Here is a 230686-nt window from a genome sequence, read left to right on the forward strand (position 1 = left end):
CCATTGTTTAAAAGCAACACCTTTATTTTTGAAATTCTCATCAATAAATTTTAAGGCTTTTTCATCCATTTCATAAAAACATTCTGAATAGAAATCCAACCCAAAACCAGCCTGGAGATAAGCCATTGCAGTAAAAAAATCTGTCAAAGTTTCGGTTTCCAGATTCCATTCCTTTTCATCAAAACTCATATATACCGGCGGATTGTCTTTTGATAAATCGTCTTTATGAATTCCCCAGACACAAGCATGCTGGTTTTCTGTATAAAAAATAAAATATTCATCAGTAGCATAATTTATTAAACGATCAACAACAACTAATGAATCTTGAGTATTATTTAATTTTTGAATTTTACCCAATTCGGTATAATAATCAACAAAAACTGCTGGAAGATCTCCAAAAATATCTTTTACAACCTGAATTTCATCATTTGTAAAACCAATTGATTCTGTGATATGAAATAGTTTTTTTATTGTTGAAAAATCTGTCATAGTGATTTAATATTTTGGAACTCCAGCATCCCACATTTCTTGCACCGTTTTTAAAGGATAATTATCTTCTCCCAACAAACGTAATTCTTTTAATGGATCAATCCATCGTTCATTTTCTATTGATAAAATCAATCTACGCACAAATTCATATCCCGTATTATATCCTGTAATTTCATAAGAACTTGAATTGTATTCTTTTTTATCAATATTGTATTTCACAATTTCATTTCCCATGATACCTTGATCTCCTGTAATAGGATCAATTCTAACTAAATTGTAAATAAGTTCGTGATCTGCGTATTGTGAACTTTTACCCCATTGTTCTCTATCTTTACTAATAAACAATTCTGGAGTAGGAATATTTAAATTTGGCTTAAAGTTTTTAATTTTTCCGAAAGAGCATTTTTTTAAAAACTCTTTCAAAACCATACAAACACCAAAAGACTCAAATACATTTAAGTCAATTTGTTCATTGTCAAAATCAGGATTAGAACTTTTCAAATTAAAAACAGCAATGTAAGGTGCTTTTAAAACCTGAACAACTATAAAAAGATCATTCTTCAATTGTATTGAATGAATCTCATTTTCTTTCCAAGTGAATCTCTTTAGCATTTTTAAGCAATTAAAAAGAAGCTAAATTACTACAAAAAAATTAATTCTTTCTTCTTTCCAGAAAAAAACGTTTCATCAAATCTGCAGCTTCATTAGCCATAACGCCAGAAACGACAGTCGTTTTAGGATGCAATTTTGTTCCCATATTGATAAAACCGCGTTGTTCATCTCTTGCGCCAAAAACAATTTTAGAAATCTGGCTCCAATACAAAGCGCCAGCACACATTTGGCAAGGTTCAAGAGTAACATAAAGCGTACAGTCTTTTAAGTATTTTCCGCCTAGGAAGTTTGCTGCTGCTGTGATAGATTGCATTTCAGCATGAGCGGTAACATCATTTAATAATTCGGTTAAGTTATGACTGCTTGCAATTACTTTATCTGCAACGACAATTACAGCGCCAACAGGAATTTCGCCTCTTTCAAAAGCTATTTCTGCTTCCTGCAAAGCTTTTTTCATAAAATATTCGTCTGTAAAAGGATTTATCATAATTGCAAAAATAGGATTTTAGAACTTATTTTTATTACATTTAATCCTTGATATCTGAATATGGAAAGAAATTACAAAATCAGCATTCCTGAACCATGCTCTGAAGACTGGAACAAAATGACGCCAAATGAAAATGGCCGTTTCTGCATGAGCTGTTCAAAAACTGTTGTTGATTTTACCTTGATGTCTCCAGAAGAAATTCAACAATACATTATTAAAAATCAAGGCCATAAAATGTGTGGCAGATTTAAAAAATCTCAACTTGATTCGATAACAATCCAAATTCCGATTAAGGTTCTTTATACGCAAACGCATTTTCATAAAATGTTTTTACTGGCTTTATTTATTGCCATGGGAACTACTTTGTTTAGCTGTCAGAATAAAGAAGGAAACAAACAAAAAATCGAGAAAATTGAAATAATTGAAAATTCTTCTTCTCCAAAAACTGAATCCAACGAAAAGCAGGAAGTATCTACTACTAAACCAACACCCGTTAGCAAAACAAAATCCAAAAAGGTTTCTACTCTAAAAAGCAAAAAATACCTTTCTTTAGTAAAAACAGAATGCGCAGAAACGCTGCCCAATGAGGATATTTATGAAGACAATACCGTCTATGGAAGTGTAGCAATTGATGTTATACCTGATTATCCTGGAGGGAAAGATGTATTTTACGAAGCTTTTAAATCTGAATTTAAAATACCCAAAGAGTTAAAAAAATCTACCGGAGTAATCAAAATGTCTTTTGTTATTGAAAAAGACGGAAGTTTAAATGAAATAAAAACTATTGAAGATCTTGGTTTTGGAACTGGAGAAGAAGCTATCAGAGTTTTACAAAAATCTATAAAATGGACTCCAGGCGAAATCCAAGGAAGGAAAGTTAGAACTTTTTACAATCTACCCATCACATTGGAACTCGACACTTTAAATCCGAAAAAAAGGAAGAGAAAGTTTTCAAAAATTACGACCATGCAAATTGTTAAAACTGGTGACCGTCAGGAACAAACCGAATTAAGTTTACAACCATAAAAGACTAACTTTAAGAGATTTTTCTATAAAAAAATTGCTTGTGCTTATTATTTATTACATTTAATTCTCTGAATTTAGAAATGGAAAGAAAAGGAAAAATAACAATACCAGAACCATGTCATGAAAACTGGGACAAAATGACGCCAAATGAAAATGGCCGTTTCTGCATGAGCTGTTCAAAAACTGTTGTTGATTTTACTTCTATGCTTCCAGAAGAAATTCAGCAATATTTCATTCAAAATCAAAACAAAAAAATTTGTGGAAGATTTAAGCAATCACAGTTAGATACCATTACGATTCAAATTCCTAATCGCGTTTTATATTCTCAGACCAACTATCATAAAATGTTTCTCCTCGCCTTGTTTATTGCCATGGGAACCACTTTGTTTAGCTGTGCAGATAAAGAAGGGAACAAGAAAAAAATTGATCAAATTGAAATTGTTGACAATAGCACACAAAATCAAGATGAAGATGTTTCCTCCTGCTATGGCCATGAGATTGAATCTAAAAAAGAAAAAACAAAAAAGCCAAGAGAAAGAATCACAATGGGAGCTGTACTTCCTCCCATAGCTAGTGAAAATAACAGATTAAATTTTAAATATAGTATTATATATAATGCCGTTGATTTAGATATTCTACCCGCTCCAAAAAACGGAATTAAAAAATTCTATTCTTATTTTGCAAAAAATTATACTGCTTCAAAAGAAGGAGAAATGTCCGTTTTATTTGTTGTAGAAAGAGATGGCAATTTAAGCAATTTTAGAGTAACTCAAAACAAGTCGTCAGAAAATGAAGCAAAAGTTATTAAAGTATTAGAATCTGGCCCAAAATGGATTCCCGGAAAAACAAACAATCAGTTTGTTCGATCAACTTTCATTTTGCCAATTACATTTAAATAATGAAAATAAAACATAAAATAACTACTTATATAAATCGCAAATCGTTTTTGCCAACGTTGTATGTAGTTATGGCTGTAGTTTTTTTCGGTTGTCAAAACAAAGAAGCCAAACAGCAAGAAATTAAGAATATTGAAGTTATTGAAGATACTCTGACAGCAAAACCAGAAGCTTTGGATGCAACTGCAATTAGTACAAAAAAATTAGATCAAGCGCCTTCAGATGTATCAAAAATTGAGCAACTTAAAATAAAACAAACGACAACAATAGCCTCTAGAGAAGTGGATGATAACAAATCTTCGAAATCTGATAAAGCAAAAAAAGACGATGCTTCTTCTTCAACTCTAAAACCTCTTTCAAATACAAACGCCGAATTTCCTGGTGGTATTGATCAATTTCATACTTTCTTCATGAAAGAATATAAAAAACCAGAAAATGTAAATTACTGGAAACTCAATTTTACACTTGCCTTTGCGATAGAAAAAAACGGAAGTGTTTCATTTCTTGAATGTTCGCCGCCTGTTGAAGAGCCTTTAGAAAAAGAAATTATAAGGGTTTTAATCTTATGTCCTAAATGGCAACCAGGCGAATCAAACGGAAAAAAAGTCAGAATGCAATATTCTGTGCCTATTCTTCTAAAATAATACGCACAGAGAAATTAAATTTAAAACCGTAAATTTGCTTTTTACCATACAATGAAAAGCGATTTACTTTCAAACATATACAATCCTGCCGATTTACGTCTTTTAAAAGAAGAACAGCTTACTCAGGTTGCTCAAGAACTACGTCAATTTATTATTGATATCGTTTCTGTAAAAGAAGGGCATTTGGGAGCAAGTTTGGGCGTTGTAGAGCTTACAATTGCTTTGCATTACGTTTTTAATACTCCAGATGATTTATTGGTTTGGGATGTTGGACATCAAGCTTATGGACACAAAATATTGACCGAAAGAAGAGAAAACTTTCATACCAACAGACAAATCGACGGTATTTCTGGTTTCCCTAAAAGAAACGAAAGCGTTTACGATACTTTTGGTGTTGGGCATTCTTCTACTTCGATCTCTGCTGCTTTAGGAATGGCGATTGCATCTAAACTCAAAGGTGATTTTGACAAAGAACATATTGCTGTAATTGGCGATGCTTCTATTGCAAGCGGAATGGCATTTGAAGGACTTAATCATGCTGGAGTTACCGATGCAAATATTTTGGTTATTCTAAATGACAATGCGATCGGAATTGACCCCAGTGTTGGCGCTTTAAAACAATATCTGACCTCTGTCAAAAACGGAAAAAATCCAAGACAAAATAATATCATAAAGTCTTTAAATTTTGATTATTCTGGTCCAATAGATGGTCATGATCTTCCGAAATTAATAAAAGAATTAAATCGTTTAAAAAAGATTAAAGGCCCAAAATTCCTTCATATCGTAACTACAAAAGGGAAAGGCTTGCTTCAGGCCGAAGAGAATCAGGTAAAATATCACGCTCCTGGAAAGTTTGATGCTTCGACTGGCGAAATTCATTCAAAATCGGAAGAAAATCTTCCTCCAAAATATCAAGATGTTTTTGGCTTAACCATTTTAGACTTAGCTAAAAAGAATGAAAAAATAATCGGAATTACTCCTGCAATGCCATCTGGAAGTTCATTAAAATTTATGATGGACGAATTGCCAGATCGCGCCTTTGACGTTGGGATTGCCGAACAGCATGCCGTTACATTAGCGGCTGGCATGGCAACTCAGGGAATGATTGTTTACTGCAATATTTATTCGACTTTTTTACAGCGCGCCTATGATCAAGTAATTCATGATGTGGCGCTGCAAAACCTTTCTGTTATTTTTTGTTTGGACAGAGCAGGTTTAGTTGGAGAAGATGGAGCAACGCATCATGGTGTTTTTGACATTGCTTATCTGCGTTCAATTCCGAATATGATTATCTATGCGCCTTTAAACGAAATTGAACTTCAAAACATTTTATATACTGCACAATTAGGATTAGATCATCCCATTGCAATTCGATATCCAAGAGGTCGAGGTGTACTGCCAAATTGGGAAGTAGAAAATTTCGGACATTACAAAAAAATTAATTTAGGCGAAGCAAAATGTTTAAAAGACGGTACAAAAGTTGCTGTACTGTCGACCGGAACAATTGGAAATAATGTCATAGAAGCCCTCAAAGAATCTACCCATTCTGATGAGATTGCCCATTACAACTTTAGTTTTATTAAACCATTAGACATCAATACATTAAAAACTATATTTAAAACTTTCGAAAGCATTATTACAATCGAAGATGGAGTGAAAAATGGTGGTTTTGGAAGTGCTGTTTTAGAGTTTGCGGCATCAAATAATTTTAAAAATTCAATTGAAATTTTGGGTGTTCCAGACCAATTTATTGAGCATGGAACAGTAAATCAATTACAACAATTGTGTAAAATTGACGTTAAAAATTTAATAAATCTTTTTTCTAACGGTTCAAAATAATTATTTTGCGATACCAAAACAAAAATTACCTATAATGAAATTATTGCGTTCTACCCTTTTGCTATTATTGCTTTTGTGTACTTCTAATAACTTTGCCCAGATTATACAAACAACTCTAAGCCCCAATCAAGCACCTAAACCGCCTTCAAACTGGACAGAAAAAAACCAACTTGGTTTTGACCTTTCACAAATAGCTTTTGTAAACTGGAGCGCGGGGGGAACAAGTTCTATTTCTGGATTATTTAAAGGAGAATTCTCTAGAACTTATTTGAAAGGAAATCATAAATGGTTCAACGAACTTATTATGAAATATGGTCTAAACAAACAAGAAGATATTGAAACGAGAAAAACAGATGATGCGATTCAATTGAACTCTACTTACGGTTTTAGAAAAGATACCGCTTCAAATTGGTACTACTCAGCAAAGTTTAACTTCAATACGCAGTTTACCAACGGTTACAATTATCCTAATCGAGACGTTCCTATTTCTAGACCTTTTGCACCAGCATATGTCTTTTTAGGAGCCGGAGCAGAGAATTCAAATAAAGAGAAAAACAGAACATTTTATTTCTCACCAATAACTTTAAAGACCACCTTGGTATTAGATCAAGATTTGGCAAATCAAGGTTCTTTTGGTGTTAAAAAAGCCGTTTATGCACCAGATCCTTTAGATCCAACCCAGCAAATTTTGATTGAAGAAGGGCAAAAGGTAAAAGCCGAATTTGGTATCCTTTTTACTGCCTACATGAAAAACGAAATCTATAAAAATGTTTTTTACGAAAACAGACTTTCCTTATATACTGACTATTTAAATCGATTCGGAAATGTCGACATTGATTATGATACACGTCTAGATTTGGTTGTAAATGCTTATGTCAAAGCAAACATTGGTTTTCATTTAATTTACGATGATGACATTAAAAACAAAAAAGACGTTATTGATCCTGCCACAGGAACAAAAAGTCAAGTTACTGAAGGTCCAAAAATGCAGTTAAAACAAGTCCTTGGTGTTGGTTTGGTTTATGCCTTCAAATAAAGAAATCAATAAAAATAAAAAAAGCTTCTTTTAGAATATTCTAAAAGAAGCTTTTTTTATTTAACGCTTTTTTTGTCCTTGAATCATTTCATAGAGTTCAAGCGCATTTCCGTCTGTTAAGAGCGAAACATAATGGCAGATATGCAATAGACGCTCATATAAATTTGTTTTCTCTAAATGATGTTTTTCTGGAAGCATTTTCAAAATCAACTTATCGTAGTTTGAGGCAGTTCCATCATATTTATTATTAAATGCTGTAATAAATTTATCCAACAGCGTTTGAATAATCTGGTAACCTACAATTTCTTTTTCAATTACTTCTCTGCTCTGGTATATTTTTTCAACACTCAGTTTGATAATATCATTCATCTGCGCTTTGTATTTGCTTTTATCTGTTAAAGCATGAGGGAAATTTCCCGCCAGAATTGCTTCTTCATTTTCAACAAAAACATTTACAGCATCATTAATTAAAGTTCCAATTGCCAAAGCTCTCAAATAACTGATACGATCTTCTTTTGTCGTTAACGATTTGTATTTAGAAACCCCAATATTATCTTTTACAAGATTAATCAGATATTCTAAAGCAAAATCTTCAGAAACCAAACCTAAATTAATTCCGTCTTCAAAATCAATAATCGTATAGCAAATATCATCTGCAGCTTCCACTAAATACGCTAAAGGATGTCTTTCAAAACCAATATCGCCTCCAGATTTATTGGCAATCATTCCCATATCTTTGGCTACTTCTTCAAAGAATAATTTATCTGTTTGAAAGAAACCGTATTTCTTATCGGCAATATTATTGGTTGGCTTTTTCGGAAGGCTCTCTTTCGGATATTTCATAAAAGCTCCCAAAGTAGCATACGAAATACGAAGTCCGCCTTCAATTCCAGGCCGGCTTGCGGTTAGAACTGAAAATCCGTTTGCATTTCCTTCAAAATCAATTAAATCCTGCCATTGCTTATCTGTTAGCTGATTTCTATATTTCTGCCCATTTCCGATAGCAAAATATTCGCCAATTGCTTTTTCTCCAGAATGCCCAAAAGGTGGGTTCCCGATATCGTGCGCTAAAGAGGCCGCAGCCACAATTGCACCAAAATCGTTCATATGATACCCATGAACTTCTTTTAAATAAGGGTACTTTTCAATGATTTTTTTCCCAACCAAACGTCCAAGCGAACGCCCTACAACAGAAACTTCCAAACTATGCGTTAAGCGCGTGTGCACGAAATCGGTTTTAGAAAGCGGAATAACTTGTGTCTTATCTTGCAAACTTCTAAAAGCGGCAGAGAATATAATTCGGTCGTAATCGACTTCAAATCCTAAACGAGTATCATCTTGTTCTACACGTAATCTTTTGCTTGTATCCCCCTGACGTTTTAATGATAAAAGTTGTTCCCAGTTCATTTTAATTTTTGATTGTAGATTAACGATTTTAGATTTTTAATCTAAATTGCTGATTTTAGATTTCAAAAATACGTTTTATTTTAGGATTTTCTTCTGCTTTAAAATTCTAAAGCGGTGCTGTGTTTGATTTCTCCCATTACAAAAATACTGTTCGTTTTTCCAATGTTTTCAATCGTTGACAGCTTATTCATTACAAAATCCTGATAACTAGCCATATCTTGCACTAAGATCTTGAGCATAAAATCGTAATCGCCAGCAATATTGTAACATTCTATAATTTGACTTAATACCTTTAAATAGTTTTTGTTTTTTATGTCAACAAATGAGGCCGAATGTTAGTTATGATTTGGTTCGGCTTCATTTTGTTGGTGTTTTTTTAGGAGCAGAAGCATTTAGTTTTCAAAACAACTTCTGTCCCGCTATCCACTATATCTTTTCCTGTCTAAAGAAGCCAGAAAAAGGATACCGTTCCTATCTGGGCTAAAAAACAACTATTACTTTTCAGAAGAACTTTAATAAACAAAAAAAGCGCTCCAATTGGAACGCTTTTTTTGTTTTATTAAAAATTTAAAACTAGAAGTTTTTAGAAATTCCTATGTTTACGGTTTTTCCAAAATTGACGAAAAATTTACTATAATCAACATCATTTCCACTTATATCATAGTTTAATGTTTCGTATCCTAATCCACCAATACTAAAGTTTAAACCGAAACCTTTTTTCATATTAATAAAAAGAGCTGGAGTGATGCCTGTATAAAATCCATCAGCTTTATTTTCTGACACAAGCGATCCATTTTCGTAATTTTTGATTTTTTGATTTTGAAACCCCGCCCCCAAATCGGCAAAAACTGAAAAAGTTTCGTTCAATGGCATTGTATAACGTACAAAGGCTCCTGTTTTAAAAGTATTCGCTTTACCTTCACCCTCTCCAAGATTACTTTTTGAAGATTGTACCGAAAATTCGACTCCAGCTGTCCAGTTATCATGAAATTGATATCCGATTTTTGGAGAAAACTCAAAAAAATTGTTTTTTGCTGATACAATTTCTCTATCCGTTTTTTCAGAAGTATAACCAATATTTCCTCCAACTAAAATTGTTCCCTTTTGGGCATTTGCAAAGCCAAAAACTGACAATGCAAGAATAAGTAGCATTTTTTTCATAATGGTTTATATTTTAAAATTTGTAGGTATTAACCAACAACAATGCCACCAGACAATCAATAATAATCGAAAAACCAAACATTTACAGTTACTTAATGCATTCTAAACACATTGGAAACAATTGCGTTTTTTATTACAAATTCTTAAACAATAAATTTACATTAGAACATAAAAAAAGCGCTCCAAATGGAGCGCTTTCTGAAATTGAATATAAAAACTAAGATTAGAAGTTTTTAGAGATTCCAATGTTAAATGTTTGACCAAAGTTGAAGTAGAATTTACTGTAATCTGCTCCATTATTGTCATAGCTTAAAGTTTCGTATCCTAAACCACCAATGCTGAAGTTAAGACCAAAACCTTTTTTCATGTTAATGAAAAGAGCTGGAGTTACTCCAACATACATACCGTCTCCTTTGTATTTTGAGAAAGCATTTCCTGGACCGTATACTTTGTCTTTTTGAGTTTGGAAACCTGCACCCATATCAGCAAAAACTGCGAAAGTTTGGCTTAATGGCACAGAGTAACGAACGAATGCTCCTAATTTGAAGTTGTTGTTTTTTTCTTCGATACCAACTGTAGTTTCGTTGTTAGATGAACTTACTGCAAATTCTCCTCCTACTGTCCAGTTATCGTTAAATTGGTAACCTACTTTTGGAGAAAAAGTAAATGTACTTGTTTTGTCTTCGCTAAATCTGTATTCTGATTTTTCAGAAGTGTAACCGATGTTTCCACCAACTAAGATTGTACCTTTTTGTGCGTTTGCAAAACTGCAGATAGCTAAAGCAGCCATCACTAGAATTTTTTTCATGATTTGGGTTTTATTTTAATTTTAGCATTCCTTTAACAATAACGATGCCGTGAATACTGGGCTGCTCAATTTTTTTATAATTACTTTAAGAGATAAAATTGTAGCAATCGAAACTATTTCTCGCTACTTTTGTAACAAATAAAAAGTCATGTCGATAGAAGTAAACAGTATATCAAAAAGTTACGGAGAGCAAAAAGCTCTAAATGAAATTTCTTTTAAAATCGAGAAAGGAGAAATCGTAGGATTTCTTGGTCCAAACGGAGCTGGAAAATCTACTTTGATGAAAATTTTGACCACTTATTTACTTGCCGATAGTGGCTCAGCCCTTGTAAATGGTCACGATGTCATGACAAACGCAAAAGAAGTACAACGCTCGATTGGTTACTTACCAGAGCACAATCCGTTATATTTGGATTTGTATGTTCGTGAGTATTTGGCATTTAATGCTGATGTTTACAACGTGCCAAAATCAAGAATTGAAGAAGTAATTCAACTGACAGGACTGACACCAGAAAGTCATAAAAAGATTGGACAGCTTTCTAAAGGATATCGCCAACGCGTTGGATTGGCAAATGCCCTGCTTCATGATCCAGAAGTTTTAATTTTGGATGAACCAACTACCGGACTGGATCCTAACCAGTTAATGGAAATTCGAAATGTGATTAAAAATGCAGGGAAAAATAAAACTGTTTTTTTATCGACACACATCATGCAAGAGGTTGAAGCAATTTGCGATCGTGTCATAATTATTGACAAAGGACAAATCGTTGCAGACAATAAATTGGATCATTTGGTTACTACCAATAAAGAGCAAGTAATTGAAGTAGAGTTTGATTACAAAGTTGAAGAACAGCTTTTGGCTAGACTAGAAAATATTTCTTCTTATATAAATACGCATGACATGACATGGGAGCTAACTTTTATTACAGAGAAAGATATGCGTCCCGCTATTTTTGACTTTGCCAACGAAAATGGATTAAAAACTTTACAACTCAATCAGAAAAATAAAAATCTGGAAGCTGTTTTTAGAGAAATTACTAAGTAGGTTTTCAATCGTAGTTACGGTTTTCAGTTAGAAAAGCGGTTTGTTTTATTTAAAAACAAACCGCTTTTCTTATTCTCTTTTTTCTGTAAATCAGTAAAATAAGGAGTTTCCAAAAAAATAATTACTATTTTTATTTAGACTTGTTATAAATAATATTATATTTGGCAAATCAAATTTTAAATGCCACGGTATGTTACCTATTCTCCTTACTCTTAAAAAACTCATTTCTGTTGTTCCAAATCAAGTAATACATCTTCGAAAAAGATTATCAGACAAATTAGAACAAATTGTACTGCGCTAAACTCTGATTTTAAAATTACAAAAGATTATTATGTTCTAAATCTCGGTTTAGGATAGGCAAAATTCAAACAACATGAAAAAAATTATAACCTCTCTTATGCTTGCTTTTTCGGTATATGATGGATATTCTCAAACAGAAAAAGAAACCGATAGTATTATTGAAACCACTATAAATGCTTTAGATGAAATTGTGATTAGTAAAAAGAAAGTACTTTACACTCAAAAATCGGATCGTCTTGTTTTTAATGTAGAAAACAGCATCGTTTCTGAAGGCGGGACCGCGCTTGACGTCTTATCACGTGCGCCAGGCGTTGTTGTGTCTCAAGATGGCGATTTGTCCATTCGAGGACAACAAGGCGTTGCCGTAATGATTAACGGTAAACTAACACAGCTGTCTCAAAAAGAATTGGCCAATTATCTAAAAGCTACAACTTCATCCAACATCAAACAAATTGAAGTAATTACAAATCCTTCTTCTAAATACGATGCGGCTGGAAAAGCTGGAATTATTAACATCATACTTAAAAAACCAAACTCAGCTGGTTTAAAAGGCACCGCTTTTGCGAGTTATGGAAGAGGACGAAAAAACAGAACCAATTCGGGTTTCAATTTAAATTACAATAAAGATAAATGGGGCGTTTTCGGAAACTACAGCTATACTTTCCGTGGCGAAGAAGAGCATAAACAATTCAATCAGACTCAATATACAAGTCTTACACACCAAGAAATTACTTCTACCAATCACCAAACTTCTATAACAGACGAACCTTTGACTTCTAATAATTTTAAGGTTGGAACTCAATATGAGGTTTCGCCTAAAACCAATTTAGAGTTCTATGTTGATGCCAAAATCGGGCGCTATGAAAATATGGCGGACGGAACAAATAAAGTCTTCAACACTTCAAATCAGCCCATTTTTGATGCTTTGACTTACAATGATAGTAAAGAAAAATGGAACGATTACACGTATGCTTTTTCTGGCACGCATAAATTCAACGACGAAGGAAAAAACATGATTTTTGATTTTGAATATGAAACTTCGAAGTTCAGATCTAATCAATTTCAGAGTGCAGATAATACGGCAAATGCTACTGTTGTAAACGATCGTCGCGGTTATATTCCTTCTCAATTAAAAGTCTTTACAGGAAAAGTCGATTTTGTAAATCCGTTCAAGGAAAAACAATCTATTGAATGGGGTTTTAAAGCCAGTATTAAAAACAATGATAATCCGTCTGTTTACGAATATTATGAAAACAACGAATGGCTTATTGATTTTAACTCGACCAATCATTTTGAGTATAATGAACAGATTTACGCCACTTACGCCAACTACAAATATCAGTTGGAAAAATTAAATATTCAGGCCGGTTTAAGAAGCGAATACACTGCAATCAATATTGATCAGAAAACATTGAATGAAGAACACAAAGATGACTATTTAAAATGGTTCCCGAGTCTTTCTTTAAAATATGAATTCACGAGTAATCATTCTGCACATGCATCGTATAGCAAAAGAATCAATAGACCAAGTCAGTTTGATTTGAATCCGTTTCGTTTTTACGATGATTCATTTAATTATTCGCAGGGAAATCCGAACTTGATTCCAGAGATTACACACGCTATGGAAATTGGTTATGCGTGGAAAAGCAATTTTATGGCTTCTCTATATTTTAATAGTACCAAAGATGTTTTTACGGAAGTGTACAACTACAATCCAGACACGAATACAACCGTTACCACTGAAATAAACGTGGATAAATCATACAATTACGGAGTTAACATTACCAATACTTCTGAGTTAAGCAAGTGGTGGTCTGTAAACACTTTATTCAATGTTTTTGAAAATAAATTTATGGGACAAATTTTAAATAGCAATACAATTGATCCCATTATGACAATCAATCTGAGTGTTCAAAACTCTTTTACGATAACCGAAACCTTGAAAGCAGAAGGAAACGCACAATATCAGTCAAAATCTAATCTTGGAATTTACCAAAGAGATGGTTTCTTTGATTTTAGCATTGGGATTTCTAAACAAATTTTAGCTAAAAAAGGGAATATTAAACTCAATTTCACCGATGTTTTTAATACCAATAATTTCTACATTAAATCTGCTGTTGCGCAAACTACTATTGATAAAAGATATGATCTTGACAATCGTATAGCGACAATTGCATTTACATACCGTATATAAAGTTTCGTTCTTTAAATACCTTGTTTTTTGTTTTTTTTTGTGTTAGTCAAGAGCCTGTTCCTTCAAACAGGCTCTTCTATTTTTGGATTGTATAAGATTGCAGATTATAGATTATAGATTATAGATTATAGATTGTAGATTGTAGATTATAGATTATAGATTGTAGATTATAGATTGTAGATTTTGGATTTTGGATTTTGGAATTTGGATTTTGGATTTTGGAATTTGGAATTTGGAATTTGGAATTTGGAATTTGGGATATAAAAAAGTCTTTTTAAAGCTATTCGCTTCAAAAAGACTTTTACTATTTTGTTGAAAACACTCTTAGTTCTTCTTTGTTTTTTTCTTTCTTCCCCACCAAATATAAAAACCTGTAATTGGCAAGCTAGCGCAGATTAGACTTGCTGTAAAATAGAGGATTTTAGTTGTTATTCCGCCAATTGCACCAACGTGAAGACTATAATTGGAGCGGCTCATCCAATCGTGGAATTTCTCGTCGCCTATATATTTTCTAGATTTTGGAAGCAATTCTAATGTTTTCTGATCAAAATATAAATCTCTCCAATTTCCGTTATGCATATCGGTACAGGCATAAAAATCATCTTTGGGTTCATCTGGAAAATGAATAATTACAGCTTCATTATTATGCTTAGCAATCTCGTTTCTAACTTTATCAAATATAATATCAGCAGAAGTAAGCATATCATATTTAGGTTTTAAGAGCGTATCCGTTTTTATTTCGACTACCACTTCTTTCTTTGCTTTTTCATTGCTAAAACCTCCTGTAATCCAGTAAGTGCTTTCTCGTACCCAATGAAAACTCATTATTAAACCCGTTAACGCGATTAAAAATGCCAAAAGAAGCGAATAAAACCCTAAAACATTGTGAAGATCATAATTCAGCCTTTTAAACTTAGCGCTCCATTTAATTTTAAAACTATTGTTGATTCCTGTTTTATTCCACTTTTTAGGAAACCATAAAATGATGCCACTTATTAATAAAAAGAAGAAAATAAGAGTTGCCCAAGAGGTTACTGCAGTTCCTACTTCTCTGCCCAGCCAAACATAGCGATGCCCTTCATCAATTTCATGGAAAAAATCTTCATGATCGACCATTCCGGTTATTTTTCCGTTATAAGGATTTACATAAATCAAAGAATCAGATTCTATATCTACTTTTATTGTTTTATCTAAACCATTATACCATACTCCATGAATATCCTTTTCTGGCAAGGCTTTTTTTACTGCAGCATAAATTTTAGAAGGAGGCAAAACTTTATCTGGAGTTTGTGCTTCTACATTTAACCACGGAGAAGTCAATTCTTTTATTTCATGTTCAAAAACCAAAATACAGCCAGTAATTCCCATTATAAAAACTACTATTCCAGAAGCAAGTCCAAGCCATAGATGCAACCAGGCATTAATTTTACTGAATCGAGATTTCTCTTTTGATTTTGGTTTTGGTGATTTAATAACACTCATTTTGTTCCTAGTTTAATGACGCAATAAAACCATACAATCAATGCTTTAAAGCAATAATTGTATGGTCTTAATTATGTAAAAATTAAATTGTGTAACTGCTTATTTCTTTTTTGTCAATCTTGTAATTGCTGGCAAATCAACTCCGCCTGTAATTAAAGCTCCTGCTTTTGCCACACCAGTTGCAATATCAATTTGATAAACACGTCCTTCTGTATTAGTTACAAAACTTTTGTAAATTTTACCGCTTTCAATTAAAGCACTTCCGAAACCAAAATAATTGTCTCCAGCGTGATCAGGCAATCCTGTAACTGGCGTAATTGCCTTTGTAGTAAGATCGATGATAGCAGATTTTAAATTGAAAGATTTATAGTTTAAGAATCCCCAGTTTGGTTGTGCAGCGTCAATATCTGCAGGAATATAGTTAACTAATACTTTTTCTCCACCTGCTGGATAAGCAGATAAAACTTTTCCTTTTAGAGAACTTGTTTCAAAGTCGAAGAAGTAAGTTGAATCAAATTCTGACTGTCCTTTTTTAATTCTAAGAATTCCTGAGTGAGACGCAGTTGGCGTGTAACCGCATAAAACTGAATTAGAAGAGAAAGTATAAATATCTCCAGATTCTGTTTGTACCATACCTGTATTAGTATAATATTGACCAATTGCTGTAGTACGAGAATCTTCTAGAGTTTTTAAGTATTTTAAAGATGGATATTCGTAAACTTTTACAACCGCTTTTTCTTGGTAAAGTTTCCAGTCTTTATCACGCTCAAATGTCGAAACAAATAATTTATCTCCTGATACATTTACACTAGTTGGCCATAAAAAGTGTCCGTTAGAAATAGCAAAATCATCATAAACACGCTTTGAAATTGTAACTGTAGCTGGATCGTAAATTAAAATTTCATTTTGAGTAGAACTAGCATCCCATGGAGAATTAATCATAACCAATTTGTTATCATCAGTAGTTCCGTAAGCATAACTATCTCCTGTAAATAAGTTTGCAGTTGTTCCTAATTTACCTTCAGCGTTAAGGTAATATCCAACAGATCCTTCAGCATTTCCTGTTAAAGCAAAAAATGTATTGGCAACCGGAACTAAAGCTCCTGCTTGCTCGATACCTTTACCAACCATGTTGATTGATCCAGTCATCAATTCATCTACAGATTCAAACTGCCAAACATAAACATCCCAATCAGTTGTTTGATATGAAAGCACATACGTTTCATCAGCTGGATTTCTTACCTCTGAATTATCATTATCACTGCTGCATGAAAAAAACAGAGCAGGCAATACTGCTAAAGCCAAAAGATTTTTAATTCTTTTATTCATTGTGTTCAATTTAAAATTATATAATTAGTTTAAAAAATATCTCAGTTTAACTGCAAAAGATCTTCCTGGTTTTTGCACTTTAAAATAGTCATAGACTTTTGTGTCTGCGACGTTATTACATTCTATTCCGATATTGTATTTTCCATTTTGAAAAGCATAAGAAGCGGCAATATTCTGTGTAAGTTGCTCCGGAATTGTTTTTCTACTGTCAGGAGTTCCATTTTTTGTTGATACTAAGTAGTATTCATCAATGTAATTTGTAAATAAATTAATTGATAAATTGTCATCTGAAGTCCTTAGTTTTCTGAAGTTTAAACCAACACTTGCATTAGCATAAAAAATAGGAACATTTGCCAGCTGAGAACCATTGTTATAATTGATAATATTAGATCCAGGAGGGTCAAATTTATTGGTGTCAATAGTTTTCTGATGAGTAGCATTTACTTCAACTGTCAGCCAATTTTTATATCCATAATGCAAAGAAGCATCAAAACCAGTAACTCTTACACTGTATTCATTTTGATAAATAGACTGAAATCCTTGAGTCTGGATACGGATAAAATCTTTTGCATCTCTATAAATGAAATTTCCTTGCACTCCAAAAGAATGATCTTCTAAAGCTTTCTTGTACGCAAGTCCTGCATTAAAGTTATCACTTGCCTCTGGTTTCAAAGTCGGTGCTGGCCTAAGATTTAAACCATCTCCCAACATTTCATCTCCTGTTGGCAAACGATATGCATGCTCGTAAGACGTTTTCAATTGTAGTTCACTTGTAACAAAATAAGCTAATGCAGCTCCATATCCTATGTCATCAAAAGAGCTTTTAAGTGGCGTATAGACATTTTTACCATTAATGTATTCTAAAACATTCATACTGGTATTCAGGAAATATTTCTTTCCAAATGCGATTACAGATAATTTTCTGTCAAATGCAGCAAGATTATAAGAAAGTCCTAAAATATTTTTGTTTACTACTGGAGAACCTGGTTTAGTAATTTCACGAACTTCATCATCTTCTTTTCTTTTTAAAGTATTAACAGAATAATTAAAAGCAAAATACTGTCTGTCATTCAAATCATATTTGAAGTTTGTATTAGCTTGAAAAGAGTTATCATCGTAAACATAAATCGTTTTTTCATCATTTAACTCTCCTCCACTATTGCTTACTACACTTGGCGTACTACTACCATCCCATTGATACCTATAAGATGAAGTATCTACAGAACGGCTTTGAACGACATTGTACGAAGCAATGAAGTTTACAGATAAATTTTTAGTGAATAAACTGTCTTTTTTAAATTTTAGGGAAGGCACAAAAGCTTTACTATCATTAAAAGCCTGTCCAACTACTCTTTGCATAGTAGATCCCGTTTGTATTTCTTTCTTATTTGCTGAAGCCATCATGCCAATCAACAAATAATCTGCATACTTCTTTCCTTTTACTCCAACCTCAGCCATAATAGCCCCTGATTTGTAACCGTCATGAAAGTGTTTGTATTCTCGTTCTGGGTTAAATGTCCCATCTGGATTAGAAGTAGTCGCAGTAATTTTATAGCTGTTATCGGTATAATTACCAAATGCGTTAACATTAGCCACTAAACCATTTTTACCCGTAAATCTAGTATTTACAGCAACTCTGTGTGTATTAAAAGATCCAAAACTGTAAGATGCATCAATATATCTTTTTACAGATTGGTTGGTAATAATGTTTACCGCTCCACCTAAGGCATCGCTACCTAACTCAACAGGCACCACTCCTTTGTAAACTTCGATACGCTCTGCCATGTTTACTGGAATGTTATTCAGGGTAAATGAAGATCCGTAACTGTCGATTGGAATTCCGTCCATAAAAAATTTTACCTGATTCCCTGAAAATCCATTCAATGAAAATTTAAAATCAGAGCCCATTCCTCCTGTTTCTCTAATACGAACTCCAGTAGTTGTTCCTAATACTTGATTTAAATCTGCTGAAGAATTGTATGTTTTCTTTAAATCAATTGCTGCAATATTAAAAGGCTGTTCTTTAACTCGCTCAATTTTAGACTTTCCAGTTACCTGAACTTCATCTAAAGCCGCCATATCTTCTTCGATAGTAATTTTAGGCGCAGTTTGATTGGATTGTAAATTGATTTTAGTCTGTTTGGATTTGTAGCCAACATAATTAACTACTAAAATATAATTACCTGGTTCTGCAGTAATTTCATATTCACCATTTGCATTTGTAAGGGCTGCATAATTGGTTCCTTTTAGAGCTACAGAAACTCCTTCTGCCGGCTGACCATTGTCTGCCATAATCACTCCACTTAAAACTACTTTGCCGTTTTGCGAGAAACCCTGAACCGAAGAAAGCATCAGTAATAACAGGATTACAATTCTTTTAATCTGCATTATTTAAAATTAGTTTAAATTAAATTTGGCGCAAAATTAACATCAACAATTAGGTTTAACAAATTATTTTTAATTATTCTAAATAAAAGTTTTTATTAACGTAAAAAATGATTTTTTTCTAAAAAAAAGATGCTTTCTTAAGATTTAATTAATTTTAGATTAAAATCACATTAAAAAAAATCAAAATAAAATCAGAAATTTAAAATCGCTTTTATAAAAAAACTTACAAAAAATAAAAAAACCTGCTTAGTAAGCAGGTTTCTAAAATGGGTTAATTATGTTTCAGATTAAATAATTTCTAATAGATCTTTCATCTCTTTAATTACTATTCTAATATCTTCTTCATTCGTCCTCCAATTCACAAATGAAGCTCTAATTCCTTTTTTGTTCTGATAAACTGTTGGCGTCATAAATACTTTCCCAGTATCATTCAAAGCAGATAAAAAGGGAGTTACTTTTTCCTGATTGTGTTCTCCTTTTAATGTAAAGCAAACATTATTTAAACGAATTGGCGCTAAGAGCTCAAAATCATTTTCTATTAGAGCATTTGCAAAATGTAAAGCCAATGCTGAACTATCTTCAACAAGGTCTCTAAAACCTTCTTTTCCGTAGGCTTTAAGCGAAAACCATACCGGCAGCGCACGCAAACGGCGTGAATTTTCAGGAAGCACATTCAGATAATTAAAATTTTCTAACGGATTCCCTAAATAAGGCGCATTAGAATTTTGGAATGTTTCAATCTGCAGATTAACATGTTCTTTTTTAACCAAATAAAAAGCACTTTCGTATGGAACATTCAGCCATTTATGACAATCAATCGTAATACTGTCTGCTCCTTCCCAACCTTTTACATAATGTCTGTATTTTTCTGAAACTGCCGCAAAACCGCCAAAAGCACCGTCAATATGCCACCAGAAATTGTATTTTTCTCTTAGTTTGGCAATGGTTTCAAAATCATCAAAATCGGCGGTGTTTACCGTTCCAGCACTTGAAATCAGGATAAAAGGTTTTCCGTTTAAAGCTTTGATTTTTTCTTCTAAATCGGCAATATCCAAAGCTTCACGATTACCTTCAATTGTTTTTATAACTGTATAATTCTGGCTTCCAACTCCTAACATCGATAATGATTTTATGGAAGAAGAATGTGGAGTAGCCGTTAAAATATTGATGGTTTCAGAAATTCCATTTTTAGCAAAATCTTTTCCATACTGTTTTCCAAACCATTGTCTCGCAACTGCTAAACTGGTGAAATTGGACATTGTTGCCCCTGTTACAAATCCGCCTAAAAACGAATCTGGAAGTTCTAATAATTGCAATAATAAATTAATAGTTTCAAACTCTATTAAAGCTGAATTACCGCCCTGTGAAGTCACCGATTGTGTATTTTGATCATAAACCGATGCCAACCAATCTCCAACAATAGAAGCGGGAGTTGATCCCCCTGTCACAAATCCCCAATATCTTGGACCAGACGAGGAAACCATCAATGGAGCCAATCTTTCATTAAATTCCTTTAAAGCTTCAATAGATCCTAAACCTAACTCATTTAGCTCCGTTTTAGGATTTATTGAATAAGTATTGGAGGTTGGAATGTTATCGATATTACTCAAAAAATCAATTCCCTGCTGTTTTGTTTTTTCTAAGATATTCTCAAAATTGTCGAGATCGTGCTGTAATTTTGAATTCATATTATATAGTGATTTACATCACGCATTGTCAGGCTGAGCGAAGTCGAAGCCATTTCACGCGAGATAAGTTATTTTTAGTATTTATTTTAAGAATTGGAAATTTATAGTGAAGCTACCACTTTGTCTTTTCGGAGAACCTCGAAACCATCATCGAACAAATTACGTCACCGTTTGCGTTTAATAAAGTAGCAATTGGATCAACCAGAGTTCCTAAAATCATGGCAACTGGCAAAGCTTGTTCCATTGGAAAACCATAAACTGTTATGGCTAAAATTTCTCCAATATAACCTCCGTTTGGAATTCCGCCTTCGACAATTGAAACTATAACTGTAATTCCAAGTGCTAAAAGAATCGTCATCGGATCTGTAAAATCTTTGCCAAACATGGCAAACAAAAACGTTATTTTTAAGATGGATGACATACTCGAACCGTCTTTGTGCAGAGGCGCGCCAAGCGGAATTACCAGATTTCGTACATGTGCCGGAATTCCCATTTTTTCTGCTGCTGCTAAATTGGCTGGAATAGTCGCAATACTGCTGCAAGTTCCAACTGCTGTTAGAGAAGGCATTATGTTATTGCTCCAAAAAACTTTAAAAGCTCTTTTTCCGCCAGCGACAAGGGCATATAAACTAAAGAAAACAAAGAAATAGAAAATACAGGCAGCGTAATAAACTGCCATTGGTTTTGCATAAACGCCTAGCAATTGTGGGCCGAAAACTCCAACTTGATAAGCAAAATACGCTCCTAAACCAATTGGCGCAAATTTCATGATGATGTTTAAAAGCTGCTTCATTACCTCGTTTCCTGAATCCAGAAAACTCTTGAAAGCATTTCCTTTTTCTCCAGATTGTAATGTGGCGAAACCTACTAAAAAAGAAAAAATAATCAACGCGAGCATACTTTTTCGAGACAATAATTCGAAGAAATCATTGGCTGTAAGCAGTTTGGTAATTTGATCTCCCGCTGATCCTGAAGCTACTTCTTCAAACGGAACTTTCGCAATTGCGATATCTTCATGAATCGGAAAAAGATAAACAGCACAAATCATTACAATGGCAGAAATTAAAATTGTAGCGAGAAAAACCAATACCATTATGACAAACAGTTTTCCTAGCTTTTCTGTTCGTTCCAGATTTGCAACCGAAGAACCGATTGTGAAAAATATAAGCGGAATAATGGCTGTAAAAAGTAAATTCAGGAATATATCGCCGAGTGGTTTTATAATCAAAACATCTTCTCCAAACACCAATCCGAAAATACTTCCGATTATAATACCTCCAAGAAGCCATAAAATACTGCTGTAACTCTGCAAAAAATTGATTTTCTTAACTTCCATAAGTTGTAGAGAATTATAATTCGGAAAAGATTAATAATAAAATGAAAGTACTCAAAAAAGGATTGCAAAAATTGATTGGTTATTTTTTTGACACAGATTACAGCGATTAAAATGATTTTGTAATCTGGGCTAATCTTTATAATCTGTGGCTAAAAATTACTTTTCCAGAACAATAGTCGTAAAAGCTCTGTCGACTAATTCTCCTGTTTTGCTTTTTACTTTTTCGGTTTGTGTTTCTGTATAGACAATTTTAAAATCCGATTTTTTGATTAATTCCTGTGCTTTTTCTGTACTGTACAATTCAAATTCGAATTGTGTAAAAGGCAGTTTTTTCATGAAATCTTCTTCGGCAAATGTCAAACAGAAAGTACCATTTGGTTTTAAAACCCTGTAGATTTCTGATAGTAATTCCTCAGGTTTCTGCCAAAAATAAATGGTGTTTACTGTAAATATTTTAGCAAATAATTCCGCTTCAAAAGGAATCGTATTTCCATCATAAAGGGAAAAGAAAGCCTGTTTTTGAGAAACGAAATTTCGGTTGATTTGTCTTGCTTCCTGAAACATCAGTTCCGACATTTCTAGTCCGTAATATTTTAGCTTTTCGGCTTGTTCAAACAAAAATTCAACGTGACCCGCGTTTCCGTGGCCTAGTTCTAGAATTCTGTTTTCGTTTGCTATATTTAAATTCTGAATCGAATGTTTGGTCATGTTGATGTTTGTTTCGTTCATCATATTTCCCATTTCGATTCCTTTGTCTCCCGATGGATGTTTTAATTGAGAAGCTATGGCTTGTAGTTCTTCTTGTTTCATAATCTTTTAAATTAAATTCCAATTTAAAAATACCAAATTCCAAGCTTTCTTGTCATTTCGGGAATTTTCACCATTAAGACATTAAGAAAATTAAGCTAAACTTTATGAGCTTAATCTCTTAATGGTAAAAAAAACTAAAAAACCTGACTTGCAATCTGGCGGATATTCTCAGATTTACCCATTGAATAATAGTGCAAAAATGGAACTCCAGCGGCTTTCAATTCTAATGACTGTTGAATCGCCCATTCGATTCCGACTTGTTTGATTTCAGCGTTGTTTTTGCATTTATCTACAGCATCGATTAAATCTTCTGGCAAATCGATTCTGAAAATCTGTGGTAAAACCTGTAAATGTCTCTGAACCGCAATAGGTTTTATTCCAGGAATAATCGGAATTGTGATTCCCATTTCTCTTGCTTTTTCTACAAAGGCAAAATATTTTGAGTTGTCAAAAAACATTTGTGTTACCACATAATCTGCTCCTGCATCTACTTTTTCTTTTAATCTTTTTAAATCTGATTGTAAAGATGGTGATTCTAAATGTTTTTCCGGATAACCCGCAACACCAATACAAAAGTCAGCTTTATTATCAATATCCATCACTTCGTGCAGATATTTTCCACAATTTAAATCTTTGATTTGACGAACCAAATCAACTGCGTAATGATTTCCTCCTGCTTTCGGTACAAAAGATTGTTCGTCTTTCATTGCATCGCCTCTAAGTGCCATTACGTTGTTGATTCCTAAATACTGGCAATCAACCAGCATGTATTCGGTTTCCTCTTGTGTAAATCCACCGCAAAGCAAATGCGGCACCGTATCTACATTGTATTTATGTTTTATAGAAGCGCAAATTCCAAGCGTTCCTGGACGCATACGAGTTAATTTCTTATCCAAAAGTCCATTACCTTTATCAATATAAATATATTCTTCACGAGAAGTCGTTACATCAATAAACGGCGGTTTAAACTCCATTAACGGATCAATATTATCGTATAATTCCTGAATGCTTTTCCCCTTTTGAGGTGGAATAATTTCAAATGAGAATAATGTTTTTCCTTTGGCGTTTTCTATATGCTCTGTTACTTTCATTTTTTATTTTTTGTTTCAAGTTTTAGGTTTCAAGTTTCAAGTTGCTGTAGAGAACTTGAAACCTGAAACCTGAAACCAAAATAACTTTTATTAATCTGCTATATTAGGGTTTAACCATTTCATGGCGTAATCTGTTGAGACATTACGTCGTTTGGCGTAATCTACAACCTGATCTTCTTTTATTTTTCCTAATCCGAAATATCTACTTTTTGGGTTTCCGAAATAATATCCTGAAACTGAAGAAGCCGGCCACATCGCCATACTTTCTGTTAAGGTTACTCCAATTTCTTCGGCTACATTTAAAAGCTTCCAAATCGTTGGTTTTTCCAAGTGATCAGGGCAAGCTGGATAACCCGGAGCCGGACGAATTCCTTTATAACTTTCTTTAATCAATTCTTCGTTGGTTAAAGATTCTTCGCTGTCATAACCCCAAAAATCTTTACGAACTCTCTCGTGAAGATATTCGGCGAAAGCCTCAGCAAAACGATCAGCAAGTGCTTTCACCATAATCGAATTATAATCGTCTAAATTCTTTTCATATTCCGCAGCCCATTCATCTACACCAAAACCTGTGGTTACGCAAAACGCTCCCATATAATCTTCAATTCCGCTTTCTTTTGGCAGAATAAAATCGGCTAAAGCAATGTTTGGAGCGCCTTTTGTTTTTTGCGACTGCTGACGAAGCGTTAAGAATTTCTCCAGAACTTTTCCGTTTTCATCACGCAATTCGATATCGTCATCATCCACCTGATTCGCAGGGAAAATTCCGTAAATACCTTTTGCTTTAAGTTTTTTCTCTTCTAAAATCACTTTAAGCATCGCCTGAGCATCTTTAAAAACAGATGTTGCTTGTTCGCCCACAACCTCATCGGTTAAAATTGCAGGATATTTTCCGTACAATTCCCAAGTCTGAAAAAATGGCGTCCAGTCGATATATGGAATCAAAACATCTAGTTCTATTTCAATCGTTTGTGCACCAATTACTTTTGGTTTAGTTGGCGTATATTCAGACCAATCCAATGGCAATTTGTTTTTGCGGGCATCTTCAATCGTAAGGAAGTTTTTATCTCTCGAACGATTTAAGAATGTTTCTCTAAAAGAATCGTATTCTGCACGAATATCTGCCGCATATATTTTTCGGTTATGATCTAGCAGATTTCCTGCAACGGTAACGGCTCTCGAAGCATCGTTTACGTGAATTACAGTTTCTCTATATTGAGGCGCAATTTTCACCGCGGTGTGCGCACGCGAAGTCGTCGCCCCGCCAATCATAATCGGGATTTTAATATTTTGTTTGTCTAATTCTTTTGCCAAATACACCATTTCGTCAAGCGAAGGCGTGATCAATCCGCTTAATCCAATAATATCTACTTGATGTTCAATCGCCGCCGCAATGATTTTTTCCGGAGGCACCATAACACCAAGATCTACAATCTCGTAATTGTTACAAGCTAAAACCACCGAAACGATATTTTTACCAATATCGTGAACGTCTCCTTTTACAGTTGCCATTAGGATTTTTCCATTTCCTTGTTTATCTCCTGCTTGTTTGCTTGCTTCAATAAAAGGCAATAAATAAGCCACTGCTTTTTTCATTACACGAGCCGATTTTACCACCTGAGGCAGGAACATTTTTCCGCTTCCGAATAAATCTCCAACCACATTCATTCCCGTCATTAAATTGATTTCGATAACTTCTATTGGTTTCGTTGCTGCCAAACGAGCTTCTTCTACATCTTCTTCAATAAAAGCATCGATTCCTTTTACCAACGAATGTGTAATACGATCCTGAACAGATCCTAAACGCCATTCCTGAATCGCTTTTTCATCGCTTTTTACTTCCCCTTTTACATTTTCTGCAAAATCCAGAAGTCTTTCAGTAGCATCGTCACGTCTATCTAAAATTACGTCTTCAACGTGTTCTAATAAGTCTTTCGGAATATCATCGTAAATCGTAAGCATCTCTGGATTCACGATTCCCATCGTCATTCCTTCTTTAATTGCGTGATACAAAAACACCGAGTGCATCGCTTCACGAACAACATCATTTCCTCTAAACGAGAACGAAACGTTACTCACTCCACCGCTGATATGTGCATGTGGCAAATTCTCACGAACCCATTTTGTTCCTCTAAAAAAGTCCAGAGCATTCAGGCGGTGTTCTTCCATTCCTGTTGCAACCGGGAAAATATTCAAATCGAAAATAATATCCTGCGGAGGGAATCCTACTTTGTTTACCAAAATATCATACGAACGTTGGCAGATTTCCACTCTACGATCGTAATTATCCGCCTGACCAACTTCGTCAAAAGCCATAACAATAGCAGCTGCTCCGTAACGTTTGATTAATTTGGCGTGGTGAATAAAGGCTTCTTCTCCTTCTTTTAACGAAATCGAGTTTACAACGCTTTTTCCTTGTACTACTTTTAGACCTGCTTCGATGATTTCCCATTTCGAGCTGTCGATCATAATTGGCACTCTTGAAATGTCTGGTTCTGCCGCAATTAAATTCAAAAATTTAGTCATTGCAGTAACACCATCAAGCATTCCTTCATCCATATTAATATCGATGATTTGTGCTCCTCCTTCTACTTGTTGTCTCGCAATATCAAGTGCCTCGTCATATTTCTCTTCCTTGATTAATCTTAGGAATTTTCTTGAACCTGTTACGTTTGTACGCTCACCAACATTCACGAAAACACTTTCGGGCGTAATAATCAACGGTTCTAATCCTGATAATACAAGGTCTCTTCTTTTTTCTGTCATTTCTTTTTTAAGTTACTGAGATTCTAAGATGCTTAGATTCTGAGTTTTTTTATTCTATTTCTTTCCTGCAAGGTTTTTAAAACCTTGTAGGTATTCATGTTTATTATTTTGGGCGTGCCCCTCCGGGTCGGGCTATCCGTTGCAAGTCCTCAACCAATTCCGTTTCACTACATTGGTCTGCGGGCTTTTCACTTCTATCCCTCACGCAGATCCGGTTTCAAAACACGTTTTGTGTTTCCTGTTCATTTCCATTTTGATTTTTCTAAATATCCATGAGTTACATCATCATATTCATAATATTTAGTTTTAGTAAAACCCGCTTTAACGAGTGATAAAGAATCATGTTTTACTTCCTCTTCTAAGAAAATTTCATTCTCTTCAGGTTTATTCAAATCGTATTTTACTTTATAAAACTTATTTATCTCTTTATATAAATTACTATGACGTGATCTATTTCCAATTTTTCCTAAAATTTTTCGATCTGTATAAAAATAATATCTTAAAACTTTGTCTTCTCTTGAACCTTCATTTATAGTTACTAATGCAATTGTTTCACCTTTGAAAGATTTTCTATAATCATCTTGCTGAACATTCTTATATACTTCATATATTAGTAAGCCAGCTATCATAAATAAAAAAATAGTCTTCCAATTATTCATTTCGCTTTACAATTATTTTTTGCTTTCCAAGAACAAAATTTTCTTCATTTTTAAACTTCGTGAAAATTATTCAATAACAGGCGCCACTCTCGGCTTATAATCCTTCGCAACTTCAGCCATTAATCTAATATGATCTGGAGTTGTACCACAACAACCGCCAATAATATTGATTAAATTATCATCTAAATATTCTTTAATGAAAGCCTGAGTTTGTTCTGGCGTTTCATCATATTGTCCGAATGCATTTGGCAATCCTGCGTTTGGATGCGCCGAAACATTAAAACTTGTGTTATGCGCTAATGTTTTTAAGTATGGTTTCAACAAATCGGCTCCAAGGGCGCAATTGAATCCTACGCTTAATAACGGAATATGTGAAATTGAAATCAAAAACGCTTCAACTGTTTGCCCCGAAAGTGTTCTTCCAGACGCATCTGTAATTGTTCCCGAAACCATGATTGGAATATCGATGTTGCGTTCTTCTTTTACTTCTTCAATTGCAAAAAGTGCTGCTTTTGCATTTAGTGTATCAAAAATCGTTTCTACTAAAAGTAAATCGCATCCACCATCCATTAAAGCTTCTGCTTGTTGTTTGTAAGCAATTCGTAAATCGTCAAACGTTACGGCTCTGTAACCTGGATCATTTACGTCTGGTGACATACTTGCCGTACGGTTTGTCGGTCCAATTGAACCGGCTACGAAACGAGGTTTTTCCGGATTTTTTGCGGTAAACTCATCGGCAACCTCGCGTGCGAGTTTTGCCGATTCGTAGTTTAACTCGTAAACCAAATCTTCCATATGATAATCGGCCATACCGATTGTCGTTCCCGAGAAAGTATTGGTTTCTACAATGTCAGCACCAGCTTCATAATAAGCGGCATGAACATCGCGGATCGCTTGTGGTTGTGTTAGGGATAGTAAATCGTTGTTTCCTTTTAACGGATGTGGAAAATCTTTGAAACGCTCTCCTCTGAAATCTTCTTCTGAGAAATTATAGCGCTGCAGCATTGTTCCCATTGCTCCATCAAGGATTAGGATATTTTTTTTTATTGCTTCTTGAATTGTAATTGCCATATTTTTTTGTTTTAGCTGCTAAGACGCTAAGGTTCTAAGATGCTAAGTTTTTTTTATTATGATTGTGAAGTTTAAACCTAACAGGTTTTTAAAACCTGTTAGGTTTGCTTCGGATATTTTTTTCACTTTAATTCCAAAAGTGCACTATTGCTGGCTCATTAGCCCCGATTACTTCACTTAATTTCTATTTTCATAGGAGTTCAGTGAACTCCGTTTGAAGTGGAAATCCTTTTGATTTTTTTCTTTAAAAAAGCAAAAGATTGCAACGAAAAGCGGGAACTATTGACTGCAAAAATGCGCCAATGATTCGCTCCTGATACAGAATCTGTTTCAGTAAATATTATATGTTATCGAGAAAAGTTTTGAGAAATACGAGTATGTATTTGTGTTATCTATCTTTAATACTGGAAAATGTCGTATAAAGTAGAATTTAGCACCTTCTTTATGATAAAGGGTTGCTAAGGTTTCATCGGGTCTATCCCTCCGCCTTTCGTGATAACTGACAATAATTTTAAGAACAGTGCAAAGGTATGAAATAGGGTTTCTATTTGCAAATGTTTTTTTCTAAGGTTCTGAGGTACTTAGGTGCTAAGGTTTTATCTTTTACGTGATTTAGCCTCCAGAGGAGCATAATATTTATAGAAAAAAGACAAGCACAACACAAGAGCTCCAGCGGAGCGAAATATATTTCGCTCCGCTGGAGCTCTTGCCCAAACGAATAATTTCTTTTCTATAAATATGTCATCCCTCTGGGATTAATAAAAAAGCTAAAACTGTTTTTCTAATATAGCCCGTGGTTTCAACCACGGGAAACGTATTGTGATAATCCGTTTTGTTTTTGTTATCATGTAAATTGATTGTGCGTTGTGTCTATATGTTGTGTTCCAGTGGTTGAAACCACTGGCTATGTTTGAATATGTTTTATATAAAAAAAGCTCAAACTAAAAGTTTGAGCTTTCTATATAAAAATCTTAGCACCTTAGTCCCTTAGAACCTCAGCACCTTCGATTAAACAATCGCCTTCACAACCGCTTTTGGAGCTTCTTTACGAGTTCCGTCGAAACCGTCTACACCAGAAACTGTTGTATATTTCAATACATATTTTTTACCTGGATTGATGATTCCGTATGCAGCTTGGCACATTAAAGTTGCTTCGTGGAAACCACAAAGGATTAACTTTAATTTTCCTGGGTATGTATTTACGTCTCCAATAGCGAAGATTCCCGGAATGTTAGTTTGGTAATCTAATGCATTGTTTACTTTAATTGCATTTTTCTCGATTTCTAATCCCCAGTCTCCAATTGGACCTAATTTTGGTGTTAATCCGAAAAGCGGGATGAAATAATCGCATTCGATTTTACGGTGTGCGCCGTTTTCTTCGATATCTAGTGACTCAACGTGCTCAGCACCATTGATTCCGATAACTTCTGCTGGTGTAATTAGTTTAATTTTTCCAGCTGATTTTAATTCCTGTACTTTTTCTACAGAATCTAAAGCTCCTCTGAATTCGTTTCTTCTGTGGATTAAAGTTACTTCTGAAGCTACATTTGCCAAGAAGATACTCCAATCTAATGCTGAATCTCCTCCTCCTGCAATAACAACTCTTTTATCTCTGAATTTCTCAGGATTTTTGATGAAGTATTTTACTCCTTTATCTTCATAAAACTCGATATCTTCGATAAGTGGTTTACGAGGCTCAAAACTTCCTAAACCTCCAGCGATTGCGATAACTGGTGCGTGGAATTTAGTTCCTTTGTTTGATGTTACGATGAAAGATCCGTCTTCTTGCTTTTCAACTGTTTCAGCACGTTCTCCTAAAGTAAAACCTGGTTCAAATTGTTTGATTTGCTCCATTAATCCGTCAACTAAATCTCCGGCTAATACTTCTGGAAATCCAGGAATATCATAAATTGGCTTTTTTGGATATAACTCTGATAGCTGTCCTCCTGGTTGTGGAAGAGCATCTAAAATGTGGCATTTTAATTTTAACAATCCTGCCTCGAATACGGCAAATAAACCTGTTGGGCCTGCTCCAATTATAAGTATATCTGTTTTAATCATTATGTTGTTGTTTATAATCATTCTTAATAACGCAAAGAAACGAATAAATCCTTGTACTTTCAATGATTTTTATCATTAATTTCTTTCCGAAACTTTTTTACTCTTTATTTTTTAATGAATCGGTTATCTCATTCATTCGTTTAACCTTTTCTTCAAAATTGCCTTTTAAGGTTTTTCGATATTCGTTCAGATTCTCAACCATTTGGTTGATATCCTCAGGAATTACTTCTTCAAAAAACTCCCGAAGCCTTTTGGCTGTTGTTGGTGATTTTCCGTTGGTTGAAATAGCAATTTTTACATTTCCTTTTGTTACGATTCCGCCCAAATAATAATCACATAAATCTGGTGTATCGGCTATATTGCAAATCAAATAACGTTTTCTCGCCAAATCGTAAACCTTTTTATTTACTTTCAAATCGTCTGTACAGGCAATTACCATGTGACGTTTTTTAAGCATTTTCTTTTTGAACTTTTTTTCCGTCAATTTAATCGAAGGATATTTTTCGGCCAGAACTTTTATTTCTAAATGAAATTCTTTTGCCACTACCTCAACATTTGCATTCGGACTTGATTTTAGCAAGAAAGAAAGCTTTTCCAGACCTACATTTCCTCCGCCTACAATCAAAACATTTAAATTGTGAAGCTTTAGAAATATCGGATATAATTCGTTTTGTTCCATTTTAATTTAATTTCATCTAAACAAAATTAGATGATTTACCAACGAATTGTTCCTAACGGAACATATAATTATTTTAATGAATGGTTTCTTTTGATAGAAATTCTTCGTAAAATCCTTTTAGTTTATTGCTTTCGCGGACAACCTCGCCTAAAACAATAATGGCTGGTGAACCTAATCCTTTTTCTTTTACAACTTCTAAAATTGAATCAACTGTTCCTACACCCACTTTTTCTTCTGTTGTTGTTCCGTTTTGGATGATCGCAACGGGTAAATTTCCTTTATCTTCTTTTTGAAACAAATTGATTATTTGTGGCAATTTGTGCATTCCCATCAAAATCACAACAGTTGCAGAAGATTGTGCAGCCAAAGCTACATCTGACGATAATTTTCTATCAGAAGTTGTTCCGGTAATAGCCCAAAAGCTTTCTGAAATGCCTCGTTTTGTAATCGAAATTCCCTGACTTGCGGGAACGGCAACTACCGATGAAATTCCTGGAACAACAATGGTTTCAATTCCGAAACTTTCAGCAAAATCAATTTCTTCTCCGCCTCTTCCGAAAATAAATGGATCTCCACCTTTTAATCGAACTACGTTTCCGTAAGTCAAAGCATTATCTACAATCAATTGATTGATTTGATCCTGCGTGTAAGCATGATTTCCGATTCTTTTACCAACAAAAATTCGGATGGCATTTTTTGGTGCGTAATCCAGAATTTCTTCATTGGCCAATGCGTCGTATAAAACCACATTTGCTTCAGCCAATGCTTTTACAGCTTTTAGCGTCAGTAAATCGGGATCGCCCGGACCTGCACCGACTAAAGTTATTTTGGATTTTATATTATGCATTTGCTAATTCCTGTGCTCTGAAAGTTTCGATTTTGTCAAAGAAAACTGTTGCTTGTGCAATGTAACCTTTAGCGAAAGCTTCAGATGGTTCATTTTTATTGATTTGGTAAACCAAGTCTTTAAAAGTTGAGTTTAATTCGATTTTACTAGTGTCGATGAAAACAGTATCAAATAAATCTACAATTCCTGCGTGGTGGTTTGTTTTTTGGTTTTCAGCCAATAATAATGCTTTTGCTCCATTTACAAATCCTGCATAAGCATGATAGATTGCATCTGACCATTTTTTCTCGTCGAAAGATTCTTGAGCCAAAATCAATTTCTCTTTCGCTTCAAACAATAATGTCGCCACTAAATCGATCACAACTCCGGCACATTCTCCAACTCCAACTGCTTTTACGTAATTGTCTGCATTACCCCAATCTACAAAATCAGCTTCTGTTAAATTGGTTACGTCTGCGAAAGGTTTTAAGATTTCATAGAAATATTTCTCTCCTTTTGTATCATAATAATCTAGGAATTTTTGTCCGCTTCCGTTAGCATCAAAATCATTTAAGATGGTACGCAATGCATCTGGACCTCTACGGCTAGGCACTTTGATTACTTTATCAGCAAAACGCCCTGCTCCATTTCCTAATCTTCCTCCTCCTAATAAAACCTGCAAAGCCGGAGCAACGAGTTTACCTGAGTTGATAGACATTCCTTGGAATCCAATTGCAGACATATTATGTTGTCCGCAAGCATTCATGCAGCCTGAAATTTTAATTTCGATTTCGCGGTTGTTTAAATACTGAGGATATTCTGCCGTTAAAACTCTTTCTAATTCTTCTGCAATACCGGTACTACTTGCAATCCCCAAATTACAAGTATCAGTACCCGGACATGCCGTAATATCTCCAACTGAATTATATCCTAATTGAACAAAATCCAACTTGGCTAATTCTTGGTAAAAGAATGGTAAATTCTCTTCTTTTACGTGACGTATTACAATATTTTGACGCAATGAAAAACGTAATTCATTTGCTGCGTAATTTTTAATTAAAGCGGCTAATAATCTGGCTTTATCAGTATAAAAATCACCTAATAAAACTTTGATTCCAATAGCATAATAACCGTCTTGTTTCTGCTTGATTACATTCGATTTTTTCCAAGCTTCATAAGCTTCTGTATCTTCGATTGTAACTTGCGGAACTTCTAATAATGGTTCTGGAATTGGACTATCAAAAGCTGTTGTATCAATTTCGTATGTTTCAAACGCGATGGCTTTTTTCTCTTGTTCAACCAAATCAAGAAAAGCATCTTTCCCCATTTCTTTGATTAAGAATTTCATACGCGCTTTCATTCTTTTTGCACGTTCTCCGTATCTATCGAAAATACGGATGATTCCTTCTGCTGTTGGGATGATTTCGTTTACGGGAACAAACTCTGAAAGCAACTCAGCATGTGCTGGCTGAGATCCTAAACCTCCACCAAACATGATTTTGAAACCTTTTTGTCCGTCTTTAATTTTTGGAATAAATCCTAAATCGTGTAAATAACTCAAAGCTGTATCTTCGTCTGAAGAAGAGAACGAAATTTTGAATTTACGTCCCATTTCCTGACAGATTGGGTTTCTTAACAAATATTGAAAAAGTCCGTGTGCATAAGGCGAAACATCAAACGGTTCGTTTACGTCTACACCTGCTAATTCGCTTCCTGTAATATTTCTTACTGTGTTTCCACAAGCTTCACGAAGTGTAATATCGTCTTTAGCCAAATCTGCCCAAAGTTCTGGTGTTCTGTCTAAACTCACGTAGTGAATCTGGATATCCTGACGTGTTGTAATATGCAAACGTCCTGTAGAATATTCATCAGAAACCTGCGTGATACGCACCAATTGCTCGCTGGTTACTTTACCATAAGGCAATTTGATACGAATCATCTGAACGCCTTCCTGACGCTGACCATAAATTCCACGCGCTAAACGAAGACTACGAAAACGCTCATCATCAATTTTTCCTCCACGGAATAAGTGAATCTTTTTTTCTAATTCGATAATCTCCTTCTGAACTACCGGATTTTCTATTTCTGTTCTAAAACTTTCCATTTTCTTTTTCTTGCTTTAGGCTTTAAGCTGTAGGCTATAAGCTTTTTAAACTTTGTGTCTTCAATCTTTTAAGCTTAAGGCTTATTGCTTAAAGCTTATAGCAGGTTTACCTAATAAATCCTACTCCTGCTGTTGTGTTAGTTGCTGTATCAATTAAGATGAAAGCTCCGTTTGATTTGTTTTCGTTGTATGAATCAAAATATAACGGTTTGCTTAATTTGATCGTTACTTCTCCAATTTCGTTTATTGACAATTGTGAAGCTTCTGTCGTTCCCGAGTAATCTGTTGCAATTGTATTTTTGATGCTTTCTACTTTTGCTAAAACTCTATTTGTATTGTGTTGTACCAAATATTTAGTTCCTGGAACCAATTTCTTGCTGTCCATCCAACAAACTGTTGTGGTAATATCTTTTTCAATTTTTGGAAGCTCTGATGATTTTACAATCATATCACCTCTCGTTACATTGATATCATTTTCTAATTCGATTGTGATCGAAGAACCTGCAACGGCTTCGTCAAATGTTTTATCGAAAAAGTAAATTTTAGATACTTTAGATTCTGTTAAAGAAGGAAGAACTGTTACAGCATCTCCAACTTTGATTGAGTTTCCGTATAATTTTCCTGCGTAACCTCTGAAATCGTGGTATTCTTCAGTTTTTGGACGAATCACAGTCTGAACCGGGAAACGTGCTTTTCCTGCTTCAAAAACATCATGAGCATGCAATCCTTCTAAATGTTCCAATACCGTTTGTCCGTCATACCAAGGCATATTTTCAGATTTGTCAACAACATTTCCACCGTTGATTGCACTTAACGGAATGTAACTTACGTTTTGTTCCTTGAAAGTACTTTTTGCATTTAATGCCTGAAAATCTGCTTTGATTTTATTGAAAACTTCTTCAGAATAATCAACTAAATCCATTTTGTTAATCGCAACGATTACTTCTTTTACTCTCAATAAATTATTGATAAAAAAGTGACGGTAAGTCTGCTCGATAACTCCTTTTCTAGCATCAATTAAAATAATAGAAACCTGAGAAGTAGAAGCTCCTGTAACCATGTTTCTTGTATATTCTACGTGACCCGGAGTATCGGCAATAATGTAACTTTTCTTTGCAGTCGAAAAATAAATATGAGCAACATCAATCGTGATTCCTTGTTCTCTTTCCGCCACTAAACCATCAGTTGCCAAAGAAAAATCAAGATAATCGTATCCTTTTTGTTTACTGCTTTTTTCGATTGCTTCTATCTTATCAGTCGTCAATGATTTTGTGTCATACAATAATCTCCCGATCAAAGTACTTTTTCCGTCATCTACACTTCCTGCTGTTGCTATTTTTAAAACGTCCATCTTATATATTGTTTCAGGTTTAAAGTTTCATGTTTCATGTTCTCTCGAAACTTATAAAACTGTATGTTTTTGTTTTCTTGATTTTTACTTTTAAAATTCCGTTCCGAATTGCATTAACAATTAACAATTCATAATTAACAATTATTAAAAGTATCCTTGTTGTTTTCTCTTTTCCATTGCAGCTTCAGAACGTTTATCATCGATTCTGGCTCCTCTTTCAGAAATGGTTGATGATCTGATTTCTCCAACTACTTCTTCGATTGTTGCTGCGTAAGATTCAACAGCTGCTGTACAGCTCATATCTCCAACGGTTCTGAAGCGAACAATTCTTTCTTCGATTTGTTCGTCTTCTTCTTGGTACACAAAAGGAGAATGCGACCAGATTAAACCGTCTCTCAAAAAAACTTTTCTTTTATGTGAGAAGTAGATTGATGGAATCTCGATGTGTTCTTTCTCGATATAGCTCCAAACATCTAATTCTGTCCAGTTTGAAATTGGGAAAACACGAACGTTTTGTCCATTTTCGATTTTTCCATTTAAAATATCAAACAACTCAGGTCTCTGATTTTTTTCGTCCCATTGTCCGAAATCATCACGAACAGAGAAAATACGTTCTTTTGCTCTTGCTTTTTCTTCATCACGACGTGCACCACCAATACAAGCGTCAAACTTAAATTCTTCAATTGCATCCAAAAGCGTTGTAGTCTGCAAGCTGTTACGGCTTGAATATTTTCCAGTTTCTTCAACCACTTTTCCTTCATCAATAGCATCCTGAACATTACGAACGATTAGCTCTAAACCTAATTCTTCTACCAATTTATCTCTGAAAGCAATTGTTTCAGGGAAATTGTGTCCCGTATCAACGTGTAATAGAGGAAACGGAATCTTAGCAGGGAAAAATGCTTTTTGCGCCAAACGCACTAATGTGATAGAATCTTTTCCTCCTGAGAAAAGTAAAACCGGTTTGTCAAACTGTGAAATTACTTCTCTGAAAATGTATATCGCTTCACTCTCTAAAGCGTTTGTTTTTAATACTGAACTCATTGTTTTTTTGTTTGATATTTTGTTTGTGAAAAATTTTGTTTCAGGTTTCATGTTTAAAGTTTCAAGTTGCCTGATCTAAAAATCTCCACTCTTTATTCTATAATCTATATCCTATTCTCTGCGAAAGTCTCGCCTCTTTCTTCTTGCTTCTATCTACTCTTTCTTAGCACTATGAAGTCCGCACTCTTTATGGCTTGATTCCCACCACCATCTTCCGGCTCTTATATCTTCTCCAGGAAAAATTGCTCTCGTACACGGTGCGCATCCAATACTTACGAAACCTTGTTTGTGTAAAGCGTTTTGCGGAACATTGTTTTCGGATAAATACGTTTCAACTTCTTCTAAAGTCCATTTTAGTAACGGATTGAATTTGATAATTTCGAAGTTTCCGTCGTATTCAAACAGATTTAAATCATGTCTGTTTTCTGATTGTTCTGCTCTTAAACCCGTAATCCAAACTGAGTTTCCTGCCAAAGCTTTTCTTAATGGAACCACTTTTCGAATAAAACAGCACTCTTTTCTGTTTTCAACCGAATCGTAAAAGCTATTTGGCCCTTTTGTTTTCAGAAGATTTTCTACTGAAGCAGCTTCTGGGAAAAAAACTTCGATTGGTCTTTTGTATTTTTTTAATGTTTTATGAAAAACATCGTAAGTTTCCTGAAATAATCTTCCAGTGTCTAAAGTAAACACGGTAATATCAGTATTGCTTTTTGCAATAAAATCAGTAATTACCTGATCTTCCTGACCGAAAGATGTCGAAAAAATTACTTTTCCCGGAAATTCTTTTGCTAAAAAAACTAAGGTTTCGTCAAGCGAAAGAGCTGCAGTTTTTTCTAATAATTCTTGTACAATAATCGCACTCATAAATCTCTCCTTTCTAAAATTATCTTTTACAATAATTTAGATAATGTTTTTAAACTCAATATTATAATTAGAACTCCAACCGCAACCATCATTGGTTTTCTTTTGATTCTATTTACCAAATAAGCTGCTATTGGCGCTGAAATAACTCCTCCTAAAATCAATCCGATAATTATCTGCCAGCCGTGAATTCCGCCAAAAAGCATGAAAGTAATTCCGCTTGCAAACGAAATGGCAAACTCAGCCGCATTTACAGACCCAATGGTATATTTCGGGTTTCTTCCTCTTCCTAATAATGTTGAAGTCACAATTGGCCCCCAACCTCCTCCTCCAACAGAATCCATGAAACCTCCAAACACTGCTAATACGCCTAGTTTCTTAGTTTTCTTTTTAACAACACTTTTTCTCAAAGCTTTTCTGATAATTACAACTGCCAGAATAATCATGTAAACCGCAATAAAAGGCTTAATAATATCTCCGTCAATAACATCTGATAATAAATAAGCTCCTGTAATTGATCCTAAAACTCCGGGAATCAATAAATGTTTGACTAGTTTTTTATTGATGTTTCCAAAACGGTGGTGCGAAAGCGCCGATGCTCCGGTTGTAAACATTTCTGAAACGTGAACTGCCGTACTGCTCAAAACTGGCGAAACTCCATAAGCCAATAAAAATGACGTAGAAGTTGCTCCATATCCCATCCCTAAAGCACCATCTACCAATTGAGCAAAAGCACCAATTAAAAAAAACGCTAAAAGATTTTCATCAAATCCCTGAACAAAACCATCCCACGAAAATTCAGCGTGATGATTATAAATTAATGTAACTGCCAAACCTAACAATAAAACAACAGGTATTACAACCCACAATTTTTCCTTTAATAAAGAATCAGACTTTACTATCGTGTTGTTTAACTTAAGTTCATTTTCCATATTTTAAGAATTGTTTTTGTTCTTAAAAATCCATTACCCTATCGGCTTAGTAGATTACTTTGCAAAAGTACTATATATTTCGAAATATCAAAACAATATATTTACTTTTTTACATAAGCTATCCTCTTATAAACCAAGTTAAAAGAGATTTAAAAAAGAATTAGTGATTATTTTAACAAATTAAATGCTGCCTCTTATTATTTTAACAACATGATCCCATTTTGTGATCCACAAAAATACACATTTAATCTCTACAAAATCTATAGGATAATTATAAAATTGTTATTATTTTAGCGGCAAATAATTTTTCATGGATTTTCAGATCGGTCTTGTAATAGCAGGTTTAGCAGTTGGTTTTATTGTTGGGTTAACAGGTGTTGGAGGAGGCTCTTTAATGACTCCTATTTTATTATATTTCGGCATTTCTCCAACAACCGCAGTAGGAACCGATTTACTATACGCTGCTTTTACCAAAGCTGGAGGAATATTTGTACACAATAAAAAAGGGAACATCAACTGGAAAATCACGGGCTGGCTGACTTTAGGAAGCGTTCCCGCTGCTTTAGTAACTTTATGGATTTTACATAGCATTAAAACCGATATAGAAACTATAAATCGAGTTATTAAGTACAGTTTAGGATGGGCTTTACTGTTTACTTCTATAGCGATAATATTCAAAAAGAAACTTTTAGTTTTTTCTCAAAAGCATGCTGGAGATAAATTTCATAGTGAAAGCACTACACAAAACATGCTTACCATTGGAATTGGAGTTTTACTAGGAGCAACCGTAACCTTAACTTCTATTGGCGCTGGAGCATTGGGCACCGTGACTTTATTTTTCCTTTATCCATTATTACCAACTCCTCGTTTAGTCGGAACCGAAATTGCACACGCTGTTCCTTTAACTTTAGTAGCTGGAATTGGCCATGCTTCAATGGGAAATTTAGATATAGGTTTATTGGGTCAATTATTAATGGGATCGCTTCCTGGAATCTATATGGGAAGTATGCTAAGCGGAAAAGTGCCTGACCAGTTTCTTAGAAATGCAATTGCAGTAATGCTTTTCTTAGCGGGATATAAATTGATTTTTTAAAAACATTAGATAAAAACAAAAAAGACCATTTCAAATTTAGAAATGGTCTTTTTTTATATGAACTAACTAATTCTTAAAACGCAATATCTGCTAAAGAATTACTTTCTAATATTTTAAGTGTATTATCACGCACTTCTGTCATTAAACGTCTAGCAGCACAAGTTGATTCATCATCGCAATCATCGCATCTTTCATAAAAATTATGACTCGCGCAAGGCAATAAAGCAATTGGCCCCTCAAGAATACGGTACACTTTGGCCATACTGATATCTTTTGGATCTTTTATCAGATAATAACCTCCGCCTTTTCCTTTTTTAGCACCTAGGAAACCTGAGTTTCTTAACAGCAGTAAAATACTTTCTAAAAATTTTATCGAAATATGTTCGCTTTTCGCAATTTCAGCTATTTGTACCGGTTCATTATTCTCACGTCTGGCTAAATAAGTTAAAGCTTTAATTCCGTATTTTGTTTTCTTTGAAAGCACTAATGTAAAATTTTGACTGCAGAATTTAATTTCAAATCAAACTCTTGCAAATTATTGAATAACAAAAGTATGCTTTTTGTTTGAACTATCACAAAGAATAAAGTTAAATTCTACTAAATCTATCAGATTACTTCCTTTTTACCAATTAAATCTAAAGAATAAAAATTTTCCATATCTTGTTCTAAATCTTTTTTCTCCACAACGTAGGTTTTAGAAAACGAATCATGCCAAAATCTTGCTGATTTACTTAAAAAAGATAATGCCTCAAAAGGAATTAAACGACATAAAGTTCTAATAAAAATAATCTTGAAACTTGGTTTTAGCCCATTTTCATCCACCACAACACTTCCTGTAACAATTTTTCCAATTGTTCTTCCAAAAAGACTTTCCAAAAACAAATAATAAATCGTTGCAAAAGAAAGATATGTTCCTACTACTCCAAGGCTTATCATGATTTCTACCCAAGCGCTATAAATGTCCCATTGAAAAACATTTCCTATAATTACAACGAAAAATGAAAAAACAAATATGAAAACTGAAATAAAAACAAAATCAATAATGCCATTAAAAAAACGATCACGATCAGACGTTAACAATTTCTTTCCCAGCACATATGTAGAATTAGCCATTTTTTGCTTTAATTATTTAATATTCTAGATTCACAAAAATATGTCTTTCGCAGCATTAATTACAAAAAATTACTACAAAAAAGAAAAGCAATCTCTTTTTCCTTATATAAAAGATGATCTCGATTTTCAATAGTTTGATTTGAAATTTTTAAGTCCAAAAACCACTCCTCATTAGGCTTATTCAAATCTTTTTCACCATAATAAAGTTTGACTTTACAATTAGGCATTTCAGTTTCAAAACGCAATCTTGTAGAAGAAACAGCCACGAATTCTGTAATCTTTAAGCCTTTTAGAGAAGCTTTCCACGCAATAGTTCCGCCAATGCTAAAACCTAAAACGGCAACTTTTTCTTTTTCAAAAGCCAACAAATTAACTACTGCTTTTTCAAGTCCTCCATTTAAAAATTGATTATGAATTTTGACTTCAGTATTTATTGAGTTCATCTGAGCTAATTCTAAAACATCATAATATTGAATATCATATTTAACTTCCAATATTTTGATGTAATACTCAACCCATTTAGGATTACCTCCAAACAAATCTGATAACAAAAGCAATCTTGGTTTTTTCATGTTATGGATCTAGTTTTAAAAGCAATTTTCTTTATATGAAAAAGGGCTATTTTAGAAAAAATAGCCCTTCAAAAGTATTATATTTTATTTTAAGCCAATGCTTGCTTCAAATCTGCAATTACATCTTCAACAGTTTCCAAACCAACAGAAACACGAACCAAACCTTGTGTGATTCCAACTGCTAATTGATCTTCTTCAGATAACTTGCTGTGCGTTGTAGAAGCTGGATGCGTAACAATTGTTCTTGTATCTCCAATATTTGCTGATAACGAACAAAGTTGAATTGAGTTCAAGAATTTTCTTCCCGCTTCGATTCCGCCTTTAATTTCAAATGCGATGATGTTTCCACCCGCTTTCATTTGCTTTTTAGCAATTTCGTATTGCGGATGCGATTTCAAGAACGGGTATTTTACGCTGTTTACATTTGGGTGGCTTTCTAAAAATTCAGCTACTTTTAAAGCATTTTCGCAGTGTCTATCCACACGAACTGCTAATGTTTCTAAACTTTTTGAAAGAACCCACGCATTAAACGGTGATAAAGCCGGACCTGTATTTCTTGAAAATAAATAAATCTGTCTGATTAACTCTGCATCTCCAACTGTAACTCCACCTAAAACACGTCCTTGTCCGTCAATTAATTTTGTTGCAGAATGGATAACCAAATGTGCTCCAAATTTAATTGGCTGCTGCAAATATGGTGTTGCAAAACAGTTGTCGATCACTAAAATCAAGTTGTGTTTTTTAGCAATATTTCCTAACAATTCTAAGTCAATTACGTCAACTCCAGGATTTGTCGGAGATTCGGCATATAAAATTTTTGTGTTTGGCTTAATGAAACTTTCGATTGTTTCTGGCTTATTGATTTCGAAATAAGAAGTTTCGATATTCCATTTTGGAAAATAAGTCATAAACAAAGCGTGAGTAGAACCAAAAACACTGCTTGCAGAAACAATATGATCTCCAGAATTTAACAAAGCTGCAAAAGTAGAATATACTGCTGCCATTCCTGTTGCAAAAGCATAACCAGACTCAGCCCCTTCCATTTTACAGATCTTATCTACAAACTCCGAAGTGTTTGGATTACTGAAACGGCTATAGATATTTCTTTCTTTTTCTTCTGTAAAAGAAGCTCTCATATCTTCAGCATCTTCAAAAACGAAGCTTGACGAAAGGTACAAAGGCACCGAATGTTCTAAATATTGTGATCTCTCTAATTGTGTTCTAATGGCTTGTGTTTCAAAACCAAATTCTTCTGTATTCATTGTGTGTTGTTTTGTTTTTTTGTTTCAGGTTTCAAGTTTTAAGTTTCAAGTTTTCCAACGAGGCAAAAGAAATCTAAAAACCTAAACCAAAACGAGTCTATTATTCAACTCAATCCAAGAATTATCTAATTCCCTAATTGACTAATTATCTAATTTATAAAGCTTCGTTGTTCAAGACAACTTTGTATTTAATTGTCGCCGTTGGTTCAACTGTTTTGGCAACTGAACAGTATTTCTCGAAAGAAAGTTGTGCTGCTTTTTTGGCTTTTTCCGGGTTGATTTCTCCTTCTAAATAAAAAACCACATCTATTTCTTTGAAAGGTTTTGCTTCTTCGATTTGAACTCGTGTTCCTTCAACCTCAGCATTAAAAGAAGTGATTTCCTGACGCTGTTTTTTTAAGATAGAAATCATATCAATAGCGCTGCATCCTGCAACTCCCATTAATACCAATTCCATTGGGCTTGCACCTAAATCGCTTCCGCCAAATTCGGCTCTGCTATCAACGTCAACTACGTGTCCGCGTTCATTTTTTACTTTAAAATGAAATGCGTCATTTACTCTGTTTAAACTTACTTTCATTGTGTTGTTATTTTTTTTTTGTTTTTTATTCTATTCAATTTTGTCATTTCGACTGAAAGGAGAAATCGCACTAGAAATTCCGCAAAGAATATCGCCAATCTTTGTCGAGTTCCGAGTGTGATTTCTCGTTCCTCGAAATGACAAACTAGGCTTGCAAATCTTAAATCTAAAATCTTCAATCTAAAATCTAAAATCGTCTTATCCTTTATCAGACAATCTCAAAATATCTCCGAAAACTCCTCTTGCTGTTACTGCAGAACCTGCACCGGCTCCCTGAATAACGATTGGACGATCTCCGTATGATTCTGTATAAATTTCGAAGAAAGAATCAGAACCTTTTAATCCACCTAATGCAGTATCTTTTGGTACTGAAACTAATTTGACTTCTAGATTTCCTTTGTCATTCTGCAAATCTCCAGACAATTCACCAATATATCTTAAAACGTGATTTGGCTGTTGCTCTGCTTTTATTTTAGCGTAAATTGGATCGAATTCTTTCAATTTCGTCAAGAAATCGGCAGCACTTCCTTCACGTAAGTGCTCTGGAATTAAATTCTGAATTGAGATTTCTTCAAATTCATTTTGCAAATCTAATTCTCTAGCTAAAATTAATAATTTTCTACCAACGTCATTTCCGCATAAATCCTCACGCGGATCTGGTTCTGTGTATCCGTTATCAATTGCTTCTTGCAAGATTTCGCTAAAAGGAGCATCTTTCGCAGAGAAATTATTGAATAAATAACTTAATGTTCCAGAGAAAACCCCTTTAATTTTTGTGATATTTTCTCCCGAAAGGTGTAATAATTTAATGGTATCAATTAACGGTAATCCTGCCCCCACATTGGTTTCGTATAAGTAATTCTTTTGGTTTTCTGCCAAAGCTTTTCTCAATTCTTTATAGAAACCATACGTCAAAGTATTAGCTACTTTATTCGAAGAAATCAAATCGAAACTACTTTCTACAAGCGGAATATAATTCTCAACGAAAGTTGCACTTGCTGTATTATCAATTGCAATTAAGTTCTCTAAATGATGTTCGTTTGCGTAAGCAATAATATCTTTAATCGTGTAAGCTTCGCCTTTTGTTTGAATATCGTTTTTCCAGTTATCTGTAACACCGTATTTGTTCAAAAGCAGTTTTTTAGAATTCGCTATAGCGAAAACATTCAACTTAATATCTTTACGTTTTTCGATTGCTGCAGCCGATTCTAAAATTTGATTAATCAAAGTTCCTCCTACTAGTCCATGACCAAAAATGGCAATGTTGATCTTTTTCGAAACTCCAAAAATCTCTCCGTGAATTACGTTTAAAGCTTTATTTAATTCTTCTTTTTTAACAACCAAACTCACGTTTTTACCTGTTACGGTGTTGTTAAACAAAATCGGAACAATTTTATTTTTGATTAAAGCCGTGTACGGTTTATGGAAAGTGCTCAAATCCTGACCAATAATCGAAATTACCGATACATTATCTGTTACCGTAATCTGATTTACGTCTTTAGAATAGAAGTCATTTTCGAATTCTTTTTCCAATTCGACCATTGCAAGAGTAGCTTTTTCTGTTGCCACAACCAATCCGATTCCTCTTTCTGAAGAACCTTGCGAAATGATACTCACACTGATATTGTGATCTCCCATTACTTTAAAAATTCGAGCATCAACTCCTGCTTTTCCAAGTAATCCGCGTCCTTCAAGATTTACAAGAGAGACATTTTCTAAAACAGAAAGCGTTTTAATTCCTTCTTTAGAAGAATCAGATGTAATTAAAGTTCCACGGTTTTCGTGATTGAAAGTATTTAAAATACGAAGCGGAATATTCTTTTCTAACAAAGGAATAATTGTCTTCGCATGAAGAATCGTTGCACCAAAATTTGCCAGCTCATTTGCTTCATTGAAAGATAAATATTCAATCTTCTTAGCATCGGCAACCAAATCTGGATTTGCCGTATAGATTCCGTCTACGTGCGTGAAGTTTTGTAATTCTTCTGCATTTAAATAATTTGCGATTAACGAAGCGGTATAGTTACTGCCATTTCTACCTAAAGTAGTTGTGTCGTTGTTGTTGTTTGAGCCAATGAAGCCTGTAACTATATTAACCGTTTCGCCGTTATGTTCTTTAAAATAATTGACTACGTTTTTCTTTGAAAGCTGTTCTAAAGGCTGTGCATCACCAAATTTAGAATCGGTTTTCAACAATTCTCTTGTATCTACAAAATTGGCTGGAATTCCTTTTTCCAATAAAATAGCCGTTAATAATTTAGCCGAAAGTAATTCTCCTTTTGATAAAATCTGATCTTTGATTTTTTTGCTGTAATCGCCAATTAAACTTACGCCTTCAAAAAGTTTGTCTAAGACACCAAATTCCTCCGATAAATCTACATTCGGATAATCTGATATTTGATATTTTTTAAAATTCTCTAATAATTCCTTGTAACTGCCGTTTTTAGCAGCAATGCTCAAAATAAACTCTAATTCGTCTGTAGCATTTCCGCGTGCAGAAACTACAACGGCAATTTTTTCACCTTGACTTACTTTATCAGAAATGATTGAAACAACTTTGTTAAGTCCTTCTCCGTTTGCTAACGATTTACCTCCAAATTTTAATACTTTCATTTTATTTCTTTATTGTTTCTGCCTTAAAAATGTCGGCAAGTAAATGATCTAATTGTTTGTACTCGATTAAAAAAGCGTCATGTCCGTGAACCGAATCAATTTCGCTATAGAAAACATTATCTTTAAACTTCTTCAATTCTTCGTAGGTTTCTACGTTTTCTTTTGCTGTAAAAAACAAATCCGAATTGATTCCGATAATATGAATTGAAGCTTTTGTTTTAGACAATAAATTTTCAAAACTTTCACTATTTCTAGTAATATCAATTGTTTTAAGCAACTGATTCATTAATTTATAAGAAGACAATTGGAATCTTTTCTGCAATTTTTTTCCGTGATGTGCCAGCCAGCTTTCGATATTAAAAATCAAAAGATCTTGGTTGATCGTGCGCTGAAATTTTTCTTTGAAAGATTCTGGAGAACGGTAACAAAGCATTGCATGTATTCTGGCATCTTCAATTGGTTTTGAAGAATTATTGAGAATTTGCTCTTGTAAAAAGCAATTTGCAATAAGCCAATCAGTCGATTTCCAGTCGCTCGCAATCGGAATAAGGTTTTCTGTTATATTTGGCGCTAAAGCTAAAATTTCCCAAGCAATTCCGCCACCAACAGAACCTCCAATAACCACAAAAAGTTTTTCGATATTTAACGCTTTTACACCTTCGATAAAGATTTTGGCAATGTCTCTAGCCGTAAAATCTAAATAGTTGTCAATTAAAAAAGAATTGCTTCCGTTTCCTGGAATATCGAAAGCTAGAATGGTATAAACAGCAGTATCAATGGTTTTACCTTTACCAATTAAGTCATTCCACCAGCCATTTTCGCCAGTAACTTGCGAATTTCCAGTTAAAGCATGATTAACCAAAACAATAGGCGCGCTGTGCAAAGGTTGCCCTGCCAGCGTAAAACTTAATGGTATAGCATGATAAGTTGCACCACTTTCTGTGATGAAATCTTGAATTATAATGGGATTTGGTATATTTTCCAATTTCAAATCTGTTGTATTATTGATTTGTATATGGAAATATTAGAAAGAAAAACTAGGTTTAACTAGAAAAAATCTTGTTGTTATCTTTCCACGTTTGGCGTGGTAGAATGTAGCACCTTCTTCGCTTTACCGAAGGGTTGCTAAGGCTTCATTGGGTCTAATCCCTCGTCCTTTCTTTATAACATTTCAATACGTGTTTGAACTTAACGAGTGCAAATTAACTACTAATTTCGCTAACAAACAAATTTTATCTAAAAGTGTTTGTTAAATTTCTGTGACATACCTTAGCAAAAACTATTATACGCAAAAATTTACCGAACAAAAATGCCCAGTAAAATTAAGCAGGTTTTCACCTAGTTTATGATGCTTTTCCGTTTAGATAAAAAGCGTTTCATTTTCTTTTGAATACATCAAAAACAATAAAGAGTTTGGTGCTTTTTTCTCAGCACTTTTATCTTCCTCTGTCATTCCGAATCTTGGGTGAGCCAATTCGTTTGTTGGCGGTGGATTACTATTTTTTGTCCTTCTATTTTTCAATTTAGAAATTTTTTCTGCGAAGTAGTTCAATTTGCTCATGATATTAAGTTTTAGTTAAGTTGTGTTTTATAATCTTTATTTCTCGTTTATCTTTTTGTTAATTCGTTTTACCGAATAAAAAAACCCTTTTGGATTTTTAGATACCAAAAGGGTTTAAGTTTTTACACTCAGTATGCTTTTAGTATCAACAGACGTATGCGCAAATAACCGCGACAGTAAACATCTTGTTCATCTGTAAGGATTTATTCATCTGTGATTTATATTGTATTTTAAAATTTTGCATTTCTGTTAAATTAAAAAGCCTCCTAATATTTCTATCGGAGGCTCTTACTATATTGTTATTGTATTCTTACAATTTTTTTAAGCAATAGACACCCCAGCCTCGGTCTTAACCGAAATGGCACAAAACATTTTGTTGACTTTTAAGTTCATTTGATTTCTAGTAGTTTTTGGGTATAACAAATATGCAAATATTTTTTTTATTACACAAATAAAATTCAAGAATTTAATTACAAAATTCGTTGAAAATGTGTTTTTTAACGACAAAAAACATCTTACAAAAACGAAAACGAAATAACAAAGGTAAAAAACTTACAAAAAAGCTAATTTTTTCTTCATGACTCCATTTGACAAATCAATTTATCAAAGAACTTTTTTCTCTTTTTTCTTTTTTTTAACTAAAAAATTAAAGCCAAACAGCTTCTTTGCTCCTAATTCGCTCCGCAATTTTCAGAATATCGGTTATAATTCCTCTAGAAATCGCTTGTTTGCAAGGCGGAGCACTTTGAATTACGATAGGAATGTCGGCATAAGATTTAGTGAAAATTTCAAAAATGGCATCAGAACCTTTCAATTGTCCGATTGGAGAATCTACTGGTTCCGAAATCAACTTAACTTCCAAAATCCCTTTTTCAACATCAAACTCACCCACATATCTCAATACATGATTTTCTGCTTGAGTAATTTTGGTGATTTTAAAAGATTTATCGAGAGCGTCTTTGTTTAGCACTCCGTTTTTCTCCAAATGCTCTTCGGTTATAAATGGCTTGATTTTAATGTCTGAAAGTTCAAAATCTTTTCCTATTTCTCTGGCCAATATCAAAAGTTTTCTTGCTGTATCGTTTCCTGACAAATCTTCTTTAAAGTTTGACTTCATTAATCCTAAAAGACTCGCATCTTTTAAAACAGATGAAAACGAAACTTCTTCTGATGAAAATCGATTAAAAACATAACTTAGATGATCAGAGAAAACACCTCGAATTTTTGTGATTTTTTCGCCCGAATAATACAAATCTCTTAAGGTTTGCAAAACGGGAATCCCAGTTTCGACAGAGGTTTCATATAAAAACTCTTTGCCATGCTTTTTAAGATTCGCTCGTAGTTCTTTATATAAGTCAATCGGGAGCGTATTGGCTTTTTTGTTAACCGCTACAATATTGAATCCGTTTTTGATTAGTGTATTGTAATGCTTTACCAATTCATCACTGGCTGTTGCATCTACAGCTATCAAGTTTTCAAATTCGTTTTCTTGTGCAAATTCGACAATATCTTCTACTTTAAAAGGAACTGCCAATTGTCTAAAATTGGTTTCCCAAGCATAACCAACGCCTTCTTTCTCAAAAAAAGCAACCGTCGAATTGGTTATTATGGGAAAATGAAAATCGACATTTTTGCTTTCAAGAAAAAACTCCTGACTTTCGACAATCTGATTAATCAAAGTACTTCCGATATTTCCAATTCCGAAAAGGATAATGTTTATTTTAAGCTTTGACATAATTTCTATTTTTTAATTTTTGAAACCATATAAGAGATATAAGTTCATTTAATATTCCAACGTTTATCAGGTTAGACGCACTACGGTGCTTCTCTACAAAATGCACTTATATTCCTTTTAGGGTTTAAATTTTATAAAGATGCTTTTCATAAAAAATTACCTTTAGCAAAACCACTCGCTAAAGGCAATTTTTCAAACAAAAAACAAAAAAACCTAATTTTTATTGATGCTGAATTGAGAAAGCGAAACGCTCTCAAAAACAGTTTGCAAATCAGCAATTAAATCTTCAATATCTTCAATTCCCACAGACAGACGAATCAAATCTTTAGAAACGCCTGTTTCTATTTGTTCTTCATCTGTTAATTGCTGGTGCGTAGTACTTGCTGGGTGAATAATCAGCGATTTTGTATCGCCAATATTGGCTAGCAGAGAGAATAATTTAGTATCATCAACCACTTTTTTAGCAGCATCAAAACCTCCTTTTAATCCGAAAGTGATAATACCGCTTTGTCCTTCTGGCAGATATTCTTTGGCCAGATCATTATATTTACTCGATTTTAAACCTGGATAATTCACCCAAACCACCTCATCTTGTTTTTCTAACCATTCGGCTAGAGCCAAAGCATTTTCACTGTGTTTCTTAATTCGAATTGGAAGTGTTTCTAGTCCCTGAATAATCTGAAAAGCATTAAATGGACTTAAAGCAGCACCAAAATCACGCAAACCTTCAATTCGAGCTTTTGCTATAAAAGCTGCATTTCCTAAGGCCTCATGATATACTAATCCGTGGTATCCTGCAGATGGCTCGGTAAATTCAGGAAATTTCCCGTTTGCCCAATCAAAGTTTCCAGCATCAATGATAACGCCTCCTAATGAAGTTCCGTTTCCTGCGATATATTTAGTTAAGGAATGAATTACAATATCGGCACCATATTTAATTGGGTTTAATAAATAAGGTGTCGCAACTGTATTATCTACTATAAATGGCACTTTGAATGCTTTGGCTTCTGCCGAAATTGCTTTTAAGTCTAGCACATCTAATTTTGGATTTCCAAGAGACTCCACAAAGAAAGCTCTTGTATTTTCTTTTGCTGCTTTGGTAAAATTTTCAGGTTTTGAAGGATCTACAAATGTGGTAGTAATTCCTAATCTTGGCAAGGTAACTTTTAATAGATTGTAAGTTCCTCCGTATAAACTATTTGAAGCAACAATATGATCTCCCGCTTTTAAAAGTGTCAATAAAGTTGTTGAAATTGCAGATGCTCCAGAAGCCGTTACTACAGCTCCAATTCCGCCTTCAAGTGCTGCCAAACGCTGTTCTAAAATATCGTTTGTCGGATTGTTTAATCTCGTGTAGATAAATCCAGCTTCGGCAAGACCAAATAAATTGGCTGCATGATCTGCGTTATTAAATACATATGATGATGTCTGGTAAATAGGCACGGCTCTTGTTCCTGAATTTTTAGTAACGTCGTGACCTGCATGTAATGCGTTTGTTGCAAATTTTTGTGTACTCATGATTTCTTAGTTTTTTAGGTATTTTTAATACGTTTATATATATTGTAATTGATATTGCTATTGAATCTGAAATTGATTTAAGCCAAAATATCTTCAGCTTCTTCTTCAAGATCATATAGATGAAACAGTAATGATTTCTGCGTTTTTATCTGCTGTGCAGGATCATATTTTGGAGTTTCAGTTGATACTTCTTCCGAATTATTATTTCTTAATAAGTATTGAAATGCGATTGTATTTATATCTAGTGTATTCATGATTTAAAATTTAAAATGTTGGAAATAAAAAAGCCCTTTCGGATGGCGACCAAAAGGGCTTATAGTTTAACTATAACAAAGATTGTCTCTTTCACTTTTGGCAACAGCAAATTGGGATGCACATTTGCATCATCTCACAACACATCATATTTCTTTTTGCTATTGTTTTCATTTTGATTTAAAATTTGAATTCGACTATTTTTTAAATTCGACTAATTCGATAGAGTAAATGTAATAAGTATTTTTTTAACGACCAAATTAAAATTGAAATTTTATACTATTTTTTTTAGAATCTCTTTCAAGCCTTTTAAATAAAGGCCTGAAAGAGCCTATTTTAATTAAAATTTAAAGCTTAAGCGTGCAAAACCAAATCTTCCGTTTAACCCAAATTGAGAAACTGCTCTTGAATAAGCAAACTGATTCGCATTTGTCAAATCTGTACTTGGCGCAGGCGACAAAGTTGGAGTTGTATTTGTAAAGGCAGGAGTTGCAGGATTATTTCTGTCTGGATAAACATCTCCTATATTATTCACTCCAATTGTAGCTCTCAAATGCTCGTTGATCTGATATCCTAAAGACAAATCGGTAACCAATTTTGCGCTGTATTCTGGATGTTCGTACACAGAAGAAAATCCGTCCAGATTAACATCTGTTGCTCCTGGATCTGTAACTTTTCCGAAATAGCTGTTTCTTAAATAGATATCTAGTTTTTTAATATTGAAAGTAGTCATCAAATTGGCTTTCAATTTCGGAATCGCTTCTTCTAAATATACTCGGCTTGATTCTGGGAAGAAAGAATAAATGTAAGGTTCTCCTCCTGCATTCACTATAGATTGCGGAATATGCAGATCCCCTACTCTTTTGGTTTCATTAAAGCTAAATGCAAAATCGTTTCTAATTGTGAAATCCTGAATTACATCGTATTTCTGAGAAATTACCAAATCAATCCCTTTTGTTTCAGAATCGATTCCGTTTGTCCAGAATGAAGCTCTTTCTACGCCTTTCAAATCAAATGCTTGTTGAAACAAAGTCAATGCCTCTGCTTGTTCTGGCGAAGTTGCAGCACCGATTTGCGCATCTGTTGGTCTAGAATATTGTCCAGACAATACAATTCTGTCGTTGATTCTTGTAAAATAAGCATCAGTTGCAATGGTTATGTTAGCTTCAGGAATTTTGAATGTAAATCCCGTACTGATGCTTTTTGATTTTTCTGGTTTTAAACTTTCAATTCCAATACTTTTTGCCGCTTGTGAATCGTTTGTAAAATAACCCACTTGGTATGGAGATCCATTGATAAACTGAGTAGAACTTGACTCAAAATATCTTTGCTGCAAAGAAGGCGCTCTAAAACCAGTTTGTCCAGAAATTCTCCAATTGATATTATCATTTAATTTTAAAAGAGAAGCCAGTTTGAACGTAACCGTATTTCCAAAATCTGAATAATTTTCATAACGCGCAGCTCCATTTATAAGCCATTTTTCAGTGGCATTCAATTCTAAATCAACATAAGCGGCACCACTTTTTCTGTCTTTTTCTTTAGCATCCGAAGGCTGAAATCCTGAAAATCCTTGCGCTCCTGCTCCACGTTTGTTTCCGAAGAAGTCAGTTACAATCAATGGTGAATTACTTGGCAGAATTCCTGAAACTAAATTTCCGTTTACATCATATAATCCGTAAGAAGCTTCTTCTCCTGCTTTAATTTGGTAGTTTTCATATCTGAATTCACCTCCAAAAGCAACGTTCAGCCCAGAAAGAACATCCAGTTTTTTGCTAAAGTCCAAATTGGTAGTGCTCTGTAAAAACGAAACTTTTCCGGCATCAAAGCTAAAAGGAGAATTGGTTCCTAAAGTCGCGTTGATAGAATTATTCACATCATAATTAAAAGAGTTTGTTCCTAAGTTGGTGCTTAAATCGGTATCAAACCCAAATAATTGTGTATTTACACCAATTGCTGCTGAAGCATCTAAAATTTTTGATTCAATTTCTGGCAAGAATCCGTTTTGATACACTTGCGTGAAAGTACCAGAACCATTTGGCAATCTATTGAACGCATACGATTTACCTCCTCTATAAGAAACCCCTCCAAAAGAATATAAAGAAGTGGTTTCGCTCAAAGGATATTTAGCATTAAAATACAATTGTCCTGCAGCCAATTCTGACTGCCCAACACTCATATTATAATCACTTCTCTGCTGACCTCTGTAAGCCAATTCATTATTAGTTACGTCAAAATTTAAAGCCGTCTGCATTTGCGCAATTGTTGATGCAGATGCAATAGCATTTTGTTGTGCTGTTGTAAAATAACCTACTTGCGGCGCATATTGTTTTAAAGAAGACAAAATCTGAGCCGAGTTTGCAGTTGTATTAATATTGCTAAACAAAGAGTTGATTTCTACTCCATTTTGCGCCGCTCTATTTTCAACGGCATTGTAAGCATTAAAAATTCCATTACTTCTTATTCCTGCTCTACTCGTTGCTTGTCTTGTTACCGCAGTTCCTGTAACATTTAAGAAACTTCCCGGTTTACCTAATGAAGTTCCGTAGTTTAAATCGATTTGGGCAGTTTGACCGTCTGCTCCTCCTTCAAAATTATTTGATCCCGAAGACAAATTGGCTCCATACTGAATTCCTCCTGTCAAATAATTAGCGTTTTTCTTTAGAACAATATTAATGACTCCTGCAATCGCATCAGAACCATATTGTGCGGCAGCTCCATCTCGTAAAACTTCTATTCTTTCTATTGCAAAAGACGGAATTGCATTTAAGTCTGTTCCTACAGACCCTCTTCCTGGCGATCCGTTTATGTTTACTAAAGCACTTGTATGTCTTCTTTTTCCGTTTACTAAAATTAAAACCTGATCTGGTCCTAATCCTCTTAATTGTGCAGGGTCAACGTGGTCTGTTGCATCTGCTGTAGATGTTGGGTTACTCGTAAACGACGGCGCAACATAATTTAAAATTTGAGTTACACTCGTTTGCGGTGCTCCTTTTGTTATTTCTGATACGTTAAAAACATCAACCGGAACCGGCACATCTGTTTTAACTCTGTTTTTACTTCTTGATCCAATAATAGTAACTTCAGACAGTTCGTTGTTTTTTAGACTATCCTGCTCTTTTTTATTGTCCTGAGCATAAAGTCCTGAAAAAGTCACAAGACCTAAAACGATTAGTACATTTTTCTTCATTTCTTTTTTTACTGATTAATTATTGTTTTTGGCTTAAAAAAAATCTTACAGGTTTATTTTTGGCATAAAAAAAACCTCTGCGGTTCGGCAGAGGTTCTATTTATATTTTTATTGAAAAATAATTACAATAGCGTCTCTGCGGATAACTCCGGCATCTTACAAGACATCATATTGCAAACTGTAAATCTCATTTGTTTCTTTTGTTTTAACGGGGCAAAGTTGCAAACTATTTTTTAATCGACCAAACAAAAAACAAATTATTTTCTATTACCCTATCAAAATAGTATGTTATTGTTAAATTTCTGCTAGAAAAAATAAAAAAAGTTGAACTTTAATTTGCAAATCAAAATGGTTTCATACCTTTGCACCCGAAACAGAGGAAAAATTTGAACTGATTGCAACCTCTTCATAATGAAATGATTTCGTTATGAATGCTGAAAGATTCATTTCAGTAGTAAAAAATGCTAAAGCAGGAACTCTCCTTTAGCCCTTTTTAGCAATTACTTTCCCTGCTTAAATTTTTAAAAACTAATATTTTATTATTACATTATTATGGCTTATTTATTTACGTCAGAATCTGTTAGTGAAGGGCATCCAGACAAAGTTGCAGATCAAATTTCGGATGCATTAATCGATAACTTTTTGGCATTTGATGCTGATTCTAAAGTAGCATGTGAAACTTTAGTTACTACAGGTCAGGTTATTTTAGCAGGTGAAGTAAAGTCGAATACTTATCTTGATGTTCAGCAAATCGCTCGCGAAGTAATCCGTAAAATTGGATATACTAAAAGTGAGTATATGTTTGAAGCGAATTCTTGTGGAATTCTTTCAGCTATTCATGAGCAATCTGCAGATATTAACCAAGGTGTTGACAGAGCTAAGCCAGAAGAGCAAGGTGCAGGTGACCAAGGAATGATGTTTGGTTACGCTACAAACGAAACTGAAAACTTCATGCCGTTGGCATTAGATTTATCTCATAAATTATTACAAGAGTTAGCTATTTTAAGACGTGAAAACAAAGAAATCACGTATTTACGTCCAGATGCTAAATCTCAAGTAACTTTAGAATATAGCGACGATAACAAACCAACTCGTATTGATGCGATTGTAATTTCAACTCAACATGATGATTTTGATGAAGAAGCTACAATGTTGGCTAAAATCAAAAAAGATATTATCGAAATCTTGATTCCAAGAATTATCGCTAAAAACCCAGAGCACGCTCACTTATTTAACGATAAAATCAACTACCATATTAACCCAACAGGAAAATTCGTTATTGGAGGACCTCACGGAGATACTGGTTTAACAGGAAGAAAAATCATTGTTGATACTTACGGTGGAAAAGGTGCTCACGGTGGTGGTGCATTCTCTGGAAAAGATCCAAGTAAAGTTGATAGAAGTGCTGCTTATGCAACTCGTCATATCGCTAAAAACTTAGTTGCTGCTGGTGTTGCTGACGAAATCTTAGTTCAGGTTTCTTACGCAATTGGAGTTGCTGAACCAATGGGAATTTTCATTGAAACTTACGGAACTTCTAAAGTAAACTTAACTAACGGTGAAATCGCTAAAAAAGTAGAGGCTATCTTCGATATGCGTCCTTACTTTATCGAACAAAGATTAAAATTAAGAAACCCTATTTATAGCGAAACTGCTGCTTACGGACACATGGGACGTAAACCTGAAACTGTAACTAAAACTTTCTCTGCTCCAGGCGGAAACGAAAAAACGGTTACTGTTGAGTTGTTTACATGGGAAAAACTTGATTTTGTTGACCAAGTAAAAGCTGCATTTGGATTGTAATTCAATCTAAATTTTAAATACTAAAAAAGGCTGTCTAAAATTTTAGACAGCCTTTTTTTTACTTCTATAATTACTAAAACTAGTAAGTTCCGTTGCTCATTTTAGTTAAAACTTCTTTCATTTGATTTGCAGTTTCTTCATCCATATCACTAGTGATAAACTTTACTGCTAAAACTTGCGTTTCAATAGCTTTGTCTTTTTGTCCATCTTTATAATACAATTGCGCTAAAGTGTCTAAATAATACGGATTGTTTTTAGAGATCACCAAACTATATTCAGACCATTTAATAGCATCTTTAATAAAGTTTGAATTTTGTGGTTTTAACACAACTGTCCATGCCGCATTGTTACAGATATCTGAATGGTAAAGTTTGAATGAATTCCATCCATCATAAGAATAGCTTGAACTTGAATCTAATCCAGAAAAAATAGCGTCTAATTTTTCTATCGGACTTGTTCCTGCTAAAGTATTATCAAAATAAGTGTTGAACTCTTTTAAATAAGTTGTGTTTGAACCGTCCTGATCTTCAAGCTGGCCTAAATAATAAAAATAGTTTCTGTAAGAATCGAAATTCCCTTTTCCAGAAGCAATAATCTTTTTATAAATAGAATTGATCTTTTCTTTATTCATCTCTCCAGAAACGCCATCTTGAGCAAGATATAGATTTTGCTGCAATGCATCTGAAACTTCAGAAACCACATTCCCAATGGTATGAAGTTCTCCTTGTTTGCTATTAAAATCTGCACGATTACGGTCAATATCTTCTGAGTGATTTAGCAAATAATCGATTGCTAAGAAATCTGTATCGTTTAGAATTCTATCTGTACTAAAAAGCTGTTTTGTAAATCCTTGGTTTTTGATTTCTTTAATAATCGTTTCTACCAAATACATATTGGCAACTTTATCTTTTTGATGCGTTTCAATCAACTTTTTCCAAGTTTGAGCCACCTCTTTTTGATTTAAAGCTGTTTTTGTAATTACAAATTCAGTCGAATTAGGATCGTTTACTGTATAATCTGAATCATAATCATAAGATGTTTCTAATAAGGCTGCCTTATTAAAAGCTGCAATTAAATCTGAGTCTGAAGCTTTTTTGTTCTTTAAAACTTTATCTATAGAAAGGAATGCATTTGCTCTCTGAAGTTTTCTATAGAAATCTCCATAATAACTAAATTGATATTGTTGCGTAGTTAAGTCTGATTTTGCAACAGCAAGCAGATCACCACTTCCATTTAAAATAATTACACTTTGGTCGCTTGCAATTTTATTGTTTTTAAGCCATTTTTTATCATCGGCTCCAGCCAAATAATAATTGTAGATATCATAAAGAGCATTATAAGAATCGTACATATTATATCCCGTCTGGGTTTCCTGCTCCTTTACAAAAGCATCAAAATTTTCTTTTGCAATCTTATCCTTATGGTCAACTACAACAACCAAAAACTTGTTATTTGCCGTTTTTGTAGATTCTATTGCCTTTTTTAGATTGTTTTCAACTTTTAATTTAAAATCATATTTGGTATACGCTGGCGGAGGAATTGTCGCATCAACTGCGGCAGCATCAACTATTACAGCTGCACTATCCACAGCTACTCCAGAACCAAAATCATCATTTATTAAAACATTTTCTTTTCCTGGATACGTCCAATTTTTTATGGTTTGATTTTCAATGGGAACAACTGTTGGAGCTTTAGCAGGTTTCTCCTCTTTTTCATTTATAAATACCAAAGGATCTTTTCCGTATTGATCAGAAATTTTCAATTCTCTTGTTCTTTTATCAAAAGATCCAATAAGATTTAAATCGCTTAAAACTGCCATATCATAATTGATCGTCACTTCCGAAACATCTTTTGGCAATGCATATTTACTCACATCGCTTTTTCCGTCATAATCTTCGTAAACCAAATAAAGGAAGTTGGTTTTCTCTATTTCAAAATCTAAATCTGTTTTAATATAATCAGGATCTACTTTCGTTTTTATATCAGAAAGTCTCTCGTATTGCACCGATTCTGCACCTTTTTGGGTTCCAATATAAAAAGAATAATAAGATGGATTTAAGAATTTAATCTTAACTTTTTTTGCCTTTTTATCTTTAGCAAAAGTAAGATCAAATCTATTTGTTTTATTTTCAGTGCTTTTTAAAAAAACTAGCGAATCGCCTTTAATCTCGTAACCTCCCGAATAAAAAACCAATTCGTATTTATTATCGTCTAATAAATTTAGCTTAATCTTTCCTCCTTTATTTGTAGATAAATAAGTTCCTTTTTCGATGCCATTTGTTTGAGAGAAAGAGATAGAAATTCCAGCAAACAGGAGCGATACACTCCAGATAAAATTGCGCATGATTACGTTTTTTGTCGTTAATACTATATCGCAAAGATATTTGATTCTTCATTAAACAAATCACAAAAACCACAATATTAGCACCAAAAATACTACAAATTGTATTTCATAGAAAATATGACATAACGCGGCTGAACTGTGTATTGAGAAACTCGAGTCGAGAACTGAGAAAAGCTGTCGTCGTTAAGATAAGTCGTGTTTAACAGGTTGGTTGCCGAAACTTTATATTCCCATTTGCTATTCTTTTTTTGATAAACCAAACTCGCACTTAAGAAATCATATTCATTATCGACCATTTTATCTCCATTATAATAATGATAGAATTCGTATTCTGAAACAAAAGAAAAACTATCCAAGAAATAATAGTCTAATCTTGCAAATGGCTTGTCGGTGTAAAAAGTTGAACCACTGTATTTATTAACCAAAAGATTATAACCAAATTCGATATTAGGAAGATTTTTATAATTTGTTGAAGCTTTAACGGTATAACTTTGACTGAAACTTTCTGTAGTTGATAATTGATTGTTTTGAATATTATTGAATTTCGACCAATTAAAACTAGCATTGACAGAAGCTTTATAATTTTTTAAAAACGAACGCCCGTAATTTCCCATTCCTGTAAAAGTTTCATCGGCCAAATTGGAATTGTAAGGAACAGAAGACTGATTAATTCCGTCAAAATTAGCTTTTGTTTTAATCGCATCTACTTTTCTTGTATAAGTTGCATTGGCAAAAATATTCTCAAAATTGAACATGTTATATTTAAAATATCGAAGCGAATGCACTTGCGAGGTCGCATTTTCTAAGAAACGATTTCCGCGAAAGAGACTGCTGTAATCTGACAGAACATAACCCGAAGCCAATTGATTAATATCGGTAAAATCGTTTGTTAAAGAGAAATTATAGGTAAGCGTTTCCGATTTTTTGATTTGATATAAAGCAAAGAAATCAGGAAGGACCTTTACGAAATTCTGAGAATAATCGGTTCCCAATTGCCCATTTGTCATTTGATACGTATGCACACTAACCCCAGGCGTTAATGTAAATTTCCCTGTTAGAATTTTATAATGAAAACCTAAAAAGGCATCATTAAAACTATAATCAACATCATTATTATTTTCAGGATCATTTAAGTCATTTTTATCTCCATTATCTAGCATTTGAAAAATGTGAGAATTGAAGTTTTGATACGAATAGGTATTTCCTACTGTAATATTGATGTTACTTTTTGGCGTTACCATATAATAGTAATCCAATTTGGCATCCAATTTATTGGTTTTTACAAAACGATCTTGGTTCAAGTCGTTTCGATTTTGTCCCGTAATATATCCTGATAAATCAAAAGGCTGTGTTCTTAAATTGGCATTATAAAATGGATTTTCGTCTTGATACAAATGCTGCATTTCAAAAGCAAAAATATTTTTACTGCTTTGCGTGTAATACAAACTCAGATTTTGATTGATAGAAGTTGGATCTTGTTTCTTTTGAGTTAAAATAGTTTCTACCGCAGAAACATCACTAACAACCGATTCACGAAGCAAATCTGTATCTTCATTCTGTTTTGATAATTTGGTCAGGATATCATAATCAAACTGAAATTTATCATTTGGCTTGTAAGTCGAACTCAGTTTAAAAAGTCCCAAATTATTCTTTTGATGCGTCATTTCATCACGTTTCTGCTGATCTCCAGAATCTAAAATCGTAGTTTGAGATTTGGTTTCTAAATCTGTTTTTGAAGTTGAAAGAATTCCGAAACCACTTATATTCCAAGCTTTATTTACAGAATAAGCGAAGTTTGTTGCCCCAAATTTGGTTTCGATTTCTTTAGCGCGATTATTTCGAAGCAATGAAATCCCTAAATCATTTGAAGAAACATTAAAATTGCTTCCGCCTTTTTTCATCATATTTTTAAATCCGCCCGTGAACTTAAAATAATCTTGTGCAGTAAGTGGTAATTCTCCGATATTATTAAAATTGGTAATTAAATTAATACTGTATTTTGGACTGTAATAAAATAGTTTCGGATTAATAATATAGCGACTATCCAATTCTGCAACTCCAATTCCAGCAGTCACATCTCCAAACCAAAAGTTCTTTTTTCCTTCTTTTAATTTGATATTCATTGCCACATTATCTTGATCGTTTTCTAGACCTTTAAGTGCGCTTACTTCGTTGTAATTTCTTAAAACCTGAACCTTATCAATAGCATCGGCCGGAATATTTTTAACGCCTAATTTGGTATCTCCGTCAAAAAAATCTTTTCCTTCCACCATCAATTTACTGACTTTTTTCCCTTCAACTTCGATTTCACCATCGGCATTTACCTCAACTCCGGGCAATTTCTTCAGAACATCTTCGAGCTTTTTTTCTGTTCCCGATTTAAAAGAATCTGCATTGTAAACAATTGTATCGCCTTTTATAGAAACAGGCATTTCTCGAACAATTTCTACACCTTCCAATTCGATTCCAGCACCATCCATAACAATATTTTGAGTCATGTTCTCAGCCTTTGTAACTACAGCTATTTCCTTAGATTTCATTCCCAAATAACTTAATTTAATAGTGTAAGCTGTATTAGGTTTTAAAGTAAGCTGGAACTTTCCTTTATCATTGGTGATTCCGTATGAATCCATTGCTTTGGTGCCATTGTTAATCGCCATGATATTGGCCATTTCCAACGGATTTTTCTGTTCGTCTTGAATTAAACCATCAAAACGGATACTTTGCGAAAAGGAAATAGATGTAAAAAGTAAGGCAAATAAAAAAAGTGTCTTATTCATGATAAGAATATTGGAAGTTTGGATTTTGGAATTTGGATTTTATAAATTTTATCTTCCCATTGGAGGAGGCCCGCCTGCTCTGCCACGGTTCATCTCCCTAAATTCTTCCATTTTTTTAATTACCGTTTCATCGTATTCTTTCTGAGAAATTACTTTTCCTTTTTTAGAAGGTTTTATTTCCGCTTTCTCTTTAGCATTCAAAACGATCTTTGAACACAAAATTGTCGTAGTTCCATCATTGATTTCTAAAATTAAACCAGGAAGTCCCCAGTAATTTTCCGGCCCTTGATTTATAGGAATTTCAGGTGTATACCAAGCTGTCACAACAATTTCTTTTGGAATTTCGAAGTTATCAGCAAAATTCGTTTTGGTATCTCCCGAAGTCTTTTTAGCCTCCTCTTTTTTATCTTCATCCTTTTTAGGTCTGAAATTTCTAAAATCGGTTTTGCTGGCTTGTTTTACCGCTATGGCTTTGTAACAATTGTAACCACCTATTTGTTTGGTTTCTTGTTCCAGTTTCCAGTCTAATTTTGGCAGCGAATCAACCACAAGAAATTCTTTACCCATAAACTCTTTATCAACCGTATACGTTTTTGTTTTTACATCTTTGTAAAAAGTACCGCCTCCACCTGTAAGCGAACCAAACATCATGCGAAAACCTCCTTGCTGCTGACCTGGCGCTTCTAGTTTTTCTTCTTCTTTGTAAATCGATGCTGCTTTATCGAAATTTAAAATGAATGTTTTCTCTAGCATTTTTTTCATACGCTCTTCCATGTTTTTCTGCATTTCTGGGGTAATATCTCTATTCCCGCGCATGCCTTCAAATTTTGGAGCCTGTGTTTTTGACTCATAAACAGCCATTCCTTGAAAATCTTTTTGCGCTTGAATTTGTGCAGAAACAAGCAGTAAAGTCATATAAAAAAATATCTTTTTCATTTCATTTTCTTTAAGTGAGTAAATCCGATAAAGCTTACATTCAAATGTATTACTTATTTTAAAATTCAAAAAACTAAATATATAAACGGCATTAAGGTATAGATAGAACCGCTTATTTTTTAGACTATTAGATTTTAAAAAGGTTTAAGACTCCAAATTGAATTTTAAGAAGAGTTTTTTGTAATTTGGTGCTCTTGTAAATTAATTTTCTAATGTATAGAAACGTGCAAAAAATTTTATTTTCCGTATTTCTTTTCTGCACTTTTCATGCGCTTTCAGCTCAGGATCTGAGCATAAATCCAACTTTAATTTCGCAGTATAAAAACGCTGCTGATGAATTTTTAGGATACGATTCGTTTGGATATTCCTATCAGATTACGAACAACGTTTTTAGCAAAATTAAAGGAAAAGAAATCTTCGAATACAAGAATGTTTCTTTGGGAAAAATTACAAAAGTCGATCTTCAAAATCCGTTAAAAATTGTTTTGTTTTATGAAGATTTCAACAGTGTCGTTTTATTAGACAATCAATTGAATAAAATGACCGAAATTAACTTTTCGCAAAATGCAGCGCCAATTGTAGTAAGTGCCATCGGAATGTCAACGCAAAACCAGTTATGGATTTACAATACTTTAAATCAGCAAATTGGACTTTTTGATTATTTAAAAAATGAATACAAAACGGTTTCAATTCCGTTGACTGAACCAATTCAATATTATCAAACCGATTTTAATACTTTCTATTGGATTGATAAAAAAAACAACGGGTATTCTTGTGATATTTTTGGAAAAATCACTTCATTAGGCCCAATAGGAGATTTTGATAAAATTGTTATAATTAGCCCTTCACAATATCTTTTCAGTAAGAACCGTTTACTGTACTTTAAAGGTATTAATAAGTCAAATCCAGAGGTAATTTCTGAGATTAAAATTTTAGAAAAAACCTTTGACAATTTTTATTACAAAGACCAAATTTTATCTATTTTTACAGCTACAGATATATCAAATTATAAAATCGTAACACCGTAATGCACATAGCAATAGCAGGAAACATAGGCGCAGGGAAAACCACTCTGACCAAATTATTGGCGAAACACTTCAAATGGGAACCTCATTATGAAGATGTTGTTGATAATCCGTACTTGGATGATTTCTACCATCAAATGGAGCGCTGGTCATTTAATCTTCAGATTTATTTCCTAAATAGCCGTTTCCGTCAAGTGCAGCAAATTCGCGAAAGCGGAAAAAGAATCATTCAAGACAGAACGATTTATGAAGATGCTCATATCTTTGCTCCCAACTTATATGCAATGGGATTAATGACGAGTCGTGATTTTGAAAATTACACGTCGTTGTTTGAATTAATGGAATCTTTGGTTAAAGCTCCAGATTTATTGATTTATTTAAGAAGTTCTATTCCGAATTTAGTGGGACAAATTCATAAACGCGGACGCGAATATGAAAACTCTATTTCGATTGATTATTTAAGCCGTTTGAACGAAAGATATGAAGCTTGGATTCAGACTTACACTAAAGGAAAACTCTTAATTATTGATGTTGATAATATCAATTTTGTTGACAATCCTGAAGATTTGGGTGATATCATTAATAGAATTGATGCTGAGTTGAACGGATTGTTTTAAAACACTAATTACGCAGATTTACACGAAATAAAAAAAGCCTCTAAATATTTTTTTAGAGGCTTTTGTATTTATTTACTTACTTTTGAGTTGATTGATAAAAAGAAGAAATTTAAAAGTCGGTTGAAAATGAATATAAAACTAATTAAAACAGAGTATGATTATGATTTAGCTTTAGAACGAATAAATAGGATTTTTGAAGCTAAACCAAATTCAAATGAAGCCAATGAATTAAACATATTAGTGAATCTTGTAGAACAGTATGAACAAATCCATTATCCAATTCCAGAACCAGAGATTATAGAAAGTATAAAACTCATGCAACCTGAGAAAAAGATTATCTTCTTTCTAGTTCTTTCTCAACAAACCGTATCTAAATTTGATCAAACAAAAAATCAAGAAATTGCTCAAAAAGCCCTAGATGATTGTTGGACTTGGTTACAAGAACAAAAAAATATGGGTTATTACTTATACAATTTATTAGATAACGAAAATGATAACAGCATAACAATATTACAAGAAATATCAAAAAATGAACTCGATGTTTCCGTCTGGAACTGCATTATTGATTCTGTCGCATATACTAGCAGAAAAGCTTATGAAAAAGAAAACACAAAATACTTTCCCGAGCCGATTGCATTAGTTGATGATGAGCTTTTAAACCATTTCGTAAAATGTTTTAAACAATGTGTCCCAAATTCTAAAAAATATATTAGTAATCTAACATCCTATTTACAGCAATATAAAATTGATAGAAATTACACCCTTAAAGAAGAAATATTAAAAAATCTATTCTAGTGATTATTAAACAAAAAAAGCCTCTAAAAAATATTTAGAGGCTTTTGCTTTTAATTATCCTAACAGATTTCCAAAACCTGTTAGGATAGATCGTAAATTATTTCGCAGCTTCAACTTTTGCTAAAACTTCTTCTTCAGTTCCTTCAAAAACTTCTGTGGTTGTTTTACCGTTTTCTGTTTTAGTAACAGTTCCTGTAGTTTTTCCGTTAATATTTTTAACTTCAACACGAACTGATTGGCTTTCGGTATGAGAGTATTTTCCTTTCGCATCAAAATGAGCTAAACATTTAGCTGTTTCTTCTTCAGAACAACCTTTTTCTTTACACATTTTAATACATTCTTCTTTTGTCATTCCAGACATATCGCCACATTTAGACATTCCTGCATGCATTTCTGTTTTAGCACAGCAAGAAGCTTTTGTAGCAATATCTGATGGCGCGTTACCTTCGCCTAAAATTGGAGCGATTACCAATCCAATCAAACAAGTTAATTTAATTAAGATATTCATAGAAGGCCCAGAAGTATCCTTAAACGGATCTCCAACTGTATCTCCTGTTACTGCAGCTTTATGTGCATCAGAACCTTTATAAGTCATTTCTCCGTTGATCATAACTCCTGCTTCAAAAGATTTTTTCGCATTGTCCCAAGCTCCTCCTGCGTTATTTTGGAAAACTGCCCAAAGTACTCCAGAAACTGTAACTCCTGCCATATATCCTCCTAACATTTCAGCAATTAACTGATTGTTGTCTGAGTAAACTAACTTTCCTATAAGAACAATTAAAATTGGGAAACCAATCGTTAAAATCCCTGGAAGCATCATTTCTCGCAAAGCAGCTTTTGTAGAAATCTCAACACATTTTCCGTATTCTGGTTTTCCTGTTCCTTCCATAATTCCAGGAATTTCTTTGAACTGGCGGCGAACTTCGTACACCATATCCATTGCCGCTTTTCCAACAGAATTCATTGCTAAAGCCGAGAAAACTACCGGTATCATTCCGCCGACAAATAACATCGCCAAAACTGGAGCTTTAAAAATATTGATTCCGTCAATTCCTGTAAAAGTTACGTATGCTGCAAATAATGCTAATGAAGTTAAAGCTGCAGAAGCAATAGCAAATCCTTTTCCTGTTGCTGCTGTTGTATTTCCAACTGAGTCTAAAATATCGGTTCTGGTACGAACTTCTTTTGGCAATTCGCTCATTTCGGCAATTCCTCCAGCATTATCAGAGATAGGTCCAAAAGCATCAATTGCTAATTGCATAGCAGTTGTCGCCATCATGGCTGAAGCCGCTAAAGCTACTCCGTAGAATCCTGCTAAAGCATACGAAATCCAAATTGCAACAGCAAACAATAATACCGTTGGAAAAGTCGAAATCATACCTGTTGCTAAACCAGCAATTACGTTTGTACCTGCTCCTGTAGATGATTTTTGAACAATTGCCAAAACTGGTTTTGTCCCTAATCCTGTATAATATTCTGTTACTGATGAAATAGCTCCACCAACAACTAATCCGACCAATGTAGCGTAGAAAACACGCATTGACGAAATCGCTTTTGATCCTTCTCCAAAGAAACTCATCTGCATCGTTTCTGGAAGCATGTGCTGTACCAAGAAGAAACAAGCTACAGCTGTTAAAACAATCGAAACCCAGTTTCCTACATTTAAAGCTTTTTGAACTTGTGCTTCTTTGGCATTATCATCTGAAATTTTCACTAAAAGTGTTCCTATTATGGAAAATATAATCCCAAAACCGGCAATTGCCATTGGAAGCAAAATTGTACCGATTCCGCCGAAAGCATCATTAATACTTCCGCCCATATCTTTTATAACATAATTTCCTAGTACCATTGCTGCTAGAACTGTTGCTACATAAGACCCAAATAAATCGGCTCCCATACCGGCAACGTCTCCTACGTTATCTCCTACGTTATCTGCAATTGTAGCAGGATTACGAGGATCATCTTCTGGAATTCCTGCTTCTACTTTACCAACTAAATCGGCTCCAACATCAGCTGCTTTAGTATAGATTCCACCTCCAACACGGGCAAACAAAGCAATTGATTCTGCTCCTAATGAAAATCCTGCAAGAGTTTCTAGAACAACAGTCATGGTATCCGTATCTTTCCAAACTCCATCAGAAAATAAATGAAAGAAAATGATAAAAAAGGATGTTAAACCCAAAACAGCTAGACCAGCAACGCCAAGCCCCATTACAGTTCCACCGCCAAAAGAAACTTTTAAAGCTTGCGGTAAACTAGTACGTGCCGCTTGGGTGGTTCTAACGTTTGTTTTAGTTGCTATTTTCATTCCGATATTTCCAGCATAAGCTGAAAATAAAGCACCAAAAATAAATGCAATTACGATTAATAAATGTGTTTTTACTCCCGGAATAAAAGTAATTCCTGCCAAAGCTAAACTGGCAATAATTACAAAGATGGTTAATAGTTTATATTCGGCTTTTAGAAAGGCTAAGGCTCCTTCGTAGATGTAATCTGAAATCTCTTTCATCTTACCGTCTCCAGCATCTTGTTTTAAAACCCAAGTCCTTTTTATTCCCATGAAAAGTAATCCTAAAACTGCCATTACAATAGGCAGGTAAATCATAAATGCATTCATAATATTTTAATGGTTTTGGTTAATAGTCAACAATCTAACTAAAACGAATTTAAACAAAAAAGCAATACTCCTGACGGTAGTATTGCTTTTTTTATATTAGAATGCGGTTAAAATTATTTAATACTAAATAATCCTGCCGGTTTATTTTCAATGTCATCAAAACGCTTTGTACACTCTGCGATAATATCGTAAGCTTCTTTAACATCTCCCCATCCTTCAACATCTACTTTTTTGTTTTCAAGATCTTTGTAAACTTGGAAAAAGTGCTCGATTTCTTTTACTAAGTGCGGGTTGATATCAGAAAGATCATTTAATGAATTCCAAATTGGATCTGAAACTGGTACACAAATAATTTTCTCGTCTGGTCCTTTATCATCTGCCATGTGGAATACACCAATTGGCTTAACTTCCATAACACATCCAGGGAAAGTTGGTTCGTTTACCAAAACTAATACATCAAGAGGATCACCATCTAAAGCTAAAGTTTCTGGAATAAATCCGTAATCTGCTGGGTACATCATTGAAGAGAATAACATTCTGTCAAAACGCATTCTTTTGATTTCAAAATCGTACTCATATTTATTTCTGCTTCCTCTTGGTATTTCGATTAATACATCGAAAGTCGTTAATTTGTCTGCGGTCATTTTCGTTTTTTATTATTTCTATAATTTCGGTTGCAAAAATAACTAAAGAATCTAGTTCTACAACAAAAAACAAGGTTAAATTATCCGCATTAGAGTTTAAAATACAAGCATTTAATAGGTAATGTTTCGATTTCTCTTCTTCAGGTAATAATGCCAAAGTAAATAAGTCGCATAAGATCGATATGGACTCCACTGTTCTGCATGAATTTCCATTTCCTGTTTATCGTGAATATTAAGCAATTCTTTGATGGTATTGATTACTGCAATATCGCCAAGCGGAATCAAATCGGGCTCTTCTAGACAAAACATTAAATAAATATCGATTGTCCAATTACCAATTCCTTTTAATTTAATGAGTTCTTCGCGAACTTGTTTTGCAGATTTCAAAGCTAAACTTTCAATATCTAATTCTTTGTTTAAAACTGCTTCCGCTAAGATTTTGATGTATTTTGTTTTCTGACGGCTTACTCCTAGATTTCTAAATTCTTCATCAGACAAAACGGCCATGTTTTCAGGGTTGCAAGTTTTGTAAGCTTTTATTTTTAAAAAAGTAGCTTTCGCCGAATCAATAGAAACCTGCTGTTCGAGTATAAGTAAAACCAAAGTTTCAAAACCTGGCGGGCGTTTTGGAATTGGAGGCAATCCGTATATTTCTATGATTTCAAGAAATATTGGATTTTTAGATGAAAGAAAATCAATAGCTTCTTGCATGGTTTTGGATTTTGAAAGTAAATCAAAAATAAGAAAAATGAAATTAGTTATCGCAAAGACGTAAAGGCGCTAAGTTTTTTTTCACGCAGATTCTGTGGATTTAAGCAAATTCTATTTTTCCAATCTTAAATTATTTAATCTGTGTTTATCTGCTCAAATCCGCAGAATCTGCGTGAAAAAAAATATTAAAACACAAAAAAGCCGCAAAGATTTTAAACCTTTGCGACTCTGTAACTTTGAGCCTTTACCCCTAAATGCAACTAGAAATAAAATCCGAAAGATCCTTTTATTGCAAATTTGTGAGCATCTGGCATATCTAAATAATTTCCTCTCCAAGAAAAATCAATACGAAAAACTTTAAAAATATTTCCAATTCCTGCATGATATTCCCAATACACTTTCTCTGGAGCATTATAAGGCAATCCAGAAGCATTAATCGCGCGGTTAGCATCAGAAATTGTTCCGTGAACCGCTCTTACTCCAACAAACTCTCTCCAATTCAGTTTTCTCATAAAAGGAACTCTTGCAAATAATCTTCCTCCAAAATCATGATTCCACTGCAGAGTCGTATATTGATCCGTAACGAATTCGTAGAAATTCAAGTTACTGAATGTATTCTCTATCGTAAAATAAGTCTGGTTACCCGGAATTACACTCATCAAACCTAACGGAATTGTACCAAATGTTTTTCCTGTCTCAACTGTAATATTACTTCTTCCTAAAGGTCCAATAATGATTGGCTGTCTGTAGAAAACTTGAATTTTTTCGTAAGCAAAATCACTGTCAAAAACTCCTTTTAAACCATAACTAAAATTCACAAAGAAATGACTAAATGGGCTATCAACTAAATCTCTTTCAACACCATAACCAATAGTTTTACGGTTAGGCATATATTCAAATTGAATATTGGCTTCAGATTGTTTTACTGCATTTTCAATAACTCCAGCTGGATTTTCAGGAGTTGGTAAAGTCGAATAATAATCTAAACTAAATGTTTTTGATGCCGATTCTAATGTTCGATAAGAAAAACCAGCCTGAACTATAAAGTTCTTTTTAGCCTCCATTTCAACAGAAACATTACTCAGATTAATATTGGTCAGCTTACCATTACTTCCCGTTGTAAACAATGCAGAAGAAGCAAAACTTCGCCCTAAAACATCATTTGTTGTAGTTAAGCTTGCACCAATTTGTTCAATATCACGCCTATTTCCTCCAGAGATAATAACACGGTTTTTCTTGTCAACCATCCATTTTCCAGAAACTCCGTATTTGAATTTATTATCATCAAATCCGTAAGCTGTATAGGCTTGAATACGCCAAGGATCATTTGGTCCAAAATAGGTTCTTCCTCCTACCCTTAACCTCAATCCTTCGACTTCATTATATCCAAAAGTTGAAAAAATTGGTCCGTAATCGAAGTTTTTAAACTCAACATAACCACTTCCTAAAATGGAGACGAGATTATACAACTGCTTAAATCTCTTGACCGTTTGTAATGTATCGAGCATTTTATAAATTCCCTGCTCGTCTTTATTTAATTTTTCAAAACGATTTTCGTCCCAGAATTCAGGCGGTCGATCATAAACTGCATTATCAATAAAATTGACTTCTTCTTTGTAAAACTTCTCGGGTTTCTGAATATTGAATTTATGATTGCGATATAAAGTGGTTCTTTTACCGTAAACTCCTTTTGATTTTTCTTTTTTATTTAAAGCAAAATCAGACATCATGTAATCACGCGTCAAAAGAAAAATGGAATCGTTTTGCACATCAAATTCCTGTTCGATATAAATATCTTTTACCCAGTTAATATTGGCGCTTTTCGTAACACCCATATTAATTTTCTTGATCGCAAAAGTGGTATCGTTAACCCAAAAATCTCCTTTAAAAGTTAATTCGTTTTTACGTCTAGGATAAAAGACAATATTATAACACCATTTTTTATCTACAAATGCACTGTCTTTTAAGACATAATTGTAAACATCAATTCCTGTTCTTGAAAGTGGGCTTGTAAAACTTTTATCAAAAAATTTAAGATGATTATCGTAAATATTATACTCCGAATAAAGGTCTTTTACAAAAGATAAAATCTGCTGATTTCCATTAAAACCAGACATTTTATTTCCTGTTATATTTTCTTTTACTTTCTTTAATTTATTATCACCGTAAACATCATAAACCGATTCGTTGATAAAAATTGGCAGATACGTTTTCCCTGTAACATCTGAAGTATCAACATGATTGAAGATAAACTCCATTCCTTTAAAAAGCTTATTTTTCATGAATGCACTATCAATAGTGTTCATGTCAAACTCTACTTTTTCATACTTCTGCATTTGATATTGATTAAACTGATAAAGTCCGTTTTTACGTTTTCTTTCCCAGATTTTTCTTAAAATATCCAATGCGGGATTGTTCTTTTTAGAAGTTTTACCCGTATAAATTACAACTTCATTTAGCGCCTCGGCTTCGCCTAATACAATTTTGAAATTATAATTAACAGCTTTTTCTAAAGGAACTTCTTTATCTGAAAATCCTGCCGAAGTAACAATAAGTGCCGTATACGTATTTGGCGATTCTAAATAAAAACGTCCGTCTTCATTAGACACAATTCCGATATTAGAACCTTTAAATACAACATTTGCAAAAGGTATTGGCTGGTTCGATTTGTCCAAAACAACTCCACTCACCTTAGTTTGTGCAGTAGCAACATTCGCAAATGCAAATAAAAAATATAAGAGAAGTAGAGTTAATTTGTTCATTATAAAGTAAAAAAAAACTTCACCAATCCATGTTTGTCTGATGAAGTTTTATGAGTATTTTGTATTTGTATTATTTATATAATACTTTTTTTACTGCTTTTACTACATCACCTGCATTTGGCAACCAGTCTTTAAGCAGTACTGGAGAATACGGTGCAGGAGTATCTGCAGTTGTAATACGTTGAATTGGCGCATCAAGGAAGTCAAACGCTTGTTCTTGTACGATATAAGATATTTCAGAAGAAAGGCTGGCAACTGGCCAAGCTTCCTCCAGAATTACTAAACGGTTTGTTTTTTTAACCGATTTTAAGATTGCATCTTTGTCCATTGGACGAACTGTTCTTAAATCGATAATCTCACAAGAAATTCCTTCTTTAGCTAATTCATCAGCAGCGATAAAAGCTTCTTTGATAATTTTTCCGAAAGAAACAATTGTTACATCTGTTCCTTCACGTTTAACATCAGCAACACCTAGAGGAATTGTGTATTCTCCGTCTGGCACTTCACCTTTGTCACCGTACATTTGCTCAGATTCCATGAAAATAACTGGGTCGTTATCACGGATAGCAGATTTCAAAAGTCCTTTTGCATCGTAAGGAGTTGAAGGAACAACAACTTTAAGACCTGGAGTGTTAGCAAACCAGTTTTCTAAAGCTTGTGAGTGAGTAGCTCCTAATTGACCAGCAGAAGCTGTTGGTCCGCGGAAAACGATAGGCACATTAAATTGTCCTCCTGTCATTTGACGCATTTTAGCAGCGTTATTTATAATTTGATCAATACCAACTAAACAGAAGTTGAATGTCATATATTCTACAATAGGACGGTTTCCATTCATTGCAGAACCTACTGCAATCCCTGAAAATCCAAGCTCAGCGATTGGAGTATCAATTACTCTCTTTTCACCAAACTCAGCAAGCATTCCTTTAGAAGCTTTGTAAGCTCCATTGTATTCTGCAACCTCTTCTCCCATTAAATATATGGATTCATCGCGACGCATTTCTTCACTCATCGCTTCGCAAATGGCCTCTCTAAATTGTATTGTTCTCATATTTTATATTGTATGTTGAATTTTCTGAAGAGCAAAAATAAATATTTTAAATAACTTAAAAGCATAAATTGAATTTAAAATCGCATGAACTTCTATCTGTTCTCTTGTTTTAACTTTTTAATCTTTATTGTGATAATTACGAAATCGATATAATAACGTATAAATCACACTTAATCTCCTCAAAATATTTTTCAGACAAACTTTTATGGATTTGTTTAATTCTTGTCTCTCCAAAATTCATTCATCATAACGCAGAAAACCAAAAAATAGTATTTATCAGACAAATTTAATTCGCTTTCCAGCCCTCTATCATTGCAAAATTCCTAACAATCAGACAAAATGTATATTATTTTATTTTTGGATTACGATGAAAATCATCCAAAATTGCACAATCTTCGAAATCGTAATAGTTTTAAAAAATATTATGCATGCATAGTATAATTATTCCAAATTAAATTCTAAATTTGTAAAAGCATATTATAAATTCAAAATATATACTTATGAAAATACTAGTTTGCATCAGCCATGTGCCTGATACTACTTCAAAAATCAACTTCACCAACGGTGACTCAGAATTTGACACCAATGGCGTACAATATGTAATTAACCCTAATGACGAATTCGGTCTTACACGTGCTATCTGGTTCCAAGAACAACAAGGCGCAAATGTAACGGTTGTAAACGTCGGAGGTCCTGATACTGAACCAACTTTACGTAAAGCTTTGGCAATTGGAGCAAACGAAGCAATTCGTGTTAATGCAAACCCTACTGATGGTTTTTTTGTTGCAAAACAATTGGCAGAAGTTATTAAAAACGGTGGTTACGACTTAGTAATTGCTGGTAAAGAATCTTTAGATTATAATGGAGGGATGGTTCCTGGAATGATCGCTGGTATTTTAGGTTCTAATTTCTTAAACTCTTGCACTTCTTTAACTGTTGACGGAAATAATGTAAAAGCTGTTCGTGAAATCGACGGTGGAAAAGAAACAGTAAGCACGACTCTTCCTTTAATCATTGGAGGTCAAAAAGGTCTTGTTGAAGAAAAAGATTTACGTATCCCGAACATGAGAGGAATTATGACAGCCAGAACTAAGGCTCTTACTATTCTTGAGCCAGTTGATGCTGCTGTAAATACAAAAGCCGTGAAATTTGAAAAACCAGCTCCAAAATCGGCAGTAAAATTAGTTTCTGCAGATAATTTAGATGAGTTAATCAATTTATTACACAACGAGGCAAAGGTGATTTAAGATTGTAGAATTTAGATTTTAGATTGCAGATCGCAATACTAAATCTAAAACTCAACATTTGATTCACTTCAAAATCTAAAATCAATAATCATTTTAGATTTCAATTTTTAAATCTGAAATCTAAAATCTAAAATCTAAAATTGTTATGTCAATATTAATATATGCAGAATCTGCAGAAGGAAAATTTAAAAAAGTTGCTTTCGAATTAGCTTCTTATGCTAAAAAAGTAGCTGAATCATTAGGAACAACTGTTACGGCTTTGACTGTAAACATTAGCGATGTGAGCGAATTAGGCAAATACGGAGTTGATAAAGTTCTAAAAGTAAGCAATGATAAATTAGCTGGTTTTAATGCAAAAGCTTATGCTGATGTTATCAAACAAGCTGCTGAAAAAGAAGGAACAAAAGTAGTTTTACTTTCTTCTACAACAGACAGTATTTACCTTTCTCCTCTAGTTGCGGTAGCTTTAAATGCTGGTTTTGCTTCAAATGTAGTTGGGTTGCCAGTTAGCACTTCTCCATTTCAAGTAAAAAGAAATGCTTTTTCAAACAAAGCCTTCAACATTACACAAATCGATACAGATGTAAAAGTTCTTGGTCTAGCTAAAAATTCTTACGGACTTTTTGAAAGCGCAGGAGCAGCTGCAGCAGAAGATTTTAACCCAACAATTGGAGACAATGATTTTGGTGTAAAAGTAGAATCTGTAGAAAAAGTTTCTGGAAAAGTTTCTATCGCTGACGCTGATATCGTAGTTTCTGGCGGACGTGGATTAAAAGGACCAGAAAACTGGGGATTAGTAGAAGATCTAGCTGCCGTACTTGGTGCTGCAACCGCATGTTCTAAACCAGTTTCAGATTTAGGGTGGAGACCTCATAGCGAGCACGTTGGACAAACAGGAAAACCTGTAGCAACAAACTTATATATTGCAATCGGTATTTCTGGAGCTATTCAGCACATTGCTGGTATTAACTCTTCTAAAGTAAAAGTAGTAATCAACAACGACCCTGAAGCACCTTTCTTTAAAGTGGCAGATTATGGTGTAGTTGGAGATGCTTTTGAAATTGTACCACAATTAACAGAGAAATTAAAAGCTTTTAAAGCTCAGCATTCTTAACACAAAGAATTCTCTTTAAATTTTTTGCTGCCTAAAAACAAGATGTTGTATCTTTGTTTATAGGCAGCTTTTTTGTTCCATATTTTTTGATTAAAATTGCAGCTTTATTTTTCAAACCAAAAAAGCATTAAAATAAGGTGCTAAGTACCTTTTTTACAAACATATATGAGTCTAGTAAAATTATCCATAAAAGGAATTTCATACAGTCAAACTCAAAATGGCGCTTATGCCTTAATTTTGAATGAAGTTGATGGCGAAAGAAAATTACCCATTGTTATTGGCGCTTTTGAAGCCCAGTCAATCGCTATTGCTTTAGAAAAAGAAATAAAACCTCCACGTCCTTTAACTCACGATTTATTCAAAAATTTTGCCGAAAGATTTGATATTGTAGTAAAGCAAGTCATCATTCACAAATTAGTTGATGGTGTTTTCTACTCTAGCTTAATTTGCGAAAGAGACAAAATCGAAGAAATTATCGATGCAAGAACTTCTGATGCTATTGCTTTGGCATTGCGTTTTAATGCCCCTATTTTTACTTATAAAAACATTTTAGATAAAGCTGGTATTTATCTAAAATCAAATACTGCTGAAACAGATTCTGGAGCTCAGGAAATAGATGATGTTCTTTCAAATCCTGAAACTTTCGGACACGAAGAGGAAAGCAACCAATCTGGAGATGTTTACGCAAAACATTCTTTACAGGAATTAAATGAGCTTTTAGATCAAGCCGTTTCTCAAGAAGATTACGAAAAAGCAGCAAAAATTAGAGACGAAATCTCTAGAAGATAAATATATGTTTAATCGTTGATTTGTTTATTCGTTAAATCGATTAAACAGTTAAACGAATAACCGAATACACAAAACATGAAACAATACTTAGATTTAGTAAAACACGTTTTAGAAAACGGCAATCAAAAAGGAGACCGAACTGGAACTGGAACAAAAAGTGTTTTCGGTTACCAAATGCGTTTTGATTTAAGTGAAGGTTTCCCAATGGTTACAACTAAAAAACTGCATTTAAAATCCATCATTTACGAATTGCTTTGGTTTTTAAAAGGCGATACAAACGTAAAATACCTTCAAGAAAACGGAGTCAAAATCTGGGATGAATGGGCAGATTCTAAAGGCGATTTAGGACCTGTTTATGGTCATCAATGGCGTAATTGGAATAGTGAGGAAATAGATCAGATTTCTGAATTAATAAAAGAATTAAAAACAAATCCGAATAGCAGAAGAATGTTGGTTTCTGCTTGGAACCCATCGGTTTTGCCAGATACTAAAAAGTCTTTCGAAGAGAATGTTGCCAATAACAAAGCAGCATTACCTCCATGCCATGCCTTTTTTCAGTTTTATGTAGCAAGCCCAGATCCTGAAAAAGGCGAAACAAAAGGAAAATTATCTTGCCAATTGTATCAGAGAAGTGCCGATATCTTTTTAGGAGTTCCTTTTAACATTGCTTCTTATGCATTGCTAACCATGATGATTGCACAAGTATGCGATTTAGAAGCAGGCGAATTTATTCATACTTTTGGTGACGCACACATTTATAACAATCACTTTGAGCAATTGGAATTACAACTTTCTAGAGAACCAAAACCATTACCAAAAATGATTTTAAATCCAGAGATTAAAAACATTTTTGATTTTGATTATAATGATTTTACACTTGTAGATTACGATCCGCATCCTGCCATAAAAGGAAGTGTTGCTGTATAATTATAAAAAAATCCGCTTAAAAATTTAAGCGGATTTTTTTATACAACTAAAACTCCATTTTCACTTCCGGCATAATCGTTCCATTTGTAAAAATCGGCTTCAGGATCATTAACATAATTTCCGTCGATTACGTACTTAAATTCGTAAATCGCATCTTTCACCAAATCGTAAGTTGCTTTAAACGTTCCGTTTTTTAACTTGCTTAAAGTTCCTTCTGAGGCATTCCAGTTATTAAAATCTCCAACCACCGCTGCCGAATCAGCATCTTTGGCATCTATTGAAAATGTAACTTTAACAACCGGCTTCGTTTTGATAAATTGTTTTTTCAAAGACATAACTATTTCGTTTTTAGATTTATACATCTAAAATTACTTAAATTCAACGAAACACTAACTAACCTCAGAACCGATTTATGATAATGCCAAAAACTGCATATTATTTTCGCTATATCTGTAATTTAAAGTGGTTAAAATTTTGTTTTTCAAATTCTTATAATTTTTAAAAACAAATATTCCTAATCCAAAATATGGACTTTCGAAAATAAATTTTAACTTTATAATCTCATTTTTATCTTATGGAAAAAGAAGTACACGAACAATACGAATACGCTAGACGCCGGTTAAGACAAAAAAAAATCTTATATTTTCATTTTGTTCTTTTCCTTCTAGGAAGTTTATTTCTATTTATTGCGAACAAATTTTTTGGTTTTGGCGAGGGTACAACCCAAAACTGGTGTATTTGGGGAATTACAATCTGGCTTTTCCTTTTTATTCTGCATTTTATAAAAGTGTACATAACTGACCGTTTTATGAATAAAAAATGGGAAAGAGAACAAATTGATCGATTAGTTGCTTTACAGCAAAAACGAATCAGTCAGCTCGAATCTTCTATTAACGAAGAAAATGAAAGTAAAATTTAGTTAGGCATACCATGATTATAATGATAGCGGCTGCAGCCGAAAATAATGCGCTTGGAAAAAATAACGAATTAGTATGGCATTTGCCAAATGACTTTAAAAGGTTTAAATCACTAACTACAGGTCATCATATTATTATGGGAAGAAAAACTTTTGAAAGTTTCCCAAAACCATTACCTGATCGCGTTCATGTTGTAATTTCTCGCCAAGAAAATTACAAACCAGAAGGATGCATCGTAGTAGATAGTATTGAAAAAGCCATTGCAATATGTCCTGAAAATGATGATAGCTATGTTATAGGTGGTGGAGAAATTTACAATTTAGCCCTTCCGTTTACCGACATTATTGAATTAACTAAGGTTCATCATTCTTTTGAAGCAGATGCCTTTTTTCCTAAAATCAATAAAAGTGAGTGGACTTTGGTCGAATCTGAAGAAAATTACAAAGATGAAAAACATCTTTATGATTACACTTATGAAACTTACATTAGAAAATAAATAAAAAACATCCTCTTTTTACGGAGGATGTTTTTAAATAATTGACATGAAGCTTAACTCGCTCAAGAAAAAATTTTTGTTTAAAAAAATCACAAATGTTGAGAAACATTTGTAAAACTGAATAACATTTAATGTTGTTTGAGACCTAAATCTCAAAAAGCCTTTAATAACAAATACCACTAAGATATTAAAGGCAGAAAATTAAAATTTCCAAAAACAAATTTAATCCTAAGAACGTACTTTGCACTTAATATAGTATATCCCCCCAAAGAACAATACTTACAAAACTCTTTCATGAACAAATGAAATTACCAGCGCAAAAAAAGCAACCATTTGTTTAAGTCATAGCGACATTATCAATCATTAACTTTAATCATTTTTACTTTGACAAAGTTGGCCATAATAGGCCTATTAGACAATACCGTGATTTAGGGATTTTGACAAAATACCTAGATTTAGGGATAGCAGAAATACCATTTTATTCTGTTTTAAAATAAACACTCCAAAACATTTATTTGACAAATTAAAAAACTCAATTACAGTTAAACTAGATTGTTTATATTTGCCTAAATAAAAAAAATGTCTGAAAAAGTAACTCCGTATAAAGACTCTACCTTAGGTAAAAAAGAGCAAGTAACCCAAATGTTTGACACCATTTCTGGGAATTACGATAATTTGAATCGTGTAATTTCATTTGGAATTGACGTCAAATGGCGCAAAAAAGTATTAAAAATTGTTTCAGACAAAAAACCAAAAGTTATTCTGGATATCGCAACAGGTACTGGTGACTTAGCCATTTTAATGGCAAAGACTAATGCTGAAAAAATTATTGGCCTAGATATCTCTGCTGGAATGCTGGAAGTTGGTAAAAAGAAAGTTGAAGAAAAAAATCTATCCAATATTATTGAACTAGTTTTAGGCGATTCTGAAAATATGCCTTTTGAGGACAATTACTTTGACGCTATTACGGTTGGCTTCGGTGTGAGAAATTTTGAAAACCTAGAAAAAGGTTTTGCAGAAATCTTAAGAGTCTTAAAACCAAATGGGGTATTTGTAATATTAGAAACTTCTGTTCCAGATAAATTTCCTTATAAACAAGGCTATAATTTTTACAGCAAAAATATACTTCCATTAATTGGTAAATTATTCTCTAAAGATAATGATGCCTATGGCTACTTGTCTGAATCTGCTGCCGCTTTTCCTTATGGCGAAGCCTTAAACAATATTTTGAGAAAAACTGGGTTTATAGATGTTGTGGCAATGCCCCAAACTTTTGGTGTCGCAACAATTTATTCTGCATCTAAAAAATAGTATGAAAAAAGTTGTAATCTTATTTTTATTAGTCTTAACGACAAAAGGACATTCTCAATTTGCTAAAAACATGTTTAGCAAAGACCCTATCATTAATCTTGAAAACTGGCAAAAACAGCGTGTCTATTTTGGCTATTATCTAGGTTTTAATAGTTTTGACTTTAAATTTGACTACAAAACTCCTGTACAGGAAGATATTCAAGTAAAAAAAACTACTGGTTTTAATGTTGGTGTCGTAGCCGATTTAAGACTTCAGGAATACATTAATCTTCGTTTTGAACCAGGTTTGTATTATACTAAACGTGATTTGTTTTTTCCTGGCGTAGGAACTACAGAAAACGACTATTTAAGAGAAGTAAATAGTACTTATATTCACTTTCCTTTATTATTGAAATTTTCTGCCTTGCGCACAGGAAATATACGTCCGTACTTGGTTGGCGGTATGTCTACAACTTTAAATTTATCTAGTAATGCGAAGTCTCAAGATGATAACTTTGAGCAAAAATTTAGAGTAAAACAATGGACAGCTGCTTACGAGTTAGGTTTAGGAATTGACATTTTTACCGAATACTTTATTTTTTCTCCTTCTGTTAGAGGTATGTTCGGAATCACAGATGAACTTATTAGAGATAAAACTCCAGACAGCCCTTGGACTGGAAATATCGATTCGATGAAATCTAGAGCAATTTTAATAAATTTCACTTTTCATTAAAACAAAATATCAACTATTTCGTTTAAATTCACTAAGAATAATTGCTGTTGCAGTAGCTACATTTAAACTTTCGGTTTTTTGAAGCTCTCCAAATCTAGGAATTGTTAGGCGACTGGTTACTATTTTTTCAATTTCTTCTGAAATCCCATTGGCTTCATTACCCATAATAATGATTCCATCCTGAGGTAATTTGGATTGATAAATATTTTCTCCGTCCATAAAAGTTCCAAAAACTGGCAGTTTAGTTTGAGCAAGAAAAAGTTTTAAATCAACATAGCTTACATTTACTCTGGTAATTGACCCCATTGTAGCTTGTACCACTTTCGGATTATAAATATCTACCGTTTCTTTAGAACAAATAATCTGCTTAATACCAAACCAATCGCATAAACGCAAAATAGTTCCTAGATTTCCAGGATCTCTAATGTCGTCTAATGCTAAAATTAAGCCCGAATCGATTGTCTTTTTGGGAGCTGGAATTTTAAAAACTGCCAAACAAGAATTCGGAGTCGACAAAGCACTTATTTTTTTCAGTTCTTGGTCATTAATAAGAGTTCGTTTTGAAGCTTGTACCGTTTCAAAATCATTCAATGTGGTGTATAAATGTTCTAATTCAAAATTGGATTGCAGCAATTCTTGAATTACTTTTACTCCTTCAGCAAAGAATAATTGACTAGCAAGACGCTGCTTTTTTTGATGTAAACTAGAGATAAGCTTTATTTGGTTTTTACTAACCATAAAATAATGTACTTTTGAATTAAATATTAAAAAACACTTGAAAAATAATTCCACAAAAATAATAGCATTTCTTCTAATTGCAATATTAATTTGCGCTTGTAATGCCGTAAAAAGAGTTCCCGATGGAAAAAACCTTCTTGTAAAAAATAATATTTTAGTTAACGGAAAATCTACAAATGACGAAACAGCTTCTAACCAAATGTACCAAAAACCAAATGGTAAATTATTAGGTTACAAACTTCGATTAAATTTATACAATTTAGCCAATTTAAATCCAGATTCTACTTATCAGGCAAAATTTAAAAATAATCCTGGAAAATATGAGCGTATGTCTAAAATACTCTCTGCAAAACAAGTAGACCGCCTTGGACAATCTTTTTATTACAAAGGAATTCATGAGTTTTTAAAAAGCACTGGTGAACCGCCTGTAATAATTGACACTTCAAAAACCAGAAAATCATTATTGCGTTTAAAATACTATTATTTTAACAATGGTTTTTTCAATGTTCATACCGATTATACAATCGACACGATTGGATTAAAAAGAGCCGAAATTAATTATAACATCACTACAGGACCAGCTTATAAATTGGACACTATTAGAACCAAAATAATGACTCCTGCACTAGACTCTTTATACAGAACCAACAATGAACCTTCTTTATTAAAATCTGGAAATCAATATAAAACTACCGATTTTGAAGAAGAGAAAAACCGTATTACAACCTACTTTAGAAATCACGGAGCTTATTATTTTCAGCCTACTTATGTAACTTTTGACATTGATACCATTGGCAAAAAAGCAAAAGCCGATGTGAGTTTAATTATTAACAACAATACTATTCAGGAAAAAGATTCGAGCCGTACAGAGCCTTTTAAACTATACAAAATTAGTGATGTAAATATTTACACTGATTATTCTGCCACTAATGCTAAGAAAAAACCAACAGATAGCGTAACATACAACAATTTTAATCTATACAGTTACAAAGGATTAAAATACAGACCGCGTGCTATTACCGACGCGATTTTCATTACTAAAGGAAGCACTTTTGCCGATTTTAGAACCACCCTTTCTTCTCGCTCTTTAAACAATTTGAGGATTTTTAACTATCCTTCTATTCAATACGAAGTAGATAAGAGAGATTCTACAGCTCAATCTCTCATCGCTAATGTTTATTTGACTCCAAGAAAAAAATACAGTTTTGGAGCTACTCTTGACGTAACGCACTCTAATATTCAGGATTTCGGAATTGGAGCCAGCATTTCTGAAACGATTCGAAATGTATTTAATCGAGCAGAAACTCTTGAAATTTCAGCTCGTTTGAATGTTGGTTCATCTAGAGACATGGCCAATCCGAACAACAACTTCTTTAACGTTTCGGAATATGGTCTAGATATGAAATTGAATTTTCCGAGAATTTTACTGCCCTTTGGAACCGAAAAAATCATTCCGAAAAGCATGATTCCATATACCTCAATATCTTCTGGTTTTTCAAAACAGAGAAATATTGGTCTTGATAAAGAAAACTTCACAGGAGGTATCTCGTATAACTGGAGTCCAAAACGCCATAATACTGCGAAACTGGAATTATTGAATGCACAGTTTGTCCGCAACTTAAATCCAGACAACTATTTTAGAGTTTACACTTCTTCTTATGATGATTTGAATGGAATTGGAAAAGACTACAATGTTAACCCTGGCAACTGGGGAGAAACAACAGAAGAACAAGCAAGAAAAGATCTGACCATACCTAAAGGAACTACAGGATTTACGAATGACGTATTAACAGGCCAAACTACTCTAACACCTTCAGACTCTCAATACCAAGAAGTTGAAAGTATTGAAGAAAGAAGAGTTCGTTTAACTGAAAATGATTTCATTCTGGCAACAAGTTTCTCTTTTACTAAAACAACTAAAAAAGATTTAGCAGATAACAACTTCTATCAATTTAGAACAAAAATAGAATCAGCGGGAACTTTATTGTCTTTAGTCTCTGAAATTGGAAACCTTCAAAAAAATTCAAGAGGTAATTATGAGATTTTCAATCTAGAATACTCAGAATATGTTAAAACTGAATTTGATTACATCAAACACTGGGACTTTGGAAAAGAAAAAGTTTTGGCTGTTAGAAGCTTCTTCGGAATTGCAGTTCCGTTTGGAAATTCAAATTACATTCCGTTTTCACGAAGTTATTATGCAGGAGGTTCAAATGACAACCGTGCTTGGCAACCTTATGCTTTAGGACCGGGAAGTACAAATGCTGTAAATGACTTTAATGAAGCAAATATGAAAATTGCGGCAAGTATCGAATATCGCTTCAAAATTTTTGGAGATGTGAAAGGAGCTCTCTTTGCAGACGCCGGAAATATCTGGAATGTGCTCGATAATGTCGTAGATCCTAAAGCAAAATTTGACAACTTAAACGATTTAGAAGAAATTGCTTTGGGTACAGGATTTGGTTTAAGATACGATTTGAGCTTTTTTGTTATTCGTTTAGATTTAGGGTTTAAGACCTATAATCCCTCGCATGACAAAGGAGATAGATGGTTTAAAGAATACAATTTTGGGCACTCGGTTTTAAATTTTGGTATAAATTATCCGTTCTAATGCTAATTAATTCTTATTTTTGCAACCTAAAAACTAAAAACAACTATAAAAAAAATTACAATGGCACATAACATTAAACCAGGAGTAGCTACAGGAGATCAAGTACAAGAGATCTTTAATTATGCTAAAGAGAAGGGTTTTGCTCTTCCAGCAGTAAACGTTACTGGATCAAGCACAATTAACGGAGTTCTTGAAACTGCAGCAAAACTAAACGCGCCAGTTATCATTCAATTTTCTAACGGAGGAGCACAATTCAACGCTGGAAAAGGATTATCAAATGCAGGTGAAAAAGCAGCAATCGCAGGAGGAATCGCGGGAGCAAAACATATTCATACTTTGGCAGAAGCTTACGGTGCAACTGTAATCTTACACACTGACCACTGTGCAAAAAAACTTTTACCTTGGATTGATGGTTTATTAGATGCTTCTGAAAAACACTTTGCAGAAACAGGAAAACCATTATTCAGTTCTCACATGATCGATTTGTCTGAGGAGCCAATCGAAGAAAACATCGAGATCTGTAAAGAATATTTAGCTAGAATGAGCAAAATGGGTATGACATTAGAAATCGAACTTGGTATTACAGGTGGTGAAGAAGATGGTGTTGATAACTCTGATGTTGACAGCTCAAAACTATATACTCAACCAGAAGAAGTAGCTTACGCTTACGAAGAATTATCTAAAGTAAGCCCTAAATTTACAATTGCCGCTGCTTTCGGAAACGTTCACGGTGTTTACAAACCAGGAAACGTAAAATTAACTCCAAAAATCTTAAAAAATTCTCAAGATTTCGTACAAAACAAATTCAACACAGGACACAATCCAGTTGATTTCGTATTCCACGGAGGTTCAGGTTCTACACTTGAAGAAATCAGAGAAGGAATTAGCTACGGAGTTATCAAAATGAACATCGATACAGATTTACAGTTTGCATACACTGAAGGAATCCGTGATTATATGGTTAAAAACCTTGACTATTTGAAATCACAAATTGGTAACCCAGAAGGTGCTGATGCTCCAAACAAAAAATATTACGATCCAAGAAGATGGGTTCGTGAAAGCGAAGTAACTTTCAACGCAAGATTGGAACAAGCTTTTGCAGATTTAAATAACGTAAACACGCTTTAAATTTTAGATTTCTGATTTTAGATTTCAGACTTCTAAAAGCCTGAAATCTAATTTCTGAATCAGATTAAAAATCTAAAATCTAAAATCTACATTCTAAAATTAAAAAAATGGCTTGGTTTAAAAGACAAGAAAAAGGGATTACGACCGCGACAGAAGATAAGATGGACGTTCCGAAAGGATTGTGGTACAAATCTCCTACTGGAAAAATTATTGATGCTGACGAATTAGCGAGAAATTTATTCGTGAGCCCTGAAGATGATTTTCATGTTCGAATTGGAAGCGCAACCTATTTTGAAATTTTATTCGACAACAACGAATTTGTTGAGTTAGACAAAAACATGACTTCTAAAGATCCTTTGCATTTTGTGGATACAAAAAAATATGCAGAGCGTTTGAAAGATGTAATGGAAAAAACTCACTTAAAAGACGCTGTTCGTACGGGAGTAGGAAAATCTAAAGGAAGAGAACTTGTAATCTGTTGTATGGATTTTGCATTCATCGGTGGATCTATGGGGGCTGTAGTAGGTGAAAAAATCGCAAGAGGTATTGATCACGCTATTAAAAACAAACTTCCTTTTGTAATGATTTCTAAATCTGGTGGAGCTCGTATGATGGAAGCTGCTTATTCTTTAATGCAATTAGCAAAAACTTCTGTAAAACTAGCTCAATTAGCTGAAGCTAAATTACCTTATATTTCTCTTTGTACAGATCCAACAACTGGAGGAACAACAGCATCATACGCTATGTTAGGAGATATCAACATCTCTGAGCCAGGCGCATTGATTGGTTTTGCAGGTCCGCGTGTTGTACGTGACACTACAGGAAAAGATTTACCAGAAGGTTTCCAAACTGCTGAGTTCTTATTAGAGCACGGTTTCTTAGACTTTATCACGCCTAGAAAAGAATTGAAAGATAAGATCAACTTATATATCGATTTGATTCAAAATAATGATATTAGATAGTTTTAAAACTACTAGAACATATAAATCCCATTCGCTTCTGCAGATGGGATTTTTTTTATATTTTATTTCCTAGATAAAACACTTGGATCATCCCGCTTTTTTCAAATCCTTTTTTAATTGTTTTTCAGCAATTACAAACGCTCGCTTTTCGCGCCAAACAGCATAACGTTCTCTAAATATCACTTTTATACCGCTATCTACGGCTCCATGCATAAACAAGCTCCAAACACTGGCTATTTTACGAGAAACAGATTGATCCCATGCGCGAAGTGTTAGAGAAAAAGAACCGTCTATGTAACGCATCCAATGCCACATTCCTGTTGGCATGAATAACGTATCACCATGTTCTAAAAAAACTTCATAACCTTCTACTCCTTTTAGAGCTGGGAATTTTTCAAAATCGGGATTAGCAACATCATAATCTTCTAATGCATAAGTCGTATTTGGAAGACAATACAATCTTTTCTTCCATTTGTTATCAAATAAGATAATATGCTTCCTTCCACCGAAATGAGTGTGAAAAAGATGCGGTAAATCGATATCATAATGTAGAAAAGTAATCGCCTTAGAACCGCCAAAAAACATCGCAGGCATACTTTCTATAAAACCTCCCATTAATTCTTTAGGAACTTTTACATCGTCAATTAATTCTGGTCTATGTTTGAAAAGATTAAAGAAAAAAATACGCAATTGTGTGGGTTCGCGTTTGATCAAATCCAAATATTCTCCAAATTTCATACTCGCAATCGAAGCATTGATTACTTTTTTTGGATCTGCCTTTGAATTATCTACAAGTTTAACCTCTATATCTCCAGCAATCTGCTTGAAATACTCTGTTGACCATTTTTCTCTTGCTGGCCAATCTTTTGTAAGCCCCTTTATGATTAAAGGTTTTCTTTTATCTAGGTAATTCTTTTTAAAATCTTCCCTAGAAATCGACTCAACAGTATCAACAGATTTAAGATTAAAGCTCATTTATCTTGTGTTTTAATTTGTTGCCTATCAAATGTATCTATTTATTCCCACTCAACAAAATTTACAATTAAATAACATAAAAACAATATTTTACATTCCTGTTCGAATGGCTTCTACAGGATCTAAATTTGCCGCCGAAATAGCAGGAAGAATTCCAGAAATCAAACCAATAAGAGCCGCTAAACTAGTTCCTAAAAGAATGTTTCCTAAACTCAAAACAAATTCAAAATCAAGGGCTTTTGTTAAGATTACAGCAATTCCCCAAACCATCAGCAGACCTATAATTCCGCCAATAACAGAAAGAATAACGGCTTCAAACAAAAATTGAAATAAGATAAATTTATTCTTCGCTCCCAATGATTTCTGAATCCCGATTAGATTGGTTCTTTCTTTAACCGAAACAAACATAATATTCGCAATTCCGAACCCGCCAACTAAAAGAGAAAACCCACTAATGATCCACCCCACAAAATTCATCTGACCTAAAATTCCGTCAATGAAATCGGTAAATCCAGAAAGTACATTAATAAAGAAATTATCCATTTCTCCTGCTTTCATCCCACGGATTGCTCGAAGCTTTTGGGCAATTTCTGCTTTATATGCCTCCATATCTACGCCTTTTTCTGGCTTTAAAACTATAACTGGAGTCATCGAATCACTGTCTCCATACATTCTTCTCAAAAAATTAGCTGGAAGATAAACCGAAGTATCATTGCTGTCTCCAAAAAAACCGGCTCCTTGTTTTGCCATTACGCCAATTACAGTAAATCGCTGTCCATATAAGCGAATATTTTTCCCAATTGGATCACTGGAACCAAAAAGTCCTTCGGCTATATCATATCCAAGAACAATAACGGGAGTTCCTGAATTAGATTCAGATTCGTTATAAAATCTTCCTTTGTCAAAACTCAATCCGTCAATATCGACCATTTCGTTTGATGCCGGAATAATATTTACATCGCTGACTGTTTTAGAATCATATTTTAAACTTTCCCTATTTACAAAAAGCTGATATGCTACTTGATCGGTATTATTCATTGAATTTTTTAAACCAATATATTCGTCATATTTTACATTTGGAAACTGTTCTCTCTTCCATTGCGGAATTTCAGACGGCCCAAAGCAGTATTTCATTAAATAAATTGTATTTTTATCTAAGCTACTCAGATCTTTAGAGATTTTTTTATCTAAAGAGTCAACAGCGGCCAAAACGGCAATGATTGAAAAAATACCGATCGTTACACCTAAAAGCGACAATAATGTGCGTAATTTATTATTTCGCAAAGCATTGATGGCAAAGCTTAGACTTTCTTTTAATAATCTTAGATAAACGATCATATTTTTGTATATTTCAATAAAGTAAAATTCAATAATTTAAATTCAAAAACCTAATAAAAGTTAACTTACTCATCAGTAGATTTTTTTAGCATTTTGTTACACTAATTTTCTTTAATATAATATATAAAAAAACTACTTTTGCAGTCTCAAAATCATAACTACACAATGAGCACAACAAAAAAAATACAATCGGCATTAATTTCTGTTTTTTCTAAAGATGGATTAGAACCAATTGTTAGAAAATTACACGAACAAAATGTAACACTTTATTCAACTGGAGGAACTGAAGATTTCATCAAAAACCTTGGTATTCCAGTCGTTCCTGTTGAGGATATCACTTCTTTCCCTGAAATTCTTGGCGGAAGAGTAAAAACTTTACACCCAAAGATTTTTGGCGGAATCTTGAATCGTCAAGATAATGAAAGCGACGTTCAGCAAATGAAGGAATTTGATATTCCTCAAATCGATTTAGTAATTGTTGATTTATATCCTTTTGAAAAAACAGTTGCTTCTGGAGCTAGCGAACAAGATATTATTGAGAAAATTGATATTGGTGGTATTTCATTAATTCGTGCTGGTGCAAAAAATTTCAAAGATACTGTAATTGTTGCTTCTGTTAACGAGTACAGCTTACTTTTGGATTTGATTACGGAGCAAGATGGAGCAACAACTTTGGAAAACAGAAGATTGTTGGCTACTAAAGCATTCCACGTTTCCTCTCACTACGATGGAGCTATTTTTAATTATTTCAATACAGACGAGACTATTTACAAAGAAAGCATTGCAAATGGTCAAGTTTTAAGATACGGTGAAAACCCTCACCAAAAAGGATTCTTCTTTGGAGATTTTGATGCAATGTTCAACAAACTTCACGGAAAAGAATTATCTTACAATAATTTACTTGATGTTGATGCTGCAGTAAATTTAATTGCTGAATTTAAAACTGACGGACCAACGTTCGCCATTTTAAAACATAACAATGCTTGCGGATTGGCTTCAAGAAAAACAATCAGCGAAGCTTATTTAGCCGCTTTAGCTTGTGATCCTACTTCTGCTTTTGGAGGAGTGTTAATTTCTAACACAAAAATTGATTTAGAAACTGCACAAGAAATCAACAAATTATTCTGCGAGGTTGTAATCGCTCCTGCATATGATGATGAGGCAGTTACAGTTTTACAAGAGAAGAAAAACAGAATTATTTTAGTTCAAAATGAAGTGGAATTACCTTCTCGTCAAGTAAGAACTTGTCTTAATGGTTTGTTAATTCAGGACAGAAATAATATTACGGATAATAAAGAGCATTTAAAAACCGTTACAATTACAGAACCTACTGCTCAAGAGATCGAAGATTTGATCTTTGCTTCTAAAATCTGCAAGAATACAAAATCAAACACTATTGTATTTGCTAAGAACGGAACATTGATTTCATCAGGTACAGGTCAGACTTCAAGAGTTGACGCTTTAATTCAAGCTGTTGACAAAGCAAAAGCTTTTGGATTTGATTTAAATGGAGCTTCGATGGCAAGTGATGCATTTTTCCCATTTCCGGATTGTGTAGAATTAGCCAAAAAAGCAGGAATAACTGCTGTAATTCAGCCAGGAGGTTCAATTAAAGACGAATTAAGTATAAATTATTGCAATGAAAATAATCTTGCAATGGTATTTACAGGAACTCGTCATTTTAAACATTAATTTGTTTAACTTTGTTCGATAAATAATTTATAACATTTTAAACCCCTAAAAAACTTATGGGATTTTTTGATTTCATGACCGAGGATATTGCGATAGACCTTGGAACCGCAAACACTTTAATCATTCATAATGATAAAGTTGTCATTGATAGTCCATCTATCGTTGCACGTGATAGAGTATCAGGCAAAATCATTGCTGTTGGTAAGGAAGCCAATATGATGCAAGGTAAAACACATGAAAACATCAAAACTATAAGGCCTTTGAAAGATGGTGTAATCGCTGATTTTGATGCTTCGGAAAAAATGATCAATATGTTCATTAAAAGTATTCCTGCATTGAAAAAAAGAATGTTTACTCCAGCTTTACGTATGGTTGTATGTATTCCTTCTGGTATTACTGAAGTGGAGATGAGAGCGGTGAAGGAATCTTGTGAGAGAGTAAACGGAAAAGAAGTTTACTTGATTCATGAGCCAATGGCAGCGGCAATTGGTATTGGTATAGACATTATGCAGCCAAAAGGTAACATGATTGTAGATATCGGAGGTGGTACAACAGAAATTGCTGTTATCGCTTTAGGTGGAATTGTATGTGACAAATCTGTAAAAATTGCAGGTGACGTTTTCACAAACGACATCGTTTACTACATGCGTACACAGCATAACCTTTTTGTGGGAGAAAGTACTGCAGAAAAAATTAAAATTCAAATCGGAGCGGCTATTGAAGATTTAGATGGTCCGCCAGAAGATATGTCAGTTCAAGGTAGAGATTTGCTTACTGGTAAACCAAAACAAGTAGATGTTTCTTACCGTGAAATTGCAAAAGCATTAGACAAATCTATTCAGCGTATTGAAGATGCGGTAATGGAAACATTATCTCAGACTCCGCCAGAATTAGCAGCAGATATCTACAACACTGGTATCTATTTAGCTGGTGGTGGATCGATGCTAAGAGGTCTTGACAAACGTATTTCTCAAAAAACAGACTTACCGGTTTATATTGCCGAAGATCCTTTAAGAGCAGTTGTACGAGGAACAGGAATGGCTCTTAAAAACATCGCTAAATTTAAAAGTATCTTAATCAAATAAGATTCAAAATAACAATCAATTTACTTTTATAAGGGTCAGATTTTTAATATTTGACCCTTGTAAAAACTGAAACCTTTAAGCATATCCTGAAACAAAATAACCAGACAAGAAATGCAGCAAATATTTAATTTCATTATAAGAAACAGTAATCGATTGCTGTTTTTGCTGCTTTTAGGTATTTCGTTGACGCTCACAATTCAATCGCATTCTTACCACAGAAGCAGAGTAATCAGTTCAGCTAATTTTTTAAGCGGAGGTGTTTATGAAAGAATTAATCGTGTAAACGAATATTTGAATTTAAGAGCCGAAAATGATGAACTTGTATTAGAGAATGCAAGGTTAAAAAGTCTTTTGTTCAATAAAGAAGACACTACCAAAGCACCATTGCCAGATAGCATTAAAGGTGTAAAACCTGCAGATATCGTGGTATCAAAAGTAATTCATAATACATATAACACACACGAAAACTATATCACTTTAAACTCTGGAAGCAAAGAAGGAGTTAAGCCAGATATGGGAGTTATAAACAGTTTAGGTATTATTGGAGTAGTAGACAATACTTCTGCTAACTATTCTACAGTAGTGAGCATTTTGAACATGAAGTCGCATATTAATGCTAAAATCAAAAAATCTAACCACTTTGGTTCTTTAACTTGGGATGGTAAAAGCACAGGATTTGTTCAGCTAGAAGATGTGCCAAGATTAGCATCAATTAGAAAAGGTGACACCATTGTTACCGGAGGACAATCTGTAATTTTCCCTGAAGGAATTAATATCGGAACTGTAGACGTTATATACAAAAAAGAAAACACAAGTTTTTATGTTATAAAAGTTAAACTATTTAACGATATGACAAACTTGGGTCATGTATACGTCATCAAAAGTAAAGACAGAGAAGAACTTATTAACTTAGAAAACAAAAACAAAGAAAAAAATGAATAGCGCTCTGTTAGTCAATATTTTTCGATTTATTATGTTACTGGCAGTTCAGATTGTTATTTTCAACAATATGAATTTCTTAGGATATATAAGTCCTTTCCCGTATATCTTGTATATCATTCTATACCCTGTAAACAGCAATAAAGCAGGATTAATAATTTCTAGTTTTTTACTTGGACTTACAATGGATATGTTCTGCAATTCTGGAGGTATACATGCAACTGCATGCGTTATATTAGCGTATTATAGACCCTATATTTTTAAATTTTCTTTTGGTCTGAGTTATGAATATCAAACTATTAAACTAAACGAATCTTTAACACCAGAACGATTTTCATTTATACTGGTTTCGGTTTTAATGCATCATATTGTATTATTTGTTTTAGAGGCATTTCAATTCAAATTTATCTGGGACATTTTACTCCGAACCTTATTTAGTTCTATCTTTACTATAATCACCTCAATAATAATAATTTATCTTATTAAGCCCAATAAACGATGAGAAAAGTCTTGCTGCCCACTATAATTATTATTGCAGCGTCTTTGCTAGTGATTAGGATTTTTTACCTGCAAATTATTGATGATTCTTTTAAATTGAAATCGGAAAATAATGCGATAAAAAAAGTATACGACTATCCTGAAAGAGGTTATATTTATGATCGTAACGGAAAACTTCTTGTTGCGAATCAGGCTTCTTATGACATCATGGTTATTCCGAGAGACATTAAAAAAGATTTAAATATTGCCGAATTTTGCGCTCTTCTAAATATTACTGAAGAAGAATATCATAAACGCGTTGAAAAGGCAAAAGTATATAGTCCTAGGCTTCCTTCTGTTTTCTTATCTCAGCTAAATAAAAATGAATTTGCTGCTTTTCAGGAAAAAATCAGAAAATATGATGGTTTCTATTTCCAGAAAAGATCACTTCGTGATTATGAAGTAGATTATGGAGCAAATATTTTTGGTTTTATTACACAGGTTAACGAAAAACAGATTGAAAAAAATCCTTACTACAATAGTGGAGATTTAATTGGAAAACAAGGTGTAGAACAAAGTTATGAAGAAATTTTACGCGGAATAAAAGGTGTAAAATATATTCAAAAAGACAAATACAACCGAGAAATTGGTGCTTATAAAGAAGGAAAATATGACACCATCGCCGTAGCTGGAGAAGATATCAATTTAACTATTGATGCTGAACTTCAAAAATATGGTGAAGAATTGATGATTAATAAGCGAGGAGGAATTGTCGCGCTTGAACCTAAATCTGGAGAAATTCTAGCATTGGTTACTGCACCTTCTTATGATCCAGGTATTTTAGTAGGTCGCCAGAGATCTAAAAATTATACGCTTTTATATAACGATTCTATTTCAAAACCATTATACGACAGAGGACTTTTAGCAGAGTATCCTCCAGGCTCTCCATTCAAAATCCTGACTGGTTTAGTTGCACTTCAAGAAGGGGTGGTAAATGAGCAGACTACTTTTATGTGTCATCACGGATTTAGTTATGGTGGAGGCCGATTCATGAAGTGTCACGGTTTTGGTCCACATCAATTGCATAACGGAATTTACAATTCTTGCAACACTTATTTTGGACAAGCCTATATGCTTACCATCAATAAGTACAAAGATCCTGGCCAAGCTGTTGATGTTTGGAGCAGTCACGTAAAAAGTTTCGGTTTAGGACAATTTATGGGATATGATTTACCAATTGGAAAACGAGGTAATATTCCAACTTCTAAAACCTATAAAAGAATTTATCCTAACGGAGGATGGAGAAGCTCAACCATTGTATCCAATGCAATTGGCCAAGGAGAGGTCTTAATGACACCTATTCAATTGGCCAACATGATGGCGACTGTTGCAAATCAGGGTTATTATTATACTCCTCATATCATTAAAAAAATTGAAGGAGAAAAAATCGACGAAAAGTTCACTACAAAACACGTGACTACGGTTGATCAAAAATATTTCCCACCAGTTATCAGCGGACTGTTTGATGTTTACAACAAAGGTACCGCTTACAGCTTAAGAGTAGAAGGAATCGATATTTGCGGAAAAACAGGTACTGCCGAGAACTTTGCCAAAATAAATGGCAAAAGAACGCAGCTTAAAGACCACTCTATATTTGTTGCTTTTGCCCCAAAAGACAATCCAAAAATTGCTATTGCGGTTATGATTGAAAATGGAGGTTTTGGAGCAACAGTTGCGGGTCCGATAGCGAGTTTAATGATTGAAAAATATCTAAGAAAGAAGATTACAAGAACAGACCTAGAAGTAAGAGTATTAAACAAAAGCTTACTTTCGGAATATGCTAAATTAGGAGGAATAAGCGAGGCTCTTAAAATCGAATCTGTTCCAAAAGACTCTGTTTTACAAGCTAAAATTGTAAAACCAAAAGCACCAGTTACAACGGCACCAAAAACTGAAGTTAAAAAAACAGCAGTAGACACAACTAAGAAAAACTAAGAAAGATTATTTCAAATGAAAAATCAAAGTGTAAAAAATAATATTGATTGGATAAGTGTCTTTATCTACATTGCGCTGGTAACTTTAGGTTGGCTTAATATTTACTCGTCTTCCTTATTATCAACAGATGGCACTTATCAAAAACAGCTGATTTTTATTTGCTGTACAATTCCTTTGATATTTGTTGTGCTCTTTGTTGATGGTAAATTCTATGAAAAATATGCTAGTATCATATTTGGAGTTTCTTTATTATCTCTTGCCGGATTGTTTCTCTTTGGAAAAACAATTGCCGGACAGCGATGCTGGTACGCCATCGGAAGTTTTACTTTGCAGCCTTCTGAGTTTGCAAAAGCTGCGACATCATTGGCTTTGGCCAAATATTTAAGCGACACACAGATCAACTTAAAAGAAACCAATAGACAAATTCAGGCTTTAGCCATTATGCTATTACCTGTACTACTTATTTTACCGCAGCCAGATCCTGGAAGTGCTTTAATTTATAGTGCATTTATTCTTGTTCTATATCGAGAAGGCTTACCTTCTTGGTATGTTTGGACAGCATTTATAACAATTATCCTCTTTGTTCTTACTTTGGTTTTAGAACCATACGCTGTTATCGCAATGGCTTTTGTGGTTTTGGCAATCATACATTTTAAAGGCAGGGCGGTAGATCGAAATATTATCTTAAGCGGTATCTTATTAGTTTTAATCTCAGGATTTGTTTTCTCTGTAGATTATGTATTTGATAACGTTTTTAAACAACACCACAGAGACCGTTTCAATATTTTACTTGGTAAAACTGTAGATATGAAAGGTATTGGATACAATACCAATCAGTCTGAAATTGCAATTGGATCTGGCGGATGGATTGGAAAAGGCTTCCTAGAAGGAACTCAAACCAAAGGAGGATTTGTTCCTGAACAACACACCGATTATATTTTTACAACTGTGGGTGAAGAATGGGGATTTGCAGGTTCGTTTGTCGTTATTTTACTTTTCGTTAGTTTATTGCTTAGAGTAATTTATTTGGCAGAAAGACAGAAGACAAAGTTTAGCCGGGTTTATGGCTATTGCGTCGCCGCAATTCTATTTATACACTTCTTTGTAAATATTGCGATGGTAATTGGAATTTTCCCTACAATTGGTGTTCCTCTGCCGTTCTTTTCATACGGAGGCTCTGGACTCTGGGGATTCACCATTTTGCTGTTTATTTTCCTTAAAATGGATGCAAACAAAGTGAATGAGTGGTAAGTGTTTAAAATATTCAATTTTTAAATGCCAAATTCCAAGTAGAATAATTATAATACAAAAGCTGTAATTATGTTTTAAAAAACTAATTACAGCTTTTTTTGATTTTACACTTAAGCTATTAACTTCGATTTTATCTGCTAACTAATTATATCGCATATCATATCATGGAAACGCCGATAATAACTTTACCGACAAGCAAAAAAAATCCGAAGTTTAAGCTTCGGATTTTTTTATTTACTTTAAGATTATATTTGTTCCTTTGGTGTCTTTTTAAATAGTTTAACTAGAACCGGGAACGTTGAGATTATAACTATAATGATAATAATGTATTCAATATGTTTCTTTAAATCTATGCCTTGCTTCAAGAAAATGCCATATAGATAATGTCCTGCAAAAATTAAAATAAACGACCAAAGAAAAGAACTCAAGATATTGTAAAACATAAACTTCTTTCTATCCATCGATACAATACCCGCAACAATTGGAGCAAAGGTTCTGAAAATTGGAAGGAAACGTGCGTAAATAATTGCTTTTCCACCATATTTTTCAAAGAAATCTTTTGACTGCAACAGATATTTCTTCTTGAACCAGAATGTATCTTCTTTTTTGAATAAATAATAACCGCTTTTTGCGCCAAACCAATAACCAGTCATATTACCTAAAACTCCCATTATAGCAACTGAAGTAGCAAGCAGAAAGACATTTATAAAATCATTTGGAATAGAGGCAACATTCTCAACTAGATCACGGCTGTAAATACCTGCCAAAAAAAGCAAACTATCTCCAGGCAGAAAAAAACCTGCAAAAAGTCCTGTTTCGGCAAAAACGATAAACAGAACAATAAACAACCCAATCTGAAAACCTCCAACGCTTAAAGTAATATAAAATTCAGGGTTTAGTAACTGGGTCCATTCAAAATTATTCATAAAAGGGGAATTGGTTATCTTATAAGTTCGTGAAAGTAACAATAATTTAGCTTAACCACAATAAAATACGGTATTTTAAACATAAATTAACTATTAAAAAAAGCCCAAACTAATCGTCTGGGCTTTCCTTTACATTATTCTCTTACATACTTGCAACAGCTATGTAAGTTATCATAATCTGCAGATGTCGCCTTAACTTCCTTAGTATCATGACCTGCCTTTGCAATCGCTTTGTTTAAATCTGAAGGGGAACATTTTTCTTCGTTTAAAATAACCGAAAGCTGATGAGAACTTACATCCCAACTTGCAGTTTTCACACCTGGAACTCCATAAGCCGCTTTTTCAATTCGTTTCTTGCATTGTTCGCAGTTACCATTTACTTCTGTTGTATATTTTAAGTTCTTATTTTTCTTCGTCTGAGCCTGAGCCGAAAAACCTAAAAAAACCATCATTGCGATTAAAACTATCTTATTCATTGTATTTATTTTTATTGTTATTGAAATTGATTTTTGATATTGTTATTGATATTGTTATTTAATTTTAAACCTTAATCCGGCATAATACATCTGTCCAAAAATTGGAGCGTATGCTATCGATGCATCAAAATTAGGTCCAAAAGGATCGTTTGCTCCTAAAATTGCTTTTTGCTGCTTATAATTTCCAATATTCTCCCCTCCTACATACACCTCAAAAACCGATGAAAAAACACGAGTTACCTGAGCATTCATCACGCCATAAGCTGGTGAAAAATCAGGAAATTGATCTTCTGCAGGATTTGTTGCCGTATAAGGCAATTGCTGTTTTCCTGACCAATTATACGTAAAGTCAAACCTCCATTGTTTATCATTATTCATCGTTGTTTCGTATTCTAAATTTCCTAAGAAACGATGTTTAGCCTGAAGCGGACGCTGGAATGTCCCTCTTAAATAGTCAGTTTGGATATCGTAATATTTGTAAGCTGTTCTCAAATTTAAATTATGAATCAATTCATAATTAAACTCTACTTGAAGGCTGTTTGCAAAAGAACTTCCTTTCAAATCATAAAACAAAACTTGTTGCGGGCTTTGCATTACATCTACAACTGCTTGATTTTGGAAATCGGTGCGGTAAAAATCAAAACCTGCATCGGCATTTTTATTGAAAAGACGGAATTTCTGTGAGAAACTCACGCCATAATTCCAAGCAATCTCTGGATTTAAACCGTATACTTTTCCACTAGAATCTAAAATCGAAAATGTTCTTGAACTGGCAAAAAGCTGCTGATTCTCGGCAAAAATATTGGCAGAACGTTTCCCTCTTCCCGCAGAAAAACGAACTACTCCATTTTTCCAAGGATTATATCTCATGTGTAATCTTGGTGTAACAAAAAATCCTAATCGGTTATGATTATCTACTCTTCCTCCTAAAATCAAACTAAAATTGTCTGTATTATCGTAAGTGTACTCAAAGAAAGCTCCAACCGAATTATCAATTCTACCCACATCTGTTAAATTGACAAACTCCTGATATTGATCGTAAGTAAAATTCAGACCAGTAGTAAACTTGTGCATGGTGTTATTAATAATCGAATTGAAAATCAAATTAGAATAAAAACTATTTTGTTTGATATCGTATTGATTTAAACCATAATAAGAATCTTGTTTATGACTATTAAAAGCATTTTGAAAACCAATACTTTGATAAGGCATATCTTTAAACACATATCCGATTTTTGTTGAAACATCAAAACGTTCTGTATTAATTTCAGACCCCCAGTGGTTAGTTGTGCCTCGATCGCGATCTTTATCAAAATCAACTTCTCCTGTTTGTTTTTTATCATTCATATATCTGAAATTGATAAAACTAACCAATCCGCTTTCTGGATCGTAATATTGGTAACGGTTTAAAACATTGATTTGTTTTCCTAACGGATTATCTAAAAAACCATCATTGTTCATGTCGTTTTTGGCTACACGCGCATTTCCATGAACAAACAAACTTGTTGCCCATTTATCTGATAATTTTTTATTGAAATGAGTATTCAATTCAAAACGAGAATCGGTTGAACCATAAGCATTCAAGAAAAACGGAATATCGTTTAAAGGTTTTAAAAGCTCCGTATTGATTTGACCTGAAATACTTTCGTATCCATTTATAACACTTCCCGCTCCTTTGGTAATCTGAACACTTTCGATCCAAGTTCCGGGAGTAAATGACAATCCGTAAGCTTGAGAAGCTCCTCGAACAGAAGGAATATTCTCTTCTGTAATCATTAAGTAAGGACTCGTCAATCCAAGCATTTTAATTTGCTTAGTTCCTGTTAAAGCGTCAGAAAAATTGACATCGATTGATGGATTGGTTTCAAAGCTTTCTGCCAAATTACAACAAGCCGCTTTAAGCAGTTCTTTACTAGTAATTACAGAAGTATTGGCTGTTAACGTATAGGATTTTTTAATTCCTTTTTGCTTTTTAGTGATTTTTACCTCTTCTAAATCTTCTTGCGAAAACACAGATACAGAAAGCAAAAACGCTACAAAAAGCATTATATTTTTTTGCATAAAAAATGATTTTAATGTTGAAATAGAATTACATTATTGCATTCTGCGCAAAGCAAAAGCAATTAAAATGTAAATACGAAGTCTTAATCAAGACTTGTAGTGCATCTTAACATTAAAATCAGGAATAGAAAATATACTGATGGTATAATTTAAATAAGGGGGGCGCATTCGCATCAGCATAATACGAAAGAACTTCTTTCTTTTTAAAATTTGGAATTTCTAAAAAGACAAGAGGCTTATAATCTTGTATAACTGCTGGGAAAGCAAATTGAAAAAAGAAGAATTTGATTGTCGCATCATCTGATTTCTTTTCGAAATGAACAACTTTGTCTTTACAACAAGAGTTCTTTTTCTCTTTAGACCCGCAGCATTTCTTTTCAACAACAGGTTCTGCGGTAGTTTTTAATGAAACAGAAGCAATTTCTCCTCCACAATAGTGCACATCAAAAGCAAACCCAATATTGGAAACCAATAAAAGGAACGCCAAAAACAGACCTGTACACTTTTTCAAATTCATACTGCAAAGCTATTCAAAAACTGTTGATAAAAAACTAAATGAATTGTTATTTTTTAGATTTCTGGAGCTGATAGTAAAATCCAGGAATAAACAATAACACCAAAATTGGCTGAACTATAAATCTTCTCACATAAAAAAGAAGCCAACTGCCATCTGGAAAAAAATTAAGTATTATATAAAATAAACTCAATAGCACAAACAAAAAGGAGGCATAAACAAATGAGCTAAACTTAAAAATATCACGATCTTGAAATAAGACATAAATCAGTAAAAGTGACAAAGCAGAGTTTAGAAAATAACGAAGAAAAAGCGACCCGAAAAGTTTTAAAGTTTCCACTTCAGGATAAGGACTCGAATGGAAATCAGATTCAAAGTATCTCAGAAAAGGATCATAAAACAAATTTCTTTCAAATGTCCTAATCAAAGCAAAACCTATTATCACAACAATTGCTATAAAGATTTTAAATTTATTCTCTTTTAAATTATTTAGCATATTTTGAAAATCTATTAATCCAGAAAACCCATAAAATAAAAACATAACCGTAAATCACCAATGGAAAGAAAGTACCATGTAAAAATCGGGTATAATGAGGAAAGTTATATACGAGGACAATCAAAATCGCAATTCTTAGAACATTTAATATATATAGAGACACAAGTCCAAAAAGTATAAACAATACTGTTTTTTTTAAGCTTCTCGAAAAAGCAGCTACAAACGACACAAAAAGTATCATTACGCTAACAGCATTACATCCCTCTGTTATACGGGCTATGAATTTGCCATTTAAAATAATCTCCTGCCACGGATTTTGTGAACTTTTCTGAATTATGATATCATAATTAAAAAGTTTTAGCAATTGTTCTGCATTTTGCCCGGCCATCATTGTCGCACCATCAAGTTCCTCGGCTTCATAGGTATTTAAATAAAACTTATACAGCAGTGTAAGAACAATATAGGTAAGAAAAAAGACGCTTACAAAAATTAAGAATGGCTTAAACTGGACTAAATATTTTTTCAAGAGATTTTTTTTTCAAATTTATGTATTTTTTGAGTTCAGCTTTAAATACTTTTGTATAAATTTTTACATTATGACATTTCAAGAATTACAACCAAAAATAAGTGCAATTGTTACTGGCACTGAAACAGATAGAGACGGAAAATTATTAGCAATATGCCAACTTTTAAACGAAAACGTCGAGTATTACAACTGGGTAGGATTTTATTTTGCTAATCACGAGGCTAAAACTTTACATTTAGGACCTTATGTTGGTGCAGAAACAGATCATACTGTTATTCCTTTTGGAAAAGGAATTTGTGGCCAAGTTGCTGAAAGTAATGCCAATTTTGTTGTGCCAGATGTTAAAGCACAAGACAATTACATCGCCTGCAGTTTAACAGTAAAATCTGAAATCGTAGTACCCCTTTTTGTTAACGGAGTAAATATTGGTCAAATCGACATTGACAGCCACGTTATCGATCCTTTTACAGAAGCTGACGAAAGATTTTTAGAATTTGTAAATCAAGAAGTTGCTAAATTATTCTAGAAGAACTATTTTTAAGATAAAAAATAGCACAGAATGAAAAGAAACTTCCTTCTCTTTTTGCTTATACTAATTTCAGCTCATCTGTCTGCACAAATTAATATGGTTTCTAAAAAAATCTTTTTAGACTCCTTAAATCGTGAATGCACACTAGAAAACCATGCCTACACAAGAGTAATTACCAATTATTCGCAAAAAAGCGTTCGCTATGTTGTAACTGATTTTTATAAGAATGGAAGAAAGAAAATGACCGGTTCTACTCTGGATCGCGATGTCTTAAAAAAAGACGGCGAATTTATTTACTATTATAAAAACGGAGCAAAAGAAACCGTTGTCAATTATTCTGAGGATCACAAAAACGGAAAAGAAATCAATTGGTACGAAAACCAAAATAAAAAGTGCGAAAAACAGAATCTCTGGTATCCGAAAACAAAAAAGACACAAACTTTAGTGCTTAACTGCTGGGATGAAAACAAAAGTCAGACCGTAGTGGACGGAAATGGAGATTATGAAGAAACAGATTTATTTGTAACACAAAAAGGAACTCTTAAAGATGGATTGAAACAAGGAGTTTGGGAAGGAAATGATACGTCGAGAAAAATTACATTTGTCGATAATTATGATAAAGGGATTTTAATTTCAGGCGTGAGCACTGATACAAACAATGTCAAATTTTCCTATTCTTCTTTAAGCGAAAAACAATCTGGCAAAAAAGCCCAGAAGCTTAAGTAAAAAAAATGATCGTAAATCATTAAAAACAAATTTCTTAACCCTTATTTTAAGATTCTTTTATTTTTGTTTGATTTTTTTGTTTTTTTAATCTAATTTTGCACCCGTCTTACAAAAGTTGTATTGACATACATAAAAATCATTAAAACAATATTGGAATGTATTTAACTAAAGAAAAGAAAGAAGAAATCTTCGCACAACACGGTGATGCAAAAAACACTGGTAAAGCTGAAGGTCAAATCGCGTTGTTCACTTACAGAATCTCTCACTTAACTGAACACTTGAAAAAAAATCGTCACGATTACAACACTGAGCGTTCACTTGTACTATTAGTAGGTAAAAGAAGAGCTTTGTTGGACTACTTGAAAAAGAAAGATATCAACAGATATCGTGAGATTATCAAAGTATTGAATATCAGAAAATAATCAATATAGAAAAGAGGTGCGAAAGTGCCTCTTTTTGTTTTTACATTATAGCTATTTATAATAAGCATATTACAAGAAAAAAAGTTTGGTTTTTCATTGGGTTTTAGATAACAACAACTACACACAACAACACTACAACACAACTAAAACCCATTGTATAATCAATAAGGAAAAAATTTATGATTCCACAATTATTTGTAGAAAAGATCGATTTAGGTGATGGCAGAAGCATCACAATCGAGACAGGACGTTTAGCGAAACAAGCTGACGGTTCTGTAGTAGTAAGAATGGGCGACACTATGATTCTTGCAACAGCAGTTTCAGCTCGCACATCAAACCCAGGCGTTGATTTTTTACCGTTAACGGTAGATTACCGCGAAAAATTTGCAGCAGCAGGTCGTTTCCCAGGAGGTTTCTTTAAAAGAGAAGCACGTCCAAGCGACAGCGAAGTATTGACAATGAGATTAGTTGACCGTGTATTGCGTCCGCTTTTCCCAGACGATTACCATGCTGAAACACAAGTTATGATTCAATTAATGTCTCACGACGAAGAAGTTATGCCAGATGCTTTAGCTGGTTTAGCTGCTTCTGCGGCATTAGCTGTATCAGACATTCCTTTTTATAACTTAATTTCTGAAGTTCGTGTTGCACGTATCGACGGAAAATTAGTAATCAACCCAAGCAGAGAAGAATTAGAAAAATCTGATATCGATATGATGATTGGAGCTTCTATGGATTCTGTAGCAATGGTTGAAGGTGAGATGAAAGAAATCTCAGAAGCTGAAATGATCGAAGCTATTAAGTTTGCTCACGAAGCTATCAAAGTTCAAATTCAAGCTCAATATCGTTTACAAGAAGCTTTTGGTAAAAAAGAAATTCGTACTTACGAAGGAGAGAGAGAAAACGAAGAAATTTACGCAAAAGTAAAAGCTGCAGCATACGATAAAATCTATGCTATTGCAAAAGTTGGCTCAGCTAAACACGAAAGAGGTGCTGCATTTGCTGAAGTAAAAGAAGAAGTTAAAGCTTTATTTACTGAAGAAGAATTAGCAGCTGACGGTGATTTAGTTTCAAAATATTTCTACAAAACAAACAAAGAAGCTGTTCGTAATGTAGTTTTAGAATTAGGTGTACGTTTAGATGGTAGAAAAACTACAGATATCAGACCAATCTGGTGTGAAACTGATTATTTACCAAGAGTTCACGGATCTTCTTTATTTACACGTGGAGAAACTCAAGCTTTGGCTACTGTAACTTTAGGAACTTCTAGAGAAGCAAACCAAATCGATTCTCCATCTGAACAAGGTGAAGAGAAATTCTACTTACACTATAACTTCCCTCCTTTCTCAACTGGTGAAGCAAAACCATTAAGAGGAACTTCAAGAAGAGAAGTTGGTCACGGTAACTTGGCTCAAAGAGCTTTAAAAAATATGATTCCTGCTGATTGTCCTTATACAATTCGTGTTGTTTCTGAGGTTTTAGAATCTAATGGTTCTTCTTCTATGGCAACAGTTTGTGCTGGAACAATGGCTTTGATGGATGCTGGAGTTCAGATGGTAAAACCAGTTTCTGGTATTGCTATGGGATTAATTACTGACGGTGAGAAATTTGCTGTATTGTCTGACATCTTAGGAGACGAAGATCACTTAGGAGATATGGACTTTAAAGTAACTGGAACTGCTGACGGTATTACAGCTTGTCAAATGGACATCAAAATTGATGGTTTACGTTATGATATTATGGAGCAAGCTTTGGCTCAGGCTCGTGATGGACGTTTACACATTTTAGGAAAACTAACTGAAACAATCGCTGCACCAAGAGCTGACGTAAAAGCTCATGCGCCAAAAATCATTACCAGAACTATTCCTGGAAACTTTATTGGAGCTTTAATTGGACCTGGTGGAAAAGTAATTCAAGAATTACAAAAAGCTACTGGAACAACTATCGTTATTAATGAAGTTGACGAACAAGGTGTTATCGAGATTTTAGGTACAGATCCTGCTGGAATTGAAACGGTATTAGCAAAAATTGCTTCTATCACTTTCAAACCAGTATTAGGAGAAGCTTACGAAGTTAAAGTAATTAAAATGCTTGATTTTGGAGCTGTTGTAGAATATACTGCTGCACCAGGAAACGAAGTTTTACTTCACGTTTCTGAACTAGCTTGGGAGCGTACAGAAAATGTTGCTGACGTAGTTAAAATGGGAGATGTTTTCCAAGTAAAATACTTAGGAGTTGACCCTAAAACTAAAAAAGAAAAAGTGTCTAAAAAAGCACTTGTTCCAAGACCTCCACGTGAGGAGAAAAAAGAGTAATCAGATCTTAGTTTACTAAAGGTTTATTCATAGAAAACCCCAATTCTTAATCGAATTGGGGTTTTTCAGTTTTTATTTTGTCTCCACTACAGGATTTCCCATTTTATGCAAATGAACAAAATGTGAAAACATCATTTCAAACAATGTTTTATGATGATAAGGCTGCCTATACTCTTTTGTTGTTTTTTTAATTATTTCATTTATTTCACTATAATTAGTATGACAGATATTAGGAAAAAGATGATGAGCAGCATGACAATTGGAACCCCCACTTAAAAATCTTGCCCAACCTTTATCTGCATCCCAATCGCAACTAGTGTAAAGCTGATGAACCGCCCAAGTGTGTTCTAAAAACTCTCCCTCGGGCTGCGGATAATCTGCGCCATCAAAAAAATGGGTCCCAACAAGCATGATAATAAATACCATTGATGTAAATGCACTGGCGGTAAGATAACTCAAAACCACAAATCTCCATGAAAAATCAGAATACAGTAATGGAAGAACCAGCACCAAAGAAAAATAAAATATTTTATACAATACAAATCTAAAATATAACGCCGCTTTAGGAACACCCCTTTTCATCCAGTTGTAGTCTTCTGAAAATAAATATACCCAATCACTCATAAAAACAGAGTGCAGTAAAGTAAACATATAAACAAATGGCGCGTAATATGCCTGATATTTATGCTTCGGTTTCCAAGGATGCGTTGGGCTTAATCTCAAAAAAGGGTTTTTATCTATATCAATATCACTTCCTTCTACATTTGCATATAAATGGTGTGATCGAATATGTCTTAATCCCCAAAGCATCGGGTCAATTCCTACCGTAAGAAAACTAAAAAAATGCAAAACGGAATTTGCCTTTTTATTTTGGAATGCCGTATTGTGCGAAGCATCATGCCCAAAACTAAATCCTATTAACAATCCTGATAATTGAAAAACAACATATAATACCCAAAAGTTTATTTTAGTGATGGACTCCAAAAAAAGCAACGAATAAGACAAATAACAAACGAATGTCCAAAACAAACCTTTAAACCAAAACTGAGCATCTCCATAAGAAATAGTTTTATCCTGAAGCTTCTCCTGTACTCTTTTCTTTAAAACAGAAAAGAAAAGTTTTTCGTCTTCTGATTTATTAAAATATTTAGCTTTCATAAAATTTTATTTTTTTTTAATTACAGAACAAACGTATTGCATTTATCGCATATCAATTTGTGTAAACTAATAAATCATTTTTATACATTTGCGATTATCGCAAAATATGAAATCGCAAGAATTATTTTTAAAAGCAATTAGACAAAAAATACCTAAATCAGTTTCTTTAATAGAGGAAATTGCAGGCATTTTACAAATTAGCTACGATGCTTCACACCGAAGAGTTTCGGGAAAAAGCAAATTCTCTATAGATGAAACAGTTACACTGGCAGGCTATTTCAACATTTCGTTAGATAACTTATTTTCAAATAAGGAAAAGGTGGTGGTTGAAAAAACAATTGAGATTGAAAACTTAAAGGACATGCTTCAATATTTCAAAACATCATCTGAAAATATAGCAACCTTAATAAAAAACAAGAAAACAACACTTTTTTATTCCGCAAAAGATATTCCTCTGTTTTATTTTATGGATGGTACAATTCTATCTAAATTTAAAGCTTTTGTATGGCTGAATCTATTAAATTCAAATCAGAAAAAAGTTGCTTTTGAAAATTTTGTAGTCGATGAATCGTTTACTGAGTACATGCAGAAATTAAAAGAAATATATGAGAATACTTCTGTCAACGAAGTATGGAATGATACTACCATAAACAGCAGCTTACAGCAAATTTTATATTTTTATGAAGCTGGCCTTTTAAATTTAAAAAGTGCCAATGCCCTTTGTTTAGATTTAAAACGGATTGTAAACCTAATAAAATCAAAGTGCAACGATACTAATAATAAGTTTTCCATTTATTATAATGAACTCATATTATTAAACAACAATATGCTTATAGAAACAGAAGACAAGCTTACGATGTTTGTACCCTATACTCTTTTGGGATATTTTATAACCGACAATAAAGAAAGTTGTAAAAATGTTCATCAATTTTTTAAGCAGCAAATCACGAACTCTATACCTTTGGGTCAATCTGGCATTAAAGAACAAAATCTTTTCTTTAATCGAGCCATTCGAAAAATTGATTATTATATTGAAAAAATTAATTCACAAGTAGATTTATTTTTTTGAAAGAAAATATTAGAAACCCCAATTCTTAATCGAATTGGGGTTTTTCAGTTTTTGAACTATTTGTACCTTTTTGCTATCCTTCTACAAATCAGGCTTATTCTTCATAAAAATCAAAAAACACATCAATACAACATCATTTTTCGAATATTTTTAATAAAAATTCCAAATTTTAATAGTCTAACAATGCCTTTCACTAGCCTGTAGCGTGATTTTATAACAATTTAACAAATTAGCGTTTTATTTGTAACCTTTTTTTTATACTTTTGAAATCTTCCAAAAACAACTAATAAACCATTAAATCCTTTGAAAAATTACCAAAAAAAAATCGTTTTTCTCATTTTATTTGAATTATTATTAAACATTCATACTATCCAGAGTCAAACTAGCAATGACGTAAAAACTTACAATTGGTTTGACACTACAGTTGGCAAAGACAATCTGGATATTAACAATGGGGTACCACACACAAATCCTTACAGAACTTTAAGAAATGACATTCATTTGTATTTAGTAGATAAATACGAATTAGGAAAAGCTATCTACGAAAACCAAGCTTATTATGATGTTAAACTTAAATACGACATCTATCGCGACATATTGGTCTTAAATCCAGCTGGAGGTTCAGAAAATGTCGGTATAAGTTTAATTCAGAATAAAGTCAGTTCGTTTTCGATCCAAGATAAGAACTTTATCAAAAGAGAAAGAGCAACCGAAGACATACCTGAATTTACAACAGGCTACTACGAAGAAAGCAAGGTTGCACCAGAATTAATTTTGTATATCAGACATCACAAAGACATGCAAAAAACAATTTCTGATAACAGCATCTATTATGTATTCAAAGAAAACAATTCTTATTTTATCGATTTAAAAGGCAAAATTTATTTAATAAAAAGCAAAGGCGACCTTGTTAAATTATTCCCAGAACAAAAAAAACAAATCAATGGGTTTTATTTATTGAACAGAGAACTAAGAAAATCCGATTTAGATCAATTCATGAAAAATTTGATGAAATACACTTTTAACTCTCTTTCAATATCAAGCAAATAAAACAAATGAAAAAAATTTTACTCTCCTTACTTATCTTCTTCTCTTTTCAATTGTCTTTTGCGCAAAATTCTAATGAGAAGTTATCGATTACTTTAAAAGATGAAACTTTAGAAAACACTATAAAACGTATTGAATCATCGACATCTTATAAATTTTATTTTGATTCGGCTTGGTTAAATTCTAACAAAACACTTATTTCTGGCACTTTTAATAATGTTAGTATTGATGAATTTATGTCTGCTGTTTTAAATAAAACAGACTTAAATTATGTTGTTATCAAGAATAAAGTGATCTTGACGCTTAACAGCACAATATATAGTACTTTACCATCCAATTATTTCCCAGACGAACCACTTCAAACAAACAGCCAAGGAAATGATCAAAATGACAATCCTGTTTTTTATCAGCAATATGACTCAACTAGTAGCTATAGTGTAAGCAAAAAGAGTTCTATTGTATTTATAGGCAAAGAAAATAAGGACACAACAAAGAAAACATTTACAGTTACTGGAACCGTTAAAAATGAAGAAAACGGAAAACCAGAAGCCAATATTTATATTAAGGTAAAAAATAAAAACATAAGCACATCTAGTGATCTTGACGGAAATTATACTTTACAATTACCAAGAGGAATTAACATAGTCGAAATAAAGTCACTTAGCCACAAAGAGGTTACAAAGACTTTAGTCGTATACGATGATGGCCAATTTGATATAGAACTTAACGAAAAATCGAATCAATTGGACGAAGTAGTCATTAAAAAGAAAGGACAAAGAGCAACAGAAACAGTTGTATCTGGTTTGGTTTCTATTGACATTGAAAACATAAAAAATGTCCCTCTTATTCTTGGAGAAAGAGATATTTTTAAAGTTGCTACTACTTTCCCAGGTATAAAAACTACGGGTGAAGGATCTGCAGGATTTAACGTGCGTGGAGGAAAAGAAGATCAGAACTTAATTCTTTTGGATAATGCAGTTGTGTATAATCCGCAGCACTTTTTAGGTTTTTTCTCTGCTGTTAATCCTTATACAACAAAAAAGGCAGACATCTACAAAGGAAGCATTCCTGCCGATTTTGGAGGAAGATTATCATCTGTATTTGACATCGCAACAAAAAACGGAAATAAAGAGAAAATTTCTGGAGAAGGTGCTATAGGGCCAATTACTTCGAACCTTACATTAAGCGTACCTCTTGAAAAAAATAAATCAAGCATAATTGTTGGAGGTCGTGCAACTTATTCTGATTGGATTTTAAAACAATTGGATGACGAAAGACTTAAAAATAGCGAGGCTGGATTTTATGATGGAATTTTAAAATACCAAAATAACATCAACAGTAAGAATGCAATTGAAGCAATGGCATATTACAGTAATGACCGTTTTAGATTGAGTTCAGATTCATTATACAAATACAGCAACCGATTATTCTCTGCAAAATGGGATCATACTTTTAACGACAAAAACAAAGGAGCTCTTATTTTAACGAATAGCGAATACAAATTCAATATAGATTATCATTCTGACGATATTAATTCTTTTGATTTCGGATATAAAATAAACGAAACTCAACTACAATTAAAGATGAATTATAAGTTGAATGAAAAACACAATTTTTCTTATGGTGTAGCTAGTAAATTATATAATATTTCACCAGGTTACCAGCATCCGACAAACCCTAATGCAACTTTAGTTCCGACTGATATTAACAAAGAAAAAGGATTAGAATCGGCAATTTATCTAGCAGACAACTATAAAGTAAGTGACAAATTATTAATTGATCTTGGTTTAAGATATTCTTTATACGCATCATTAGGACCTGCCGATGTCAATACTTATGAAAGTGGCAAACCGATCAGCGATGCTACAATTATAGACACAAAGCACTACAACAATAATGAAGTTGTAACAACTTATGGAGGTCTAGAACCAAGAATAGCAGCACGTTATTTCTTTACAGAAGATTTTTCTATCAAAGCGGGTTATGACGTAACAAGGCAATACATTCACCTTTTGTCTAGCAACACCACACAATCTCCTACTGACACTTGGAAATTATCTGATGCAAACGTAAAACCACAAAGCGCACAACAAGCCTCTTTAGGATTGTTTAAAAACTTTGGAGATGACGAATACGAAGTTAGTTTGGAAGGTTACTACAAGAAATCTAAAAACATTTTAGACTATAAAGTTGGTGCGCAATTATTGCTAAATGAAAATGTAGAAACAGAACTTTTACAAGGTGAAGGAAAAGCTTATGGTGTAGAGTTTTTAATTAAAAAACAAGTTGGTAAATTAAATGGATGGTTAGGATACTCTTATTCAAGATCATTGATTAAATTAGATGGCGAGTTTAATGAGGAAATTGTGAACAATGGTAAATTCTTCGCTTCTAATTTTGATAAGCCACATGATTTAAGCGCTGTTTTAAATTACAAATTCACAAAACGCTATAGTCTGTCAACAAACTTTATATACCAAACAGGAAGACCAATTACCTACCCTATCGGAACTTATAATCTTGGAGGCGCACAATACACTTTATATAGTGATAGAAATGAATTTAGAATACCAGATTACATTCGTTTAGACATCGGTATCAACATTGAAGGGAATCATAAAATTAAAAAATTAGCGCATAGTTTCTGGAATATTTCTGTTTACAATGTATTAGGAAGAAATAATCCGTACTCGATATTTTTTGTAACAGATCCAAACGGAAAATTAAAGGGATACAAAACATCAATCTTCTCTATTCCGGTTCCAAGTATAACTTATAATTTTAAATTTTAATCTTCCGTAAAGCAGAATTTAAAAAATCATGAAAACATTATTAAAAAATAAAATAGCAGTATTATTACTAATGAGTACTATATTCATTAGCTGTACTGAAACCTATAACCTTAAGACTGATTCTTACGAGGAGGCACTTGTTGTAGAAGCAACTATAACAAATGAATTAAAAAAGCAGGAAATTAAACTAACGAAAACTGCCCGTTTGGAAGAAGAAGGAGTGCAATTAGAAACAGGTGCGAATGTTGTAGTTACCGACAACAAAGGAAACAGCTATCACTTTACTGAAAATTCAGAAAAATATATTTCTGACTCCGAGTTCAAAGCAGAACCTAACACAGAATATTCTTTAGAAATTACAACAAAAGGCGGTAAAAAATACCAATCTTCAAGTGAAGTTTTGACAACTGAAAATCAGATTGAAAACATAGTCCCTAAAGTCGTTTCAACCCAAGAAGGAGAAGGCGTACAAATAAGTGTTGAAAGCTACGATCCTACAAATACTTCAAAATACTACAGATACGAATATGAAGAAACCTATAAAATAATTGCACCAAAATGGGGTGATAAAAAATTAATTGCTACTGGTCCACAAGAGATTGAGCTTATCCAAAGCCCATTAGACATTCAAATTTGTTATGGCTCAAAAAAATCTGTCGATATCATTCAAACATCAACAACAAATCTACAAGAAGACCGCGTTAATTTTCCTGTTCGATTTATAAGCGACCAAGATTACATTATCAGTCACAGATATAGTATTCTAGTTCGCCAATATGTACAAAATCTTGAGGCCTATACTTTTTACAAAACATTAAAAGAAATTTCAAGCAGCTCTAGTGTATTATCGCCTAAACAGCCTGGTTTTGTAAATGGTAATATTAAATGTGTTACCGATACTGAAAGCAAAGTAATAGGCTTTTTTGATGTGTCTTCTGTATCATCAAAAAGAATGTTTTTTAATTATGCTGACTTATATCCGGGAAGACCTTTACCTCCGTATTATGTGCCATGTATTGACGCTGAGTACAGATTCTGTTTCGGATTTGGTGATCCACCTTGCCTTGGACGACAATTAATAACAGAACTTAACAGCTATAGACTTTGGTACAGCTATAATACCAACGATTATTATACTATGGTACCTATAGAATGCGGAGACTGCACAACATTTTCATCTAACGTAAAACCTTCATTTTGGACAGAATAAAGCACCTATTATTATTGTTTGTTTTAATTAGCACACAATTAGGAAACGCACAGCAAAATATTGTTGTAGACGAAACTATTTATCTTCATGCCAATGCATCGACATTTGTATCGGGTGAGACATTATTGTATAAAATATACTGCTTAAAATCGTCTGACAAAACCATAAGCCAAATTAGTAAAATTGCCTATGTAGAATTGGTAGACAGCGATAAAAAGAGCGTTTTTAAAGCCAAAATCAAGTTAGAAAATGCGTTAGGACAAGGAGATTATTTTATCCCGACTACTCTTAAAACAGGAAGCTACAAACTAGTTGCTTACACCAATTGGATGTTAAACAAACCTGCTTCAGAATTTTTTCAAATGGATATTAATATTGTTAATCCTTATAAAACAAACGAAAAAACTCCAAACAGCAATATTTTAACAAGCAGTTCAAATACTGTAGAGAGTTCTGCAAATACAACAGATTTAAACCTTAGATTAAACAAAAAAGTTTTCTCTAGTCGCGAACATGTCGATTTAAAACTAGAATCTTCAAATGATAATATTAAAGAAGGCAGTTACTCTTTATCTGTTAGAAAACTAGACAACATTCCTACTCAAAATTCAATTTCGGCAACAAATTTTGCTGCTAAAGCATCAAATACTGTTGTGCTAGATGGTAATTCAAAAGCAGTGCTTCCAGAATTAAGAGGAGAGATGATATCTGGTAAAGTAGTTTCTAAAAGCGGAACAGATAAGATTCAAGATGTTACGGTTTCTTTTTCTTTACCAGGAAAATCTTTTGTTTTTCAAGTAGTAAAGACAAATTCAGAAGGACGCTTTATTTTTAGTATTGATAAAGACAATTACAATCCAAACATCATTATTCAAGTAATTGATGAACGTGCTGATAATTATTCTATTACATTGGACGAACTTCCTAGTATAAACACAACGCAATTAGCCTTTTCGCCAAATAACAATTTATCATACACCTTTAAGGAAAGCCTTTTGGACAGAGCGGTTTCAAGTCAAATTGAAAATGCTTATATCCATAGAAAAAAGGACAACTTAGAAAAGCAAACTACCCAAGATCCATTCTATGCCACTAAAGCAAAAGAATATGTTTTGGATGATTATACAAGATTTAAAACGTTACGAGAAACAATAACAGAGGTTACAACAGAAGTATATCATAAAGAAAATAACGGAGTCATGCATCTGCATGTAACAGATCCAAGTGTCTTCCCTCAATTGCCAGATCCTGCATTAGTACTAGTTGACGGATTGCAATTGCAAAACCAAATTGATTTATTAAAATACAACATGAAAAATATCTATAGAATCGATCTTATTGTCGGAAGATATTATGTTGGACCAAAATCATTTAACGGATTAGTAAGTTTTATAACTTTTGATAAGGATTTCGCAAGCACACAAAGCGGTTCTTCGATTCTAAAAACTACAATTTTGAGACCACAGCTTAAAAAAATCTACAACAATGTAGATTATACAAACTTAGCTGATAATGCAAGAATTCCTGATTTCAGAAATCAATTGCTTTGGAATCCTGATGTAAAATTAAATAAGGATTCTCAAACTTCATTCTACACTTCTGATGTTGCCGGAAATTATGAAATAAGATTGGAAGGTTTTGCAAAAAACGGAACTCCAGTTTCTATTAAAGAATTAATTGAAGTAAAAGATACAGCGACAAATTAAAAAAATTACAACTACTAAAAGCCCATGTTTCAAAAAGTTAGAAACATGGGCTTTTTATTTTTCCATAGTAACGCAACCTTTTCATTCTTTTTATACTATAGATTATAAAAGGCCAAATACTATGAAAAAAGCAACACTTTTTATTTCGACAATTCTACTTGTTTTTTTATTTTCATGCAATAATGAAGCTGTAGAAACAAAAAATGCAACTCCAATAGATGAGAGCGTATATTATGATCAAGATCCGGATTGCAAAGACATCACATCTGGAACCTGCTGCGATGTAGATGGCAGGATATGGGTAGAAACAGGAACTTCATATAAATACACCTATGACTACAAAGCATTTAATGCACCATCTGACGATTATGAAATTGAATGGACTGTTATAAGTGGTTCAATAATTTTACTGAAAGGACAAGGCACAAAAGAAGCAACTTTTTACTTTAATAAAGATTTTACTAAGGGAGAAATTTCAGCATATAACAAGAAATCTTTAGAATGTCAAAGCACTATATTAATTTCAAAATTATAGTTTTTACAATTTGAATTTAGATCAGCTCATAAAAGATTGCGTTAGGCAAAACAGAAAAGCACAAGAAGAATTATACCAATTGTATAAAAACACTCTTTTTGTGCTTAGTCTGAAATATTGCCCTAATGAAGCAGAAGCGGAAGATAATCTGCATGATTCTTTTATCGAAATCTTTACCAATATAAAAAACTACAAAGGAAACGGAAGTTTTGAAGGCTGGATTAAAAGAATTACGATCAATAAAGCCATAATGCGATATAAGCAATCGTACCTGCTTACTGCAATTAAAGATGATTTCTCTCAAGATGACACCGTAAATGAAAGCGAAATAGATTTTTCTCTTGACACCATTTTATCTTTTGTTCAAGAACTTCCTCATCAATACCGATTGGTTTTTAATTTATACGAACTCGATGATTATACGCATAAAGAAATTGCCACAATGTTATCCATTTCCGAAAGCACGTCAAAATCAAATTTACATCGAGCGAAACAGATTCTGAAATCAAAAATCAAATCAAAAAATACATTTTATTATTCAAAACAAAAAAATGGAGAATAAAACTGAAATAGGAAAAGTAATCAAAAACAAATTGGACAATTTAGACAAAAGTCCGAGTGATTTTGTATGGTCTAAAATTGAAAAAGATTTAAATAATAAAAGACGCAAAAGAATTTTGTTTTGGCTAATTCCTAGCATTCTTACAGTTATAATTTTATCAAGCTTGCTCTATATTAATTCAGATTTTCACAAAGAAAATATAGACCCAAAAACGCCATCACAAAAAAATGCTTCTAATTCGACTAACTCTAAAAATGAAACTTTGCCAGCCAACCTGCAAAAAAAAGGATCAGATGAAATTACCACTGTTAAAAAAACCAAGACCGTAAAACTCGTAAAACAATCCACCAAATTCGTTACATCGACTAATGAATACGAAGAATATGAAGTGGTAAAAAAATATAAAGTCATTATTAAAAAAGAACAAATCACCTCTAAACCTATAAAAACTACTGCAAAAGATCCCAATACAATTAATGCCAAAAAACCAATTGTAGCTTACAAAAAAGGTAATTCTAAAAATGGAATTGCGAAAAAAATAGCAAAATCTAGTTTCACCAAGCCGAAGAAAACTCAAAAAAAGGAAATCAATAAAATTTCAAAAACCACTATTGTGGGAAACAAAACTCCAAAAAATGTAATTTTAGAAAAGACAATTGCAGAAAAAGATACTATAACTTATAATAATTTCAAAAAAGACCTACCAACCTCAATAATAATAGCTGAACCCAAAATGGATAGTGTTGCCAAAAAAGACAGCACAGATTTAAAGAAAAAGACAACTCCAAAACGAGAGTATAAAGAACGTAAGTATACGCCTCAAACAGCAGAGATTGAACCTGAATTTACAATTTCCGTTTTTTACGGCCCTGCGCTTTTTGGTTCTTTAAACAGCAAATCCATGATTAGTCCTAGAATGGATGATTTATCTAAAAGTCATCCTATCACCTCACATTATGGCGTTTATGTAAAAACGATGTTTGACAAAATTGGTTTCAGAGGAGGATTTTCTAAGATAAATCTAAAAACATCAACGCGATTAAATCAGAATTTAATTCCAGATTACACCAATATAAATTTAAAAACAGAAATAAATGTAAAAGAAACATTCGGCGAATCCAACCAAGTAGATTTAGTGCAAAACCTCTCTTATTACGAACTGCCTTTAGAATTTAATTACGCAATAAAAAAAGACGAAAGCAAAATTGGAATAGAAGCTTTTACGGGCTTTAGTTTTTTAATATTGGATAAAAACAAACTGTATTTAAAATCAGAAAATGTGTCTCAACAAAATATAGGAGAAGCAAAAAATCTTTCAGGCGCAAATTTCTCTTATAATTTAGGTCTAGGGTTAAGTTATAAATTGACTGAACGTATTGCATTGGATATAAACCCTTTATTCAAATATTATTTAAGCACTTTCAATAAAAATGAAGAGGCTAAACCATACAGTATTTCGCTTCAATCTGGTGTTAGTTATAAATTTTAAAAATATTTTTAAAATATTGTAACTTTTTTGATACTCCTTACGTATAATCATTTGTACACTTTAAAAATAGGGAGACAACAACATGAGACAACTTAAAATCACCAAGCAGGTAACTAATCGTGAAACTGCATCGTTAGATAAATATCTACAAGAAATTGGAAAAGTTGACCTAATTACCGCTGATGAAGAGGTAGAATTAGCACAAAGAATAAAGGCTGGTGATCAAAGAGCTTTAGAAAAACTAACAAAAGCCAACCTACGTTTCGTAGTATCTGTGGCTAAACAATATCAAAATCAAGGATTAACTCTTCCGGATTTAATTAATGAAGGAAACTTAGGTTTAATTAAAGCGGCTCAACGTTTTGATGAAACTCGTGGTTTCAAATTCATTTCTTACGCTGTATGGTGGATTCGTCAATCGATTCTTCAAGCTCTAGCTGAACAGTCTCGTATTGTACGTTTACCATTAAATAAAATTGGTTCTATCAATAAAATCAACAAAATGTATGCGTTATTAGAGCAATCTAACGAACGTCCGCCTTCTGCTGAAGAAATTGCAAAAGAACTTGATATGACTGTAAATGACGTAAAAGAGTCTATGAAAAACTCTGGACGTCACCTATCTATGGATGCTCCTCTTGTTGAAGGAGAAGATTCTAACCTTTATGACGTATTACGTTCTGGCGAATCTCCAAATCCAGATAGAGAATTAATTCACGAATCTCTTCGTACTGAGATCGAACGTTCTTTAGAAACATTAACTCCAAGAGAGGCAGATGTTGTACGTTTGTATTTCGGACTTGGCGACCAACACCCAATGACTCTTGAAGAAATTGGTGAAACTTTCGATCTAACTCGTGAGCGTGTTCGTCAGATTAAAGAAAAAGCAATCCGTCGATTGAAACACACTTCTAGAAGTAAAATCCTTAAAACTTATTTAGGATAACAATATTAAATTTCAATATTTAAAATCCCAAATTCCAATCTAATTGTGATTTGGAATTTATAACTTGGAATTTTACCCCAAACAACAGTTTGATTGACTGTTCGTTTTTTGATTGATGATTGAAACTCCGGCTGATTACCGGAGTTTTTTATTTTTTATTATTTAGTTGAAATGTTTGTAACGCAGAGTACACAAAGTTTTTACGCAAAGTTCGCTAAGATTTTATTTAAGTATCTGTCGAAAGCCAAAGTTCACAAAGCTTTGTGAACTTTGGCTTCTCAAATAATTTCAAACAGAAACTTTGTGAACTCTGCGTAAAAGCTTTGCGCTCTTTGCGTTTAAATCATTAACTACAGCATAAAAAAACTTAGCGCACCTTGCGTAATTCTTTGCGCTCTTTGCGGTTAAAAAAATTTATCTTTGCAATAAAAACAACACATACTACAAAATGAAAAATACACTTATTGCTCCTTCAGTTCTTGCTGCCGATTTTGGTAATTTACAGCGTGATGCAGAAATGCTTAACAACAGTCAGGCAGATTGGTTTCATATCGATATTATGGACGGCGTTTTTGTTCCGAATATCTCTTTTGGAATGCCAGTCTTAGAAGCAATTTCAAAACATGCAAAAAAATATATTGATGTACATTTAATGATTATTGACCCAGATCGATACATTAAAACTTTTGCCGATTTAGGAGCAAATGGATTAACAGTGCATTATGAGGCTTGCACACACTTGCACAGAACACTTCAAGCCATTAAAGCAGAAGGAATGAAAGCTGGCGTTGCCATGAATCCGCATACCAATGTTGATTTACTAGAAGACATTATTAACGATATTGATGTGGTTTGCATTATGAGCGTAAATCCTGGATTTGGAGGACAATCATTCATCGAAAACACTTACGATAAAGTAAAGAAACTAAAAGCGCTTATTACACGTAAAAATGCTTCAACACTAATCGAAATTGACGGCGGTGTAACAAGCAAAAACGCTAAACAATTAGTAGAAGCTGGTGCAGATGTTTTAGTTGCTGGAAGCTTTGTTTTTAAAGCCGAGAATCCAACGGAAACAATTGCAGAACTAAAAGCTCTTACTGCTTTTTAAACTTTCAAAAAAACAACAAAAAAAAGTCCAAAAATAATTTTGGACTTTTTTTTACTTCAAACTTACTTAGGAGTAATCCAATAAGGGTTTACTTTAAGTTTTTCTACAACATATTGGATCACTTTCTGAGCTTTCAAACTATTTCCAGTTTCATCTAATGGAGGCGAAATAACAGCAATTCCAAATTTACCAGGACACACCGCCAATATTCCTCCTCCAACACCACTCTTTGCTGGAAGTCCGGAATTAAATAGCCATACTCCAGAATTGTCATAAAGCCCTGCAGTTGCCATTACAGGCAAAGTATACATTACAGTTGTCTGACTAACAACCTTATTTTTTGTAACAGGATTAACACCTCCATTTGCCAATGTGGCCGCCATTGTAGCAAGATCCTTTACATTTACATTCAATGCACATTGTTTCGTATAAAGATCTGTTGCTTGTACTGGATCAAAATATATTCTGTTATAAGCCAACAACAAATGTGCAATAGCTTGATTACGCAAATTATCACCCGCCTCACTTCTATAAACAGGAAGATTTATAGAAAGCGGTCTTCCGGCAAAGTCACTCTGAATTTTCTCGATTTCTTTCCACTTTGCTATAGAATCAACACCACGAATAAGACTCGTAGTTGCAATAGCTCCTGGATTTACAAGAGGATTAATTTTATCGCCTTTATGCATTTCTACTGCAACAATAGAATTAAATGGCAATCCAGTCGCATTTACTCCTACTTTATCTTCCAAAAATTGTGGGCCTTCTTGCTCAATTACTTTTGCCATAGTAAATACTTTCGATATACTTTGAATTGAAACCATTGACGTTATATCACCTTTTGTATATATGGCTCCCTCTGCAGTAACAAGTGCAATGCCAAAAATATTGGGATCAACATTGGCCAGTTCTTGAATATAGTCGGCATTTTTTCCTTCTTTTAAATCTTTAAATTTATTAAAGGCTTCATTAAGTGTATTCTCTATATTTTGTTTATTCAGTAGTATTTGGCTATAGCCTTGGTTTATGATAAAAAAAATCATTAAACCAACAAAAATCATTTGCTTGTTCATTCTAAAAATTGCATTCTTATTTGTATTCTGTATTAATTTATGACTAAAAAGTATTGAATTAAAAATCCTTACTGCTTTTAAGGTTTTTAAGATTTGGGAAGAAATCAATTCCAGTCATTTTTTCTAAAGTCTCGATCGGAACAACAAAATCATAAATAGATTTGTCGCTTTTTTCGTTTGGAACCAAGAAAGCAATTGCTTTATGCTCTTTCCCTGTTTTAGCCAAAACGATTTTATAAAAATATTTAGGAACAGCAACCTTTTCTGTACCTATTTTTTTATCCGATTCTTTAGCAATTCCGCCAGTTACGACATAAATATCATTATATTTTCCTGCCCAATAACGCGTCTTCTGCTCTATCCTATTCCAGATTCCAGCATTAAACTCCTTTTTCTGAGGTGAAATATTCGACGTGTAAAAAGTATCGTTATAAGCATCTTTACTAAATTCCATATCCCCAGCAGGGCAAAGATGTCCCTTATCATAACCTGAATTTTTATAATTTCTCCAATCTGCAGAACCTGTCGTTACATTTGGATCTTCAATAAAATAGGGTCTTTTAAAATCATTATTTTTTAAATATTCTTTTTTCAATTCGTACGCCACCCATTCTGCCTGCTCAAACTTTTCATTATACGATAAAGTATAATATTGGTGTTTTACAATCTGCTTTGTCGTCGAAGTTGGCAAATAAGCAACCGTATAAACAGAATCTGTACTAGAAGAATTTCCTTTAAAAGAAGAAACCGCTTCATCATTAGTTACTTTTTCGGTAATTTCTGTATTCTCTTTTTTACAAGAAAATAATGCAAAACCCATTAAAATCAAACTCAGGCCAACTTTCATAATTCTATTTTTAGAGGTTAAACATACAAAAAAACGCTCCATAAATTTAAAATTCATAGAGCGTTTTTAAACAAATTAAATTCTTCTCGAATTTAAGACTTCACTAGCTTGTCCTTTTTCATTTTAGGATTAACTGTAGCTTTTACCAAACTTTTTGATTGTAAATCATCCAATACGTTTAACGCTTCTTCTACATAAACATCTTTAGATAAAGCTTGGTGCCATGCCTCTCTTTTTTCTTTTAAAGAAGCATCAGCTTTCATTTCATCTTCTTCATACGGTAATGATTTAAAAATCAAATCGTTTTTGTAATCGGAAATTGGTTTATATTTTTTTCCTTCGTTTTCAACTTGTTCTTGAGTTTCTTTAAAATTCTTAATATTCAAGCTATATACGTTTTCTTTGTTCTTAACATCGATCCATTTCGCATTGTCATCAATTAACTTAAATTGAGCATTTTGAGCAATTCTGTTTTTACTGTTCATAATTGCTTTGTTGAAATTCTCATTAGAAGTCCAAGTGCTGTAATCGGCTGGATCAATTTTATCCCAAGGCATTGCATTATCAATGTCTCTTTCTCCCATTTTTAAGTAAGCATAACGATCTGGCATTACCACATCACTATGAACACCTTCTAATTGAGTAGAACCACCATTAATTCTATAAAACTTCTGTCCTGTAATTTTCAATGCTCCAAGATCTCCATAGTTTGCATTACGCACAAACTGATTTAAATCTAATACGTTTTGTACAGTTCCTTTACCGTAGGTTTGTTTACTTCCGATAATAACACCACGTTTATAATCCTGAATTGCAGCCGCCAAGATCTCAGAAGCCGAAGCAGAAAAACTGTTTACCATGATAACTAATGGACCATCCCACTCGATTTTTTTATCTTTATCATATAAAACTTCTTTCTTTTTACCAGCAGATTTTACCTGAACGATTGGCCCTTCTTCGATAAATAAACCAGCAATATCAACCACTGTAGAAAGAGATCCTCCACCATCATCACGAACGTCTAAAACAATACCGTTGATGTTTTCTTTTTTTAATCTCTCTACTTCACGAGCAATATCTTTTCCTGCATCACGTCCGTCTTTGTTTTCAAAATCGATATAAAATTTAGGAAGATAGATCACTCCATATTTTAAACCATCTTTCTCCACAATACTAGACTTAGCGTATGTTTCTTCAATTTCAACAACATCACGAATAATAGAAATCACTTTAATAGAACCATCAACTTTCTTAACAGTCAATTTTACTTCAGTTCCTTTGTGACCTTTAATTTTCTTTACAACATCATCCAAACGCATTCCAACAACATCTACAGGCTCTTCGTTACCTTGAGCAACTTTTAAGATTAAATCTCCTGCTTCTAATTGTTTTCCTTTCCAAGCTGGACCTCCAGAAATTAACTCATCAATTTGAGTAAAATCATTTTTCTTAGTCAAACGAGCTCCAATACCTTCCAATTTACCGCTGATGTTTACATCAAAACGATCTTTTTCTTCTGGTGCAAAATAGCTTGTATGCGGATCAAAACGAGCCATGATAGAGTTCAAATAAACAGAAAACCAGTAGTCTCTATTCAAATCTTTAATCACGCTAAAATTATCATCTAGAGATTTTAATGAGCTCTCACGAGTTTCCTTCTCTAAAGTTTCAAAAGATTTTTCTTTGTAAGCTGGATCTTTTTTCTTCTTTTCATCTTCAATTTTTTGTTTTGTAACCAAAGAAGAAAGAGTCGATAATTTAATCTGTTTTCTCCATCTTTCATTAATCTCTGCTAAGTTTTTTGCATACGGAATCTTCTCATAATCCGCATCAAAAGTCTCATCTACATTATAGTTAAATGGCTGAGCTAAAATCGTTTTATAACGTTTTTTACTTTCCTCCATACGCTTCATTAACCTTGTATAGGTAAGGTTGAAAAACGTAATATCTTTATTCAAAAACTGATCGTCCAGCATTAATTCATACTGTTTGAATTCGTCAATATCAGACTGAAGGAAAAATCTTTTTGAAGGGTCTAGAGCATCAATGTAATCCTTGAAAATACCTTTAGAAAATTCATCATTTATTTCTGCTGGGCTATAATGCCCTTTTTCAATAACAAATGCTAATAATTCTAAAAGTGTCTTGTCTTTGTTCGGATCTGGGTCGATTGTCCTATCGGCATTCATCTTAAATGCAAATAATGTAAGCGATAAGCACAATACGGCTATGAGTATCTTATAATTTCTTTTCATAAACTTTATAATAGCATTCATCAATTTTTTTATCTAAGTTACGTTAAAAACTATGCCACGAGAGCTAACGCTTCGATAATTTTTTGTTAAAGATATAAAAATGTTTAATTCGCAAAAAAGTTCTTTACCTTAGTTGACAAATTTTACAGTATTTGTGACTTCTCGCAAATAATTGTGATTAATTTTGTTCTTAAAATCTTACAATTGTTAAAACTACACATAATATTTATTAAATGAAAGCTGAGAAACCACTTATATTAGTAACTAACGATGATGGTATTTTGGCTCCAGGAATTAGAGCCCTTATTAGCGTTATGGAAACAATAGGCGATGTCATTGTTGTGGCACCAGACAAACCACAAAGTGCAATGGGGCACGCAATCACCATCAATAATACTTTATTTATTGATAAAATCTCCAAAGACAATGACACAATTGCAGAGTACAGCTGCTCTGGCACGCCTGTCGATTGTGTAAAATTGGCAGTAAACGAAATCTTAAAACGCAAACCCGATTTGTGCGTTTCGGGAATAAATCACGGATCGAATTCTTCTATTAATGTCATATATTCCGGCACCATGAGCGCCGCGGTTGAAGCTGGAATCGAAGGTATTCAAGCCATAGGTTTTTCTCTTTTAGATTTTGATTGGAATGCTGATTTTGAACCTATAAAATCTTTCGTAAAAAAAATCACTTTAGAAACCCTTGCCAATAAACTTCCGCCAGGAGTAGTTCTAAATGTGAATTTTCCGAAGCTAAAGGAATCTGAAATTAAAGGTGTTAAAGTTTGCCGTCAAGCGAAAGCCTACTACGCGCAAAAATTTGATAAAAGACAAACTCCTTTTGGGAAAGATTATTACTGGCTTGCCGGAAAATTTGTAAACGAAGATAAAGGCGAAGATACAGACGAATGGGCTTTGGCAAACGGATACATTTCGGTAGTTCCGGTACAGTTTGACTTGACCGCTCACCACTCTATTCAACAACTTAATACTTGGAAATTAAATGACTAAAGAAATACTGATCGGTTTTTTAATCGGAATTTTTACAGCTCTTTTAGGAAGTTATCTATTCATCACTTTTTTTACCACATTTGATATTTCACAAGGATTTCAAATGATTCGAGAATACGGATATCTCGGAAAAATAATTACTATAGGAACACTTTTAGATCTTGCCGTTTTTGGTATTCTGTTAAAAAGAAATAAAGAATTTATGGCGCGGGGCGTAATTTTAGCCGTGATTGTACTGGCAATTTCGACATTAGTTATTTAAATCTTATCTTTGCTAAGTTCCCTTTAATGGTTGCAACTTTAGCACATTTACAAAAAAACCAACATGAAGTATTACATAATTGCAGGAGAAGCCTCTGGAGATTTACATGGTTCAAATTTAATGAAGGCCTTATATACCGAAGATCCAGAAGCAGAAATTAGATTTTGGGGTGGAGACTTAATGCAAAAAGCAGGCGGAACTCTGGTAAAACACTATCGCGACCTGGCTTTTATGGGCTTTATCGAAGTGGTTTTCAATTTAAAAACCATTTTAAACAATATTAAAATCTGTAAAAAAGACATCTTGGAGTTCCAACCAGATGTGATCATTTTTATCGATTATCCTGGTTTTAATATGCGAATTGCAAAATGGGCAAAAGAATTAGGCTATAAAACGCATTACTATATTTCTCCTCAAATTTGGGCTTGGAAAGAAAACCGAATCAAAGCCATCAAACAAGACGTTGATAAAATGTATGTTATTTTGCCTTTCGAGAAAAGTTTCTACGAAGACAAACATCATTTTCCTGTAGATTTTGTTGGCCATCCGCTTATTGATGCTATTCAGAATCAGCCCGCTTTTGATGAAGCGTTATTTAGAAAAGAAAATAATTTAGGCGAAAAGCCCATTATTGCCGTTCTACCAGGAAGCCGTAAACAGGAAATTACCAAAATGCTAAGCGTAATGCTGAGTGTTGTAGATGATTTTCAGGATTATGAATTTGTTATTGCAGGCGCTCCAAGTCAGGAATACGAATTTTATCAGCAGTTTCTAAAAAATAAAAACATCGCCTTTGTTTCCAATAAAACGTACGATTTACTTCGTTCTTCTACCGCCGCTCTGGTAACTTCTGGAACAGCAACTCTTGAAACAGCTCTTTTTAAAGTTCCCGAAGTAGTTTGCTATAAAGGAAGTGAAGTATCGTACCAAATTGCAAAACGTATTATTACATTAAAATATATTTCTCTTGTCAATTTAATTATGGATCAAGAAGTTGTAACCGAGTTGATTCAAGGAGATTGTAATAAAAAACGAATCAAAGAAGAACTTCAAAAATTATTAGAGCCTGACCATCGCAATAAAGTGCTGCAAAATTACGATATATTAGAACAAAAATTAGGCGGAGTTGGCGCGAGTAAAAACACAGCAAAACTCATTGTTGCCGATTTAAAACAAAATAATTAATTGATTTGAAACGAATTGTAATTTTTCTGCTTTTAGCAATTGCCGTTACTTCTTGTAAATCGACTTCAACAGCGGTATCAAAAAACAGCACAAAAAGCGAATCAAAAAAAGAAAACAGAGCTTTGGTTAATAATTTAATTGAAAAAGCTACTGATAATATTGGCGTTCGCTATAAAGCAGGTGGAACTACAAAAAGCGGTTTTGATTGTTCTGGATTGGTTTACACCACTTTTGAAAGTGAAAATATCCAACTTCCTAGAAGTTCTTTCGATCAAGCAAAAATTGGAAAAGTTGTCCCGTTAAATGACGCCAAAAAGGGAGATTTAATATTCTTTAAAACCAACAAAAGCAGACAAATCAATCACGTCGGACTAATTACAGAAGTCAATTCTGATGAAATAAAATTTGTTCATTCTTCGACTTCAAAAGGTGTAATTATTTCCTCTACAAAAGAAACCTATTATAAAAACTCCTTTGAGCAGGTAAATAGGATTCTTCCATAAAAAGATATTTTTTTATTATTTTTCTTACAAATATTTAATACTTTTAAGCCATGAAAGTATTAGATTTTCCGTTAATAAAAATTACAATCGCTTTTATAATAGGTGTCATTACAGCTTATTATTTACACTTACCTATTGCGGCAATTCATTATTTACTAATAATTTGTATTTCCCTATTTGTCATTACATTTTTCTGGAATTTAAAAAACAATAAGAAAACAATTCCCTTCGGGATTTCAGTTTACTTGCTCTCTTTTTTCTTGGGTTCTTTTACCCTTATTAGCCATACCGAAAGTCTTCAAAAGAACAATTACACGCATTGCAAAGCAGTATTTGAAACAAAACAATCTCTTACTTTAATCTTGAGAGAAAAATTAAAAAGCAATGATTTCAGTGATCGTTACATTGGGCATATCAAAACCATTTCAGGAAAAGTTTATTCTGGAAAAATAATTGTAAACGTTCAAAAAGATAGTAGCCGCAATCCTCTAATTATAGGAAACAGCATTAAAATTCAAACGCTTTTACAGCGAAACAAACCCAGTAAAAATCCAAATCAATTTGATTACAGCGGGTATTTGGCAGACAAACAAATTTATGCTCAAATATATTGTTCCAAAAAAGAAATTTTGGTGAACAAAAACATTAAAAAAGACATTTGGTATTATTGTGCCAAATTACATTCGCGAATAATTTTTAATCTTGAAAAGTCAAAATTCAACAAATCTGAAATGAATGTTGCTCTGGCGCTCATTTTAGGTCAGCAGCAGGACATCTCACAAGATATTATCCAAGATTATCAATACTCTGGGGCTACACACGTTTTATCTGTTTCTGGGCTTCATGTAGGCTTTATAATGCTTTTTATCACTTTTATACTTAAACCAATTCCAAACACAAAAAAAGGTTCGTTTTTTAAACTGGCTTGCATTCTAATTTCTTTAGCCGGTTTTGCTATTATTTCTGGTTTATCGCCTTCCGTTTTACGATCTGTAGTCATGTTCTCCTTTCTTGCAATTGGAAATCATTTGCGCCGAACTGGCAACATCTATCATACTTTACTAGTTTCAATTTTACTAATATTACTTTTTGAGCCTTATTTCTTGTTTGATGTTGGCTTTCAATTAAGTTACATCGCACTTTTTTTCATCCTTTGGCTACAGCCTATTTTAAAAAATATTTATAAACCGAATAACAAAATAACAATTTACATTTGGGAAGCTTTAACGGTTTCATTCGCTGCTCAAATTGGCACATTGCCTTTATGCCTTTACTATTTTCATCAATTTCCAGGATTATTTTTTGTCACGAACATTATTATACTCCCTATTTTATCCTTTATCATGATTGCTGGAATTGTGGTTATGATTATCGCTATTTTCACTAGTCCGCCTTTATTCATCACCATGATTTTTGAGAAAAGCATTTATCTGCTAAATCTCATGATTCATGCTGTTGCTTCTATAGATTCATTTGTTATCCGAGACATTAGCTTTAATTTGTTTCATTTATGGGCATTTTCTTTATTTATAATCAGCACGATTGTCTGGATTAAAAAACCAAGTTTCAGCAAATTGCTATATGCATTGATTTCGATTATTACGATTCAGATTGCTTTTATTTTAACCAAAATAGAAACTGAAAAAGAAGAAGAATTGATTGTTTACAACGAAAGAAATAATACACTCATTTCTGAACGTTCAGGAAGAAACTTTGTACTTTTTACTAGAGATACTGTTATTGAAAACAACCGAAACTTCAATTCGTATCTCGTAGGAAATTCAATTACTTTATCTAGAGTCAAAGAAATTAAAAATTTGCTGTATTTTAAAAACACCAAAATTCTAATTATTGACAGCACTAAAACTTTACCAGAAAAAATAAATCCAGATATCTTAATTCTAACTCAGACCTCAAAAATAAATCTGGATAGATTGCTAGAAAATATTCGTCCTAGAATTGTTATTGCTGATGGATCGAACTCTAATTCGATTCAGAAAAATTGGAAAAATAGTTGTCTTAAAAAAAATATCCCTTTTCATTCAACAAAAGAAAAGGGATATTATAGATTGTAATTTTATTCTGGATTTAAAATCAAATCCGATTCAGAAATCCATGATTTAACGCCAGAAGCTGTATAGCCAATAAGCCCTAGTTTATTAAAATTGGTCTTTCCTTTTCTACTGGTAACTTCAGAAAAACACACTTGCGGAATCTCTTCGATACCAAAAGCATTTTTCAATCGTAAATTTTGCTCTTTACTTGCATCAGAAATAGACGGATCGGAAAGATCAAGCTTGACCAAAATAACATTTTTACGCGACCATTCTTCAAAATCACGAGTGGCAAAAATTTCATTTTGCAATTGAGGACTCACGTTTTGACTAGTAAAAAAAATGAGTAACGGTTTTCTTTTTTCTGCGCTTGCAGTTACAGCATCATTGATGTCTGTTTTCCATATTATATTTTGAGAATTCATATAAAATGGACTTAAAATAAATAGTAGGATAAGTAATTTTTTCGGCATATAATTTTGGTTTGGGTTATGTTAATAAAACTAAAATAGTATAAAAATATAATCCAATAAAGAATTTAAGAGATTAAAAACCAACTTCTAAGCATTAAAATCAAATTGACAATAAATTGCTTATTTTTTAATAAATGTGAAATAAACACTAATAAAAAACGTTAAATATTGATTGATCTTTTTAATAATAAAAAAATCCCCTTCTGTAAAACACAAAGGGGACTAAAAAAAATTAAAATAAAAGTCGAATGAAATCGTTTACTATTCTGCTGGATGTAAAATTGCATTTGATTCTGCAATCCAAGCTTTCGCTCCTCCAGGTTTATAGGCTATTTTTCCTAAGGCACTAAATGTAGTCTTGTTTTTTCTTACCGACGCCATTGCAAAGCATACTTCTGGAAGATCTTGAACTCCAAATGCATTTTTTAATTTCACATTTTGTTCACGATCGCTATCTGAAGCATTCATATCAGACAAATCTAATTTTACTAAGACCACATTGTCACGTGACCATACAGCAAAATCGGGCGTTTTAAAGATTTCGTTTTGAAGATTTTCTGGTACACCTGAGGCAGTGAATAAAATCAGCATTGGTTTTTTCTGGTCATTACTTATAGCAATAGCATCTGTCATGTTTGTTCTCCATGCTAAGTTTTGTGCTTGCGCCATAAATGAACCTAAAAAAAATAGTAGGATAAGTAATTTTTTAGTCATACAAATTGGTTTTGGTTAGATTAGCAAGACGAAATTAACATTATATTTTAGTTATCCAAATTTTATTAGCACAAAAAATACATTATATGTTTTTTTAAACGTAATAAAATAAATAATACTCAATTCGCATAGATTTTGTAAAGAATTTTTCCTACTAAACAAAAAAAGGTCCCTTACAGTGTAAGAGACCTTTTGATATTTTTTTATTCTAAATTTATAATTTCTTCGGATGCACTATTCCTTCTGCAACATTTAACCAAGCAGATGGACCACCGGCAACATATCCCGTTTTACCAAGACCTTTAAAATTAACTCTTCCGTCTTTTGTTTCTGCACTTGTAAAGAAAACAGTTGGAAACCCTTGAATACCGAAAGCTTGCTGTAATTCATTGTTTTGACTTTTAAGCTCTGGCGTTTGTGCAACAGCTCTAGGATAATCTAATTCTACTAGAACTACATTATCTGTCGCCCACTTTTTAAATTCAGCAGTTTTTAAAACTTCATTTTGCAAACGAATACACCAACCACACCAATCACTGCCAGTAAAAAACATTAGCATAGGCTTTTGTTCTTTGTTACTTATAGTAATGGCTTCTCTAACATCTGTATACCATTTTAATTCTTGTGCCTGAATATTTGCGGCACCAATTAAAAACAAAGCGATGAGTAGTATTTTTTTCATAACGAGGAATTTTATGCAAATTTATGCAAAAAGTTATTATAATATAATTATTTAACTTCCTGCATTAATCTTCTGATTAGCGGGGTAGCCACAATTAAAACAACTCCCGCAATTAAAGAATACAATGCTAATTGATAATATCCGTCTGTATAAGCAATAAGTTTAGACATTAATGTAGTTCCAGTGTTGGCATCAGATATTTCAGCTCCCAATTTCCCGGCAGCAAACTGCCCGAATGCACTAGATAAGAACCATAATCCCATCATCATTCCGAACAATCGTTTAGGAGATAATTTGGTAATTACCGACATTCCGATTGGACCAATACACAACTCCCCAAGCGTATAAACAAGATATCCTAAAGCAAAAACATCAAGAGAACTTAATCCATCTGCATCTACAAAAAATCTAGCAGAGTAAAAGATAAAGAAACCTGCCGCAAGAAGAATAAATGACAAACCAAACTTAATAACAGTATTAGGTTCAATTTTTCGTTTAGCCATTAATATCCATAACAAACCTACCAATGGACTAAAAATAACAACATACAAGGAGTTGATACTATTATTTACCACATTTGGATCAATATGAAAAAACAACAACTTGTTCGATAAATTGTCTTTTGCAAACAAAGACAATGAACCTCCAGATTGTTCCGAGATGGCCATAAACATAAAGTATCCAAAAATGAATACAAATGCAGCTAAAAGTTTTCTCTGCTGTTTTCCATCTTTTAACATTATCAATTCATATGCAAAATATCCTAATGCCACTACTCCCATAGTATACATAAAGTACTCTGTAAAATCAGAATTGATAACCATTATATAAACTAGTGGAATTACAACAAAAGAACCTACATAAACTGCAGTTTCATAAAGATTACGTTTTTTAGGCGCATGGTTTTCTAATGGAGAATTTCCAATTGGCGCAAGATGCTTTTTCGTTAAAAGAAAAGTAATAACTCCAATTATCATCACAATTGCCGCAGAAAGAAAACAAAGACTCCAAGAATAGTTCTTTCCTAAATAAATAGGAATTGCACCACCAAGCATTCCTCCAATATTAATTCCTGCATAAAACAATCCGTAACCAGCATCTCGACGGCCGTCACTTTCGTGATACAACTCTCCTACCATTGAAGATACGTTCGGCTTAAAAAAACCTGTTCCAATAATAGAAAGTGTTATTCCGTAGTAAAAGAAATCATGCGGAGAAGCTGCAATAAGCAAGTTACCCAAAATCATGACAATTCCTCCAAAAAGAAGCGATTTCTTAAAACCTAGTATCTTATCAGCAAAAATTCCACCGATAAAAGTAAATGCATATACAAAAGCCTGAATTGCTCCATATTGCAAATTTGCTTTTCCTTCTACTAGCCCTAATTGGTCTACCATAAAAAAAGCTAAAACCCCTCTCATTCCGTAGAAACAAAAACGCTCCCACATTTCAACCAAAAACAAGTACCACAATTGTTTTGGGTACTTGCCTTTAAAATTTTGAATTTCTTCTAAAGTAATATTGTTTTCCATTTTTTATCTAACACCGTGCATTAATTTTTTCAATAGTGGTGTTAAAGCAAATAATAAAATTGCAGCAATACCAGTTAGGACAACAAATACCATAAAGAATTCATATAAGTTATGGATTTCAAATCCTGCAAAAATTGGGTTTTGCGCACTAATTTGATGATGATCCAACAAAGCCAATTGGTCTGCTGAAAGTGTTATTTTTTTATCTAAAACTGCCTGAAGATCAATTCCTAATTCTTTTGCTTTTGCAAATTTATCACCAGTTGCTGGCAAGATAGAACCTAAAGTTCCTCCTAAAGCGTAACCTGATGCATTAGACAAGAAGAATACCCCGTATAATAATGATGCAAAACGTTTTGGAGATAATTTACCTACCAATGACAAACCAATTGGAGACAAACATAACTCTGCACATGTATTTAAGAAATACAATAAGATTAACCATTTAACTAGCAATAAACCAGAAGTTCCGATATAAGATACCTGAGTAGCAATCATAAAGAAGCTGATCGAAATGATCACTAAACCTGCAGCCAGTTTTACTGGAGAAATCGGCTCTTTCCCTTTAGCTCTCAAAGTATCCCAAAGAATACTGAAAGGAACCGCTAAAAACACTACAAACATTCCGTTAAAAATTTGAACCATCGATGGTGGCATTGCCCAACCAAAGAAATGTCTGTCTGTTTGGTTATCTGCAATAAAAGTTAAAGATGAACCTGCCTGCTCAAATGCCGCCCAGAAGAAAATAATAAAGAACGATACGATATAGATTACAATAATTCTATCTCTTTCAATTTTAGTTAAAGAAGTATCAGATATAATTAATCCTGCCAAAGCCAAACCACTTGAGTAAATCAAAGTATAGATCAAATTCTGACCTACAACATAATGAAAAAAGAATCCTAAAGCAATAAATGCTACTCCTGCCATAGCAAGCGCTTTATTTGAAAAGTTTGCTTTCTGAGCTTCTCCTTCTTCAAAATCTGAAGCATCATTTTTAGAAGGAAGTCCTCCTAATGGTTTTCCTTCTGGAGAAACCACATATTTATTTTTTAAGAAATAGAATAAAATTGTCCCTAACAACATAGCTACAGAAGCTGCCATGAATCCCCATCTAAAAGCGTGGATATCTCTAATTCCACCTGCATCTTTAACATCTCCTAACAAAGGACAGATAGACTGACCTAAGAATGCTCCGATGTTAATTCCCATATAGAAAATAGTAAATGCACTATCTAATTTTGTTTTTTCTTGTTTTGGATACAAACTTCCAACCATACTAGAAATATTTGGTTTAAAGAATCCGTTACCAAAAACAATTACACCCAATGCAGAGTACATAACGATTTTTGCCAAGTCTAAATTAGACTCAAAAATACTTCCGCTGGTGAACAAAAGCATTTGTCCTATTGCCATTAATAACCCTCCTAATAAGATACAATTTCTGTTTCCTAAATAGCGGTCAGCAACAAAACCTCCTAACATTGGAGTCAAATAACAAAGCCCAAGGAAACCTCCGTAAATTAAAGAAGCTTCTTCTTCCTTCATTAATAATGAATTCACAAGGAATAAAGTTAATAAAGCTCGCATTCCATAAAAATTGAATCGCTCCCACATCTCCGTTCCAAACAATACCCAAAGCCCTTTTGGATGCGCGGTTTTTACTTGTGTTTCTCCCATATTATTCATTATTTAATTAGGTTATGATTTAAAATTATAGATTTTCTTTGATGAAATTGGTCATTTTTGTGTAAAGCTGAACTCTAGTGTTACCGCCATAAATACCGTGGTCTTTATCTGGATAAATTTGAGAATCAAACTGTTTATTAGCTTGAATTAAAGCTTCCATCATCTGCATCGAGTTTTGAACATGAACATTGTCATCTCCAGAACCGTGAATCAATAAGAACTTACCTTTCAATTTACTAACATGATTGATTGGAGAGTTTTGATCGTATCCGCTGGCATTCTCTTGTGGAGTCTGCATGTATCTTTCTGTATAAACGCTGTCGTAAAATCTCCAGTTGGTAACTGGCGCAACAGCAATTGCCATTTTAAACACATCGTTTCCTTGGAAAATACAGTTAGAAGCCATAAATCCACCGTAGCTCCATCCGAAGATTCCAATTCTTGAAGCATCAACGTAAGAATAAGCACCAATTACTTTTGCAGCATCTATTTGGTCTTCAACCTCATATTTTCCTAATTCTTTTTGAGTCACTTTTTTGAAATCAGCTCCTTTATAACCTGTACCTCTTCCGTCAACACAAGCTACGATATAACCTTGCTGCGTTAATGAAAGAAACCAGTAATCATTAGAATTATTCCATTGATTCGCTACCTGCTGAGATCCTGGACCAGAATATTGGAACATGAAAACAGGATATTTTTTTGAAGGATCAAAATCTTTTGGCTTTAAAATCCAAGCATTCAATTCATTTCCTTTTGCAGTTTTTAAAACAATAAATTCTTTTGAAGGAAGGCCATACGCTTTCAATTTATCAGCAAGAGCCTGATTGTTTTCGATAACCTGAATTTCTTTTCCAGCTTTTGCATCATTTAAAGTATAAACCGTTGGTTGAGTAGCGCTAGAATACGTATTGATAAAGTATTGGAAATTTGGACTAAATGTAGCTTTATTTGTTCCAGTTTTCGAAGATAAACGCACTTTATTTTTTCCGTCTAAACCAATTCTGTAAAGATCTCTATTGATAGAACCATTTTCTGTAGATTGGTAGAAAATAGTTTTTGTTTTTTCATCGAAACCGTAGTATGAAACCACTTCCCAGTTTCCTTTTGTAACTTGATTTTTAAGTTTTCCGTTTTTATCATATACATAAATATGATTGAAACCGTCTTTTTCGCTTGTCCAGATAAAACTGTTATCTTTTAAGAACGTCAAATTATCATTGATATCTACGTATGCTTTATCTTTTTCATTCAAAACTACTTTTGCAGCCGCTGTGTTTCCATCAACAAACAATAAGTCTAAATTATCTTGGTGACGGTTCAAAACCTGTGCACAAAGTACATTTGCATCATTTGTCCATTGCATTCTTGCAATATAGAAATCATTATATTTTCCTAAATCTACTTTCTTAGTTGCTGCAGCAGCTACATCATAGATATGTAATGAAACTTCTGAATTTTTTTCTCCAGCTTTAGGATATTTAAAAGTCTCAATTTTTGGATATAAATCTTTATGAAAGATTGACATTGAAAACTCAGGAACTTGGCTTTCGTCAAAACGAATATAAGCTACTTTTTTACTGTCTTTACTCCAGTCAAAAGCGCGAACAAATGCAAATTCTTCTTCGTAAACCCAGTCCGTAATACCATTTATAACAGCATTTTTCTTTCCGTCAGTTGTAATAGCCGTAGATTTTTTTGAGGCTACATCGTATACATATAAGTTATTTTCTTTTGCGTAAGCGATTTTTGTTCCGTCAGGTGAGAATGTTGGCTCTTGAATTTGAAAATCAACAAGTTTGATCAGAGATTTTGCTGCGATATCATAAAGATAGTAATCGGCAGTAAAAGAGTGACGGAAGATTTTAGAAGAATGACAAGCAATTAAGATCTTTTTTTCAGAAGCATCAAAAGTATAGCTGTTAATTCCGTCGGCAAGTTCTTTATGGTTCTTAGTATCAATAAGATTGGATACTTTTTTCAGGGTAGCAAAATCGTATAAATCAATCTGCATACTTCTGCTCGCTTGGTCAATATTTAAAACAGTATATTGATTTGTATTTTTCAGCGATTGTAGTTCATCCATTCCTTTAGCCCGGAAAGTACCGCTAAAAACATTTTCGACAGTTATTTTCTGCTGCCCAAAAACAACCGCAGTTAAGAATAAAAGTACTGCAGTAAATTTGCTTGTATTCATTAGAATTATTTTAAATATAAAAAGAGCCCAATTTTAGTAAAAAAAATAAACATAATACACATTTTAAGTGTTAAATGTTAAAAAAAATAACGATTGCGTACTTTCATGTCTGAAATAGATTGCAATCAAAACTCTTAAAATAGTATCTTTGTGCATACAATATTATTTAATACATTGAGAATGAACAACGCTGTTGCCGGATTTTCTAAATTATCCAAAAAAGAAAAAATTAACTGGATTGCAAATGAATATTTTTCAAATCCTGAAGAGGCACAAAATATTATAAGAAATTACTGGAATTCAGACGAAAAGCTTCAGCAGCTTCATGACGAATTTATAGAAAACACCATTACAAACCTTTATATTCCACTTGGAGTTGCTCCTAACTTTTTGATTAACGGAAAATACAAAACAATTCCGATGGCAATTGAAGAAAGTTCTGTAGTGGCAGCAGCTTCTAAAGCTGCAAAATACTGGTCGACAAGAGGCGGATTTAAAGCTACTATTATCAATACTGAAAAAATTGGCCAGGTGCATTTTACTTACAGCGGAGATGCAGAAAAACTAACTCAGTTTTTCGATCAATTAAAGCCAAAATTCTTTTCAGAAACGCAAAGCATTACCAAAAACATGCAGCAGCGTGGCGGAGGAATTTTAGACATTAAACTAAAAGATAAAAGAAGTTTACTTGAAAACTACTATCAGCTTCATGCTACTTTTGAAACCAAAGACAGCATGGGCGCAAATTTTATAAACTCTTGTTTAGAGCAATTTGCTACAACTTTAAAAGAAGAAGCTCAAAATTCTGACTTATGCCAAAATGATGAAAAGCTCGAAGTCATAATGAGTATTCTTTCTAATTACGTGCCTCATTGCCTAGTGAGAGCAGAAGTTTCTTGCCCAATTGAAGAATTGGCAGAAAAACACATCACCAATCCTCAAGAGTTTGCTGAACGTTTTGTGCAAGCTGTTCAAATTGCAGAAGTAGAACCTTTTAGAGCAGTTACCCATAACAAAGGCATCATGAATGGTGTCGATGCTGTAATTCTGGCAACAGGAAACGATTTTAGAGCCGTAGAAGCTGGCGTCCACGCTTATGCATCCCGAAATGGTCAATACGCGAGTTTATCTCACGCCAAAATCGAAGACGGAATCTTTACTTTTTGGCTTGAAATTCCGCTTGCAGTTGGCACTGTTGGTGGCTTAACTTCTTTACATCCATTAGTAAAATTGTGCTTAGAAATTTTAGAAAAACCATCCGCACCAGAATTAATGCAGATTGTTGCAGTTGCAGGTTTAGCACAAAATTTTGCCGCATTGCGCTCGCTAACCACAACTGGAATTCAGGAAGGCCATATGAAAATGCACCTTAACAACATCATCAATCAATTTGAAGCTACCGATGAAGAGCGTCATTTAATTAAAACACACTTCAAAAAAACAGCTGTTTCTCATAGCGCTGTGGTAGAATTTATTGAAAACTTAAGAAAATAACAGAAATTGCAAATTTCAATATTTTAAATTCCAAATTCCAATGTTAGTTCTTGGAATTTGGAGTTTGGGATTTTGAATTTAAGATTTAGAATTTATATAATAAAACAAGTATGTCAACAACCTTTTATAGTAACGGAAAACTTTTTATAGCTGGAGAATATCTGGTTTTAGATGGAGCAGATGCTTTTGCGTTGCCTACAAAATTTGGTCAGGATTTAGTGATTGAAGATTCAGAAGACAAACAAATCGAATGGAAAAGTTATGATTACGACAAACACTTATGGTTTGAAGAGACTATTTCATTTGACGAAGTAATAAAAGGTTTAGACTCTCAAATTGATACGGTAAAATCGACTTTAGTCAACATTCTGCATGAAGCTTATATCTTAAACCCAAAGTTTATTGATAACGCAACAGGCTATAAAGTAAGCACGCATTTGAGTTTTCCAAAAAATTGGGGATTAGGAACTTCTTCTACTCTTATAAATAATATTGCACAGTGGACTGAAATTAATGCTTTCACCCTATTAAATAATAGTTTTGGCGGAAGCGGTTATGATATTGCGTGCGCACAAAACGACACCCCTGTTTTATACAGAATAAAAGATAATTTTGTACAACAAGTTGAATTTAACCCAGACTTTAAGGAGCATATCTATTTTGTTTACTTGAATAAAAAACAAAATAGCAAATCTGCTATTTTCTCATACAACAACCACAAAAATAATCATTTAGCAGACAGAGTTGCAGAAAACAATAAAATCACAAATGCGATTCTTCATGCTCAAACCTTAAAAGATTTTGCTTCTGCAGTTCAGAAACACGAAATTCATTTGAGCAAAATCTTAGAAATGCAAACTATAAAAGAAGCTATTTTTCCTGATTTTAATGGTGTCATTAAAAGTCTAGGAGCTTGGGGCGGCGATTTTGTTATGGTAGTTTCTAAAGAAAATCCGAAAGACTATTTCTTTAATAAAGGATATGAGACGATTTTGACTTATGAAGAAATGATTTTATAAATCAATTTTGAAAAAAGACATTAATTAGCCTTTTTAGTGCTTTTAACGTGCTTGGTCTCCAAACGACGAACAGCTTTACTTTCTTGCTCATTAGACTCTATAAGTCTATTATGCAAGCGCTCAGCCATTTTTTCGATACTGCTTGTAATAGAATCGTAAACCACTTCCATTCGGCGGTGTTTCTCCTCTTTTACTGCTCTTAGAACATCTTCTACAAAAACTTTATCATATTTTTCGGCAACAGAATCATGTGTATTGGTCAATCTGATCACATAATCGTTACTCAAAATAGTAACTTTAAAATGCTGTTCTTCATTACTCAAATAATACTTCCCACCCAATTCATCAACATTGATGTCGGTGCTGCCCACTTTTAAAAGCTCGATAATAATCCCATAAATATGACTCTCTATTTTGGTGTATACTCTCGGCTTCTTTCTAAAAAAATTAAAAGTAAAAAACATTAAATGATCAATTATTAAGGATATTGCTTTTGGTTTTGAATTCTTTCTTTTTTCATTTCCAGCAAAAGCCAAAAATATGTTAAAATGAAAAATCGAGCAAATAAACTGTAATATTTTGAAAATCACAAGTTTTTCAAATTAAATTTCGATAATCCCTATATACTTTAAGAAAATTAACACAAAGTAAAATATTTGCTTCAATAAGGACAGAAAACCTTTACCAATTCCTTGTGCGTGTTTTATCTAATCTTGAAATAAAACTTACTTTTTAAAAATAAATAAACTCTTTATTAGATCTATAAAAATTAAAAAACGCTAATTACGAAACCAAATCTTAGCAAAGTCACTAAAAAAAAGAAAGCCCAAAACATTTAGTTTTGGGCTCTTATATATTAACCTTTTTAACGTAATAAAACTAGTAGTTAAATTGTAATCTGTTATCTTCAATTTTAGCATTGTTTTTCAACGCTGGCAATACTCTACTTGCATCATTAGCACTTTGAGCTTTTACTTTCTCTACATAAGCAGCATGATTAGCAATTGCAGGAGCTTTTACAGTTTTAATGTTTTTAACGACATAAACACCTGTATTTCCTTCAATTGGAGCAGAGATTTTGTTTGCTGTTAAAGCAAATGCATTACCTACTACTCTTGGCTCTTGTCCAACTCCGCCTGGCAATACAGGATTATCTAGAGTTACATCTGTAGCTTGTTGAACTGCAACACCTGCAGCTTTAGCAATAGCTTCAATGCTAGAACCTTGCATTTTAGCTTTTAACAATTCTGCTTTTTTCTTGTTTTTCAAGATTGGCTCAACATAAGGTCTTGCCATATCAACAGAAACTAAACCTGATTTGTTTTCACCTTTATATTGTGCGATAACGTGTCCGATGTTTGCGATTTCAAAACGTTTTACATCTCCTTTGTCAGTTTCTTTATCAAAAGCCCATCTTACAATGTTACGTTGGTTTCCTAATGGTCCAAACGCTTCATCCATAGCTTTTGCATTAACTGGCTGAGCCACTTTTAAACCTAATTCTTTTGCTGCAGCGTTGAAATCTTTATCAGCAGCATCCATTTCGAATTTAGTCGCTAAAGTAAATACTTTATCAGATGTAGCTTCAGAAGGTTCGATTTTTTGAGCGATTGTAGCTAAACGAATTCCGTCTTGTTTATCTGTAATTTTGATAATGTGAAATCCGAAAGGAGTTTCAACTAAACCAACTTTACCAATTCCGTTGCTGAATACAAAATCATTGAAAGGTTTTACCATTTGGTTTGGTCCAAAATATCCTAAATCACCACCTTGTTGTGCAGATGAATCATCAGAACTTGTAAAAGCCAACATCATAAAACTATCTGGATTAGCTTGAACTTGAGCTAAAATTTCTTCCGCTTTAGCTTTAGCTTCTTCTTTAGTTCTTTTCTCTTTTGGATTTGGAGTTTGAGATCCTTCATAACCAATTAAGATATGACTTGCTTTTGCATTAACACCAGCTTTAAATCCTAAAGATTTAGAGATTGCATAGTATCTTCCGTAAACGTATGGTCCGTAGATTGCTCCAGCTGGCAAGCTAAATAATTTATCAGCATCAACTGCTGGCAATGCATTTTTAGGAACATAAGTAGAATCGTAAGGCACATCAGAATTTGCATTTACAAATTCAGCAATGTTTGTTGCGCTTTTAAATCCTGGCAATGTATCGTTTTTACCTGTTTTTGCATTGTAAACAACACTTCCTGATAATAAAGCAGTTAATTTAGCTTTAATTTCAGCCTCATCTTCTTTAGAAGCTTTATCTTCAACTAAAACGTACTGAATTTCGCGAGTTGCATCAGCTTTGAATTTTTTCTCGTTTTTCTTCATGTAAGCTACGATCTCATCATCAGAGATTTTTACTTCACTATCTTTAATAGAAGAATAAGGAGCTGCTGCATAAGCAAAACTCACTTTATTAGCTTCCATTTCATACTTTAATTTTCCTTCACTAGCAGTTGTGTAAAGTCCTGATTTAATTAAAGTATTATAGATTTGAAACTTAGCATTCAATTCAGCATCTTTCTCTTTCTCAGCGATGTATTGTGCAGCTTCTGGATTTGTTTTAAAATAATCCTTAAACTTAACAACATCAAAAATTCCTGCTGCGTTTAAGAACATTGGGTTTTTACCAATATTTGGATCTGATTTCAAAACCTCTAAAATGTGTTTTTCACCAACTCTCAATCCTAATTTATCAAATTGAGATGACAATAAAGCGATTGAAACTTCTTGATCCCAAACTCTGTTTGCAGCTTCAGTGGAAGTTATACCTTGCCCACTTTTTTCAACATTACTAACTTTAACTCTAAAGTCTTCAAATGAAATATCTTTTCCATCGATGCTTCCTACATCTTTTGAACTTTGACCAAATGTTCCTCTTGTAAATAGATCTTGTATTATAAATGCAAATAATGCAAGTGCAATAACTCCTATCAATAAAGCGGAACGCTGTCTAATTTTTGCTAAAACTGCCATTTTATTATCGTTAATTTTATATTCAGTTTGCGAAAATACAATTATCTAGTTAATAACAATACAACTAGCGTTTTATTTTCAATATTTTTTTTCATTAATTTAAAAAATCAGTCTTTAATTGTCATTTTGACTAGTTCTATTTTCTTATTTGAAGCCTCTTCAATAGAAAAATGGAACTTATCTACTACAATTTTATCTCCTTTTTGTGGGATTTCTTTTGTATGATGGACAATAAAACCTCCTAATGTGCCATAAGAATCTTCTTCAGGAATCATTAATTTATAGGTCTCGTTCAAGTACTCAACATCTAATCGTGTTGAAAACAAATACTTACCCTCTCCTATTTGCTCTTCGATCAATTCTTCATCTAAATCGTGCTCGTCTTCAATTTCTCCAAAAAGCTCTTCTACAATATCTTCAATTGTAATAATTCCTGCAGTACCTCCATATTCATCTAAAACTACTGCAACATTTTTTCGTTTTTTGATCAATAAATTCAGAACATCTTTAATTAAAATGGTTTCTGGAACAAATTCAACGGTCATTAGAACCGATTTTATTGTAGCTGGTTTTTTAAACAAATCGAAGGAATGAACATAACCTACAATATCATCTAATGAATTCTGGCTTATGATAATTTTAGAATAACCCGTTTCTATGAATAAGGCTCTAAGATCGTCTACAGTATCAAACAAATCTATGTCGACAATCTCTGTTCGAGGTGTCATAATATCGCGTGCCTTAACGGCTGAAAATTCTAAAGCATTTTGAAAAATCTGAATTTCAGAATCTACCTCTTCATCTTCTTCAACCGTGCTCATTTGCTCTGTGATGTAATTTCCTAGCTCAATTCGACTAAACAAATGAATTTGACTGCCTTCTGTTTTAAAAAATTTACTCAACACAAAATCTGCAATCCAAATAAAGAAAGTCGAGATATAATAAAACAATCGGTAAAATAAATAAGCCGGAAGAGCCAAAATCTTAATTAAAGAATTGGCATAAATTTGGAAAAATACCTTCGGAAAAAATTCTGAAGTCAGTAGCACAACAAATGTAGCCAGAAGTGTCTGGATAAGGATATTCCACCAATCAGAAAAAACTAAACCAAAATAAGCCATCCAATCTAAAATCAGATCGCCCATAAAAAAACCGTAAATCACCAAAGCGACATTGTTGCCAATAAGCATAGCAGCAATAAACTTAGAAGGGTTTTCGGTTAATTTTGTTAAGATTCGAGACAAGAAATCGTCTTGTTTCTTTTCTATTTCGAGATAAATTTTATTGGCGGATGTAAAAGCGATTTCCATCCCAGAAAAAAAGGCGGCTAGTATTAAACAGAGTATTATAATACTAATTTCCATTTTTTATTGTTTTTTGTTTCGGTCATTATGCCTATTAAGAAATCTTCTCCTAAAGAAAAACATAAAAACAGCCATCCCTGCAATTACAAAATAGAAAGGATAACTCTCATCGCCTTCATTTAGCTTCACAATACCATCATAAGTAAAGAAAACCGCAAAAAGGATGTAAACGTATTGTGTATATTTTAAATAACCCATAATATTATATTTCTTCGTCTGATTCAATTTCACCGCTTATTCGCTGCGAATTAATCACTTTAAAATCTTTACTAAAATCTATTCCCTGACCGTAGGAAACCCCTTTTTTATCAGTCAATTTGAACTTTCGTTCTGTATAAAACCACTCATTTTTCTGATCGAAATACAATTGTTCTGTTTCTAAAACCTGTCCTTCTTCAGAGGTAATCTTTACTTTACCAATCAAATCAATAATTCCAGTGTTTTTATACGAAACCGCGTAATTACCTCTAATAAAGGTACGCTTTTGCTTTTTATCATATAAAGTAACATCGATTCCTTTAGGGAATTCTGTAAAAGGAAAATCAAGATTGGAATAATCTAACATTTTTGGACTGATCAAAACCCCTGTAATGCGTCCAGAATCTGTGTATTTAATATTTACAGTATCGGCATCACTGGCAGGAACAAATTCTGAGAAGTTAATTTTCTGAACTTCTTTAAAATTACTTTCGCATCCAAAAAATAGTGTCACAGCAATAACTGTGACAACTAATAGACTATATCTTTTTGGTAAATTCATTTGCCAAATGTAGTAAATTGTAATGAGCTTCTAAAAGATAAAATATTTAGTTTATTGGAATTTGCTCTTCACAAACCATTTGTCGTTGAAAGAGAAACTCACACTAAAATTAACATAATTCTCTTGTACTAAATCTGATGCTGTTGTACCACGTTTACCAAATTCAATTCCGAAATTTAGATTTGAGAAAGATCCTGTAATTGGAATTCCAGCTCCTAAACTCATTCCAACATCTTTAATAGATTCATTATTTACAATAAGACCGATTTTTTCATATTTCAAACCAGCTCTATACGTAATTCTACTCAAATAACTAGTAAAAGAAGTATAATTTGGAAGGTAATATCCACCAAGAGCGTATTTAGAATAGCTCTCATATCTTACATTACTTGCCTCATTGTAATAATTTGCTAGCTGTCCGTCTCCTTGAAAAGTCATGTTAGCTCCTACAAGCCATTTTCTAGATTCACCAATACCAAAACCAATACTCAATTTGTTCGGAAGTTTTAATTTTGTTGTTTCTGTTGGAGAGATATAAGGGTCAGAATCTCCTTGAACCGAAATAGCTCTCTTATTATCTGAATTCAGATTGCTAGCGAAAGTATAGCTTAAACTAGAAAAAATGCTCGTTTTTTTATCGATTTTTTTCTGATACATTGTACCGAAACTAAATGCCATGCCCGAAAGTTCAGAAGTATTCACTTCTGCCGTTCCGCTTTCAACTCCAGTAATACCTTCTATAGTTGTAGTTGTAATTTTTCCGAAATTATATTGTGCATCTGCTCCAATATTCCAGTTTTTCATGATTTTATATGATAAACCAAAATATACTTTATTCACACCACCTTTTCCGTCAAGCTGAGAATTTAATGCACCTTCTGTAGCCGAATTGTCATTACGTATTTTGTATCCTACTGAACTCACCGGAATCAAACCAAATGAAGCACCAAATTTTCCCATCGGAATACCTAATGCTAAATAATCAAAAGTAGTTCTTTGTGCTTTTTCTGATTGAGAAGTAGTCTTTAAATTAGAAGTAGCAAATGTTCCTCCAACTGTAAAAGTTGTCTGAATTAAGCTGGCATAACTTGCCGGGTTTTCTATATTTAAGTGAATCGTATCTTGCTCTACTGCAACTCCTGCCATAGATCTGTTTTCAAGTGTTCCCTTGAATCTCACATCTCCTATTCCGAAAAAAGAATAAGGTGAAGCAGTACCTTGTTGAGCGAATGAAACGAACGATATAAGCAAACAAGCGCTTAGTATTACTTTTTTAATCATTGTCGATTTTATATTGATATGTTTGGCTCAAACTCTCCAGAAGGAAATTTGAATTGGCAAATATGGTATTTTTTAATCGTTTAGCCAAAAAATCTGCATCGCCTCCCGTTAAAATTATGATAAAATTTGAAAACTCTTTCCGATATTCATCGATAAAACCGTCAATCTCATAGACGAAACCGTTGACAACACCAGAATGTATAGCCTGTGCCGTTGAGTTTCCTATATAAGAGTCGGGCTCTTCTAAGGTTAGTAACGGCAGTCTGGCCGTAAAATTATGTAGCGATTCATATCGCAAACGAAGTCCCGGAGAAATGGCTCCTCCTAAATAATTATCATTTTCGTCGATGAAATCGTAGGTTATGCAAGTTCCGGCATCGATAACCAAACGGTTTTGTTTTGGAAATTGAAGTGTTGCTCCTGCAGCCAAAATCATTCGATCTATTCCTAAAGTTTTTGGAGTTGCATACTTATTTTGAAAAGGAAAAACATCTTCGTGGGTAAAAAAGTGAACTTTTAGTCTGTTTTCGAAAGTCAAAAAGGACTGTTTTTCGATATTTCCTACCGAAGCAACAACCAAATCGGAGCATTTTGGATATTTTTCTAAAATTTTTTCAATTTTTTTTTCGATTTCATTTTTATCAAAAACAAAATTTTCTAGAGAAGTATTATCCTCAAATACAGACGCTTTAATTCTGGTATTGCCAACATCTATCGTTAAAATCATATTTCCATTTTTGCTTTTGCGAAGATACGAATAGATTTTTTCTAAAAAATGTTTTGCACAAACCAAAAATGATTATATATTTGCACCCGCAACAAGCACGGTACCTTAGCTCAGATGGTAGAGCAATGGACTGAAAATCCATGTGTCCCTGGTTCGATCCCTGGAGGTACCACAAAACCCGAATAGCAATATTCGGGTTTTTTGTTTTTATACTTTTCTGTTTTTTTTAACCGCAAGGAACGCTAGGGTTTACGCAAAGGTTCACAAAGTTTAATTTTAAAAACTTTGCGAACCTTTGCGTTTTTTCTTTATTTTTAAATCTATATAAAAATTCCGATCCATTATACTAAAAATTTCCTGAATTAAGTAAACATTAATATCTGAGGCCTTTATTTCATAAGGATGATTCTCTGGAGAATAATACTGAGCTTTCATATCATTATTACACCTTACAACCAATATATATAAATTGGCATGGCCATGATCCTTCCTGCAACTCTGATAGTAACTTTTCTTCTCCAAAATTTCACAAGTAAACTTTAGCTTCTTTTTATCTTCTGCTGAAAAATTTACTTCTTGATTTAGGTTTTTTGTTTTCAATACAGCGCTAAAATTTTTATCAAAATCAACTACTAAAAATTGACCATTTTCATATCCTTCCTGCCATTTGTATAGCAACACTCCATTTTTGACTTTAATAAAATTAGCAAATTCACTTTTGTAAGAAGCAGAATCTCCCCTAAGACCAATATACTGCCATTGCAAAATTTCTGAAGCCACAGAATCAATATAACATTTATTTTCGTCAGAAACATTTACTTCCTGACTTTGACAAACTGCAAAGCTCAAAAAAAGAATTACCCAAAAAATCTGCTTCATAATATGGATCATAAAAATATAGTTCAAATATAAGCACCTTGCTTTATTTCTAAGCTTTACTAAAAACGTTAACACGGAATGTCAACAAATAAATAGTTTTTGTTAAAAAAGTATAAAGTGAATAACGAAATATCTTCTATATTCGTAAAACTGTATTTTTAGAATTCATTCATTAACAAGATCTCAAAGCAGTTTTATGAGCAAAACTTCTACTAAGGGCATTTGGAAAGTAATTTCAGCCTCTTCTATGGGCACCATGATCGAATGGTACGATTTTTACATTTTTGGCAGTCTAGCTGTCGTTATTTCAACTAAATTTTTTCCAAACGACAACCCTACCGCAGCATTTTTATCTACTTTGGCCACATTTGCTGCAGGATTTGTAGTTCGACCATTTGGAGCTTTATTCTTTGGAAGACTTGGCGATATTATTGGGCGTAAATACACTTTCATGGCTACCTTATTATTAATGGGTGGTTCTACTTTTCTAATTGGGTGTATTCCGAGTTATGAAACGATTGGTTTTCTCGCTCCCTTATTAGTTCTGATTTTACGTTTACTGCAAGGACTTGCTCTTGGAGGCGAATATGGCGGAGCCGCTACGTATGTTGCCGAACACGCACCTGCTGGAGAAAAAGGATATTGGACTTCTTGGATTCAGACCACTGCGACTGTTGGTTTATTTATTTCGCTAATGGTTATTTTAGCTACTAAAAGCGTGCTTTCTGCCGAAGCCTTTGATTTATGGGGATGGCGCGTTCCGTTTTGGGTTTCGATTGCTATGGTTGGAGTTTCGTATTTAATTCGAAAAAACATGGACGAATCTCCAGTTTTCGCGAAAGCTAAAAAAGAAGGAACCACAAGCACAAATCCGTTAAAGGAGAGTTTTGGAAACCGATACAATTTAAAATTTGTTCTTTTGGCTTTGTTCGGAGCTACAATGGGACAAGGTGTTGTTTGGTATACAGGTCAATTCTATGCGATGAGCTTTATGAAAACGGTAATGAATGTTGATTCTTCTCAAGTTGATGAATTATTAGGAATTGCTCTTTTAATTGGAACTCCATTTTTTATTGTTTTTGGTTGGCTGAGCGACAAAATTGGGCGCAAATACATTATGATGTTCGGAATGCTATTGGCAATTTTATCCTATAGGCCTATTTATAAAGCAATGTACAACACGACAGACATTAGCCAAAAAACAGAAATCGCAGAAAATCCTAGAGAAACAACCGAAAAGAAAGCTGATGGAAGTTCTATTACAACGATTCAAAAAAAATATACAGATGGCACAACCGTAATGGAGAAAAAAACGTACATGGAGAAAAAAGATGTGCAAACAAGTGTCTCAATTCAAATAACTCCTAATGATAAATGGACTTTAATTTTTCTGGTTTTTATTCAAGTACTATTTGTGACCATGGTTTATGGTCCGATTGCGGCGTTTTTAGTGGAGATGTTTCCAACCAAAATTAGATATACTTCTATGTCACTGCCTTATCATGTCGGAAATGGAATTTTTGGAGGTTTGCTCCCTGCTATCTCTACTTACTTTGTATCACACGCCAAAACAGCAGGCAAAGCCGATTTTTATCTGGACGGATTATGGTATCCTATAATTATTGCTGGAATCTGCTTTGTTATTGGAATGATTTATATTGACAACAAAAACAAAATTACTCACCTTTAAAATTTACAAAAAAATGAATGCGATTAAACAAGTTTTAGGGGCGTTATGGATTGCTTTGGCTGCAGCTGCTGCCTATTTTTGCGTTTTTGAATTTGGTTTGCCTAAGCTTCTTTCAGACCAACAAGACGATTTAGTATTTGGTGTTATTATTCTATTTATACTAACGCCACTTATAGTCATGGGATTAGGAACATTTGGATATTATTCTTTAATTGGAGAATATAATGATCCTAAAAGAAAAACAAATAAATAATTATAGGCTAAACCACAAAAAAAACAATGTCTGGTGATTTAATTACCTCAAAAGACATTAAAATATCAAAAATAAAAACATTTGAACTGAAAAACTACTCAACAAAAAAAAGGCTGTCCATTTCTAGACAGCCCTTTTTCATTACTAACCAAACCTAATTTTTAATAAACTTCACAACGCGAACCTTATTATATTCGTCAAACGTTTTTACTAGATACAATCCAGATGCTAAACTGCTTACAGAGAATTGATAATCTGTATTTCCGTTTGTATTAAATGTTTTTACTAATTGTCCTGTAACAGAATAGATCTCTACTTTTGAAGTTTTGAAACCTAAAGTAAAATAATCGGCAACAGGATTTGGATATAAATTAACTTGGCTTCCTTTTTCGAAATCTTCAATTGCCAAATTTGCTGTTTTATTACCATAAATCCTATACTCTCCTGGTGGCAAATTAATTGGAGCATTTACATCGGTAACATTTATTGTCGTGTTATCCATCAAATTATACCAAGTTCCTGCATATGGAAAACCAGTTGAAATATTTTGTGCGGAAGTATCGAAATTAGCCAGAATCAAGACATCTTTTAACTGTGCTGAAGTAAGATTTGAATTCGTAATCTTTACATTTAAAGTTAATGTATTGGCGTCTGGAATTATAGCTGTACCTAAAAACACGGGCTCCGTCTTTTTAAGTGTAATCATTTTTGCCCAATCATTATAAATCTTATTACGATTTGAATTTCCTAGCCAATTGTTTACCCATTGAGGTTGTGGCTTTGTATCTAATTTACAATCTCCTCCTACCGCATCAAAATCTGTATTTACAGAATCATCATTGCAGGAAAAAATAGAATTTTCCCAGCCTAGTTCTCCAAAATGCCAAATCATTTTTGGTCCTGGAATCAACAAAGAAACTGCTCCAATGGCAGACATTCTTGATAAAGCTGTATTTAATGTTTTCACATTATAACTTCCGTTTGAAGCTCCGTATTGTACATTTTTATACATTAAACGTTCTTCGTCATGGCTTTCTGCATACCCCATTAAACGATTGGCCGCAAATCCGCGGTTTGCACTATTCATTCTAAAAATATTACTTTCAGAAGCGTATCCCATTGACAATTGATTGTACTCTTTTGTCATTTTTCCCCACATCATAACTCCTTTACTTGGTGTTTCAGAAATTTTATAATCTGCCCATTGTTTTTCTTCCGCGTCACTTCCTAAATGCTCAAAAATGGTGTAATGAGTTGGATCTAAACTCCAAGAATAATCGGCATATTTTTTTAAAATATCTACTCTGTCTTGCTGATAGCCATCAGTACATGCATTATCTGAAGCCGTACAGGCTTGAGTAAATCCTTTGGTTAAATCCCATCTAAATCCATCAATTTTATACTCTTCAATCCATTGTTTAATAACTCTTTCTACATAATATTGCGTTTTAGCTGACTGATGATTAAAGTCCTCTCCTACACTATAAGTATGTTTTGCCACGGTATTAAAATATGGATTTTCTACTGTTGGCGATCCAAAACCGTCTCCATCAGGATCATTCATCCACATTCTAACCATCGGATTTCTTCCAAAAGCATGATTTAAGGCAACATCCAAAATTACTGCGATCTCATTTTGATGACACAAATCGATAAACTCTTTTAGTTTGTCCGAAGTTCCATAAAACTTATCTAAAGCCATATGAAATGAAGTATTGTAACCCCAGCTTTCATTGCCTTCAAACTCCATTACAGGCATTAGCTGAATAGCATTTATTTTAAGGTTTTTAAAATAATCTATCTTATCTATTAAACTTTGAAAATTACGAGAAGCATCAAAATCACGAACCAAAACTTCGTAAACCACCAGTTTTTCTTTTTCTGGTTTTACAAAGTTTGTAACCTGCCAGTTGTATGGAGTCTGTCCTGTTTTAAGAACGGTAACTTCAAATTGTTGGCCTGCAGGATAAACTGGTAAATTTGGATAGGAAGATGCTGGAATCCAAGGATCATCATAAGGTGATAAAACCAAAGTTGAGTAAGGATCTGCTGTTTTTACTAAAGATGGAGAATTTGCCAGCGGTGAAGCATCTACAACCCAATATTGAAAAGTATTATTTACACCTGAAACCAATCCAGTTAATTCTAACCAAAATTTTCCTGAAACAGGGTCTTTTTTCATGGCATACGCCGATGTAGGCTGCCAGTTATTGAAACTTCCGGCAACGTAAACAAAATCTTTTGATGGTGCATCAAGAACTAATGTTGCTTTTGAAACATCACTAGAATAATTAATTCCATCAACCAATCCTGTTGGCATTGCTTCAGAAACGGTATTTGGATTTACAACAACCGAAAACTTCTTTATAATGGTAACTCCTGCTTGAGTCACACTCAATTCATACATCTGATTGCTTGTAACATTTGTATGAGAATAAGAATAGCTTGCTGTACTTGCATTAGCATTTATAACTACTCCATCTGCTTTTAAAGAATAACTTGCCACTCCATTTGTATTTGTTACAACAATATTAAAATTTGATCCAGATGCTAAAATTACAGCACTATTTTCGACTGGCGAAGTGAGATTTACCTGAAAAGCTCCTACTTCAGCAACGGCATCTTGAGATTGTTTTGATCCAGATCCGTCTTTTGCTTTAACCAAAAAACCTATTCTGCCTATTCCGTTTCTGCCAAAATACACAGAAGGTATAAATGTTTTGGTATACGTGTCGGTTCCTGCGTTGTATGTAAATCTGCTGGATTCGTTTGAAGCAGTCCAAGATCCGTTTGAAGGAGAATCTGCTTGATTTGCATCATTTACATCATAAGACCATGACCAAAGATATAAGGCATTGTCTGTAATTCCCCAAGTGTCTTCATTAACACTTGTTCCTGCAATTGAAATAGTTATAGAAGTGGTATCTTCAAAAGTGGGTGGATTTATTGAAAAACTAACCGTTTGCTGTTGGGCAAAAGCAGTTAGTGCCATCAATAAAAATATTGATAGTAAAGTTTTTTTCATAATCAGTGTGGTTATTTGATTAGTAAGTTTGATTAAAAAAGGGCTATCTCAGATAGCCCTTTTTCAGTTATTAACTGAAGTTTTATTGATTTGGAATCATCAAATAACTTCCGTCTAAATCATTGAAATAAATTACATATTTAGATTTTGCTACTGGTATATTATCCCCAGTTCCTCCACCTGAAAAGGCAGTAGTTCCTCCCCATGAAACATCCCATGCATTATTCGCTCTGAATTTTGCTTCTCCATCATTTAAGCTTGTTGCTCCTAATGACCACGCATGTTTGTCAAAAGTCGATTTATCTAATGCAGTAGAAGCATCCCAGCCACCAGGAGTACTGCTTCCTATAACACCAACAGTATCATATAATTTTGCTATTGATGCAGCATCTGTGTAAGGTGTCAAAGTATACTTTAAAGTTTTGGTATTAAACTGGAAATTATAATATCCATCTGCTGGAATTGTAAATTCACCTGCATTATTTTTAATTTCAATCGAACTGTCATCTGCTTTCCCCAATTGAGAATCCCAGCTTCCTTTTACAGATATTAGTTTAAAGTTACCTGCTTTGAAATAACCAACAAATTTATATTTTGTATCATCTTTACCATCTCTGAACATTGGCTGATGTTTCGTATCAACATTATTATCCCATCCGCCAGCAACAGCCGCTCCTATTAGATACCAATCTGTGAAATCATAAGTAACTCTTCCTAAATACGGAGTAACACTAATTGTAATTAAGTTTTTTCCAACTTGAACAAAACCTCCAGAAACATTGGCAGTAATTTTCACATCATACTGAGCCGCTTCTTCTGGTTTTCCTCCTAAATCAATCGCTGCTTGATTTAATTCTTTACCTAGAACAGAAACCTCAGTAAGACTGTTTGTAGTACTTTGCAATGTTTTTGCAGCAGTAAAATCTCCGCCTTTCTTATCAATAAGCAATGTATACTTTATTGCTACAGTTGAAGAATATTGCGCAGCCGACCAAGTAAATTTAGCCACTTCGTCTGATGCTTTTTCAACATCAAGAACATAATTCTGACCTGTTGTCGGCGCTGTAATTTCTGGAGCTCCAGCAACATTCAGTACTGGTCTTTCGTCTACAGAGTCTGCATTACACGACACCAATAGCACACCAATAAATGCGATTAAAATTTTATATATATTTTTCATTTTACAGTTCTATTAGATATTAGTACCCAGGATTTTGTTTCAATGTAGGGTTCGCCTGAATTGTCTTAGAAGGAATAGGCATTAAGTCTCTATATGAATCTGTTGCCATACCATTCATTACGCCACCTTTCCATTGCCAGATTTTGCTTCCTCCTGTAAATTTTCCAAAACGAATCAAATCTGTTCTTCTGTGGCACTCCCAGAATAACTCTCTACCTCTTTCTGCCAAAAGAAAATCAAGAGTTAAATTTGCACTAGATATTGTAGTTGCTCCTGCTCTTGTTCTAATTTGGTTTACATAATCTACAGCAGTTGCCAAATTACCTGTAGTTGCACCACGTACAACAGCTTCAGCATACATTAAATAAGCATCAGAAACTCTGAATACTGGAAAATCAGTATCTGGAATATCAGTTCTTTGAGCTGGTGAACCATCCGATTTTTTATTAATATATTTAGTTACAGCATAACCATCTGTAAATGTTGAAATATTAGTAATATCTAAAGCTTGTCCATCAGTATGGAATGTTCCTCTTTTATCTCCAGTAGCAGTTGCATCAGGAAAAAGAGCTACGAATTCTTTACGAGTTCTAGTACCGAACCAACCTCCGTCCATTCCTCTTGAAGCAGCATCTATACTTCCTCCAATAGCAGCGTGAATAATAAAACTCATTCCTCCACCAGTTGCTCTAATTGCATTTCCATCACTTACGATTGGGAAAATAAATTCGTTTTGAGCACCATTTGTATTGTTATCCGCAGAGAATAGGTAAGCATAAGGAACGTTTGCAAACGTATACCCTGAATTAATGATTTCAGTACATAAAGTTGCTACGTCATTGTTTCTTTCTGTTCCTGTATATACCTTAGAGTTCAAATAAATTTGAGCTAATAAAAATTTAGCTGCTACTTTATCAACTCTACCGTATTCATTTGATCTAGCATTTGCCAAACTATTATCTAAATCTTTTAATTCAGACTCTACAAAAGCAAAAACTTCTGCTCTTGATTTTTGTACTGGATAAAAGAATCCAACAGGATCTGCTTCTGTTGTAATTGGCACATTACCAAACAAATCCATTAAGTTTACATAAGAATAAGCTCTTAAAAAACGAGCTTCTGCTCTAAAAGTTGCAATTTCAGCTTTTAGATTGGCATCAACACCTCTTGCTTGTAGTTTATCATCTGTAGTTTGTCTTAAAAATTCGTTTGCCAAACTGATATGATAAGATGCTCTAGAATAAGTTCCGTATAAAAACTCATTTACAGGAGACCATGTTTGTGTATTTAATGTTGGTAAAGCACCATCAGCCCAAGCAATAACAGCCTCATCTGTAGGTAATTCTTGCGTTACAAAAAGCAAACGCAAATAACTGCTGAAATCCCCGCTAAGACCAGCAATATCTGCTTGTCCGTCACCATCATTTCCTCCTACATAAAGTCCAGCGTATAATTTTGCTAAAACCTGCTTGTAAGATGCTGGATCTTCAAAAAAAGTTTCCGATAAAAATTCATCATCATCTTTTGGTGTCACGTTTAAATCGTCAGTACACGAAGTAAGCGTCATACTTATTCCTAAAATAAATAGGAAGAAATAAGATATATATTTAAATGATATTTTCATTTTGTATGTTTTAAAATTTTGTTTTTCAATGTACTATTAGAAACTTGCATTTACTCCAAACAAGAATGTTCTTGCTCTTGGATAAACGTTACCATCGATTCCGTTGAATTTCTCCGGATCTAATCCATCATATTTTGTAAGTACAAAAACATTTTGAACACCTGCTGAGAATCTTAAAGAAGCAGCTTTCAATAAAGCTTTATCCAAAGTATAACCAACTGTTACGTTATCTAATTTGATGAAAGAAGCATCTTTTACATAGTAATTAGATAAATAACGCTGAGTTCCATTATCTTCATAAGTAAATCCAGTATTTAAATAATCTGAACTTACGTTTGATAAGTCAGTTTGTCTTCTTAAACCAGCATCTGAATATCCCATGTTAGAATTTACGTTATCAAAAATGTAATTTCCTAAACTTGCTCTCCAGTTCATTGTAAAATCAAACTTTTTGTAGTTTAAAGTTGAGAATAAACCGAAAGTATAATCTGCTGTTGGCTTTTTATATCTGTAACGATCGTTACCATCAATTTTACCATCTCCATTTCTGTCAACATAAGCTCCAGCGATAGGTTTTTTGTTTGCATCATACAATTGCTCGTATACAAAGAATGAATTTGGAGCAGATCCAACTGTATTAATTAAAACTTTATTTCCGTTTCCTCCTTTAATATTATCTCCTACTTCATAACCTTGGAAACCTTCAACAGTCTGACCTAAACTTTCAATTTTTTGGTCTAAATAAGTAGCATTAACCGCTACGTTCCAAGTTAAATCATCTTTTTTGATGATATCTGACTGAAGGCTGAATTCAACCCCTTTAGTTCTTAAATCACCAATATTATTAAATCCTTGGTTTCTCAAGTTAGCACCATCTGGCACCAATACATCAGCTAATAAGTCAGAAGATTTTTTATCAAAATAGTTAATAGATCCCGTAATTCTATCTTTTAAGAATCCAAAATCAACTCCGATATTCATCTCAGCCAATTCTTCCCATTTGATATTTTGGTTATATCCTTCTGGTCTAGCTGTTCTGTAAACAACACCATTAAATATATATTGAGTATTAACAGTACCAAGTGTAACTCTTCTTAAATAGTCATACTGAGCAGAAATATCCTGCTGACCTGTAGTACCGTAACCAACTCTTAATTTCAAACTAGAAAGTGTTTCGTTATCTTTTAAGAAAGACTCTTCAGCAATATTCCATGCAAAAGCACCTCCCATAAAGTTACCCCATCTGTTTTCTTCAGAGAAGCGAGAAGTTCCGTCTCTTCTATAGTTTAAAGTCAATAAATATTTACTGTCCCAACCTAAGTTTACACGCCCAAAATAAGATTGTAAATTAATATCTGGATCAGTAATAACATCTTCATTTCTACTTTCTGCTGGCTGAGTTAGAGCTCCAGATTGGTATTTTTCTTTTTGGAATAACTGATAGTTGTAACCAGCAGTAGCATCCAATTTAAGTTTTCCTAAATTTTTGCTGTAAACAAAATAAGCATTTAAGTTTTTGTTTTGAAGATCATCAGTATACGTATCATAGTTTCCTAAATTCACCCAGTTTCCTGAACTGAATGGATTTGGCTGATAACCTAAAGCACTTTCCGTACTTTGTCTGTTGTATCCACTACTATCGAATCTATCAATACCAGCTTCAGCAACAAATCTTAAGTCTTCAAAGAAGTGGAATTTATAGTCAAGGCTAATATTACCCCATTTTCTTGTAGATTTAGATCTTTTATCTTCTTGATTTAATCTTGCAAGTGGATTTTTAGCAGGTAATAATGCTAAGTTTCCGTTTGGTTCCAACCATTCGAAATATCCTCCGTAGCGAGAACCCGCTTGGTAAGGAGATTGTGTTGGATCGAAGCTAATTGCAGAACCAATAACTGCGTCTTCATCTTGAAATTGATTTTTGCTGAAAGATAAGTTTCCGCTAATATCAATTTTTAAGTGATTATCAAACAATACTGGATTTAACGATATCGATGTCGTTGTTCTTTCAAAAGAAGTGTTTCTTAAGATTCCTGGATTATCAACATTACCAACAGATAAACGCACTGGTAATTTATTGAATAAAGCACCACTTACAGATATATTATTGTTTGTTGTTAAAGCGGTATGGAAAATTTCATCTTGCCAGTTTGTATTTGCAGTACCCATTAATGCTTTTTGAGCATCAGATCCTTTTGTGTTTACAAAATTTCTGAACTGATCTGCATTTAAAACATCAACTGTATTAGCCACTGTATTGATACCAACTTGAGAGCTGAAGTTCACTTTTACACCACCTTTAGTTCCTTTTTTAGTCGTAATTACAATTACACCATTTGCTGCACGTGAACCGTAAATAGCTGCTGCAGAAGCATCTTTAAGAACTGTAAATGACTCAATATCATTTGGGTCAATTGTAGACAATATACTTGTAGCACCACTTGGAACAGCGTTGCTTAAAGGAAGTCCATCTAAAATAATCAATGGGTCGTTTGAAGCACTTAATGAAGATCCTCCACGAATTCTAATATCTGCTTTTGCTCCTGGAGCACCTCCTCCAACAACATTTACACCAGCAATACGCCCACCAATCAAAGATTCTGGAGTAACGTTGATACCTTTATTAAATTCTTTGGCCGAAATTTGAGAAACAGATCCTGTTGCGTCTTTTTTCTTAACAGTTCCGTAACCCACTTGCACTACAACTTCCTGTAATTGATTGGTATCTTCTTCTAAAGATACTGGCAAGTTTTTTTGACCATTAAAGACAATAGTCGTTGTTTTATATCCAATAAATGAAACTAAAATCTTGTCTCCATTTTTTAAATTTGGCAATTGGAATTTACCATCAAAATCTGTAGAGGTACCAACTGCGGAACCTTGTACATTTACATTTACTCCTGGTATAGGCTGACCTGTGGCATGATCAGTTACTACCCCACTTAAAGTACTCTGAGCTAGTACTGTAAACGGAAGCAAAAGGAATAAAAATAACAACTTTTTGTAAATTGTTTTCATACTTTTTGTTTAAATTAGTTTTGAGTTTTTGACTGTTAGTTAAGTTTTTAATTTTACTTCGAATTCCAAAATTATGAATTTATTAACATGCTCAACCAGAGACAATTTTTATTGCTTTACGAAAACGTGGTAGTGTTGAAAACTTTCTATTTTTTGTAATCTTTTAGCGTTAAAATTGCAAATACCAAAAATATTGCACACCTTTATTATTAATTAGATTTTTTTCAATTAACTCGATGAAACGTAAAATAACCCTCAAACAGATTGCAAAGGAGCTTGACGTGTCTATCTCAACTGTCTCAAAATCACTTAGAAACAGTTTAGAAATTGGCGAAGAAACACGACTAAAAGTGCAGGCTTTTGCGAAGTTTTACAACTACAAACCAAACAATATTGCCCTTAGTTTAAAGAACCGAAAAACCAAGAGTATCGGGATTATTATTCCCGAAATTGTACACTACTTTTTCTCTACTGTCATCAATGGAGTAGAACAAGTTGCAAATGAATACGGATACAGCGTAGTAATCTGTGTATCAGACGATTCTTTTGACAAGGAAGTACTAAACATGGAGATGTTAGCCAACGGAAGTATTGATGGTTTTATCATGTCGCTTTCAAAAGAAACACAATTTAAAGGCGACTTTCATCATATTACCGAAGTGATCAATCAAGGAATGCCTGTAGTAATGTTTGATCGCGTTACAAACGATATATTATGCGATAAAGTAATTATTGATGATAAATCTGCAGCCTATGAAGCAGTTCAAAGTTTAATTGACAATGGCCGCAAAAAAATCGCTCTAGTAACTACAGTCGATTATGTAAGTGTTGGAAAACTGAGAACCGACGGCTACGAAAAAGCATTATTAGACAACGGATTGCCTTTTAATGAAGATTTAATCATAAAAATTGAAGATGTAGAAACTTGCGAAATAACCATTAGTCAGCTTTTGCATGAAAGAGCTTTCGATGCCGTTTTTGCTGTAAATGAGCTTTTTGCCGTAACAATTATCAAAACAGCAAATAAAATGGGGTTAAAAGTTCCTGAAGATTTAGCTGTAATTGCATTTACTGACGGAATCATTTCAAAATACTCGACTCCAACAATTACAACCGTTAGTCAAAGCGGAGAAAAAATGGGCAACAAAGCAGCAAAAATGCTTATTGAAAGACTTGAAGCAGAAGAAGATGACGATGAAGAACATACAGAAAATTACACCACAGAAGTTATAGAAACTCATTTAATAAAAAGAGAATCTACTGACTAAAAAACTTAAAATCAACACTTTCTAAAGCCATAAAAAATATTTATGGCTTTTTTATTAGCATTAATAAAAAAATAATTTATAATTTTACGCCCGTCAAGGCTTTTAGTTTTACTTCGAAAAGAACAAAGTTTTGATAAGCAAGGCGCTTATCGTATAATTTTTCAAATTACGATAATGGAAAAGCGTAAATTAAGTTTCTGGGAAATTTGGAACATGAGTTTCGGTTTCTTAGGAATACAATTTGGTTTTGCACTGCAAAACGCAAATACTTCAAGAATTTTTGAAACCCTTGGTGCTAAAATAGATGAAATCCCAATTTTGTGGATTGCTGCGCCTGTTTCAGGTTTAATTATTCAGCCCGTTATTGGTTATTTCAGTGATAGAACTTGGACTCGTTTAGGGAGACGACGCCCCTATTTTTTAATTGGCGCGATTTTATCATCGATGGCTTTGTTCGTAATGCCCAACTCTCCAACTTTATGGATTGCTGCAGGAACTTTATGGATAATGGATGCATCGATCAACGTTTCAATGGAACCTTTCCGTGCTTTCGTAGGCGATAATTTACCCGACCATCAGCGTGCCTTGGGCTTTGTTATGCAGAGTTTCTTTATTGGTACCGGTGCCGTTGTTGGTTCTGTTTTACCCTATCTTTTCACAAATGTTTTTGATGTCAGCAATGTTGCGCCAAAAGGAATTATTCCGGATGCCGTAAAATGGTCATTTTATATTGGCGGAATCGTTTTTCTGCTTTCCGTTTTATGGACCGTTTTTAAATCAACCGAATATACGCCTGAAGAACTTCATGCTTTTGAAGCTAACAGCAAAAAAGACTCAGAAGGCATATCAAATTCTGAAACAGAATCTGGCGTTTCTACAAAAAAACAATTGCTTTTAGGATTACTGTTTGCTGGTATCGGAGCATTAATTTCATTTTTAATTTTCGAAAACAACCTGGCAAAAGAACTTTACATTCTATTTATTGGTCTAATTTTCATGGGCGTTTTATTTGTAATTGCATCGCAACTACGAACAAAAAAAGTTCAGAATGGTTTTACCATAATCATGACCGATTTATTGAATATGCCAAAAACAATGCAAAAATTAGCTTGGGTTCAATTTTTCTCTTGGTTTGCGCTTTTCTCCATGTGGATTTATACGACTCAAGCAGTCACGCAGCATATTTTTGGAACTACAGACACAACTTCGAAAACCTACAATGATGCCGCCGACTGGGTTTCGGTATTGTTTACAGTTTACAACGGAATTGCCGCTGCAGTTGCCTTTTTATTGCCAATTATTGCAAAAAAAGTAGGCGTTAGAGCAACACACTTATTGGCTTTATGTGCTGGAGGTGTTGGTTTAATTTCAATTTATTTTATTGGTGACAAACAAATGCTTATCCTTCCAATGCTGGGAGTTGGTATTGCATGGGCAAGTATTTTATCCATGCCTTATGCGATGTTATCTGGTGCTTTGCCAGCTGCAAAAATGGGTTATTATATGGGAGTTTTTAACTTTTTCGTAGTAATTCCGCAAATCGTAGCCGCTACGATATTAGGATTCGTAATCAAACAATTCTTCCATAATGAACCTATTTACGCTCTAATAATTGGAGGCATATCAATGATTTTCGCAGGATTATTGACTCTTAGAGTAAATAGTAAAACTAAAATTGAAATCCATGAATAATAAAAAAGCATTCATCTTCGATCTTGACGGCGTGATCGTTGATACCGCTAAATACCACTTTTTGGCTTGGCAAAAAATTGCCCAATCATTAAATATAAATTTTACGCATGAAGACAACGAACTTTTAAAAGGCGTAAGCCGAGTTCGTTCGTTGGATATTATACTTGGATTAGGAAATGTTCAGGCTTCACAAGAGGACAAAGACAAATGGCTGATTCAAAAAAACGAAGATTATTTATCTTATTTAGTTGACATGGATGAAAGTGAGGTTCTTCCAGGAGTTTTAAAAATTCTAAAACTATTAAAAGAGAAAAATCAAGGTATTGCATTGGGTTCTGCCAGCAAAAATGCAAGACCAATTTTAGAAAAAACTGGAGTTCTATCTTACTTCGATGTTATTGTTGACGGAAATGACGTTACCAATGCAAAACCAGACCCGGAAGTTTTCTTAAAAGCGGCTCAATTATTACATATTGATCCAAAAAATTCAATCGTATTTGAAGATTCTGTTGCCGGAATTCAGGCAGCAAACATCGCAGAAATGGTAAGTGTTGGAATTGGTGAGGAAACAATTTTACATGAAGCTGATCATATTTTTAAAGATTTTACCCAAATCGAAACAAGCTTTATTAACGATTTAATTAGTCAATGAGAAAATTTGATAATTAGATAATTTCTAAAATGAGAATTATTTAATTATCAATCGACAAATTATTTCACTTAAAAAAAACGTAGAACAACCAAGCAGTTCAAAAGGTAAAAAAAGCGTCAAAAAAATAATTATCAAATTATCAAATTGACACATTTTCTAATTCCTAAAATTGCCACATTATCTAATTAAAAAATGAATCAAGATTATATAAAACCAGACAATTGGTCCATAATAGAAGAAGGATTTGATGTCGAAAGAGTAAAATCGTCTGAAAGTCTTTTTAGTATCGGAAACGGTGCTATGGGGCAGCGTGCGAATTTTGAAGAAGCATATTCTGGCGAAACATTCCAGGGAAGTTATATCGCAGGGATTTATTATCCAGATAAAACAAAAGTGGGCTGGTGGAAAAACGGTTATCCGAAATATTTCGCCAAAGTACTAAATGCACCAAACTGGATTGGAATTGATATTGAAATCAACGAGGAAAACCTTGATTTACACAATTGTACCGAAGTTCAAAATTTCCGCAGAGAATTGAATATGAAAGAAGGATGGTACAATCGTTCTTTTGAAGCTGTTCTTAAAAACGGAACTGAGATTGCGGTAAATATTCGTCGTTTTCTTTCCTTAGATTTAGACGAAGCTGGAGTGATCAAATACGATATTACACCTTTAAATAAAGACGCAAAAATCGTTTACAAACCGTATATCGACGCTGGTGTAACCAATGAAGATGCCAACTGGGAAGAAAAATTCTGGGAACCTTTGGAAGTTAAAAAAGGTACAAATGAAGCTTTTGTAACGGCTCAAACTTTCAAAACGCATTTTAAAGTAACGACCTTTATGCACAATACGATTTTGGCAAATGGAGAAAACATCAATGTTTCGCCGTCAACAATCGATTCGACTGTAGATAAAGTTCAGTACACTTACGGTACTATTATCGCAAAAGGACAAACCTCAACCATTCAAAAAATTGGAGGTTATACCGTTTCTTTAAACCACGAAAACACTTTGGCTGGAGCCGAAAAAGTAATCAAATCTGCGGTTGCCTTAGGATATGATACTTTGCTTCAAAATCAAATTGAGGCTTGGGCAAAAGTTTGGGAAATGTCAGATATTACTATTGAAGGCGATGTAAAAGCGCAACAAGGAATTCGTTTTAATATTTTCCAATTAAACCAAACGTATTCAGGAAAAGATTCTCGTTTAAATATTGGTCCAAAAGGATTTACAGGAGAAAAATACGGCGGATCTACTTATTGGGACACTGAGGCTTATTGTATTCCGTTTTACATGGCGACAAAAGACCAACAAGTTGCGCGTAATTTATTGACATATCGTTACAATCAATTAGACAAAGCGATTGAAAACGCTAAAGATAATTTAGGTTTCAAAAACGGTGCAGCGTTGTATCCAATGGTAACCATGAATGGCGAAGAATGTCACAACGAATGGGAAATCACACACGAAGAAATTCACAGAAATGGAGCGATTGCTTTTGCGATTTACAATTATAACCGTTACACGGGAGATTACTCATATATTCCAGAAAAAGGATTAGAAGTTTTAATTGGTATTGCGCGTTTTTGGCATCAGAGAGCTTCATTTTCTAAAGATAAAAATCAGTACGTAATTCTTGGTGTTACAGGACCAAACGAATACGAAAACAACATCAACAATAATTTCTACACCAACTATATTGCAAAATGGTGTATTGATTTTGCAGCTGAACAAATTGAAAAAGTAGCTTCAGAATATCCTGCAGACCACAAACGTGTTCTCGAAAAAGTAAATCTTTCTGCTGAAGAAATCAAAGAATGGAAGAAAGTGGCAGATGATATGTATTTCCCTATTTCTAAAGAGCTTGGAATCTACTTACAGCAAGACGGTTTCTTAGACAAAGATTTAGTTCCGGTAAAAGATTTAGATAAATCACAGCGCCCAATTAATCAAAAATGGTCTTGGGATCGCGTGTTACGTTCGCCTTACATCAAGCAGGCCGATGTTTTACAAGGTTTTTATTTCTTTGAAGATCATTTCTCTAAAGAAGAATTGAAACGCAATTTCGAATTTTACGAGTCATTTACGGTTCATGAAAGTTCTCTTTCGCCTTGCGTTCACTCGATTCAGGCTGCAGCTTTAGATAAAATGGACATGGCATATACATTTTATTTAAGAACTTCTCGTCTGGATTTAGATGATTATAATAAAGAAGTAGAAGAAGGTTGTCATATCACGTCAATGGCCGGTACATGGATGAGTATCGTGGAAGGCTTTGGAGGAATGCGTGTTAAAAATGACCAGCTTCATTTCTCACCAAAAATTCCAAAAGAATGGAAAGGTTACTCTTTTAAAATTAATTTCAGAAATCAAATTTTAAAAGTAGCTGTAAATCATAACGAAACAACATTTACTGTAGATGGCGATCAAGATTTAACAATTATCGTTAATGGAAAACCTGAAATTGCAAGTAAATTTGTACAAATAAATTAAATTACAATACACCTAAAAATCTAAAAACATGAAAAACTTATTTTTCGCAAGTTTAATTTTGTTTGCGTTTAGCACGGTTGCAAAAGCGCAGCAGTTAAAATCACCCGAAGGCAAGTTCGTAATGGAATTTTCTCTTCAAAACGACGGAACTCCAACGTACAACTTAAAATACAAAAACAAAGAAGTTGTAAAAACTAGTAAATTAGGTCTTGAATTAAAAGATGACAAAAAATCTTTGTTGAATGACTTTACAATTACTGATACAAAAACTTCGACTTTTGACGAAACTTGGAAACCGGTTTGGGGAGAAGTAGATCACATCAGAAATCATTATAATGAATTGGCTGTAACTTTAAACCAAAAAGGAACAGACAGACAAATCGTTATCCGTTTCCGTTTATTCGACGACGGTTTAGGATTTAGATATGAATTTCCAGCGCAAAAGAATCTTACTTATTTTGTAATTAAAGAAGAAAGATCTCAATTTGCAATGACTGGAGATCATACTGCTTTCTGGATTCCAGGAGATTATGATACTCAGGAATACGATTACACAAAATCGAAATTATCTGAAATTCGAGGATTATCTGAAAAAGCGTATACAGCAAACGTTTCACAAAAATCTTTTTCACCAACAGGAGTTCAGACTTCTTTGATGTTAAAAACAAACGACGGAATCTATATCAACTTACATGAAGCGGCTTTGATTGACTATTCTTGTATGCATTTGAATTTAGACGATAAAAACTTAGTATTCGAATCTTGGTTAACGCCAGATGCAAAAGGAGATAAAGGTCACATGCAGGCACCAAATCATTCACCTTGGAGAACGATTATCGTGAGCGATGATGCTAGAGAAATCTTAGCTTCAAAAATGACTTACAACTTAAACGATCCATCAAAAATTGACAATACTTCTTGGATTAAACCAGTAAAATACGTTGGTGTTTGGTGGGAAATGATTACAGGAAAAAGCTCTTGGTCATATACTAATGACTACCCAACAGTTCAATTGGGAGTTACTGATTTCGCGAAAGCAAAACCAAACGGAACGCACGGAGCAAACAATGCTAATGTGAAAAAATACATTGATTTTGCTGCACAACACGCTTTCGACGCTGTTTTGGTTGAAGGCTGGAACGAAGGCTGGGAAGACTGGTTTGGACATTCTAAAGATTATGTTTTTGATTTCTTGACTCCATATCCAGATTTCGATGTAAAAGGTCTACATGAATATGCGAAATCTAAAGGTGTAAAAATCATCATGCACCACGAAACTTCAGGTTCTGTTCGTAACTACGAGCGACACATGGATGCTGCTTACAAATTCATGAATGATAATGGATATGATGCTGTAAAAAGCGGTTACGTAGGTGATATTTTGCCAAGAGGCGAAAACCACTACAGCCAATGGATTGTAAATCACTATCAATATGCAATCGAAAAAGCAGCTGATTATAAAATTATGGTAAACGCTCACGAAGCCGTTCGACCAACAGGAATTGCAAGAACGTATCCTAACTTAATTGGAAACGAAGCTGCAAGAGGAACAGAATACCAAGCTTTTGGAGGTTCTAAACCAAATCACGTAACGGTATTGCCATTTACACGTTTAATTGGTGGTCCAATGGATTACACTCCTGGAATCTTCGAAATGGATATCAGCAAAATGAATCCTGAGAACAAATCGCATGTAAACAGTACAATTGCAAACCAATTGGCATTATACGTTACTATGTACAGCCCGTTGCAAATGGCTGCTGATACTCCAGAAAACTACAACCGTTTTCCAGATGCATTTCAATTCATTAAAGATGTAGCTGTAGACTGGTCTGAAAGTAAATATATTGAAGCTGAGCCAGGAGATTTTATCACAGTTGCTCGTAAAGCAAAAGGAACAAATAACTGGTTCATTGGAAACGTAAACGGAGAAACGCCACGTACTTCAAACATCGATTTCAGTTTCCTTGAAAAAGGTAAAAAATATACTGCAACCATTTATGCTGATGCAAAAGATGCGCATTACAAAACGAATCCGCAAGCTTACACAATCAAGAAAATTGCTGTAACTAATAAATCAAAATTATCTCAGTTTTCTGCTCCTGGAGGAGGATATGCGATAAGCATTATTGAAAACAAATAATTTAAATTAACCATATAAGAAATGTAAGTCCATTTAAATAGAAATCTCCCCCAGTTTTTGTCTTAAATGTTCTTACATTTCTTATATGGTTTAAATTCTACTTCACTATGAAAAACCAAAAAACATCACTTATCTATAAATTAGTCTTATTGGTTTTGCTGTTTTCCGCTTCCGCGAAAGCACAAATCCAAAAAGTAGAACCGCCTTTCTGGTACGCTGGAATGAAAAATTCAGAACTGCAGATTATGTTCTACGGAAAAAATATTGCACAATATGAAGCTTCGGTTTCGAATAATGTTGTGATTAAAAATGTAGAAAAAACAGAAAATCCAAACTATCTTTTCGTAACAATTGATACAAAAGACGTAAAAGCTTCTGAATTGGTTTTCTCTTTCAAAAACAATAATAAAATTGCCTTTAAACAAAAATATGCTCTAAAAGAAAGAAGAGCAAATTCGGCAGACAGAAAAAGTTACGACGCCTCTGATTTGATTTACTTAATCATGCCGGATCGTTTTGCTAATGGAAATCCTAAAAATGACAGCGACGCTTCTTTAACTGAAAAAGGAAATCGTCAAGATCCAAGCGGACGCCACGGCGGTGATATCGAAGGGATTATCAAAAACCTAGATTATATTTCGTCTCTTGGCGCGACAACAATTTGGAGCACACCTTTATGCGAAGACAACGACAAACAGCATTCCTATCATACGTATGGACAATCGGATGTTTACAAAATAGATCCGCGTTACGGAACAAACGATGATTATGCTCGTTTGTCTTCAGAAATGAACAAAAAGAACATGAAACTGGTTATGGATTATGTAACAAATCACTGGGGAATTACGCACTGGATGATGAAAGATATTCCAACTAAAACTTGGTTCAATCAATTCGAAACTTTCACACAAACGCATCACCGTCGTGAAGTAATTACAGATATTCATGCTTCAAAAATAGATCAGGAAGTTTGTGTTGATGGTTGGTTTGTGCCTTCAATGCCAGACTTGAATCTTAGAAATCCTCTTGTTGCAAAATACTTAACTCAAAATGCTATTTGGTGGATTGAATTTGCAAATCTTGACGGATTCCGTGTAGATACTTATAACTATTCAGATAAAACGGCAATGGCCGAATGGGCAAAATCAATCACAAACGAATATCCTAATTTTAATATTGTAGGTGAAATCTGGATGCACAATCAGGCGAATTTAGCTTTTTGGCAAAAAGACAGTAAAATTGGTGCTATTGAAAACTACAATTCGAATCTTCCAAGTGTAATGGATTTTACGCTTCAAAGTCAGATTACTTCTGCTTTTAGTGAAGATGAACCAAATTGGGATAGCGGATTGATTAAATTCTACAACAATTTTGCAATGGATTTTTTATATCCAAATACCAATAATATCTTAGTTTTTGCTGAAAATCATGACACGGATCGTATGAATGAAAAATTCAAATATGATTTACCAAAATACAAACTGGCAATGACTTTATTGGCAACAGTTCGTGGAATTCCGCAAATCTATTACGGTTCAGAAATTGGAATGGGTGGTGATAAGGGAAAAGGCGGAGATGCCGATATTCGTCAGGACTTCCCTGGCGGATGGGCTGGGGACAAAAACAATGCTTTCACCAAAGAAGGAAGAACTCCAGAACAAGCGGCTTACTTTGATTTCAGTGCAAAATTATTCAACTGGAGAAAAACAAACGAAGCGGTTCATTTCGGAAAAATGAAGCATTATATTCCAGAAAACAACACTTATGTATATTTCAGATATACTGATAATAAAACCGTTATGGTAGTTTTCAATAACAATGCAAAAGAGCAGGTTGTAAAAACAAACCGCTTTAAAGAAAGCATCAAAAACTTTAAATCTGGAAAAGATGTTATTTCAGGAAAAACATTCGATTTAGCTTCTGAAATTACTTTAGAACCAAAATCAGCTTTGGTTTTAGAATTGGAATAGACCTAACCGCAAAGTTCGCAAGGACAAGCGCAAAGTTCGCAATATTTTTTGCCACAGTATATATCGTAGAGGCGCACTGCATTGCGTCTACGCAAAGTTTTTCCGCCACGAATTCACGAATTTTTATTCTCACAGATTTTAAAAAATAATTCGTGAATTCGTGGCTATTTTTTTCAACACAATCCATCCTAAAATATTCTAAAATAATGAAAAAATACACTTTCCTTTTTTTATCTTTAGTATACTTAACAATGAGTTGTTCTGGCTCAAAATCAGTTTCAATGAATAAAGACAATACTTCGAAAACACCTTTCGTTTGGGAAGGGGCAAATGTTTATTTTTTACTTACAGATCGTTTTTACAATGGAGATACTTCCAACGACGTCAATTTCAATCGAACTAAAACCCCTGGAAAACTTCGCGGATTTGAAGGCGGAGATATCATAGGAATTACCAAAAAAATAGAATCGGGATATTTTGAAAAATTAGGAATCAATGCCATTTGGCTTACGCCGATTGTCGAGCAGATTCACGATGGCGTTGACGAAGGAACTGGATTGAGTTATGGTTTTCATGGCTATTGGGCAAAAGATTGGACGGCTCTCGATCCGAACTTTGGAACAAAAGAAGATTTAGCCAATCTTGTAAAAAAAGCACACGAAAAAGGAATCAGGATAGTTTTAGACGGCGTAATTAATCATACTGGCCCTGTAACTCCCGAAGATCCCGTTTGGCCTTCAGATTGGGTTAGAACTGGCGTTGTCTGCGATTATAAATCTTTTGAAAATACTACAATGTGTACTTTGGTTGAAAATCTGCCAGATGTTAGAACTGAAAGTGTACAAGAAGTCGAACTCCCTCCTTTTTTAATAGAAAAATGGAAAAAAGAAGGCCGTTACGAAAAAGAAATTGCTTCATTAGATGAATTCTTCAAAAGAACAGGATATCCAAGAACACCAAAATATTACATTATAAAATGGCTAACCGATTATATTCTTGAATTTGGAATTGACGGCTACCGCGCTGATACAGTAAAACACACCGAAGAAGGAGTTTGGGCCGATTTCAAAAAAGAATGCGATTATGCATTTGAGACTTGGAAAAAACACCATCCTTTACAGGTTTTAGATCAGAATCCGTTTTACACAATTGCCGAAGTTTACGGTTATGGAATAAGCGGTGGGCAGGATTATGATTTTGGAGACCGAAAAGTCAATTATTTCCAGAATGGTTTCAACAGCATGATCAACTTTGAATTTAAATGGAATGCAACTCAAAACGATTACGAAGGTTTATTTTCTAAATATTCAAACGCTTTGAACAATGATTTAAAAGGATATTCAGTTCTCAATTATATGTCTTCTCATGACGACGGACAACCTTTTGATGCCAACAGAACAAAAAGCATCGAAACAGCCAACAAACTATTGCTTTCGCCTGGAATGTCTCAGGTTTATTATGGAGATGAATCGGCTAGATCATTGGTAGTTGAAGGAACTCAAGGTGATGCTACATTACGTTCTAATATGAATTGGGAGGATATTCAGAACAATCCTGAAACGCAAAAAACACTTTTACACTGGCAGAAATTAGGTCAGTTTAGACGAAATCATCCTGCGGTTGGAGCTGGTGTTCACCAACTGATTAATCCATATCCTTATACTTTTTCCAGAACATTTACAAAAGGCTCTTTTACAGATAAAGTAGTTATGGGAGTAGATTTACCAAAAGGCAGAAAAGAGCTTCCCGTTGGCGATGTCTTCCCAAACGGAACTAAATTAAAAGATGCTTATTCAAATCAAGAAGTCGAAGTAATTGATGGAAAAGTAATTATAGACAATGATTTTGATATTGTTTTATTAGAAGAGCTTTAAAAGTTTAACCGCAAAGGTCGCAAGGGAAAATCGCAAGGTTCGCAAAGTTTTTTAGCCACAGATTATTAGGATTAAAAGGATTTTTAAAAATCTGAGGTAATCTGTGTAATCTGTGGCTAACTTTTTTTATAATCCTTGTGACCTTTGCGTAAAACTTTGCGACCTTTGCGGTTAAACACACAACAGATGCTCAAGATTGCACATCGAGGCGCCAAGGCCTACGAACCTGAAAATACTTTACAAGCTTTTCAAAAAGCCCTAGACTTAAACTCAGACGGAATTGAACTTGATGTACATGTAAGCTCTGACGGACATATTATCGTAATTCACGACGAAACCATAGACAGAACCGCCAATGGAAAAGGTCTTGTAAATGATTTTACTTTAGCTGAACTGAAATCATTTTTAATTGATGGAAAATATCAAATCCCAACTTTAAATGAAGTTTTTGATTTGGTGGACAAAAAATGTTTCATCAATATCGAATTAAAAGGTTTAGGAACTGCGACTAAAGTTGTTGCTTTAATTGAAGAATATATTTCAGTAAAAAACTGGAATTACAATCATTTCATCATTTCAAGTTTTGAATGGAATATGTTGGAGGAAACATCAAACTTAAATCCAAACATCCCAATTGGTGTTTTAACAGAAGAAGATATTGACATTGCTTTGGCTTTCGCCGAAAAAATAAAAGCAAAAGCTATTCATCCTGATTTTCAGTTATTGAATAAAGAGAACGTACATCAAATGCAAGAAAAAGGATTCTTAGTTTTACCATGGACAGTAAACACAAAAGAAGACATTCAAAAAGTAAAAAGTTACAACGTAAACGGAATTATCTCTGATAATCCAGACAAAATATAAAATTTAAAATAGCCATGAATTCACGAATTTATCATCAAAGATTATCAAAAATAATTCGTGAATTCGTGGCTAACAAAAAAACATGATCAAAAATTTCGACATAATCATCGTTGGCGGAGGCGCTGCAGGTTTTTTTACCGCAATTAATATTGCCGAGAAAAATCCGAAACTAAAAATTGCCATTTTAGAAAGAGGAAAAGAAGTCCTTTCTAAAGTCCGCGTTTCCGGAGGCGGACGCTGCAACGTTACACACGCTTGTTTCGAACCCAACGAATTAGTAAAATTTTATCCCCGAGGCGAAAAAGAACTTCGCGGGCCTTTTCATCAATTTTGTTCGGGAGATACTATTGAATGGTTTGAAAAACACGGTGTAGAATTAAAAATTGAAGAAGACGGAAGAATGTTTCCAGTTTCTAATTCATCCCAAACTATTATTGACTGTTTCCTTAAAGCAACAGAAAAACTAGGCATAAAAGTATTGACAGGACAAAGTGTTCAATCTATTTTCAAAAAAGAAAATCATTGGAAAATAGATACGCAAAGCGACAATTATGCTGCCGAAAAATTAGTTATGGCAACGGGAAGCAACCCTAAAATTTGGGAAATGCTTCAGGAACACGGACACGCTGTTGTTAGTCCAGTTCCTTCCCTATTTACTTTCAATATCAAAGATTCTCGAATTAAGGAATTGCCAGGCGTTGCAGCGCAAGTTACCATTAATGTAAAAGATACCAAACTCGAATCGACAGGACCTTTGTTAATCACACATTGGGGAATGAGCGGACCCGCAATCCTGAAACTTTCGGCTTGGGGCGCTCGTATTTTACATGATAAAAATTATCAATTTACCATTTTCGTTAATTGGCTAAATGATGTTGATTTTGAAGATGCCGAAAAAATCTTGAAAGATTTAAAACAAGAACACGCTAAAAAAGCGGTGTCTAAAAAATCACCTTTTGACTTCCCAAACCGTTTATGGGAAAGTTTGGTTCTCGCTTCGGGAATTGATTCTGAAACGAAATGGGCAGATTTGTCTAAAAATCAATTGCAAAACATAGCTTCACAGTTAACAAAATCTGAATTTAAAGTCAACGGAAAAAGTACTTTTAAAGAAGAATTTGTAACGGCTGGCGGAATCGATTTAAAAGAAATCAACTTTAAAACCATGGAAAGTAAAATTCACGAAAATCTTTATTTTGCTGGCGAAATTGTAAACATCGACGCTATTACAGGCGGATTTAATTTTCAGAATGCCTGGACAAGCGGGTTTATTCTGGCTCAAAACATTTAATACAAAATGAAATTTAAAGGAATTATTTTCGATTTAGACGGCACATTAGTCAATTCGTTAGAAGACATCTCAGATGCGATGAACAAAGTACTTACTGCTTTAAATTATCCTACACATACTTACGACACATATCAATATTTTATTGGGAGCGGTTTACGAAATCTGGTAAGTAAAGCTTTACCTGCTACAAACAATTCTGATGATGAAATCGAAAGTTGTTTTGAATGTATGGTCGATGAATACACTAAAATCTGTACGCTCAAAACAAAACCTTATGAGGGTATTGTAGAATTGCTAGAAAATCTGACTTCGCAAAACATCAAAATGGCTGTTTTCTCCAACAAAGCCGATGAGTTAACCAAGAAAATAGCTTATGAATTATTTCCAAAACAATTTGACACAGCTATTGGTTTAAGCACAGAAGCGCTTAAGAAACCGAATCCGTTTGAAGCGATTGAAATCAGTAAAAAATGGAATTTAAAACCCGAAGAAATTCTTTTTGTCGGAGATTCTGATATTGACATGAAAACGGCTATAAATGCTAATATGTTTCCTGTGGGCGTAACTTGGGGCTACAGAACAGCAGATGAATTGAAATCTAGTGGCGCAAAAACGGTTATTAATAATGCTTCAGAATTAATCGGAATATTGTAAATCGTGAATGCTGAATTACAAAAACAAATACTATCAATCGCTTCGTTTTCTGAAAAAGAAATTGAAAAGATAGATTCTTGTTTTGAATATGAAAAGTTTACAGCTAAAGATTCTCTTTCTTCAATGGGAAAAATCAGCAATAAAATCTTTTTTGTTGTTGAAGGTCTGGCGCGGGTTTATTATTTAAAAGACGGAAAAGAAATTACGACTTATTTAAGTTGTGATGAGGGTTTTATTGCTTCATATTCTAGTTTTATAAATCAATCCGTTTCTTTTGAAAATATTCAGTGTATTGAAGATTGCGAAGTTCTTTCGATTACTTTCGAAAAAATGCAGTTTCTGTATAACGAAATTCCGAATTGGGAACGTGTCGGGAGAATTTTAGCCGAGCAAAATTACCTTTGTATGGCGGATCGTGTTTTAAAACTGCAAATGATTCCGGCAAAAGAAAAGTACCAGACTTTTTTATCTTCGGCTCCAGCCAAAATAATTCAGCGAACGCCTTTAATTTATATCGCTTCTTTTCTCGGAATTACTCCTGAATCGTTGAGCAGAATCCGTCAGGACATTTCTTAACATTTATCAAGTGGATTAAGAATCTGAATTCGAATCTTTGTCAAAATAAAATTTGAAAAAGATGAAGAATATTGCCAAAGACGTTTACCAGATTCCTTTATTTCCGCGCAACGGTATTAATTGTTATGTAATTGAAGATGTTTTAATCGATGCCGGAATTCGAACTTCTGCCAGTAAAATAGTAACAGCAATTAAAGATAAATCTATTACCAAACACGCCTTGACACACGCTCACGCCGATCATCAGGGAAGCAGTAGAATACTCTGCGAAACTTTGAATATCCCCCTTTTATGCAGTGAACCTGAAAAAGCATTTGCTGAAAACGGAAATGTAATTACAGAATACCCAAATCCGAATCATATCATTTCTAAATTTCAGAAAAACTTTTGGGCAGGAAAAGGATATCTCGTTTCTGAAACTTTAAAAGAAGGAGATCAGATTGGCGGATTCACGGTAATTGAAACTCCTGGACATTCCAGCGGACATATCTCTTTTTTCAGAGAAAAAGATGGCGTTTTAATTGTAGGCGATGTGATGACTAATATGAATCTTCTCACTACAAAAGTCGGTTTGCATGAACCTCCCCATTTATTTACCGCTAATAAAGAAACCAATAGAAAATCGATTCTCAAATTGGCATCATTACAACCTAAAATATTGTGTTTTGGTCACGGACCAGTTTTATTTAATAATGGAGAACTGGGAAAATTTGTTCAAAACATGCGATAATTTTATTAACAAGAATTTACACATTCCGTAAGTTTTCATTAAGACAATTCTAATGATTTTACTCTCAACTAATTAATCCTATATGAGAGTAAAATTACTTACTACAATTTCTATTTTCACTTATCAGCTCAGCGTTTCTCAAACGGAAAAAGTATTAAACGGAAAAGTTTTTTCGCAAAACATTCCGCTTAATAAAGTAGAGGTGATTAACAAAACAGCTCGAATTAGTACCAGAACAAATGAGCTAGGCGAGTTTTCAATTTTAGTCCGTCCACAAGACAGCCTTCTTTTTTACTCCAAAGACTATTTCTTTAAAAGATTTAAAATTTCTCAGGAAAACATAGATCAAAATAACCTTGTTGTCAATATGATTTTGAAACCGGAAGAACTCGATGAAGTCTTAATTACAACTATAAAATTTCCTCATGTTGGTCCTACTCAAGAAGTTTCAGATTCGATTGCATTAATGAGAGCCTCGAGCGATTTACGAAAATATACTGGCGTTTATGACGGTACTATTGCAAACGGAATGAATTTTGGCGCTATGGGAGCAGGTCTTTTAAGTTTATTTAAAAAAGAAGATAGTGGCAACAAAAAACCTAAAAAGAAAACTCCTGAATTGGATTTCAAAACATTCGCCGAAGCAACTTGTCCTTTAGATTTTTTTACAAAAGATCTAAAATTAAATCCTGATGAAAAAGCTCTTTTCCTAGACTTTTGTACAGCCGATCCGCAATCTGAAATTATTCTAAAACAGAAAAATTTACTTTATATAATGGATTTTTTATATGTTAAAAATGAAGAGTTTAAGAAGTTGAAATAGCTTAACTTGAAACAGAGAAAAACCTGAAACTTGAAACTAAATTTTACTTATTCAGCCACCAAATACTAGCATTCAAAACTGTAGCAAATCCAACCCAAGCTAAATAAGGAATCAATAAATAACCTGAAGTTTTATTGATTTTGACGAATTTCAAATACGTTTCATAAATCATCAGCCATAAAAGCACGATTTCGACTAAAGCCAACATCGGGTTTTTTAATCCGAAAAATAAATAAGACCAAATAGCATTTAAAATCAATTGAATGATGAAGAAAAGCAGTGCTTTTTTAACTTCCTCAGTATGTTCTTTTATTCGGTCCCAAACCAACGCTGCTGCAATTGCCATAAATATGTAAAGAACTGTCCAAACTGGCATAAAAATCCAATTCGGCGGATTAAAAACGGGTTTTTCCAACGTTACATACCAAGTCTCAATACTTGGCCTTGTTACTAAACTAGCAGAATATCCAACCGTTAAACAAATTACTAAAGCTATAGCGATTTTTACAAACTTATTCATGACATCAAATTTTGAATTCAAAAATAGGCAAAAGAAAATTTTAAACCATATAAGTAATGTAAGTTCATTTTACGAAAGTCTGCTTACATTTTCTTATATTCCTTATATGCTAAAAAAATTTAAAAACTATCTTTGCCAAAATTTTATAATTCATGTTAACAGCAGCCGATTTTATACCAAATTCATATACTTCAGCAATCGAAAACGGAAACTTTGAATGGAGCGCTCCAAGCAACATTGCCTTAGTGAAATACTGGGGAAAAAAAGACAACCAGATTCCAGCAAATCCTTCTGTTAGTTTTACTCTAAATAACTGTAAAACAATTACAAAATTAGGTTTTGAAAAAAGAGACACTTCGAGTTTACTCAACGTGACAAATGGTTTTTCTTTTGATTTACTTTTTGAAGGAAAACCAAAAGAAGATTTCAAACCAAAAATTCAGAAGTTTTTAGAAAGAGTTGAAGTTTATCTGCCGTTTTTGAAAGAATATCATTTTACAATTGACACTCAAAATACTTTCCCTCATAGTTCAGGAATTGCTTCTTCGGCTTCTGGAATGGCGGCTTTGGCAATGAATTTTATGAGTTTGGAGAGAAAATTGAATCCAGAAATGACCGATGAGTATTTCTATCAAAAAGCTTCATTTCTAGCGCGATTAGGTTCTGGAAGCGCTTGCAGAAGTGTGAAAGGGAATGTTGTCGTTTGGGGAAATCAGGAAAATATTGAAGGAAGCACCGATTTGTTTGGAGTAGAATTTCCATATACAATTCACGAAAACTTCAAGAATTATCAAGATACTATTTTATTGGTTGACAAAGGCGAAAAACAGGTTTCGAGTACAGTTGGGCACGATTTAATGCACAACCATCCGTATGCTGAAAGACGTTTTGCTCAGGCACATGAAAATCTGGATAAATTAATTTCCATTTTTGAAAACGGAGATTTAAACGAGTTTATAAAAGTTGTAGAAAGTGAAGCATTGACACTACACGCTATGATGATGACCTCTATGCCGTACTTTATTTTGATGAAACCAAACACACTGCAAATCATAAATGCGATCTGGAAATTTAGAAATGAAACCCAGATTCCAGTATGTTTTACGCTAGATGCTGGAGCAAATGTGCACGTACTTTATCCCGAAAACGTTAGCGAAAAAGTACTTCAATTTATTCAGGACGAATTAGTTGTATTTTGTCAGAATAGTCAATACATTTGCGACAAAATTGGAAGTGGCGCGATTGCATTATAATTTTGCGTATCTTTAGTTAAATTTTTGATTATTGACATTCAATTAGAAAAACGCGAAGCGATGGAGATGTTGAAAAAAACTGATGATCCTTCAATCATTATGGCAGTTGCAAAATTGCTTAGAAAAAACAAAAAAGATTGGTGGGACGATTTGACCGATCAACAAAAAGAGGATATAGCTCAAAGTGAATTAGAATTTGAAAGAGGAGAATTTACGAGCTATGAGGATGTGATGAAAAAATACAGATAGTAGATCTTAAAGTAAGTTTTTCAAAAACAGCGGAGAAAAATTTAGATTCAGTTTTAAAGTTCATTGAAGCAAGATGGTCAGAAAAATCAAAAAAGATTTTTATTGTCAAATTTGAAAAAGCAATTTCAATAATGGTGGTGAATCCAGAAATTTTTCCAAAATCAACTGTGAATAAAAAATATCGAAAATGTGTTATAACAAAGCAATCGAGCCTATTATATAGTTTTAGTGCAAACGAAATCAGGATTCACAACATTTTCGACACTAGACAAAACCCAAATAAAATAAAGAAAGACATAAAATAAATCATGAAAGGACCACTATTTTACTCAAAAATATTACTCTTTGGAGAGTACGGAATTATCCGCGACTCTAAAGGACTTTCTATTCCTTATAATTTTTACAACGGCGCTTTAAAAAAATCTGAAGAGCCTACAGAAGAAGCCATTTCATCAAACAAAAGCTTAAGAAGTTTTGCTTCTTATCTTGAAGTGCTACATACGCAACAGCCAGAATTGGTTACTTTTGATTTAGAAGCTTTAAAAAATGATGTTGAAACTGGAATGTATTTCGATTCTAGTATTCCGCAAGGATATGGCGTTGGAAGCAGCGGTGCGCTTGTTGCAGCTATTTACGATAAATATGCTACTAATAAAATCACTGTGTTGGAAAATCTGACTCGTGAAAAATTATTACACTTAAAAAATATATTTTCTCAAATGGAAAGCTTTTTCCACGGAAAAAGTTCTGGTTTAGATCCTTTAAATAGCTATTTGAGCATTCCAATCCTGATTAATTCGAAAGACAATATTGAAGCAACTGGTATTCCAACTCAAAGTTTTGACGGAAAAGGTGCTGTATTTTTGTTAGACTCAGGAATTGTTGGAGAAACTGCTCCAATGGTAAGTATTTTTATGGAAAACCTAAAAGATAAAGGTTTCCGTGCTATGCTTAAAAATCAGTTTGTGAAATATACAGATGCCTGCGTAGAAAACTTCCTGCATGGCGATATGACATCTTTGTTTACCAATACCAAAAAACTTTCTAAAGTTGTTTTAAATCACTTTAAACCAATGATTCCAGAACAATTTCACGGAATCTGGCAACACGGAATTGACTCTAACGATTATTACCTAAAACTTTGCGGTTCTGGAGGAGGCGGTTATATCCTTGGTTTTACCGAAGATTTAGAAAGAGCCAAAGCATCCTTAAAAGACTATAAATTAGAAGTAGTTTACCAGTTTTAAAGTTAAACCTCTAAAAATATTGTTGTGATGTATTGAATACCCTTTCCTAAAATTTAATCTTAAAAAATTATTGCCTATGAAAAGTATTTTAAAGATTATCAAAACAACTTTTTTAGGAGGAATTCTTTTTTTAGTGCCTTTAGTTATACTATTAATTGTTTTGGAAAAAGGATATGGTATTATACAAAAAACAACACTTCCGCTAGTAAGTGCTTTACCAAAAGTAAGCGTTTTAGGGCTTGCAATTCAAGAACTTGTTGGATTATTAATCATAATTCTAATCTGTCTAGTCGCTGGATTATTGGCAAGAACTGCAGCGGCAGAAAAATTGGTTCAGAAATTAGAAGAAGGAATTTTAAGTTTTGTTCCCGGTTATTCATTTATGAAAAGCATGAATGAAAATATATTAGGATTAGAATCTAAAGACGATTTAAAAGTAATATTAGTTCCTACTGATGCTGGTTTACAATTTGCTTTTTTAATAGAACAAATCAGTGATGAGAAATCTACAGTTTTTATACCAGATGCTCCAAACCCTTGGAGCGGGTCGGTGGTTTTTGTAGATAAAAAAGATATTACAGAAATCGATATTACGCAAAAACAAGCTTTGGCCTGCATTCGAAAATTAGGTTACGGATCTGAAGAATTGTTAAAAAACAAGCTCTAGTTTTCAGAATCAAAAAATATACTTTAACTTCCCTACATCAAATCAACTCCACTATATCATCTATGTTAAGCAGACAACAAAAACTTTTAGTAATGAAAATTGTTAGTCTGTTCTCTGTAGTTCGAGGTTACAATATTCCAATTATCGTTTTAGCCCAGTATTTATCGGCAATTTTTATATTGGCGCCAGAAATTAGAGCGTTGGATATTTTGCTTGATTTTCACTTGTTTTTAATTGTTTTTGCTTCGGCTATTACAATCGCTTCAGGATATATCATCAATAATTTTTACGACAGTCAGAAGGATTTGATTAATCGTCCGAATAAATCCATGCTGGATCGTTTGGTTAGTCAGAAAACTAAATTGAACGTATATTTCAGTTTGAATTTTCTCGCTGTTCTAATGGCTTTTATAGTTTCCTGGAGAGCCTTTTTGTTCTTTTCGGGCTATATTTTTATGATTTGGTTTTATTCTCATAAAATTAAAAAATATCCCATTATTGGAAATTTAATGTCTGCTTTGCTTGCTGTAACACCGTTTTTTGCGATTTTACTTTATTTCTATAATAAGATTTCGTTTGAAGAAATTGAGAATCATATGAGTCATTTTGTGGTGATTTCGGCACATGCGGTTTTCTTGTTTCTGCTTTTATTGATTCGCGAAATGATAAAAGATTTAGAAAACCTGAAAGGCGATTTAGTAAGCGACTATAGAACCATTCCGGTTTTATACGGAGAAAAAATTTCTAAGCAAATTATCACGGGGTTGACTTTGTCTACCATTTTACCTGTTTACGTTTTGGTTAATATTTATGATGTAGGCTATATGGACATTTATTTCTATGTCTGTTTTGGAGTTCTTCTTTTCTTCCTGATTTATTTATGGAAATCGGACTCTAAAGAACAATATCTAAGACTACATAATGTTCTTAAGTTCCTGATTGTATCTGGCGTTTGCTGCATTGTTTTGATTAACCCGAGCGTATTATGGCATGGTCGCGAATTGATTTCTAATTACTAAAGCTTTTTATTTCACAGAGATTCGCAAAGTCTTTTTTGTGTAACTCCGCGAAATTCTTTGCGAATCTCTGCGGAACAACCTATTTTAAAAAGACCAATTATATTGCTCCTAAACCTCTTAAAATAAAGCGCTATTAATCTAAGAACATTGAACTTAAGATTTATTAGCAGGAAAAAACTATCTTTGCACAAATTAATGATTCTATGAACAACAAGGAAGGCAACAATAAAAGAGGCGGATCGAGACCAAATAGCTCACGACCAAACTCTAACAAGCCAAAACCTCCTATGGCTAAGCGCGCGCAAGGGCCTAAAAAAGTAAAACCTGAAGTTAAAGCTGCTCAGGAAGCTGCTGCTGAAAAATTGAGAAAACAAAATCAGCCAGCAAAGAGACAAAAGGCTTCAGATGAAATTCGTCTGAACAAATACATCTCTAATTCTGGTGTTTGTTCTCGTCGTGACGCCGACATTTATATTCAGTCTGGAAACGTTAAAGTTAACGGTACTGTAGTTACAGAAATGGGTTATTTGGTAAAACTAAATGATGTTGTAAACTTTGACGGTGTTACATTAACTCCTGAAAAGAAAGAATATATTTTATTAAATAAACCTAAAAACTTTACGACTGCCTTTGACGAAGGTCAGGAATATCGTAACGTTCTAGAACTTGTTCGTGGCGCTACAAATGCAAAAATTGCTGCTGTAGGAAGAATGGACAAGAATACAACTGGTTTATTATTGTTTACAAACGATACAGATATGATTCGTAAGTTTACATTGCCAAACCAGAAATCGTCTAAAATCTATCAGGTTTCTTTAGACAAAAACTTGAAATTTGAAGATTTAGAGAAAATCAGCAAAGGTTTAGTTCTTGACGGACACCGCGTTTTTGTTGAAGAAGTAAGCTATATTGATAATGAACCAAAAAGCGAAGTTGGTCTTAAACTGCGTACTGCTAACGTAAAAGTGGTGCGTTCAATTTTTGAATCTTTCGAATACAATGTATTGCGTATTGACCGTGTTTCGTTTGCTGGATTAACCAAAAAGAATCTTCCTCGTGGAAATTGGCGCTTTTTGACCGATCAAGAAGTTATCAATTTGAAAAACACATAAGCATTTTTCAAATTTAAGTCATAAATGAATCCTATTTTCTTCTAGAAAATGGGATTTTTTATTTAAAAACTAAAGAAATTATGTCCGAAAAGGGTAAAAATAGATCTTCCGATAGATTGGTTTTTATCTTCTACAGTTTCGTAAGATGAAAAACCTAGGATGATTTTAATTCCGGGAGGAATGCTGTTTAAAATATCTCTTTTTTGGTCTTCTAAAAGGAGCTTTAAACTTTCTATTAATTGAAGATTGTATCTTAAATAAGACATTACAAGTAATGCTGAAAAGTTAAGTATTTCTCTGGCTGTTTCGCTTTTAATGCCAACTTCGTTTGAAACCATTTCTGAAATTCTGCCTTTTTTGTTGGAGAATAATTCTTTCAGTAAAGCATTTCCTTCTATGCGGTAACAATCGTCGACTGATAAAATTCTGCCTGCATTAAAGTCTATTTCTTGGTAAAAAGTAGAATCTTCTTGGATTAATGAAACGATTTCAGAATAAAAATCAGATTCTTCAGCTTTGTTATAGAGTCCCATTAAAATTGTACCGATCGAGACGTCTATTCCCTTTATTAAAAGTGCATCATTCTCAAAATAAAACTTGTTTAACTTGGAGACAACATTAGAAGAAATAAAGCGTCTAAGTTCAATTTGTAGGTTTGGGGTCATACTCATAACTTAAAAAATGATTATTTATACTTATTTAAAATAATCGATAAAATGAGGCTTTTTATCGTTTATCGTGATAAAAATATAAAATATTTTAACATTTCCAAAAATTAAGTTAAAAATTTACCTTCTTAATAACCAGTTCTTAACACTAAAAACGTCTTAACACTAGCAAACTCAACCCTTTCGTTGTCAAACACAAAAGAAAAAAAGTTAAGAAAAGTTTGATGTTTATTTTTGCAAGCAACGCCAAAAAGCTAAAATTGTTATAGAATTAAAATAAAATGTTTCGATATTCCCACACAATATTTAAAAATATGCCCAAATAAACCACTGCAAAAAGAAAATTAACGAAACTCGAAGCGATGAATCCCAATAGCGATCCAGTGGCTGCTTTTATAGCTCGCTTATGATTTTGAGAATCATACATTAATTCGCCTATTAAAGCGCCTAAAAATGGTCCAATAATAATTCCAAAAGGAATTGGAGCAAAGATTCCGACAATTAAACCAATGTTGGTTCCCCAAACTCCATAAGAGCTTCCTCCAAACTTTTTAGTGCCTTTTGACGGAATAATATAATCTAATACAGTGATGATGACCATTAGAACAAAAGTAATCCCTAAAACCCAGTAATTATTTTCGACTGCTTTAGTCAGGTAAAGTAATAATATCCCAACCCAAGAGCTTGATAATCCAGGTAGAACAGGAAGAAAGCTTCCAAAAACGCCCACGATTACACATATAAATCCTAGCAGCACTAAAAGTAAATCCATAATATTTTGTAAGTTTGTACTTATTATTTAAACATTTTACTAGTATGAGAACTCTTGTAAAAATAGTTTTTTTTCTATTCTTTGTATTTTCCATCAGCGAAAAAACAATAGCTCAATCTAAGAAACTTTCTACAAATGACAAAGTAATACAAGACAGTCTTTACTCCTCCAATAAGAAAAAAGTAATAAATTTTTCTATGAGAGACTTTGATAAGCTATTTTTCGATTTTTTTAGTAAAAAAAATGATCCCAATATCCTTCTGAGTAAAATTGAATTTTATACCTATATGGTTCAAATAGCAGCTTTTTCAGATAGACTCATCAAATTATATCCTGATCAAAAGGAAGTTGCAGAAAAAAATAAAGAAAATTGGCTGTCGGAAAACTATGAAGATTATTTAGAATACAAAGCTTCTCAAAAAAAATAATCGTATTTTTGTTATATCATCCAATTTTAAAACTTTGAGGCAGTTTTTCCCTTTTCTTATTTGCATCCTTTTTAATTCTTGTCAATATTTTGAGAAGCAGGTTCCGTCTGAAAAAGAATTACTTCAAAAAGAGTTGAAATCTATTAACTGGAAAGAAGTTGATGAATATCCTTCTTTGCCTGATTGCGATAAAATTGGTGATAAAAAGCTTCGCCAGCAATGTTTTTTTGAAGTGATGTCGAATCTTATTCAAGAAAAACTTAACGTTGATACTTTATCTATTCTATATCCAGAATTGGACACCATTGAAGTCAAAGTAACTGTTTTTCCTAACTCAACTATGAAGTTTGAACCTCAGTTTCCTAAAGATTCTGTAGTTTACGATACTATAAGGATTGACAGCATTCTGCACGCGCGTCTAGTCGATTTTCCCAAAGTAAATCCAGCCATAAAACGCGGTATTCCAGTAAAAACACAGTTTATTTTGCCTGTAATTATAAAAGCAAAAGAAGAAAAGTAGTTATTTTCTAAATTGGCGTCCTTTCCATTTATAAGACCCAAATAAGCTGTAAAAAGCAACAGTCGAACTAAAAAATGGATACCATAAACTACTTAACAAAAGACTTTTAATTCTCGTTTTTGCCAAAAATCGATTAGTGATTGAAAGCAAAATAAAGTCAATTGAAATTTTAGAAAAAGCAAAAATTACAAAAATTGGGTACGAGCAAATCCCTAAAAGAAGAGAGAAAAATCCAATTACAAAACTCAGATTTCCGAAGAAAACAATCAATCCAAGAAACTTTCCGAAAGTGCTATTATACGAACTTGTTTTAGCCGCCCAACGTACTCTTTGATAAAATAAAGATTTCCAGTTTTCGGTTGGTTTTGTTGTTACAATCGCTTCTTCTGCTTTTAAATAATACACTTTTTCAGGAAACTTTTGAATCGCTTTTTGCAGTAAAAAAACATCATCTCCGCTGGCAATTTTATCATTCCCTTCAAAACCATTTAAACTTTCAAAGAATGCTTTTGTGTAAGCAAAATTAGCTCCGTTGCACATAAAACCTTTACTCAAACCAAAACTTCCAATTGTAGCGCCTTGCAGACTCGTTAAATCCAATTGCTGAAAATGATCTAAAAAAGAGTTTTCACATTGATACGTTACAGCTCCAGCAAGCATGGAAACTTTGTTCTGCTGAATATAATTATCAAAAGTCAACAGCCAATTTTTGGGAACAATACAATCGGCATCGGTTGTAATAACCCAGTCGGTTTTTACGTGCTGCATTGCTGTTGTAATGGCATCTTTTTTAGGAGAATTGGAAATTCTGATATTGTCAATTATCGAAATTTGGAATTTGGAATTTAAAAATTGGAATTTCTCGTTAGAGCTATCATCAACTAAAATTACTTCAAATAAATCTGTTGGATAATTTAGCTTTGAAAAACTTTCCAAAAGTAGGGGCAGATTTTCTTTTTCATTCCGAAAAGGAACAATTATCGTAAAACTTGTATTTGGCTTTAAATCACTTTTCTGATATTGTTCCACCTTGAAAAAACCATAAATCAGCAATAAAATGCTAATTACATAAACTGCTAATATGGTGAATAATCCGAAAATCATTCTGGAGTTTTCGTTTTAAAATTCAGCACAAAAAAGCTTCCTAAAACTACGGGAAGAACTACGTTTAAAAACCACATTAAAGTGCTTATAAAAACAACGATCCATTCGTTTACGCCCAGTATTCCGAAGAAATAAATCGCAACACTTCCTTTTACTGCAAAGTCTAAAAACTGAAAAGTTGGCAATGAAGAAGCTAAAAAGTAAACTGATGTTATCGCTGCCATCAAAGTTAAATAAGGCAAATCGACATCAAAACCTAAAAACAAAAAGTAATATTGGTGCGAGAAAACCAAGTAACGGCAGATTCCTAAAAAGATATTTTTCTGATGAACCGATTTCGGAATTTCATTGATTTTATGAATCAGTTTTTCTATCGAATATCCTTTGACTTTTATCTTTTTAATGGAGAATAAAAAAATCAAAATCAGAACAAATCCGCCGAAAAGAATCAAGACTGTTTTGGTTGTAATTACATTAAATTGCGCATTGAAATAGAGTAATCCGAAAATACCAAAAATGATCGTTAAAATCATTTGGATTCCGTTACAGATTAAGTTTAAGAAAACCACTCTTTTGGCTTCAGATTTTGGGTAATACAACGCTTTTCCTGCGTACTCTCCTACTCCATTTGGTGTAAAAATTCCTGCCGTCAAAGCAGCCAAAACCTGTTTTGTCGCTTCATAAACCGATATTTTATGAATAACCTGCGCTAGATTCTGCCATTTCAAAATTTCGAAATAACGGTTCAAAACGCTCAAAAGCAAGATAAACGAAATACCTAAAACCGACTGATTTTTTTGGAACAAAGCAATAAACTTCTGCCAATCTAATTTATCGTTGTTAGCCAACTGATTATAAATAAAATAAAATGCGCCGCCAACAATTAAAAGTTTGGCTAGAAGAACTAGGAATTGCTTAGCTTTGTGAGGAATTGAAATCATGCCGCAAAAGTAAAGCTATTTCACAAAGATTCGCGAAGAAATCACAAAGATACACGGAGAAAATAAAAACTTTGTGAATCTCTGTGGCAACTTGAAAATGAGAAAATGAATTGTTTCATTTTTCAAAAACTTGAAACTTGAAACAAAAAAACTTGAAACAAAAACTCTCTTGACACAAGAACGCATCATATTAGGTATTGACCCCGGAACCACAATTATGGGTTTTGGATTGATTAAAGTAATCAATAAAAAAATGGAATTTCTGCAGTTGAACGAATTGCAACTTTCCAAATACGACAATCATTACCAAAAACTAAGAATCATTTTTGAAAGAACCATTGAACTTATCGAAACTCATTGTCCTGACGAAATTGCTATTGAAGCACCTTTCTTTGGCAAAAACGTACAGTCGATGTTAAAGCTCGGACGAGCGCAAGGGGTTGCAATGGCAGCAGGACTTTCAAGAGGCATTCCGATTACTGAATACGAACCTAAAAAGATAAAAATGGCGATTACCGGAAACGGAAATGCCAGTAAAGAACAAGTTGCCAAAATGCTGCAACAGCTTTTAGGCTTAAAAGAATTACCCAAAAATCTTGATTCCACAGACGGTTTGGCTGCTGCGGTTTGTCATTTCTTTAATTCGGGAAAAGTCGTGGCTGGAAAAAGCTATTCAGGCTGGGATGCTTTTGTGAAACAGAATGAAGATCGAGTTAAGAAATGAGTCAATGTGTCAATTTGCCAATTTGATAATTAGATAATTCTGTAGACAACGAATAAATTATCTAATTGACATATTCTCTAATTATCTAATAAAAAATGTCAGGAATTTACATTCACATACCTTTTTGCAAGCAAGCTTGCCATTATTGCGACTTTCATTTTTCTACTTCGATGAAAAAGAAAGACGAGATGGTTTTAGCATTAGCCAAAGAAATTGCTATGCGCAAAACCGAAAGTGATAGTGAAATTGAAACCATTTATTTTGGCGGAGGAACTCCTTCGGTTTTATCAAATGACGAAATAAACTTTTTAATTTCTGAAGTTTATAAAAATTATAAAGTTGTAGAAAACCCTGAAATTACACTTGAAGCTAATCCGGATGATTTGTCTGCTGAACGAATTCTGGAATTATCTAAAAGCCCAATAAATAGATTAAGCATCGGAATTCAGTCTTTTTATGAAGAAGATTTAAAGATGATGAATCGTGCCCATAATTCGGCGGAAGCCAAAAAATGTTTAGAAGAAGCGACAAAGTATTTCGATAATATTTCATTGGATTTAATTTACGGAATTCCAGGAATGAGTGACGAAATGTGGAGACAGAATATCCAAACGGCTTTAGATTTCGGCATTCCGCATATATCGAGTTATGCTTTGACTGTTGAACCCAAAACGGCTTTAAGCAAATTAATTCAAACCGGAAAAGTTGCTGAACCACAAGATGAAGTGGCTTCCAACCATTTTATGATTTTGGTTGAAATGCTTCAACAGAATGGTTTTATTCATTACGAATTATCCAATTTTGGAAAAGAGAATTATTTCTCTAAAAACAATTCGGCTTACTGGCTGGGCAAAAAATACATCGGAATCGGACCTTCGGCACATAGTTATGACGGCGAAAAAAGAGGCTGGAATATTGCTAATAATTCGTTGTATCTAAAAGCAATTCAAAACAACGAACTTCCAATTGAAACCGAAATCTTAACTGTTTCTGATCGTTACAATGAATATATCATGACGGGTTTACGAACCATTTGGGGCGTTTCTTTAGAAAGAATTGAAAAGGAATTCGGAACAGAGTATTTGAATTATTTACTGGAACAAGCTCAAAAGTTCTTAAATGACGATTTGCTTTCGATCGAAAACAACATTTTAAAACCAACTCTTAAAGGAAAATTTTTAACGGATGGAATTGCTTCAGATTTATTTTATGTTGAAAGTTAAGTTTAACCGCAAGGTTCGCTAAGGTTTACGCAAAGAACGCTATTTGTTTTTTTTGTAGGAATAAATATATGTTTTAAAGGCGCAAGTATTATATTTGGAGCTTTAAATATTTATTTTATGTCAGAGAATGATTTATCTCGAATTGTGTTTCATTCAGCTTTGAAGGTTCATCAAACTTTAGGACCTGGACTTTTAGAAAGTGCTTATGAAGAATGTCTATTTTATGAGTTGAAAAAATTTAACTTGGTAGTTGAAAAACAAAAGCCTCTACCATTAATTTACGAAGAAGTAAAATTAGATGTTGGTTATCGATTAGATATTTTAGTAGAAAATAAACTAATTTTGGAAATAAAGTCTGTAGATTGCTTAAATGAAGTTCATTTTGCCCAACTATTGACTTACTTAAAATTAACAAATTGCAAACTAGGCTTATTAATAAATTTTAATGTTGCATTACTAAAACATGGAGTTAAAAGAATAGCAAACAATCTTTAATAAAATCCTAGCGCCCTTTGCGTAAACCTTAGCGAACCTTGCGGTTAAATTATGATAGCAAAAATCAACAACTTCGAAATCGACTTATCAAAACCCATTGATATTTCTATTCCATTAACCAATACAGATGAAAATCCGATTGCGTGGTACATCGAAAAACCAGTCATTGAACCAGTAGTTTTTGGCGATTGGATTGGAAAAGTTTCTGAAGGAAAATCATCTACGAATTTCAATAATATTTTCTTCAATCCGCATGGGCATGGAACGCATACGGAATGCTTGGGGCATATTACCAATGATTTTTACAGTATTAACCAATCTCTAAAACAATTCTTCTTTTTTGCTAAACTGATTACGGTTGAACCTGAAAAGATTGGAGATGATTTGGTGATTACGAAAGAAAACATTTCGACTTCGCTCAATGTGACATCACTGGATAGCGCTTCGACTTCGCTCAGCGTGACAAATGAGGCTTTAATAATTCGGACTCTTCCAAATCAGCTGGAAAAAAAGTCTCGAAAATATTCCAATACCAATCCTCCGTATTTGTCTGAAGATGCTGCAATTTTCATCCGCGAAAGTGAAATTCAGCATTTATTGATCGATCTCCCAAGTGTGGACAAAGAACATGACGAAGGAAAATTATTAGCACATAAAGCATTTTGGAATGTAAAAGACACAAATAATTTAAATCAAGATGCACGGTTCAATGCGACAATTACAGAAATGATTTATGTTGCAGACGAAATTGAAGACGGAAATTATATACTAAATCTTCAAATCGCTTCGTTTGAAAATGATGCAAGTCCAAGCAAACCAATTTTATATAAAATTTAAAAGGCCGCCACTAGTTGCACTAATTTTCGCGAATTTCTTTTTTTATTTGCCACAGATTAAAAAGATTCACACAGATTTAATCATTTTTAATCCTTTAATCTGTGGCAAAAAATAATTCGTGAAAATTAGTGTAATTAGTGACAAAAAAATTAGACAATATGATTAGTGTTTCAACTGACAAAACCAAACTCGATGTCCCATTTATACAGAACTTTTTAAAAGACATTTATTGGGCTGCAGGACGAACGATTGACGAAGTGCAAAGAACGATTGATGCTTCGGTTTGTTTTGGAATTTATTTAGAGGACAAACAAATTGGCTTTGCACGCGTGATAACCGATTATGTCGTTTTTGCTTATTTAATGGATGTTTTTATTGATGAAGAACATCGCGGAAAAGGTTATTCTTCCATTTTAATTGAAGCGATGATGAAAGAACCTCAACTGCAAGAAGTTAAAATCTGGCGATTGGCAACAACTGATGCTCACTTTTTATACGAGAAATTCGGATTTACAAAACTAAATCATCCTGAAAAGATGATGGAAAAAATAGTCAAATGAAAACAGTTTTAAAGCTTGAGGAAGTTGCTTTATTCCTTCTCGGAATCTTTTTGTTTAACCGCTTAAATTATGAATGGTGGTGGTTTCTTACTTTAATTTTAGCTCCCGATTTATCAATGATGGGTTATGTTTTTGGAAACAAAACTGGAGCATTTCTTTACAACATCTTTCATCACAAAGGAATTGCACTTTTAATTTATGCTATCGGATTTTATTTAAGTATTGAAATGGTGCAATTAGCGGGAATTATTTTATTTTCACATTCGGCAATGGATCGTATTTTTGGTTATGGTCTTAAATATGAAAAAGGCTTTAAATACACGCATTTAGGTGAAATTGGTAAATAAACAGTTATGAATTTAGAAACGTTTTACGAATATTGTCTTTCAAAAAAAGGAGCCAGCGAACATTTTCCGTTTGATGAAGATACTTTGGTCTTTAAGGTGGGCGGAAAAATGTTTGCTTTGTCTTCACTTTCTCAATGGGAAAAAAATGAACAGTCGGCAAATTTAAAATGCGATCCAGAACGCGCACAAGAACTTCGAGCAGAGTATGACGAAATACAGCCTGGATTTCATATGAGCAAAGTACACTGGAATACCGTGGCTTTGAACGGAAATTTACCTGATAAATTCGTGAAGGAACTCATAGACCATTCGTATGAATTGGTTTTCAAAAGTTTGACGAAGAAAATTCAAAATGAAATTATCGAATTAGAAAATTAGGCATTACATTTGCATCGTAAGAAAAAAAATTTAGCAGCTTAGCCGCTTTGAAACTTAGCAACTAATAAACAATGAAAGAACAATTTAAAAAATTTCTAAACGAAGAACAAGATCCAAAAGCGATTGAAAAAATAACTTCGAAACTTACTGATTTATTAATGAAAGGTGAAGAAGTTGGTTATATCGCCGTGCAAAAAAAGCCTGCAATTACTGTTTTTCCTGATAGTATAATCTTAACCAATAAACGTATTATTATTTGCACGCCTAAAAACTTAGGCCTTTCAATGAATTTTACAGATTATACTTGGGATGATATTACAAGCTCATTTGTAAAAGAAAATATTTTAGGTTCTGAATTTTCATTTAGCACTAATACAGACCTGATTATTTCTATAGATTATATTCCGAAAATTCAGGCTAGAAAAATGTATACCTATGCTAAAGAGCAATTAGATTTATTAAAAAATCCTGTTCAGACAGCAGCTCCAGTTCAAGAAATTGTGGCAGAAGCAGAAGTTGAAGACGAAATCGAAGAGGTAGAAACAGAAGAAGTAACAAGCTTTGCAGAAATTTTACCTGCAGCTCCAGCTGTGACAGAAACTTTTGAACCGCTTCCGACGCAACCAACTCAACCTGCTGGAGAACGTAGGTTAAGTGATTTGTCTAAAGAAGAACTTTTTGATAAATTACAGAATTACAAAAAACTTCTTGATAATGGTTTGATCATGCAAGGAGAATACGATGCTTACAAAAAAGAGATTTTAAGTTATATGTAATTTTAAAGTACAAAGTTCTGAGTACAAAGTACAAAGATTATTGACTTTGTCTAAAATAAAAAGCCCGAAATAGAGATTCCTATTTCGGGCTTTGCTTTTATAACTTTGCACTTTGTACTTATAAAGTCGCCTTCTGCTTTTCTACAAATTTATGAGATTGCAGTTCTAGTAACTCTTTTGCATTTTTTCGCTGCAGATCGAATAAACCTTTATCTTCTGCAATATCAGCGTACACTTTATCATGCATTTCTGCACTTGTTTTAACCAATAATTCACGTTGGTATTTATTTTGTGTCAAAGTTGCTTTCATTGCGGTTTCGGCTTCTTCTTGCTTGAAATCGAATTCCCCTTTTGGCGCTAATAATTTAGCGATAATCGGAGAGGTTTCAATAGCAAGAAACAACAACATGATAAAAAATGACGGAAGCCAAGGCAGTTTGTTCAATGCATTGATGCGCGCCATTAATCCGTCGAAACCTTCAATGATTGGCTGTGTCTGCGAAACTTTTTTATCTAAATCGGCCTGAAGCTGTACGCCTGCTTTTTCTTTTTCGGCAATTTTAGCTTCGTTTGCCTTTTTAAGCGCTTCGAATTCTTTTAAAGCCGCATCGTGTTTTTCGCGTTTCTCTTTATAAACTGGACCTTTTCCTAATTTTTTAGTTCCGGTTGTTCCTTCGGCTTCAGTAATATAAACTGAATACAAATCGTTTACTTCTTTCTCTTTCTTTACAATATCTGCTTTAAGCGCAGCAATTTCAGCTTTATTTTTATCTAAATCCGTTTTGAAATACGTTCCAATTTGCTTTTTGTTGGCCAATTCCATTTCGTTTTTCTCTTTCAATAAAACGGTATTGATTTCTTTTTCGAAAATCTTAATCTCCAAAGGCTTCGAAATTACAATTGCAATAATAATAGCCAAAGCAATACGCGGAGTTGCCTGAAGGAATTCGTCTAAGAAACGATCTCTTTTTTTAATCGTAGAAACGATAAATCGGTCTAAATTGAAGATTAGCAAACTCCAAACAAAACCGAAAATTAAAGCTGGGTAAATAGAATCGAAAACAGTAAAAAGCGCATAAGCACTGGCTAGAAAAGCCATAACTGCCGTAAAGAACACGGTGGCGCCAATACCAACATACTTGGTTTGTTCGCCTTCTGAGCAGTCTTTCAAGAGATCACGGTCGGCTCCTGAACATAGGATAAAAAATTGTTTTAACATGATTGATGATTTTTGATTGTGATTGATATGGCAAATTTAACGCCAAATTTTCAAATACAGTCAAAATATCAATTTCTTTTTAGTTGTGAATCAAAGGTTTGAAAGCACAATGTTAGTTAAACATTAATAATCATAAGCAATAACTGACTAATCATAACACTATGTTAATTTTTTTTCAAGGCTTTAGTAATACACGGGTCTTAGTTTCGCAACCGAAATTAAACTAAACACACACAATGAAAAAATTTTATCTATTAACAGCATTCTTTTTATTCGCCTTTACAGGTTTTGCTCAGAAAGCTATTATATCTGGAAAGATATTAGATGCCGATGACAAACTGCCTCTTCCTGGAGCAATGGTTCAAATTGTAGGCGAAAAAAAATACACCGTTTCTGACTACAACGGTCGTTTTGAATTATTAAATATTAATGAAGGAACTTACCAAGTTGAAGTAAAATATATTGGATATACTTCTTTAACTCAAGAAATAAAAGTGGAGCAAGGAAAAAACAACGTAATTGATTTTTCTCTTAAAGCTTCTGAGAATGAACTGAAAGAAGTTATTGTTGGAGATATCTTAAAAGGTCAGGCAAAAGCGCTGAATCAACAAAAAAATAACAAAAACATCGGAAACGTAATCTCTTCAGATCAAATGGGTCGTTTTCCTGATGCTAACGTTGGAGACGCTTTAAAACGTGTTCCAGGTATCACAATGCAGAATGATCAAGGTGAAGCTCGTAACATTATTATTAGAGGTTTAGCTCCATCTTTGAACTCTGTAACTTTAAATGGTGACCGTATTCCATCTGCTGAAGGAGATAACAGAAACGTACAAATGGACTTAATTCCATCTGATATGATTTCTACAATCGAAGTAAACAAAACACTAACATCAGACATGGATGCAGATGCAATTGGAGGTTCTGTAAACTTAATTACAAGAGCAACTCCAAACGGAGAAAGAATTTCTGCAACTCTTGCAGGAGGTTATTTACCAATTCGTGATCACGCTTCTTATACTGCTGGTTTTGTTTATGGTAACCGTTTTGCTAATGATAAATTAGGAGTTGTTTTCAGCGGATCTTATAACAATGTAGATTACGGTTCTGATAACGTCGAAAACGAATGGGTAAAAGATGAGTTTGGAAATGACTATTTACAAGCTTCTGAAATTAGAAAGTATGATGTACAACGTATTCGTCGTAGTGCGTCTGTTGCTTTAGATTATAAATTCAATGACAACAATACCATCTTTGCCAATGCAATCTACAACTGGAGAGATGATAGAGAAAACCGTTTTAGAACTACTTACGATGATATTGAGCCACTTTATAATGGTGAAGAAATTGTTGGTTTTGAAGGCCGTGTAAAACGTCAGACAAAAGGTGGTTTAGACAATAATAGAAACAAAAACAGAAGATTAGAAGATCAAAGAGTTCAAAACTATTCTATTCGTGGAGAACATTTAATCAATTCTACATTAGATTTAGATTGGTCTGCTAACTATGCAAAAGCTAGAGAATACCGTCCAGGTGAGCGTTATATCGAATACCGTCAAAAAGGTCTAGAAATGTTTGAAGATTTATCAGATATCAGATTTCCTCTAATCACTACTGTTGGTGAATCTGTTGACGAATTTAAATTTGACTCTGTTACTGAAAATACAGACGAAACAAGCGAAAGCGAATTTGGTGCTAAAGTAAACATTCGTTTCCCTTTCTCTGTTATTGCAGGAGAAAAAGGAAGATTGAGAACGGGTCTAAGACTTCGTTTAAAGGAAAAAGAAAGAAACAATATGTTCTATTCTTATACGCCACTTAATGACGATATGGAATTATTATCGCAAGTTCCTACATCTTATTATGATGGAAACGGGTTTAATCCAGGAAGCAAATATGTACCGGGAACTTTCGCTTCTGCTAACTATTTAGGAGGTTTAGATTTGAACAATGCTTCTTTATTTGAAAAAGAAACAGATCCAGCAGAATATTTAGCTGTAAATTACAATGCTAAAGAAAGAATTACTGCTGCTTATGTAAGATGGGATCAGGATTTTAACGATAAACTTTCTATGGTTTTAGGTTTCCGTGTGGAGAATACTCATATCGATTATACAGGAAACCGTGTATTAGACGAGGAAGAATTAGAAAGCAAAATCAACAATACCAACTCTTATACTAATTTATTGCCAAGTATTTCATTCCAATACAACGCAACAAAAGATTTAGTTTTGAGAGCTGCTGCTACAACTGCATTGGCTAGACCAAACTATTATGCATTGGCTCCTTATGTAAACAATATCGCTGCCGATAAAGAAATTACAGCTGGAAATCCAGATCTTAAAGCTACCTATTCATACAATTATGATTTCATGGCTGAGAACTATTTCAAATCTGTTGGTTTAATTTCCGGAGGTGTTTTCTACAAAAGATTAAATGATTTCATTTACAATTATAGCGACAATCAATATACAGATGCGAAATTTGCTGCAGATTTTCCTAATCAAGCAAATCCAGTTCCAGCAGGAGAAAACTGGTCTTTCTTACAATCAAGAAATGGAGAAAATGTAGATGTTTACGGGTTTGAAGTTGCATTCCAACGCCAATTGGATTTCTTGCCAGGTAAATTCCTAAAAGGCTTTGCAATCTATTTGAATTATACTTACACGCAATCTAAAGCAAAAGGTATTGCCGATGAGGACGGAAACGAAAGAAATGATATTAGTCTTCCAGGTACAACTCCACACATGTTTAACGGATCTTTATCTTGGGAAAACAAACGTTTCTCTGCAAGAATCTCAACCAACTTTACTTCTGATTATTTAGATGAATTAGGTTCTGAGTCTTACAAAGACAGCTACTATGACAAGCAGTTTTTCTTAGATGCAAATGCTTCTTATAAAATTACTCCAAAATTGCGCTTTTTTGCTGAAGCTAATAACTTAACAAACCAACCGTTACGTTACTACCAAGGAGTTGCGGCTCATACAAAACAAGCTGAATATTACCAGCCTCGTTACAATTTCGGATTGAAATTAGACTTGTAATCTGCACTTTTTTAAAATTCTTAAATTAGACAGAGTTTAGCGCTCTGTCTAATTGCATTAAAATATATAACATAATGAAAAATAAATCTTTAGTTGCTCTTTTACTTTTAGCTGTTTCATTTACAGCTTGTAAAGACGATAAATTAGCTCCAGTTCAGCCAAATGCTGTAAAACCAACAGCCGTTACAGAAGCTTTACCTCACGATACAGACGATCCTTCTATTTGGATAAACCCAACAGATCCTTCAAAAAGTATTATTGTTGGAACAGATAAAGACACAGACGGAGGTTTGTATGCTTTTGATTTGAGTGGAAAAATCCTTAAAAAATCAATTCCGTTAAAACGTCCAAACAACGTTGATATCGCTTACGGATTGATTATTGACGGAAAAAAAGTAGACGTTGCGGTTACAACAGAACGTGAAGAAAACAAAATCAGAATTTTCAGCTTACCTGATTTAGAACCAATTGATAACGGTGGAATTCCTGTTTTTGAAGGAGAAGCGCAACGCGACCCAATGGGAGTTGCTTTGTTCACACGCCCAACTGATGGGAAAATCTTTGCTATTGTAGGAAGAAAAACAGGTCCTTCTGGAAGTTATTTATGGCAATATGAACTTTCTGGAAACGGAAAATTTGCTGCAGCAAAAGTGGTTCGCAAATTCGGAACATACAGCGGTAAAAAAGAAATTGAAGCTATTGCTGTAGACAACGAGTTAGGATTTGTTTACTATTGCGATGAGCAGGCTGGAATTAGAAAATACAAAGCAGATCCAGCTTTAAACGATAATAAAGAATTGGCTTTCTTTGGCCAGAAAGATTTCAAAGCAGACCACGAAGGAATTGCGATTTACAAAAAAACAGATTCTACAGGATATATTTTAGTATCCAATCAGCAGGCCAATTCTTTTATGGTTTATCCAAGAGAAGGCGCAAACGGCAATCCAAACAATCATTCTTTATTGGCAGAAGTTCCGACTTCTACAATTGAATGTGACGGTGCAGATGTTACGAGCGTAAACTTAGGCCCAAAATATAAAAACGGACTTTTTGTAGCGATGAGCAACGGAATGACTTTCCATTATTATGCTTGGGATTTGATTCAAAAACGCATCGACGAAGCTAAGAAATAAAGATTCAGTGTTGATTTGAAATTGCAGTTTTTCGGTACTTTCCTTTAAACTGTACTGAAAACTGCGTTTCAATGTCTTTAAAAAGTACTTCTTGTCAGTCTGAGCAAAGTCGAAGCCCAGTTTCCAATTGAAACACCCTTCGACTCCGCTCAGGGAGACAAACAAGCAGTATCAGACAAACACAAAAAACAAAAAAAGCTGTTCATTTCTGAACAGCTTTTTTATTTTGAATTAAATAATTCCTTTTATTCTGTAATCGGTGCTCCTGCTAAGATTTCAGCATTTGCAAACTCTTCAAATTTGGCAAAATTAGCTTTGAATTTCTGAGCCAATTCTAACGCTTTTTTATCGTATAAATCTTTGTCTTCCCAAGTATTTCTAGGATTTAGAATTTCTTCTGGAACATTCGGGCAAGATTGTGGTTTTGCAATTCCAAACACTTTGTGATCTACATACTCTACGTTGTCTAATTCTCCTTTTAAAGCAGCAGTAATCATTGCACGAGTATATTTCAGTTTCATACGGCTTCCTACTCCATAAGGTCCGCCTGTCCAACCTGTGTTGATCAACCAAACTTTTACTCCCGCATCTTTCATTTTCTTGCTCAACATCTCTGCATAACGCGTTGGGTGTAAAGGCATAAATGGTGCTCCAAAACAAGCAGAGAAATTAGGCTGAGGCTCTGTTACACCAGCTTCTGTACCAGCAACTTTTGCTGTATATCCAGAAATAAAGTGGTAAGCCGCCTGACCTGGATTTAATCTTGAGATTGGAGGCAAAATTCCAAAAGAATCGGCCGTTAAGAAAAATATATTTTTAGGATTATGTCCAACCAAACCTGGCTGTACATTATCGATATGTGTAATTGGGTAGCTTACACGAGTATTTTGAGTAATAGAAACATCGTCAAAATCTACTTCGTTTGTTCCTTCTTTGAAAACCACATTTTCTAAAAGCGCTCCTTTTTTGATTGCTCTAAAAATGTCTGGTTCGTTTTCTTCTGTTAAATTAATCACTTTTGCATAACATCCGCCTTCAAAATTGAAAACAGTGTTTTCGTTTGTCCAGCCGTGCTCGTCATCTCCAATTAATTTACGTTCTGGGTCTGCAGATAAAGTTGTTTTTCCAGTACCAGACAATCCAAAGAAGATTGCTGTATCTCCTGCTTCACCAACATTGGCGCTGCAGTGCATTGGAAGTGTATTTTTGAAAACCGGAAGAATAAAGTTCAATGCAGAGAAAATTCCTTTTTTCATTTCTCCTGTGTAACCTGTTCCTCCAATTAAAGCAATTTTTTTAGTAAAATCTAAAATAGCAAAATTAGACTGACGTGTTCCATCTACAGCAGGATCTGCCATAAAACTTGGAGCACAAACTACAGTCCATTCTGGAGTAAAATTAGCCAGTTCTGAATCTTCTGGACGTAAGAACATATTGTAGCAAAACAAGTTTGACCAAGCAGTTTCTGTTACAACACGAACATTTAATCTATAATTTGGATCTGAACATACATAAGAATCGCGAACAAAAACTTCTTTGTCTGATAAAAATGCTGTTACCTTATTATAAAGCTTTTCAAAAGCTTGGGGCTCAAAAGGGATATTTACATTTCCCCACCAAACTTGATCTTTAGTGATATCATCTTTTACGATAAAACGATCTTGTGGAGAACGACCTGTAAATTCACCTGTATTAATTGCTAACGCTCCTGTAGAATTCTCAACACCTTGTCCTGACTGCAAAGTAATCGCATGTAATTCATCTGCAGATAGTTGATAACGAACTTTTGCATTTTCAATTCCTAACTCTTTTAACGAAATCGATTGCGCGAAAACTGTATTAGTGTCCATAAGTTTTTAAGTTGTGTGTGATTTTTTGTTTTAAGCAAAATTACAGATTTATTTTTATTTCCTTTAAAATACTTAAATTTCACTTTAATTTATATGAAAAAAGAGAAATTTTAATTTAAAAATTATAAAAAGAAAAAAATAACCGCCTCTAATTTGTTTATTTACAACCTTATACGCGAATTTGTTATATTATTTTTGTTTGACAACAGAAAATACAAAAAAGTCACATAAATAAAGTTATATGTTATTTATGTGACAAAATTAAAGATTAATTCTTAGACAGAATTTTTTTTTCGGGATTTTATGATTTTCTCTTCAATATCGTAAAGAATAATAGCGCCCAACCAATAATTAATAGAAAACCACCCACAGGAGTTGCGAATACGATAATTTTAGATTCAAACAAAGTGTAGTCTTTTGTAGCCAATACATAAATTGAACCACTGAAAAGAACAACACCTGCTACTACAAAATTATAGATCGTTTTTAAGGTCTTTTCGGCTATATCTTTTTGAGTAGATAAAAAGAGAAGAAATAAGGCGTGATACATTTGGTAACGAACACCAACTTCAAAAGTATTTAATTGATCAACTGAAAGATATTTTTTCAATAAGTGAGCGCCAAAAGCACCCAAAATAATAGCTAACATACCGATAAAAGCTCCAGTTAAAACGATTCTTCTTTTCATAATATATCTCTTTTGAAATTTCAAACAAAAATACTTCAAACGAACCGAAAAACCGCTTTAGTTTCTGGATTATTTAGAACAAAATCAGGTTATTTTTTATCCGATTTCAAAAAATAAATTGAATTTTATTTAATTTGAATTGTTATATTTATAACATTTAAATATATTTGTGTTAAATATTTGAGACATGAGAAACGTTTTAATAATTGGAGCAGGAAGATCTGCATCGTCTTTGATTCGATATTTATTATCAAAATCTAATGAAGAAAAGCTGCATTTAACCGTAGCCGATCTTTCATTGAATCTCGCAAAAGCAAAGACTCAGAATCATCCGAATGCCACACCGCTTGCCTTAGATATTTTTAATTCCGACGAAAGAAAAAAAGCTATTGTAAATGCGTCAATAGTAATTTCTATGCTTCCTGCACACTTGCATATCGAAATTGCAAAAGATTGTTTAGAATTTAAAAAACATCTTGTTACAGCTTCTTATATAAGTGATGGCATGCAAGCTTTAAACGAGGAAGCCATCAAAAGCAATCTGATTTTCATGAACGAAATTGGTCTCGATCCAGGAATCGACCACATGAGCGCCATGAAAGTTATTGACGAAATAAGATCGAAAGGCGGTAAAATGCTTTTGTTTGAATCTTTCTGTGGCGGACTTGTAGCTCCTGAATCTGACAATAATTTATGGAATTACAAATTTACTTGGGCACCAAGAAACGTGGTCTTAGCAGGACAAGGCGGAGCTGCAAAGTTTATTCAGGAAGGAACTTATAAATATATTCCGTACAGTGCTTTGTTTAGAAGAACTGAATTTCTAGAAGTAGAAGGCTATGGAAAATTTGAAGCCTATTCGAATCGGGATTCTCTTAAATACCGTTCGGTTTATGGCTTGGATGATATTCTGACATTATATAGAGGAACTATTCGAAGAGTGGGATATTCTCGCGCTTGGAATATGTTTGTACAGCTCGGGATGACTGATGATAGCTATATTTTAGAGGGGTCAGAAAATATGAGTTATCGTCAGTTCATCAATTCTTTCCTTCCGTATCATCCAACCGATTCTGTAGAAATTAAAACTCGATTGATTCTAAAAATCGATCAAGACGATATTATGTGGGATAAACTTTTAGAACTGGATTTATTTAACCCAGATAAAAAGGTAAATCTGCCAAATGCTACTCCGGCTCAAATTTTAGAAAAAATTCTGACTGACAGCTGGGCTCTTGAACCAGAGGACAAAGATATGATTGTGATGTATCATAAATTTGGCTATGAACTAAATGGAGAAAAGAAACAAATCGATTCAAAAATGGTTTGTATCGGCGAAGACCAGACTTATACGGCAATGGCAAAAACAGTCGGACTTCCGGTTGCAATTGCTACTTTATTAATCTTAAACGGAAAAATTACAACTCCAGGCGTTCAGCTTCCTATAAAAAAAGAAGTTTATGAGCCGATTTTGAAAGAGTTAGAAGAATATGGGGTCATTTTTAACGAGCAAAATGTGCCTTATTTTGGATACAATCCGGACCTATTTTAGTCTGGATCTGCATGTTTATTTTTAGAATTTTTTTTAATTAGTTTTTAATTTTATCCGCTTCTCCCATCAGAAGCGGATTTTTTTCTTTTACATAGCTGGTGTAAGCGTTATTGGCAATTTATACAATACTCGTACTGGCAAACCATTGTTTGAGCCTGGAATCCATTTAGGAGAAAGTTTTATAACCCTAACAGCTTCTTCACCCGTTCCATATCCTATATCTTCTACTGCTTTAATATCAGATAACGTACCGTCTTTCTCAATAATAAACTGCAGTTTTACCTTTCCTCCATATTTCAGTGCTTTTTCTGGAACTTTAAAGTTTTTGCCCACAAACCTGTAAAACTTGTTTATTCCACCCGGAAAATCAGGCTTTTTCTCAATGCTATCAACCTTCATTTCCAAAGGTCTATCTTCATCTTTCGAAGTATTTTCCTGAGCCATACTTTTAGTACTCATGAAAATCAATATTACTAATACAAAACTCTGAGTAAGTATTCTCTTCATATTTTTAAATTGTTTAATCGCTTAAATATCCTGTCTTACACGTACAAATATAGATTTTTACTTTAATTAAAGTTGTTCTAATTTTAGCACAAGAACAAAAAAATCCGTTCAAAAAGAACGGATTTTTTTGTTTTGATTTAATGTCCTAAAGGTCTCGCTAATTGAACAACCATCGGTAAAATAAATTTAGAACTTACTGGTTCGCCATCCTTAGTTGCTGGAATCCATTTTGGACAAAGTTTCATAACACGAATAGCTTCGGCACCCAAACCATATCCTAAATCTTTAACAATTTTTATATTAGATAAAGATCCGTCTTTTTCAATTGTGAAATGTATATAATACTTTCCATCTACTTTTTTTTCATAAGCAATCTCAGGCATATTATAATTTCGACCATAAAAGATGTAAAAATCGGTTAAACCATTAGGAAATTCTGCCTGAGTTTCTACACTTACAGTATTATCAGATTTAGCAGAAAGATCTATTAGTTCTACTTCTTGTGCCCAACTTTTTGAATTACATGAAAGCAGTAGAAAAAAGGAAAAAGCACCTTTAAATATTAAATTAGAAAACGGTTTCATTTGTAGCATATTTTTTACAAATCTACACTAATTCTTATTTCTTTTAAATTTTTTGCTAATTATTATTTTGAATAGTAATTGGTAAAGTATAAAGGACTCTAACAGGTTTTCCGTGTTCGCTTCCTGGAATCCATTTTGGAGAAAGTTTTAAAACTCGAGTCGCCTCTTCTGCAAGACCATATCCAGAATCTTTTAAAATTGTAATTTCAGACAGGCTTCCGTCTTTTTCAACCATAAACTGCATGGAAATTTTGGTGTTCACACTATTTTTTGAAACTTCTGCTGGAACTTTAAAATGCTGTCCAACAAACATGTAGAACTTCTCTATTCCGCCAGGAAATTGTGGCTGTTTTACATTTGTCTTTTCACTAATTCTATTATCATTGGCGTTTTTTCCGCTAAAACTGGTCTGTGCAACAGCTTGCGAATTAAAAGCAATTAATAATACAACAGAAACGACAGCTACAGAACTCACTTTTAAAATCATAGCAAGTGGCGATTTCTTCTTAGTCATCATAAGCAAACGTTTTTTGGTTATTAAATAATTGATAGTACTTGCCAAAGCAACAGTTTGTTGGTTTGAAGCAAATTCCAGCAATAAGTTCTGATAACTTCTAACTTCACCAAATTGTTTATTTACGGCTTCATCGGCCAAAAATTCATGATTGAGTTTAATTGCTTTTCTAAAAAGAGATAGAAACGGATTAAACCAAAATACCGTTTGCAAGATTGAGACAAAAAGAATATCCAATGTATGTCTTTGCTCTAAATGCGCTTTTTCATGTATTAGTAATTCTGATGGAATTTTTCCCTTCTCAAATTCTGTTTTATTTACAAAAATGGCATTCCAAAAAGAATGAGGCAAAACAGCTTCATCAGTCAAAATTACTTTTACACCATCGACAGAGCGGGTTTCTTTTCGGTTTATTTTTTTGAAAAACGAAAGCACATTTAAAATTAAACGAAACCCCATCACTATTGCAACGATTACATAAACACGTTTCAAAATGGCGAATACGTATTCTAATAGGTAATTTTCATTTATAGGCGCACGACTAGTTCTAATCTCTATTCCTTCCAATTGAATTGCGTTTAATCCGCTCTCAAATAAAGGTTTGAATGTAAATAGTTGCAACGGAATAATAAAACTAAAAATCAAACTTCCGAGAAGATAGGCACGATTGAACCGAAACATTCTTTCGTTTTCTAACAACAACTTATATACTGCATAAAAAACAGCAAGCAGTAAACCCGATTTTAAAAGATATGTTATCATTTTTTCTTTTTTTGAATTTCTGAATCGATTATTTTTTTAAGATCTTCCAGTTCTGAAGCCGACAAATTTGTTTCGGTCGTAAAAAACGAAGCAAACTGCGAAGCCGAATTATTAAAGAAATTGCTAATTAGTCCTTTTACGTGTTTTGCAAAATAGTCTGTCTTTTTTACCAACGGATAATATTCTCGAGAATTTCCAAATTCGTTATACGCCACAAATTTCTTATCAATCATTCGTTTTAAAAGCGTCGCCACGGTTGTTGTTGCCGGTTTTGGTTCCGGATACGCTTCGAGCAAATCTTTCATAAAAGCTTTTTCAAGCTTCCATAAATGTTCCATTAATTGTTCTTCTGCGTTTGATAATTGTATCATGGTTTTGTATTTTCAAGTTTTTCTGTTTCAGCCAATTCCTTTTTATATTCTTCCAAATTCCATTCAATATTCAATTTTGTTGCATAGTCGGCCATAGTTCCAAGTCCGACTTCTGCGCGCCTTTTATCGACATTATCTGGATCTATCATTGGCGCAATACAAATTTTACCAGTCTTTTTATTCTTTGAACTCTGACTGCCATAAATTTGTTTTTTTCCTTCTCTCAAAGCAACTCTATCTTCCAAATACGCCAGATTTCCCGGATTGGCATTTCCATTTTTAACCGCCTCTCTCATCATCGGCAGATATTTTTGTTGGTATTTTAAATCGGCATGCTGAATTACCAGAAACAAAGTCTGATTTCCCTGAGAACCTACAACATTTTTCCCTAGCCATCCTCTTTCGTCCAGTATTTTCATCACCTTAATGAGGTTAATACTGTCTTTTCTTTCCATGATTTTACCAATGCTGTCAATTTTCTTTTTGTCAGGTTTTGAGACTCTATAAACATTCATAAATTCTCCGCGAATTTCCTGATCTTCGGTATAAATTTCTGCAAGCTCTTTTTCCAGCACTTTATCATAATTTGCTCCAATTATATCTAATTTCTTCTGCAGTTTATCAATTGTTTTATTCCATTGTTTTTCTGAGTGCAAAGGCTTTAAATCGTTATCAATTTTAAGATGGGCAATATTCTCGTATCCGTTATCGATAGAAAGATTTAACCATTTAAATGCTTTTTTGTTCTTTTTTGCCATAGAAGCAGAACAGCCTGCGTTGTATAAGTCTCGATCGTCTTTCTGCTCTATTTTAAACGCTTTTTCATAATACGAAACAGACAATTCATAGTTTTTTGCCGTATAGCAAGAATCTGCTTTTCGAACCCATTCTTTATACGTTTGAGCTTGCAGAAAAATACAGTTCATCACTAATAAAGAGAGTGTAATTATTTTTTTCATGGTTTAGAGGTTAGTTGGTTTATTTAATATTTTGTTCCGAAATCAATTCTCCTTTATCGTAATTCTTGATATTTTTTAATTTTCCTTTGTCCGAATAAAACTTCCATTCTCCAAAATAAAACCAATGCGTTTCTACCGAATTCGTTTCTAATTTTGTTTTCCCTTTCGATTCCAGTTTTCCGTTTTCGTAATAACTTTTCACGATACAGATTCCGTTTTTATACTTCTCCGTTTTGTAAATTTTCCCATTAATGTACGATTTCCACTTTTTTACCGGAAGATCATTTTTATAATATTCATACGATTTATAATCTGTTCCGTCTTGTGAATATGTATCAATCCAAACACCTTCCTTTTTCCTGTCAATCTTCTGATTAATCGGCTGGCTTTTACAACCCAAAAGCATTAATCCGAAAAGAAATAATAATAAGATGTTTTTCAATTTCATGATTGCTCTACAATTATAGATTCGTTTCTACAAATGTAGAGTTAATTTTTAAACGACCAAGTTTTTTCTTATTTTTTTATTCTAAAAAATCCTTATTCCTATTTTTCTAATGTTGACTCAATTCACACCTAACAGGTTTTAAAAACCTGTTAGGATAAACAAAAAAAATCCGCTCATTTCTGAACGGATTCTATATCTAAATTCAACTTTGTCAAAGTTTAAAACTTTGACAAAGTATCAAAAAATATTTGCGACTTTGCGACTTTGCGAGCAAAAAAAACTTAGTGCCTTAGCGCCTTCGCGGCAAAAAAACTTATTTACTTAATTCCACAAAATACTTGTAAAACAACGGAATAGTCTCAATACCTTTCAAGTAATTAAAGATCCCGAAATGCTCATTTGGCGAGTGAATAGCATCGCTGTCCAAACCAAATCCCATTAAGATCGTTTTACTTTTTAATTCTTTTTCAAACAAAGCCACAATCGGAATACTTCCTCCAGAACGAACCGGAATTGCAGGAACTCCAAACGTTTCTGTATACGCTTTGTTTGCTGCCTGATATCCAATGCTGTCAATTGGCGTAACATAACCTTGACCACCGTGGTGAGGCGTAACTTTTACCGTAACTCCAGCTGGCGCAATGCTTGTAAAATGTTTGGTAAAAAGTTCTGTAATTTCTTCCCATTCTTGGTTTGGAACCAAACGCATCGAGATTTTAGCAAAAGCTTTGCTCGCAATAACCGTTTTAGCACCTTCGCCAGTATAACCGCCCCAGATTCCGTTTACGTCTAATGTCGGACGAATTGAGTTGCGCTCGTTGGTTACATACCCTTTTTCGCCGTAAACATCGGCAATGTTTAAAGCATTTTTATATTTTTCTAGGCTGAAAGGCGCTTTTGCCATTTCGGCTCTTTCTTCTGCAGATAATTCTTCTACTTTATCGTAGAAACCTGGAATTGTAATATGATTGTTTTCGTCGTGAAGCGAAGCAATCATTTTTGCCAGAATATTAATTGGATTCGCCACTGCTCCACCGTATAAACCTGAATGCAAATCGCGGTTTGGACCTGTAACTTCTACCTCAACATAACTCAAACCTCTTAAACCTGTTGTGATAGACGGCTGTTGGTTGGAGATCATTCCTGTATCTGAAATCAAGATAACGTCGTTTTTCAGTTTTTCCTGATTGCGTTCTACGAACCAAGCCAAACTTGCAGAACCTACTTCTTCCTCTCCTTCGATCATGAATTTTACGTTACAAGGCAACGTATTGCTTTGCACCATTAACTCAAGTGCTTTTACGTGCATGTACATCTGACCTTTGTCGTCACATGCTCCGCGCGCGAAGATAGCTCCTTCTGGGTGAATATCTGTAGTTTTAATAACCGGTTCAAAAGGTGGTGAAGTCCATAATTCTAATGGATCTGGCGGTTGTACGTCGTAGTGTCCGTAAACTAAAACCGTTGGAAGATTTGGATCTATAATTTTCTCTCCGTAGATAATTGGGTAACCTGGAGTGTCGCAAGTTTCGACATAATCGCACCCTGCTTTTGATAAACTTTCTTTTACAGCCTCTGCTGTGTCAATAACATCTTGAGAATATGCAGTGTCGGCAGAAACCGACGGAATCTTTAATAATTCGATCAATTCGTTGATAAACCGATCTTTATGTTGTTGAACGTAGGACTTAATATTTTCCATTTAAATTATTTTTATAGAAAACCAAAAGTACAAAAAAGAGAATTAAAAAAAATTTTCAAAAAATGCTTTGATAATTCAAAAGTATGCCTATCTTTGCACCCACAATTACCGCGGATATGGCGAAATTGGTAGACGTGCCAGACTTAGGATCTGGTGCCGCAAGGCGTGTAGGTTCGAGTCCTATTATCCGCACAAAAAAAAGCTTCTGAAGATTTTTCAGAAGCTTTTTTTTTGGCGCATTTTCTTAATACCTATTTTATTTAAAATCCATTTTTAAGAATTCTTTTATATATTTGATAAATTAGATGTAATTTACATTTCTGCTTTTTTATAGACATATACATTTTATTTTTTTTAATTAAACACGAGAAGAATTAATGAAAGTAATTCAAGTTATCATAAATAGAATTCCGTATTGGTTAACTTTTGAAGCAATTAACGTTGAAACTGAAAAAGGAATTGAAGAAGTCCCTAATAAAATTATTTGTTATTACAGTTCTACACAACCAAATCAGATAAATTATGGCACTACATTAAAAGATGAAAACAATATTTCGCTTACATTTGAAACAATACAAATCGCAAGAGAAACGACCATCGATTATCTCGAAAGAATAGTGTATCCTCCAACATTTATTCACCCTCTTGAATACAAAAAGGAAGATTTACCTGAAATTATGCACAAACCGCTAACGTTTGATATTGGCTCAGTAAATTCAGATATAATTAAAGAATCTTTGAGTGGTATAATGACACAATGTTCTCTAGCCGCAAATTATCCTCATCTTCCTGGAACGGCAACAATTCAAACTACAACTGGGCAAATTAGAAGTTTTAATTTTTTTGAAATTAAAAGAGTAAGGAATTAAACTTCGTCGAAATGAAAGATTGGGAAAAATATGAAGAACAAATATTTGAAAAACTAAGTGATGAATTCCCTGATTCTAATATTTTAAAAAATCAAAAAATAACTGGAAAATATTCAAATAGAAGCAGACAAATAGACATTCTTGTAAAATCAGAATCGATAGGCCGAAACCTTTTAATTGCAGTAGACTGTAAAATGTTTAATAAAAAAATCGACATTAAAACTGTCGAATCATTTATAGGTTTTACAGAAGATATCGGTGCTCATGTAGGGATCTTAATAACAAATAAAGGCTATTCTAAAAGTGCATTAAACAGAGTCAAAAATTACCATAGAGATATTCAATTAGATATAATTGAATTTGAATACATTGATGATTATCATTTTTCTTGGGATGATTGTTATTTATGCAAAGATGAATATGACATTCCAAGAGGTAGAATAATCTGGAACGAACCTTTTGGCTTTATAGATGACGGAGCTCTTACAATAATCGATAATGGCAAATGCTCTTATTGTGGAGAAATACATGCTAAATGTCAAGGCTGTGGAATGACTTTAGAATTTGATTCCAATTCTACAGATGAAATCCACGAATGCTATTGCGAAAATATATTTTCCATAAAATCAGAATATATTGGAAGAGGAATGTACGAAAACCAAATCATAATTCGAAAAAAGATTAATAATGAAGACGATGATAATTTTGAAGTTAATGATCCAAATCAAATAAAATTATTTGAATGAAATCTTAGAAACCGCCCACTTTAATCTATTTGCGTGAAAAATGAGTAAAAATCTCAATTGCCCGTTACCTAGGCAAAAAAAGATTTTCAGCATAACCAACAGGTTGTACACTATGAAAAAAATTGCGGAAATCACTCCGGAATTTTTTGTCGGTTTTGCTTTTGATTTCTCCTTTCGTCGAAATGAAGATATCTTAAAACGTTATTTTCTCTTATTCAACTTCCAGATACGGATGCAAAATTTCGGCTAATTCATTCAGCCAATAAAAACCTTTTTCTAGGTTTTCTCTTTGAGCATAGACATATCCTCTTTCATCATCTCTCATAACAACTAAAGCAATTGCATAATTTAATTGCCGTATTGCTTTTGCCAAATCTTTGGCATCAATAACATTATTAAAAAAATCTAAGAGTTTCTTTTCTGTTTCTTCCGAAAGATCATTTGTAGCCATTGTCTTATTTTTTATTTGGAGCAAATATAATAATTTGTAGGCATGTATGCTATCGAAAGCGAAATAAATCTTTCCACTTTTGAAATATGAACATTTCAGAAGAAAATTATATTATAAATCTTGGCATTCACATTAGACAATTACGTGAAAAGAAAGACTTATCACAGCAAGATTTAGCTGATGATTCTGGTGTTACTAAGTCTCAGATAGCAAGAATAGAAACTGCTAAAATCAATACTTCAATAAAAACCCTCGTGAAAATTGCAAAAGGTTTAGATATTGAACCTAAAGAATTGCTTGATTTTCCTTTGAAATAAAACCTTAAAATTTTCCTTAATCTCCAATGATTAAAACCAAAAAATTTCAACTTACTAAAAAAGAATACTTCTCGTTCATTATTAGGATTTTATTAAAAAAGCGATGGTGGCTTTACGCGCTTATGTGGCTATTCTCTTTTGGCATTCTTTTTAATGACAAAAAAGATTATCTCATCAATTCTATTATGATTGTTGGATTCCTCTATCCTATTTTAACAATCTTAACATATTGGAGATTTGCAAATTCAAAAGAAAACAAGATTTTTTTTAAAGAAAGACAATATGAAATTTTCTCGGATAGAATTATTTCTTACATGGGAGAAATCTCTGAAGGAACAATTGACAACCAGAATTTTATAAAAGTTTTCGAATTAAAAGATCTTTACCTTTTATATATTTCAAAAGGTCAATGTTTTTACTTTCCTAAAAGAATTTTTGAAACTCAAGAAGATGAAAATTGGTTTAGAAATGAAGTATTTTTAAAGATTAACAATAAATAAATTAGGCTAAAACCTTTTCCTTTTTAATCATAAAAAAACCTCCAGCTGAAGCAGGAGGCAATTCATTTCTTTATTAGATTTGTTTATCAATAATTGCACATGAAAGTATCAAAACCCAAAATAATCCAATTATCTCTTTTGGCTTTATCGAGCATAATTATTCTAACTAGTTTTATAAATTTCAAAGGCTTTCATGCAAAATTCTACAACAAAACTGGAGAAGATATTGATTCTTTAGTAATTGCAGGAACTTTCATTGGATCATTAAAAAAAGGCGAATCGACAGAATATATTAGTTTTAAAGAATTTGAATTTGATGATAATTTCCCATACGAAAATATTAGCGGCTTAATTAGAAATAAAAAAATAGTTCAAGATTATTGGAGCGATTGAGGCCAGGGAAGGGAAACAAAATCTAATGGAACTTATTCTTTTGACTTAAAAAAAGATGCAAGACTTATAGATACGACTTGTTTTTATCTTACTGGACATAACGAAAAAATATTCTGGGAGGATTTTTAAAAAACACATTGACAAACCTAAAAGCAAAATATTTCAGAAATTTCTTTAATTATTTTACACTTTAATATTTAAATATTCTTATTTTTAAAACACCAAAAACTTAATTCTCAAAATTTCGCTTGTTTTTAAATCTCAAAAAACAATTAGAACACATGAGAAAATACAGATTACTAGTCATTCTATTAGCAATTATTGCTGTTTTTTACTTTGCGAGAACGATTCGAAGCTTTACCGTTCAGCACGAAACCACAACTCTTAAATCGGAGCATTTTATTGTTTCCTATAACGGAATTTATAAAAGCGAGGCAGAAAAAGTCAGCAAACATCTCGAGGAAAATTATTCTAGAATAAGAGAAAATCTAAAAGACGTAGAACACGACCCGATAAAGGTTTTTGTTTACGGTTCGCAATTCAAGTTTAATGACGCTACGGGTTTAAAAGAAAACACAAAAGGCACAAGTCGCGGCCCAAACGAATTTCATTTTGTGTGGACGAATTGGTTTAATTCCATCTTTCCAGACGATCCGCTCAAAACGGCTTTGCACGAGTTTACACATTGCGTTCAGCTGAACCTATTAATACACAAAGCAAAAGATACCATAATCACCCAAGACCGACTGACTTTTGAAAGAGAATTTGATAAAAGATTCAAAGCCGAATATCCACGCTGGCTTTGGGAATCGATTAGTATGTTTGAAGCAGAAGAAGTAAATATGTTAAGCGTGAAATACGCCAAAAGCAAAAACCTGACTTTAGAAGATCTTAATCACAGCAATCAGATTTATAATATTGGCTACACGATAATCGAATATATGACCCAAAAATGGGGAAAAGACATTCTGCCCAAACTGATTGCTTCTTTCGGCAACATCGAAAAAACATTGAACGTAACGCAAGAGGAATTTGAAAAAGGCTGGATGGCTTTTTTGGAGGAGAAGTATTGATTCTGCTGTAAAAATCCATCTAGTTTGTCATTTCGACGAAGGAGAAATCCTCGCGAGAAGCTCTACAAAGATTGGCTTTTCGTTACGGAGTTACTTACAGAGATTTCTCCTTCGTCGAAATGACAAGATTATGGTTACAATATGAAAAAAAACCTTTGTCAAAGTTTAAAACTTTGACAAAGGCCTCTCGTGCAGATTTGGAATTTGAAATTTATTTATTGGAATTTAATATTTCAATAATCTTATCTACATTGATTTCACTATAATCATTAATATAAAAATCACATGGTGGAAGCTGTTCTTTGGTATGCGTGCTCAAAACACCAACCACTTTCATTCCGGCATTCAATCCTGCCGTAATACCCGAAAAAGAATCTTCGAAAACCACACAATCCGACGGAGAAACTCCAACGCGTTCTGCCGATTTTAGATATACTTCGGGATTTGGTTTATGAAACGTAACGTCTTCTGACGACATCATCGAATCCATTTTTTCGCCGAGTTTCAAAGCGTTTGCAATTAAATCTAGATTCGCACGCGGCGCCGATGTGGCAACTGCAGTTTTAAATCCACGAGATTTTAATTCGTTTAAAAAATCCATATAATGCGGAATTGTTTCGACTTTGTCTTTGTAGATCTCACGGAACATTCCTTCTTTCTCGTCTTCAAGCTTAATCAATTCCTCTCCCTCAATTGGACGTTTGAAGAAATGCGTCATGATATAACTATTGTGTTTTCCGTACATATGTTCTTCAAATTCTTCTTGAGTATACGGAACATTATATTTATCGAAAAACTTTTCAAAAGCGATTACATGATGCGGATTGGTGTGTGAAATCACGCCGTCCATATCAAAAATTACACATTGTTGGCTCATAATTTTGTTTTGTTGTTTTAACGGTTGCAAGATAAGTTTTTCCGCAGAGTTGCGCGGAGGTTTTTCGCAGAGATTCGCTAAGATTTTTTTTGAATCTCGCAAAGTCGCGAAGCCGCAAAGTTTTTTTGTTTCACGCAGATTTTAAAAAGATTTAAGCAGATAAGCGCAGATTATTTATTTTTAAAAATCTCAAAAATTAAATCTGCTAAAATCTGCCGAATCTGCGTGAAACAAAAATCCTTTTAATCTTTACAATCTGTGGCTTTAAAAATAAAACTTTACGCCTTTTGGAATTTGGAATTTAAAAAATTGGGATTTGCTTTCTAGCCGATCCAAATTTTACTTTTAACCAACGTCATAGTTTGTCTCAAATGCTGATTGCATGCAATTAGAATAATTAAAACCACTAAACCATAACCAACAATCGTATAAATTTCCATATCGGCCAATAAAGTCGATTGTTTAGAGATTGTGCTGAAAATCTTTTTCATGGCCAAAACATTTGCATTATCTGCCGAATATCCTTTGGCAATAAAACTTTGAGTTGTGCTTGCAATGGTTTGCTGTGCTTCTGGATTTTCGCCAGTAACAAATTGACTTAATTTGAGAAAGTGTTTTTTATTCAAGAAAACCATTGCATTCTGCATCACGCAAAAGCCAATTGTACTTCCCCAAAAACGTCCTGAAACCCCAACAATTCCTGAAGAAACCGCCATATTTGCCGGAACCGATGATGTGGTAAATAAGATGAGCGGAACAAATAAAAATCCAACACCGATTCCTTGCAAAATATAGGGAATGATTATATCGCTCAATGCAATATCTGGCACAAAAAGAAACGTAAACCAGAAATGGAAAATAGCAATAAGCGTAAAACCAATCATAAAAATAATTTTTGTCGAAACAGATTTCATCAGAAAAAATGCGGCTAAAATAAGTCCGATTACGTTTCCTAATCCGTTTATGTACTGAACGCCCGCAACACGAGAAGGATCCCAATTCCAGATTGAAAACATTGCCGAATGACAAAGACTCAGTGTTGCTCTGCTGATATAGAAAAGGAAAAACAATAAAAATCCTATTCGCAGATTGGCGTATTTTATAACTTCAAAATTAAAACTCGGTCTTTTTACTAAACGTTCTTTAAAAATGAATAATCCGCCTGTAATGAGCGAAATCATCAAGATTAAAACCATTTCTGAAGACTGTAACCAATATTTTTTCTCAGCATAAACAAAAAAGTAGGCACCGCAAAGAATCGAAATTAAAACCAAAAAATAACTCATCCAGTCGATTTGATACAACGGAATCTTCTTTGTAATTCGGTGCCCTCTGAAAGTAACTAAGATTAAAAAGACGTTTAAAACTTGTAGTCCGCCCGAAACATACAACATATATTTCCAGTCGTAATGATCGAGAAACCACACGGCGATATTCATAATAAAAGGCGTAGACAACAACAGCGCGCCGTAGTAAAATGAAAATCCAATAATAATGGCATTTTTAGTATTGAACTGCTCAATAAGCAATTGTCTAATTGTGATTACAGGAAGTGCCATTAGGATCCCTTCGGCAACTCTCATCAATAGAAAAACCGAAAAATTGGTAATATAAGCCGATGAAATAATTGTAATTCCAATTAAGGAATAAACCGCCATCAGGTAATTTTTTGCAGGAAAAAAACTCGAAAATCGGCTTTCTATTAAAATGGTTGCTAGTAGAGTTCCGTACGTAACGCACATTGCAAACTGCAAATCTTCTGGCTCAATGTCCAGAAAACTCGCCGCATACGTTACGTTTGACGTATAAACTCCCAATAAAATCATGGAATGCAGCAAACAAACGAACAAAATAATAATGATCGCCCATCTTGGAACCCATGATTTAAATATACTTTTATCTTCCATTTTATTTGTGTGCAGCAACAACCGTAATGTTCATTCCCGCTCTTAAAAAATCGGTTTGTTTGTCTTGTTCTTTTAACTGAATTCTAACTGGAATTCTCTGTTCAATTTTTACGAAGTTTCCTGTCGCATTATCTGGAGGAAGCAACGAGAATCTCGCACCACTCGCAGGCGATAACGAAGCAATTGTTCCCACAAAAACTTTGTCGCTTATTGCATCTGCTTTGATTTCCACTTCTTGCCCAACCGTTAAATATTGCAGTTGAGTTTCTTTAAAGTTCGCTGTAATCCATTTTTCTTTACTTACAATAGAAAGCAAAGATTGTCCTTCTTTTACCATTTGTCCTGGCTGTAAAGTTCTTTTTCCGATCCATCCATCATAAGGCGCTGTGATTACAGTGTACGAAAGAAATAGTGCCGCATTATCTGCAACAGCTTGTTTTGAAGCAATATTCGTTTGCGTTGTTGGAACGTTCGCTTCAGCAACAGAAGTACTTAAAGTAGCCGAATGAATTCTGTTTTTCATTTCCTGAAAATGTGCTTGCGCCGATTCGTAATCTGCTTTAACTTTTTCTAATTGCTGAGAAGTTGCTGCTTCTTCGCTCACCAAAGCTTTATATCTTTCATATTCTAGTTTGGTTTTCCAAAGATTTGATTTTGCAGCTTCTAATTGCGATTCGTTAATTGCCGTTGCACTTGCTGTATTAATGGCATTTTTTTGAGCCACAACGCTATTTTGTTGCGCATTTTGAACATCGGCAAGAGCCACATTCAATTTCGATTTATATTCTCTATTATCGATCACAACCAAAGTATCTCCTTTATGCACAAATTGATTTTCGTCAAAACGAACTTCCTGCACATATCCTGTAATTCTCGACATAATTGGTGTAACATATTGTTCTACCTGCGCGTCATTGGTTTCTTCATGGTTTCGGTTAAACACATAAAACCAAATTCCTAAAATAACCCCGCTTATTACCAGCGTACACGCAATAATTGTTATTAGTATATGAAACGTTTTATTTCTCTTAGTTTCATTTTTTATCTTAACCATCTTTTTTATCTCTTTATCTTAGTTCTTTCTTTTAAGTCTTCTATCAAGTCTTTTCTCTTGCTTCTAAAATTCTCCGCATTAAGTCTTTCCTCTTGCTTCTTCCCTCTAAGGCTTTAGCCTAATCTTTATCAGCATTTAGCTCTGAGGCATGATCCCAGCCGTATGCATCATTTCATAATGTTTCAAAACAGCATCCAATCGAGTAGAGATTTTGTTGTATTTTGCCTGAAGCAACGCATTATCAGCATCGACCATTTCGGTAATTAAAACCAATTGGTTTAAGTATTTCAGCTTTACAATTCGGTAGTTTTCTTCAGCTAAATCTAAAGCTTTGTCAACCACGACAAATTTTTCTAGGATTTCCTGATACTGTGTATGTTCTTTGTATAACTGATCTTGAATTTCTTCTTTTATAATTTCAGTCTGCATTTTCTGCATATCAATTTTAGTACTCGCTTTTGCCACTTTCGTCTTGTTTTTATACAAAGCCGAAAGATCAAAACGCGCCTCGATTCCCACCTGTCCTAAAGTGTACAAATACGGATTTGGCGGAAAGAATTTGTAGTTTGGATAATAAAAGCCATAATTCCCGAAGAAGTTTACGCTAGGCAGATAATTCCCTTTTACCAATTGCATTTCAGTTTTGCTGATGTCTAATTCCTGACTTGCAATTCGCATTTCTTCATTCTGCATCGCTTTATTCAGATAAAAATCATACGGATCTAAACCATTCATTTCGTCCAGACTTGCAGTCGTGTCGATTGAAATTTCTTCGTTTTCCTGAATCTGAATTAAAGTCTTCAGATCGTGAAGCGCAATTTTAATGTTTTTGGAGTTTGTAAGCGCGTTCAACTCACGATCTGAAAGCTGTAATTCGGCACGTATAACCTCATTTTTAGTTACCGTTCCGTGTTTTTGAAGCGATTGCACTTCTTTTAATCGGCTTTTTTCTTCTTTGATGTTTTCTTCAAAAATCTTTTGAAGTTCCATCATTTTATAAATCGCCAGATAGTTTGCAACAACTTCCAGTTCAATATCATTTTCTGTTTTTTCCGATTTTATTTTTGCAATTTCGTTTTCCTGATTCGCAATTTTTATTGCGTTATTAATCTTGTTTCCAACGTAAATTGGCATTTTAAAAGTTGAATTGACCTCATAGATCTCAGGAATTGCTTTCGTAACTTCTTTTCCGTTTAAGAAACCATCTCCTTTAAATTCTGTAATGTTGGTAATTCTGGAGTACATTCCGTTCAGTTGTACATCCGGTAATCTAAGTTCTTTTCTTTCTTTGATGTTTTGCTCAGCGAGCGTAATCTCCAGTTGAGATTTAAGGATTTTTTTGTTGTTTTCCTTCGCCAGTTTCATCGCTTCTTGTAAAGAAACCGTATGAACTTCCTGAGCTTGTAAACTACTGAATACTAATACCATTAGTAAAATCAATAAGCTTCTGGGAAAACAATCTTCTTTAGAGTTTGTTTTTGTAAGGAACATGAATATTTGAATAATTTATGCTGCAAAGTTCCTTCATTTTTTGCTTGGCGGAAGATTATAAAAAGCCAACAACATATTCATTTCGGACAAATGTTAAAATTCTATTTTCCGAAAACGTTATATTAAATGACTGAAAAACAATTTATTACAAAATAGATTTGGATTGTGATATTTCACGCAGATTTTAATAGATTTAAACAGATATGCGCAGATTTTTATTTTTTACAATCGTAGAATCAAACAATTATCTGCAAAATCTACTCAAATCAGCCAAATCTGCGTGAAACAAAAACTATTTACCTCGTTCTAAAATCTCCTCACCATTTAAATAATCAGAAGGTCTTTGTCCTAAAATCTTAAAAAAAGTATTACTGAAAGTCGGAACACTATTATACCCAACTTCTAGAGCTACCTCTTTTACCGAAAGTTTTCTTTCTAATAAAAGTTCGATCGCTTTGAGGATTCTTCGAATGGTATAATATTGAATAAAAGACATCTTGAGATCTTTTTGAAATAAGCGATACAAAGAGCGTTCGCTAAAGCCAAATTCATGTGCTACATCTGCAAAGAGAATCGTTTCTCCCAAATTATTTTCGATATGTCGAAGAATTTTTCCTAATCGTTTATCTTTAGGCTGAGGAAGTTCTAAAGGCAAATTCGTATGACATATCTGCGGAAGAATCGCTTTTATGGCTTTTGCAATCACAAAACTTGGACTTCCTTTTTTCAAATCGCCGTTCCACTGATTGGTAAACATCATCATTTGAAGCAGTAGATTATTCACTGGATAAATACCTTCGCTTTTATAGAAATCATCCTCATCTTTTTCAACCGGAAAATACAAATTTCGCATCATCACATGTTCCGACTTGGGCTCGATACTATGCTCTACTCCCGCGGGAATCCAAATAAAATGTCTTGCAGGCAAAAAATATGATTTCGTTTCAGTTGTCACAAAAACCACATCACCTTCTGCATACAGCATCTGAGCTTTGTTGTGTTTATGTGTAGGAACCAGTAATTCACCCATTATATCATGATGACAATAAATGCTTTTCTTATCGGCATCTACTCTCTTGATGTAATATTTGTCTACTTTAAAAGGGGATTGTTCCATGTTATAAAGATAATAGAATTTTAACCGCTAAGAGCGCTAAGATTTCTTCTAAGATTACGTTTACAAACGCAAAGTTCGCAAAGCTATATGATATAGCTTTGCGAACTACTATAAATCTCGTTAAAAAAACCTTGGGTACTTTGCGTAAACCTTTGCGCTCTTTGCGGTTAAATTTCATAAACTGTATAAAAACAAAAAAGCTTCTCATTAAGAGAAGCTTTTTACAAACTTAGGCGGTCTGGACGGGACTCGAACCCGCGACCCCATGCGTGACAGGCATGTATTCTAACCAACTGAACTACCAAACCCTGCGTTATTGTGGGTGCAAAAATACAACAGAATTTCGTTTCTGCAAGCGTTTTTTCAAATAAAATTTAGACATTTTTTTAATTGGTTAAAATCCAATATTTTAAAAATTCAAGTTTTAATCAAAAAGCAGGAATTTTCTTTTACTTAACCGCAAAGAGCGCTAAGATTTACGCAAAGTCCCCAATTTTTCATTCACACAACCTGTGGTTTCAAACACTCATTTTTAAACATAGCCCGTGGTTTCAACTACGGGAGACGTATTTATATACATTGTGTTCCCGTGGTTGAAACCACGGGCTATGTTTTTATATAATGAATGGAAAATCTTTATATAATTACTTGCGGAAATTGCTTCGCCTATTCGCTATCGCTCGAGTCTCCTTCGTCGAAATGCAAACTGTTACGTTAAAGTTGAGATTAAGCAAAAAAAAACGCAAAACTTTCTCAATTGTAAGCTTTGCGAACTTTGCATTCTTTAGAAAATATCTTTGCGGACTTTGCGTAAAATCTTAGCGCTCTTTGCGGTAAAATTTTCATCGTATGTAAGCAAAACCAAAAGTGTCTTAAATCAAAAAAGCCATCCACAAAAGTGGAAAGCTTTTCATTGGTCTAACTACTAAACCAGCTACGAGTTACAAAGTCGTAGCAAAACAACACAACTAATCTTAGATACCGTATTTGGGCAAAAAAGCCTTTCTGTTAAGAAAGGCTTCCCCAATATTGCGGTCTGGACGGGACTCGAACCCGCGACCCCATGCGTGACAGGCATGTATTCTAACCAACTGAACTACCAAACCTCTGCGTTATTGCGGTTGCAAAGATAGAACAGAATTTCGTTTCTGCAAGCGTTTTTGTAAAAAAAATGAAATAAATTTTCAAATCTTTATCCAAAGTTTTGTTTTTCAACTAAATATGTAGTCAATATTTTTTCAAAATTATCGCCCACATTTACCGAAACGTACTTAATTTGGTTCTTTGCACAGGTTAAAGCCAAGTTTTTAAAGTAGGCTTCTACCCTTTTTTCATATTCTTCTTTTACATTGTCAGCAAAAATTGAAACCTCTTCTCCTGATTCTAAGTCGATAAACTTTCTTGGCGTGTTATCAAAATCAAATTTCAATTCGGTTTCATTATCAACTACATGAAATAAAACTACTTTGTGCTTATTGTGTTTTAGATGTTGCAGTGCGTTGAATAATTTCTCATCATCTTCGGTCTGAAACATATCGGTAAACAAAATAATCATAGAACGGCGATGCATTTTCTCTGCAATCTGATGCAGATAGGTAATCGTATCGGTCGTTTTTTTGACTTTTGGCTGAACCAATAATTCTTCCAGTTTATTCAAAAGCATTCTATGGTGACGATCGCTTCCTTTTTCCGGTGCGTAATATTCGTATTTGTCCGAGAAAACGCTCAAACCAACGGCATCACGCTGTTTCTTTAAAATATTCATTAAAACAGCCGAAGCCAAAACTGCAAAACCGATTTTCTTTTCGTAAAAAGGCTGATTTGATTTGAGCTCAGGATAATGCATTGATGACGAATTATCTACAATCAAATGACAGCGTAAATTGGTTTCTTCCTCAAAACGTTTCGTGTACAAACGATCCGTTTTAGCAAACAATTTCCAATCGATATGTTTGGTGCTTTCGCCTGCATTGTAGACTTTATGTTCTGCAAATTCAGCCGAAAATCCATGAAACGGACTCTTGTGCATTCCCGATATAAAACCTTCCACAACCTGATTGGCCAGCATTTCAAGATGCTGAAAACTGGAGACTTTCTCTATTTCCGATTCGATTTTCATTCGGTTTCTTTTTTAATATTTTGTGCTTTATAAAGCAAATCTGTCGCCTGAAACAATTTACGTTTCAAGATCGGACTAAAATTAGGGTTTTCTTTTAAGAATCGCTGTACTTCATCAAAAGCAAATTTCGACGAATATTTCCCAACGGTATTATCCAGCCAATCTTTCGGGAAAAAAATATCTCCCGTGCGCTGGATTTCATCAACCAAATCTAGTGAAAATCTAAGATACTTTTGTGCACTTCCTTGACGAAGCGGATGATTTACATTTGCCAAACCTACAGAAACCCAAGATTCTTTTTCACGATTAGAATCCTCTTTTAATGATTCGATAAAGGCATTTCGAACCGATTCATCTTTTGATAAAGATGGAAGCAAAAACTCAAAACGCTTTTGTTTATCCGGATTTGTGAAAGATGTTCTGGTTTTCTCCAAAATTTCATCGGCTTTTGGATGTTCAAAAATCGCGAGATTCATCGCCATATTGGTATAATCGTCTTCATTTAATTTCAAATTCGAAATCGAAATTTCTCTGTTCCAAATTTTATATAAACTGGCTTTAGCCGAATTAGAATAGGCAATTGAGCTAAATAATCCAAATAAAGTCTTTTTGATATTCGCAGATAAATTGGCCTGTAAACGCTCATATAAAACACCTTCAAGCTGTTTCTGAACTTTACTTTCTTGTTTTTCTGTCAATAATCTCCAATAAATCGTATTTAAACTTCCTGCCGCCATTCTCAAAACCAATTCGTTTTGTTCTGTTTGAATTCCTTTTACAAAACATTCAAAAGCTTTTTCTGGCGAAACATTGCCAATCAAAGTATTTTCATAAAGATTACTATAACTAGAAGCTCTTGCCATTTCATCTTTTAAATCAGCAATATAATTTAAATTGTTCCCGTCAAGCGGAAAAACGCCGTACCCGAAACCATTATAATTGTAAACAATGGCGATCGGTTTTTCAAGTCCGATAGCTTCTTTTACGATCGTATTTTTATCATTAATATTACCTGATAAAACTTTTACCTCCTTAGCATAAACTAAACCAATCTGAAAAACCTGAGGCCAGATATTCTCTGATTTATCTTCGGCTTGCTGTATAATTTCAAACTTCTTGATTTTGTTTTGCGTGTCATATTCTATTTGATCCGTAAAAATGGCTCTTCCCGATTTATTTACCCAGACATCGCTCCATTTTTTCATATCCAAAGGCGTTTCGGCATCTAGAAGTTCCACTAAGTTATTCCAATCGGCATTGTCGTTGGCATATTTCTGAATGTATTTTTCGATTCCTTTCTGAAAAGCTTCCTTACCCATCGAAGCTTCTAACTGACGCATCATAATGGGTGCTTTGTTGTAAATAATGGCTCCATATAGCGAACCCGCATCTTTTAAATTCGCCAAATGCTGTTTGATAGGATGTGTTCCTAAAGATCGATCTTCCGCGAAAGCGCTAGGATAATGCGCCGTAAAAAATTGCAGATTATGATTGACTTTCGGAAAAATCGGATTCATGATTTTATCGGCCATAAAGTTGGCAAAAACCTCTTTCATCCAAACGTCGTCAAACCATTTCATCGTAACAAAATCGCCAAACCACATGTGTGAAGTTTCGTGTGCAATTAGCTTTGCACGATTTAGTTTTTCGCTGTCGGTTGCGCTGTTGTCCAAAAACAAAGTCGATTCTCTGTATTGAATCGCGCCGACATGCTCCATTCCACCATATTGAAAAACAGGAATCGAAGCAAAATCTAACTTCTGAAACGGAAATTTATAATTGGTATATTTTTCTAAAAAGTCTAACGATTGCTGATGTAAATTGAAAATAGTATCAGCGCTTACGCGAAATTTCTCCGGACTATTTTCACGATACAACATCGTCATTTCTAAACCTGGCTTTCGTGTCGCGCTTTTGAATTTTCCTGCAACAAAAGAGAATAAATAGGTACTCATTTTGTCCGATTCTCCAAAAGTATAAGACGTAAAACCACCTTTTTCAAGTTTCTCTACGACATTGGCTCCAGCCAAAACCGACCAATCTTTTGGCACAGAAAGCTTTAGTTTATAAATCGCTTTTAAATCGGGCTGATCAAAGCAAGGAAACAATGTACTCGCGCGGTCTGGAACTAATAAAGTATATAAAAAATCGTCATTTCTATTTAATGACAAATTACCTGCTATAAATGAAATTGAAATGCTATTTTTTCCTGAAACTAAGGCCGAAGAATCAATCACAATATGGCCATTTTCGTGTACAATTGAAACCTTTTTTCCATTGGCTTCAATTGCTTGTATGTTTTCCGTTTTCTCTTTAAAATCTAAATAAACATAACGATAAGGATGATTTGGCAAAGTTACTCCTAAAACCAAATTGGCTTTAATTTGTTCTTCTTTTTTATTCGGAATTTCAAATGAAAGTCCGTAAGTGACATCTGAGATTTCCTGTTTTCTATAATTAGCCAATGACTCTGAAACACCTTTATCCAAAAGGTAAACCTGTATTTCTTTTGACTGAGAAAAACTATTGAAAATCAAGATAAAAAAACAAAGAAAGCTGTAGAAAATTTTCATTTTTAAGGAATATAAGATTTGCTAAAATTAACAAAAGCATTGATTTTTTACAAACAATTACTGCAACAACATTGCATTTAAAAATAAGATTTCTATATTTGCAACACTATTGCATTAATTCTGACTATAAAATGGTCAGAAGCAATCTCGACGAATGAAAAAGAAACTTAAAATTATTAATCTCTTTATGCCTTTAATCGTATTGTTCGCAATACTTTTTCCGGCTATCCATTCGTATGAGCATATTTTAGACACTCATAATTGCAAAGAGAAATTAGAGTTTTCTGTTTCCGAAAAACCGCAATTTAAAGCCAAACTACATTCGTTTCATAAATGTTCAATTTGTGATTTTAAATTCAGCGCTGTTGGTACCTTTGAGTTTACTGTTTTTCAGTTTTTCAAAAATAATCCTGTTGTAAAACACCTTAGTTTTTACAGCAAACCACATTTTACATTTTTTAAGGGCTCTTTATTTTCCCTTCGAGCCCCGCCTTTTACACTTTAGTATTTTTTTGTGTTCTCAATTGCCTAGGCAATTCGGCTATTTAGTTGTTTTTATGATTTCAAAATCTTAAAACATTCAAAGGCTATTTTATTCATTTTAAGCATTTAATACAACATATTGATATTGATATTGATATTGATATTGATATTGACATTGAAATAGCGTTTTCTACACAAAAAAAACTTCCAAATTTTTATCGATTAACACATTCTGAACTAAATCCTTATTCAGGTTTCTAGTTCGCGCTGTTGCTTAATCAGAGAAAAGAAATATGTCGCCTCTCTGAGGCTTTTTCTTAGGTCGTAAATCTTTTTTCTATAAATATTTCGTCCCTCCGGGACTTAGCCAAATATCCAATTTTCTACCAGTATTCCGTCACAATGGGACTGGAATATTGAAATCGCTATGCCCTTTTTGTAACCCAAATACCCTTTATAAAATGATCAAAATCAAATCAGAAAAAATGAAAACAACAAAACTCATTTTGGCTTCACTCTTTGCTGCAATTACTTTTTCAAGTTGTAGTAATGACGATTCCGAAAAAGAACAGGCAATTCCCACCATTGATAAAATCGAACTTGGTCTTGGCAACAACGAAACAGCAACTATCGGCGCAGATTTCCATTTTAATGCAGAAGTGACAGCTGCTTATAAAATCGAAAATGTACAAGTTAAGATTATACAAAAAAGCACCGAAACGTATTCTAAAATATGGTCACATGAAATTACTTGGACGCAATATGCAGGTGCAAAAAACGCAACGGTTCACAAACATTTTGATATTCCCGAAGATGCTGCAGAAGGAAAATATGATTTCATCATTATCATAAACGATCAAAACGGAACCAAGCTGGAAGTAAAGAAAAACCTAACGATTTACAAACTAGAAAATATTCCTGTAAAACCAGTAGCTTCAGTATTCACGCTTTTTATAAATGACACATTTATGTATCGAAAAGGCAAATTTTCTGATGAGACGGCTAAATACAAAAACAACGACATTTTCAGTTCGCAAGTAACGCTTGAAGGCGTAAAAGGCGACGGAATTATGTATTTGCTTTTGATTAATAAAAATACCAAACACAACCCAGAAAGTGTAGATCAGATTGATTTTAGCAAAGTGATTGTCTATGATGTTTTCGAACATAAAAATATGGCAGATGTAGGTCAATTTTCTAACATTCCGTGGGACGGTACAAAATTTCTGAGAGAAACTCCAAAGCTTACTATTGGTGCCGCAAAAGATAACAATTTACCAGTTCCACAAGATTTGGTTGCTAATAAATCTTGGACTTCTGGCAACTATACTTTCTTGGTTTTGTATAAAAATACGACGTACAATATCAACTTTTCGCAATCTCTTGAGCTTCCATTTGCACTTTAATTCCAATCTAAAAATATGAAAAAGATACAATTTCTTTTAGGTGTTTTGGCACTTGCTTTTATTTCATCATGTTCCAGTGATACTGCAGAAATCGATACAGAATATCCTGTAATTGACATCACTGGAGCGAATGCTTTTCCGATTCAATGCAGTACAATTGAGCGCGGACAAACCTTCACGTTTAAAGCCACTTTTACTGATAATGTTGCTTTAGGTTCTTACAGTCTGGATATTCACCACAATTTTGACCATCACACGCACAGTACAGAAGTAGCGAGCTGTTATATGGAAGCGGTAAAAAAACCTGTAAAACCAATGCTTTTCATCAACAATTACACTATTCCTGATGGTTTAAAAAGTTACGAAGCAACAGCACAAATCACCATTCCTGCCGATGTTGATCCTGGAGATTATCATTTTATGATCCGCTTGACGGATAAAGAAGGCTGGCAAACACTGAAAGGTTTAAGTATTAAAATTTTATAAGATCAGATTAATGAAGAATGCCCTATCCATTTATTGGAAATATTATTTTTTACTCCTCAGTTTATTGGTTTCAAGCGAAGTTTTTACCCAAAATCAGCCATCAGAAAAAAAACCAGAAATCAAAGAGCTTGACGAAGTTTTAGTTAACGGAAATTCTGCCGAAAAACGCAAAAAAGAAGAATCGCTGAATGTTGAAACGGTAAACAATAGCTTCATTCAACGTAATCTTGGCGGAAGCCTTATGCAATCGTTGCAGAAATTGCCAGGCGTTAAAACTATTTCCATTGGTTCTGGAGGTTCTAAACCGCTTATTCGTGGCTTGAGTTTCAATCAGGTTATTGTAGTGGAGAATGGCTTGAAACACGAAGGACAACAATGGGGCGCAGATCACGGCTTGGAAATCGATCAATATGCTGTCAATCGGGTAGAAATTATAAAAGGTCCTTCTTCATTTATTTACGGATCTGATGCTGTGGGCGGTGCAATTAACATTAAACCTTTACCTCTGCCGTCGCAAAACACTTTTGGCGGAAGCGTTGATCTTACGGGAAAAAGCAATAATGCACAATTTGGAAGCTCCATTAATTTATTTGGAAGAAACGAAAATTGGTTCTTCGATTCTCGAGTTACCACAATGGATTACGGCGATTATCGCGTTCCGACCGATGTGGTTCATGTGTATAGTTATGCTGTTCAATTATACAAAAATCATTTGCGAAATACGGCTGGAAAAGAACTTGATTTCCATTTGAGTACAGGTTATTCTGGAGAACATTTTAAATCGGTTTTCTATTTCAGCAATGTGCACACCAAAAGCGGATTTTTTGCGAATGCGCACGGGCTAGAACCTCGAAATGTAGATCTAGAATTACACGACAAATCGAACCGTGATATTTTGATGCCATATCAGCAAGTCAATCATTTAAAGGTTAGCAATACGACTTCTTTTCAATTCAGAAATCATGCTTTTGAGACGCAGATTGGTTTTCAGAATAACTTTAGAAGAGAGTACAGCCATTACGTAAATCACGGATATATGCCAGCAATTTATCCGGAAGATATGTACGCTCCTCAAGATTTGGAACGCCAATACGATAAAGATGTCTGGTCGTTTTCTGCTAAAGACGAATTTAGAATTCAAAATCATCAAATTACGGTCGGTTCGAATTTAGCTTTTCAGCAAAATGAAATCGGCGGATGGAGTTTTTTAATTCCTGCTTTCACGCAATTCAATGCTGGTTTATTTGCTTACGATAAAATTGAACTGAACGAAAAATGGTTTCTAAATGGCGCTGTTCGTTACGACTACGGAAAAATTAAAATGAAATCGCATTACGATTGGTTTCAAAGTCCCGTTTCAGAAAACAATCAAACTCATTTAGAATATTTACAGCGTTCTGAAGATTTGACCAAAACTTTTGACAGTTTTACGTGGTCGATTGGTGCAAATTATAATCCTGGAAAGCTTTCGCTGAAAGCCAATTTGGGTTCGAGTTTTAGAATGCCGATTGCCAAAGAATTGGCTTCAAACGGTGTAAATTATCATTATTTCCGATTCGAAAAAGGGAATCCGAATTTGAATGCAGAGCGTTCGTATCAATTGGATTTGGGAATGGAATGGAATCAGCAAAACTGGTCTTTTCAACTGACGCCGTTTGTGAACTATTTTCCAAATTTCATTTATCTGAATCCGACTTCCGCTCATGATATTTATTATGGTGCAGGAAATCAGGTTTTTGAATATGAACAAAGTAAAATCTTTCGTTATGGTGCGGAATTGCAGACGAGATATTATTTCCTAAATTCTTTAAGTGTAGAAATCGGTGCCGAATATCTTTATTCAGAACAAAAATCGGGCAGTAAAAAAGGCTATACACTCCCGTTTTCTCCACCGCCTTCTGTTTTGTTGGGATTGAATTACGAACCTCAAATATCCTTTTTAAAAGAACCTTACTTTTCTTTTGATTATCGCTTTACGGCACAACAAAACAATATCGTTCCGCCTGAGAAAAAAACGGCTGAAAGTCATGTGTTCAATTTGGCTTTTGGTTCAAAAGTTAAGACAGGAAAACAGGATATCAGCATCAATATTCAGATCCAGAATTTATTTAACACGAGATATTTAAATCACACCAGCTTTTATCGACTTATCGAACTTCCAGAAGCGGGACGAAACATTATTGTTTCTATGAAGATTCCGTTTTCGGTTTCGAGATAAGTCCAACCATTCAAAAATCAATTATTTACAAATTTTAAACCCTTTATTACAATGAAAAACAATTTTTACAAACTGCTTTTTTTATTCGCTGTGTCGCTTTTTGCGGTTTCGTGCAGCAACGACGATGACAACCACGATGATCATGATCACGATCACGACACTTCTGAAGAACATACATTTGTTCGAGTTTTACTTTCTGACGAAAAAACTGCAGAGTTAACGCTTTTTGATCCGCATGAAGATAAAATCAGTTCTTTTACGGCAAAATTCCCAAAATCATCTTTGTACACAACAGAATCTGGACGTTTTGCAGGAATTGTTCACAGAGACAATAATTTCGTAGAAACTTTTGACAGCGGATTGGAATTGCACGGCGATCATATTGATGTTGATGATGTTCCTAAATTTGGAATTTTAGCGACAAGCGCATTAAAACCAACGCATTTTAAAAGTAAAATCGGCGAAATCCTGACTTTTAATGATGGCGACGGAACGCTTTCTGTTGGTAAAGAAGCCGATGTAAACAAAGCTGGTTCAACTTTCAAAACGATAAATGCAGGTTTATTGGCACATCACGGTGCAATGGCAACTTTTACTAATGGAACTTATGCGATTACGGTAAAAGATAATTCGGTTACAGGAACGCTTCCTGAAAAAGTAAAAATTATTGACAACACCGGAAAAACACTTTTTGATGCTAAAATTGCGACAAAAGGAATTCACGGAAATGCTTCAGATGGTGTTTATGCTGTTTTTGGTTCGTCAAGCGGAATTTTGGTTGTAGAAAGCAACGGAAATCAAAAACTAATCGATCATCCAGCAGATTTTGGAACAGCTTGGTTTGGGAGTATCTTAGAAACGGCTTCTGCTGGAAAATTCATTGGGTATACTGCTGCAAAAGGCGCTTATTTAATTGATGTTGTGGCTAATACTGTAAAACCAATTATTGCGAACACAACCATTATGCAATGTAAAGTAAGTTACGATCATAAAAAACTGGCTGTTTTATTGCATTCTGGAGAATTTAAACTTTACGACATCAGCAGTTTGCAAGCGATAAAAGAAACTAAAGCAACTGCAGAAACAGCTACAGATGCAACACTAAAACCTCAAATGGCAGTTACAGACCGTTTTGCTTACATTACTTCGCCAACAACTGGAGAACTAGTACAGGTAAATCTTTCGACATTGGCAATCAAAAAGACTAAGGTTTCTAGCACGCCTTATATGATTACGGTTTTGGGTTATGAAAACAGTGAAACTCACAGCCACTAATTGATTTTAGAGCAACTCTTGCGATTATTTTAACACATAGAAACATAGCTTATCTTTGAGTGTAGAGGCGTTTCACTTTTTTAAAAGCACATAGCTATGTGTAAAAACTAGTTTTCTCTAAACTCTTTTATGAGCATAAAATCTATGTTTCTATGTGTTTAAAAAACTTAACATATAAAAAATAAAAAAGGTTTGACTTTCGTCAAACCTTTTTTATATCAATCGTAATCTAAGATTACAATAAAGCGTCTAAACTATCTGCGTAGGTTTGTTTCGGAGCTACTCCTACTTGTTTTCCTACTACTTCACCGTTATGAAACACCAAAACGGTTGGTATGTTACGCACACCATATTTTGCAGCAAATTCTTGGTTAGCATCTACATCTACTTTACCAACAACTACTTTACCAGCGTACTCTTCGCTTAATTGGTCAATGATTGGACCAACCATTCTACAAGGACCACACCATGCTGCCCAAAAATCTACCATTACTGGTTTATCTGATTTCAAAACTACTTCATCAAAAGTAGCATCTGTTATTGCTAATGCCATAATATATTAAGATTAAAATTAGGTTTGAATATTTAACTTTCAAACTACAGTACAAATTTAAAAATTTAAAATAAATCAAACACCATTACTAAATTAGTTTTCGTTATAAATGTATTATCATTAATTATGAGCCACATAGCTTTAAAATTACAATATATTTATCTGAAAATCAAACCAATAAAAAGTTAAAGTTTTTTGTAGTATCTTTAATACATCCAAAATTCGGCTACTATGAAAGAAGCTATATCCAAAACCAAATCCTTTCTGCAATCTGATTCTTTTAAAAAATATGCCAAACGTTTTGGATATTTTATCTTGGGCTTAATTGCAATACTTTTGCTGGCCTGCGGAGGTTTGTCGATTTATTTTAACCGAAATAAAGCCGAAATTATTGCTAAAGTCAATACCAAAATCAATGAAAATATAAACGGTAAATTCCATATTAGAGATTTTCATTATAAGTTTCTTACTGGTTTCCCAAACTTTACATTGGCACTAAGTGATGTCGAAATAAAAGACAATCAATGGCAAAGCCACAAACATACTTTGCTAAGAGCAAAAGAAATTGAAGCGCGTTTAAATATTTTGAGTTTGTTGCAGCACGAAATCAACATTCATAAAATCTTAATCAACGACGCCGATATTTATATTTATAAAGCTGAAAATGGTTATTCTAACGCCAATATTTTTAAACCCAAAAAGAAGAAACCAAAAACCGATAAAGAAAAACCCGAAACGACTATTGACGAAGTAAACCTCAACAAAGTTCACGTTATTATTGACAATCATTTGGGGCATAAACTGTTTGATTTTGACGTGGCGAGTTTAGAATCTAAAGTAAATTATGGCGATAACAGCTGGCAGACCAATCTCTATTTGAAAACCAAAATTAACAGTCTAGCCTTTAATACCGTTCACGGAAGTTTTGCTAAAGAAAAAGTGCTGGAAGGCAATTTTGATATTTCGTATGCTGAAGCCAATCAGAAAATAGATATTAAAACCAAAGGACTTAAAATTGGTTCTGACGTTTTTGACATTATCGCTTATTTTAATGTCGGAAAAAGCAATTCGCTTTTCGGAATCAATATTGGAACGGATATTTTATGGCGAAATGCTTCCAATTTATTATCGTCAAACATTAGTTCAAAGCTTAATCAGTTTGACATCAAAAAACCGATTAAGGTAAACTGCGACATTAAAGGCGATTTGAATGTTGAGGGTGATCCGAAAATTGTGGTGCAGGCAGACATTCGCGATAACGAAGTGAGTATTCCAGATGGTTTGTTTACCAATTGCAGTTTCAAAGGAATTTTTACTAACACTTTTAAACCCAAAGAAGAATCCAGCGATCCTAATTCTGCCATTATTCTAACCAATTTTAATGCTGAATACGAAAACATTCCATTAAAAATTGCGCAAGCCGTAATTAACAATCTCGAAAAACCGATTGCGACAGGAGTTGTAAATTCCGATTTTGATATTTCAAAACTCAACGGAATGATGAACGAGAAAATTCTTCATTTTGAAAGCGGTCATGCCAAAGCCAATTTGAAATTTCAGTTTGACATTGTCGATTTGTACATCAATAAACCCAAATTTACAGGCGATGTAGATATTACTGATGCCACATTTGATTATATTCCGAAGAAGATTCACGCCGAAAAAACGGCTGTACAATTGTCGTTTACTCAACAAGCGCTTTACATTAAAAAAATTGCCTACAAACACAAAAAGAACATTATCCGCATTGACGGAAAAATCGATAATTTCTTGAATCTCTATTACGACGCACCCGAAAAAATGGTCGTAAACTGGAATATTTATTGCCCGAATATTGATGTGAAACAGTTTTTAGGCGTTCTGCAAAATTCTCCAAAACAAAAAGTGGCAGAGAAAAAACCAGTTAAAAAGAATGTCAATTTTACGAATCAGTTGCGATCGGTAATAGAAAAATGCACGGCTGTCATTAATCTCAAAGCCGATAATATCACCTACGGGGCGCTTACCGCAACCAACACTAGGGCAACGCTGCAAATGCTAAATTCTAAGATTCTGCTTAAAAACGGAACATTAAATACTTCTGGTGGAAGTATAAACTTTAGCGGTTCTGTTGAGCCAAGCGGAAATCGTTATGTTTTTACTTCAAACGCACAGGTAAACCGAGTTGATATTGCGAGCTTTTTAAGGTCTTTTAATAATTTCGGAATCAAATCTTTTAGTCCAAAAAACATTCGCGGACGATTGACCAGCAATGCGAATGTTGCAGGTTTAATGAGCAGTAAAGGCGATTTGATTGTCAATTCGATGAAAGGAAAACTGGATTTTAATGTCAATCAAGGCGCATTAATCAATTTTGAGCCGATTATGAAAGTCGGAAAATTTGCTTTTCCGTTTCGTGATGTAGAGAATATTACTTTCAGCGATTTGTCAGGTTCGCTTAATCTACGCGGAGAACAAATCGATGTCAATAAACTTACCATAAGTTCTAGCGTCTTAAATTTTGACATAAATGGCATTTACTCTTTCGGCCGAGGTACCAATCTCGCCCTTACCATTCCGCTAAGAAACTCTAAAAACGACGCCAAACTCGCCACCAAAGAAGAACGAAAAGCCGTTCGAGAAAAGGGTATTGTCCTGCATTTGATTGCTTATGATAATGAAGGAAAAATGAAGGTTAAGTGGGGGAAGAAGGATAAGGGGTAAGCAAATAATTACTATTCATTAAATCCAGTTTGTGGAAAACATAATTCCAAATTTTAGATTATTATTCATAAATTGCACCACTAATTTTAGCGCAAAATGACGGGAGAAGAAAAGATCAACATTGACGAATTTGATGGTAAAAAATTTAAAAATCGCTTTGTAGAAGAAGACGATAATAGAAAAGCCGTTGTTACACATTATCTGCACAATTATCACAATGGCGTTAAAGATCATTTTGAAGAAGAAGCTGCCCAATACATAAAACAAATTGTTGAATATAAGAATGAAGAAGAGAAACTAAATATGCTTTCTGATTCTGCATTACAGCAATTACTTTTTGAAGTGGAAGATGTTCCGTTTCCTACTCCCGAAAATTATACTTTTAAATTTATCGATCTTTTTGCAGGAATTGGAGGTTTTAGAATTGCATTACAGAATTTAGGAGGAAAATGTGTTTTTACTTCTGAATGGGATGAGAACGCAAAAAAAACGTACAAAGCTAATTTTGGAGAAACTCCTTTTGGAGATATAACAAAAGAAAGAACAAAGAATTATATTCCAGAAGGTTTTGATGTTTTATGCGCAGGATTTCCTTGCCAAGCTTTTTCAATTGCAGGAAAAAGAGGCGGATTTGAAGATACGCGAGGAACATTATTTTTTGATGTTGCTAAAATTATAAAAGACAAACAACCAAAAGCAATTTTCTTAGAAAACGTAAAAGGTTTAAAAAGTCATGATAAAGGAAAAACTTTAGAAACAATTTTAAATGTTCTAAGAAATGATTTAGGATATTATGTTCCTGATCCTGAAATTATGAACGCTAAAGAATTTGGTGTGCCTCAAAACAGAGAACGTATTTATATTGTTGGTTTTAGAGGTGACTTAGGAATAAAGTCATTTGAATATCCCGAAACTTTAGATGAAAAAGTTACATTCAAAGATGTAAAAGAGAAGGATGTTGTACCTACAAAATATTATTTATCATCTCAATATCTTCAAACTTTAAAAAATCACAAAGAAAGACACGCCAGCAAAGGAAATGGATTTGGATATCAAATCATTAAAGATGACGAAATATCAAATTCTATCTTAGTTGGAGGAATGGGAAGAGAAAGAAATCTAGTAATAGATAATCGAATTACTGATTTCACACCATCAACACATATTAAAGGCGAAGTAAATCGTGAAGGCGTTAGAAAAATGACTCCTAGAGAATGGGCAAGATTACAAGGTTTTCCTGATCATTTTGTAATTCCAGTTGCTGATGCTTCCGCATATAAACAATTTGGAAATTCTGTTGCTATTCCTGCAATTCAAGCAACAGCAGAAAAGATTTTAGAAAAAATTATAGAACGTAGAAATGAGTAAACTAAACAAATTAGGAATTACAATAGGATTAGATAAAAAGGCAAATATTGTATTTGATAGTTTATTTGTAAATTTTTTAGATGTAAAATATAGTAAACCTTCTGAGTATATTTCACTTTACTGGGAAGCGTACAAAAAACATCCTGAAGGCAATAACAATTTAAACGGTAAAATATTTGAATATATATTAGCCACCTTGTTTATTCGTGAAAACATTTTACCCTTATACTTAAGTGCAAAAGTGGCTTTTGTTCCTAATGTTATATATGATTTAATGTTATACACAACTGAACGTGGTCCTATATGCATCTCCGCAAAAACGAGCTTAAGGGAACGATACAAACAAGCCGATTTAGAAGCTATTGCTTTAAAATATGTTCATAGAAAAGCATTAAGCTATTTAGTAACATTAGAAATTAATGAAGCAAGAAGCGTAAAAGCAAAAATTAAAAGTGGTGATGTTATTGGCTTAGATGATGTTATTGTAGCTACTAGTGAAGAGTTTGATTTGTTAATTTCAGAACTAAAAAACTATCAATTTTCAGAACCTCCAACAGTTAAAGTAATTGAAAGCAATCAAATTATTACAAAAGAAAAAGTTTTAAAAATAAGCGAAGAGAATAAGACAATTCAAAGTAATGATATCCAACTTAACCTTGAATAACCAAACAATTTAAAAATTTTATCTCGTATAGTTACTGTTGTTTAGCTCAATAATTATTAAAAAATAAAAACTTAAAATACGGAAATGGCTGAAATTTGCTTTCAAAATAGAAAATTTAAGATCCGAGAAATTAAATTACCTGAAATTGGAAGCGTTTTAATTTCTACTACCTCATTAAACGAGTTATTATTAAATAAAAATCAAAACTATGTTTCTAACGAAGCTAATAAAATAGATGAAAGTATATATTTTTTTGTTGATGATAATGAAATTGAACTTTCAGATATAGAATTATTAGATTTAATAACTAAAGAAGTAAAATAATATATTTTTCTAATATTACTAAAGAAACTAGTTTTATTAAACAAAAAAGCCACTTTCCCAAGTGGCTTTTTCTCATTTCTTACTCAATCCCTAAATAAGGATCAAGAATTTCTGCTAATTCATTTAGCCAAAAGAAACCATCTTCAATATTTACGGTTTCAGTTTTCATAAATCCATCTTCTCGTATTGCATTTAAAGCAATTAGGAAATTTACTTGCCTAATGGTTTTTGCCATACTTTTGGAATCAATTGAATTGTTGAAGAATTCAGTTAACCTCAATTCGGTTTCTTTGGAAAGGGTGTTTGTACTCATAATTTTGCATTTAGGAATTATAAAACCCGCATAGCTTAGGTGTCCTACGCTGCAAAGAGCGTTGCGATTGTTTCCAATACCGCCACCATACCATACGGGCAAGAAGTTTTTTGTA

The 230686-nt window shown here is 33.6% G+C and carries 201 protein-coding genes, 4 tRNA genes and 2 riboswitches (2 of these 207 running past the window's edge); of the genes, 101 read left to right on the top strand and 104 right to left on the bottom strand.

Going from position 1 to position 230686, the window contains the following annotated elements; translation table 11 throughout:
- The 3 genes in view from NCC77_RS02580 to NCC77_RS02590 are tightly spaced (at most 40 nt apart) and all read right to left on the bottom strand, a layout consistent with a single transcriptional unit that may run on beyond the window.
- A protein-coding gene (locus NCC77_RS02580) for a hypothetical protein (protein WP_250834229.1) crosses the window boundary here: on the bottom strand, positions 1–489 show its 5' portion. Its footprint begins 144 nt before the window's first position; the window shows 489 of its 633 coding nt (coding positions 1–489); the start codon lies at positions 487–489; its stop codon lies off the left edge, out of view.
- 6 nt (positions 490–495) lie between these two features.
- The gene (locus NCC77_RS02585; RefSeq protein ID WP_250834230.1) at positions 496–1101 is read right to left on the bottom strand and encodes a hypothetical protein; all 606 of its coding nucleotides are present in this window, start codon (positions 1099–1101) and stop codon (positions 496–498) included.
- A gap of 40 nt (positions 1102–1141) precedes the next feature.
- Positions 1142–1588, bottom strand: coding sequence for a nucleoside deaminase (locus NCC77_RS02590; protein ID WP_250834231.1), 447 nt, complete (start codon positions 1586–1588; stop codon positions 1142–1144).
- A 60-nt stretch (positions 1589–1648) separates the two neighbouring features.
- On the opposite strand from NCC77_RS02590, the gene NCC77_RS02595 reads away from it, so the two are divergent.
- The 5 genes from NCC77_RS02595 (at position 1649) to NCC77_RS02615 (ending at position 7029) form a co-directional block, all read left to right on the top strand.
- Positions 1649–2614 (top strand): energy transducer TonB, encoded by a 966-nt coding sequence (locus tag NCC77_RS02595; RefSeq protein WP_250834232.1) that lies wholly within the window; start codon positions 1649–1651, stop codon positions 2612–2614.
- Between the two features lie 80 nt (positions 2615–2694).
- Positions 2695–3513, top strand: a complete 819-nt coding sequence (locus NCC77_RS02600; RefSeq protein WP_250834233.1) for an energy transducer TonB — start codon at positions 2695–2697, stop codon at positions 3511–3513.
- Positions 3513–4154, top strand: coding sequence for a hypothetical protein (locus NCC77_RS02605; RefSeq protein ID WP_250834234.1), 642 nt, complete (start codon positions 3513–3515; stop codon positions 4152–4154). The genes NCC77_RS02600 and NCC77_RS02605 overlap by 1 nt, the downstream gene beginning before the upstream one ends.
- A 51-nt stretch (positions 4155–4205) precedes the next feature.
- The gene (locus tag NCC77_RS02610) at positions 4206–5993 is read left to right on the top strand and encodes a 1-deoxy-D-xylulose-5-phosphate synthase (RefSeq protein WP_250834235.1); all 1788 of its coding nucleotides are present in this window, start codon (positions 4206–4208) and stop codon (positions 5991–5993) included.
- Between the two features lie 34 nt (positions 5994–6027).
- Positions 6028–7029, top strand: coding sequence for a DUF3078 domain-containing protein (locus NCC77_RS02615; RefSeq protein ID WP_250834236.1), 1002 nt, complete (start codon positions 6028–6030; stop codon positions 7027–7029).
- 60 nt (positions 7030–7089) lie between these two features.
- Here NCC77_RS02615 and NCC77_RS02620 read toward each other — a convergent pair whose 3' ends face one another.
- From NCC77_RS02620 to NCC77_RS02635, 4 genes are all read right to left on the bottom strand, one after another.
- Positions 7090–8436, bottom strand: coding sequence for a deoxyguanosinetriphosphate triphosphohydrolase (locus NCC77_RS02620; RefSeq protein WP_250834237.1), 1347 nt, complete (start codon positions 8434–8436; stop codon positions 7090–7092).
- A gap of 98 nt (positions 8437–8534) precedes the next feature.
- Entirely contained in the window at positions 8535–8750 is a 216-nt protein-coding gene (locus tag NCC77_RS02625) for an Lrp/AsnC ligand binding domain-containing protein (RefSeq protein WP_284705083.1), read from the bottom strand.
- A 259-nt stretch (positions 8751–9009) separates the two neighbouring features.
- Positions 9010–9597 carry an outer membrane beta-barrel protein gene (locus tag NCC77_RS02630; RefSeq protein WP_250834239.1) on the bottom strand — a complete coding sequence of 196 codons (588 nt, stop codon included), beginning with the start codon at positions 9595–9597 and terminating at the stop codon, positions 9010–9012.
- Positions 9598–9820: 223 nt separating this feature from the next.
- A complete protein-coding gene (locus NCC77_RS02635; RefSeq protein WP_250834240.1) occupies positions 9821–10405 on the bottom strand; it encodes an outer membrane beta-barrel protein in 585 nt (194 codons plus the stop codon).
- 148 nt (positions 10406–10553) lie between these two features.
- Between NCC77_RS02635 and gldA the strand changes: the two genes are divergently transcribed.
- Together gldA and NCC77_RS02645 are read left to right on the top strand one after the other, a co-directional pair.
- Complete coding sequence (gene gldA, locus NCC77_RS02640) at positions 10554–11450, top strand: gliding motility-associated ABC transporter ATP-binding subunit GldA (RefSeq protein ID WP_250834241.1); 897 nt, start codon at positions 10554–10556, stop codon at positions 11448–11450.
- Positions 11451–11823: 373 nt separating this feature from the next.
- On the top strand, positions 11824–13944 hold the full coding sequence (locus NCC77_RS02645) for an outer membrane beta-barrel family protein (RefSeq protein ID WP_250834242.1): 2121 nt from the start codon (positions 11824–11826) through the stop codon (positions 13942–13944).
- Between the two features lie 324 nt (positions 13945–14268).
- Here NCC77_RS02645 and NCC77_RS02650 read toward each other — a convergent pair whose 3' ends face one another.
- From NCC77_RS02650 to NCC77_RS02735, 18 genes are all read right to left on the bottom strand, one after another.
- On the bottom strand, positions 14269–15426 hold the full coding sequence (locus NCC77_RS02650) for a PepSY-associated TM helix domain-containing protein (protein ID WP_250834243.1): 1158 nt from the start codon (positions 15424–15426) through the stop codon (positions 14269–14271).
- A 99-nt stretch (positions 15427–15525) separates the two neighbouring features.
- Positions 15526–16755 carry a DUF4374 domain-containing protein gene (locus tag NCC77_RS02655; protein WP_250834244.1) on the bottom strand — a complete coding sequence of 410 codons (1230 nt, stop codon included), beginning with the start codon at positions 16753–16755 and terminating at the stop codon, positions 15526–15528.
- Positions 16756–16779: 24 nt separating this feature from the next.
- Positions 16780–19143 carry a TonB-dependent receptor gene (locus tag NCC77_RS02660; RefSeq protein WP_250834245.1) on the bottom strand — a complete coding sequence of 788 codons (2364 nt, stop codon included), beginning with the start codon at positions 19141–19143 and terminating at the stop codon, positions 16780–16782.
- A gap of 287 nt (positions 19144–19430) precedes the next feature.
- A complete protein-coding gene (locus NCC77_RS02665) occupies positions 19431–20831 on the bottom strand; it encodes a pyridoxal phosphate-dependent decarboxylase family protein (protein WP_250834246.1) in 1401 nt (466 codons plus the stop codon).
- A gap of 112 nt (positions 20832–20943) precedes the next feature.
- Complete coding sequence (locus tag NCC77_RS02670; RefSeq protein WP_250834247.1) at positions 20944–22167, bottom strand: dicarboxylate/amino acid:cation symporter; 1224 nt, start codon at positions 22165–22167, stop codon at positions 20944–20946.
- 156 nt (positions 22168–22323) lie between these two features.
- Positions 22324–22977 (bottom strand): class I SAM-dependent methyltransferase, encoded by a 654-nt coding sequence (locus NCC77_RS02675; RefSeq protein WP_250834248.1) that lies wholly within the window; start codon positions 22975–22977, stop codon positions 22324–22326.
- A 134-nt stretch (positions 22978–23111) separates the two neighbouring features.
- A complete protein-coding gene (gene metF / locus NCC77_RS02680) occupies positions 23112–24068 on the bottom strand; it encodes a methylenetetrahydrofolate reductase [NAD(P)H] (RefSeq protein ID WP_095928056.1) in 957 nt (318 codons plus the stop codon).
- Positions 24069–24158: 90 nt separating this feature from the next.
- Positions 24159–26834, bottom strand: coding sequence for a methionine synthase (gene metH / locus NCC77_RS02685; RefSeq protein WP_250834249.1), 2676 nt, complete (start codon positions 26832–26834; stop codon positions 24159–24161).
- A gap of 242 nt (positions 26835–27076) precedes the next feature.
- The gene (locus NCC77_RS02690; protein WP_250834250.1) at positions 27077–27493 is read right to left on the bottom strand and encodes a hypothetical protein; all 417 of its coding nucleotides are present in this window, start codon (positions 27491–27493) and stop codon (positions 27077–27079) included.
- A 66-nt stretch (positions 27494–27559) separates the two neighbouring features.
- Positions 27560–28564 (bottom strand): homocysteine S-methyltransferase family protein, encoded by a 1005-nt coding sequence (locus NCC77_RS02695; RefSeq protein ID WP_250834251.1) that lies wholly within the window; start codon positions 28562–28564, stop codon positions 27560–27562.
- Between the two features lie 385 nt (positions 28565–28949).
- A riboswitch (SAM riboswitch) is annotated at positions 28950–29066 on the bottom strand.
- 506 nt (positions 29067–29572) lie between these two features.
- The gene (locus NCC77_RS02700; protein WP_250834252.1) at positions 29573–30625 is read right to left on the bottom strand and encodes an NAD(P)/FAD-dependent oxidoreductase; all 1053 of its coding nucleotides are present in this window, start codon (positions 30623–30625) and stop codon (positions 29573–29575) included.
- 97 nt (positions 30626–30722) lie between these two features.
- Positions 30723–31304, bottom strand: coding sequence for a precorrin-2 dehydrogenase/sirohydrochlorin ferrochelatase family protein (locus NCC77_RS02705; RefSeq protein ID WP_250834253.1), 582 nt, complete (start codon positions 31302–31304; stop codon positions 30723–30725).
- A 73-nt stretch (positions 31305–31377) separates the two neighbouring features.
- Entirely contained in the window at positions 31378–32151 is a 774-nt protein-coding gene (gene cobA, locus NCC77_RS02710; RefSeq protein WP_250834254.1) for a uroporphyrinogen-III C-methyltransferase, read from the bottom strand.
- Positions 32144–34234 carry a HEPN domain-containing protein gene (locus NCC77_RS02715; RefSeq protein ID WP_250834255.1) on the bottom strand — a complete coding sequence of 697 codons (2091 nt, stop codon included), beginning with the start codon at positions 34232–34234 and terminating at the stop codon, positions 32144–32146. Before NCC77_RS02715 ends, cobA begins: the two co-directional genes overlap by 8 nt.
- Positions 34235–34340: 106 nt before the next feature.
- Positions 34341–35585 (bottom strand): sulfate adenylyltransferase subunit 1, encoded by a 1245-nt coding sequence (locus NCC77_RS02720; RefSeq protein WP_250834256.1) that lies wholly within the window; start codon positions 35583–35585, stop codon positions 34341–34343.
- Positions 35586–35729: 144 nt separating this feature from the next.
- Entirely contained in the window at positions 35730–36629 is a 900-nt protein-coding gene (gene cysD / locus NCC77_RS02725; protein ID WP_017497285.1) for a sulfate adenylyltransferase subunit CysD, read from the bottom strand.
- Between the two features lie 153 nt (positions 36630–36782).
- Complete coding sequence (locus NCC77_RS02730) at positions 36783–37493, bottom strand: phosphoadenylyl-sulfate reductase (protein ID WP_250834257.1); 711 nt, start codon at positions 37491–37493, stop codon at positions 36783–36785.
- A gap of 26 nt (positions 37494–37519) precedes the next feature.
- On the bottom strand, positions 37520–38422 hold the full coding sequence (locus NCC77_RS02735) for a sulfite exporter TauE/SafE family protein (RefSeq protein ID WP_250834258.1): 903 nt from the start codon (positions 38420–38422) through the stop codon (positions 37520–37522).
- 310 nt (positions 38423–38732) lie between these two features.
- Here NCC77_RS02735 and NCC77_RS02740 point away from each other — a divergent pair, with 310 nt between their 5' ends.
- Complete coding sequence (locus tag NCC77_RS02740) at positions 38733–39515, top strand: sulfite exporter TauE/SafE family protein (protein WP_250834259.1); 783 nt, start codon at positions 38733–38735, stop codon at positions 39513–39515.
- Positions 39516–39588: 73 nt separating this feature from the next.
- Here the strand turns inward: NCC77_RS02740 and NCC77_RS02745 are convergent, their stop codons facing one another.
- The 12 genes from NCC77_RS02745 to NCC77_RS02800 all read right to left on the bottom strand — a co-directional run bounded on the left by NCC77_RS02745 (position 39589) and on the right by NCC77_RS02800 (position 53908).
- The gene (locus tag NCC77_RS02745) at positions 39589–39999 is read right to left on the bottom strand and encodes an RrF2 family transcriptional regulator (protein ID WP_008466594.1); all 411 of its coding nucleotides are present in this window, start codon (positions 39997–39999) and stop codon (positions 39589–39591) included.
- Positions 40000–40121: 122 nt separating this feature from the next.
- A complete protein-coding gene (locus tag NCC77_RS02750) occupies positions 40122–40628 on the bottom strand; it encodes an RDD family protein (RefSeq protein ID WP_250834260.1) in 507 nt (168 codons plus the stop codon).
- A 59-nt stretch (positions 40629–40687) separates the two neighbouring features.
- Positions 40688–41200 carry a dienelactone hydrolase family protein gene (locus tag NCC77_RS02755; RefSeq protein ID WP_250834261.1) on the bottom strand — a complete coding sequence of 171 codons (513 nt, stop codon included), beginning with the start codon at positions 41198–41200 and terminating at the stop codon, positions 40688–40690.
- 89 nt (positions 41201–41289) lie between these two features.
- The gene (locus tag NCC77_RS02760) at positions 41290–42462 is read right to left on the bottom strand and encodes a trans-sulfuration enzyme family protein (RefSeq protein WP_250834262.1); all 1173 of its coding nucleotides are present in this window, start codon (positions 42460–42462) and stop codon (positions 41290–41292) included.
- A gap of 154 nt (positions 42463–42616) precedes the next feature.
- A complete protein-coding gene (locus NCC77_RS02765) occupies positions 42617–43042 on the bottom strand; it encodes an OsmC family protein (protein ID WP_095928071.1) in 426 nt (141 codons plus the stop codon).
- A gap of 198 nt (positions 43043–43240) precedes the next feature.
- Positions 43241–45655 (bottom strand): bifunctional aspartate kinase/homoserine dehydrogenase I, encoded by a 2415-nt coding sequence (gene thrA, locus NCC77_RS02770; RefSeq protein WP_250834263.1) that lies wholly within the window; start codon positions 45653–45655, stop codon positions 43241–43243.
- A 1-nt stretch (position 45656) separates the two neighbouring features.
- Entirely contained in the window at positions 45657–46640 is a 984-nt protein-coding gene (locus NCC77_RS02775) for an alpha/beta fold hydrolase (protein ID WP_250834264.1), read from the bottom strand.
- Positions 46641–46717: 77 nt separating this feature from the next.
- A riboswitch (SAM riboswitch) is annotated at positions 46718–46825 on the bottom strand.
- A gap of 190 nt (positions 46826–47015) precedes the next feature.
- Positions 47016–47216, bottom strand: a complete 201-nt coding sequence (locus NCC77_RS02780) for a hypothetical protein (protein ID WP_250834265.1) — start codon at positions 47214–47216, stop codon at positions 47016–47018.
- A 646-nt stretch (positions 47217–47862) separates the two neighbouring features.
- A complete protein-coding gene (locus NCC77_RS02785; protein ID WP_250834266.1) occupies positions 47863–48951 on the bottom strand; it encodes a homoserine dehydrogenase family protein in 1089 nt (362 codons plus the stop codon).
- A gap of 213 nt (positions 48952–49164) precedes the next feature.
- Complete coding sequence (locus NCC77_RS02790) at positions 49165–50469, bottom strand: O-acetylhomoserine aminocarboxypropyltransferase/cysteine synthase family protein (RefSeq protein ID WP_250834267.1); 1305 nt, start codon at positions 50467–50469, stop codon at positions 49165–49167.
- 77 nt (positions 50470–50546) lie between these two features.
- On the bottom strand, positions 50547–50723 hold the full coding sequence (locus tag NCC77_RS02795) for a hypothetical protein (protein WP_250834268.1): 177 nt from the start codon (positions 50721–50723) through the stop codon (positions 50547–50549).
- A gap of 338 nt (positions 50724–51061) precedes the next feature.
- A complete protein-coding gene (locus tag NCC77_RS02800; protein ID WP_250834269.1) occupies positions 51062–53908 on the bottom strand; it encodes a TonB-dependent receptor plug domain-containing protein in 2847 nt (948 codons plus the stop codon).
- Positions 53909–54460: 552 nt separating this feature from the next.
- On the opposite strand from NCC77_RS02800, the gene metK reads away from it, so the two are divergent.
- Positions 54461–55711 carry a methionine adenosyltransferase gene (metK, locus tag NCC77_RS02805; RefSeq protein WP_035645622.1) on the top strand — a complete coding sequence of 417 codons (1251 nt, stop codon included), beginning with the start codon at positions 54461–54463 and terminating at the stop codon, positions 55709–55711.
- Positions 55712–55790: 79 nt separating this feature from the next.
- Here the strand turns inward: metK and NCC77_RS02810 are convergent, their stop codons facing one another.
- The 3 genes from NCC77_RS02810 to NCC77_RS02820 all read right to left on the bottom strand — a co-directional run bounded on the left by NCC77_RS02810 (position 55791) and on the right by NCC77_RS02820 (position 61771).
- Complete coding sequence (locus NCC77_RS02810) at positions 55791–58055, bottom strand: CDC27 family protein (protein ID WP_250834270.1); 2265 nt, start codon at positions 58053–58055, stop codon at positions 55791–55793.
- 92 nt (positions 58056–58147) lie between these two features.
- The gene (locus NCC77_RS02815) at positions 58148–60835 is read right to left on the bottom strand and encodes a carboxypeptidase-like regulatory domain-containing protein (RefSeq protein ID WP_250834271.1); all 2688 of its coding nucleotides are present in this window, start codon (positions 60833–60835) and stop codon (positions 58148–58150) included.
- Positions 60836–60883: 48 nt separating this feature from the next.
- Positions 60884–61771 (bottom strand): GLPGLI family protein, encoded by an 888-nt coding sequence (locus NCC77_RS02820; RefSeq protein WP_250834272.1) that lies wholly within the window; start codon positions 61769–61771, stop codon positions 60884–60886.
- Between the two features lie 212 nt (positions 61772–61983).
- On the opposite strand from NCC77_RS02820, the gene NCC77_RS02825 reads away from it, so the two are divergent.
- The 3 genes from NCC77_RS02825 (at position 61984) to NCC77_RS02835 (ending at position 64208) form a co-directional block, all read left to right on the top strand.
- On the top strand, positions 61984–62799 hold the full coding sequence (locus NCC77_RS02825; RefSeq protein WP_250834273.1) for a hypothetical protein: 816 nt from the start codon (positions 61984–61986) through the stop codon (positions 62797–62799).
- Positions 62799–63413: a deoxynucleoside kinase gene (locus NCC77_RS02830; RefSeq protein ID WP_095928085.1), complete on the top strand. Its 615-nt coding sequence runs from the start codon at positions 62799–62801 to the stop codon at positions 63411–63413. Before NCC77_RS02825 ends, NCC77_RS02830 begins: the two co-directional genes overlap by 1 nt.
- 126 nt (positions 63414–63539) lie before the next feature.
- Positions 63540–64208, top strand: coding sequence for an Imm6 family immunity protein (locus NCC77_RS02835; protein WP_250834274.1), 669 nt, complete (start codon positions 63540–63542; stop codon positions 64206–64208).
- A gap of 97 nt (positions 64209–64305) precedes the next feature.
- Here NCC77_RS02835 and NCC77_RS02840 read toward each other — a convergent pair whose 3' ends face one another.
- From NCC77_RS02840 to NCC77_RS02860, 5 genes are all read right to left on the bottom strand, one after another.
- A complete protein-coding gene (locus NCC77_RS02840) occupies positions 64306–66825 on the bottom strand; it encodes a sodium-translocating pyrophosphatase (protein ID WP_250834275.1) in 2520 nt (839 codons plus the stop codon).
- 113 nt (positions 66826–66938) lie between these two features.
- Positions 66939–67469, bottom strand: coding sequence for an inorganic diphosphatase (locus tag NCC77_RS02845; protein ID WP_111288276.1), 531 nt, complete (start codon positions 67467–67469; stop codon positions 66939–66941).
- Between the two features lie 111 nt (positions 67470–67580).
- A complete protein-coding gene (locus tag NCC77_RS02850; RefSeq protein ID WP_250834276.1) occupies positions 67581–68180 on the bottom strand; it encodes a DNA-3-methyladenine glycosylase family protein in 600 nt (199 codons plus the stop codon).
- Positions 68181–68440: 260 nt separating this feature from the next.
- Positions 68441–70942 (bottom strand): DUF5686 and carboxypeptidase-like regulatory domain-containing protein, encoded by a 2502-nt coding sequence (locus NCC77_RS02855; RefSeq protein ID WP_250834277.1) that lies wholly within the window; start codon positions 70940–70942, stop codon positions 68441–68443.
- Between the two features lie 70 nt (positions 70943–71012).
- Positions 71013–71990 carry a pyruvate dehydrogenase complex E1 component subunit beta gene (locus tag NCC77_RS02860; protein ID WP_008466560.1) on the bottom strand — a complete coding sequence of 326 codons (978 nt, stop codon included), beginning with the start codon at positions 71988–71990 and terminating at the stop codon, positions 71013–71015.
- 500 nt (positions 71991–72490) lie between these two features.
- Between NCC77_RS02860 and NCC77_RS02865 the strand changes: the two genes are divergently transcribed.
- From NCC77_RS02865 to NCC77_RS02880, 4 genes are all read left to right on the top strand, one after another.
- On the top strand, positions 72491–73237 hold the full coding sequence (locus tag NCC77_RS02865; protein WP_095928090.1) for an electron transfer flavoprotein subunit beta/FixA family protein: 747 nt from the start codon (positions 72491–72493) through the stop codon (positions 73235–73237).
- A gap of 145 nt (positions 73238–73382) precedes the next feature.
- Positions 73383–74351, top strand: coding sequence for an electron transfer flavoprotein subunit alpha/FixB family protein (locus NCC77_RS02870; protein WP_198854648.1), 969 nt, complete (start codon positions 73383–73385; stop codon positions 74349–74351).
- Positions 74352–74516: 165 nt separating this feature from the next.
- Positions 74517–75140 (top strand): bifunctional nuclease family protein, encoded by a 624-nt coding sequence (locus tag NCC77_RS02875; protein WP_008466556.1) that lies wholly within the window; start codon positions 74517–74519, stop codon positions 75138–75140.
- A 75-nt stretch (positions 75141–75215) separates the two neighbouring features.
- Positions 75216–76067 (top strand): thymidylate synthase, encoded by an 852-nt coding sequence (locus tag NCC77_RS02880; protein WP_250834278.1) that lies wholly within the window; start codon positions 75216–75218, stop codon positions 76065–76067.
- Between the two features lie 38 nt (positions 76068–76105).
- Here NCC77_RS02880 and NCC77_RS02885 read toward each other — a convergent pair whose 3' ends face one another.
- Positions 76106–76402 carry an isoamylase early set domain-containing protein gene (locus NCC77_RS02885; RefSeq protein WP_095928206.1) on the bottom strand — a complete coding sequence of 99 codons (297 nt, stop codon included), beginning with the start codon at positions 76400–76402 and terminating at the stop codon, positions 76106–76108.
- Positions 76403–76641: 239 nt separating this feature from the next.
- On the opposite strand from NCC77_RS02885, the gene NCC77_RS02890 reads away from it, so the two are divergent.
- The 4 genes from NCC77_RS02890 (at position 76642) to porT (ending at position 79503) form a co-directional block, all read left to right on the top strand.
- Positions 76642–76986 (top strand): 2TM domain-containing protein, encoded by a 345-nt coding sequence (locus NCC77_RS02890; protein WP_250834279.1) that lies wholly within the window; start codon positions 76642–76644, stop codon positions 76984–76986.
- 11 nt (positions 76987–76997) lie between these two features.
- Complete coding sequence (locus NCC77_RS02895; RefSeq protein WP_095928094.1) at positions 76998–77480, top strand: dihydrofolate reductase; 483 nt, start codon at positions 76998–77000, stop codon at positions 77478–77480.
- Positions 77481–78059: 579 nt separating this feature from the next.
- Positions 78060–78791 carry a bifunctional demethylmenaquinone methyltransferase/2-methoxy-6-polyprenyl-1,4-benzoquinol methylase UbiE gene (gene ubiE / locus NCC77_RS02900; RefSeq protein WP_095928095.1) on the top strand — a complete coding sequence of 244 codons (732 nt, stop codon included), beginning with the start codon at positions 78060–78062 and terminating at the stop codon, positions 78789–78791.
- Position 78792: 1 nt separating this feature from the next.
- Complete coding sequence (porT, locus tag NCC77_RS02905) at positions 78793–79503, top strand: type IX secretion/gliding motility protein PorT/SprT (protein WP_095928096.1); 711 nt, start codon at positions 78793–78795, stop codon at positions 79501–79503.
- A gap of 9 nt (positions 79504–79512) precedes the next feature.
- Here porT and NCC77_RS02910 read toward each other — a convergent pair whose 3' ends face one another.
- Positions 79513–80241: a TrmH family RNA methyltransferase gene (locus NCC77_RS02910; protein WP_250834280.1), complete on the bottom strand. Its 729-nt coding sequence runs from the start codon at positions 80239–80241 to the stop codon at positions 79513–79515.
- Positions 80242–80278: 37 nt separating this feature from the next.
- On the opposite strand from NCC77_RS02910, the gene tamL reads away from it, so the two are divergent.
- The 3 genes from tamL (at position 80279) to accD (ending at position 84942) form a co-directional block, all read left to right on the top strand.
- Positions 80279–82852, top strand: coding sequence for a translocation and assembly module lipoprotein TamL (gene tamL / locus NCC77_RS02915; RefSeq protein WP_250834281.1), 2574 nt, complete (start codon positions 80279–80281; stop codon positions 82850–82852).
- A 60-nt stretch (positions 82853–82912) separates the two neighbouring features.
- Positions 82913–83980, top strand: coding sequence for a class II fructose-bisphosphate aldolase (gene fbaA, locus NCC77_RS02920; RefSeq protein ID WP_035645669.1), 1068 nt, complete (start codon positions 82913–82915; stop codon positions 83978–83980).
- Positions 83981–84087: 107 nt separating this feature from the next.
- The gene (accD, locus tag NCC77_RS02925) at positions 84088–84942 is read left to right on the top strand and encodes an acetyl-CoA carboxylase, carboxyltransferase subunit beta (protein WP_026728501.1); all 855 of its coding nucleotides are present in this window, start codon (positions 84088–84090) and stop codon (positions 84940–84942) included.
- A gap of 87 nt (positions 84943–85029) precedes the next feature.
- Here the strand turns inward: accD and NCC77_RS02930 are convergent, their stop codons facing one another.
- A complete protein-coding gene (locus tag NCC77_RS02930; RefSeq protein WP_250834282.1) occupies positions 85030–85917 on the bottom strand; it encodes a cupin-like domain-containing protein in 888 nt (295 codons plus the stop codon).
- A gap of 90 nt (positions 85918–86007) precedes the next feature.
- Positions 86008–87255 (bottom strand): ABC transporter permease, encoded by a 1248-nt coding sequence (locus tag NCC77_RS02935; RefSeq protein ID WP_250834283.1) that lies wholly within the window; start codon positions 87253–87255, stop codon positions 86008–86010.
- Between the two features lie 165 nt (positions 87256–87420).
- Here NCC77_RS02935 and purH point away from each other — a divergent pair, with 165 nt between their 5' ends.
- The 6 genes from purH to rodA all read left to right on the top strand — a co-directional run bounded on the left by purH (position 87421) and on the right by rodA (position 94694).
- Complete coding sequence (purH, locus tag NCC77_RS02940; RefSeq protein ID WP_095928101.1) at positions 87421–88947, top strand: bifunctional phosphoribosylaminoimidazolecarboxamide formyltransferase/IMP cyclohydrolase; 1527 nt, start codon at positions 87421–87423, stop codon at positions 88945–88947.
- Positions 88948–89003: 56 nt separating this feature from the next.
- Complete coding sequence (locus NCC77_RS02945) at positions 89004–90032, top strand: rod shape-determining protein (protein WP_008466528.1); 1029 nt, start codon at positions 89004–89006, stop codon at positions 90030–90032.
- Positions 90033–90143: 111 nt separating this feature from the next.
- Positions 90144–90974: a rod shape-determining protein MreC gene (gene mreC / locus NCC77_RS02950; protein ID WP_095928102.1), complete on the top strand. Its 831-nt coding sequence runs from the start codon at positions 90144–90146 to the stop codon at positions 90972–90974.
- Positions 90967–91473 carry a rod shape-determining protein MreD gene (locus NCC77_RS02955; protein ID WP_095928103.1) on the top strand — a complete coding sequence of 169 codons (507 nt, stop codon included), beginning with the start codon at positions 90967–90969 and terminating at the stop codon, positions 91471–91473. Before mreC ends, NCC77_RS02955 begins: the two co-directional genes overlap by 8 nt.
- On the top strand, positions 91470–93443 hold the full coding sequence (gene mrdA, locus NCC77_RS02960) for a penicillin-binding protein 2 (protein WP_250834284.1): 1974 nt from the start codon (positions 91470–91472) through the stop codon (positions 93441–93443). Before NCC77_RS02955 ends, mrdA begins: the two co-directional genes overlap by 4 nt.
- Before the next feature lie 15 nt (positions 93444–93458).
- Positions 93459–94694 (top strand): rod shape-determining protein RodA, encoded by a 1236-nt coding sequence (gene rodA / locus NCC77_RS02965; protein ID WP_250834285.1) that lies wholly within the window; start codon positions 93459–93461, stop codon positions 94692–94694.
- A gap of 245 nt (positions 94695–94939) precedes the next feature.
- Here rodA and NCC77_RS02970 read toward each other — a convergent pair whose 3' ends face one another.
- The 6 genes from NCC77_RS02970 to xrtF all read right to left on the bottom strand — a co-directional run bounded on the left by NCC77_RS02970 (position 94940) and on the right by xrtF (position 99693).
- Positions 94940–95620 carry a DedA family protein gene (locus tag NCC77_RS02970; protein WP_250834286.1) on the bottom strand — a complete coding sequence of 227 codons (681 nt, stop codon included), beginning with the start codon at positions 95618–95620 and terminating at the stop codon, positions 94940–94942.
- A gap of 134 nt (positions 95621–95754) precedes the next feature.
- Entirely contained in the window at positions 95755–96096 is a 342-nt protein-coding gene (locus NCC77_RS02975; protein ID WP_250834287.1) for a heavy-metal-associated domain-containing protein, read from the bottom strand.
- 54 nt (positions 96097–96150) lie between these two features.
- Positions 96151–98157, bottom strand: a complete 2007-nt coding sequence (locus NCC77_RS02980) for a TonB-dependent receptor plug domain-containing protein (RefSeq protein WP_250834288.1) — start codon at positions 98155–98157, stop codon at positions 96151–96153.
- A 118-nt stretch (positions 98158–98275) separates the two neighbouring features.
- Positions 98276–98674 (bottom strand): HYC_CC_PP family protein, encoded by a 399-nt coding sequence (locus NCC77_RS02985; protein ID WP_198854669.1) that lies wholly within the window; start codon positions 98672–98674, stop codon positions 98276–98278.
- A gap of 46 nt (positions 98675–98720) precedes the next feature.
- Positions 98721–99167 (bottom strand): exosortase F system-associated membrane protein, encoded by a 447-nt coding sequence (locus NCC77_RS02990; protein ID WP_250834289.1) that lies wholly within the window; start codon positions 99165–99167, stop codon positions 98721–98723.
- A complete protein-coding gene (xrtF, locus tag NCC77_RS02995) occupies positions 99157–99693 on the bottom strand; it encodes an exosortase family protein XrtF (RefSeq protein WP_250834290.1) in 537 nt (178 codons plus the stop codon). Before xrtF ends, NCC77_RS02990 begins: the two co-directional genes overlap by 11 nt.
- A gap of 70 nt (positions 99694–99763) precedes the next feature.
- Between xrtF and NCC77_RS03000 the strand changes: the two genes are divergently transcribed.
- The 4 genes from NCC77_RS03000 (at position 99764) to NCC77_RS03015 (ending at position 103685) form a co-directional block, all read left to right on the top strand.
- Positions 99764–100219 carry a GAF domain-containing protein gene (locus NCC77_RS03000; protein WP_250834291.1) on the top strand — a complete coding sequence of 152 codons (456 nt, stop codon included), beginning with the start codon at positions 99764–99766 and terminating at the stop codon, positions 100217–100219.
- Positions 100220–100252: 33 nt separating this feature from the next.
- Positions 100253–100948, top strand: coding sequence for a toxin-antitoxin system YwqK family antitoxin (locus NCC77_RS03005; protein WP_250834292.1), 696 nt, complete (start codon positions 100253–100255; stop codon positions 100946–100948).
- A gap of 155 nt (positions 100949–101103) precedes the next feature.
- A complete protein-coding gene (gene rpsO, locus NCC77_RS03010; RefSeq protein WP_012023524.1) occupies positions 101104–101370 on the top strand; it encodes a 30S ribosomal protein S15 in 267 nt (88 codons plus the stop codon).
- A gap of 179 nt (positions 101371–101549) precedes the next feature.
- On the top strand, positions 101550–103685 hold the full coding sequence (locus tag NCC77_RS03015) for a polyribonucleotide nucleotidyltransferase (protein ID WP_250834293.1): 2136 nt from the start codon (positions 101550–101552) through the stop codon (positions 103683–103685).
- Positions 103686–103757: 72 nt separating this feature from the next.
- On the opposite strand, the gene NCC77_RS03020 is transcribed toward NCC77_RS03015, so the two are convergent.
- The gene (locus tag NCC77_RS03020) at positions 103758–104843 is read right to left on the bottom strand and encodes a fatty acid desaturase family protein (protein WP_250834294.1); all 1086 of its coding nucleotides are present in this window, start codon (positions 104841–104843) and stop codon (positions 103758–103760) included.
- A gap of 106 nt (positions 104844–104949) precedes the next feature.
- Between NCC77_RS03020 and NCC77_RS03025 the strand changes: the two genes are divergently transcribed.
- The 10 genes from NCC77_RS03025 to rpe all read left to right on the top strand — a co-directional run bounded on the left by NCC77_RS03025 (position 104950) and on the right by rpe (position 117310).
- Positions 104950–105912, top strand: a complete 963-nt coding sequence (locus NCC77_RS03025) for a helix-turn-helix domain-containing protein (RefSeq protein WP_250834295.1) — start codon at positions 104950–104952, stop codon at positions 105910–105912.
- 303 nt (positions 105913–106215) lie between these two features.
- Complete coding sequence (locus tag NCC77_RS03030; protein WP_250834296.1) at positions 106216–106962, top strand: hypothetical protein; 747 nt, start codon at positions 106216–106218, stop codon at positions 106960–106962.
- A 5-nt stretch (positions 106963–106967) separates the two neighbouring features.
- Positions 106968–109751 carry a TonB-dependent receptor gene (locus NCC77_RS03035; RefSeq protein ID WP_250834297.1) on the top strand — a complete coding sequence of 928 codons (2784 nt, stop codon included), beginning with the start codon at positions 106968–106970 and terminating at the stop codon, positions 109749–109751.
- Between the two features lie 28 nt (positions 109752–109779).
- Positions 109780–110961, top strand: a complete 1182-nt coding sequence (locus NCC77_RS03040; protein WP_250834298.1) for a DUF4249 domain-containing protein — start codon at positions 109780–109782, stop codon at positions 110959–110961.
- A complete protein-coding gene (locus NCC77_RS03045) occupies positions 110949–112667 on the top strand; it encodes a hypothetical protein (RefSeq protein ID WP_250834299.1) in 1719 nt (572 codons plus the stop codon). The genes NCC77_RS03040 and NCC77_RS03045 overlap by 13 nt, the downstream gene beginning before the upstream one ends.
- A 121-nt stretch (positions 112668–112788) precedes the next feature.
- Positions 112789–113202: a hypothetical protein gene (locus tag NCC77_RS03050; protein ID WP_250834300.1), complete on the top strand. Its 414-nt coding sequence runs from the start codon at positions 112789–112791 to the stop codon at positions 113200–113202.
- Between the two features lie 10 nt (positions 113203–113212).
- Positions 113213–113764, top strand: coding sequence for an RNA polymerase sigma factor (locus tag NCC77_RS03055; protein WP_250834301.1), 552 nt, complete (start codon positions 113213–113215; stop codon positions 113762–113764).
- The gene (locus NCC77_RS03060) at positions 113754–115253 is read left to right on the top strand and encodes a PorT family protein (RefSeq protein WP_250834302.1); all 1500 of its coding nucleotides are present in this window, start codon (positions 113754–113756) and stop codon (positions 115251–115253) included. Before NCC77_RS03055 ends, NCC77_RS03060 begins: the two co-directional genes overlap by 11 nt.
- 82 nt (positions 115254–115335) lie before the next feature.
- On the top strand, positions 115336–116199 hold the full coding sequence (locus NCC77_RS03065; RefSeq protein ID WP_007804760.1) for a sigma-70 family RNA polymerase sigma factor: 864 nt from the start codon (positions 115336–115338) through the stop codon (positions 116197–116199).
- A 448-nt stretch (positions 116200–116647) separates the two neighbouring features.
- The gene (gene rpe, locus NCC77_RS03070; RefSeq protein WP_250834303.1) at positions 116648–117310 is read left to right on the top strand and encodes a ribulose-phosphate 3-epimerase; all 663 of its coding nucleotides are present in this window, start codon (positions 116648–116650) and stop codon (positions 117308–117310) included.
- A 62-nt stretch (positions 117311–117372) separates the two neighbouring features.
- Here the strand turns inward: rpe and glsA are convergent, their stop codons facing one another.
- From glsA to NCC77_RS03085, 3 genes are all read right to left on the bottom strand, one after another.
- On the bottom strand, positions 117373–118383 hold the full coding sequence (gene glsA / locus NCC77_RS03075; RefSeq protein ID WP_250834304.1) for a glutaminase A: 1011 nt from the start codon (positions 118381–118383) through the stop codon (positions 117373–117375).
- Positions 118384–118441: 58 nt separating this feature from the next.
- The gene (locus NCC77_RS03080; protein WP_349306035.1) at positions 118442–119230 is read right to left on the bottom strand and encodes a DNA/RNA non-specific endonuclease; all 789 of its coding nucleotides are present in this window, start codon (positions 119228–119230) and stop codon (positions 118442–118444) included.
- A 92-nt stretch (positions 119231–119322) separates the two neighbouring features.
- A complete protein-coding gene (locus NCC77_RS03085; protein WP_250834305.1) occupies positions 119323–121506 on the bottom strand; it encodes a carboxy terminal-processing peptidase in 2184 nt (727 codons plus the stop codon).
- Between the two features lie 212 nt (positions 121507–121718).
- Here NCC77_RS03085 and surE point away from each other — a divergent pair, with 212 nt between their 5' ends.
- The 5 genes from surE to NCC77_RS03110 all read left to right on the top strand — a co-directional run bounded on the left by surE (position 121719) and on the right by NCC77_RS03110 (position 126523).
- Complete coding sequence (gene surE / locus NCC77_RS03090; RefSeq protein WP_250834306.1) at positions 121719–122498, top strand: 5'/3'-nucleotidase SurE; 780 nt, start codon at positions 121719–121721, stop codon at positions 122496–122498.
- A complete protein-coding gene (locus NCC77_RS03095) occupies positions 122491–122760 on the top strand; it encodes a hypothetical protein (RefSeq protein ID WP_095928127.1) in 270 nt (89 codons plus the stop codon). The genes surE and NCC77_RS03095 overlap by 8 nt, the downstream gene beginning before the upstream one ends.
- Positions 122761–122823: 63 nt before the next feature.
- On the top strand, positions 122824–123945 hold the full coding sequence (gene lpxB, locus NCC77_RS03100) for a lipid-A-disaccharide synthase (RefSeq protein WP_250834307.1): 1122 nt from the start codon (positions 122824–122826) through the stop codon (positions 123943–123945).
- Positions 123946–123950: 5 nt separating this feature from the next.
- Positions 123951–124448, top strand: coding sequence for a C40 family peptidase (locus NCC77_RS03105; RefSeq protein ID WP_248729186.1), 498 nt, complete (start codon positions 123951–123953; stop codon positions 124446–124448).
- Positions 124449–124498: 50 nt separating this feature from the next.
- Complete coding sequence (locus tag NCC77_RS03110; protein WP_250834308.1) at positions 124499–126523, top strand: ComEC/Rec2 family competence protein; 2025 nt, start codon at positions 124499–124501, stop codon at positions 126521–126523.
- Positions 126524–126525: 2 nt separating this feature from the next.
- Here the strand turns inward: NCC77_RS03110 and NCC77_RS03115 are convergent, their stop codons facing one another.
- The 6 genes from NCC77_RS03115 to NCC77_RS03140 form a co-directional block, all read right to left on the bottom strand.
- Positions 126526–126975, bottom strand: coding sequence for a thioredoxin domain-containing protein (locus tag NCC77_RS03115; RefSeq protein ID WP_250834309.1), 450 nt, complete (start codon positions 126973–126975; stop codon positions 126526–126528).
- A gap of 261 nt (positions 126976–127236) precedes the next feature.
- The gene (locus NCC77_RS03120) at positions 127237–127689 is read right to left on the bottom strand and encodes a thioredoxin domain-containing protein (protein WP_248729183.1); all 453 of its coding nucleotides are present in this window, start codon (positions 127687–127689) and stop codon (positions 127237–127239) included.
- A 214-nt stretch (positions 127690–127903) separates the two neighbouring features.
- Complete coding sequence (locus tag NCC77_RS03125; protein WP_095928133.1) at positions 127904–128371, bottom strand: thioredoxin family protein; 468 nt, start codon at positions 128369–128371, stop codon at positions 127904–127906.
- 47 nt (positions 128372–128418) lie between these two features.
- Entirely contained in the window at positions 128419–129903 is a 1485-nt protein-coding gene (locus NCC77_RS03130) for a peptide MFS transporter (RefSeq protein WP_250834310.1), read from the bottom strand.
- A 3-nt stretch (positions 129904–129906) separates the two neighbouring features.
- Positions 129907–131583 (bottom strand): peptide MFS transporter, encoded by a 1677-nt coding sequence (locus NCC77_RS03135; RefSeq protein WP_250834311.1) that lies wholly within the window; start codon positions 131581–131583, stop codon positions 129907–129909.
- A gap of 34 nt (positions 131584–131617) precedes the next feature.
- Positions 131618–133789 (bottom strand): S9 family peptidase, encoded by a 2172-nt coding sequence (locus NCC77_RS03140; RefSeq protein WP_250834312.1) that lies wholly within the window; start codon positions 133787–133789, stop codon positions 131618–131620.
- Between the two features lie 180 nt (positions 133790–133969).
- Here NCC77_RS03140 and NCC77_RS03145 point away from each other — a divergent pair, with 180 nt between their 5' ends.
- Together NCC77_RS03145 and NCC77_RS03150 are read left to right on the top strand one after the other, a co-directional pair.
- On the top strand, positions 133970–135283 hold the full coding sequence (locus NCC77_RS03145; protein ID WP_250835062.1) for a hydroxymethylglutaryl-CoA reductase, degradative: 1314 nt from the start codon (positions 133970–133972) through the stop codon (positions 135281–135283).
- Positions 135284–135393: 110 nt separating this feature from the next.
- Positions 135394–136302 (top strand): GYDIA family GHMP kinase, encoded by a 909-nt coding sequence (locus NCC77_RS03150; protein WP_250834313.1) that lies wholly within the window; start codon positions 135394–135396, stop codon positions 136300–136302.
- 20 nt (positions 136303–136322) lie between these two features.
- Here NCC77_RS03150 and NCC77_RS03155 read toward each other — a convergent pair whose 3' ends face one another.
- From NCC77_RS03155 to NCC77_RS03185, 7 genes are all read right to left on the bottom strand, one after another.
- Positions 136323–136766, bottom strand: coding sequence for a hypothetical protein (locus tag NCC77_RS03155; RefSeq protein WP_250834314.1), 444 nt, complete (start codon positions 136764–136766; stop codon positions 136323–136325).
- 415 nt (positions 136767–137181) lie between these two features.
- Complete coding sequence (locus NCC77_RS03160) at positions 137182–139281, bottom strand: peptidylprolyl isomerase (RefSeq protein ID WP_250834315.1); 2100 nt, start codon at positions 139279–139281, stop codon at positions 137182–137184.
- Between the two features lie 107 nt (positions 139282–139388).
- Positions 139389–140645, bottom strand: coding sequence for a hemolysin family protein (locus NCC77_RS03165; protein WP_250834316.1), 1257 nt, complete (start codon positions 140643–140645; stop codon positions 139389–139391).
- A gap of 3 nt (positions 140646–140648) precedes the next feature.
- A complete protein-coding gene (locus tag NCC77_RS03170; RefSeq protein WP_095928142.1) occupies positions 140649–140843 on the bottom strand; it encodes a hypothetical protein in 195 nt (64 codons plus the stop codon).
- A gap of 4 nt (positions 140844–140847) precedes the next feature.
- Positions 140848–141405: an LPS export ABC transporter periplasmic protein LptC gene (gene lptC / locus NCC77_RS03175; RefSeq protein WP_250834317.1), complete on the bottom strand. Its 558-nt coding sequence runs from the start codon at positions 141403–141405 to the stop codon at positions 140848–140850.
- Between the two features lie 51 nt (positions 141406–141456).
- Positions 141457–142686, bottom strand: a complete 1230-nt coding sequence (bamG, locus tag NCC77_RS03180; protein ID WP_250834318.1) for a BamG family beta-barrel-assembly machinery protein — start codon at positions 142684–142686, stop codon at positions 141457–141459.
- Complete coding sequence (locus tag NCC77_RS03185) at positions 142679–143413, bottom strand: type III pantothenate kinase (protein WP_250834319.1); 735 nt, start codon at positions 143411–143413, stop codon at positions 142679–142681. The genes bamG and NCC77_RS03185 overlap by 8 nt, the downstream gene beginning before the upstream one ends.
- A gap of 99 nt (positions 143414–143512) precedes the next feature.
- On the opposite strand from NCC77_RS03185, the gene NCC77_RS03190 reads away from it, so the two are divergent.
- Positions 143513–143585: transfer RNA gene (locus NCC77_RS03190), tRNA-Phe, on the top strand.
- Positions 143586–143689: 104 nt separating this feature from the next.
- Here the strand turns inward: NCC77_RS03190 and NCC77_RS03195 are convergent.
- Positions 143690–144304, bottom strand: coding sequence for a hypothetical protein (locus NCC77_RS03195; protein WP_250834320.1), 615 nt, complete (start codon positions 144302–144304; stop codon positions 143690–143692).
- Positions 144305–144488: 184 nt separating this feature from the next.
- Here NCC77_RS03195 and NCC77_RS03200 point away from each other — a divergent pair, with 184 nt between their 5' ends.
- On the top strand, positions 144489–145982 hold the full coding sequence (locus NCC77_RS03200) for an MFS transporter (protein WP_250834321.1): 1494 nt from the start codon (positions 144489–144491) through the stop codon (positions 145980–145982).
- A 13-nt stretch (positions 145983–145995) separates the two neighbouring features.
- The gene (locus tag NCC77_RS03205) at positions 145996–146235 is read left to right on the top strand and encodes a DUF6814 family protein (protein WP_095928146.1); all 240 of its coding nucleotides are present in this window, start codon (positions 145996–145998) and stop codon (positions 146233–146235) included.
- A gap of 154 nt (positions 146236–146389) precedes the next feature.
- On the opposite strand, the gene NCC77_RS03210 is transcribed toward NCC77_RS03205, so the two are convergent.
- From NCC77_RS03210 to NCC77_RS03225, 4 genes are all read right to left on the bottom strand, one after another.
- On the bottom strand, positions 146390–149260 hold the full coding sequence (locus tag NCC77_RS03210; protein WP_250834322.1) for an alpha-amylase family glycosyl hydrolase: 2871 nt from the start codon (positions 149258–149260) through the stop codon (positions 146390–146392).
- Between the two features lie 82 nt (positions 149261–149342).
- On the bottom strand, positions 149343–150440 hold the full coding sequence (locus NCC77_RS03215; RefSeq protein WP_250834323.1) for a SusE domain-containing protein: 1098 nt from the start codon (positions 150438–150440) through the stop codon (positions 149343–149345).
- Between the two features lie 19 nt (positions 150441–150459).
- Complete coding sequence (locus NCC77_RS03220) at positions 150460–152064, bottom strand: RagB/SusD family nutrient uptake outer membrane protein (protein ID WP_250834324.1); 1605 nt, start codon at positions 152062–152064, stop codon at positions 150460–150462.
- Positions 152065–152100: 36 nt separating this feature from the next.
- Complete coding sequence (locus NCC77_RS03225; RefSeq protein WP_250834325.1) at positions 152101–155082, bottom strand: SusC/RagA family TonB-linked outer membrane protein; 2982 nt, start codon at positions 155080–155082, stop codon at positions 152101–152103.
- Positions 155083–155318: 236 nt separating this feature from the next.
- Here NCC77_RS03225 and NCC77_RS03230 point away from each other — a divergent pair, with 236 nt between their 5' ends.
- The 13 genes from NCC77_RS03230 to NCC77_RS03290 all read left to right on the top strand — a co-directional run bounded on the left by NCC77_RS03230 (position 155319) and on the right by NCC77_RS03290 (position 172115).
- Positions 155319–156350: a LacI family DNA-binding transcriptional regulator gene (locus NCC77_RS03230; protein WP_095928151.1), complete on the top strand. Its 1032-nt coding sequence runs from the start codon at positions 155319–155321 to the stop codon at positions 156348–156350.
- Between the two features lie 174 nt (positions 156351–156524).
- A complete protein-coding gene (locus NCC77_RS03235) occupies positions 156525–158042 on the top strand; it encodes an MFS transporter (protein ID WP_250834326.1) in 1518 nt (505 codons plus the stop codon).
- Positions 158035–158694, top strand: coding sequence for a beta-phosphoglucomutase (pgmB, locus tag NCC77_RS03240; protein ID WP_250834327.1), 660 nt, complete (start codon positions 158035–158037; stop codon positions 158692–158694). Before NCC77_RS03235 ends, pgmB begins: the two co-directional genes overlap by 8 nt.
- Positions 158695–158886: 192 nt before the next feature.
- Positions 158887–161190, top strand: coding sequence for a glycoside hydrolase family 65 protein (locus NCC77_RS03245; RefSeq protein WP_250834328.1), 2304 nt, complete (start codon positions 158887–158889; stop codon positions 161188–161190).
- 28 nt (positions 161191–161218) lie between these two features.
- Positions 161219–163333, top strand: coding sequence for a glycoside hydrolase family 97 protein (locus NCC77_RS03250; RefSeq protein ID WP_250834329.1), 2115 nt, complete (start codon positions 161219–161221; stop codon positions 163331–163333).
- A 107-nt stretch (positions 163334–163440) separates the two neighbouring features.
- The gene (locus NCC77_RS03255; RefSeq protein WP_250834330.1) at positions 163441–165303 is read left to right on the top strand and encodes a glycoside hydrolase family 13 protein; all 1863 of its coding nucleotides are present in this window, start codon (positions 163441–163443) and stop codon (positions 165301–165303) included.
- A gap of 206 nt (positions 165304–165509) precedes the next feature.
- Positions 165510–167177 carry an alpha-amylase family glycosyl hydrolase gene (locus NCC77_RS03260; RefSeq protein WP_250834331.1) on the top strand — a complete coding sequence of 556 codons (1668 nt, stop codon included), beginning with the start codon at positions 165510–165512 and terminating at the stop codon, positions 167175–167177.
- A gap of 186 nt (positions 167178–167363) precedes the next feature.
- A complete protein-coding gene (locus tag NCC77_RS03265; RefSeq protein ID WP_250834332.1) occupies positions 167364–168041 on the top strand; it encodes a glycerophosphodiester phosphodiesterase in 678 nt (225 codons plus the stop codon).
- Positions 168042–168123: 82 nt separating this feature from the next.
- Positions 168124–169332, top strand: a complete 1209-nt coding sequence (locus NCC77_RS03270; RefSeq protein WP_250834333.1) for a BaiN/RdsA family NAD(P)/FAD-dependent oxidoreductase — start codon at positions 168124–168126, stop codon at positions 169330–169332.
- Between the two features lie 6 nt (positions 169333–169338).
- A complete protein-coding gene (locus tag NCC77_RS03275) occupies positions 169339–169986 on the top strand; it encodes an HAD family hydrolase (protein ID WP_250834334.1) in 648 nt (215 codons plus the stop codon).
- Positions 169987–169989: 3 nt separating this feature from the next.
- Positions 169990–170562: a Crp/Fnr family transcriptional regulator gene (locus tag NCC77_RS03280; RefSeq protein WP_250834335.1), complete on the top strand. Its 573-nt coding sequence runs from the start codon at positions 169990–169992 to the stop codon at positions 170560–170562.
- A gap of 61 nt (positions 170563–170623) precedes the next feature.
- Positions 170624–171292, top strand: a complete 669-nt coding sequence (locus NCC77_RS03285; protein WP_250834336.1) for an MBL fold metallo-hydrolase — start codon at positions 170624–170626, stop codon at positions 171290–171292.
- A gap of 82 nt (positions 171293–171374) precedes the next feature.
- The gene (locus NCC77_RS03290) at positions 171375–172115 is read left to right on the top strand and encodes a hypothetical protein (RefSeq protein WP_250834337.1); all 741 of its coding nucleotides are present in this window, start codon (positions 171375–171377) and stop codon (positions 172113–172115) included.
- Between the two features lie 43 nt (positions 172116–172158).
- On the opposite strand, the gene NCC77_RS03295 is transcribed toward NCC77_RS03290, so the two are convergent.
- Positions 172159–172635 (bottom strand): TspO/MBR family protein, encoded by a 477-nt coding sequence (locus NCC77_RS03295; RefSeq protein ID WP_250834338.1) that lies wholly within the window; start codon positions 172633–172635, stop codon positions 172159–172161.
- Between the two features lie 152 nt (positions 172636–172787).
- On the opposite strand from NCC77_RS03295, the gene NCC77_RS03300 reads away from it, so the two are divergent.
- The 7 genes from NCC77_RS03300 to NCC77_RS03330 all read left to right on the top strand — a co-directional run bounded on the left by NCC77_RS03300 (position 172788) and on the right by NCC77_RS03330 (position 178182).
- Positions 172788–173888 (top strand): diphosphomevalonate decarboxylase, encoded by a 1101-nt coding sequence (locus NCC77_RS03300; protein ID WP_250834339.1) that lies wholly within the window; start codon positions 172788–172790, stop codon positions 173886–173888.
- A gap of 24 nt (positions 173889–173912) precedes the next feature.
- Positions 173913–174137, top strand: a complete 225-nt coding sequence (locus tag NCC77_RS03305; RefSeq protein ID WP_250834340.1) for a hypothetical protein — start codon at positions 173913–173915, stop codon at positions 174135–174137.
- Positions 174134–174442: a type II toxin-antitoxin system RelE/ParE family toxin gene (locus NCC77_RS03310; RefSeq protein ID WP_284705084.1), complete on the top strand. Its 309-nt coding sequence runs from the start codon at positions 174134–174136 to the stop codon at positions 174440–174442. The genes NCC77_RS03305 and NCC77_RS03310 overlap by 4 nt, the downstream gene beginning before the upstream one ends.
- A 3-nt stretch (positions 174443–174445) precedes the next feature.
- The gene (locus NCC77_RS03315) at positions 174446–175384 is read left to right on the top strand and encodes a mevalonate kinase family protein (RefSeq protein ID WP_250834341.1); all 939 of its coding nucleotides are present in this window, start codon (positions 174446–174448) and stop codon (positions 175382–175384) included.
- A 76-nt stretch (positions 175385–175460) separates the two neighbouring features.
- A complete protein-coding gene (locus NCC77_RS03320; protein WP_250834342.1) occupies positions 175461–176051 on the top strand; it encodes a DUF502 domain-containing protein in 591 nt (196 codons plus the stop codon).
- 62 nt (positions 176052–176113) lie between these two features.
- Entirely contained in the window at positions 176114–177070 is a 957-nt protein-coding gene (locus NCC77_RS03325) for a geranylgeranylglycerol-phosphate geranylgeranyltransferase (protein WP_095928171.1), read from the top strand.
- 203 nt (positions 177071–177273) lie between these two features.
- Positions 177274–178182 (top strand): pseudouridine synthase, encoded by a 909-nt coding sequence (locus NCC77_RS03330; RefSeq protein WP_095928172.1) that lies wholly within the window; start codon positions 177274–177276, stop codon positions 178180–178182.
- Positions 178183–178244: 62 nt separating this feature from the next.
- Here the strand turns inward: NCC77_RS03330 and NCC77_RS03335 are convergent, their stop codons facing one another.
- A complete protein-coding gene (locus NCC77_RS03335; protein WP_095928173.1) occupies positions 178245–178847 on the bottom strand; it encodes a DUF937 domain-containing protein in 603 nt (200 codons plus the stop codon).
- 274 nt (positions 178848–179121) lie between these two features.
- Positions 179122–179622: a DUF456 domain-containing protein gene (locus NCC77_RS03340; RefSeq protein WP_250834343.1), complete on the bottom strand. Its 501-nt coding sequence runs from the start codon at positions 179620–179622 to the stop codon at positions 179122–179124.
- A gap of 44 nt (positions 179623–179666) precedes the next feature.
- Between NCC77_RS03340 and NCC77_RS03345 the strand changes: the two genes are divergently transcribed.
- Together NCC77_RS03345 and NCC77_RS03350 are read left to right on the top strand one after the other, a co-directional pair.
- The gene (locus NCC77_RS03345) at positions 179667–180050 is read left to right on the top strand and encodes a hypothetical protein (RefSeq protein ID WP_250834344.1); all 384 of its coding nucleotides are present in this window, start codon (positions 179667–179669) and stop codon (positions 180048–180050) included.
- A gap of 34 nt (positions 180051–180084) precedes the next feature.
- Positions 180085–180570, top strand: coding sequence for a hypothetical protein (locus NCC77_RS03350; protein ID WP_250834345.1), 486 nt, complete (start codon positions 180085–180087; stop codon positions 180568–180570).
- Here NCC77_RS03350 and NCC77_RS03355 read toward each other — a convergent pair whose 3' ends face one another.
- Entirely contained in the window at positions 180571–181674 is a 1104-nt protein-coding gene (locus NCC77_RS03355) for a glycosyltransferase family 2 protein (protein ID WP_250834346.1), read from the bottom strand.
- Positions 181671–182615, bottom strand: a complete 945-nt coding sequence (locus NCC77_RS03360) for a flippase-like domain-containing protein (RefSeq protein WP_250834347.1) — start codon at positions 182613–182615, stop codon at positions 181671–181673. The genes NCC77_RS03355 and NCC77_RS03360 overlap by 4 nt, the downstream gene beginning before the upstream one ends.
- A 169-nt stretch (positions 182616–182784) precedes the next feature.
- Between NCC77_RS03360 and ruvC the strand changes: the two genes are divergently transcribed.
- From ruvC to NCC77_RS03400, 8 genes are all read left to right on the top strand, one after another.
- The gene (gene ruvC, locus NCC77_RS03365; RefSeq protein ID WP_095928179.1) at positions 182785–183339 is read left to right on the top strand and encodes a crossover junction endodeoxyribonuclease RuvC; all 555 of its coding nucleotides are present in this window, start codon (positions 182785–182787) and stop codon (positions 183337–183339) included.
- A gap of 95 nt (positions 183340–183434) precedes the next feature.
- Positions 183435–184562 carry a radical SAM family heme chaperone HemW gene (gene hemW / locus NCC77_RS03370; RefSeq protein ID WP_250834348.1) on the top strand — a complete coding sequence of 376 codons (1128 nt, stop codon included), beginning with the start codon at positions 183435–183437 and terminating at the stop codon, positions 184560–184562.
- A 117-nt stretch (positions 184563–184679) separates the two neighbouring features.
- Positions 184680–185057 carry a GxxExxY protein gene (locus tag NCC77_RS03375; RefSeq protein WP_250834349.1) on the top strand — a complete coding sequence of 126 codons (378 nt, stop codon included), beginning with the start codon at positions 184680–184682 and terminating at the stop codon, positions 185055–185057.
- Positions 185058–185108: 51 nt separating this feature from the next.
- The gene (locus NCC77_RS03380; RefSeq protein ID WP_250834350.1) at positions 185109–185894 is read left to right on the top strand and encodes a cyclase family protein; all 786 of its coding nucleotides are present in this window, start codon (positions 185109–185111) and stop codon (positions 185892–185894) included.
- A gap of 158 nt (positions 185895–186052) precedes the next feature.
- Complete coding sequence (locus tag NCC77_RS03385; RefSeq protein ID WP_250834351.1) at positions 186053–186454, top strand: GNAT family N-acetyltransferase; 402 nt, start codon at positions 186053–186055, stop codon at positions 186452–186454.
- On the top strand, positions 186451–186801 hold the full coding sequence (locus NCC77_RS03390) for a DUF4260 domain-containing protein (protein ID WP_250834352.1): 351 nt from the start codon (positions 186451–186453) through the stop codon (positions 186799–186801). The genes NCC77_RS03385 and NCC77_RS03390 overlap by 4 nt, the downstream gene beginning before the upstream one ends.
- Positions 186802–186807: 6 nt before the next feature.
- Entirely contained in the window at positions 186808–187179 is a 372-nt protein-coding gene (locus tag NCC77_RS03395; protein ID WP_250834353.1) for an MmcQ/YjbR family DNA-binding protein, read from the top strand.
- Positions 187180–187250: 71 nt separating this feature from the next.
- Positions 187251–187955, top strand: a complete 705-nt coding sequence (locus tag NCC77_RS03400) for a PH domain-containing protein (protein WP_250834354.1) — start codon at positions 187251–187253, stop codon at positions 187953–187955.
- Between the two features lie 118 nt (positions 187956–188073).
- On the opposite strand, the gene NCC77_RS03405 is transcribed toward NCC77_RS03400, so the two are convergent.
- The gene (locus NCC77_RS03405; RefSeq protein ID WP_250834355.1) at positions 188074–189174 is read right to left on the bottom strand and encodes a DUF4407 domain-containing protein; all 1101 of its coding nucleotides are present in this window, start codon (positions 189172–189174) and stop codon (positions 188074–188076) included.
- A 236-nt stretch (positions 189175–189410) separates the two neighbouring features.
- Between NCC77_RS03405 and NCC77_RS03410 the strand changes: the two genes are divergently transcribed.
- A complete protein-coding gene (locus NCC77_RS03410) occupies positions 189411–192221 on the top strand; it encodes a TonB-dependent receptor (RefSeq protein WP_250834356.1) in 2811 nt (936 codons plus the stop codon).
- A 74-nt stretch (positions 192222–192295) separates the two neighbouring features.
- A complete protein-coding gene (locus NCC77_RS03415) occupies positions 192296–193354 on the top strand; it encodes a phytase (RefSeq protein WP_250834357.1) in 1059 nt (352 codons plus the stop codon).
- A gap of 245 nt (positions 193355–193599) precedes the next feature.
- On the opposite strand, the gene pckA is transcribed toward NCC77_RS03415, so the two are convergent.
- On the bottom strand, positions 193600–195204 hold the full coding sequence (pckA, locus tag NCC77_RS03420; protein WP_250834358.1) for a phosphoenolpyruvate carboxykinase (ATP): 1605 nt from the start codon (positions 195202–195204) through the stop codon (positions 193600–193602).
- Positions 195205–195505: 301 nt separating this feature from the next.
- Positions 195506–195892, bottom strand: a complete 387-nt coding sequence (locus tag NCC77_RS03425; RefSeq protein WP_250834359.1) for a DUF423 domain-containing protein — start codon at positions 195890–195892, stop codon at positions 195506–195508.
- Between the two features lie 187 nt (positions 195893–196079).
- Between NCC77_RS03425 and NCC77_RS03430 the strand changes: the two genes are divergently transcribed.
- Entirely contained in the window at positions 196080–197444 is a 1365-nt protein-coding gene (locus NCC77_RS03430) for a saccharopine dehydrogenase family protein (RefSeq protein ID WP_250834360.1), read from the top strand.
- An 87-nt stretch (positions 197445–197531) separates the two neighbouring features.
- On the opposite strand, the gene NCC77_RS03435 is transcribed toward NCC77_RS03430, so the two are convergent.
- The 7 genes from NCC77_RS03435 to NCC77_RS03465 form a co-directional block, all read right to left on the bottom strand.
- The gene (locus NCC77_RS03435; RefSeq protein ID WP_250834361.1) at positions 197532–197951 is read right to left on the bottom strand and encodes an energy transducer TonB; all 420 of its coding nucleotides are present in this window, start codon (positions 197949–197951) and stop codon (positions 197532–197534) included.
- A 137-nt stretch (positions 197952–198088) separates the two neighbouring features.
- Positions 198089–198535 (bottom strand): energy transducer TonB, encoded by a 447-nt coding sequence (locus NCC77_RS03440; RefSeq protein ID WP_250834362.1) that lies wholly within the window; start codon positions 198533–198535, stop codon positions 198089–198091.
- Between the two features lie 55 nt (positions 198536–198590).
- Positions 198591–199811, bottom strand: a complete 1221-nt coding sequence (locus NCC77_RS03445) for a M56 family metallopeptidase (protein ID WP_250834363.1) — start codon at positions 199809–199811, stop codon at positions 198591–198593.
- Positions 199808–200182, bottom strand: a complete 375-nt coding sequence (locus tag NCC77_RS03450; protein ID WP_198854767.1) for a BlaI/MecI/CopY family transcriptional regulator — start codon at positions 200180–200182, stop codon at positions 199808–199810. The genes NCC77_RS03445 and NCC77_RS03450 overlap by 4 nt, the downstream gene beginning before the upstream one ends.
- On the bottom strand, positions 200179–201141 hold the full coding sequence (locus tag NCC77_RS03455; RefSeq protein ID WP_250834364.1) for a DUF6624 domain-containing protein: 963 nt from the start codon (positions 201139–201141) through the stop codon (positions 200179–200181). Before NCC77_RS03455 ends, NCC77_RS03450 begins: the two co-directional genes overlap by 4 nt.
- 19 nt (positions 201142–201160) lie before the next feature.
- Entirely contained in the window at positions 201161–201589 is a 429-nt protein-coding gene (locus NCC77_RS03460; RefSeq protein WP_250834365.1) for a hypothetical protein, read from the bottom strand.
- A 313-nt stretch (positions 201590–201902) separates the two neighbouring features.
- Entirely contained in the window at positions 201903–203291 is a 1389-nt protein-coding gene (locus tag NCC77_RS03465) for a dipeptidase (protein WP_095929770.1), read from the bottom strand.
- Between the two features lie 110 nt (positions 203292–203401).
- Here NCC77_RS03465 and NCC77_RS03470 point away from each other — a divergent pair.
- From NCC77_RS03470 to NCC77_RS03480, 3 genes are all read left to right on the top strand, one after another.
- Positions 203402–203483, top strand: a tRNA-Leu gene (locus NCC77_RS03470).
- A 185-nt stretch (positions 203484–203668) separates the two neighbouring features.
- Positions 203669–204160, top strand: coding sequence for a hypothetical protein (locus tag NCC77_RS03475; RefSeq protein WP_250834366.1), 492 nt, complete (start codon positions 203669–203671; stop codon positions 204158–204160).
- Positions 204161–204171: 11 nt separating this feature from the next.
- The gene (locus NCC77_RS03480; RefSeq protein WP_250834367.1) at positions 204172–204906 is read left to right on the top strand and encodes a restriction endonuclease; all 735 of its coding nucleotides are present in this window, start codon (positions 204172–204174) and stop codon (positions 204904–204906) included.
- Positions 204907–205117: 211 nt separating this feature from the next.
- Here NCC77_RS03480 and NCC77_RS03485 read toward each other — a convergent pair whose 3' ends face one another.
- The gene (locus NCC77_RS03485; RefSeq protein WP_250834368.1) at positions 205118–205357 is read right to left on the bottom strand and encodes a hypothetical protein; all 240 of its coding nucleotides are present in this window, start codon (positions 205355–205357) and stop codon (positions 205118–205120) included.
- Between the two features lie 86 nt (positions 205358–205443).
- Here NCC77_RS03485 and NCC77_RS03490 point away from each other — a divergent pair, with 86 nt between their 5' ends.
- The 4 genes from NCC77_RS03490 to NCC77_RS03505 all read left to right on the top strand — a co-directional run bounded on the left by NCC77_RS03490 (position 205444) and on the right by NCC77_RS03505 (position 207640).
- Positions 205444–205674, top strand: coding sequence for a helix-turn-helix domain-containing protein (locus tag NCC77_RS03490; protein WP_250834369.1), 231 nt, complete (start codon positions 205444–205446; stop codon positions 205672–205674).
- Between the two features lie 26 nt (positions 205675–205700).
- Positions 205701–206174 (top strand): YcxB family protein, encoded by a 474-nt coding sequence (locus NCC77_RS03495; protein ID WP_250834370.1) that lies wholly within the window; start codon positions 205701–205703, stop codon positions 206172–206174.
- Positions 206175–206273: 99 nt separating this feature from the next.
- Positions 206274–206567, top strand: coding sequence for a hypothetical protein (locus NCC77_RS03500; protein ID WP_250834371.1), 294 nt, complete (start codon positions 206274–206276; stop codon positions 206565–206567).
- Positions 206568–206848: 281 nt separating this feature from the next.
- Entirely contained in the window at positions 206849–207640 is a 792-nt protein-coding gene (locus NCC77_RS03505) for a hypothetical protein (RefSeq protein WP_250834372.1), read from the top strand.
- A gap of 211 nt (positions 207641–207851) precedes the next feature.
- Here the strand turns inward: NCC77_RS03505 and NCC77_RS03510 are convergent, their stop codons facing one another.
- The 9 genes from NCC77_RS03510 to NCC77_RS03550 all read right to left on the bottom strand — a co-directional run bounded on the left by NCC77_RS03510 (position 207852) and on the right by NCC77_RS03550 (position 218778).
- Positions 207852–208517, bottom strand: coding sequence for an HAD family hydrolase (locus tag NCC77_RS03510; protein WP_250834373.1), 666 nt, complete (start codon positions 208515–208517; stop codon positions 207852–207854).
- Between the two features lie 323 nt (positions 208518–208840).
- On the bottom strand, positions 208841–210424 hold the full coding sequence (locus NCC77_RS03515; protein ID WP_250834374.1) for an efflux MFS transporter permease: 1584 nt from the start codon (positions 210422–210424) through the stop codon (positions 208841–208843).
- A gap of 1 nt (position 210425) precedes the next feature.
- Positions 210426–211478, bottom strand: coding sequence for an HlyD family secretion protein (locus tag NCC77_RS03520; protein WP_250834375.1), 1053 nt, complete (start codon positions 211476–211478; stop codon positions 210426–210428).
- A 135-nt stretch (positions 211479–211613) separates the two neighbouring features.
- Complete coding sequence (locus NCC77_RS03525; RefSeq protein WP_250834376.1) at positions 211614–212906, bottom strand: TolC family protein; 1293 nt, start codon at positions 212904–212906, stop codon at positions 211614–211616.
- Positions 212907–213261: 355 nt separating this feature from the next.
- Positions 213262–214086 carry an AraC family transcriptional regulator gene (locus tag NCC77_RS03530; RefSeq protein WP_250834377.1) on the bottom strand — a complete coding sequence of 275 codons (825 nt, stop codon included), beginning with the start codon at positions 214084–214086 and terminating at the stop codon, positions 213262–213264.
- A 234-nt stretch (positions 214087–214320) separates the two neighbouring features.
- Positions 214321–214394: transfer RNA gene (locus NCC77_RS03535), tRNA-Asp, on the bottom strand.
- 724 nt (positions 214395–215118) lie between these two features.
- A tRNA-Asp gene (locus NCC77_RS03540) sits at positions 215119–215192 on the bottom strand.
- An 86-nt stretch (positions 215193–215278) separates the two neighbouring features.
- The gene (locus NCC77_RS03545; RefSeq protein ID WP_250834378.1) at positions 215279–216205 is read right to left on the bottom strand and encodes a DUF58 domain-containing protein; all 927 of its coding nucleotides are present in this window, start codon (positions 216203–216205) and stop codon (positions 215279–215281) included.
- Positions 216202–218778, bottom strand: a complete 2577-nt coding sequence (locus NCC77_RS03550) for a M1 family metallopeptidase (RefSeq protein ID WP_250834379.1) — start codon at positions 218776–218778, stop codon at positions 216202–216204. The genes NCC77_RS03545 and NCC77_RS03550 overlap by 4 nt, the downstream gene beginning before the upstream one ends.
- Before the next feature lie 968 nt (positions 218779–219746).
- Between NCC77_RS03550 and NCC77_RS03555 the strand changes: the two genes are divergently transcribed.
- From NCC77_RS03555 to NCC77_RS03570, 4 genes are read left to right on the top strand one after another with little or no spacing between them, the layout of a single operon-like run.
- Positions 219747–220667 carry a DUF4625 domain-containing protein gene (locus NCC77_RS03555; RefSeq protein ID WP_250834380.1) on the top strand — a complete coding sequence of 307 codons (921 nt, stop codon included), beginning with the start codon at positions 219747–219749 and terminating at the stop codon, positions 220665–220667.
- A 15-nt stretch (positions 220668–220682) separates the two neighbouring features.
- The gene (locus NCC77_RS03560; RefSeq protein WP_250834381.1) at positions 220683–221153 is read left to right on the top strand and encodes a DUF4625 domain-containing protein; all 471 of its coding nucleotides are present in this window, start codon (positions 220683–220685) and stop codon (positions 221151–221153) included.
- A gap of 10 nt (positions 221154–221163) precedes the next feature.
- A complete protein-coding gene (locus NCC77_RS03565; protein ID WP_250834382.1) occupies positions 221164–223371 on the top strand; it encodes a TonB-dependent receptor in 2208 nt (735 codons plus the stop codon).
- A gap of 51 nt (positions 223372–223422) precedes the next feature.
- Positions 223423–224646: a hypothetical protein gene (locus NCC77_RS03570; RefSeq protein WP_250834383.1), complete on the top strand. Its 1224-nt coding sequence runs from the start codon at positions 223423–223425 to the stop codon at positions 224644–224646.
- 235 nt (positions 224647–224881) lie between these two features.
- Here the strand turns inward: NCC77_RS03570 and trxA are convergent, their stop codons facing one another.
- Positions 224882–225199 (bottom strand): thioredoxin, encoded by a 318-nt coding sequence (gene trxA, locus NCC77_RS03575; protein WP_068844792.1) that lies wholly within the window; start codon positions 225197–225199, stop codon positions 224882–224884.
- A 231-nt stretch (positions 225200–225430) separates the two neighbouring features.
- On the opposite strand from trxA, the gene NCC77_RS03580 reads away from it, so the two are divergent.
- The 4 genes from NCC77_RS03580 (at position 225431) to NCC77_RS03595 (ending at position 230258) form a co-directional block, all read left to right on the top strand.
- A complete protein-coding gene (locus NCC77_RS03580; RefSeq protein ID WP_250834384.1) occupies positions 225431–227902 on the top strand; it encodes an AsmA family protein in 2472 nt (823 codons plus the stop codon).
- 96 nt (positions 227903–227998) lie between these two features.
- Positions 227999–229270, top strand: coding sequence for a DNA cytosine methyltransferase (locus tag NCC77_RS03585; RefSeq protein WP_250834385.1), 1272 nt, complete (start codon positions 227999–228001; stop codon positions 229268–229270).
- Complete coding sequence (locus tag NCC77_RS03590) at positions 229263–229934, top strand: PDDEXK family nuclease (RefSeq protein WP_250834386.1); 672 nt, start codon at positions 229263–229265, stop codon at positions 229932–229934. The genes NCC77_RS03585 and NCC77_RS03590 overlap by 8 nt, the downstream gene beginning before the upstream one ends.
- An 84-nt stretch (positions 229935–230018) precedes the next feature.
- Positions 230019–230258, top strand: coding sequence for a hypothetical protein (locus tag NCC77_RS03595; protein WP_250834387.1), 240 nt, complete (start codon positions 230019–230021; stop codon positions 230256–230258).
- A 79-nt stretch (positions 230259–230337) separates the two neighbouring features.
- Here NCC77_RS03595 and NCC77_RS03600 read toward each other — a convergent pair whose 3' ends face one another.
- Positions 230338–230686 carry the 3' portion of a hypothetical protein gene (locus NCC77_RS03600; RefSeq protein WP_349306036.1) on the bottom strand. The gene runs 5 nt beyond the window's last position, so 349 of the gene's 354 nt are visible here — the last part of the coding sequence; its start codon lies off the right edge, out of view; the stop codon is at positions 230338–230340.

The sequence above is a fragment of the Flavobacterium tyrosinilyticum genome (assembly GCF_023656565.1).
GTDB lineage: Bacteria > Bacteroidota > Bacteroidia > Flavobacteriales > Flavobacteriaceae > Flavobacterium > Flavobacterium tyrosinilyticum.

Excerpts from the sequence above, each read along its gene's own strand:
- NCC77_RS03415 (WP_250834357.1), top strand. The coding sequence starts at position 192,296 with ATGAAAAATAAATCTTTAGTTGCTCTTTTACTTTTAGCTGTTTCATTT.
- NCC77_RS03475 (WP_250834366.1), top strand. The coding sequence starts at position 203,669 with ATGAAAGTAATTCAAGTTATCATAAATAGAATTCCGTATTGGTTAACT.
- accD (WP_026728501.1), top strand. The coding sequence starts at position 84,088 with ATGGCTTGGTTTAAAAGACAAGAAAAAGGGATTACGACCGCGACAGAA.
- NCC77_RS02830 (WP_095928085.1), top strand. The coding sequence starts at position 62,799 with ATGCACATAGCAATAGCAGGAAACATAGGCGCAGGGAAAACCACTCTG.
- NCC77_RS03145 (WP_250835062.1), top strand. The coding sequence starts at position 133,970 with ATGAACAACGCTGTTGCCGGATTTTCTAAATTATCCAAAAAAGAAAAA.
- NCC77_RS03375 (WP_250834349.1), top strand. The coding sequence starts at position 184,680 with ATGTCAGAGAATGATTTATCTCGAATTGTGTTTCATTCAGCTTTGAAG.
- NCC77_RS02885 (WP_095928206.1), bottom strand. The coding sequence starts at position 76,402 with ATGTCTTTGAAAAAACAATTTATCAAAACGAAGCCGGTTGTTAAAGTT.
- NCC77_RS02715 (WP_250834255.1), bottom strand. The coding sequence starts at position 34,234 with ATGGAAAGTTTTAGAACAGAAATAGAAAATCCGGTAGTTCAGAAGGAG.
- NCC77_RS03120 (WP_248729183.1), bottom strand. The coding sequence starts at position 127,689 with ATGACTAAAAAATTACTTATCCTACTATTTTTTTTAGGTTCATTTATG.
- NCC77_RS03250 (WP_250834329.1), top strand. The coding sequence starts at position 161,219 with ATGAAAAACTTATTTTTCGCAAGTTTAATTTTGTTTGCGTTTAGCACG.
- NCC77_RS03565 (WP_250834382.1), top strand. The coding sequence starts at position 221,164 with ATGAAGAATGCCCTATCCATTTATTGGAAATATTATTTTTTACTCCTC.
- NCC77_RS03450 (WP_198854767.1), bottom strand. The coding sequence starts at position 200,182 with ATGATACAATTATCAAACGCAGAAGAACAATTAATGGAACATTTATGG.
- NCC77_RS02835 (WP_250834274.1), top strand. The coding sequence starts at position 63,540 with ATGAATATAAAACTAATTAAAACAGAGTATGATTATGATTTAGCTTTA.
- NCC77_RS03460 (WP_250834365.1), bottom strand. The coding sequence starts at position 201,589 with ATGAAATTGAAAAACATCTTATTATTATTTCTTTTCGGATTAATGCTT.
- NCC77_RS03040 (WP_250834298.1), top strand. The coding sequence starts at position 109,780 with ATGAAAACATTATTAAAAAATAAAATAGCAGTATTATTACTAATGAGT.
- NCC77_RS03595 (WP_250834387.1), top strand. The coding sequence starts at position 230,019 with ATGGCTGAAATTTGCTTTCAAAATAGAAAATTTAAGATCCGAGAAATT.
- NCC77_RS02750 (WP_250834260.1), bottom strand. The coding sequence starts at position 40,628 with ATGGCTAATTCTACATATGTGCTGGGAAAGAAATTGTTAACGTCTGAT.
- NCC77_RS03080 (WP_349306035.1), bottom strand. The coding sequence starts at position 119,230 with ATGAAAGTTGGCCTGAGTTTGATTTTAATGGGTTTTGCATTATTTTCT.
- NCC77_RS03215 (WP_250834323.1), bottom strand. The coding sequence starts at position 150,440 with ATGAAAAATATATATAAAATTTTAATCGCATTTATTGGTGTGCTATTG.
- NCC77_RS03380 (WP_250834350.1), top strand. The coding sequence starts at position 185,109 with ATGATAGCAAAAATCAACAACTTCGAAATCGACTTATCAAAACCCATT.
- NCC77_RS03110 (WP_250834308.1), top strand. The coding sequence starts at position 124,499 with ATGAAAGTATTAGATTTTCCGTTAATAAAAATTACAATCGCTTTTATA.
- NCC77_RS02595 (WP_250834232.1), top strand. The coding sequence starts at position 1,649 with ATGGAAAGAAATTACAAAATCAGCATTCCTGAACCATGCTCTGAAGAC.
- NCC77_RS02645 (WP_250834242.1), top strand. The coding sequence starts at position 11,824 with ATGAAAAAAATTATAACCTCTCTTATGCTTGCTTTTTCGGTATATGAT.
- NCC77_RS03170 (WP_095928142.1), bottom strand. The coding sequence starts at position 140,843 with ATGGGTTATTTAAAATATACACAATACGTTTACATCCTTTTTGCGGTT.
- NCC77_RS02795 (WP_250834268.1), bottom strand. The coding sequence starts at position 50,723 with ATGAATACACTAGATATAAATACAATCGCATTTCAATACTTATTAAGA.
- NCC77_RS03125 (WP_095928133.1), bottom strand. The coding sequence starts at position 128,371 with ATGAAAAAAATACTACTCATCGCTTTGTTTTTAATTGGTGCCGCAAAT.
- ubiE (WP_095928095.1), top strand. The coding sequence starts at position 78,060 with ATGTCTGAAAAAGTAACTCCGTATAAAGACTCTACCTTAGGTAAAAAA.
- NCC77_RS03115 (WP_250834309.1), bottom strand. The coding sequence starts at position 126,975 with ATGCCGAAAAAATTACTTATCCTACTATTTATTTTAAGTCCATTTTAT.
- purH (WP_095928101.1), top strand. The coding sequence starts at position 87,421 with ATGAGCACAACAAAAAAAATACAATCGGCATTAATTTCTGTTTTTTCT.
- glsA (WP_250834304.1), bottom strand. The coding sequence starts at position 118,383 with ATGAACAAGCAAATGATTTTTGTTGGTTTAATGATTTTTTTTATCATA.
- NCC77_RS02650 (WP_250834243.1), bottom strand. The coding sequence starts at position 15,426 with ATGAGTGTTATTAAATCACCAAAACCAAAATCAAAAGAGAAATCTCGA.
- NCC77_RS02620 (WP_250834237.1), bottom strand. The coding sequence starts at position 8,436 with ATGAACTGGGAACAACTTTTATCATTAAAACGTCAGGGGGATACAAGC.
- NCC77_RS03345 (WP_250834344.1), top strand. The coding sequence starts at position 179,667 with ATGAGAACTCTTGTAAAAATAGTTTTTTTTCTATTCTTTGTATTTTCC.
- NCC77_RS02875 (WP_008466556.1), top strand. The coding sequence starts at position 74,517 with ATGAGTCTAGTAAAATTATCCATAAAAGGAATTTCATACAGTCAAACT.
- NCC77_RS03015 (WP_250834293.1), top strand. The coding sequence starts at position 101,550 with ATGATTCCACAATTATTTGTAGAAAAGATCGATTTAGGTGATGGCAGA.
- NCC77_RS03335 (WP_095928173.1), bottom strand. The coding sequence starts at position 178,847 with ATGACCCCAAACCTACAAATTGAACTTAGACGCTTTATTTCTTCTAAT.
- NCC77_RS03155 (WP_250834314.1), bottom strand. The coding sequence starts at position 136,766 with ATGTTTTTTACTTTTAATTTTTTTAGAAAGAAGCCGAGAGTATACACC.
- NCC77_RS03430 (WP_250834360.1), top strand. The coding sequence starts at position 196,080 with ATGAGAAACGTTTTAATAATTGGAGCAGGAAGATCTGCATCGTCTTTG.
- NCC77_RS03265 (WP_250834332.1), top strand. The coding sequence starts at position 167,364 with ATGCTCAAGATTGCACATCGAGGCGCCAAGGCCTACGAACCTGAAAAT.
- NCC77_RS02955 (WP_095928103.1), top strand. The coding sequence starts at position 90,967 with ATGAATAGCGCTCTGTTAGTCAATATTTTTCGATTTATTATGTTACTG.
- NCC77_RS03500 (WP_250834371.1), top strand. The coding sequence starts at position 206,274 with ATGAAAGTATCAAAACCCAAAATAATCCAATTATCTCTTTTGGCTTTA.
- NCC77_RS02935 (WP_250834283.1), bottom strand. The coding sequence starts at position 87,255 with ATGATCGTTTATCTAAGATTATTAAAAGAAAGTCTAAGCTTTGCCATC.
- NCC77_RS03355 (WP_250834346.1), bottom strand. The coding sequence starts at position 181,674 with ATGATTTTCGGATTATTCACCATATTAGCAGTTTATGTAATTAGCATT.
- NCC77_RS03530 (WP_250834377.1), bottom strand. The coding sequence starts at position 214,086 with ATGGAACAATCCCCTTTTAAAGTAGACAAATATTACATCAAGAGAGTA.
- NCC77_RS03395 (WP_250834353.1), top strand. The coding sequence starts at position 186,808 with ATGAATTTAGAAACGTTTTACGAATATTGTCTTTCAAAAAAAGGAGCC.
- NCC77_RS02635 (WP_250834240.1), bottom strand. The coding sequence starts at position 10,405 with ATGAAAAAAATTCTAGTGATGGCTGCTTTAGCTATCTGCAGTTTTGCA.
- NCC77_RS03300 (WP_250834339.1), top strand. The coding sequence starts at position 172,788 with ATGTTAACAGCAGCCGATTTTATACCAAATTCATATACTTCAGCAATC.
- NCC77_RS03000 (WP_250834291.1), top strand. The coding sequence starts at position 99,764 with ATGACATTTCAAGAATTACAACCAAAAATAAGTGCAATTGTTACTGGC.
- NCC77_RS03495 (WP_250834370.1), top strand. The coding sequence starts at position 205,701 with ATGATTAAAACCAAAAAATTTCAACTTACTAAAAAAGAATACTTCTCG.
- lpxB (WP_250834307.1), top strand. The coding sequence starts at position 122,824 with ATGAAGTATTACATAATTGCAGGAGAAGCCTCTGGAGATTTACATGGT.
- NCC77_RS02820 (WP_250834272.1), bottom strand. The coding sequence starts at position 61,771 with ATGAAAAAGATATTTTTTTATATGACTTTACTGCTTGTTTCTGCACAA.
- NCC77_RS02910 (WP_250834280.1), bottom strand. The coding sequence starts at position 80,241 with ATGGTTAGTAAAAACCAAATAAAGCTTATCTCTAGTTTACATCAAAAA.
- NCC77_RS02850 (WP_250834276.1), bottom strand. The coding sequence starts at position 68,180 with ATGCAAGAAGCTATTGATTTTCTTTCATCTAAAAATCCAATATTTCTT.
- hemW (WP_250834348.1), top strand. The coding sequence starts at position 183,435 with ATGTCAGGAATTTACATTCACATACCTTTTTGCAAGCAAGCTTGCCAT.
- NCC77_RS02755 (WP_250834261.1), bottom strand. The coding sequence starts at position 41,200 with ATGAAAAAACCAAGATTGCTTTTGTTATCAGATTTGTTTGGAGGTAAT.
- rpsO (WP_012023524.1), top strand. The coding sequence starts at position 101,104 with ATGTATTTAACTAAAGAAAAGAAAGAAGAAATCTTCGCACAACACGGT.
- NCC77_RS02610 (WP_250834235.1), top strand. The coding sequence starts at position 4,206 with ATGAAAAGCGATTTACTTTCAAACATATACAATCCTGCCGATTTACGT.
- NCC77_RS03455 (WP_250834364.1), bottom strand. The coding sequence starts at position 201,141 with ATGAAAAAAATAATTACACTCTCTTTATTAGTGATGAACTGTATTTTT.
- NCC77_RS02840 (WP_250834275.1), bottom strand. The coding sequence starts at position 66,825 with ATGAATGCATTTATGATTTACCTGCCTATTGTAATGGCAGTTTTAGGA.
- metK (WP_035645622.1), top strand. The coding sequence starts at position 54,461 with ATGGCTTATTTATTTACGTCAGAATCTGTTAGTGAAGGGCATCCAGAC.
- NCC77_RS03165 (WP_250834316.1), bottom strand. The coding sequence starts at position 140,645 with ATGGAAATTAGTATTATAATACTCTGTTTAATACTAGCCGCCTTTTTT.
- NCC77_RS02870 (WP_198854648.1), top strand. The coding sequence starts at position 73,383 with ATGTCAATATTAATATATGCAGAATCTGCAGAAGGAAAATTTAAAAAA.
- NCC77_RS02810 (WP_250834270.1), bottom strand. The coding sequence starts at position 58,055 with ATGCGCAATTTTATCTGGAGTGTATCGCTCCTGTTTGCTGGAATTTCT.
- NCC77_RS03205 (WP_095928146.1), top strand. The coding sequence starts at position 145,996 with ATGAATGCGATTAAACAAGTTTTAGGGGCGTTATGGATTGCTTTGGCT.
- NCC77_RS02730 (WP_250834257.1), bottom strand. The coding sequence starts at position 37,493 with ATGAGTGCGATTATTGTACAAGAATTATTAGAAAAAACTGCAGCTCTT.
- mreC (WP_095928102.1), top strand. The coding sequence starts at position 90,144 with ATGCAGCAAATATTTAATTTCATTATAAGAAACAGTAATCGATTGCTG.
- NCC77_RS02945 (WP_008466528.1), top strand. The coding sequence starts at position 89,004 with ATGGGATTTTTTGATTTCATGACCGAGGATATTGCGATAGACCTTGGA.
- NCC77_RS02855 (WP_250834277.1), bottom strand. The coding sequence starts at position 70,942 with ATGAACAAATTAACTCTACTTCTCTTATATTTTTTATTTGCATTTGCG.
- NCC77_RS02615 (WP_250834236.1), top strand. The coding sequence starts at position 6,028 with ATGAAATTATTGCGTTCTACCCTTTTGCTATTATTGCTTTTGTGTACT.
- NCC77_RS03185 (WP_250834319.1), bottom strand. The coding sequence starts at position 143,413 with ATGATTTTAACGATAGATGTTGGCAATACCAGAATTAAAGCGTCTGTA.
- NCC77_RS03020 (WP_250834294.1), bottom strand. The coding sequence starts at position 104,843 with ATGAAAGCTAAATATTTTAATAAATCAGAAGACGAAAAACTTTTCTTT.
- mrdA (WP_250834284.1), top strand. The coding sequence starts at position 91,470 with ATGAGAAAAGTCTTGCTGCCCACTATAATTATTATTGCAGCGTCTTTG.
- cobA (WP_250834254.1), bottom strand. The coding sequence starts at position 32,151 with ATGCATAATATAAAATCCAAAATAACTTTAGTCGGTGCAGGTCCGGGC.
- NCC77_RS03400 (WP_250834354.1), top strand. The coding sequence starts at position 187,251 with ATGAAAGAACAATTTAAAAAATTTCTAAACGAAGAACAAGATCCAAAA.
- NCC77_RS03480 (WP_250834367.1), top strand. The coding sequence starts at position 204,172 with ATGAAAGATTGGGAAAAATATGAAGAACAAATATTTGAAAAACTAAGT.
- NCC77_RS03385 (WP_250834351.1), top strand. The coding sequence starts at position 186,053 with ATGATTAGTGTTTCAACTGACAAAACCAAACTCGATGTCCCATTTATA.
- NCC77_RS02605 (WP_250834234.1), top strand. The coding sequence starts at position 3,513 with ATGAAAATAAAACATAAAATAACTACTTATATAAATCGCAAATCGTTT.
- NCC77_RS02740 (WP_250834259.1), top strand. The coding sequence starts at position 38,733 with ATGGATTTTCAGATCGGTCTTGTAATAGCAGGTTTAGCAGTTGGTTTT.
- porT (WP_095928096.1), top strand. The coding sequence starts at position 78,793 with ATGAAAAAAGTTGTAATCTTATTTTTATTAGTCTTAACGACAAAAGGA.
- NCC77_RS02780 (WP_250834265.1), bottom strand. The coding sequence starts at position 47,216 with ATGAGCAAATTGAACTACTTCGCAGAAAAAATTTCTAAATTGAAAAAT.
- NCC77_RS03255 (WP_250834330.1), top strand. The coding sequence starts at position 163,441 with ATGAAAAACCAAAAAACATCACTTATCTATAAATTAGTCTTATTGGTT.
- NCC77_RS03315 (WP_250834341.1), top strand. The coding sequence starts at position 174,446 with ATGAAAGGACCACTATTTTACTCAAAAATATTACTCTTTGGAGAGTAC.
- NCC77_RS02600 (WP_250834233.1), top strand. The coding sequence starts at position 2,695 with ATGGAAAGAAAAGGAAAAATAACAATACCAGAACCATGTCATGAAAAC.
- NCC77_RS03160 (WP_250834315.1), bottom strand. The coding sequence starts at position 139,281 with ATGGCAGTTTTAGCAAAAATTAGACAGCGTTCCGCTTTATTGATAGGA.
- rpe (WP_250834303.1), top strand. The coding sequence starts at position 116,648 with ATGAAAAATACACTTATTGCTCCTTCAGTTCTTGCTGCCGATTTTGGT.
- NCC77_RS03140 (WP_250834312.1), bottom strand. The coding sequence starts at position 133,789 with ATGAATACAAGCAAATTTACTGCAGTACTTTTATTCTTAACTGCGGTT.
- NCC77_RS03005 (WP_250834292.1), top strand. The coding sequence starts at position 100,253 with ATGAAAAGAAACTTCCTTCTCTTTTTGCTTATACTAATTTCAGCTCAT.
- NCC77_RS02985 (WP_198854669.1), bottom strand. The coding sequence starts at position 98,674 with ATGAATTTGAAAAAGTGTACAGGTCTGTTTTTGGCGTTCCTTTTATTG.
- NCC77_RS03210 (WP_250834322.1), bottom strand. The coding sequence starts at position 149,260 with ATGAAAAAAACTTTACTATCAATATTTTTATTGATGGCACTAACTGCT.
- NCC77_RS03050 (WP_250834300.1), top strand. The coding sequence starts at position 112,789 with ATGAAAAAAGCAACACTTTTTATTTCGACAATTCTACTTGTTTTTTTA.
- NCC77_RS02800 (WP_250834269.1), bottom strand. The coding sequence starts at position 53,908 with ATGAAGAAAAATGTACTAATCGTTTTAGGTCTTGTGACTTTTTCAGGA.
- NCC77_RS02825 (WP_250834273.1), top strand. The coding sequence starts at position 61,984 with ATGTATAGAAACGTGCAAAAAATTTTATTTTCCGTATTTCTTTTCTGC.
- NCC77_RS02585 (WP_250834230.1), bottom strand. The coding sequence starts at position 1,101 with ATGCTAAAGAGATTCACTTGGAAAGAAAATGAGATTCATTCAATACAA.
- NCC77_RS02695 (WP_250834251.1), bottom strand. The coding sequence starts at position 28,564 with ATGGCAATTACAATTCAAGAAGCAATAAAAAAAAATATCCTAATCCTT.
- NCC77_RS03490 (WP_250834369.1), top strand. The coding sequence starts at position 205,444 with ATGAACATTTCAGAAGAAAATTATATTATAAATCTTGGCATTCACATT.
- NCC77_RS02590 (WP_250834231.1), bottom strand. The coding sequence starts at position 1,588 with ATGATAAATCCTTTTACAGACGAATATTTTATGAAAAAAGCTTTGCAG.
- NCC77_RS03525 (WP_250834376.1), bottom strand. The coding sequence starts at position 212,906 with ATGGTATTAGTATTCAGTAGTTTACAAGCTCAGGAAGTTCATACGGTT.
- NCC77_RS02880 (WP_250834278.1), top strand. The coding sequence starts at position 75,216 with ATGAAACAATACTTAGATTTAGTAAAACACGTTTTAGAAAACGGCAAT.
- NCC77_RS02790 (WP_250834267.1), bottom strand. The coding sequence starts at position 50,469 with ATGAGTACACAAAAATTTGCAACAAACGCATTACATGCAGGTCACGAC.
- metF (WP_095928056.1), bottom strand. The coding sequence starts at position 24,068 with ATGAAAGTAACAGAGCATATAGAAAACGCCAAAGGAAAAACATTATTC.
- NCC77_RS03440 (WP_250834362.1), bottom strand. The coding sequence starts at position 198,535 with ATGAAACCGTTTTCTAATTTAATATTTAAAGGTGCTTTTTCCTTTTTT.
- NCC77_RS03560 (WP_250834381.1), top strand. The coding sequence starts at position 220,683 with ATGAAAAAGATACAATTTCTTTTAGGTGTTTTGGCACTTGCTTTTATT.
- NCC77_RS02975 (WP_250834287.1), bottom strand. The coding sequence starts at position 96,096 with ATGAATAAGATAGTTTTAATCGCAATGATGGTTTTTTTAGGTTTTTCG.
- NCC77_RS03360 (WP_250834347.1), bottom strand. The coding sequence starts at position 182,615 with ATGATTTCAATTCCTCACAAAGCTAAGCAATTCCTAGTTCTTCTAGCC.
- NCC77_RS02720 (WP_250834256.1), bottom strand. The coding sequence starts at position 35,585 with ATGGACGTTTTAAAAATAGCAACAGCAGGAAGTGTAGATGACGGAAAA.
- cysD (WP_017497285.1), bottom strand. The coding sequence starts at position 36,629 with ATGAGTTCAGTATTAAAAACAAACGCTTTAGAGAGTGAAGCGATATAC.
- NCC77_RS03580 (WP_250834384.1), top strand. The coding sequence starts at position 225,431 with ATGAAAGAAGCTATATCCAAAACCAAATCCTTTCTGCAATCTGATTCT.
- NCC77_RS02675 (WP_250834248.1), bottom strand. The coding sequence starts at position 22,977 with ATGAAACAAGAAGAACTACAAGCCATAGCTTCTCAATTAAAACATCCA.
- NCC77_RS02970 (WP_250834286.1), bottom strand. The coding sequence starts at position 95,620 with ATGAATAATTTTGAATGGACCCAGTTACTAAACCCTGAATTTTATATT.
- NCC77_RS03510 (WP_250834373.1), bottom strand. The coding sequence starts at position 208,517 with ATGAGCCAACAATGTGTAATTTTTGATATGGACGGCGTGATTTCACAC.
- NCC77_RS03465 (WP_095929770.1), bottom strand. The coding sequence starts at position 203,291 with ATGGAAAATATTAAGTCCTACGTTCAACAACATAAAGATCGGTTTATC.
- NCC77_RS03285 (WP_250834336.1), top strand. The coding sequence starts at position 170,624 with ATGAAGAATATTGCCAAAGACGTTTACCAGATTCCTTTATTTCCGCGC.
- NCC77_RS03435 (WP_250834361.1), bottom strand. The coding sequence starts at position 197,951 with ATGAAGAGAATACTTACTCAGAGTTTTGTATTAGTAATATTGATTTTC.
- NCC77_RS03135 (WP_250834311.1), bottom strand. The coding sequence starts at position 131,583 with ATGGGAGAAACACAAGTAAAAACCGCGCATCCAAAAGGGCTTTGGGTA.
- lptC (WP_250834317.1), bottom strand. The coding sequence starts at position 141,405 with ATGAATTTACCAAAAAGATATAGTCTATTAGTTGTCACAGTTATTGCT.
- NCC77_RS03585 (WP_250834385.1), top strand. The coding sequence starts at position 227,999 with ATGACGGGAGAAGAAAAGATCAACATTGACGAATTTGATGGTAAAAAA.
- NCC77_RS02735 (WP_250834258.1), bottom strand. The coding sequence starts at position 38,422 with ATGGAAAATGAACTTAAGTTAAACAACACGATAGTAAAGTCTGATTCT.
- NCC77_RS03130 (WP_250834310.1), bottom strand. The coding sequence starts at position 129,903 with ATGGAAAACAATATTACTTTAGAAGAAATTCAAAATTTTAAAGGCAAG.
- NCC77_RS03330 (WP_095928172.1), top strand. The coding sequence starts at position 177,274 with ATGAACAACAAGGAAGGCAACAATAAAAGAGGCGGATCGAGACCAAAT.
- NCC77_RS02765 (WP_095928071.1), bottom strand. The coding sequence starts at position 43,042 with ATGAAAGTAAGTTTAAACAGAGTAAATGACGCATTTCATTTTAAAGTA.
- NCC77_RS02930 (WP_250834282.1), bottom strand. The coding sequence starts at position 85,917 with ATGAGCTTTAATCTTAAATCTGTTGATACTGTTGAGTCGATTTCTAGG.
- NCC77_RS02705 (WP_250834253.1), bottom strand. The coding sequence starts at position 31,304 with ATGGAACAAAACGAATTATATCCGATATTTCTAAAGCTTCACAATTTA.
- NCC77_RS02785 (WP_250834266.1), bottom strand. The coding sequence starts at position 48,951 with ATGTCAAAGCTTAAAATAAACATTATCCTTTTCGGAATTGGAAATATC.
- NCC77_RS02865 (WP_095928090.1), top strand. The coding sequence starts at position 72,491 with ATGAAAATACTAGTTTGCATCAGCCATGTGCCTGATACTACTTCAAAA.
- NCC77_RS03230 (WP_095928151.1), top strand. The coding sequence starts at position 155,319 with ATGAAACGTAAAATAACCCTCAAACAGATTGCAAAGGAGCTTGACGTG.
- NCC77_RS02660 (WP_250834245.1), bottom strand. The coding sequence starts at position 19,143 with ATGCAGATTAAAAGAATTGTAATCCTGTTATTACTGATGCTTTCTTCG.
- NCC77_RS02630 (WP_250834239.1), bottom strand. The coding sequence starts at position 9,597 with ATGAAAAAAATGCTACTTATTCTTGCATTGTCAGTTTTTGGCTTTGCA.
- NCC77_RS03065 (WP_007804760.1), top strand. The coding sequence starts at position 115,336 with ATGAGACAACTTAAAATCACCAAGCAGGTAACTAATCGTGAAACTGCA.
- NCC77_RS03200 (WP_250834321.1), top strand. The coding sequence starts at position 144,489 with ATGAGCAAAACTTCTACTAAGGGCATTTGGAAAGTAATTTCAGCCTCT.
- pckA (WP_250834358.1), bottom strand. The coding sequence starts at position 195,204 with ATGGACACTAATACAGTTTTCGCGCAATCGATTTCGTTAAAAGAGTTA.
- NCC77_RS02700 (WP_250834252.1), bottom strand. The coding sequence starts at position 30,625 with ATGATTAAAACAGATATACTTATAATTGGAGCAGGCCCAACAGGTTTA.
- NCC77_RS03195 (WP_250834320.1), bottom strand. The coding sequence starts at position 144,304 with ATGATCCATATTATGAAGCAGATTTTTTGGGTAATTCTTTTTTTGAGC.
- NCC77_RS03515 (WP_250834374.1), bottom strand. The coding sequence starts at position 210,424 with ATGGAAGATAAAAGTATATTTAAATCATGGGTTCCAAGATGGGCGATC.
- thrA (WP_250834263.1), bottom strand. The coding sequence starts at position 45,655 with ATGAAAGTATTAAAATTTGGAGGTAAATCGTTAGCAAACGGAGAAGGA.
- NCC77_RS02690 (WP_250834250.1), bottom strand. The coding sequence starts at position 27,493 with ATGAATAATTGGAAGACTATTTTTTTATTTATGATAGCTGGCTTACTA.
- NCC77_RS03505 (WP_250834372.1), top strand. The coding sequence starts at position 206,849 with ATGAGAAAATACAGATTACTAGTCATTCTATTAGCAATTATTGCTGTT.
- NCC77_RS02665 (WP_250834246.1), bottom strand. The coding sequence starts at position 20,831 with ATGAATTCAAAATTACAGCACGATCTCGACAATTTTGAGAATATCTTA.
- NCC77_RS03485 (WP_250834368.1), bottom strand. The coding sequence starts at position 205,357 with ATGGCTACAAATGATCTTTCGGAAGAAACAGAAAAGAAACTCTTAGAT.
- NCC77_RS03320 (WP_250834342.1), top strand. The coding sequence starts at position 175,461 with ATGAAAAGTATTTTAAAGATTATCAAAACAACTTTTTTAGGAGGAATT.
- bamG (WP_250834318.1), bottom strand. The coding sequence starts at position 142,686 with ATGATTAAAAAAGTAATACTAAGCGCTTGTTTGCTTATATCGTTCGTT.
- NCC77_RS02890 (WP_250834279.1), top strand. The coding sequence starts at position 76,642 with ATGGAAAAAGAAGTACACGAACAATACGAATACGCTAGACGCCGGTTA.
- NCC77_RS03410 (WP_250834356.1), top strand. The coding sequence starts at position 189,411 with ATGAAAAAATTTTATCTATTAACAGCATTCTTTTTATTCGCCTTTACA.
- NCC77_RS03290 (WP_250834337.1), top strand. The coding sequence starts at position 171,375 with ATGAGAGTAAAATTACTTACTACAATTTCTATTTTCACTTATCAGCTC.
- fbaA (WP_035645669.1), top strand. The coding sequence starts at position 82,913 with ATGGCACATAACATTAAACCAGGAGTAGCTACAGGAGATCAAGTACAA.
- NCC77_RS02845 (WP_111288276.1), bottom strand. The coding sequence starts at position 67,469 with ATGACCGCAGACAAATTAACGACTTTCGATGTATTAATCGAAATACCA.
- NCC77_RS03445 (WP_250834363.1), bottom strand. The coding sequence starts at position 199,811 with ATGATAACATATCTTTTAAAATCGGGTTTACTGCTTGCTGTTTTTTAT.
- pgmB (WP_250834327.1), top strand. The coding sequence starts at position 158,035 with ATGAATAATAAAAAAGCATTCATCTTCGATCTTGACGGCGTGATCGTT.
- NCC77_RS03260 (WP_250834331.1), top strand. The coding sequence starts at position 165,510 with ATGAAAAAATACACTTTCCTTTTTTTATCTTTAGTATACTTAACAATG.
- NCC77_RS03590 (WP_250834386.1), top strand. The coding sequence starts at position 229,263 with ATGAGTAAACTAAACAAATTAGGAATTACAATAGGATTAGATAAAAAG.
- NCC77_RS03270 (WP_250834333.1), top strand. The coding sequence starts at position 168,124 with ATGATCAAAAATTTCGACATAATCATCGTTGGCGGAGGCGCTGCAGGT.
- NCC77_RS03340 (WP_250834343.1), bottom strand. The coding sequence starts at position 179,622 with ATGGATTTACTTTTAGTGCTGCTAGGATTTATATGTGTAATCGTGGGC.
- NCC77_RS03085 (WP_250834305.1), bottom strand. The coding sequence starts at position 121,506 with ATGAATGCTATTATAAAGTTTATGAAAAGAAATTATAAGATACTCATA.
- NCC77_RS03150 (WP_250834313.1), top strand. The coding sequence starts at position 135,394 with ATGTCAACAACCTTTTATAGTAACGGAAAACTTTTTATAGCTGGAGAA.
- NCC77_RS03245 (WP_250834328.1), top strand. The coding sequence starts at position 158,887 with ATGAATCAAGATTATATAAAACCAGACAATTGGTCCATAATAGAAGAA.
- NCC77_RS03275 (WP_250834334.1), top strand. The coding sequence starts at position 169,339 with ATGAAATTTAAAGGAATTATTTTCGATTTAGACGGCACATTAGTCAAT.
- NCC77_RS03325 (WP_095928171.1), top strand. The coding sequence starts at position 176,114 with ATGTTAAGCAGACAACAAAAACTTTTAGTAATGAAAATTGTTAGTCTG.
- NCC77_RS03570 (WP_250834383.1), top strand. The coding sequence starts at position 223,423 with ATGAAAAACAATTTTTACAAACTGCTTTTTTTATTCGCTGTGTCGCTT.
- NCC77_RS03545 (WP_250834378.1), bottom strand. The coding sequence starts at position 216,205 with ATGAAAATCGAATCGGAAATAGAGAAAGTCTCCAGTTTTCAGCATCTT.
- NCC77_RS03405 (WP_250834355.1), bottom strand. The coding sequence starts at position 189,174 with ATGTTAAAACAATTTTTTATCCTATGTTCAGGAGCCGACCGTGATCTC.
- NCC77_RS03520 (WP_250834375.1), bottom strand. The coding sequence starts at position 211,478 with ATGGTTAAGATAAAAAATGAAACTAAGAGAAATAAAACGTTTCATATA.
- NCC77_RS02760 (WP_250834262.1), bottom strand. The coding sequence starts at position 42,462 with ATGAATACAGAAGAATTTGGTTTTGAAACACAAGCCATTAGAACACAA.
- NCC77_RS02670 (WP_250834247.1), bottom strand. The coding sequence starts at position 22,167 with ATGGAAGTTAAGAAAATCAATTTTTTGCAGAGTTACAGCAGTATTTTA.
- NCC77_RS03555 (WP_250834380.1), top strand. The coding sequence starts at position 219,747 with ATGAAAACAACAAAACTCATTTTGGCTTCACTCTTTGCTGCAATTACT.
- NCC77_RS03220 (WP_250834324.1), bottom strand. The coding sequence starts at position 152,064 with ATGAAAATATCATTTAAATATATATCTTATTTCTTCCTATTTATTTTA.
- NCC77_RS03425 (WP_250834359.1), bottom strand. The coding sequence starts at position 195,892 with ATGAAAAGAAGAATCGTTTTAACTGGAGCTTTTATCGGTATGTTAGCT.
- NCC77_RS03060 (WP_250834302.1), top strand. The coding sequence starts at position 113,754 with ATGGAGAATAAAACTGAAATAGGAAAAGTAATCAAAAACAAATTGGAC.
- NCC77_RS03225 (WP_250834325.1), bottom strand. The coding sequence starts at position 155,082 with ATGAAAACAATTTACAAAAAGTTGTTATTTTTATTCCTTTTGCTTCCG.
- rodA (WP_250834285.1), top strand. The coding sequence starts at position 93,459 with ATGAAAAATCAAAGTGTAAAAAATAATATTGATTGGATAAGTGTCTTT.
- NCC77_RS03390 (WP_250834352.1), top strand. The coding sequence starts at position 186,451 with ATGAAAACAGTTTTAAAGCTTGAGGAAGTTGCTTTATTCCTTCTCGGA.
- NCC77_RS03035 (WP_250834297.1), top strand. The coding sequence starts at position 106,968 with ATGAAAAAAATTTTACTCTCCTTACTTATCTTCTTCTCTTTTCAATTG.
- NCC77_RS02655 (WP_250834244.1), bottom strand. The coding sequence starts at position 16,755 with ATGAATAAAAGAATTAAAAATCTTTTGGCTTTAGCAGTATTGCCTGCT.
- NCC77_RS03295 (WP_250834338.1), bottom strand. The coding sequence starts at position 172,635 with ATGAATAAGTTTGTAAAAATCGCTATAGCTTTAGTAATTTGTTTAACG.
- NCC77_RS02895 (WP_095928094.1), top strand. The coding sequence starts at position 76,998 with ATGATTATAATGATAGCGGCTGCAGCCGAAAATAATGCGCTTGGAAAA.
- NCC77_RS02860 (WP_008466560.1), bottom strand. The coding sequence starts at position 71,990 with ATGAGAACAATACAATTTAGAGAGGCCATTTGCGAAGCGATGAGTGAA.
- NCC77_RS03235 (WP_250834326.1), top strand. The coding sequence starts at position 156,525 with ATGGAAAAGCGTAAATTAAGTTTCTGGGAAATTTGGAACATGAGTTTC.
- NCC77_RS03025 (WP_250834295.1), top strand. The coding sequence starts at position 104,950 with ATGAAATCGCAAGAATTATTTTTAAAAGCAATTAGACAAAAAATACCT.
- NCC77_RS02815 (WP_250834271.1), bottom strand. The coding sequence starts at position 60,835 with ATGAATAAGACACTTTTTTTATTTGCCTTACTTTTTACATCTATTTCC.
- NCC77_RS02980 (WP_250834288.1), bottom strand. The coding sequence starts at position 98,157 with ATGCAAAAAAATATAATGCTTTTTGTAGCGTTTTTGCTTTCTGTATCT.
- NCC77_RS03550 (WP_250834379.1), bottom strand. The coding sequence starts at position 218,778 with ATGAAAATTTTCTACAGCTTTCTTTGTTTTTTTATCTTGATTTTCAAT.
- surE (WP_250834306.1), top strand. The coding sequence starts at position 121,719 with ATGAAAGCTGAGAAACCACTTATATTAGTAACTAACGATGATGGTATT.
- NCC77_RS03095 (WP_095928127.1), top strand. The coding sequence starts at position 122,491 with ATGACTAAAGAAATACTGATCGGTTTTTTAATCGGAATTTTTACAGCT.
- NCC77_RS02990 (WP_250834289.1), bottom strand. The coding sequence starts at position 99,167 with ATGCTAAATAATTTAAAAGAGAATAAATTTAAAATCTTTATAGCAATT.
- trxA (WP_068844792.1), bottom strand. The coding sequence starts at position 225,199 with ATGGCATTAGCAATAACAGATGCTACTTTTGATGAAGTAGTTTTGAAA.
- metH (WP_250834249.1), bottom strand. The coding sequence starts at position 26,834 with ATGACAGAAAAAAGAAGAGACCTTGTATTATCAGGATTAGAACCGTTG.
- gldA (WP_250834241.1), top strand. The coding sequence starts at position 10,554 with ATGTCGATAGAAGTAAACAGTATATCAAAAAGTTACGGAGAGCAAAAA.